General features: G+C 73.5%; 212 protein-coding genes and 1 pseudogene (2 of these 213 cut by a window edge). 122 read left to right on the top strand and 91 right to left on the bottom strand.

The annotated features are described in order from the left end of the window. The 6 genes from zwf to tkt form a co-directional block, all read right to left on the bottom strand. Window positions 1-1,200, bottom strand: partial view of a glucose-6-phosphate dehydrogenase gene (zwf, locus tag C229_RS0118400; RefSeq protein ID WP_026313914.1) — the 5' portion only. Its footprint begins 333 nt before the window's first position; 1,200 of the gene's 1,533 nt are visible here — the first part of the coding sequence; its start codon is at window positions 1,198-1,200; the stop codon falls past the left edge of the window. A gap of 100 nt (window positions 1,201-1,300) precedes the next feature. Next, window positions 1,301-2,854, bottom strand: coding sequence for a hypothetical protein (locus C229_RS0118395; RefSeq protein ID WP_155884902.1), 1,554 nt, complete (start codon window positions 2,852-2,854; stop codon window positions 1,301-1,303). Window positions 2,855-2,868: 14 nt separating this feature from the next. Further along, window positions 2,869-4,518 (bottom strand): phosphoheptose isomerase, encoded by a 1,650-nt coding sequence (locus C229_RS0118390; protein WP_026313913.1) that lies wholly within the window; start codon window positions 4,516-4,518, stop codon window positions 2,869-2,871. A gap of 89 nt (window positions 4,519-4,607) precedes the next feature. Beyond that, window positions 4,608-6,269 carry a hypothetical protein gene (locus C229_RS0118385; RefSeq protein ID WP_018656564.1) on the bottom strand — a complete coding sequence of 554 codons (1,662 nt, stop codon included), beginning with the start codon at window positions 6,267-6,269 and terminating at the stop codon, window positions 4,608-4,610. After that, window positions 6,266-7,393 (bottom strand): transaldolase, encoded by a 1,128-nt coding sequence (gene tal / locus C229_RS0118380; protein WP_018656563.1) that lies wholly within the window; start codon window positions 7,391-7,393, stop codon window positions 6,266-6,268. Before tal ends, C229_RS0118385 begins: the two co-directional genes overlap by 4 nt. A 49-nt stretch (window positions 7,394-7,442) precedes the next feature. Continuing rightward, window positions 7,443-9,563 (bottom strand): transketolase, encoded by a 2,121-nt coding sequence (gene tkt / locus C229_RS0118375; protein WP_018656562.1) that lies wholly within the window; start codon window positions 9,561-9,563, stop codon window positions 7,443-7,445. A gap of 473 nt (window positions 9,564-10,036) precedes the next feature. Here tkt and C229_RS0118370 point away from each other — a divergent pair, with 473 nt between their 5' ends. From C229_RS0118370 to C229_RS0118360, 3 genes are read left to right on the top strand one after another with little or no spacing between them, the layout of a single operon-like run. Further along, window positions 10,037-11,011, top strand: coding sequence for a heme o synthase (locus C229_RS0118370; RefSeq protein WP_018656561.1), 975 nt, complete (start codon window positions 10,037-10,039; stop codon window positions 11,009-11,011). A gap of 55 nt (window positions 11,012-11,066) precedes the next feature. Beyond that, a complete protein-coding gene (locus C229_RS0118365) occupies window positions 11,067-12,269 on the top strand; it encodes a PrsW family intramembrane metalloprotease (RefSeq protein WP_018656560.1) in 1,203 nt (400 codons plus the stop codon). 47 nt (window positions 12,270-12,316) lie between these two features. After that, the gene (locus tag C229_RS0118360; protein WP_155884901.1) at window positions 12,317-13,324 is read left to right on the top strand and encodes a COX15/CtaA family protein; all 1,008 of its coding nucleotides are present in this window, start codon (window positions 12,317-12,319) and stop codon (window positions 13,322-13,324) included. Between the two features lie 12 nt (window positions 13,325-13,336). On the opposite strand, the gene polX is transcribed toward C229_RS0118360, so the two are convergent. Genes polX through C229_RS0118335 form a run of 5 tightly spaced genes read right to left on the bottom strand, consistent with a single transcriptional unit; the run spans window position 13,337 to window position 18,634 of the window. Then, the gene (gene polX, locus C229_RS0118355; RefSeq protein ID WP_018656558.1) at window positions 13,337-15,061 is read right to left on the bottom strand and encodes a DNA polymerase/3'-5' exonuclease PolX; all 1,725 of its coding nucleotides are present in this window, start codon (window positions 15,059-15,061) and stop codon (window positions 13,337-13,339) included. A 49-nt stretch (window positions 15,062-15,110) separates the two neighbouring features. Then, the gene (gene prcB / locus C229_RS0118350) at window positions 15,111-15,947 is read right to left on the bottom strand and encodes a proteasome subunit beta (RefSeq protein ID WP_018656557.1); all 837 of its coding nucleotides are present in this window, start codon (window positions 15,945-15,947) and stop codon (window positions 15,111-15,113) included. Window positions 15,948-15,950: 3 nt separating this feature from the next. Further along, window positions 15,951-16,940 (bottom strand): EamA family transporter, encoded by a 990-nt coding sequence (locus C229_RS0118345; protein ID WP_018656556.1) that lies wholly within the window; start codon window positions 16,938-16,940, stop codon window positions 15,951-15,953. A gap of 3 nt (window positions 16,941-16,943) precedes the next feature. Continuing rightward, complete coding sequence (locus tag C229_RS0118340) at window positions 16,944-17,711, bottom strand: ABC transporter permease (RefSeq protein WP_018656555.1); 768 nt, start codon at window positions 17,709-17,711, stop codon at window positions 16,944-16,946. Beyond that, window positions 17,708-18,634, bottom strand: coding sequence for an ABC transporter ATP-binding protein (locus C229_RS0118335; RefSeq protein ID WP_018656554.1), 927 nt, complete (start codon window positions 18,632-18,634; stop codon window positions 17,708-17,710). Before C229_RS0118335 ends, C229_RS0118340 begins: the two co-directional genes overlap by 4 nt. Before the next feature lie 141 nt (window positions 18,635-18,775). Here C229_RS0118335 and C229_RS0118330 point away from each other — a divergent pair, with 141 nt between their 5' ends. The 15 genes from C229_RS0118330 to C229_RS0118260 all read left to right on the top strand — a co-directional run bounded on the left by C229_RS0118330 (window position 18,776) and on the right by C229_RS0118260 (window position 33,757). Continuing rightward, a complete protein-coding gene (locus C229_RS0118330; protein WP_026313911.1) occupies window positions 18,776-19,687 on the top strand; it encodes a F0F1 ATP synthase subunit gamma in 912 nt (303 codons plus the stop codon). 226 nt (window positions 19,688-19,913) lie between these two features. Beyond that, on the top strand, window positions 19,914-21,350 hold the full coding sequence (locus C229_RS0118325) for an amino acid permease (RefSeq protein ID WP_018656552.1): 1,437 nt from the start codon (window positions 19,914-19,916) through the stop codon (window positions 21,348-21,350). A 49-nt stretch (window positions 21,351-21,399) separates the two neighbouring features. Continuing rightward, entirely contained in the window at window positions 21,400-22,641 is a 1,242-nt protein-coding gene (locus C229_RS0118320) for an arginine deiminase (RefSeq protein WP_018656551.1), read from the top strand. Window positions 22,642-22,681: 40 nt separating this feature from the next. Beyond that, entirely contained in the window at window positions 22,682-23,683 is a 1,002-nt protein-coding gene (argF, locus tag C229_RS0118315) for an ornithine carbamoyltransferase (protein ID WP_018656550.1), read from the top strand. Between the two features lie 15 nt (window positions 23,684-23,698). After that, window positions 23,699-24,634, top strand: coding sequence for a carbamate kinase (gene arcC / locus C229_RS0118310; RefSeq protein ID WP_018656549.1), 936 nt, complete (start codon window positions 23,699-23,701; stop codon window positions 24,632-24,634). Window positions 24,635-24,668: 34 nt separating this feature from the next. Continuing rightward, window positions 24,669-26,123: an amino acid permease gene (locus C229_RS0118305; RefSeq protein ID WP_018656548.1), complete on the top strand. Its 1,455-nt coding sequence runs from the start codon at window positions 24,669-24,671 to the stop codon at window positions 26,121-26,123. Beyond that, the gene (locus C229_RS0118300; protein WP_018656547.1) at window positions 26,120-27,049 is read left to right on the top strand and encodes a universal stress protein; all 930 of its coding nucleotides are present in this window, start codon (window positions 26,120-26,122) and stop codon (window positions 27,047-27,049) included. The genes C229_RS0118305 and C229_RS0118300 overlap by 4 nt, the downstream gene beginning before the upstream one ends. Window positions 27,050-27,180: 131 nt before the next feature. Further along, entirely contained in the window at window positions 27,181-27,957 is a 777-nt protein-coding gene (locus C229_RS32345) for a helix-turn-helix transcriptional regulator (protein WP_018656546.1), read from the top strand. Next, window positions 27,954-29,366 (top strand): Fe-S cluster assembly protein SufB, encoded by a 1,413-nt coding sequence (gene sufB / locus C229_RS0118290; protein ID WP_018656545.1) that lies wholly within the window; start codon window positions 27,954-27,956, stop codon window positions 29,364-29,366. The genes C229_RS32345 and sufB overlap by 4 nt, the downstream gene beginning before the upstream one ends. Continuing rightward, window positions 29,366-30,490 carry a Fe-S cluster assembly protein SufD gene (gene sufD / locus C229_RS0118285; RefSeq protein WP_018656544.1) on the top strand — a complete coding sequence of 375 codons (1,125 nt, stop codon included), beginning with the start codon at window positions 29,366-29,368 and terminating at the stop codon, window positions 30,488-30,490. Before sufB ends, sufD begins: the two co-directional genes overlap by 1 nt. Continuing rightward, on the top strand, window positions 30,487-30,804 hold the full coding sequence (locus C229_RS0118280) for a Rieske (2Fe-2S) protein (protein ID WP_018656543.1): 318 nt from the start codon (window positions 30,487-30,489) through the stop codon (window positions 30,802-30,804). The genes sufD and C229_RS0118280 overlap by 4 nt, the downstream gene beginning before the upstream one ends. 52 nt (window positions 30,805-30,856) lie before the next feature. After that, entirely contained in the window at window positions 30,857-31,624 is a 768-nt protein-coding gene (sufC, locus tag C229_RS0118275; protein WP_018656542.1) for a Fe-S cluster assembly ATPase SufC, read from the top strand. Further along, complete coding sequence (locus C229_RS0118270; RefSeq protein WP_018656541.1) at window positions 31,621-32,895, top strand: cysteine desulfurase; 1,275 nt, start codon at window positions 31,621-31,623, stop codon at window positions 32,893-32,895. Before sufC ends, C229_RS0118270 begins: the two co-directional genes overlap by 4 nt. A 44-nt stretch (window positions 32,896-32,939) precedes the next feature. Then, window positions 32,940-33,395 carry a Fe-S cluster assembly sulfur transfer protein SufU gene (gene sufU / locus C229_RS0118265; RefSeq protein ID WP_018656540.1) on the top strand — a complete coding sequence of 152 codons (456 nt, stop codon included), beginning with the start codon at window positions 32,940-32,942 and terminating at the stop codon, window positions 33,393-33,395. Next, window positions 33,392-33,757 carry a metal-sulfur cluster assembly factor gene (locus tag C229_RS0118260; protein ID WP_018656539.1) on the top strand — a complete coding sequence of 122 codons (366 nt, stop codon included), beginning with the start codon at window positions 33,392-33,394 and terminating at the stop codon, window positions 33,755-33,757. Before sufU ends, C229_RS0118260 begins: the two co-directional genes overlap by 4 nt. Window positions 33,758-33,812: 55 nt before the next feature. On the opposite strand, the gene C229_RS31035 is transcribed toward C229_RS0118260, so the two are convergent. Both C229_RS31035 and C229_RS31030 read right to left on the bottom strand, forming a co-directional pair. Then, on the bottom strand, window positions 33,813-34,394 hold the full coding sequence (locus C229_RS31035) for a Uma2 family endonuclease (protein WP_018656538.1): 582 nt from the start codon (window positions 34,392-34,394) through the stop codon (window positions 33,813-33,815). Window positions 34,395-34,486: 92 nt separating this feature from the next. Beyond that, window positions 34,487-35,080: a hypothetical protein gene (locus C229_RS31030; RefSeq protein WP_018656537.1), complete on the bottom strand. Its 594-nt coding sequence runs from the start codon at window positions 35,078-35,080 to the stop codon at window positions 34,487-34,489. A 156-nt stretch (window positions 35,081-35,236) separates the two neighbouring features. On the opposite strand from C229_RS31030, the gene C229_RS0118245 reads away from it, so the two are divergent. Further along, complete coding sequence (locus C229_RS0118245) at window positions 35,237-36,400, top strand: sensor histidine kinase (protein ID WP_018656536.1); 1,164 nt, start codon at window positions 35,237-35,239, stop codon at window positions 36,398-36,400. Continuing rightward, window positions 36,397-37,029 carry a response regulator gene (locus C229_RS0118240; RefSeq protein ID WP_018656535.1) on the top strand — a complete coding sequence of 211 codons (633 nt, stop codon included), beginning with the start codon at window positions 36,397-36,399 and terminating at the stop codon, window positions 37,027-37,029. Before C229_RS0118245 ends, C229_RS0118240 begins: the two co-directional genes overlap by 4 nt. Before the next feature lie 4 nt (window positions 37,030-37,033). Here C229_RS0118240 and C229_RS0118235 read toward each other — a convergent pair whose 3' ends face one another. Both C229_RS0118235 and C229_RS0118230 read right to left on the bottom strand, forming a co-directional pair. Continuing rightward, window positions 37,034-38,125, bottom strand: coding sequence for an EAL domain-containing protein (locus C229_RS0118235; RefSeq protein ID WP_018656534.1), 1,092 nt, complete (start codon window positions 38,123-38,125; stop codon window positions 37,034-37,036). 75 nt (window positions 38,126-38,200) lie between these two features. Further along, on the bottom strand, window positions 38,201-38,596 hold the full coding sequence (locus tag C229_RS0118230; protein ID WP_018656533.1) for a hypothetical protein: 396 nt from the start codon (window positions 38,594-38,596) through the stop codon (window positions 38,201-38,203). A gap of 68 nt (window positions 38,597-38,664) precedes the next feature. Between C229_RS0118230 and C229_RS0118225 the strand changes: the two genes are divergently transcribed. The 3 genes from C229_RS0118225 to C229_RS0118215 are packed head-to-tail and all read left to right on the top strand — an operon-like array spanning window position 38,665 to window position 40,756. Beyond that, the gene (locus C229_RS0118225; protein WP_026313908.1) at window positions 38,665-39,303 is read left to right on the top strand and encodes an AIM24 family protein; all 639 of its coding nucleotides are present in this window, start codon (window positions 38,665-38,667) and stop codon (window positions 39,301-39,303) included. 48 nt (window positions 39,304-39,351) lie between these two features. Beyond that, entirely contained in the window at window positions 39,352-40,002 is a 651-nt protein-coding gene (locus tag C229_RS0118220; protein ID WP_018656531.1) for an AIM24 family protein, read from the top strand. A 1-nt stretch (window position 40,003) separates the two neighbouring features. After that, a complete protein-coding gene (locus C229_RS0118215) occupies window positions 40,004-40,756 on the top strand; it encodes an AIM24 family protein (RefSeq protein ID WP_018656530.1) in 753 nt (250 codons plus the stop codon). Window positions 40,757-40,762: 6 nt separating this feature from the next. Here the strand turns inward: C229_RS0118215 and C229_RS0118210 are convergent, their stop codons facing one another. Then, window positions 40,763-41,536 (bottom strand): VOC family protein, encoded by a 774-nt coding sequence (locus C229_RS0118210; protein WP_018656529.1) that lies wholly within the window; start codon window positions 41,534-41,536, stop codon window positions 40,763-40,765. A 298-nt stretch (window positions 41,537-41,834) separates the two neighbouring features. Between C229_RS0118210 and C229_RS0118205 the strand changes: the two genes are divergently transcribed. From C229_RS0118205 to C229_RS0118190, 4 genes are all read left to right on the top strand, one after another. Beyond that, window positions 41,835-43,433 (top strand): ABC-F family ATP-binding cassette domain-containing protein, encoded by a 1,599-nt coding sequence (locus C229_RS0118205; RefSeq protein ID WP_018656528.1) that lies wholly within the window; start codon window positions 41,835-41,837, stop codon window positions 43,431-43,433. Between the two features lie 116 nt (window positions 43,434-43,549). Then, on the top strand, window positions 43,550-43,762 hold the full coding sequence (locus C229_RS0118200) for a helix-turn-helix domain-containing protein (RefSeq protein WP_018656527.1): 213 nt from the start codon (window positions 43,550-43,552) through the stop codon (window positions 43,760-43,762). A gap of 179 nt (window positions 43,763-43,941) precedes the next feature. Then, window positions 43,942-44,727 carry an enoyl-CoA hydratase/isomerase family protein gene (locus tag C229_RS0118195; protein WP_018656526.1) on the top strand — a complete coding sequence of 262 codons (786 nt, stop codon included), beginning with the start codon at window positions 43,942-43,944 and terminating at the stop codon, window positions 44,725-44,727. A 185-nt stretch (window positions 44,728-44,912) separates the two neighbouring features. Next, window positions 44,913-46,835: an ABC transporter ATP-binding protein gene (locus tag C229_RS0118190; RefSeq protein WP_051109007.1), complete on the top strand. Its 1,923-nt coding sequence runs from the start codon at window positions 44,913-44,915 to the stop codon at window positions 46,833-46,835. Here C229_RS0118190 and C229_RS0118185 read toward each other — a convergent pair. Next, on the bottom strand, window positions 46,811-47,767 hold the full coding sequence (locus C229_RS0118185) for a sulfotransferase family protein (RefSeq protein WP_018656524.1): 957 nt from the start codon (window positions 47,765-47,767) through the stop codon (window positions 46,811-46,813). The genes C229_RS0118190 and C229_RS0118185 overlap by 25 nt on opposite strands. A gap of 216 nt (window positions 47,768-47,983) precedes the next feature. Here C229_RS0118185 and C229_RS0118175 point away from each other — a divergent pair, with 216 nt between their 5' ends. The 3 genes from C229_RS0118175 (at window position 47,984) to C229_RS0118165 (ending at window position 50,704) form a co-directional block, all read left to right on the top strand. Continuing rightward, on the top strand, window positions 47,984-48,748 hold the full coding sequence (locus tag C229_RS0118175; RefSeq protein WP_018656522.1) for an SIR2 family NAD-dependent protein deacylase: 765 nt from the start codon (window positions 47,984-47,986) through the stop codon (window positions 48,746-48,748). Between the two features lie 82 nt (window positions 48,749-48,830). Next, window positions 48,831-49,817: a S66 peptidase family protein gene (locus C229_RS0118170; protein WP_018656521.1), complete on the top strand. Its 987-nt coding sequence runs from the start codon at window positions 48,831-48,833 to the stop codon at window positions 49,815-49,817. Next, on the top strand, window positions 49,814-50,704 hold the full coding sequence (locus tag C229_RS0118165; protein ID WP_018656520.1) for a hypothetical protein: 891 nt from the start codon (window positions 49,814-49,816) through the stop codon (window positions 50,702-50,704). Before C229_RS0118170 ends, C229_RS0118165 begins: the two co-directional genes overlap by 4 nt. On the opposite strand, the gene yczE is transcribed toward C229_RS0118165, so the two are convergent. Beyond that, window positions 50,623-51,294 (bottom strand): membrane protein YczE, encoded by a 672-nt coding sequence (yczE, locus tag C229_RS0118160; RefSeq protein WP_018656519.1) that lies wholly within the window; start codon window positions 51,292-51,294, stop codon window positions 50,623-50,625. The genes C229_RS0118165 and yczE overlap by 82 nt on opposite strands. 80 nt (window positions 51,295-51,374) lie before the next feature. Here yczE and yczR point away from each other — a divergent pair, with 80 nt between their 5' ends. Beyond that, the gene (yczR, locus tag C229_RS0118155) at window positions 51,375-52,811 is read left to right on the top strand and encodes a MocR-like transcription factor YczR (protein ID WP_081639927.1); all 1,437 of its coding nucleotides are present in this window, start codon (window positions 51,375-51,377) and stop codon (window positions 52,809-52,811) included. 8 nt (window positions 52,812-52,819) lie between these two features. Here yczR and C229_RS0118150 read toward each other — a convergent pair whose 3' ends face one another. Then, window positions 52,820-53,254, bottom strand: a complete 435-nt coding sequence (locus C229_RS0118150) for a CBS domain-containing protein (protein ID WP_018656517.1) — start codon at window positions 53,252-53,254, stop codon at window positions 52,820-52,822. A 195-nt stretch (window positions 53,255-53,449) separates the two neighbouring features. Here C229_RS0118150 and C229_RS0118145 point away from each other — a divergent pair, with 195 nt between their 5' ends. The 5 genes from C229_RS0118145 to C229_RS0118125 all read left to right on the top strand — a co-directional run bounded on the left by C229_RS0118145 (window position 53,450) and on the right by C229_RS0118125 (window position 59,051). Then, on the top strand, window positions 53,450-54,757 hold the full coding sequence (locus C229_RS0118145) for an NAD(P)/FAD-dependent oxidoreductase (RefSeq protein WP_018656516.1): 1,308 nt from the start codon (window positions 53,450-53,452) through the stop codon (window positions 54,755-54,757). A gap of 75 nt (window positions 54,758-54,832) precedes the next feature. After that, a complete protein-coding gene (locus tag C229_RS0118140) occupies window positions 54,833-56,092 on the top strand; it encodes an ABC transporter substrate-binding protein (RefSeq protein WP_018656515.1) in 1,260 nt (419 codons plus the stop codon). Further along, window positions 56,089-57,021, top strand: coding sequence for a carbohydrate ABC transporter permease (locus C229_RS0118135; protein WP_018656514.1), 933 nt, complete (start codon window positions 56,089-56,091; stop codon window positions 57,019-57,021). Before C229_RS0118140 ends, C229_RS0118135 begins: the two co-directional genes overlap by 4 nt. Then, the gene (locus C229_RS0118130; RefSeq protein ID WP_018656513.1) at window positions 57,021-57,851 is read left to right on the top strand and encodes a carbohydrate ABC transporter permease; all 831 of its coding nucleotides are present in this window, start codon (window positions 57,021-57,023) and stop codon (window positions 57,849-57,851) included. The genes C229_RS0118135 and C229_RS0118130 overlap by 1 nt, the downstream gene beginning before the upstream one ends. A 9-nt stretch (window positions 57,852-57,860) precedes the next feature. Then, on the top strand, window positions 57,861-59,051 hold the full coding sequence (locus C229_RS0118125) for an ABC transporter ATP-binding protein (protein ID WP_018656512.1): 1,191 nt from the start codon (window positions 57,861-57,863) through the stop codon (window positions 59,049-59,051). 9 nt (window positions 59,052-59,060) lie between these two features. Here the strand turns inward: C229_RS0118125 and C229_RS0118120 are convergent, their stop codons facing one another. The 6 genes from C229_RS0118120 to C229_RS33715 all read right to left on the bottom strand — a co-directional run bounded on the left by C229_RS0118120 (window position 59,061) and on the right by C229_RS33715 (window position 64,581). Next, the gene (locus tag C229_RS0118120) at window positions 59,061-60,830 is read right to left on the bottom strand and encodes an SDR family oxidoreductase (RefSeq protein WP_018656511.1); all 1,770 of its coding nucleotides are present in this window, start codon (window positions 60,828-60,830) and stop codon (window positions 59,061-59,063) included. Further along, window positions 60,827-61,675, bottom strand: a complete 849-nt coding sequence (locus C229_RS0118115; protein WP_240487328.1) for a M24 family metallopeptidase — start codon at window positions 61,673-61,675, stop codon at window positions 60,827-60,829. Before C229_RS0118115 ends, C229_RS0118120 begins: the two co-directional genes overlap by 4 nt. A 112-nt stretch (window positions 61,676-61,787) precedes the next feature. Next, window positions 61,788-62,720, bottom strand: a complete 933-nt coding sequence (locus C229_RS0118110; RefSeq protein ID WP_018656509.1) for a metal-dependent hydrolase — start codon at window positions 62,718-62,720, stop codon at window positions 61,788-61,790. Window positions 62,721-62,883: 163 nt separating this feature from the next. Next, window positions 62,884-63,696, bottom strand: coding sequence for a formate dehydrogenase accessory sulfurtransferase FdhD (fdhD, locus tag C229_RS0118105; protein ID WP_018656508.1), 813 nt, complete (start codon window positions 63,694-63,696; stop codon window positions 62,884-62,886). Window positions 63,697-63,733: 37 nt separating this feature from the next. Next, window positions 63,734-64,360, bottom strand: a complete 627-nt coding sequence (locus tag C229_RS0118100) for a trimeric intracellular cation channel family protein (protein ID WP_018656507.1) — start codon at window positions 64,358-64,360, stop codon at window positions 63,734-63,736. Between the two features lie 44 nt (window positions 64,361-64,404). Continuing rightward, on the bottom strand, window positions 64,405-64,581 hold the full coding sequence (locus C229_RS33715) for a DUF3099 domain-containing protein (RefSeq protein WP_018656506.1): 177 nt from the start codon (window positions 64,579-64,581) through the stop codon (window positions 64,405-64,407). A 93-nt stretch (window positions 64,582-64,674) separates the two neighbouring features. Between C229_RS33715 and C229_RS0118090 the strand changes: the two genes are divergently transcribed. Further along, complete coding sequence (locus tag C229_RS0118090; RefSeq protein WP_018656505.1) at window positions 64,675-65,433, top strand: SDR family oxidoreductase; 759 nt, start codon at window positions 64,675-64,677, stop codon at window positions 65,431-65,433. Between the two features lie 7 nt (window positions 65,434-65,440). Here the strand turns inward: C229_RS0118090 and C229_RS0118085 are convergent, their stop codons facing one another. Beyond that, on the bottom strand, window positions 65,441-65,731 hold the full coding sequence (locus tag C229_RS0118085) for a DUF6343 family protein (RefSeq protein ID WP_018656504.1): 291 nt from the start codon (window positions 65,729-65,731) through the stop codon (window positions 65,441-65,443). A gap of 133 nt (window positions 65,732-65,864) precedes the next feature. Here C229_RS0118085 and fdh point away from each other — a divergent pair, with 133 nt between their 5' ends. The 4 genes from fdh to C229_RS0118065 all read left to right on the top strand — a co-directional run bounded on the left by fdh (window position 65,865) and on the right by C229_RS0118065 (window position 71,758). Continuing rightward, on the top strand, window positions 65,865-69,125 hold the full coding sequence (fdh, locus tag C229_RS0118080) for a formate dehydrogenase (protein WP_018656503.1): 3,261 nt from the start codon (window positions 65,865-65,867) through the stop codon (window positions 69,123-69,125). A 71-nt stretch (window positions 69,126-69,196) separates the two neighbouring features. Beyond that, the gene (locus C229_RS0118075; RefSeq protein WP_081639940.1) at window positions 69,197-70,027 is read left to right on the top strand and encodes a 4Fe-4S dicluster domain-containing protein; all 831 of its coding nucleotides are present in this window, start codon (window positions 69,197-69,199) and stop codon (window positions 70,025-70,027) included. Continuing rightward, window positions 70,024-71,046: an NrfD/PsrC family molybdoenzyme membrane anchor subunit gene (gene nrfD, locus C229_RS0118070; protein WP_018656501.1), complete on the top strand. Its 1,023-nt coding sequence runs from the start codon at window positions 70,024-70,026 to the stop codon at window positions 71,044-71,046. Before C229_RS0118075 ends, nrfD begins: the two co-directional genes overlap by 4 nt. An 88-nt stretch (window positions 71,047-71,134) precedes the next feature. Beyond that, on the top strand, window positions 71,135-71,758 hold the full coding sequence (locus C229_RS0118065) for a hypothetical protein (protein WP_018656500.1): 624 nt from the start codon (window positions 71,135-71,137) through the stop codon (window positions 71,756-71,758). A gap of 64 nt (window positions 71,759-71,822) precedes the next feature. Here the strand turns inward: C229_RS0118065 and C229_RS0118060 are convergent, their stop codons facing one another. Continuing rightward, on the bottom strand, window positions 71,823-73,652 hold the full coding sequence (locus tag C229_RS0118060; RefSeq protein ID WP_018656499.1) for an AMP-dependent synthetase/ligase: 1,830 nt from the start codon (window positions 73,650-73,652) through the stop codon (window positions 71,823-71,825). A gap of 143 nt (window positions 73,653-73,795) precedes the next feature. On the opposite strand from C229_RS0118060, the gene selD reads away from it, so the two are divergent. Then, entirely contained in the window at window positions 73,796-74,791 is a 996-nt protein-coding gene (gene selD / locus C229_RS0118055) for a selenide, water dikinase SelD (protein WP_018656498.1), read from the top strand. 119 nt (window positions 74,792-74,910) lie between these two features. Next, window positions 74,911-75,189, top strand: coding sequence for a GlsB/YeaQ/YmgE family stress response membrane protein (locus C229_RS0118050; protein ID WP_018656497.1), 279 nt, complete (start codon window positions 74,911-74,913; stop codon window positions 75,187-75,189). Window positions 75,190-75,449: 260 nt separating this feature from the next. Here the strand turns inward: C229_RS0118050 and C229_RS0118045 are convergent, their stop codons facing one another. Both C229_RS0118045 and C229_RS0118040 read right to left on the bottom strand, forming a co-directional pair. Continuing rightward, window positions 75,450-77,345, bottom strand: a complete 1,896-nt coding sequence (locus tag C229_RS0118045; protein ID WP_018656496.1) for a propionyl-CoA synthetase — start codon at window positions 77,343-77,345, stop codon at window positions 75,450-75,452. A 99-nt stretch (window positions 77,346-77,444) separates the two neighbouring features. Then, complete coding sequence (locus C229_RS0118040) at window positions 77,445-78,884, bottom strand: MFS transporter (RefSeq protein ID WP_018656495.1); 1,440 nt, start codon at window positions 78,882-78,884, stop codon at window positions 77,445-77,447. A 269-nt stretch (window positions 78,885-79,153) separates the two neighbouring features. On the opposite strand from C229_RS0118040, the gene C229_RS0118035 reads away from it, so the two are divergent. After that, complete coding sequence (locus tag C229_RS0118035) at window positions 79,154-80,878, top strand: SelB domain-containing protein (RefSeq protein ID WP_018656494.1); 1,725 nt, start codon at window positions 79,154-79,156, stop codon at window positions 80,876-80,878. Window positions 80,879-80,961: 83 nt separating this feature from the next. Next, window positions 80,962-82,152: an RtcB family protein gene (locus C229_RS0118030; protein WP_018656493.1), complete on the top strand. Its 1,191-nt coding sequence runs from the start codon at window positions 80,962-80,964 to the stop codon at window positions 82,150-82,152. A gap of 51 nt (window positions 82,153-82,203) precedes the next feature. Here the strand turns inward: C229_RS0118030 and C229_RS0118025 are convergent, their stop codons facing one another. From C229_RS0118025 to C229_RS0118015, 3 genes are read right to left on the bottom strand one after another with little or no spacing between them, the layout of a single operon-like run. Beyond that, window positions 82,204-82,431 (bottom strand): helix-turn-helix domain-containing protein, encoded by a 228-nt coding sequence (locus C229_RS0118025; protein ID WP_018656492.1) that lies wholly within the window; start codon window positions 82,429-82,431, stop codon window positions 82,204-82,206. Then, window positions 82,431-82,910 (bottom strand): DUF2975 domain-containing protein, encoded by a 480-nt coding sequence (locus tag C229_RS0118020; protein ID WP_026313905.1) that lies wholly within the window; start codon window positions 82,908-82,910, stop codon window positions 82,431-82,433. The genes C229_RS0118025 and C229_RS0118020 overlap by 1 nt, the downstream gene beginning before the upstream one ends. 52 nt (window positions 82,911-82,962) lie before the next feature. Next, window positions 82,963-83,766, bottom strand: coding sequence for an alpha/beta hydrolase (locus C229_RS0118015; protein ID WP_018656490.1), 804 nt, complete (start codon window positions 83,764-83,766; stop codon window positions 82,963-82,965). Between the two features lie 120 nt (window positions 83,767-83,886). On the opposite strand from C229_RS0118015, the gene moaA reads away from it, so the two are divergent. The 3 genes from moaA to C229_RS31025 are packed head-to-tail and all read left to right on the top strand — an operon-like array spanning window position 83,887 to window position 85,749. Further along, window positions 83,887-84,876, top strand: coding sequence for a GTP 3',8-cyclase MoaA (gene moaA / locus C229_RS0118010; RefSeq protein ID WP_018656489.1), 990 nt, complete (start codon window positions 83,887-83,889; stop codon window positions 84,874-84,876). A 2-nt stretch (window positions 84,877-84,878) separates the two neighbouring features. Further along, window positions 84,879-85,529, top strand: coding sequence for a molybdenum cofactor guanylyltransferase (gene mobA / locus C229_RS0118005; RefSeq protein WP_018656488.1), 651 nt, complete (start codon window positions 84,879-84,881; stop codon window positions 85,527-85,529). Next, window positions 85,477-85,749: a DUF6457 domain-containing protein gene (locus tag C229_RS31025; protein ID WP_018656487.1), complete on the top strand. Its 273-nt coding sequence runs from the start codon at window positions 85,477-85,479 to the stop codon at window positions 85,747-85,749. Before mobA ends, C229_RS31025 begins: the two co-directional genes overlap by 53 nt. Before the next feature lie 4 nt (window positions 85,750-85,753). Here the strand turns inward: C229_RS31025 and C229_RS0117995 are convergent, their stop codons facing one another. Next, complete coding sequence (locus C229_RS0117995; protein ID WP_018656486.1) at window positions 85,754-85,978, bottom strand: hypothetical protein; 225 nt, start codon at window positions 85,976-85,978, stop codon at window positions 85,754-85,756. A gap of 101 nt (window positions 85,979-86,079) precedes the next feature. Here C229_RS0117995 and C229_RS31020 point away from each other — a divergent pair, with 101 nt between their 5' ends. Continuing rightward, entirely contained in the window at window positions 86,080-87,507 is a 1,428-nt protein-coding gene (locus C229_RS31020) for a DHA2 family efflux MFS transporter permease subunit (protein ID WP_018656485.1), read from the top strand. On the opposite strand, the gene C229_RS0117985 is transcribed toward C229_RS31020, so the two are convergent. Together C229_RS0117985 and C229_RS0117980 are read right to left on the bottom strand one after the other, a co-directional pair. Continuing rightward, a complete protein-coding gene (locus C229_RS0117985; RefSeq protein ID WP_018656484.1) occupies window positions 87,488-88,270 on the bottom strand; it encodes a tryptophan 2,3-dioxygenase in 783 nt (260 codons plus the stop codon). The two genes, C229_RS31020 and C229_RS0117985, sit on opposite strands and share 20 nt — an antisense overlap. 43 nt (window positions 88,271-88,313) lie before the next feature. Continuing rightward, a complete protein-coding gene (locus tag C229_RS0117980; RefSeq protein WP_018656483.1) occupies window positions 88,314-88,817 on the bottom strand; it encodes a MarR family winged helix-turn-helix transcriptional regulator in 504 nt (167 codons plus the stop codon). Window positions 88,818-88,921: 104 nt separating this feature from the next. Here C229_RS0117980 and icmF point away from each other — a divergent pair, with 104 nt between their 5' ends. Together icmF and C229_RS0117970 are read left to right on the top strand one after the other, a co-directional pair. After that, complete coding sequence (gene icmF, locus C229_RS0117975) at window positions 88,922-92,143, top strand: fused isobutyryl-CoA mutase/GTPase IcmF (RefSeq protein WP_018656482.1); 3,222 nt, start codon at window positions 88,922-88,924, stop codon at window positions 92,141-92,143. Beyond that, a complete protein-coding gene (locus tag C229_RS0117970) occupies window positions 92,140-92,883 on the top strand; it encodes a helical backbone metal receptor (protein ID WP_018656481.1) in 744 nt (247 codons plus the stop codon). The genes icmF and C229_RS0117970 overlap by 4 nt, the downstream gene beginning before the upstream one ends. A 41-nt stretch (window positions 92,884-92,924) precedes the next feature. Here the strand turns inward: C229_RS0117970 and C229_RS0117965 are convergent, their stop codons facing one another. Continuing rightward, entirely contained in the window at window positions 92,925-94,076 is a 1,152-nt protein-coding gene (locus C229_RS0117965) for an acyl-CoA dehydrogenase family protein (RefSeq protein ID WP_018656480.1), read from the bottom strand. A gap of 370 nt (window positions 94,077-94,446) precedes the next feature. Further along, entirely contained in the window at window positions 94,447-94,776 is a 330-nt protein-coding gene (locus C229_RS0117960; protein WP_018656479.1) for a DUF3099 domain-containing protein, read from the bottom strand. A 78-nt stretch (window positions 94,777-94,854) separates the two neighbouring features. On the opposite strand from C229_RS0117960, the gene C229_RS0117955 reads away from it, so the two are divergent. Continuing rightward, window positions 94,855-95,067, top strand: coding sequence for a dodecin (locus C229_RS0117955; RefSeq protein WP_018656478.1), 213 nt, complete (start codon window positions 94,855-94,857; stop codon window positions 95,065-95,067). A gap of 52 nt (window positions 95,068-95,119) precedes the next feature. On the opposite strand, the gene C229_RS0117950 is transcribed toward C229_RS0117955, so the two are convergent. Further along, window positions 95,120-96,511, bottom strand: a complete 1,392-nt coding sequence (locus tag C229_RS0117950; RefSeq protein ID WP_018656477.1) for a metallopeptidase TldD-related protein — start codon at window positions 96,509-96,511, stop codon at window positions 95,120-95,122. Next, entirely contained in the window at window positions 96,508-98,007 is a 1,500-nt protein-coding gene (locus tag C229_RS0117945; RefSeq protein ID WP_018656476.1) for a TldD/PmbA family protein, read from the bottom strand. The genes C229_RS0117950 and C229_RS0117945 overlap by 4 nt, the downstream gene beginning before the upstream one ends. A gap of 161 nt (window positions 98,008-98,168) precedes the next feature. Here C229_RS0117945 and C229_RS0117940 point away from each other — a divergent pair, with 161 nt between their 5' ends. Both C229_RS0117940 and fabI read left to right on the top strand, forming a co-directional pair. Then, a complete protein-coding gene (locus C229_RS0117940; protein WP_026313904.1) occupies window positions 98,169-98,873 on the top strand; it encodes a beta-ketoacyl-ACP reductase in 705 nt (234 codons plus the stop codon). A 5-nt stretch (window positions 98,874-98,878) separates the two neighbouring features. Next, window positions 98,879-99,664, top strand: coding sequence for an enoyl-ACP reductase FabI (gene fabI, locus C229_RS0117935; RefSeq protein ID WP_018656474.1), 786 nt, complete (start codon window positions 98,879-98,881; stop codon window positions 99,662-99,664). Between the two features lie 267 nt (window positions 99,665-99,931). Here fabI and C229_RS34350 read toward each other — a convergent pair whose 3' ends face one another. From C229_RS34350 to C229_RS0117920, 3 genes are all read right to left on the bottom strand, one after another. Beyond that, complete coding sequence (locus C229_RS34350) at window positions 99,932-100,576, bottom strand: hypothetical protein (RefSeq protein ID WP_155884900.1); 645 nt, start codon at window positions 100,574-100,576, stop codon at window positions 99,932-99,934. A gap of 206 nt (window positions 100,577-100,782) precedes the next feature. Then, on the bottom strand, window positions 100,783-102,501 hold the full coding sequence (locus tag C229_RS0117925; protein WP_026313903.1) for a helix-hairpin-helix domain-containing protein: 1,719 nt from the start codon (window positions 102,499-102,501) through the stop codon (window positions 100,783-100,785). Between the two features lie 41 nt (window positions 102,502-102,542). Next, on the bottom strand, window positions 102,543-103,496 hold the full coding sequence (locus tag C229_RS0117920; protein WP_026313902.1) for an aldo/keto reductase: 954 nt from the start codon (window positions 103,494-103,496) through the stop codon (window positions 102,543-102,545). 179 nt (window positions 103,497-103,675) lie between these two features. Between C229_RS0117920 and C229_RS0117915 the strand changes: the two genes are divergently transcribed. From C229_RS0117915 to mshC, 11 genes are all read left to right on the top strand, one after another. Next, on the top strand, window positions 103,676-104,344 hold the full coding sequence (locus C229_RS0117915; protein ID WP_155884899.1) for a hypothetical protein: 669 nt from the start codon (window positions 103,676-103,678) through the stop codon (window positions 104,342-104,344). A 15-nt stretch (window positions 104,345-104,359) separates the two neighbouring features. Continuing rightward, entirely contained in the window at window positions 104,360-105,064 is a 705-nt protein-coding gene (locus C229_RS0117910) for an MSMEG_4193 family putative phosphomutase (RefSeq protein ID WP_018656469.1), read from the top strand. Window positions 105,065-105,074: 10 nt separating this feature from the next. Then, on the top strand, window positions 105,075-105,626 hold the full coding sequence (locus tag C229_RS0117905) for a DUF3090 domain-containing protein (protein WP_026313901.1): 552 nt from the start codon (window positions 105,075-105,077) through the stop codon (window positions 105,624-105,626). Between the two features lie 48 nt (window positions 105,627-105,674). Continuing rightward, window positions 105,675-106,478: an SCO1664 family protein gene (locus C229_RS0117900; RefSeq protein ID WP_018656467.1), complete on the top strand. Its 804-nt coding sequence runs from the start codon at window positions 105,675-105,677 to the stop codon at window positions 106,476-106,478. A 48-nt stretch (window positions 106,479-106,526) separates the two neighbouring features. Continuing rightward, complete coding sequence (locus tag C229_RS0117895) at window positions 106,527-107,291, top strand: NRDE family protein (RefSeq protein WP_018656466.1); 765 nt, start codon at window positions 106,527-106,529, stop codon at window positions 107,289-107,291. 167 nt (window positions 107,292-107,458) lie between these two features. Then, complete coding sequence (locus C229_RS0117890; RefSeq protein ID WP_018656465.1) at window positions 107,459-109,237, top strand: ABC transporter substrate-binding protein; 1,779 nt, start codon at window positions 107,459-107,461, stop codon at window positions 109,235-109,237. Window positions 109,238-109,265: 28 nt separating this feature from the next. Beyond that, window positions 109,266-110,375: an ABC transporter ATP-binding protein gene (locus C229_RS0117885; RefSeq protein ID WP_018656464.1), complete on the top strand. Its 1,110-nt coding sequence runs from the start codon at window positions 109,266-109,268 to the stop codon at window positions 110,373-110,375. Continuing rightward, window positions 110,372-111,484 carry an ABC transporter ATP-binding protein gene (locus C229_RS0117880; RefSeq protein WP_018656463.1) on the top strand — a complete coding sequence of 371 codons (1,113 nt, stop codon included), beginning with the start codon at window positions 110,372-110,374 and terminating at the stop codon, window positions 111,482-111,484. The genes C229_RS0117885 and C229_RS0117880 overlap by 4 nt, the downstream gene beginning before the upstream one ends. Then, window positions 111,481-112,446: an ABC transporter permease gene (locus C229_RS0117875; RefSeq protein WP_018656462.1), complete on the top strand. Its 966-nt coding sequence runs from the start codon at window positions 111,481-111,483 to the stop codon at window positions 112,444-112,446. Before C229_RS0117880 ends, C229_RS0117875 begins: the two co-directional genes overlap by 4 nt. Before the next feature lie 10 nt (window positions 112,447-112,456). Next, complete coding sequence (locus C229_RS0117870; protein ID WP_018656461.1) at window positions 112,457-113,401, top strand: ABC transporter permease; 945 nt, start codon at window positions 112,457-112,459, stop codon at window positions 113,399-113,401. A gap of 57 nt (window positions 113,402-113,458) precedes the next feature. Continuing rightward, window positions 113,459-114,700, top strand: coding sequence for a cysteine--1-D-myo-inosityl 2-amino-2-deoxy-alpha-D-glucopyranoside ligase (mshC, locus tag C229_RS0117865; RefSeq protein ID WP_240487327.1), 1,242 nt, complete (start codon window positions 113,459-113,461; stop codon window positions 114,698-114,700). Between the two features lie 167 nt (window positions 114,701-114,867). Here the strand turns inward: mshC and C229_RS0117860 are convergent, their stop codons facing one another. From C229_RS0117860 to C229_RS0117840, 4 genes are all read right to left on the bottom strand, one after another. Next, window positions 114,868-115,686 carry an oxygenase MpaB family protein gene (locus C229_RS0117860; RefSeq protein WP_018656459.1) on the bottom strand — a complete coding sequence of 273 codons (819 nt, stop codon included), beginning with the start codon at window positions 115,684-115,686 and terminating at the stop codon, window positions 114,868-114,870. 99 nt (window positions 115,687-115,785) lie between these two features. Next, a complete protein-coding gene (locus C229_RS0117855) occupies window positions 115,786-116,331 on the bottom strand; it encodes a TrmH family RNA methyltransferase (protein ID WP_018656458.1) in 546 nt (181 codons plus the stop codon). A 313-nt stretch (window positions 116,332-116,644) separates the two neighbouring features. Beyond that, complete coding sequence (locus C229_RS0117845; protein ID WP_018656456.1) at window positions 116,645-117,487, bottom strand: PAC2 family protein; 843 nt, start codon at window positions 117,485-117,487, stop codon at window positions 116,645-116,647. 178 nt (window positions 117,488-117,665) lie between these two features. Then, on the bottom strand, window positions 117,666-118,127 hold the full coding sequence (locus C229_RS0117840) for a universal stress protein (protein ID WP_018656455.1): 462 nt from the start codon (window positions 118,125-118,127) through the stop codon (window positions 117,666-117,668). Between the two features lie 190 nt (window positions 118,128-118,317). Between C229_RS0117840 and metH the strand changes: the two genes are divergently transcribed. The 8 genes from metH (at window position 118,318) to C229_RS0117800 (ending at window position 129,743) form a co-directional block, all read left to right on the top strand. Next, entirely contained in the window at window positions 118,318-121,794 is a 3,477-nt protein-coding gene (gene metH / locus C229_RS0117835) for a methionine synthase (RefSeq protein ID WP_033424480.1), read from the top strand. Window positions 121,795-121,840: 46 nt separating this feature from the next. Beyond that, window positions 121,841-122,503: an HAD family hydrolase gene (locus tag C229_RS0117830; protein WP_018656453.1), complete on the top strand. Its 663-nt coding sequence runs from the start codon at window positions 121,841-121,843 to the stop codon at window positions 122,501-122,503. A gap of 231 nt (window positions 122,504-122,734) precedes the next feature. Continuing rightward, window positions 122,735-123,166, top strand: coding sequence for a hypothetical protein (locus C229_RS0117825; RefSeq protein WP_018656452.1), 432 nt, complete (start codon window positions 122,735-122,737; stop codon window positions 123,164-123,166). A gap of 474 nt (window positions 123,167-123,640) precedes the next feature. Next, entirely contained in the window at window positions 123,641-124,645 is a 1,005-nt protein-coding gene (locus tag C229_RS0117820) for an ABC transporter permease (protein WP_018656451.1), read from the top strand. Between the two features lie 37 nt (window positions 124,646-124,682). Further along, on the top strand, window positions 124,683-126,437 hold the full coding sequence (locus tag C229_RS0117815; RefSeq protein ID WP_026313898.1) for an ABC transporter substrate-binding protein: 1,755 nt from the start codon (window positions 124,683-124,685) through the stop codon (window positions 126,435-126,437). A 95-nt stretch (window positions 126,438-126,532) separates the two neighbouring features. After that, window positions 126,533-127,531: an ABC transporter permease gene (locus C229_RS0117810; protein ID WP_026313897.1), complete on the top strand. Its 999-nt coding sequence runs from the start codon at window positions 126,533-126,535 to the stop codon at window positions 127,529-127,531. Continuing rightward, window positions 127,531-128,628 (top strand): ABC transporter ATP-binding protein, encoded by a 1,098-nt coding sequence (locus tag C229_RS0117805; RefSeq protein WP_018656448.1) that lies wholly within the window; start codon window positions 127,531-127,533, stop codon window positions 128,626-128,628. Before C229_RS0117810 ends, C229_RS0117805 begins: the two co-directional genes overlap by 1 nt. Before the next feature lie 20 nt (window positions 128,629-128,648). After that, window positions 128,649-129,743, top strand: a complete 1,095-nt coding sequence (locus C229_RS0117800; RefSeq protein ID WP_018656447.1) for an ABC transporter ATP-binding protein — start codon at window positions 128,649-128,651, stop codon at window positions 129,741-129,743. A gap of 180 nt (window positions 129,744-129,923) precedes the next feature. Here the strand turns inward: C229_RS0117800 and C229_RS0117795 are convergent, their stop codons facing one another. The 5 genes from C229_RS0117795 to C229_RS0117775 all read right to left on the bottom strand — a co-directional run bounded on the left by C229_RS0117795 (window position 129,924) and on the right by C229_RS0117775 (window position 136,597). Continuing rightward, window positions 129,924-132,431 carry an ABC transporter permease gene (locus C229_RS0117795; protein WP_240487326.1) on the bottom strand — a complete coding sequence of 836 codons (2,508 nt, stop codon included), beginning with the start codon at window positions 132,429-132,431 and terminating at the stop codon, window positions 129,924-129,926. Then, on the bottom strand, window positions 132,428-133,222 hold the full coding sequence (locus tag C229_RS0117790; protein ID WP_018656445.1) for an ABC transporter ATP-binding protein: 795 nt from the start codon (window positions 133,220-133,222) through the stop codon (window positions 132,428-132,430). The genes C229_RS0117795 and C229_RS0117790 overlap by 4 nt, the downstream gene beginning before the upstream one ends. Window positions 133,223-133,428: 206 nt before the next feature. Continuing rightward, on the bottom strand, window positions 133,429-134,109 hold the full coding sequence (locus C229_RS0117785; RefSeq protein WP_033424479.1) for a response regulator: 681 nt from the start codon (window positions 134,107-134,109) through the stop codon (window positions 133,429-133,431). A 109-nt stretch (window positions 134,110-134,218) separates the two neighbouring features. After that, a complete protein-coding gene (locus C229_RS0117780) occupies window positions 134,219-135,442 on the bottom strand; it encodes a sensor histidine kinase (protein WP_018656443.1) in 1,224 nt (407 codons plus the stop codon). Window positions 135,443-135,688: 246 nt separating this feature from the next. Then, window positions 135,689-136,597: a RecB family exonuclease gene (locus tag C229_RS0117775; protein ID WP_026313896.1), complete on the bottom strand. Its 909-nt coding sequence runs from the start codon at window positions 136,595-136,597 to the stop codon at window positions 135,689-135,691. Window positions 136,598-136,746: 149 nt separating this feature from the next. Here C229_RS0117775 and C229_RS0117770 point away from each other — a divergent pair, with 149 nt between their 5' ends. From C229_RS0117770 to C229_RS0117710, 12 genes are all read left to right on the top strand, one after another. Then, on the top strand, window positions 136,747-137,922 hold the full coding sequence (locus C229_RS0117770) for a site-2 protease family protein (RefSeq protein WP_018656441.1): 1,176 nt from the start codon (window positions 136,747-136,749) through the stop codon (window positions 137,920-137,922). 55 nt (window positions 137,923-137,977) lie between these two features. Further along, a complete protein-coding gene (locus C229_RS0117765; protein ID WP_018656440.1) occupies window positions 137,978-138,910 on the top strand; it encodes a tRNA (adenine-N1)-methyltransferase in 933 nt (310 codons plus the stop codon). 315 nt (window positions 138,911-139,225) lie between these two features. Then, window positions 139,226-140,989 carry a proteasome ATPase gene (gene arc, locus C229_RS0117760; protein WP_026313895.1) on the top strand — a complete coding sequence of 588 codons (1,764 nt, stop codon included), beginning with the start codon at window positions 139,226-139,228 and terminating at the stop codon, window positions 140,987-140,989. A gap of 276 nt (window positions 140,990-141,265) precedes the next feature. Then, a complete protein-coding gene (dop, locus tag C229_RS0117755; protein WP_081639925.1) occupies window positions 141,266-142,786 on the top strand; it encodes a depupylase/deamidase Dop in 1,521 nt (506 codons plus the stop codon). Between the two features lie 248 nt (window positions 142,787-143,034). Next, a complete protein-coding gene (locus C229_RS0117750) occupies window positions 143,035-143,244 on the top strand; it encodes a ubiquitin-like protein Pup (RefSeq protein ID WP_018656437.1) in 210 nt (69 codons plus the stop codon). 69 nt (window positions 143,245-143,313) lie between these two features. Continuing rightward, a complete protein-coding gene (locus tag C229_RS0117740; RefSeq protein ID WP_240487325.1) occupies window positions 143,314-144,432 on the top strand; it encodes an endonuclease VII domain-containing protein in 1,119 nt (372 codons plus the stop codon). Window positions 144,433-144,571: 139 nt separating this feature from the next. Beyond that, on the top strand, window positions 144,572-145,420 hold the full coding sequence (prcB, locus tag C229_RS0117735) for a proteasome subunit beta (protein WP_026313894.1): 849 nt from the start codon (window positions 144,572-144,574) through the stop codon (window positions 145,418-145,420). 21 nt (window positions 145,421-145,441) lie between these two features. Next, on the top strand, window positions 145,442-146,131 hold the full coding sequence (prcA, locus tag C229_RS0117730) for a proteasome subunit alpha (RefSeq protein ID WP_033424534.1): 690 nt from the start codon (window positions 145,442-145,444) through the stop codon (window positions 146,129-146,131). A 216-nt stretch (window positions 146,132-146,347) separates the two neighbouring features. Next, complete coding sequence (pafA, locus tag C229_RS0117725; protein ID WP_026313893.1) at window positions 146,348-147,706, top strand: Pup--protein ligase; 1,359 nt, start codon at window positions 146,348-146,350, stop codon at window positions 147,704-147,706. Window positions 147,707-147,795: 89 nt separating this feature from the next. Then, complete coding sequence (locus tag C229_RS0117720; protein ID WP_018656432.1) at window positions 147,796-148,785, top strand: FKBP-type peptidyl-prolyl cis-trans isomerase; 990 nt, start codon at window positions 147,796-147,798, stop codon at window positions 148,783-148,785. A 40-nt stretch (window positions 148,786-148,825) separates the two neighbouring features. Further along, the gene (locus C229_RS0117715) at window positions 148,826-149,464 is read left to right on the top strand and encodes a helix-turn-helix transcriptional regulator (protein WP_018656431.1); all 639 of its coding nucleotides are present in this window, start codon (window positions 148,826-148,828) and stop codon (window positions 149,462-149,464) included. A 32-nt stretch (window positions 149,465-149,496) separates the two neighbouring features. After that, a complete protein-coding gene (locus tag C229_RS0117710) occupies window positions 149,497-150,012 on the top strand; it encodes a DUF3291 domain-containing protein (RefSeq protein WP_018656430.1) in 516 nt (171 codons plus the stop codon). Here C229_RS0117710 and C229_RS0117705 read toward each other — a convergent pair. Beyond that, entirely contained in the window at window positions 149,961-151,040 is a 1,080-nt protein-coding gene (locus C229_RS0117705) for a DUF3866 family protein (RefSeq protein ID WP_081639924.1), read from the bottom strand. The genes C229_RS0117710 and C229_RS0117705 overlap by 52 nt on opposite strands. A 74-nt stretch (window positions 151,041-151,114) precedes the next feature. On the opposite strand from C229_RS0117705, the gene C229_RS0117700 reads away from it, so the two are divergent. The 5 genes from C229_RS0117700 (at window position 151,115) to C229_RS0117675 (ending at window position 157,526) form a co-directional block, all read left to right on the top strand. Then, window positions 151,115-152,122, top strand: coding sequence for a helix-turn-helix transcriptional regulator (locus C229_RS0117700; protein WP_018656428.1), 1,008 nt, complete (start codon window positions 151,115-151,117; stop codon window positions 152,120-152,122). Further along, the gene (locus C229_RS0117695) at window positions 152,119-153,093 is read left to right on the top strand and encodes a helix-turn-helix transcriptional regulator (protein ID WP_018656427.1); all 975 of its coding nucleotides are present in this window, start codon (window positions 152,119-152,121) and stop codon (window positions 153,091-153,093) included. The genes C229_RS0117700 and C229_RS0117695 overlap by 4 nt, the downstream gene beginning before the upstream one ends. 282 nt (window positions 153,094-153,375) lie before the next feature. Then, window positions 153,376-153,747: a Sec-independent protein translocase subunit TatA gene (tatA, locus tag C229_RS0117685; RefSeq protein ID WP_018656425.1), complete on the top strand. Its 372-nt coding sequence runs from the start codon at window positions 153,376-153,378 to the stop codon at window positions 153,745-153,747. 25 nt (window positions 153,748-153,772) lie between these two features. Further along, a complete protein-coding gene (gene tatC / locus C229_RS0117680; protein WP_018656424.1) occupies window positions 153,773-154,654 on the top strand; it encodes a twin-arginine translocase subunit TatC in 882 nt (293 codons plus the stop codon). A gap of 91 nt (window positions 154,655-154,745) precedes the next feature. After that, a complete protein-coding gene (locus C229_RS0117675) occupies window positions 154,746-157,526 on the top strand; it encodes a DEAD/DEAH box helicase (protein ID WP_018656423.1) in 2,781 nt (926 codons plus the stop codon). A 471-nt stretch (window positions 157,527-157,997) separates the two neighbouring features. On the opposite strand, the gene C229_RS0117670 is transcribed toward C229_RS0117675, so the two are convergent. Together C229_RS0117670 and C229_RS0117665 are read right to left on the bottom strand one after the other, a co-directional pair. After that, a complete protein-coding gene (locus C229_RS0117670) occupies window positions 157,998-158,327 on the bottom strand; it encodes a histone-like nucleoid-structuring protein Lsr2 (protein WP_018656422.1) in 330 nt (109 codons plus the stop codon). A 16-nt stretch (window positions 158,328-158,343) separates the two neighbouring features. After that, complete coding sequence (locus tag C229_RS0117665) at window positions 158,344-158,703, bottom strand: histone-like nucleoid-structuring protein Lsr2 (RefSeq protein WP_018656421.1); 360 nt, start codon at window positions 158,701-158,703, stop codon at window positions 158,344-158,346. A gap of 264 nt (window positions 158,704-158,967) precedes the next feature. Between C229_RS0117665 and C229_RS0117660 the strand changes: the two genes are divergently transcribed. Continuing rightward, window positions 158,968-159,282: a DUF2470 domain-containing protein gene (locus C229_RS0117660; RefSeq protein WP_018656419.1), complete on the top strand. Its 315-nt coding sequence runs from the start codon at window positions 158,968-158,970 to the stop codon at window positions 159,280-159,282. Window positions 159,283-159,491: 209 nt separating this feature from the next. Beyond that, on the top strand, window positions 159,492-160,175 hold the full coding sequence (locus C229_RS0117655) for a biliverdin-producing heme oxygenase (protein WP_018656416.1): 684 nt from the start codon (window positions 159,492-159,494) through the stop codon (window positions 160,173-160,175). Window positions 160,176-160,672: 497 nt separating this feature from the next. Here C229_RS0117655 and C229_RS0117650 read toward each other — a convergent pair whose 3' ends face one another. Next, on the bottom strand, window positions 160,673-161,404 hold the full coding sequence (locus C229_RS0117650; protein ID WP_018656415.1) for a DUF7873 family protein: 732 nt from the start codon (window positions 161,402-161,404) through the stop codon (window positions 160,673-160,675). Between the two features lie 152 nt (window positions 161,405-161,556). Between C229_RS0117650 and C229_RS0117645 the strand changes: the two genes are divergently transcribed. Beyond that, entirely contained in the window at window positions 161,557-161,739 is a 183-nt protein-coding gene (locus C229_RS0117645) for a hypothetical protein (RefSeq protein ID WP_018656413.1), read from the top strand. Between the two features lie 86 nt (window positions 161,740-161,825). Here C229_RS0117645 and C229_RS0117640 read toward each other — a convergent pair whose 3' ends face one another. After that, window positions 161,826-162,536, bottom strand: coding sequence for a Crp/Fnr family transcriptional regulator (locus C229_RS0117640; protein WP_018656412.1), 711 nt, complete (start codon window positions 162,534-162,536; stop codon window positions 161,826-161,828). A 91-nt stretch (window positions 162,537-162,627) separates the two neighbouring features. After that, window positions 162,628-163,551 carry a 5'-3' exonuclease gene (locus C229_RS0117635; protein ID WP_018656411.1) on the bottom strand — a complete coding sequence of 308 codons (924 nt, stop codon included), beginning with the start codon at window positions 163,549-163,551 and terminating at the stop codon, window positions 162,628-162,630. Between the two features lie 110 nt (window positions 163,552-163,661). On the opposite strand from C229_RS0117635, the gene C229_RS0117630 reads away from it, so the two are divergent. The 5 genes from C229_RS0117630 to C229_RS0117610 all read left to right on the top strand — a co-directional run bounded on the left by C229_RS0117630 (window position 163,662) and on the right by C229_RS0117610 (window position 170,004). Continuing rightward, window positions 163,662-164,777: a M24 family metallopeptidase gene (locus C229_RS0117630; RefSeq protein WP_033424477.1), complete on the top strand. Its 1,116-nt coding sequence runs from the start codon at window positions 163,662-163,664 to the stop codon at window positions 164,775-164,777. Between the two features lie 221 nt (window positions 164,778-164,998). Further along, the gene (locus tag C229_RS0117625; protein ID WP_018656409.1) at window positions 164,999-166,219 is read left to right on the top strand and encodes an ABC transporter ATP-binding protein; all 1,221 of its coding nucleotides are present in this window, start codon (window positions 164,999-165,001) and stop codon (window positions 166,217-166,219) included. Next, window positions 166,216-167,532: an ABC transporter substrate-binding protein gene (locus C229_RS0117620; RefSeq protein ID WP_018656408.1), complete on the top strand. Its 1,317-nt coding sequence runs from the start codon at window positions 166,216-166,218 to the stop codon at window positions 167,530-167,532. The genes C229_RS0117625 and C229_RS0117620 overlap by 4 nt, the downstream gene beginning before the upstream one ends. 115 nt (window positions 167,533-167,647) lie before the next feature. Further along, the gene (locus tag C229_RS0117615) at window positions 167,648-169,081 is read left to right on the top strand and encodes an ABC transporter permease subunit (RefSeq protein WP_018656407.1); all 1,434 of its coding nucleotides are present in this window, start codon (window positions 167,648-167,650) and stop codon (window positions 169,079-169,081) included. Then, window positions 169,078-170,004 (top strand): carbohydrate ABC transporter permease, encoded by a 927-nt coding sequence (locus C229_RS0117610; RefSeq protein ID WP_018656406.1) that lies wholly within the window; start codon window positions 169,078-169,080, stop codon window positions 170,002-170,004. The genes C229_RS0117615 and C229_RS0117610 overlap by 4 nt, the downstream gene beginning before the upstream one ends. Window positions 170,005-170,059: 55 nt before the next feature. Here C229_RS0117610 and C229_RS0117605 read toward each other — a convergent pair whose 3' ends face one another. Next, window positions 170,060-171,307, bottom strand: coding sequence for an ABC transporter ATP-binding protein (locus C229_RS0117605; protein WP_018656405.1), 1,248 nt, complete (start codon window positions 171,305-171,307; stop codon window positions 170,060-170,062). A 120-nt stretch (window positions 171,308-171,427) separates the two neighbouring features. Between C229_RS0117605 and C229_RS0117600 the strand changes: the two genes are divergently transcribed. The 3 genes from C229_RS0117600 to trhA all read left to right on the top strand — a co-directional run bounded on the left by C229_RS0117600 (window position 171,428) and on the right by trhA (window position 173,770). Beyond that, window positions 171,428-172,441, top strand: a complete 1,014-nt coding sequence (locus C229_RS0117600) for a LacI family DNA-binding transcriptional regulator (protein WP_155884897.1) — start codon at window positions 171,428-171,430, stop codon at window positions 172,439-172,441. Between the two features lie 79 nt (window positions 172,442-172,520). Continuing rightward, window positions 172,521-172,961 (top strand): Lrp/AsnC family transcriptional regulator, encoded by a 441-nt coding sequence (locus C229_RS0117595; protein ID WP_018656403.1) that lies wholly within the window; start codon window positions 172,521-172,523, stop codon window positions 172,959-172,961. 86 nt (window positions 172,962-173,047) lie between these two features. Further along, window positions 173,048-173,770, top strand: coding sequence for a PAQR family membrane homeostasis protein TrhA (trhA, locus tag C229_RS0117590; protein WP_018656402.1), 723 nt, complete (start codon window positions 173,048-173,050; stop codon window positions 173,768-173,770). Between the two features lie 24 nt (window positions 173,771-173,794). Here the strand turns inward: trhA and C229_RS0117585 are convergent, their stop codons facing one another. The 7 genes from C229_RS0117585 to C229_RS0117555 form a co-directional block, all read right to left on the bottom strand. Then, window positions 173,795-174,844 carry a pyridoxal-phosphate dependent enzyme gene (locus tag C229_RS0117585; protein ID WP_018656401.1) on the bottom strand — a complete coding sequence of 350 codons (1,050 nt, stop codon included), beginning with the start codon at window positions 174,842-174,844 and terminating at the stop codon, window positions 173,795-173,797. A gap of 11 nt (window positions 174,845-174,855) precedes the next feature. Further along, window positions 174,856-175,392 (bottom strand): DUF1707 and FHA domain-containing protein, encoded by a 537-nt coding sequence (locus tag C229_RS0117580; protein WP_018656400.1) that lies wholly within the window; start codon window positions 175,390-175,392, stop codon window positions 174,856-174,858. Window positions 175,393-175,503: 111 nt separating this feature from the next. After that, window positions 175,504-176,700: an acyl-CoA dehydrogenase family protein gene (locus tag C229_RS0117575; protein WP_018656399.1), complete on the bottom strand. Its 1,197-nt coding sequence runs from the start codon at window positions 176,698-176,700 to the stop codon at window positions 175,504-175,506. Window positions 176,701-176,761: 61 nt separating this feature from the next. Next, window positions 176,762-177,856, bottom strand: a complete 1,095-nt coding sequence (locus C229_RS0117570) for a DUF3616 domain-containing protein (protein ID WP_018656398.1) — start codon at window positions 177,854-177,856, stop codon at window positions 176,762-176,764. Window positions 177,857-177,948: 92 nt separating this feature from the next. Continuing rightward, the gene (locus C229_RS0117565; RefSeq protein ID WP_240487324.1) at window positions 177,949-178,641 is read right to left on the bottom strand and encodes an iron-containing redox enzyme family protein; all 693 of its coding nucleotides are present in this window, start codon (window positions 178,639-178,641) and stop codon (window positions 177,949-177,951) included. Window positions 178,642-178,817: 176 nt separating this feature from the next. Further along, window positions 178,818-180,011 carry a cytochrome P450 gene (locus C229_RS0117560; protein WP_018656396.1) on the bottom strand — a complete coding sequence of 398 codons (1,194 nt, stop codon included), beginning with the start codon at window positions 180,009-180,011 and terminating at the stop codon, window positions 178,818-178,820. A 23-nt stretch (window positions 180,012-180,034) separates the two neighbouring features. Continuing rightward, a complete protein-coding gene (locus C229_RS0117555; RefSeq protein WP_018656395.1) occupies window positions 180,035-181,408 on the bottom strand; it encodes a KamA family radical SAM protein in 1,374 nt (457 codons plus the stop codon). 112 nt (window positions 181,409-181,520) lie between these two features. On the opposite strand from C229_RS0117555, the gene kdd reads away from it, so the two are divergent. Both kdd and C229_RS0117545 read left to right on the top strand, forming a co-directional pair. Then, complete coding sequence (kdd, locus tag C229_RS0117550) at window positions 181,521-182,603, top strand: L-erythro-3,5-diaminohexanoate dehydrogenase (RefSeq protein WP_240487323.1); 1,083 nt, start codon at window positions 181,521-181,523, stop codon at window positions 182,601-182,603. Window positions 182,604-182,664: 61 nt separating this feature from the next. Then, a complete protein-coding gene (locus C229_RS0117545) occupies window positions 182,665-183,996 on the top strand; it encodes a DUF2252 domain-containing protein (RefSeq protein ID WP_018656393.1) in 1,332 nt (443 codons plus the stop codon). A gap of 11 nt (window positions 183,997-184,007) precedes the next feature. Here C229_RS0117545 and C229_RS0117540 read toward each other — a convergent pair whose 3' ends face one another. Together C229_RS0117540 and C229_RS34345 are read right to left on the bottom strand one after the other, a co-directional pair. Continuing rightward, window positions 184,008-185,198 carry a serine hydrolase domain-containing protein gene (locus C229_RS0117540; protein WP_018656392.1) on the bottom strand — a complete coding sequence of 397 codons (1,191 nt, stop codon included), beginning with the start codon at window positions 185,196-185,198 and terminating at the stop codon, window positions 184,008-184,010. A 158-nt stretch (window positions 185,199-185,356) separates the two neighbouring features. Then, window positions 185,357-185,656: a hypothetical protein gene (locus C229_RS34345; protein ID WP_155884896.1), complete on the bottom strand. Its 300-nt coding sequence runs from the start codon at window positions 185,654-185,656 to the stop codon at window positions 185,357-185,359. A gap of 3 nt (window positions 185,657-185,659) precedes the next feature. Here C229_RS34345 and C229_RS35450 point away from each other — a divergent pair. Then, a pseudogene (locus tag C229_RS35450) lies at window positions 185,660-185,761 on the top strand (o-succinylbenzoate synthase); the annotation flags it as partial. Window positions 185,762-187,724: 1,963 nt separating this feature from the next. Here C229_RS35450 and C229_RS0117520 read toward each other — a convergent pair. Further along, the gene (locus C229_RS0117520) at window positions 187,725-188,492 is read right to left on the bottom strand and encodes a bestrophin-like domain (protein WP_018656389.1); all 768 of its coding nucleotides are present in this window, start codon (window positions 188,490-188,492) and stop codon (window positions 187,725-187,727) included. Window positions 188,493-188,717: 225 nt separating this feature from the next. Here C229_RS0117520 and kamD point away from each other — a divergent pair, with 225 nt between their 5' ends. The 6 genes from kamD (at window position 188,718) to C229_RS31010 (ending at window position 195,154) form a co-directional block, all read left to right on the top strand. Beyond that, window positions 188,718-190,310 (top strand): lysine 5,6-aminomutase subunit alpha, encoded by a 1,593-nt coding sequence (gene kamD / locus C229_RS0117515; RefSeq protein ID WP_018656388.1) that lies wholly within the window; start codon window positions 188,718-188,720, stop codon window positions 190,308-190,310. Then, window positions 190,307-191,152, top strand: a complete 846-nt coding sequence (kamE, locus tag C229_RS31015; RefSeq protein ID WP_018656387.1) for a lysine 5,6-aminomutase subunit beta — start codon at window positions 190,307-190,309, stop codon at window positions 191,150-191,152. Before kamD ends, kamE begins: the two co-directional genes overlap by 4 nt. Then, window positions 191,149-191,544 carry a 3-aminobutyryl-CoA ammonia lyase gene (gene kal, locus C229_RS0117505; RefSeq protein ID WP_018656386.1) on the top strand — a complete coding sequence of 132 codons (396 nt, stop codon included), beginning with the start codon at window positions 191,149-191,151 and terminating at the stop codon, window positions 191,542-191,544. The genes kamE and kal overlap by 4 nt, the downstream gene beginning before the upstream one ends. 425 nt (window positions 191,545-191,969) lie before the next feature. Continuing rightward, window positions 191,970-193,703: an apolipoprotein N-acyltransferase gene (gene lnt, locus C229_RS0117500; RefSeq protein ID WP_240487322.1), complete on the top strand. Its 1,734-nt coding sequence runs from the start codon at window positions 191,970-191,972 to the stop codon at window positions 193,701-193,703. Beyond that, window positions 193,703-194,476 carry a polyprenol monophosphomannose synthase gene (locus C229_RS0117495; RefSeq protein ID WP_018656384.1) on the top strand — a complete coding sequence of 258 codons (774 nt, stop codon included), beginning with the start codon at window positions 193,703-193,705 and terminating at the stop codon, window positions 194,474-194,476. Before lnt ends, C229_RS0117495 begins: the two co-directional genes overlap by 1 nt. A 114-nt stretch (window positions 194,477-194,590) precedes the next feature. Next, on the top strand, window positions 194,591-195,154 hold the full coding sequence (locus tag C229_RS31010) for an FxsA family protein (protein WP_018656383.1): 564 nt from the start codon (window positions 194,591-194,593) through the stop codon (window positions 195,152-195,154). A gap of 562 nt (window positions 195,155-195,716) precedes the next feature. On the opposite strand, the gene C229_RS0117485 is transcribed toward C229_RS31010, so the two are convergent. The 3 genes from C229_RS0117485 to C229_RS0117475 form a co-directional block, all read right to left on the bottom strand. Beyond that, the gene (locus tag C229_RS0117485) at window positions 195,717-196,061 is read right to left on the bottom strand and encodes an RNA polymerase-binding protein RbpA (RefSeq protein ID WP_018656382.1); all 345 of its coding nucleotides are present in this window, start codon (window positions 196,059-196,061) and stop codon (window positions 195,717-195,719) included. A 111-nt stretch (window positions 196,062-196,172) separates the two neighbouring features. After that, on the bottom strand, window positions 196,173-196,778 hold the full coding sequence (locus C229_RS0117480) for an ATP-dependent Clp protease proteolytic subunit (RefSeq protein ID WP_018656381.1): 606 nt from the start codon (window positions 196,776-196,778) through the stop codon (window positions 196,173-196,175). Beyond that, on the bottom strand, window positions 196,778-197,443 hold the full coding sequence (locus C229_RS0117475; RefSeq protein ID WP_018656380.1) for a ClpP family protease: 666 nt from the start codon (window positions 197,441-197,443) through the stop codon (window positions 196,778-196,780). The genes C229_RS0117480 and C229_RS0117475 overlap by 1 nt, the downstream gene beginning before the upstream one ends. An 84-nt stretch (window positions 197,444-197,527) precedes the next feature. Between C229_RS0117475 and C229_RS0117470 the strand changes: the two genes are divergently transcribed. After that, complete coding sequence (locus tag C229_RS0117470) at window positions 197,528-197,818, top strand: type II toxin-antitoxin system Phd/YefM family antitoxin (RefSeq protein WP_018656379.1); 291 nt, start codon at window positions 197,528-197,530, stop codon at window positions 197,816-197,818. 29 nt (window positions 197,819-197,847) lie between these two features. Here C229_RS0117470 and C229_RS0117465 read toward each other — a convergent pair whose 3' ends face one another. Next, window positions 197,848-198,672 (bottom strand): glycerophosphodiester phosphodiesterase family protein, encoded by an 825-nt coding sequence (locus C229_RS0117465; RefSeq protein WP_018656378.1) that lies wholly within the window; start codon window positions 198,670-198,672, stop codon window positions 197,848-197,850. 112 nt (window positions 198,673-198,784) lie between these two features. On the opposite strand from C229_RS0117465, the gene C229_RS0117460 reads away from it, so the two are divergent. Then, a complete protein-coding gene (locus tag C229_RS0117460) occupies window positions 198,785-199,003 on the top strand; it encodes an EF-hand domain-containing protein (protein ID WP_018656377.1) in 219 nt (72 codons plus the stop codon). Window positions 199,004-199,016: 13 nt separating this feature from the next. Here the strand turns inward: C229_RS0117460 and C229_RS0117455 are convergent, their stop codons facing one another. From C229_RS0117455 to C229_RS0117435, 5 genes are all read right to left on the bottom strand, one after another. After that, entirely contained in the window at window positions 199,017-199,568 is a 552-nt protein-coding gene (locus tag C229_RS0117455; protein WP_018656376.1) for a TrmH family RNA methyltransferase, read from the bottom strand. After that, complete coding sequence (locus C229_RS0117450) at window positions 199,565-200,188, bottom strand: class I SAM-dependent methyltransferase (RefSeq protein WP_018656375.1); 624 nt, start codon at window positions 200,186-200,188, stop codon at window positions 199,565-199,567. Before C229_RS0117450 ends, C229_RS0117455 begins: the two co-directional genes overlap by 4 nt. Window positions 200,189-200,248: 60 nt before the next feature. Next, complete coding sequence (locus C229_RS0117445) at window positions 200,249-201,196, bottom strand: VWA domain-containing protein (protein WP_018656374.1); 948 nt, start codon at window positions 201,194-201,196, stop codon at window positions 200,249-200,251. Beyond that, window positions 201,193-202,122, bottom strand: a complete 930-nt coding sequence (locus tag C229_RS31005) for a DUF58 domain-containing protein (RefSeq protein ID WP_051109015.1) — start codon at window positions 202,120-202,122, stop codon at window positions 201,193-201,195. The genes C229_RS0117445 and C229_RS31005 overlap by 4 nt, the downstream gene beginning before the upstream one ends. A gap of 458 nt (window positions 202,123-202,580) precedes the next feature. Beyond that, complete coding sequence (locus tag C229_RS0117435; RefSeq protein WP_018656372.1) at window positions 202,581-203,594, bottom strand: AAA family ATPase; 1,014 nt, start codon at window positions 203,592-203,594, stop codon at window positions 202,581-202,583. Between the two features lie 173 nt (window positions 203,595-203,767). Here C229_RS0117435 and C229_RS0117430 point away from each other — a divergent pair, with 173 nt between their 5' ends. Continuing rightward, window positions 203,768-204,505, top strand: coding sequence for a hypothetical protein (locus C229_RS0117430; RefSeq protein ID WP_018656371.1), 738 nt, complete (start codon window positions 203,768-203,770; stop codon window positions 204,503-204,505). Window positions 204,506-204,595: 90 nt separating this feature from the next. On the opposite strand, the gene C229_RS0117425 is transcribed toward C229_RS0117430, so the two are convergent. Together C229_RS0117425 and C229_RS31000 are read right to left on the bottom strand one after the other, a co-directional pair. Then, complete coding sequence (locus tag C229_RS0117425; protein ID WP_018656370.1) at window positions 204,596-205,543, bottom strand: alpha/beta hydrolase; 948 nt, start codon at window positions 205,541-205,543, stop codon at window positions 204,596-204,598. Beyond that, complete coding sequence (locus C229_RS31000; RefSeq protein WP_051109005.1) at window positions 205,527-206,213, bottom strand: alpha/beta hydrolase; 687 nt, start codon at window positions 206,211-206,213, stop codon at window positions 205,527-205,529. The genes C229_RS0117425 and C229_RS31000 overlap by 17 nt, the downstream gene beginning before the upstream one ends. A gap of 1,482 nt (window positions 206,214-207,695) precedes the next feature. On the opposite strand from C229_RS31000, the gene C229_RS0117415 reads away from it, so the two are divergent. Continuing rightward, complete coding sequence (locus C229_RS0117415; RefSeq protein ID WP_018656368.1) at window positions 207,696-208,397, top strand: phosphatase PAP2 family protein; 702 nt, start codon at window positions 207,696-207,698, stop codon at window positions 208,395-208,397. Window positions 208,398-208,917: 520 nt separating this feature from the next. Here C229_RS0117415 and C229_RS0117410 read toward each other — a convergent pair. Continuing rightward, complete coding sequence (locus tag C229_RS0117410; protein ID WP_018656367.1) at window positions 208,918-209,568, bottom strand: response regulator; 651 nt, start codon at window positions 209,566-209,568, stop codon at window positions 208,918-208,920. Next, window positions 209,565-211,229, bottom strand: a complete 1,665-nt coding sequence (locus tag C229_RS30995) for a sensor histidine kinase (RefSeq protein WP_018656366.1) — start codon at window positions 211,227-211,229, stop codon at window positions 209,565-209,567. The genes C229_RS0117410 and C229_RS30995 overlap by 4 nt, the downstream gene beginning before the upstream one ends. Before the next feature lie 179 nt (window positions 211,230-211,408). On the opposite strand from C229_RS30995, the gene C229_RS0117400 reads away from it, so the two are divergent. The 3 genes from C229_RS0117400 (at window position 211,409) to C229_RS35445 (ending at window position 214,207) form a co-directional block, all read left to right on the top strand. Continuing rightward, window positions 211,409-212,074, top strand: a complete 666-nt coding sequence (locus C229_RS0117400; protein WP_026313890.1) for a response regulator transcription factor — start codon at window positions 211,409-211,411, stop codon at window positions 212,072-212,074. A gap of 38 nt (window positions 212,075-212,112) precedes the next feature. Further along, window positions 212,113-212,658 (top strand): RNA polymerase sigma factor, encoded by a 546-nt coding sequence (locus C229_RS0117395; RefSeq protein ID WP_018656364.1) that lies wholly within the window; start codon window positions 212,113-212,115, stop codon window positions 212,656-212,658. Between the two features lie 451 nt (window positions 212,659-213,109). Continuing rightward, on the top strand, window positions 213,110-214,207 hold the full coding sequence (locus C229_RS35445; protein WP_051109004.1) for a methylated-DNA--[protein]-cysteine S-methyltransferase: 1,098 nt from the start codon (window positions 213,110-213,112) through the stop codon (window positions 214,205-214,207). A gap of 592 nt (window positions 214,208-214,799) precedes the next feature. On the opposite strand, the gene C229_RS0117385 is transcribed toward C229_RS35445, so the two are convergent. Both C229_RS0117385 and C229_RS34340 read right to left on the bottom strand, forming a co-directional pair. Beyond that, window positions 214,800-215,144, bottom strand: a complete 345-nt coding sequence (locus C229_RS0117385) for a TraR/DksA family transcriptional regulator (RefSeq protein ID WP_033424476.1) — start codon at window positions 215,142-215,144, stop codon at window positions 214,800-214,802. Window positions 215,145-215,375: 231 nt separating this feature from the next. Continuing rightward, complete coding sequence (locus C229_RS34340; RefSeq protein WP_018656362.1) at window positions 215,376-215,540, bottom strand: hypothetical protein; 165 nt, start codon at window positions 215,538-215,540, stop codon at window positions 215,376-215,378. A 348-nt stretch (window positions 215,541-215,888) separates the two neighbouring features. Here C229_RS34340 and C229_RS0117375 point away from each other — a divergent pair, with 348 nt between their 5' ends. Further along, window positions 215,889-216,491, top strand: a complete 603-nt coding sequence (locus tag C229_RS0117375) for an isochorismatase family protein (RefSeq protein WP_018656361.1) — start codon at window positions 215,889-215,891, stop codon at window positions 216,489-216,491. A gap of 36 nt (window positions 216,492-216,527) precedes the next feature. Then, window positions 216,528-217,589: a GlxA family transcriptional regulator gene (locus C229_RS0117370; RefSeq protein ID WP_018656360.1), complete on the top strand. Its 1,062-nt coding sequence runs from the start codon at window positions 216,528-216,530 to the stop codon at window positions 217,587-217,589. 421 nt (window positions 217,590-218,010) lie between these two features. Here C229_RS0117370 and C229_RS0117365 read toward each other — a convergent pair whose 3' ends face one another. Continuing rightward, complete coding sequence (locus C229_RS0117365; protein WP_026313887.1) at window positions 218,011-218,634, bottom strand: IMPACT family protein; 624 nt, start codon at window positions 218,632-218,634, stop codon at window positions 218,011-218,013. 82 nt (window positions 218,635-218,716) lie between these two features. On the opposite strand from C229_RS0117365, the gene C229_RS0117360 reads away from it, so the two are divergent. Next, a complete protein-coding gene (locus tag C229_RS0117360; RefSeq protein ID WP_018656358.1) occupies window positions 218,717-219,364 on the top strand; it encodes a TetR/AcrR family transcriptional regulator in 648 nt (215 codons plus the stop codon). Here the strand turns inward: C229_RS0117360 and C229_RS35440 are convergent. The 5 genes from C229_RS35440 to C229_RS0117335 form a co-directional block, all read right to left on the bottom strand. Continuing rightward, on the bottom strand, window positions 219,318-220,208 hold the full coding sequence (locus C229_RS35440; RefSeq protein ID WP_240487320.1) for a DUF3152 domain-containing protein: 891 nt from the start codon (window positions 220,206-220,208) through the stop codon (window positions 219,318-219,320). The genes C229_RS0117360 and C229_RS35440 overlap by 47 nt on opposite strands. Window positions 220,209-220,325: 117 nt before the next feature. Continuing rightward, window positions 220,326-221,129 (bottom strand): HAD-IIA family hydrolase, encoded by an 804-nt coding sequence (locus tag C229_RS0117350; protein WP_018656356.1) that lies wholly within the window; start codon window positions 221,127-221,129, stop codon window positions 220,326-220,328. A 253-nt stretch (window positions 221,130-221,382) separates the two neighbouring features. Continuing rightward, the gene (locus tag C229_RS0117345; RefSeq protein WP_018656355.1) at window positions 221,383-221,958 is read right to left on the bottom strand and encodes a TerD family protein; all 576 of its coding nucleotides are present in this window, start codon (window positions 221,956-221,958) and stop codon (window positions 221,383-221,385) included. A gap of 203 nt (window positions 221,959-222,161) precedes the next feature. After that, window positions 222,162-223,955 (bottom strand): acyl-CoA dehydrogenase family protein, encoded by a 1,794-nt coding sequence (locus tag C229_RS30985; RefSeq protein WP_018656354.1) that lies wholly within the window; start codon window positions 223,953-223,955, stop codon window positions 222,162-222,164. Window positions 223,956-224,008: 53 nt separating this feature from the next. Beyond that, window positions 224,009-224,959, bottom strand: coding sequence for an ACP S-malonyltransferase (locus tag C229_RS0117335; RefSeq protein WP_018656353.1), 951 nt, complete (start codon window positions 224,957-224,959; stop codon window positions 224,009-224,011). A 182-nt stretch (window positions 224,960-225,141) separates the two neighbouring features. On the opposite strand from C229_RS0117335, the gene C229_RS0117330 reads away from it, so the two are divergent. Next, window positions 225,142-226,209, top strand: a complete 1,068-nt coding sequence (locus C229_RS0117330) for a 3-oxoacyl-ACP synthase III family protein (protein WP_240487319.1) — start codon at window positions 225,142-225,144, stop codon at window positions 226,207-226,209. Between the two features lie 47 nt (window positions 226,210-226,256). Here the strand turns inward: C229_RS0117330 and C229_RS0117325 are convergent, their stop codons facing one another. Further along, window positions 226,257-227,417, bottom strand: coding sequence for a PucR family transcriptional regulator (locus tag C229_RS0117325; RefSeq protein WP_240487318.1), 1,161 nt, complete (start codon window positions 227,415-227,417; stop codon window positions 226,257-226,259). 291 nt (window positions 227,418-227,708) lie between these two features. Then, the gene (locus tag C229_RS0117320) at window positions 227,709-228,761 is read right to left on the bottom strand and encodes an aminotransferase class V-fold PLP-dependent enzyme (RefSeq protein ID WP_240487317.1); all 1,053 of its coding nucleotides are present in this window, start codon (window positions 228,759-228,761) and stop codon (window positions 227,709-227,711) included. Window positions 228,762-228,877: 116 nt separating this feature from the next. Here C229_RS0117320 and C229_RS0117315 point away from each other — a divergent pair, with 116 nt between their 5' ends. Next, window positions 228,878-228,946 carry the 5' end (the start) of a hypothetical protein gene (locus C229_RS0117315; RefSeq protein WP_026313884.1) on the top strand. It continues 930 nt past the right edge of the window, so 69 of the gene's 999 nt are visible here — the first part of the coding sequence; the start codon lies at window positions 228,878-228,880; its stop codon lies beyond the right edge, outside the window.

Here is a 228,946-nt window from a genome sequence, read left to right as displayed (position 1 = left end):
AATCCGCATCACCAGGGCGTTCTGCCCCAGCTCCTCGGTGTCGGTGTGCGAGAACGGCAGGTGCGGCGCCTTCTGGAAGACGATCGCGACCTCGGTCACCCGGCGGCTCAGCCGCTTGCCGGTGCGCAGGTAGAACGGGACGCCCGCCCACCGCCGGTTCTGGATCTCCAGCTTCACCGCCGCGTACGTCTCGGTGCGCGAGTCGGCGGGGATGCCCTCCTCCTCCAGGTAGCCGCGGACGCTCACGCCGCCCTGCCACCCGGCCGCGTACTGGCCGCGCGCCGTGGACTGCGCCAGGTCGCCGGGGACCACGACCGACGCGAGGATCTTCGCCTTCTCGGCGCGGACGGCCTCGGCGCTGAACGAGGTGGGCTCCTCCATCGCGGTGAGCGCCAGCAGTTGCAGCAGGTGGTTCTGGATGACGTCGCGGGCGGCGCCGATGCCGTCGTAGTACCCGGCCCGGCCGCCGATGCCGATGTCCTCGGCCATGGTGATCTGCACGTGGTCGACGAAGCCGCGGTTCCAGATCGGCTCGAACATCGTGTTGGCGAACCGCAGCGCCAGGATGTTCTGCACCGTCTCCTTGCCGAGGTAGTGGTCGATCCGGAAGATCGACTCCTCGGGGAAGACGCGGTGCACGGTCGCGTTCAGCTCCCGCGCGGACTTCAGGTCGTGGCCGAACGGCTTCTCGATGACCACGCGGCGGAACCCGGGGTGCCCGCCCTCGCGGTCGGCCAGGCCGCTCTCGCGCAGCCGCTCGACCACCTGCGGGAAGAACTTGGGCGGGATCGACAGGTAGAACGCGTAGTTGCCGCCGGTGCCGCGGCTCTCGTCCAGCTCCTTGACGGCCATCGCCAGCGCCTCGAACGCGCCCGGGTCGCTGAACTCGCCGGGGACGAAGTGCATGCCCTCGGCCAGGTGCGTCCAGACGTCCTCGCGGAACGGCGTGCGGGCGTGCTCCTTGACCGACTCGTAGGCGATCTGCCGGAAGTCCTGGTGGTCCCACTCGCGGCGGGCGAAGCCCACCAGCGAGAATCCCGGCGGCAGCAGGCCCCGGTTGGCGAGGTCGTAGATCGCCGGCAGCAGCTTCTTGCGGGACAGGTCGCCGGTCACCCCGAACAACACCAGCACACTCGGCCCCGCCACACGGGGGAGCCGCTTGTCCCGGGGGTCCCGGAGCGGATTGGGTGTCGTCGTCACGTGGGCGCCCTCTCTTCTCGCACTGTCGACCCTCGATGCGGGCGTCGGTGCCCACTCTCGCAAGCCCGCCGTCGCGGCGTCCGCTCACCGTGCCGATTCGTCATGTTCCGCTCCGTGCGCACTCCAGCAGCCGGTGCAGCCCGGCCTCGCGGTCGCGCAGGTGCAGCCGCACCACCGGCCGGGCGCCGCCCGCGCCCAGCGGCGCCGCCTCGGCGCGCCGCACCGGGCCGAGGCCGATCCCCGGCAGGCCCGGCACCGCGACGTCGCGGCCCGCCTCCCCCGTCAGCACCACATGCACACCCTTCTCCGAAAGATCATGCCCGATCGCCGGGTAACGGCAACCCCAGGCGACCGTCACGGGCCGGGCGGCGCGGGCCGCCAGCACCCCGGCCAGGCGCCGTACCCGCGTTCCCTGCCCGTACACGGGATCGGCGTCCAGGAAGGCGGTGAGCGCCAGATGGCCGTCCCCGGCGCGGCGCGCGACCTCGTCCAGCAGCGGGCGCAGTGCCCCGGCCGCCGCGAACGCCGCGTCGTGGGTGCGGACCTCGACGGCGTCGCGGCCGTAGCCGTCGGTGAAGGCGGGCGGCGGCTCGGGGAACGGGCCGTGGACCGTTCCGATCGCCTGGGCCCCGGGCAGTTCGGCGACCGGTGGCTCGACGCCGAGCAGGTGCGCGGCGACGGCCGCCGCGTACTCCAGGACGGCCAGCCGCGCGGCGGGGGAGCCGCTGATCGTCGCGTCGTCCTGGTGCGGGCGCCCGCCGAAGCTCAGCAGGAACCGGTCCGGGCCGGGCCGCAGCGGCATCCCGCCGAACTGCACGACCGGCAGCAGCCGCCCGCGCGTCGCCCCCGCGAACAGCTCGGCGGTCCACTCGGCCAGGCCCGCCGGGGTGCCCGGCGACGCCGCCAGGACGACCACGCCCCGGCCCGCCCGCGCGGCACCGCCGAGGACCGCGCCGAGCGCCAGCCCGGGGTTGCCGTCCGGCGCCGCCAGCGCGGCCGAGACCGTCGCGGCCTCCTCCAGCGCCCACGTCAGGTCCGCGCCCGCGAGCGCGGCGGGCACCAGCGCGTACGGGGACAGCGCGCCGAACACCGCCGGGGCGGGCGCCGCCACCAGCCGGTGCCCCTCGCGTCCGGCGACGGCCGCCGCGGCCGAGCCCGGTTCGGCGACGACGGTCACCCGCGCGGCGATCTCCGCGGCGGGCACCCCCGCCGCGCGCAGCAGCCCGGTGAACGCCCGCCGCGCCGGTTCGCACCGCACGCCGCCGGTGACGACGGCGTGCGCCTCGCGCAGCCGCATCGGGTCGTCGGCCAGCCGCCGCAGCGGGCCGGGCTCGGCGCCGTCCACCACGATCGGGGACGCGCCGCCGAACCGCCGCGCCAGCAGCGCCGCGGCCCGCACGCTCGGCCCCTCGCCCAGCACCACGACGGCGCCGGGCGCGGGCGGCGTCGCCGGGACGTCGACCGGCGCGGCCGGACCGCACACCGCCCGCTCGCCGGACGCCGCGTCCCCGGCGGCGAACCGCTCGGCGATCCGGTCGATCCACAGCCGCCCGAGCATCCGCTCGGCGGCGGCCCGCACCTCGCCGCGCGCCGTCACCGTGACGTCCCCGGCGGTCACCGACGCGGCGTCGCTGACCGGCTCGCGGGACGCCATGACCTCCCGGGCCGTCACGACATCGCGACGGCCACGGCCCGCGCCGCCTCCGCCAGCTTCCCGGCGCCCTCGACCGGATCGCGCAGGTGCAGGTGGACGACCGGCAGCCCCCGGCGCCGCAGCGTGCGCGCCTCGGCCAGGCCCCGGGTGAGCTGGAGCGTCCCGAGGCCGTAGGAGCGGCCCGGCACCGGGTGGTCGCCGTAGGGGTCGCCGGGCGCCGGGTCGCCGGTGATGATCAGGAACGCGCCGGTGCCGGGACCGTCCTTGTGGACCGAGCCGGTCGCGTGCAGATAGCCGGGCCCCGGGCCGTAGGCGACCGGGCGGCGCGCCCCGCGCGCCAGCGCCGGGGCCAGGTAGCGGCCGGAGAACTCACCGGACAGGTAGCTGGCCACCGACAGGTACCCGGTGCCCGGGACGCGGTCGAGCAGCATCGCCAGCACCGAGCCGAGGTCGGAGCCGCCCAGCCACGGCAGGTCCGTGTGGACCTCCACGCCGCCGTCCACGACGACCGGACGGCCCGTCTCCGGCCGCCCGCCGGGCGTCTGGAGCATCGTCGCGGCGTCGTCCTCGGCCTCCTGCACGGCCGGGCCGGGCACCTCGAACGGGTTGACGCCGAGCAGCCACCCGGCGACGGCCGTGGCGTACTCCCACACCAGGAACTGCGCGCCGAGCGGACCCCACACCGAGGTGTCGTCGTCCTCGCCGGTGGCCGCGCCCTGCGGGTTGATCGTCAGGCCGTGCATGTCGGGGAAGGAGATCGGGCAGCCCGGCTTGTCGAAGGTCAGGATGCCCCGGCCGCGCTTGCCGGTGCCCACGGCCAGGAGCTGCGAGATCCACGCGGTGAGCGGCCCGGAGCCGCCGGGCTCGCGCAGCAGCAGCTTGTCGCGGGCGAGCCCCTCGGGGCCCTGCTGCGCGCAGCCGCCGAGGATCGCGCCGAGCAGCAGCCCGGGGTTGTCCTCGTCGCGGCCCAGCGACGGCAGGACGTCGGCGGCCTCGTCCAGCAGCGTCGCCACGTCCGCGCCCGCCAGCACCGACGGCACGATGCCGTAGGCCGACAGCGCCCCGAAGTGCCCCGGCAGGTACGGGTCGGTGAGGCCGATGCGGTAGCCGCACTGGCGCGCGAAGCCGTGCAGCGGGCTGCCGTGGTCGGTGACGACCAGGAACCGGCCCGCGATCTCCCGTTCGGACAGCCCGTGCTCGCGGAACGCGGCGGTGAAGATCCGCCGGTAGGCGTCGCCCTCCAGCGACACGCCGGACTTGCTGGCCAGCACGACCATCGTGCGGTCCAGCCGCTCCAGCGCGAACGCCAGCCCGGCCGTGTCGCCGCCGTCCAGCACGGTCAGCTCGCCGCCCGACCCGGGCGGCCGCGCCGCCACGATCGCCTGCGCGGCCAGCGCCTCGGCGCCGACCGCCAGCAGCACCACGTGGTCCAGGCCCGAGTAGCGCGCCTCCGCGACCAGGTTCTCGACCTGGGCGAGGAGCCCGCGCGACGCCGACGGCAGGTCGAGCCAGCCGAGCCGGCTGTGGTCCACGGCGCTGCGCCCCCACAGCCGGGGGTCCTTGCCCGCCAGCGCGGCGGGCACGCCGCAGCTCACCAGGTAGTCACGCGCCTGGAGCGCGGCGTGCAGCACGTCGCCGCGCGTCAATACGTCGAATCCCGGCACCGTACCTCCCGGAGCCCATCGTTCCAGGATTCAACCGACAACCGCGACCCAACCCACCATTCCGTGACGATATGGCCGCAAGCGCGTGGTCAATCCTTGAGGGCCTCGATGATCTGCGCCACGCCCTCGGCACGATCGCGCAGATGCAGCCGCACCGCCGGGCGCCGCCGCCCGCGCAGCGAACGCAGATCGCCGAACGCCTGCGCGAGCTGGAGCTGACCCAGCGTGTACGGGCGTCCCGGGACCGGCAGATCGGCCTGGACGTCGCCGGTGAGCTGGACGAAGACGCCGTTCTGCGGGCCGCCCCGGTGGTACTGGCCCGCCGCGTGCACGACGTCCGGCCCCCACCCGAACGTGACCGGCGCCGGATGCCGCCGGGACGCCTCGCTCCGCGCCGCCAGCAGCGAACGCGCCTGCGCGACCGCCGCGTCGCCGGACGGGTCCAGGTAGGCCGCCACGGCCAGGTAGCCGCCGGCCGGGACCGCGTCGAGCAGCAGGTCGAACACGGCCCGCAGATCGGCGGCGTCGGCCAGCAGGTCGTCGGCGCCGTGCACCTCGACCGCGCCGTCCACCAGGATCGGCGCGCGCGTGATCACGGTCGGCGCGGTGCCCTCCTCGACGCGCAGCAGCGCCGCCGTCGTCGCGCTGACCTCGGCCAGCTCCGGCGCGTCGAACGGGTTGACGCCGAGCACCCGCCCGGCGACCGCCGTCGCGTACTCCCACAGCAGGAACTGCGCGCCCAGCGGTCCCGCCACGCTCAGCCCCGCCTCGCGCGCCGGGCCCGGCTCGTCCGGGCGGCGGCCGAAGATCACCCGCCGCATGTCCGGCGCGAGCGCGAACCCCGGCGCCTCCACGCCCTCGACGACGACCGGCAGCAGCCCCCGGCCGTCCTTGCCGGTCGACTCGGCCAGCAACTGCGCCGTCCACGCGGGCAGCCCGCGCAGCCCCGACCCGTGGTCGGCCAGGACGAGCTTGTCGCGCCCGCGCAGCCCCGCCGCGCCCAGCGCCGCGCCGAGCGCCAGCGCCGGATTGCCGTGGAGCTGGTCCAGCGCGGGCAGCAGCGCGGCGGCGTCGTCCAGCACGGCGTCCACGTCGACGCCCGCCAGCGCCGCCGGGACCAGCGCGTACGGGCCGAGCGCGCCGAACCGCCCGCCGGTGTCGGGCTCGGCCGTCACCAGCCGGTAGCCCGCCTCCTGCGCCAGCGCCGCCGGAGCCGACCCCGGCTCGGCGACCGCCACGAAGCGGCGCGCGAGGTCGGCGCCCGAGACGCCCGCCTCCCAGAACGCCTGCTCGAAGACGCGGCGCAGCGCGTCGGTCACGGTGCGGCCGCCCGCGTCGCCGGGCAGCACGACGAGCGTGCGCTCCAGGTCGTCGCCGAGCACCGCCGCGACCCGCTGCGGGTCGGTGCCGGACAGGACGGTCAGCTCCGCGCCCGCGGCCGCCGCCAGCGCGGCGGCGGCCGGGACCGAACCCCCCGTCCCGGCCAGCACCACCCGCGTCAGGTCGGCGGTCTCCTCGGCCAGCACGCCCAACGACGCCGCCAGCTCCCGGGACGACCCGGGAGCGTCCAGCCAGCCGAGCCGCCGCGCCGCCAGCGACGCGGCGTCGGGCCCCCACAGCGTCGTGCTGCGGCGGCCCAGCGACCGCGGGACCCCGTCGGAGACGAGACGGGACAGCACGGTCTCCGTCTCGTCCACGACGACGCCGTGCGTGGTGACCGAGACACCCCCGGCGGTCACCACCGAGGTCATGCGGGGCCGGCCTTCTTCGGCGCCTTGTCCTTCAGTTCCTGCTCGACGGTCTTGAGGAGGTCCGTCCAGGACGTCTCGAACTTCTCGACGCCCTCCTCCTCCAGCACCTTCACCACGTCGTCGTAGTCGACGCCGACGTCCTTCAGCGCGGCCATGTGCGCCCGCGCCGCGTCGTAGCCGTTCGTCACCGTGTCGCCGCGCGGGTCGCCGTGCTCGGCCTCGGCCAGCAGCGTCGCCTCCGGCATCGTGTTCACGGTGCCGGGCGCGATGAGCTGGTCGACGTAGAGCGTGTCGGGCAGGTCGGGGTCCTTCACGCCGGTGGACGCCCACAGCGGACGCTGCGGACGCGCCCCCGCGTCCTTGAGCGCCTGCCAGCGGTCGCCGCCGAACTTCTCCTCGTACAGCGCGTACGCGAGCCGCGCGTTCGCCAGGCCCGCCTGCGCCTTCAGCTTCCCGGCCGCGTCCGAGCCGATCTTGTCGAGCCGCTTGTCGATCTCGGTGTCGACCCGGCTCACGAAGAACGACGCCACCGACGCGATCTCGGTCAGGTCGTGCCCGTTGTCGCGCGCTTGCTCCAGGCCCGCGAAGAACGCGTCGATGACCTTGCCGTAGCGCTCCAGCGAGAAGATCAGCGTCACGTTCACGCTGATGCCCTCCGCCAGCGCCGCCGTGATCGCGGGCAGCCCCGCCTCGGTCGCCGGGATCTTGATGTACAGGTTCGGCCGGTCGACCAGCCACCACAGCGCGCGCGCCTCGGCGGCCGTGCGCTCGGACTCGTGCGCCAGCCGCGGGTCGACCTCGATCGACACCCGGCCGTCGAGCCCCTGGGTTCGCTCGTGCACCGGCCGCAGGACGTCGCAGCCCCACCGGATGTCGTAGGTGGTGATGGCCCGCACGGCCTCCTCCACGTCGACGCCCCGCACGGCCAGGTCGCGGACCTGGTCGTCGTAGGCCGACCCCTGCCCCAGCGCCTTCTGGAAGATCGTCGGGTTGGAGGTGACCCCGACGACGTGCTTGTCGCGGACCAGCTCGGCCAGGTTGCCCGTCCGCAGCCGCTCGCGGCTGATGTCGTCGAGCCAGATGGACACGCCCTCGTCGGAGAGCCTCTTCAAGATCTCGCTCATCGTTTCCTCTCGTCGGATGCCCGCGGCCCGGCCGCGGACGGGCGCCCCTTCAGTTGCCGGTGGTCGTCCCGCGCCCGGCGACGTTGGCCTTCACCAGGCTGGAACGCGCGGCGGCCACGACCCGCTCCGACGTGATCCCGAACTGCTGGAACAGCGTCTTGTAGTCGGCCGAGGCACCGAAGTGCTCCAGGCTCACCGCTTCCCCGGCCTCGCCGATGTAAGCGCGCCAGCCGAGCGCGATCCCGGCCTCCACCGACACCCGCGCCTTCACGCCGGGCGGCAGCACCTGCTGGCGGTAGGCGTCGTCCTGGGCGTCGAACCACTCGACGCACGGCATCGACACCACGCGGGTGGGCGTGCCGTCGGCCTCCAGCGTCGCGCGGGCCTCCAGCGCCAGCTCCACCTCCGACCCGGTCGCGATGATGATCACCTCGGGCTGCCCGTTACTGGCGTCGGCGAGCGTGTACCCGCCCTTGGTGACGCCCTCGGCGGAGGCCAGCTCGGCGCCGCGCGCGTACACCGGCAGCTTCTGCCGGGTCAGCGCGATGCCCGCCGGGCGGTCGGTGTGCTCCAGGATCGTGCGCCAGGCCACGACCGTCTCGTTCGCGTCGGCCGGGCGGACGACGTCCAGCCCCGGGATGGCCCGCAGCGACCAGAGCTGCTCCACCGGCTGGTGGGTGGGGCCGTCCTCGCCGAGGCCGATCGAGTCGTGCGTCCACACGAACGTCACCGGCAGCTTCATCAGCGCGGCCAGGCGCACCGCCGGGCGCATGTAGTCGCTGAAGATGAGGAACGTGCCGCCGTAGGGGCGGGTGCCGCCGTGCAGCGCGATGCCGTTGCAGATCGCCGCCATCGCGTGCTCGCGCACGCCGAAGTGCAGCGTGCGGCCGTACGGCCCACCGGGGAACTCCTTGGTCTGGAACTCCTCGGGGACGAACGACGGCTCGCCCTTCATCGTCGTGTTGTTGCTCTCGGCCAGGTCGGCCGAGCCGCCCCACAGCTCGGGCAGCACCGGCGCCAGCGCGGCGAGGATCTGCCCGGACGCCGCGCGGGTCGCGATGTCCTTGCCGGCCTCGAACTCCGGCAGCGCCGACGTCCAGCCCGCCGGCAGCGCCCGGATCGCGACGCGGTCGTACTCGGTGGCGCGCTCGGGGTTCGCCGACCGCCACGCGTCGAACGTCTCCTGCCACGCGGCGTGCGCCTCGCGGCCGCGCGCCGACACCTCGTGGGAGTGCTCCAGCACGTCGGCGGGAACGTCGAACGTCTTGGCCGGGTCGAGCTTGAGAACCTTCTTGGTGGCGGCGACCTCGTCGGCGCCGAGCGCCGAACCGTGGATCTTGCCGGTGTTCTTCTTGTTCGGCGCGGGCCAGCCGATGATCGTGCGCAGCTTGACGAACGACGGGCGGCCCGTCTCGGCCTTGGCCGCCTCCAGCGCCGCCGCCAGCTCGCCGACGTTCTCGGAGTAGTCGCCGTCCTTGGTCCAGTCGACGGTGTGGACGTCCCACCCGTACGCCTCGTACCGGGCGCCGACGTCCTCGGAGAACGCGATGGCGGTGTCGTCCTCGATGGAGATGTGGTTGTCGTCCCACACCACGATCAGGTTGCCGAGGCGCTGGTGCGCGGCCAGCGCGCTGGCCTCGTGGCTGATGCCCTCCTGGATGTCACCGTCGGAGCAGAACGCCCAGATGGTGTGGTCGAAGGGGGACTCGCCCGGCGCGGCGTCCGGGTCGAACAGGCCGCGCTCGCGGCGCGCCGCCATCGCCATGCCGACGGCGTTGGCGATGCCCTGGCCGAGCGGCCCGGTCGTCGTCTCCACACCGGCGGTGTGGCCGTGCTCGGGGTGGCCGGGGGTGAGGCTGTCCCACTTGCGCAGCGACTTCAGGTCGTCCAGCGTCAGCGGGTAGCCCGACAGGTAGAGCTGGATGTACAGGGTGAGGCTGGAGTGCCCGCACGACAGGACGAACCGGTCGCGACCGGCCCAGCCCGGGTCGGTCGGGTCGTGCCGCAGGAACCGCTGGAAGAGCAGGTAGGCGGCCGGCGCCAGGCTCATGGCCGTGCCCGGGTGCCCCGAACCGGCCTCCTCGACCGCGTCCATGGCCAGGGCGCGGACCGTGTCCACCGCCCGCCGGTCCAGGTCGGACCATTCAAACGTGCTGTCGTCCTTGCTCACGGAACGCCAGGCTCCTTCCGGAAAACACTGTCTATGGAAAACACGGTGCGTCATCGACGGTCGGCCGCGAGCCTACCGAAACGGGCGTGTCCCGACCGGGCCGCGGAGGGCGGGCCGGACCAGGGTGATCAGGGTCATCACCCCGGTCGCCGGACGCGGCGCCCGCATAAGGTGACCCTTGCCCTCAGCCGCCCCGCGCTAACCCCCCGCCCGGGTGAACCCGAGGGGGACGTCCGGACCCCCCGGTGAGCCGTCCGCGAACACCCGATCCCGGGCTTGTCCGGCGCGTCCGGTGCCCCGGTGCTCGACCCCCGGAGGGGTCGGACTACAGTGATGACGCGGTTGACGACAGTGGCCGCGGTTGATCTCACCCAGCCGAGGTCGCAGCAGGCCGACGCGCGGCCCAGCAGCACGGGGGCGCCGCACGGACGGCACGCGACTTCATCACTGCCTAGTTGGACGTGGACCCGATTGTGACGCTGCTCAGCAACGCCCGCGCCGTCGAACTGGACGAGCAGGTGCCGCAGGCGCCCGCGCTCGCCGTCGTCCCGGCGGGCCGCCCGTCGATCGCCGCCAGCGTGCGCGCCTACGTCGCGCTCACCAAGCCGCGCGTGATCGAACTGCTGTTGATCACCACGCTGCCGGTGATGTTCCTGGCGGCCGGGGACATGCCGCCGCTCGGCACGGTCCTGCTCACGCTCGCCTTCGGGACGATGTCGGCCGGCGCCGCCAACGCGATCAACTGCTACATCGACCGCGACATCGACGCCAAGATGCGCCGTACCCGCCGCCGTCCGCTGGCCCGCGACCAGGTCACCCCGGCCCGCGCGCTGATCTTCGGCGTCACGCTCGCCGTCGCGTCCACCGCCGGGTTCGCGCTGACGGTGAACCCGCTGGCCGCCGCGCTGTCGGTCTTCGCGATCCTGTTCTACATCGTCGTGTACTCGCTGATCCTCAAGCGGCGCACCTCGCAGAACGTCGTGTGGGGCGGCATCGCCGGGTGCATGCCCGTCCTCATCGGCTGGGCCGCGATCACCGAGAGCCTCGCCGTCGCCCCGTTCGTGCTGTTCGGCGTCGTGTTCCTGTGGACGCCGCCGCACACCTGGACGCTCGCCATGCGCTACCGCGAGGACTACGCCGTCGCGGGCGTGCCGATGCTGCCGGTCGTGGCCACCGAGCGGCGCGTCGTCACCGAGAGCCTCGTCTACACCTACGCCACCGTCGCCTGCTCGCTGGTGCTGTGGCCGGTCGCGGGCATGGGGCCGGTGTACGGCGCCGTCGCCGTCCTGCTCGGCCTGGTGTTCCTCGCCGAGGGGCACCGGCTGCTGCGCGCCGTCCGCGCGGGCGTCACCGGCGTCCACCTGCGTCCGATGCGGTTCTTCCACCTGTCGAACGTCTACCTGGCGCTGCTGTTCACGGTCGTCGCGATCGACCCGCTGCTCTACTGATCGTTTCCCCGGCCCCGGTGCGGGCCCCCGGTGAGCGGTTGATTACCCTCGCGGTATGGCGCGCGTCGATCCCCAGGCGGTCCTGGACGGACGGAGGCCCGGGCGGCCCCCGGTCCTGCTCATCGTCGGGCTGGTCATCACCTCGGCGTGCGCGCTGGCCGCGCTCGGCGTCGACATCGTCTACGGCGGCGGGGGCTTCTGGGCCTCGCTGCTGCTGGCGCTGCTGCCGATCCCGCTGCTGATCGCGCTCGTCCTCGCCCTGGACCGGATGGAGCCCGAACCGCCCCGCATCCTGCTGTTCGCGTTCGCGTGGGGCGCGGGCGTCGCGGTGCTCGGCGCGCTCGTGCTCAACACGCTCGGGCTGCTCTACATCACCGAGCCGCTGTTCGGGCAGGAGCGCGGCCGGTACGTCAGCGCCGCCGTCGGGGCGCCCATCGTCGAGGAGACGCTCAAGGGCGCCGTGCTGTTCGGGATGCTGTGGTGGCGGCGCACCGAGATCGACGGGTACGTGGACGGCGTCATCTACGCCTCCATGGTCGGCCTCGGCTTCGCGATGATGGAGAACATCACCTACTACATGCGCGCCTACGAGGAGGGCGGCGCGGCGGCGCTCCAGGGCGTGTTCGTCCTGCGCGGGCTCATCCTGCCGTTCAGCCACCCGCTGTTCACCGCCATGACCGGGCTCGGCGTCGCCTACGCCGCCACGCACCGGCGCGGGCAGATCCTCGCACCGCTGGCGGGACTGCTGGCCGCGATGGTGCTGCACGGGCTGTGGAACGGCTCGACGATCTTCGGCGCGGCGGGGCTCGCGCTGGTGTACGCGCTGCTGTTCGTCGTCCTCATCGGCCTCGTCGTCATCATCTCGGTGGAGCGCCGCGCCACGATCCGCCGCATCGAGACCTACCTGCCCGCCTACGCCTCCACCGGGCTCGTCACCGCCGAGGACGTGCGGATGCTCCGGTCGGTGCCCGGACGGCGCGGCGCCCGCCGCTGGGCGCGGGTCGTCGGCGGGCCGCCCGCCGTCCGCGCCATGGCCGACTACCAGCACGCCGCGACCGAGCTGTCCCTGCTGCACAAGCGCGCCGAACGCGGCGTCGCCGACCCGCGCTGGTTCGCGGCCCGCCGCGACGCGCTGCTGCACCTCATGCGCCTGGCCCGCGAGGCGTTCCTGGTCACCCCGTCCCGCCGCCCCCCGGGCGACGGCCCGCCATGGGCCCCGGGCGGCCCGTCCGGCTTCCTGCCGCCCCCACGTCGCTGAGCAGGGGCCGGGTCACGGTCACCGGACCTCGGCAATAACATGTGTGCGTGTCCGAACGCACCGCTTCCGCTTCCGTGCCCGCCTCCGTGAACCCGCTGACGCGGGCGTGGCATGCCGTGTGGCGGCCGACGCCGCGCTCGCTGCGCGTGCTGGCCCTGCTCGGCGTCATCGGCAACGCGGGCATCGTCGCGACGGGCGGCGCCGTCCGCGTCACCAAGTCGGGGCTCGGCTGCCCGACGTGGCCGCGCTGCACGGGGGACAGCTTCGTCCCGACCGCGCACGCCGACCACGCGGCGATCAACATGGCGATCGAGTTCGGCAACCGCATGCTGACGTTCGCGGTGCTCGCCGTGGGCCTGGCCGTGTTCGTCGCCGCGCTGCGGCTGCGGCCCCGCCGCCGCGACGTGCTGCTGCTGGCGCTGGCCCAGCCGATGAGCGTGGTCGCCCAGGCGATCATCGGCGGCATCGTGGTGCTGACCAAGCTGCACCCGGCGTCGGTGTCGGTGCACTTCCTCATCTCCCCGACGCTGCTGATCTTCTGCGTGGCGCTGTGGGTCCGCGCGGGCGAGGGCGACGCGCCGCCGCGCCCGCTCGTCCCGCAGGGCCTGCGCAGGCTGTCCCTGGCGCTGGCGGCGGCGATCTGGCTGGTCCTGGCGGCGGGCACCGTCGTCACCGGCACCGGCCCGCACTCGGGCGACACCGACTCGCGCCGCTACGGCTTCTCCATCGAGGACGTCGCCCGCGTCCACGCCCTGCTGGCCTGGGCGACGGTGATCCTGTCGATCGCCGTCCTGCTGTGGGTGCGCCGCGCCGACGCCCCCCGCGCCACCCGGCGCTGGGCCCTGGCCCTGCTCGGCCTGCTCGTCGCCCAGGGCGCCATCGGCTACGTCCAGTACTTCCTGGGCGTCCCCGGAGCCCTGGTCGTCCTCCACATGGCCGTGTCGGTGATCCTGTGGATCGTCGGCCTGCGCCTGTACCTCTCGATGCGCGACCGAGGCCCCCTCGCCGCGACGGCCCCGCCGGCCCGCGACGAGCACCAGCCCGTCCCGGCCTGACGGCGGGCCGCGTCAGCCGGACTTGGCGGCGAGGAAGGCGCGGAGGCGGTCGAGGGGCCAGGTGTTGATGACGTCGTCGGGCGTCAGCCAGCCGCGCTGGGCCGTGCCCACGCCGTAGCGCAGGTTGGCGTGGTCGCGCAGGGAGTGCGCGTCGGTGTCGACGGAGAACTTGACGCCGAGCCGCAGGGCGCGGCGGATCAGGTCGGACGGCAGGTCGAGGCGGTCGGGGAAGCAGTCGATCTCCAGGGCGGTGCCGGTGCGGGCCGCGACGCGGAAGACCTCGTCCCAGTCGGCGTCGACGGGGGCGCGGCGGCCGATCAGCCGCGCCGTCGGGTGGCCGATGACGTGCACGTACGGGTTCTCGCAGGCGCGGACGAACCGCCGCGTCATCTCCGCGCGGTCCTGGGTGAAGTGCGAGTGGACCGAGGCGACGCACACGTCGAACCCGGACAGGAAGTCCTCGTCCCAGTCGACCGAGCCGTCCGGGCCGATGTTCAGTTCGGCGCCGTGCAGCAGCGTAAGCCCGTCCAGCTTCTCGTTCAGACGGCGGACCTCCTCGCGCTGCGCCAGCATCTTCTCGTCGGTCATGCGCTGCATGAACAGGTCGGGGGCGTGGTCGGTGATCGCGTAGTACTCCAGGCCGCGTTCGCGCGCCGCGCCGACCATCTCCTCCAGCGTGGCGATGCCGTCGGTGAGGTCGGTGTGGCTGTGCAGGTCGCCGCGGATGTCGGCGGCGGTGACGAGCCGGGGGAGCGCGTCGTCGCGGGCGGCCTCGATCTCGCCCGCGTCCTCCCGGAGCGTCGGCGGTATCCACGGCAGGCCGAGACGCGCGTACACCTCCTCCTCGGTGCGCGACACGATCTGCTCGCCGGACTCCGCGTCGAAGACGCCGTACTCCGACAGCTTCAGCCCGGCGCGCACCGCGATCTCCCGGGTGCGGACGTTGTGCGCCTGCGACCCGGTGAAGTACTGCAGGGCCGCGCCCCACGACTCGACCGGGACGACCCGCAGATCGACCTGGAGCCCGCGCGACGTGCGCACCGACGTCTTCTTGTCGCCGCCGCCGATGACCTCGGTGACGAACGGCAGCGCGGTGAACGCCTCCATGATCGGCTTCGGGTCGGCGGACGCGGCCAGGATGTCGACGTCGCCGATCGTCTCGCGCATCCGGCGCAGCGACCCCGCGTACGTGCACCGCTCGACCTGCGGCAGCCTCTCCAGCGCGGCGACGATCTCGTCGGCGAGCCCGGCCGCCGCGTCGAGCAGGACGCGGTCGCCCGCCGAGCGCAGCAGCTCGATGCCGTGCTCGATGTTCTGCTCGGTCTTCGGCCCGAACCCCTTGAGCCCGCGCAGCCGCCCCGCCGCGATGGCGTCGGCCAGCTCCTCGACCGAGGACACGCCCAGCTCGTCGTAGAGGACGAGCGCCTTCTTCGGCCCGAGGCCCGGAATCGACGTCAGCGCCCGCACCCCCGCCGGGATGCGCGCCCGCAGCTCCTCCACCTGCCGGATCTGCCCGGAGGTCAGGTAGTCCTGGACCTTCTTGGCGATGGCCTCGCCTACCGTCGGGATCTTCTTCAGCCCCGTGAGCGACAGGCCGGAGATGTCGTCGGGATGTCCGGCGATCGCCCGCGCCGCCTTCTCGTACGCCCTGATCTTGAACGCGTCGCCGCCCGTGATGGAGAGCAGGTCGGCCAGTTCCTGGATGAGGGCCGCAGCCTCGTCGTTCGCCCGTGCCATGGGCACGAGTCTAGAAGCCGGGTCGGACGTTTCCCCGGCCGCCGTCCGCTCAGGTCAGCGGCGCGACGGGCCCGTCCGGACGATCCAGCCGGGCCTCGACGACGAGGTCGACCAGCCGGGCGACCTCGTCCTGCGGCAGCGCCCGGTAGCCGTCGGCGGTGACGACCGCCAGCGACGGGTAGATGCGGCGGGTGCGGTCGGGGCCGCCGGTGGCCGCGTCGTCGTCGGCGGCGTCGTAGAGCGCCTGGACGCACACCAGCGCGGCGTCCTCCTCCGAGAGGCCGGGACGGTAGAGCTTCTTCAGCGATCCGCGCGCGTACGGGGAGCCCGAGCCGTCGGCGTGGTAGTCGCGCGTCTCCTGCGGGGAGCCGGTGATGTCGTAGCTGTAGATGCGGCCCTCACCCGACTCGGAGTCGAACCCGGCGAACAGCGGCACGACCGCCAGCCCCTGGAGCGCCTGCGCGAAGTTGGCCTGGACGACGGCGCCGAGCCGGCGGGCCTTGCCCGGCAGCGACAGCGGCACGGTCTCCATCTTCTCGTAGTGCTCCAGCTCGACCTGGAACAGCCGCACCATCTCCAGCGCGAGCCCGACCGTGCCGGCGAACGCGACGACCGAGTGCTCGTCGGCGCGCTGCACCTTGTCCAGCTCGCGGTAGGCGATGACGTTCCCGGCCGTGGCGCGCCGGTCACCGGCCATGATGACGCCGCCGGGGAACGTCAGCGCGAGCACGGTCGTGCCGTGCGGCAGCGCGGCCGCGCCCGCCTCGGCGACGCGGTTGACCGGCAGCAGCTCGGGCGCGTTCTGGCGGAGGAAGTCCACGAAGGAGGGCGTGCCCGCCTCGAAGAGTTCGGGGGAGAGTCCCTGCTCGTCGGACCAGCCGTTCACGTCTCACTCCTTCGCGGGTCGCGTGCCGTCCTCGATCCTTCCATGCCCGTCGCCCGCCGGGCCACTCGAACGGCGCGCGGCGCGCGGTCCGCCGAGGGTGGCGCCCGCGCAGGCGATCATGACGCAGACGATCGCCGCCCACTGCCGTCCGGCCAGCGCCTCGCCGAGGACGACGAGCCCGACGAGCGCGGCGGCGGCCGGTTCCAGGCTCATCAGGATGCCGAAGACGCGCGCGGGCATCCGGCGCAGCGCCTCCATCTCCAGCGTGTAGGGGATCACCGACGACAGCAGCCCGACGCCGAGGCCGAGCAGCAGCAGCCGGGGGTCCAGCAGCGCGGTGCCCCCGGCGGAGACGCCCAGCGGCAGCGCCACGAACGCCGCGAAGACGCTCGCCACCGCCAGTCCGGACAGGCCGGAGAAGTGCCGTCCGGTGGCGGCGGTGAGCAGGATGTAGGCGCCCCACGCCACGCCCGCCAGCAGCGCGAACCCGACGCCGACCGGGTCGAGGGCGCCGTCACCGCGCGTCAGCAGCAGCACGCCCGCCGCCGCCAGCAGCGCCCAGCCGACGTCCAGGACGCGCCGCGACGCCAGGATCGCCACCGCCAGCGGGCCGAGGAACTCGATCGTCACCGCGACCCCGAGCGGGATGCGGGAGAACGCCTGGTAGATCGACACGTTCATCACGCACAGCGACAGCCCGAGCCCGGCCGCGACCGCCAGACTGCGCGCCGAGTGGTCGGCGAACAGCGTCCGCAGCGCGCGGCGGGCGAGGAACCCCAGCACGAGCGCCGAGGTGAGCAGCCGCAGGAACACCACGGCCGACGGCGGCAGCACGGGGAACAGGTTCTTGGCCACCCCCGCGCCGAGCTGCACCGACAGGATGCCGAGCATCACCAGCGCGGGCGGCGGCACCGCGCCGAGCGACGGCGCGGACGGCACGGACGGCGGGCGTCCGGCACGGCGGGGGGTGCCCGGGACGTCGGCGAGCGCCATGCGTCACTCCCAGCGGAAGAAGCGGGCGGCCAGGGCGAGCCCGGCGACGGCCCACCCCAGCAGGATCAGCAGCGGGCCGCCGGGGAAGGCGGCGCCGTCGGCCAGCACGGACCGCAGCCCCTCGGCCAGCGCGGCGATCGGCAGGAACTCCAGCACCGCCGCCACCCCGGACGGGAACCGGTCGAGCGGGAAGATCACGCCGCCGACGGCCAGCAGCAGCACGTAGACGAGGTTGGCGGCGGCCAGCGTCGCCTCGGCGCGCAGCGTCCCGGCCATGAGCAGCCCGAACCCGCTGAACGCGGCGGTGCCGAGCAGCAGCAGCGCCAGCACCGACAGCGGATCGCCGTGCGGGCTCCAGCCGAGCAGCAGCGCCACCGCGAGGATCACCACGGCCTGGATCGCCTCGACGGCCAGGACCGTCAGCGTCTTGGCGGCGATGAGCCCGGCGCGGGGCAGCGGCGTGGCGCCGAGCCGCTTGAGGACGCCGTAGCGGCGCTCGAACCCGGTGCCGATGGCCTGGCCGGTGAACGCCGTGGACATCACCGCCAGCGCGAGCACGCCCGGCGTCAGGAAGTCGACGCGCTCGCCCGGCCCGAGGTCGAGCAGGGACGTGGCGCTGAACAGCGTCAGCAGCACGACGGGGATGATCAGCGTCAGCAGGAGCTGCTCGCCGTTGCGCAGCATCGCGCGCACCTCGTACCCGGTCTGGGCGAGGACCATCCGGGGCAGCGGCACCGCGCCGGGCGCGGGGGAGAGGTCGAGGGCGGTCATCCGCGCAGCTCCCGTCCGGTGAGTTCGAGGAAGACGTCCTCCAGGGTGCGGCGCTCGATGCGCAGGTCCTCGGTGAGGACGCCATGCGCGGCGCACCAGGCGGTGACGGTGGCGAGCAGCTCGGGCCGCAGGTCGCCCTCGACGAGGTAGTGCCCGGCGGGCGACTCCTTGGCGGCGCTGCCGGGCGGCAGCGCGCCCAGCAGTTCCTCCAGGTCGAGCGCGGCGCGGGCGCGGAAGCGGAGCTGCCGTTCGGCCCCGGTCAGCTCCGCCGGGGTGCCGTCGGCGACGACGCGGCCCCGGTCGATGATGACGACGTGGTCGGCGAGGCGTTCGGCCTCGTCCATGTGGTGCGTGGTCAGCACGACCGACACCCCGGCGTCGCGCAGCTCGCGGACGAGGTCCCAGGTGGCGTGCCGGGCCTGCGGGTCGAGGCCGGTGGTGGGCTCGTCCAGGAAGACCAGCTCGGGCCGCCCGACGACGGCGACGGCCAGCGACAGCCGCTGCTGCTGGCCGCCCGACAGCCGCCGGAACGGCGTGCGGGCGTGCTCGGCCAGGCCGAGGCGTTCCAGCAGCGCGGCGGAGTCGAGCGGGGCGCGGTGGAACGACGCGACCAGCCGCAGGAACTCGCCGCCGCGCGCCGTCCCCGGCACGCCGCCGGACTGCGGCATGACGCCGACGCGCGGCTTGAGCGCGCGGGCGTCGGCGACGGGGTCGCGGCCGAGGACGCGGACGGTGCCGGCGTCGGCGCGGCGGAACCCCTCGCAGATCTCGATCGTGGTGGTCTTGCCGGCGCCGTTGGGGCCGAGCAGCGCGGTGACCTCGCCGCGGCGGGCGCGCAGCGACAGGCCGTCGACGGCGGGCGTGCCGCCGTAGCGTTTGGCCAGGTCGTCCAGCGCGACCGCGAGATCGTCGGGGGGTGCCATGGCCCCGAGTCTAGGACCGGGCGCCGACAGCTCCGCGCGCGCACCGGGGGGAGCGGCCGGACGGTAAAAACTCGGGCACCGCATTCCCGCGCGCGGGCAGGACGCGGCCGGGCCGCCGTGCCGCATGGCAGCGTGACGCGCATGGCTGCTCAACTGCGCGTGCTGCGGTCCCGTATCCGCTCGGTGAAGTCCACGTCCAAGATCACCCGAGCGCAGGAGCTGATCGCTGCGGCGCGGATCTCCGGGGCCCAGCAGCGGCTCGCCGCGTCGCGTCCCTACTCCGGCCAGGTCACCCGCGCGGTGTCGGCGCTGCTGTCCCACCACGTCGGGCTGGAGCACGCGCTGCTCACCGAGCAGCCGCACGGGAGCCGCGCGGCGGTGCTCGTCCTGACGAGCGACCGGGGGTTCTGCGGGGCGTTCAACCAGCACGCGCTCAAACAGGGCGACGCGCTCGGCGAGCACCTGCGCGAGCGCGGCATCGAGCCGCAGTACTACCTCCAGGGCCGCAAGGCGGTGGAGTACTTCCGGTTCCGCGACCGGTCGGCGGCGGCCGAGTGGAGCGGCGAGAGCGGCCGGCCCGGCTACCCGCTGGCCGCCGACATCAGCCGCCGCCTGCTGGAGGCGTTCACACTGCCCGAGGAGCGGGGCGGCGTCGGGGAGGTGCACGTCGTCTACACCGAGTTCGTCTCGATGCTCACCCAGCGGCTCACGGTCCGGCGCATCCTGCCGCTGGAGGTCGCGGACGCGGACGCCGACGTGGAGGCCGCCGGGGCGGCGGCGCCCGCCTACGACTTCGAGCCGGACCCGGCCACGGTGCTCGACCAGTTGCTGCGCGCCTACGTCCAGGGCCGCATCTGGAACATGCTGCTGGAGTCGGCGGCGGCGGAGTGGGCCGCGCGCCGCCAGGCGATGATGTCGGCCACCGACAACGCCAACGACCTCGTCGAGCGGCTGTCCCGGGAGGCCAACGAGGCCCGGCAGGAGGAGATCACGATGGAGCTGAGCGAGATCGTCGCGGGCGCCAACGCGCTGACCTCCGGCGACCGGGACTAGCCGCCGCCTTTCTCTCCGCCCTTGGAAAGGGCGCCATAAAGTCCCGGTCAAGCTCTTTCCGTGCTCGGTCACGCGTGGGCATATCGCCTGGTGGCGCGCGTGATCGACCGGCATGCCCCGCAAGATCAATGCGCGGTTTCGCGGAGAAGGCCGATGGGAATTCCCCAGCGTGTCGTCTCTATTCCGGGAGCGGCCGGCAGAGGCGGGAACGAGCGCGGGGGGACGCATGGGAGAGCCGGGGAAACCCGCCTGGGAGGCGGGCGAAGCGACCCGTGCGGGCGCCGAGCACCCCGCCGCCGACTCGGGCGGCACGGCCGAGGGCGGCAAGCTGGGTCTTCCGCAGGCGACCGCGCTGGTCGTCGGCAACATCGTCGGCACCGGCATCTTCCTGCTGCCCGCCTCGCTCGCCGCCATCGGCACGCTGAGCTTCGTCGTCATGGCCGTCACCACGGTCGGCGCCATGGCGCTCGCGATCGTGTTCGGCCGCCTCGGCGCCCGCATCCCGGCGTCCGGCGGCCCCTACGCCTACGCACGCGACGCGTTCGGGGAGTTCGCCGGGTTCCTGGTGTCGTGGTCGTTCTGGCTCACCGCGTGGGGCGGCAACGCCGGTATCGCGGTCGCCTGGGTCGGCTACGTCAACTACTTCCTGAACTGGGACAACACCGTCGGCTCGATCGTCATCGGGCTCGTCGGCATCTGGATTCCCGCGCTCATCAACCTGTCCGGCGTGAAGAACATCGGCGCATTCCAGCTCGTCACGACGGTGCTGAAGTTCGTGCCGCTGATCTTCGTGGCCGTCGTCGGCCTGTTCTTCATCTCCACCGCGAACTTCGGGCCGTTCAACGCCAGCGGCGACTCCGCCTGGAGCGCGGTGTGGCTGGCCGCCGGGCTCATCCTGTTCATCTACTCCGGCATGGAGAGCGTGACGATCGTAGCCGAGCGCATCAAGGACCCGGCCCGCAACGTCGGCCGCGCCAGCGTCATGGGCGTCGCCGCCTGCGGCGTGCTCTACCTGCTCGCCACCGTCGCGATCTTCGGCAACGTGCCGCACGGGCAGCTCCAGGACTCCACCGCCCCCTTCGCTGACGCGATCAACAACATGTTCGGCGGCACGATCTGGGGCGGCGTCATGGCCGCCTGCGCGATCGTCTCCGGCATCGGGGCGCTCAACGGCTGGACGATGCTCGTCGCTGAGATGCCGATGGCCGCCGCGCGCGACGGCATGTTCCCGGCGGCGTTCGCGCGGCTGTCGCGGCGCGGCGCGCCCTACGTCGGCATCCTCGTCGGCGCCGCGCTCACCTCGGCGATGCTGCTGTTCGCCTACGCCTCGGAGAACGCGTTCAACACGATCCTGCTGTTCGCGTCCTTCACCACCGCGATCCCGTACTTCTTCTCCGCCGCCGCGCAACTGTTCTGGCTCGCCACCGGTGGCCGCCAGGTGAACCGGGCGCGGATGGTCAAGGACGTCGCGCTCGCCGTCGTCGCGCTGCTGTTCGCCTTCGCGATCGTCTACGGCTCCGGCGAGCAGGCGGTGATGCTCGGCGTCCTCACCCTGCTCATCGGCGTCCCGGTCTACATCTGGACCAAGTCCCGGCGCGGCGAGTACGGCCCGCGCGAGACCGGGCCCGCCGCCGTCCCGGCCGCGCCGCCGGACTCCGCCTGAACCCGTTCCGCACGCCGAAACCGTCACATTCCCGCCAGGAGGTCGGAGCATGTCCTTTCACGTCGATTCCGAGGTCGGCCGGCTGCGCCGGGTCCTCGTGCACAAGCCCGAGCTGTCGCTGAAGCGCCTCACCCCGTCCAACGCCGCCGACCTGCTGTTCGACGACGTGCTGTGGGTGCAGCGCGCCGGGGAGGAGCACGAGGAGTTCCAGGACGTGCTGCGCGCGCACGGCGTCGAGGTCAACCTCCTGCTCGACCTGCTGCGCCAGACGATCGAGACGCCCGAGGCCAAGAAGCACATCCTCGACTACGTCATCGACCCCAAGTTCTTCGGCCCGCTGGCCACCGACCCGATCCGCAACGCCTTCGACGCCATGGACCTGTCGGACCTGGGCTCGTTCCTCATCGGCGGCATCACCAAGCGCGAACTGCTGGAGCGCGTCAGCGCGCCGAAGTCGATCGCGTTCGAGGCGATCGGCATGGACGAGTTCATCCTGCCGCCGCTGCCCAACCACCTGTTCACCCGCGACACCTCCTGCTGGGTGTACGACGGCGTCTCGATCAACGCGATGCGCAAGAAGGCCCGCATGCGCGAGACCGTCAACATGGAGGCCATCTACCGCTGGCATCCGATGTTCTCCGACGGCTACGACCGGCCGTCCCCGGACGGCTTCCACGTGTGGAACGCGGGCACCTCGATGGCGCCCGCGACGATCGAGGGCGGCGACGTCCTGGTCATCGGCGAGGGCGCGGTGCTCATCGGCATGAGCGAGCGCACCCAGCCGCAGGCCGCCGAGATGCTCGCGCAGGCGCTGTTCGCCCAGGGGAGCTGCAAGCGGATCGTCGCGCTCCAGATGCCGCAGAAGCGCGCCTTCATGCACCTGGACACCGTCATGACGATGGTCGACCATGGCGTCTTCACCAAGTACGCGGGCATGGGGATGCTTCCGTCGTTCACCGTCGAGCCGGGCGACACCGACAAGGAGCTGAAGATCACCGAGCACGGCCCCGACGACATGCACCGCGCGATCGGGCGCGCGCTCGGCCTCGACGACATCAAGGTCCTCACGCCCACGCAGGACGTCTTCTCCGCCGAGCGCGAGCAGTGGGACGACGGGTCCAACGTCCTCTGCCTGGAGCCCGGCAAGGTCGTCGCCTACGAACGCAACACCACCACCAACAACTTCCTGCGCAAGAACGGCGTCGAGGTCGTCACGATCCGCGGCAGCGAACTCGGCCGGGGCCGCGGCGGCCCGCGCTGCATGAGCTGCCCGCTGGAGCGGGACGCCTGAGCGGCCCCCTCACCACCCACCAGGCGAAACGGAGCGACGCATGGCCTTCAACCTGCGGGGACGCAGCTACCTCAAGGAACTCGACTTCACGCCGAAGGAGTTCCGGTTCCTGCTCGACCTGTCGGCCGACCTCAAGGCCGCCAAGTACAGCGGCACCGAGCGGCGGCACCTGACCGGCAAGAACATCGCCCTGATCTTCGAGAAGACCTCGACGCGCACCCGCTGCGCGTTCGAGGTCGCCGCGCACGACCAGGGCGCCCACGTCACCTACCTCGACCCGAGCGGCTCGCAGATCGGCCACAAGGAGTCGATGAAGGACACCGCCCGCGTCCTCGGCCGCATGTTCGACGGCATCGAGTACCGGGGCTCCAAGCAGGCCAACGTCGAGGAGCTGGCCCGGTACTCGGGCGTCCCGGTGTGGAACGGCCTCACCGACGAGTGGCACCCGACGCAGATGCTCGCGGACGCGCTGACGATGCGCGAGCACAGCGACAAGCCGCTCGGCGAGATCACGTTCGCCTACCTCGGTGACGCCCGCAACAACATGGGCCACTCCTACATCGTGGCCGGGGCGCTGCTCGGCATGAACGTCCGCATCGTCGCGCCCCGGGAGCTGTGGCCCGACGAGGACGGCGTCGTCAAGCCCGCCCGCGAGATCGCCGCCAAGACCGGCGCCGACCTGCGGATCACCGACGACGTGCAGGAGGGCGTGCGCGGCGCCGACTTCGTCCTCACCGACGTGTGGGTGTCGATGGGCGAGCCGAAGGAGGTGTGGAACGAGCGCATCCGGCTGCTCAAGCCGTACCAGGTCAACGCCGACGTCATGCGCGCCACCGGCAACCCGGACGTGAAGTTCATGCACTGCCTGCCGGCCTTCCACGACCGGCACACCACCGTCGGTGAGGACATCTACGAGAAGACCGGCCTGGACGCCCTGGAGGTGACCGACGAGGTGTTCGAGTCCGACGCCTCGATCGTCTTCGACGAGGCCGAGAACCGCATGCACACGATCAAGGCCGTCATGGTCGCGACGCTGGCCTGAGGGGAGGGCACCGACATGCGCGTCGTCGTGGCGCTCGGGGGCAACGCCCTCCTGAAGCGCGGGGACAGGCCCGACGCCGACCTCCAGCGGGCCAACGTGAACCTGGCGGTCAAGTCGCTCGCGCCGCTCGCGGAGCGGCACGAACTGATCATCACGCACGGGAACGGCCCGCAGGTCGGCGTGCTGGCGCTGGAGAGCGTCAACGACTCCAACCTCACCCGGCCCTACCCGCTGGACACCATCGGCGCCGAGACCCAGGGCATGATCGGGTACTGGATGCTCCAGGCGCTTCAGAACGCGCTGCCGGGCCGCCAGGTGCTCGCGATGATCAACCAGACGCTGGTGTCGGCCGTCGATCCCGCCTTCGACGACCCGACCAAGTTCGTCGGGCAGGTCTACACCGAGGAAGAGGCGAAGAAGCTCGCAGAGGAGTACGGCTGGACGGTCAAGCCCGACGGCGAGTACTGGCGCCGCGTCGTGCCGTCGCCGCTGCCGCAGCGCGTCATCGAGACCCGGCTGATCCGCCAGCTCGTGCGCGGCGGCACCGTCGTGATCTGCGCGGGCGGCGGCGGCATCCCCGTCTTCCGCAATGACGTCGGCCAGCTCGAAGGCACCGAGGCGGTGATCGACAAGGACATGACCGCGTCGATCCTGGCCGAGACGCTGGAGGCCGACGCGTTCCTCATCCTCACCGACGTGCCCCGCGTGATGCGGAACTTCGGCACGCCGAAGCAGCAGGAGATCGAGCACACGACGCCGCACGAGCTGCGCGCCGAGGAGTTCCCGGCCGGGTCGATGGGCCCCAAGGTCGAGGCCGTCGCCGGTTTCGTGGAACGCACCGGCGACATGGCGGCCATCGGCCGTCTCGACCAGTGCACGCAGATCCTGGAGGGGACGGCGGGCACGATCGTGACGCCGAACGCGACCTGGCCGCTGGCCAGCACCCTCTGACCACGCATCGAGGCTCGACCGGACGGGGGACACCGTGGGCGCTGGAGCGAGGCCGGGCAGCCTGCTGCACAGCCTGATCAGGACGAAACCGGTCGACCAGGTCGTCCGGGAGGGCGGCGACGGCGAGGGCGGCGAGCTGAAACGCTCGATGGGCCTGCTCCAGCTCACGCTGTTCAGCGTCGGCGCGACGCTGGGCACCGGCATCTTCGTCGTGCTCGGCGAGGCGGTCCCGCTGGCCGGTCCGGCGATCGTGCTGGCGTTCGTGCTGGCCGCGTTCACCGCGATGTTCTCCGCGCTGTCGTACGCGGAGCTGGCCGGGACGATCCCGGTGTCGGGTTCGTCGTACTCCTACAGCTACGCCACGCTCGGCGAGCTGGTCGCGTGGGTGTGCGGCTGGTGCCTGCTGCTGGAGTACGCGGTGTCGGTCTCGGCCGTCGCGGTGGGCTGGGGCCAGTACCTGAACGACTTCTTCGACCAGGCGTTCGGCTTCACGCTCCCGACGGCGATCAGCAGCCCGCCCGGCGGGGGCGGCGTCATCAACATCCCGGCCGTCGTGATCGTGCTGATCGCGACGTTCTTCCTGCTGCGCGGCGCGTCGGAGTCCGCCACCGCCAACGTGATCATGGTGTTCCTGAAGATCGGCGTGCTGCTGTTCTTCTGCGTCGTCGCGTTCACCGCGTTCGACACCGGCAACCTGACGCCGTTCGCGCCGCTGGGCGCGGCGGGCATCAGCGCGGCGGGCTCCAAGGTGTTCTTCTCCTACATCGGGTTCGACGCCGCCTCGACCGCCGGTGAGGAGGCCAAGAACCCCAAGCGCGACCTCCCGCTGGCGATCATGCTGTCGCTGTTCATCGTCACGACCGTCTACGTGCTGGTCGCGCTGGCGGCCGTCGGCGCCATGCCGTTCCCCGAGTTCGGCGCGCACGAGGGCGAGGCGTCGCTGTCGACGGTGCTGGAGCGCGCGACCGGGGAGTCGTGGCCGTCGCTGATCCTGTCGCTGGGCGCCGTCATCGCCATCGCCAGCGTCGTGCTGACCGTGATGTACGGCCAGACGCGCATCCTGTTCGCGATGTCCCGCGACGGGCTCATCCCCAAGGTCTTCCAGAAGGTGTCGCGCCGCACCCAGGTGCCCGTGGCCAACACGCTGCTGGTGGCGCTGTTCATCTCGGTCCTCGGCGCGGTGATCCCGCTCGGCGAGCTGGCCGACGCCACCAGCATCGGGACGCTGTTCGCGTTCATGCTCGTCAACTTCGGCGTGCTCGTGCTGCGCCGCACCCGTCCCGACATGCCGCGCAGCTTCCGCACCCCGCTGTTCCCGCTCACGCCCATCCTCGGCGTGGTGTTCTGCATCTACCTCATGGCGAACCTGCGCGGCGTCACCTGGATCGTGTTCCTGCTGTGGAACGTGGCCGGGTTCGCCGCCTACTTCCTCTACGGACGCCGCCACTCGCGGCTGAACCGGCTGGAGAAGGGAGGCGACGTCCGATGAGCGCGCCACGGAGCAAGACCGGCCGGGTCCTGGTCGGCTACTCGCCCGACGACCGGGGCGAGGACGCCCTGACGCTGGCCGCGATGGCGGCCCGCAGCCTGGGCACCGGGCTGACGGTCGCGCACGTCCACCCGCCGGGCTGGCCCGCGCGCGGGCCAGGCTCGGTCGACGCCGAGTGGATGGAGTACCTGCGCGAGCAGTCGGCGGAACTGCTGGCCGAGGCGACCGGCAAGCTGACGGCGCTCGGCGTCGCCGCCCGCGACGTCGCGACCGAGGCGGTGGCCCACCGGGGCAGCGGACGCGGCCTCATCGAGGTCGCCCGCGCGACCGATGCCCGGCTCATCGTCGCCGGGTCGGCGCCGCGCGGACGGCGCGGCCGGATCGCCGTGGGCTCCACCGCCGACCAGCTCCTGCACGGCTCGCCCGTCCCGGTGGCGCTGGTGCCGCGCGGCTACGCCGAGGACGCGCCGCGCGCCGTCGAGCGGCTGACCGTGGCGTACTGGCGGCGGCGCGGCGCGGTCGCGGTGCCGATGCACGAGACCGAACGGATCGCGACCGCGCTCGGCGTCCCGGTCCGGCTGCTCACGCTGGTGCTGCGCCCGTCCGGGCTGCCCGCCCGGTTCCGGGGCGGCGCCGCCGACATCGTCGCGCGCGAGCTGGAGTACGCGGCCCGCGACCTGGAGAAGGCGGCGGGCGAACTGGACCCGGCGCTGGACGTCACCACCGAGATCGCCGAGGGCACCAAGATCACGGGCGCGCTGGGGCACGTGGAGATGCTGCCGGGCGATCTGCTCGTCTGCCAGTCGAGCCACGACGGGCCGTTGCGCAAGGTCTTCGTGGGGGAGAGCTCCGGCAAGATCGTCCGGAACGCGCCATGCCCGGTCGTGGTGCTGCCGCGCACCTCCGCACGTGACTCCGTACGGTAGAAAGGGCGTGGTCCGGACGCGTTCCGCGGGACAAAAGCCCAGGTTAGGTAAGGCTTACCTGCGTGAGGCACGCCATCGGCGTTCCGTTGGTGGGCGGGAAGTAATTACGGCACACTGGCGTTGTGAAAAACGTGAGCGAGGAGCTGAGGGACTCGACGGCCGCCGGTGCGCGGCCCGTCGGCGCGCCCTCCACGGCCGGGCAGCAGGGTGAGCGCGACACGCGCGCCCGCGTCGCCCGGCTCGTCCTCGAACACGGCCCCATCACGGCGTCCGCGCTGGGGGAGCGGATGGGCCTGACGCCCGCCGCGATCCGCCGCCACCTGGACGCCCTGCTCGCCGACGGCATGATCGAGATCCGCCGGGCCCGGCCGCAGACGCGGCGCGGGCGCGGGCGCCCGGCCAAGTGGTTCGCCATCACCGACGCCGGGCGCGACGCCTTCGTTCACGCCTACGACGACCTCGCGACCAGTGCCCTGCGCTTCCTCGCCGAGACGGCGGGGGAACAGGCGGTCGCGCGGTTCGCGCGGCGGCAGATCGCCGATCTCGAACGCCGCTACCACCCCGTCGTGCAGGCAGCACCGCCGCACCAGCGGGTTCGTAGACTGGCCGAGGCGCTGTCGGGCGACGGCTACGCCGCCGCCGCGGGCAAGGCGCCCCAGCCCGGCGGTGGAGAGCAGCTCTGCCAGCACCACTGTCCGGTCGCGCACGTCGCCGCGGAGTTCCCGCAGCTCTGCGAGGCCGAGACCGAGGCGTTCAGCCGGCTGCTCGGCACCACCGTCCAGCGCCTGGCCACCATCGCCCACGGCGACGGGATCTGCACGACCCACGTCAGCGCGCGGTCCCTGTGCGAAAGCGACCGGGACGCCGCCGACACCGCCACCGAGGAGTCCGGGAGGACCTCCCTATGACCACGGCTGCCCACCCCGAGCTGGAGGGTCTCGACCGGTACAAGTTCGGTTGGGCCGACTCCGACACCGCCGGTGCCTCCGCCCGACGCGGCCTGAACGAGCATGTCGTCCGTGACATCTCGGGCAAGAAGGGCGAGCCGGACTGGATGCTCGACCTGCGCCTCAAGGGCCTGCGGCTCTTCGACAAGAAGCCCATGCCGTCCTGGGGTTCGGACCTGTCGGACATCGACTTCGACAACATCAAGTACTTCGTCCGCTCCACCGAGAAGCAGGCGACCTCCTGGGAGGAACTCCCGGAGGACATCAAGAACACCTACGACAAGCTCGGCATCCCCGAGGCGGAGAAGCAGCGCCTCGTCGCCGGCGTCGCCGCGCAGTACGAGTCGGAGGTCGTGTACCACAAGATCCGCGAGGATCTTGAGGAGAAGGGCGTCATCTTCGTCGACACCGACACCGGCCTGCGCGACTACCCTGAGATCTTCCAGGAGTACTTCGGCACGGTCATCCCGGTCGGTGACAACAAGTTCGCCGCGCTGAACACCGCCGTCTGGTCGGGCGGTTCGTTCATCTACGTCCCGCCGGGCGTGCACGTCGAGATCCCGCTCCAGGCCTACTTCCGGATCAACACCGAGAACATGGGCCAGTTCGAGCGGACGCTGATCATCGCCGACGAGGGCTCCTACGTCCACTACGTCGAGGGCTGTACCGCCCCGATCTACAAGTCGGACTCGCTGCACTCGGCCGTCGTCGAGATCGTCGTGAAGAAGGACGCCCGCGTCCGCTACACCACGATCCAGAACTGGTCGAACAACGTCTACAACCTGGTGACCAAGCGCGCCGTCGCCTACGAGGGCGCCACCATGGAGTGGGTCGACGGCAACATCGGCTCCAAGGTCACGATGAAGTACCCGGCCGTCTACCTGCTCGGCGAGCACGCCAAGGGCGAGACGCTGTCGATCGCGTTCGCCGGCGAGGGCCAGCACCAGGACGCCGGCGCCAAGATGGTGCACGCCGCGCCGCACACCTCCAGCAGCGTCGTGTCCAAGTCCGTCGCGCGCGGCGGCGGCCGCACGTCCTACCGGGGTCTCGTCCAGATCCAGGAGGGCGCCGCGCACAGCAAGTCCACGGTCAAGTGCGACGCGCTGCTCGTCGACCAGATCAGCCGCTCCGACACCTACCCCTACGTCGACGTCCGCGAGGACGACGTGGAGATGGGCCACGAGGCCACGGTGTCCAAGGTCTCCGAAGACCAGCTCTTCTACCTGATGAGCCGCGGCATGGACGAGGACGAGGCCATGGCCATGATCGTGCGCGGGTTCGTCGAGCCCATCGCGCGCGAGCTGCCCATGGAGTACGCCCTCGAACTGAACCGGCTCATCGAGCTCCAGATGGAAGGAGCGGTCGGCTGATGGGTCTCGACCAGCGACCCCTCTCGACCCTGCACGAGAAGGTCTCCTACGACGTCGCCGACTTCGACGTCCCCACCGGCCGCGAGGAGGAGTGGCGGTTCACCCCGCTGCGCCGGCTGCGCGGCCTGCACAACGGCACCGCCGAGGCGCACGGCAAGGTCATCGTCGAAGCCGAGGCCGCGCCCGGCGTGCGCGTCGAGACCGTCGGCCGCGACGACGCCCGGCTCGGCAAGGCGTACGTGCCCGCCGACCGGGTCAGCGCCCAGGCGTGGGCGTCGTTCACCGAGGCCACGGTCGTGACCGTGCCCAAGGAGACCGAGGCGGCCGAGCCGACCGTGCTGCGGCTGCGTGGGGAGGACTCCGCCACCGCCGCCTACGGGCACACCACCGTCGTCCTGGAGCCGTTCGCCCGCGCCACCGTCGTCCTCGCGCACCGGGGCTCGGCCACCTACGCCGACAACGTCGAGTTCGTCGTCGGCGACGGCGCCTTCCTGTCGGTGATCAGCCTCCAGGACTGGGCCGACGACAGCGTCCACGTCTCGCACCAGCACGCCCGGCTCGGCCGCGACGCGCGGTTCGTCTCGCACAACGTGACGCTCGGCGGCGACCTCGTCCGCGTGTCCCCGTCGGTCGCCTACGACGCGCCCGGCGGCGACGCCGAACTGTACGGCGTGTACTTCGCCGACGGCGGCCAGCACCTGGAGCACCGTCTCCTCGTCGACCACAGCACGCCGCACTGCCGCAGCCGCGTCGACTACCGGGGCGCCCTCCAGGACGAGGACGCCCACGCGGTCTGGATCGGCGACGTGATCATCCGCGTCGAGGCCGAGGGCACCGACACCTACGAGCTGAACCGCAACCTCGTCCTCACCGACGGCACGCGGGTCGACTCGGTCCCCAACCTGGAGATCCTCACCGGTGAGGTCGTCGGCGCGGGGCACGCCTCGACCTCCGGCCGGCTGGACGACGAGCACCTGTTCTACCTCCAGGCGCGCGGCATCTCGCGGGACGAGGCGCGGCGCATGGTGGTCCGGGGGTTCCTGGGGCAGCTCGTCGACTCGATCGAGGTGCCCGAGGTACGCGTCAAGGTGCAGGAAGCGATCGAGGCGGAGCTGGACCGATGACCTTCGTCAAAGTGTGCCCCGTGGCGGAGATCCCGGCCGACGGCGTGCTCGGCGCCGAGATCGGGGACACGCAGATCGCGCTCGTCCGGCAGGGCGACGACGTCTTCGCGGTGAACGACATCTGCTCGCACGCCGAGGTCAACCTCTCCGAGGGCGAGATCTACAACGGCACGATCGAGTGCTGGCTGCACGGGTCCTGCTTCGACCTGCGCACGGGCAAGCCCACCAACCCGCCGGCGACGCAGCCCGTCGCCACCTACCGGGTGAAGGTCGAGGACGGCGACGTCTACGTCGCGCTCGGCCCGGCCGAATGATTCCGAACCGGCCGCACACCGGACCACCTTCAACCAGAGAGCTTCGATAGTCATGACCACGCTTGAGATCCGCGACCTCCACGTCTCCGTCGGCGACGGCGCCGACGGGACGAAGGAGATCCTGCGCGGGGTCGACCTGACCGTCCGGGCCGGCGAGACCCACGCGATCATGGGCCCGAACGGCTCCGGCAAGTCCACCCTCGCCTACGCGATCGCCGGGCACCCGAAGTACACCGTGACCTCGGGCTCCGTCACGCTCGACGGCGAGGACGTGCTGGAGATGAGCGTCGACGAGCGCGCCCGCGCCGGCCTGTTCCTCGCCATGCAGTACCCGGTCGAGGTCCCCGGCGTCTCGGTGTCGAACTTCCTGCGCACGGCCGTCACCGCGGTGCGCGGCGAGGCGCCCAAGCTGCGCGACTTCGCCAAGGAGATGAAGGGCGCCATGGACGCCCTCGCCATCGACCCGGCGTTCGCCCAGCGCAGCCTGAACGAGGGCTTCTCCGGCGGCGAGAAGAAGCGGCACGAGATCCTCCAGCTCGAAATGCTCAAGCCGAAGATCGCCGTGCTGGACGAGACCGACTCCGGCCTCGACGTGGACGCCCTCAAGGTCGTCTCCGAGGGCGTCAACCGGTTCGGCTCCACCGGCGACACCGGCGTCCTGCTCATCACGCACTACACGCGCATCCTGCGGTACGTGAAGCCCGACTTCGTGCACGTCTTCGCCGGCGGCCGCGTCGTCGCGCAGGGCGGGCCCGAGCTGGCCGACGAGCTGGAGAACGAGGGCTACGAGAAGTACGTGAAGGCGGGCGCTTCCTCATGACGTCACGGCCCGGGTTGCTGCCCGAGGAGATCAAGAAGGACTTCCCGCTGTTGCAGCGCACCGTGCGCGGCGGGCGTCCGCTGATCTACCTGGACTCGGGCGCCACCTCGCAGAAGCCGCTCGCGGTGCTCGACGCCGAGCGGGAGTTCTACGAGCGGCACAACGCCGCCGTGCACCGCGGCGCGCACCTGCTCGCCGAGGAGGCCACCGACGCGTTCGAGGGCGCCCGCACCACGATCGCGACGTTCATCGGCGCGGTCCCCGGCGAGACGGTGTTCACCCGCAACGCCACCGAGGCGATCAACCTCGTCGCGTACGCGCTGAGCAACGCCGCCACGGCGGGGCCGGAGTCCGAGCGGTTCGTCGTCGGCCCCGGCGACGAGATCGTCGTCACCGAGATGGAGCACCACGCCAACCTCGTGCCGTGGCAGCAGGTCTGCCGCCGGACGGGGGCGACGCTCCGCTGGTTCGGGCTCACCGACGACGGCCGCCTCGACCTGGAGCAGCTCGACGACCTGGTCAACGAGCGCACCAAGCTGGTCGCGCTCACCCACCAGTCGAACGTGCTCGGCACGGTCCCGCCCGTCGAGCTGATCGCGGCGCGGGCCCGGGAGGTCGGCGCGCTCGTCCTGCTGGACGCGGCGCAGTCCGTCCCGCACATGCCGGTCGACGTGACCGCGCTCGGCGCCGACTTCCTCGTCTTCTCCGGGCACAAGATGCTCGGCCCGACGGGCATCGGCGTGCTGTGGGGCCGCCGCGAGCTGCTGGAGACGATGCCGCCGTTCATCACCGGCGGGTCGATGATCGAGGTCGTCCGGATGGAGGGCTCGACCTTCATGCCGCCGCCGCAGCGGTTCGAGGCCGGGTCGCCGAACGTCGCGCAGGCCGTGGGGCTCGGCGCCGCGTGCGACTACCTGTCGGAGATCGGGATGGACCGCGTGCACGCGCACGAGGAGGTCCTGACCGGGTACGCGCTGGAGCGGCTGGCCGAGATCCCGGGCGTCCGGCTGATCGGCCCGGCCACCACCGAGTCGCGCGGCGGCGCGGTGTCGTTCGTCGTGGACGACATCCACCCGCACGACGTCGGGCAGGTGCTGGACGAGCTGGGCGTCGAGGTCCGGGTCGGGCACCACTGCGCGGCGCCGATCTGCCGCCGGTTCGGCATTCCCGCGACGACGCGGGCCACGTTCTACGTCCACAACACCCTGGCCGACATCGACGCGCTGGCCGACGGCGTCCGGGGCGCGCAGAAGTTCTTCGGAACAGCCTGAGCGCCGCGCCGGATGTGGTGAGGAGCGGTCCGTGAGAGGAAGACATGCAGCTTGAGGCGATGTACCAGGAGGTCATTCTCGACCACTACCGCAACCCGCAGAACAAGGGGTTGCGGGAGCCGTTCGAGGGTGAGGCGCACCACGTCAACCCGACGTGCGGCGACGAGATCACGCTGCGTGTGCACCTGAGCGGTGAGGGCCGCGACGCGACCCTCACCGACGTCTCCTACGACGCCATGGGCTGCTCGATCAGCCAGGCCAGCGCCTCGGTCCTGACCGATCTGGTGATCGGCAAGTCCGTCAAGGACGCGATGGAGATCGGTGACGCCTTCCTGGAGCTGATGCAGTCCCAGGGCAAGGCCGAGCCCGACGAGGACGTCCTGGAGGACGCCGTCGCCTTCGTGGGGGTCTCCAAGTACCCCGCCCGCATCAAGTGCGCCCTGCTGGGCTGGATGGCCTGGAAGGACGCGACCGCACGCGCTCTCGGAGAGGCATCATGACCGACACCGGCACCGATTCCGGCATCGACGAGGGGATCGACGTCCCCGTGGCCGACGCGAGCCCCGAGGAGGAGATCCTGGAGGCCCTCAAGGACGTCGTCGACCCCGAGCTGGGCATCAACGTCGTCGACCTCGGCCTCGTCTACGGCGTCAACCTCGCCGACGACACTGCCACCCTCGACATGACCCTCACCAGCGCCGCCTGCCCGCTCACCGACGTCATCGAGGACCAGGCGCACAGCGCCCTCACCGACCTCGTCAAGGACGTCAAGATCAACTGGGTCTGGCTGCCCCCGTGGGGCCCCGACAAGATCACCGACGAGGGCCGCGACCAACTCCGAGCCCTCGGCTTCAACCTCTGAACCATCGTCACGCGCGTGGCCGCCGCCCGGATGGGCGGCGGCCACACGCGTGTTCTCAGGCGTAGCGCAGGAACTCCGAAGTGTCGATCTCTCCGCCGTCCATGCAGTCCAGTCCCCTGATCGGCTCGCCGAAGGTCGTGGTGGTGACCTCGGCGTAGGTCCCTTCCGGCTTCACCGGCCCGCTGTACAGGACACAGACGCCTTGACGGGGGTCGATGAGGAGATACTGCGGCGCCCCGGACATGGAGTAGCGAACGCGCTTGCCCTCGTAGTCCTCACGGAAGTTCCGCTGCGAGACGACTTCCACGAGCAGTTCGGTCTCGTGCGCCCACGGCTTCGCACCCGGCCGCAGCGGCTCGGAAACGACCACCAGATCCGGAATCGGTTCACGTGGCTCGGACGTGAGCTGAAGGTCAACACCGGTGATCTTGCAACGGCGATCCCGGGGGACCTGATCCCGGATCTGCACGATGATGTCGTCGTGCTCCCATCTCGTGCCCGCGAGCATGACGATCTCGTCACCAAGCGACTCAAGCTTGGAGAACGTGAAACCTTTGCTCTCGGCGAATGCCGCGAGCTGCTGGAGTGCCTTCTCACGCGTTTCCACGGTGGACAGTTCCGATCCGCTGTCGCCCATATGCATACGGTAGTGGCCCGGCCGAGGGGCAGCCGCTCGAACGGTCAGACCGGTCCCATAGTACGTGGACGCCCCGGTGTGCCCTTGGTTCGTCATTCTCGTGAGGCAAAAGAGTCGGACCGATGAGCTCCGGAGCCGGAGCCGATCGGGTTCGCCGGGGGTTTGCTGGGCCAGAGGGTGTGGGTGATGGGCCAGAGGGACCAGACGGCGAGGACGAGGCCCAGGCGTCCGGTCCAGCCGGTTAGGGCTTCGGTGCGGGACGGATCGTCGATCATGACGGTCATGGTGAGGAGGACGCCGCAGGCCAGGGCCGTGGCTATGGCGGCCTTCGCGAATTCGCGCCATTCGTGGCGGGTGCGGGCGCGGCCGTACTTGGGTGGTTTGATCGGTGCCGGGGCGTCGGCGAAGCGGTGGGCGAAGCGGGCGTCGGCCCATTTCACCCAGGAGTGGCCGAAGGCGACCGAGTAGCCGAGGTAGGCGGCGGCGAGGCCGTGGGTGAAGTTCGCGGTGCCGCCGCCGCGCAGGTCCAGGACGGTGGCCGTCAGCAGGACGACGTCGACCAGCGGGACGCAGAGCAGCAGGGCGCCGCCGAGACGGGGGCGGCGCAGTGGGTAGCGCACGGCGAGGCCCGCGAGCAGGATCAGCCAGAACCCGATCTCGCAGGCGACGATGACCGCGACCAGCATGGTGCCCTCCTTGTTCGATCGTTCCCCTCCAGGTTCCTGCGCCGGAGCGGGGGCCGCGTCCTGCGCGAGGGGGCGATCGCGGGTCGTCCGAAGGATGTAGGCGGGACCGTCCCGCGGTGGAGGCGGGCGGGTCCGCCGAGGTGCTGAGATGGTTCCGTGCACCTCACCACGCGGCGGGACGCGCTGTACGCGGTCGCCGGTTTCGGCGGCGGGCTGCTCGTGCTGCTCGCCCAGGGCTACATCCGGTGGGACACCGGGTGGGATCCGGCGCTGCGCTGGCGGCTCATCCCGCTCGGCGTGCTCAGCGCCGCCCTGCTGCTGCGCCGGACGCGGCCCATGCTCGGCCTCGCCGTCGCCACGGCTGCCAACGCCGCCGACCTGCTGCTCGGGCCCAGCTTCGGCAGCGCCGTCATCTACACCGACGCGCTCTACTCGGCCACCGTCTACGGGCCGCGCCGCGCGCACCGGTGGCTGCTCGGCGCCGTCGTCGGCGCGTCGCTGGCCTGCGCCGTCGTCCTGGCGGTCCTGTCGGGGCAGTTCGCGCCGGCGGTGTTCCTCGGCGCGGTCGCCGGGACGACGTGGGTCTCGCCCGTCCTCACCGGGCTCATCATCGTGCAGCACGGCGACCGCGCCGCCGCCGAGCGGCAGCGCGCCGAGCAGGTCGCCCGGCTCGCCGAGCTGGACCGCCGGTCGGCCGTCACCGCCGAGCGCACCCGCATGGCCCGCGAACTCCACGACGTCATCGCCAACCACCTCAGCGCCGTCGCGCTGCACTCCTCGGCGGTGCTGACCGTCCCCGACCTGGACCGCGAGGGCGTCCGGCGCTCACTGGAGGTCATCCGGGAGAACAGCGTGCAGGGGCTCACCGAGATGCGCCGCATGATCGGGTTGCTGCGCGCCGCCGAGGACGCCGCCGACCCGCCCCGCGCGCCGCGCCTGAGCGAGCTGGACGCCCTCGTCGAACGCTGTGCCCGGCCGGGCCTGACCGCCCGGCTGGAGATCGCGGGCGAGCCGCCGGAGCTGCCCGCCGCGGTCGAGCTGGCCGCCTACCGGATCGTCCAGGAATCGCTGACGAACGCGCTCAAACACGGCGGTGCGGGGCAGGTCCGGGTGCGGGTGGAGTACGGTCCGGACCAGGTCGGGATCGACGTCATCAGCCCGCTCGGCGACGGCACCGGCCTGCCGGGGTCGGGCAACGGCCTGGTCGGGATGCGGGAACGGGCGCTGCTGCTGGACGGCGTGTTCGAGGCGGGCCCGGCGGACGGCCGCTGGCGGGTGCGCGCGGAGCTGCCGGTGGCGGCGAAGGAGGGCGGGTCGTGATCAGGGTGCTGGTGGCCGACGATCAGGCGGCCGTGCGGGCGGGCCTGGTGCTCATCCTCGGGTCCGCCGCCGACATCACCGTCGTGGGGGAGGCCGCCGACGGCGAGGAGGCGGTGGCGCTCGCCCGGCGGCTCGCCCCGGACGTCGTCCTGATGGACATCCGGATGCCCCGGCTGGACGGCATCTCCGCGACCCGCGAGCTGGTGGGCACCACCGACGTCCTCGTGCTCACCACGTTCGACCTGGACGAGTACGTCTTCGGCGCGCTGCGCGCCGGGGCCGCCGGTTTCCTGCTCAAGGACGTCGAGGCCGCCGCGCTCGTCGCGGCCGTCCGCACGGTCGCGTCCGGTGAGGGCATCATCGCCCCGAAGGTGACCCGCCGCCTGATCACGGCGTTCGCGGGCGGCGGCGCGGCCCCGGCGAAACCGCCGGCGCTGGACGAGCTGACGCCGCGCGAACGCGAGGTGTTCGCCTGCCTCGGCGAGGGCCTGTCCAACGCCCAGATCGCCGTCCGTCTCGACATGGCCGAGACCACCACCAAGACCCACGTCAGCCGCATCCTGGCCAAACTGGACCTGCGCAGCCGCGTGCAGGCCGCGATCCTGGCGCGAGAGACGAACGGGCGCTGAGCGCTCAGGTGAGCGCGCGCAGCAGGTCGGCCACCCGGACGATGCCCAGGCACCGGCCGACCTCGTCCACCACGATGAGGTCGTCGCGGACGCGCGCGCCGCGTCCGGCGGCCCGCAGTGCGGCCATCGCCGGGACGGTCCGCGGCACCGGCCCGGGCGGGTCTGCGAGCCGGGCGGCGGGCCGCGCGGCGTGCAGGGCGTGCCCGTAGGGGCCGGAGATCTCCAGCAGGAACCGGGTGCGGTCCACGGCGGCGCTGGGCCGCTGCCGCTCGTCGAGCAGGACGACGCTGGTCACCGACGCCTCGGCGTTGAGCAGGTCGAGGACCTGCGCGGCCGTCGCGGTGTCGGGGAGCGTCACGGCGGGCACGGTGAACTCCGCGACGCGCGGCCCGACGTCGACGGGCGCGGGAGCGTCGTCGGCCAGCGGCACGGTCACCGGCTCCCCGGGCCGCCACCCCGGCGGCGCCAGCGCCGGGCCCCGCGCCAGCCGCACCCCGAGCGCCCGCAGCCGCGCGACCCGCGCGGCGCTGTCCAGCCCCGGCGCCTGCACCTGCGTGCCGAGCCGCCGCGCCAGCGCCACCAGGGACGCCACCACGGCCGCGTGCGGGGCCTCGGCCGCCGCGCGCCGGGCCAGCTCCGGGTCGAGGCCGAGCGGGGACGGCACCCCGTCCGCGAGCAGGTCCAGCGGCAGGTGGACGGCGCCGAGCCCGCCGAACCCGACGAGGTAGCCCGCCTGCCGCAGCCGCCGCAGCGCCGCCGCCAGCACGGGCCGCTGCGCGGGCGCGAACCCGCCGGACGCGCACAGCGTCACCTCGCGCGGGCGCCGCCCGGCGGCGCAGAGCCCGGCGTGCAGGTCGTCCAGGACGGTGCCGCCCGCCGCGAGCGTCCCGGCGGCGACGGACACCTGGAGCGGCAGCCGGGCGACCGGCGCGGTGGCCCGCGCGGCGGCGGCGACCCGTTCGACGTCCCGCGCGACCGGATCGCCGCCCGGCGCGGCGGACGCGTGCGCGGCCACGGCGACGACCGCGCCCGTGCCGAGGTCGACGACCGGCTCGAACACGGCCTGGGTCGGCGCGGGGACCTGCTGCAACGTCACGAACGCATCATGACGGGCCGAAACGTCCGAAACCACGCACGTCCGGGAATGTTCACCGTCCGTTCGGCGGTCGTCCTAGAAGCCGCGTCCGGTCACGAGGGCGGAGAACGCGTAGGTGACGCCCGCCACCAGGGCCAGCCAGGCGAACACGGTGACGTCCTCGCCGCGCAGCGCCTGGACGACGAGGGCGCCGACGATGCCGGCGGTCAGCACGTCCCCGGTCATCGCCGCCGACCGCAGGTGGACGCGGGCCCGGTGCCCGCCGCCGAACGTCTCGCTGATCGGCAGCGCGGGCTCGTTGCGCCGGTAGGCCAGGTGGGCGGCGTATCCGGCCAGGGCACCGAGCGCGACCAGCCCGGTGCCGCCGCGGCCGTCCGCCGCCAGCACGGCCAGCGTGCCGAACCCGGCGGCCAGGACGAGGCAGGGGACGATCCAGCGGCCGAAGCCGTGCCGTCGCGGCGCGATCCACATGCCCGACATCCTCTCCGATCGGAGGAGACGGCGGCACCCGACCGGCGGTTCCGGTAGGTTCTCGGCCCGTGGCGGGATTTCGGTTGCAGGGATCGAAGGTTCTGGCTGTTGACCTCGCGGGGGACACCATCAGGACCCGGAACGGGGCGATGGTCGCCTACGACGGCGAGATGACCTTCAAACGGCAGGGCATCACCGGCGGTGAGGGCCTGCGCGGCGCGCTGCGCCGCCGCGTCGCGGGCGAGGGCATCACGCTCATGGAGGTTACCGGCCACGGCACCGTCTACCTCGCCGACGAGGCCACCGAGATCACGCTGATCCCGCTGCGCGGCGACACGCTGTTCGTCGAGTCCGACAGCGTCATGGCGCTGGACGCCGGGTTGCAGACGGGCGTGCAGTTCGTCGGCCTGCGCGGCATGGGCACCGGCCAGGGCCTGGCCACCACCAAGATCGAGGGGCACGGCACGGCGGCGATCCTGTCGCACGGCCCGGCCATCGGCCTCCAGGTCACCCCCGAGATCCCGCTCAGCGTCGACCCGCACGCCTACGTCGCCCACCACGGGCAGCTCCGCCAGGACGTCGTCACCGACGTCAACTGGCGCACCGTCCTCGGCCAGGGGTCGGGGGAGTCCGTCCAGTTCCGCTACCACGGGCACGGCGTCGTGTACGTCCAGCCCGCCGAACGCTCCGGCGCCCTGGAGATCTGACTAGGCTCGACCCGACCGTGGCCGGTCACCGTTGAAGAGAGATCTGACATGCCGGGTTACACCGCGATCAACGCGAAGATGCTCCAGGTGGACATCGCGCCGGGACGCGAGGCGTACAGCCGTCGCGGCGCGATGCTCGCCTACACCGGCCACGTCGACTTCGCCCCGACGGCGACGGCCGGGCAGGGCATCGGCGGCGCGCTCGGCCGCGCCGTCGCCGGGGAGCGCGAGGCGATGATGCACGTCACCGGGCACGGCACGGTGCTGTTCGGCCGGGGCGGCCTGGAGACGCACGTCGTCGAGCTGCGCGGCGACACGCTGTTCGTCGAGGCCGACCGGCTGCTCGTGCACGACGCCTCGCTCCAGACCGGCACGATGTTCATGGGCGAGCAGGGCGGGCTGCGCGGCGTGGTCCGCGGCGCCGTCACCGGCCAGGGACTCTTCACGACGACGCTCACCGGGCACGGATCGGTGGCCGTCCTGGCGCACGGCGGCGTGCTGGAGCTGCCGATCCGGCCCGACCGCCCCGTCCACGTCGATCCCCAGGCGTACGTCGCGCACCGGGGCGACGTGGAGAACCGGCTGGCCACCGCCGCCGGGCTGCGCGACCTGGTCGGGCGCGGGTCCGGTGAGGCGTTCCAGCTCCGGCTGAGCGGCACCGGCTCGGTCTTCGTCCAGGCCAGCGAGGAGAAGATCTGACGTGAGCACCCCCACGTTCAGCGCGGCGACGCTGCCCGCCAACGACAACGTCAGCTCCTACGCCTTCGGGGTGGAGCTGAACGGCGGCCGGTGGTTCGCGCAGAAGGGGAAGATGATCGCCTACTACGGGCAGATCTCCTTCGAGGCGCTGTCGGCCGGGCCGCTGGACTCGCTCGTCGCGTCGCACTTCCACTCGCCGCTGTACGCGCACGACTGGATCGTCGCGTCCGGCTCCGGGAAGCTGCTGCTCGCCGACCGGGGCTTCGACGTCAACTCCTTCGACCTGGACGACGGCAACCTGACGATCCGCGCCGGGAACCTGCTGGCGTTCGAGCCCGGCCTGGAGCTGAAGCAGTCGATCATCCCCGGGTTCCTGACGCTGCTCGGCACGGGCCGGTTCGTGGCCGCCTCCAACGGCCCGGTGCACTTCGTGGAGCCGCCGATCCGCGTCGACCCGCAGGCGCTGCTGGGCTGGGCCGACTGCCCGTCGCCGTGCCACCACTACGACCACTCCTACATGCGCGGCGCGCTCGGCACCGCCCGGATGCTCACCGGCCTCGGCGGGCAGTCCGGCGAGGAGCACCAGTTCGACTTCACCGGCCGGGGCACCGTGCTCATGCAGTCGTCGGAGACGGTCGCGGCCGACGGCGGGCTGCTGCGGCAGATCGAGGGTCAGCTCGGCCTGCTCGGCACGTCCGGCCTGCAACGCCTGCACCAGACGATCGGCGCGCGGTTGCAGGCCGAACGCGACTGAGCCCGCTCAGGACGACGGCTCCTCCGCGGGCGTCATGACGCCGAACGCGGCGCCCCACGGGTCGCGGCACGCGGCGGTCCGGCCCCACGGGATGTCCTCCGGCGCGTCGGCGGTGCCGCCGGACGAGCGGACGCGCTCCAGCGCGGCGTCGGTGTCCTCGACGGCGAACCAGCTCAGCCACGCGGGCGCGGCGCCGTCGTCGCCGACGATGCCGCCGACGGGACGCCCGTCCGGGCGGGTCAGCACGGTGAAGTCCATGCCCGGCGTCTCGGGCACCGGTTCGGACGTCAGGCCGAACACGTCCCGGTAGAACGCGCGGGCGGTGTCGGCGCCGGGCGTCGTCAGGTCGTTCCACAGCAGCGCGCCGGGCGCGTTGACGAGCTGTGCGCCGGTGTGCTCCCGGCCCTGCCAGATCCCGAACCGCGCGCCGCCCGGGTCGTCGAGCACGGCCATGCGGCCGAGGTCCATGACGTCGCCCGGACCGATGACGACGTGGCCCCCGGCCTTGCGGACCCGGTCGGTGGTGGCGTCGGCGTCCTCGGTGGCGAAGTACACGTTCCACCAGAACGCGGTCGCGCCGTCCTCCTGGTTCGGCATCATCGCCGCGACCCGGAGATCGTCCTTGTAGCAGGTGGTGTAGTGCCCGGTCTCGGCGCCGTGGTCCTCGAAGCGCCAGCCGAACAGCGTCCCGTAGAACGCCTTGGCGCCCTCGATGTCGGGAACGCCGATGTCGAGCCAGGTCGGCGTACCGGGTGCTGCGTTCTCGGTCGAGCGGGTCATCGTCGACCCCTTCCCTCGCTCATGGTCAAGGAAGACTGACCAGTTCTGGTACCGTTGTTACGGAGCTGGAAACGTGCAGACCGCCGAACGTTCCGTTCGGTCGGGTTCACCGGCGAACTGTGGTCGGCCACCATTGAGGTCACGTTGAGGCAGCCCGCCCGGCGCGTCGGAAGATCACCGGCGGATCTCGCCGGTCACCGTTGCAGTAAGCGCTCCCGCGTTAACAGGCCCCGCCCGGCGCGGTTTGTGTTGCCGTCTGTCCAGCCGAGCCGTTCGTCAGGGGAGCCCTGAAGCAACTGTGATCATCGCTAACGACATCGAACTGCGCGCCGGGTCGCGGCTGCTGATCGAAGGCGCCTCGTTCCGCGTCAACCCCGGCGACCGCGTCGGCCTGGTGGGCCGCAACGGCGCGGGGAAGACCACCCTCACCAAGGTACTCGCAGGTGAGGCGATGCCCGCGGCCGGCTCGGCGACGCACGCGGGCACGCTCGGCTACCTCCCGCAGGACCCGCGCGGCGTGGACCTGTCGGAGCTGGCCCGCGACCGCATCCTGTCGGCGCGCGGCCTGGACGAGGTCATCCGGGGCCTGCGCGCGGCCGAGGAGGCGATGGCGACGGCGACCGGCGCCGCCCGCGACAAGGCCGTCCGCAAGTACGGACGGCTGGAGGACCGGCTGCACGTGCTCGGCGGCTACGGCGCCGAGGCCGAGGCCGCGTCGATCGCGTCCAGCCTGGGCCTGCCCGACCGGGTGCTCACCCAGCCGCTCGGCACGCTGTCGGGCGGGCAGCGGCGCCGCGTCGAGCTGGCCCGCATCCTGTTCTCCGACGCCGACATCCTGCTGCTGGACGAGCCCACCAACCACCTGGACGCCGACTCGATCGCCTGGCTGCGCGACTTCCTGAAGAACCACCAGGGCGGCCTGGTGATCATCAGTCACGACGTGGACCTGCTGGACGTGGTGGTGAACCGCGTCTTCCACCTGGACGCCAACCGCGCCACGATCGACCTGTACAACGTCGGCTGGAAGAAGTACTTGGAGGCGCGCGAGACCGACGAGCGGCGGCGCAAGCGCGAGTCGGCCAACGCCCAGCGGCAGGCGGCCACGCTGCTGTCGCAGGCCGACAAGATGCGCGCCAAGGCCACCAAGGCCAAGGCGGCCCAGCAGATGGACCGGCGCGCCCGGCAGCTCCTGGCGGGCGTGGAGGGGGAGCGGCAGTCCGACAAGGTCGCCCGCATCCGCTTCCCGGACCCGGCGCCGAGCGGCAGGACGCCGCTGATGGCGGAGGGCCTGTCGAAGTCCTACGGCTCGCTGGAGATCTTCACCGACGTCGACCTGGCGATCGACAAGGGCAGCCGGGTGGTCATCCTCGGGCTGAACGGCGCCGGGAAGACGACGCTGCTGCGCATCCTGGCGGGCGTCGACAAGGCCGACACCGGCAGCGTCGTGCCCGGCCACGGGCTGCGCCTCGGCTACTACGCCCAGGAGCACGAGACGCTGGACGTGAACCGCTCGGTGCTGGAGAACATGCAGTCGGCCTCACCCGATCTGGCGCCGGTCGAGGTCCGCAAGATCCTCGGCTCGTTCCTGTTCTCCGGCGACGACGTGGACAAGCCCGCCGGCGTGCTGTCGGGCGGGGAGAAGACGCGGCTGGCGCTGGCGATGCTGGTCGTCTCGTCGGCGAACGTGCTGCTCCTGGACGAGCCGACCAACAACCTGGACCCGGCGAGCCGCGCGGAGATCCTGGCGGCGCTGCGCACGTTCAAGGGCGCGATCGTGCTCGTGACGCACGACGAGGGCGCGGTGGACGCTTTGGCCCCGGAACGCGTGATTTTGCTCCCCGATGGGGTGGAAGACATCTGGAGTGACGAGTTTGCTGATCTGGTGACGCTCGCGTGACCTGCCTGTCACCTTCGTTGGATCTTTTCTCGTCGAGTGGGTAGCCGAACGGGCGTGGATGACTGATCATGGCGGAGGATAACGCAGCGGTCACCACATCACTACGGGAGGTACTCGTGGCCGAGACCCTCAAGAAGGGCACCCGCGTGACCGGTGCCGAGCGCGACAAGCTGGCGACGGAACTGAAGAAGAGGTACGACTCCGGCGAGAGCATCCGCGCACTGGCAGCCGCCACCGGCCGCTCGTACGGCTTCATCCACCGGATTCTCACCGAGTCCGGCGTCAACCTGCGGGGTCGCGGCGGCGCGACGCGCGGGAAGAAGTCCTAACCACCCCACCCCGGGGAGAGCCGACCGTCCCGCCGCCACCGCGACCGAGTAGTGTTCGGGCGCGGTGGCGGACGGGCCGTGCGCCCCGGCCTCCCGCCGCATGTCGTCCGCGTCGCCGGTCGTTCCGGCGGCGCGTCGCCCTGTCGGTCAGGCGCACGGTGCAGCAAGGGAGTACGAACATGGGGGACGCCGCGGCCACGGGCCTGCCGGACGCCGAGGCGCTGGCGCAGGCCGGGCTGGCGCTGGACATCGACGGCGCGGTCGCGACCGTCACGCTGGACCGCCCCGAGCGCCGCAACGCGATGACGTTCGCCACCTGGCGGACGCTCGCCCGCATCGGCGGCAACCTCCCGGCGGGCGTGCGGGTCGTGGTGCTGCGCGGCGCGGGCCCGTCGTTCTCGGCGGGCATCGACCTGTCGATGTTCGCCGACCCGGGCGCGTTCCCGGCCGGCGACGACCTGGACGGCTTCATCGCCGGGCTCCAGGAGGGCTACACCTGGCTGCGCCGCCCCGAGATCGTCTCGATCGCGGCGGTGCACGGCCACACGATCGGCGCCGGGTTCCAGCTCGCGCTGGCCTGCGACATCCGCGTCGCCGCCGACGACGTCAAGTTCTGCATGAAGGAACCGGCGCTCGGGCTCGTCCCCGACCTGACCGGCACGAAGCCGCTGGTGGAGGCCGTGGGCCTGAACCGGGCGCTGGAGCTGTGCCTGACGGCCCGCACCGTCCTGGCCGACGAGGCGGCCCGGCTCGGCCTGGTCGAGATCTCCACGACCCGCGACGGGCTGGACGCGGCCGTCGCCGGGCTCGTCGAGCGGCTTCTGGCGGTGAACGCCGAGGCGGCCGTGGCGACCAAGCGGCTGCTGCTGGAGGCGCCGGGCAACAGCCTGGCCGAGCAGTGCGCGGCCGAGCGCCGCGAGCAGGCCGGGCGGCTGAAGGCGATGGCCGCGGCGTTCCAGGGCTGAGCCGCGCGGAACGGCCCGGACCCGCCCAGTCCGGGCCGTTCCGCACGTCCGGGACCGGCGCGTTCAGCCCTCAGCGGAGCGGGGAAGCGGGCCGTGTGGCGGGGCGTTGTGCTGTCCGGCACACGTGGTTACGTGAAGACGCGCGCCCCGCACGGGGCGCGCCCACCCCTCAGTCAGGAGGCCCCATGGGAATGCCGGGCAACGGCTGGCAGGTCATGGCCTCGTTCCGGCGCGACAGCTCGGTCACCCAGGAGAAGCTGAAGCCGGGGACGGTCCGCCGCATCGCCGGGTACGCGCGCCCGTACACCCGCGAACTCGTCATCTTCCTCGCGCTCAACGCGCTCGCCGCGGTCATCGTCGTCGCGAACCCGCTGCTGCTCAAGTCGATCATCGACCGGGGCATCGTTCCGGGGAACACCGGCCTGGTCGCCGCGCTCGCGTTCGGCGTCGCCGGGCTCGCGCTGGTGGAGGCCGTGCTGGGCCTGGCCCAGCGCTGGTACTCCGCGCGCGTCGGCGAAGGACTCATCTACGACCTGCGCACCCAGGTGTTCGGGCACGTGCAGCGGCAGCCCGTCGCGTTCTTCATGCGCGCGCAGACCGGGTCGCTGGTGAGCCGCCTCAACACCGACGTGATCGGCGCGCAGCGCGCCATCACCACCACCCTGTCCTCGATCGTCTCCAACGTCCTCAGCCTGATCTTCGTGCTGGTGACGATGCTGATCCTGTCCTGGCAGGTCACGCTGATCGCGTTGCTGCTGCTGCCGGTGTTCGTGCTGCCCGCCAAGTGGGTCGGCAAGCGCCTCCAGCAGGTCAGCCGCGAGCAGATGAAGCTGGACGCCGAGATGAGCTCGCTGATGACCGAGCGGTTCAACGTCGCCGGAGCGATGCTCGCCAAGCTGTACGGCCGTCCCGCCGAGGAGGAGGAGCGGTTCGGGGCGCGGGCCGCGCGCGTCCGCGACATCGGCATCGTCGCGTCGATGTACGGGCGGGTGTTCTTCACCGCGCTCACGCTCGTGGCGGCGCTGGCGACCGCGATGGTCTACGGCGTCGGCGGCGCCCTCACCGTCGGCGGCACGCTCCAGCTCGGCACGCTCGTCGCGCTGGCCACGCTGCTGACCCGCATGTACGGGCCGCTGACCGCGCTGTCCAACGTCCATGTGGACGTGATGACGGCACTGGTCAGCTTCGACCGGGTCTTCGAGGTGCTCGACCTCAAGCCGCTCATCGACGACGACCCGTCCGCCCGTCCGCTGCGCGCGCCCGAGACCGGCGCGCCCGCCGTGCGGTTCGAGCACGTCCGGTTCCGCTACCCGGCCGCCGACGAGGTGTCGCTGGCGTCGCTGGAGTCGATCGCCCGCGCCGACACCGCCGCCGGGCGCGAGGTGCTGCACGACATCGACTTCACCGCCGAGCCCGGCCGGATGGTCGCGCTCGTCGGGCCGTCCGGGGCGGGCAAGTCCACGATCACCCACCTGGTGTCGCGGATGTACGACGTCAGCGGCGGCACGGTCCGCATCGGCGGCGAGGACGTCCGCGACATCACGCTGTCGTCGCTGCGCGAGACGGTCGGCGTCGTCAGCCAGGACGCGCACCTGTTCCACGACTCGATCCGGGAGAACATGCTGTACGCCCGGCCGGGCGCCTCCGACGAGGAGATCCTGGCCGTGCTGCGCGCCGCGCGGATCGGTGAGCTGGTGGAGGCGATGCCCGAAGGGCTCGACACCGTCGTCGGTGACCGCGGCTACCGGCTGTCGGGCGGGGAGAAGCAGCGGCTGGCCATCGCGCGGCTGCTGCTGAAGGCGCCGTCGGTCGTCGTGCTGGACGAGGCCACCGCCCACCTGGACTCCGAGTCCGAGGCGGCGGTGCAGCGGGCGCTGAGCACGGCGCTGGCCGGGCGGACGTCGCTGGTCATCGCGCACCGGCTGTCCACCGTCCGCGAGGCCGACGAGATCCTGGTGATCGACGGCGGCCGCGTCGCCGAACGCGGCCGCCACGAGGAACTGCTGCTGCGCGGCGGCCTGTACGCCGAGCTGTACCGCACCCAGTTCGCGCCGCAGGCCGAGCGTCCGGCGCGGGACGCGGGTCAGCCCGCCCCGGCGAGCGGGTAGCCGAGCCGCGCCAGCTCCACCCCGGCGACCTTCTCCACCTGGGTGATCTGGCGCGGGCTCAGCCGCTCGCGCCAGACGCCCGTCTCGGGCGGCTCAGCCTCGCGGTCGCCGGGCCGGACGAGCCCGGAGACGGTGGCCGCCGGGATCTCGGTGCCGAGATATCCGGCGACGGCTCCGGCGACGCGGGCCGGGTGGGCCACCAGGTCCTCGTAGCGGACGGTGAGAAGCTGCTCCTCGGGCGTCTGCGCCCGCAACCGGGCGCTGAGCCGCACCGCGCCCCGCCACCGCAGCGCGCACTTGACGGCGGGCGCCGCCTCGGTCCAGCGGGCGCGTTCCTCGACGTCCTCGACGCCGAGGAACGGGTTCGGGAAGACGGTCTCCAGGTTGGCCAGGCCGGGCCGGAACCAGGCCAGGCAGCGCTCGTCGGTGAGCATGTCGGACACGACGTCGCGGCCGTCGCGGATCACCTGGACGAGCTGGGCGTCGGGGAAGGCGTCCAGCAGGACGTCGGCGCTGTAGAGCAGGTCGGGGGAGGCGTCGCCGAACCGGGTGACGCTGCCCTTCTCGACGCACGGCCCGGCGCGGTCGGCCTCGGCCGGGGTGGCCCCGGCGCGCAGCCGCAGCCCGGCCAGCTCGCGGCAGTCGGGCGGGCACTCGGCGCAGGTGCGCGCGGAGATCTGCCAGGACTCGGCGTAGGCGTCGCGCAGCACGCGGGCGGCGCCGACGACGCGTTCGGTGGCGATCGCGGGACGCCGCGCGAACGCGTAGGTGACGCGCAGCACGCTCGGCCGCCCGGCGGTCAGATGGAAGCCGGGGGAGCGTTTCAGGGCGCGGGCGATCAGATCCGCGCCCGAGTGCGGGGCGCCCAGCACGAAGACCGGGCGCTGAACCTTCGTCCCGTGGATCACCAGGATGTGCGGCGTCGACCTCATGTGATGTCCCAGTCTTCCACGTGCTTGCTTGTGCCGCGCCTTCGGCACGGCCGGAGTCAGGGCCCTTTCGGTGCCGCCTCGGAGGGCATGATCATCCTCCCTTCGGTCCGGAGGATCATGCCCTCCGAGGCGGCACGGCCCTGACCCGGAGTGGTTCACGTCGGGTACGGCGCTGGCTTGGCGAAGCCAGCGGGGTGCGGGGCTTAGCCTTGGGGGATGGACCTTCCCGCGGAGCTGGCCGCCGCGCTGCCGGGCGCGGCCGCGGTCACCGTGCTGACCGGGGCCGGGATCAGCACCGACAGCGGCATCCCCGACTTCCGGGGGCCGCAGGGCGTCTGGACGCGCGATCCGGGCGCGGCCGACCGCGCCACCATCGGCGCCTACCTGGCCGATCCGCAGGTCCGCCGCGACGCCTGGCTGGCCCGCCGCGACCACCCCGCCTGGCACGCCGCGCCCAACGCCGCGCACGCGGCGCTCGTCGCGCTGGAACGTGCCGGGCGGCTGCGCGGCCTGGTCACCCAGAACATCGACGGCCTGCACCAGGCGGCCGGGTCCGCCGCCGTCATCGAGATCCATGGCACGATGCGCGAGGCCGAGTGCCTGGCGTGCGGGCTGCGCACCCCCATGCCCGAGGTGCTGGCTCGCGTCGACGCCGGTGAGGACGACCCGCCGTGCGCCGAGTGCGGCGCCGTCCAGAAGGCCGCCACGATCTCGTTCGGGCAGTCGCTGGTGCGCGAGGTGCTGGACGCCGCGCTGCGCGCCGCCCGCGAGTGCGACCTGTTCGTCGCCGCCGGGACGTCGCTGACCGTGCACCCGGCGGCGGGCCTGTGCGAGGAGGCCGTCCGCGCCGGGGCCCGGTTCGTCGTCGTCAACGCCGAGCCGACCCCCTACGACGCCCTCGCCGACGCCGTCGTCCGCGAACCGCTCGGCACTGCCCTGCCGGAGCTGGCCGGGCTGGTCCTCGGCACGGCGGCCCGGTGATCGGTTCGGTGCCCGGTCCGCCCTTCCCAGCGCGGTCCGGTGATGACAAGCTCTATGGGTCGCACCGCGAGGAGGGATCGGCGTGAACAGCGGGGGCGCCCGGCCGGGGGCAGGCAGGGGCGGAGCCGTCCTGCCCGCGCGCCCGCCGCGGCTCGCGCCCGGCGACCGGGTGGCGGTGGTGGCGCCGAGCGGCGCCGTGGACGCCGACCGGCTCGACGCCGGGCTCGCCGCGCTGCGCGCCCTCGGCCTCGACCCGCGTCCCGGCAAGCACGTGCTGTCCCGCGCGGGCCTCTGCGGGACCGTTCCGCCGGGCGACGGACGGCACGTCCTGGCGGGCACCGACGCCGACCGCGCCGCCGATCTGGCCGAAGCGTGGACCGATCCGAACGTGCGCGCGGTGCTGTGCGCGCGGGGCGGCTACGGCGCCGCCCGCGTCCTCGCCCACCTGGACTGGACGGCGCTGGCCGCCGCCGCGCCCAAGATCCTGCACGGCTCCAGCGACGTCACCGCCCTGCACGTCGCGTTCGGGCGGCGGCTCGGCGTCACCACCTCGTTCGGCCCGATGATCGCCGGGGCGCTGGCCGCCGGGCCGGGGGAGACCGCCGACGCCTTCCGCGCCGCGCTGTTCGGCACCGGCCCGGTGACGCTGCGCGGCACCGGCGCCGTGCGCGGCGGCGTCGCCGAAGGCCCGCTCGCCGGAGGCACCCTCGCGCTGCTCGCCTCCCTGCTCGGCACGCCGGACGCCCCGGCGCCGGCCGCCGGGCACATCGTCTTCCTGGAGGACGTGACCGAACCGCCCTACCGCCTGGACCGGATGCTCGTCCAGCTCATCGGCTCGGGGTACCTTGAGGGCGCCGCCGGGCTCGTCCTCGGCTCCTGGACCGACTGCGGCGACCCCGCCGAGATCGCCGCCGTCACCGCCGCCCGGCTCGGCCCGCTCGGCGTGCCCGTCCTGGCGGGCGTCCCCGCCGGGCACGGACCCCGGCAGCACACGCTGGAGCTGGGCGCGCCCGCCCGGCTCGACGCCACCGCCCTCACCCTCGACGTCCTCCCGGGAGGTGCCCCATGACCGGACGGCACGCGCGCCCCGACTCCACGGGCGACGGCACCCTGGACTCGCTGCTCGTCCTCGTCGCCGAAAGCCTCGGCTACACGTGCCGGCGCGGCCCCGGCGACGTCATGATGCTGGAGGGGGCGAACCGGCTGCACGTCGACCTGCGGCTGCTGTGGCAGCTCGCCCGGCTCGTGCCGCGCGGCGACTGGCCCGCGCTCGTCTCCGACTACGTCACCACGGTCGTCACCGCGATCGAGGAACCCCTCGACCTGTCCGACTTCGACCTCGCCCAGCATCTGCTGCGCACCCGCCTGTATCCGGCCGAGGCCGACAACGGCGGCCTGGCCGCGCGGCCGTTCGCGCCCGGCCTCATCGAGGTCGTCGTGGTCGACACGCCGACCACGGTCCGCACCCTCACCACCGAGGAGATGCACGGCTGGCCCGTCTCGGGCGACGCGCTGTTCATGCTCGGCCGCTCCAACGTCCGCGCCGACGGGCCCCTGGAGTACGAGGAGCAGGATCTGGACGGCGTCCGCGTCTCGGTCATGCACGGCTGGACGTTCTACACCGGCACGCACCTGGCGTGGCTGGAGGAGTACCTGCCGGTCGGCCCGCACGGCGCGCTGGTCACGGTGCCGAACCGGGGCATGATCGTCGCCTATCCGCTGCGGCCGGGCCCGGCGGGCATCCGCGCCCGCTACCGGGAGACGGCGGCGGCGACCGCCGGGCTCCAGTCGCACGCCCGGCGGGCGTGGGAGGACGGCCCGGGGTCGCTCAGCCCGCACGTCTACTGGTGGCGCGGCGGCGAACTGACGCTCCTTCAGACCCGGTACGAGGACGACGCGCTCGTGCTCCCCGACGACCTGGTCTCGGTGCTGACCTCCACGGCCGCCGAGCGCTGATCCGGCCCCACGCCGGGGACGCGCAGCCGCGGCACGAACACGTGCGCGAGCGGCCCGATGAGCAGCGCGTACAGCACGGTCCCGACGCCGACGGTGCCGCCGAGCAGCCAGCCGACCGCCAGCACGGTGACCTCGATGCCGGTGCGCATGACGCGGATGGAGTGCCCCCGCGCCGCCAGGCCGGTCATCAGCCCGTCGCGGGGGCCGGGCCCGAACCCGGCGCCGATGTAGCAGCCGGTCGCGAACCCGCCGACGACGATGGCCGCCAGCAGGTAGACCCAGCGCAGCGGCATCGCCTCGGGCGTGGGCAGCGCGAGGATCGTCAGGTCGGCGAAGACGCCGACGAGGACGACGTTGCTGATCGTGCCGAGCCCGGGGCGCTGCCGCAGCGGAATCCACAGCAGCATGACCAGCGCGCCGACGATGATGATCCACGCGCCGATCGACAGCCCGAACACCCGGGACAGTCCCTCGTGGAAGACGTCCCATGGATCGTTCCCGAGCGTGGACTCGATCTGGAGGCCGATCCCCGCGCCGTAGAGGGCCAGTCCGCCGTAGAGCTGCACCAGGCGCCGCACCAACAGGGCCATTGCTCCTACCTTCCGTCAAGTGGCCTTAGTTTCCCGGCTGTGAACTGGTCAATAAAGGTCCAATACGGGAAAGTGGACCCATGGCCGATCGTCGCGTGAACGCGCACCAACTGGCCCGGCTGCTCGCCGGGGCACCGGCGGGACGCCCCGCCTACACGGCGCTGGCCGCCGGGGTCCGCACCCTCGTGCAGGACGGGCGGCTCACCGTCGCGACCCGGCTGCCCGCCGAACGCGAACTGGCCACCGCGCTCGGCGTCAGCCGCACCACCGTCACCGCCGCCTACGACGCGCTGCGCGCCGAGGGCTTCGTCGCCAGCCGCCGGGGCGCCGGAAGCTGGACGGCGCTGCCGCCCGCCCGCGTCCGCCCGCCGCGCGGCGCCGCGCCGCTCCCGGCCACCGCCGGGGACGTCATCGACCTCGGCTGCGCCGCCCCCGGCGCGCCCGCCTGCTTCGACGCCGCCGTGGCCGCCGCCGTCGCCGAACTGCCCCGGTACACCCACGGCCCCGGCTACGACCCGGCGGGGCTGCCCGTGCTGCGCGCGGCCATCGCCGCCCGCTACACCGCGCGCGGCGTCGCCACCCGGCCGGAGCAGATCCTCGTGACCTCCGGCGCGCAGCAGGCGCTGGCGCTGCTCGTGGACGTCCTCGTCGAGCCCGGTACCCCCGTCCTCACCGAGCGTCCCGCCTACCAGCACGCCTTCGGGGCGCTGCGCCGCCGGGGCGCCCGCATCGTGCCGGTCGGCGTGGCCGCCGGATGGGACGTGGAGCTGATCGCCGCGAGCCTGCGGCAGTCCGCCGTCCGCGCCGCCTACCTCATCCCCGACTTCCAGAACCCCACCGGCCACCTGATGAGCGCGCGCGACCGGGCCGCGCTCGTCGCGGCGGCGAACCGCACCGACACGCTGCTGATCAGCGACGAGTCGTTCGCGGAGATCGCCCTCGACCCGGACGCGCCGCTGCCCGCGCCGCTGGCCGCGCACGGCCCGTCCGGCCGGGTGATCAGCGTCGGGTCGGCGTCCAAGCTGCTGTGGGGTGGGCTGCGGATCGGCTGGATACGCGCGGGCGTGTCGCTGGTGGAGCGCCTGGCCCGCGCCCGCGTGACCGTCGACATCGCCAGTCCCGTCCTGGACCAGCTCATCACCGCCGAACTGCTCGCGCGCGTCACCGAGATCCGCGCCGAGCGCGCCGCGCTGCTGCGGCCCCGCCGCGACGCGCTCGTCGCGGCCCTGCACGACCGGCTGCCCGGCTGGGAGTTCACGTCGCCCGCCGGGGGCATGTCGCTGTGGGCGCGGCTGGGCTCCCCGGTCGCCGCCGCGCTCGCGGAGGCGGCCGAGCGGCGCGGCGTCTGGATCATGCCCGGCCCCGACTACGGCGTCGACGGCGTCCTGGAGGACTGCGTGCGGCTGCCGTACGTGCTGCCGCCGGACACGCTGCGCGCGGCGGTGGACCGGCTGGCCGACGCCGCCGCCGAGGTGGCGTCGGCACCGGCCGTCCGGCCGCGTCCCGTGCGCGTCTAGGCGCCGCGCTACGGCGACTGCTGGATGTAGCCGACGAGGTGCTCGCGCTCGCTCTCCAGCACGTCGATCGCGCTCTTGACGACGTCACCGATGCTGACGATCCCGGCGAGCCGCCCGTCCTGCACGACGGGCAGGTGCCGGAACCGGTGCTCGGTCATGATGCCGCGCACGTCGTCCACGACGGCGTCCGGGCCGCACGTCTCGACGCGGGCGGTCATGATCTCGCTGACGGGGGCGGCGAGCAGGTCGGCGCCGCGCTCGTGCAGCCGCCGGACGACGTCGCGCTCGGACACGATGCCGTCGACGGACGCGCCGTCGGCCGAGACGACGGCGGCGCCGATGTTCCGTTCGGAGAGGAGTTCGAGGAGGTCGCGGACGGTGGTGCCGGGGGCGACGGTGGCCACCGCGTCGCCCTTGTTCCGCAGGATGTCGCGGATGCGCATGGGTCACACTCCTGGTCCGGTGGAGGACGTACCGACACGGTCGCACGAAACCGGTGCGCGGCAAAAGGCCCAGGTGACGAGGTTCGGGGCCGAGGACGCCCGCCGGGAGTAGACAGCGGGATCACCGGGCACGTTCCGATCAAGGGTCACGTACGGTGCGTGATCGAAGACCCCGTGTCGCATCGGAGGGATGTCGTGCCCGCACCCCGCATCGTGATCATCGGCGCCGGATTCGCCGGCTACAACGTCGCCCGCCGGCTGGAACGGTCCCTCAAGCCGCACGCCGCGCAGATCCGGATCGTCGCGCCGTTCGGCTACACGCTCTATCAGCCGCTGCTGCCGCAGGTCGCGGCGGGCGTGCTCGACCCGCGCTCGATCGCCGGGCCGCTGCACCGGCTGCTGCGCCAGACGCAGCTCATCCCCGGCTCGGCCGTCGGCGTCGACCTGGACGCCCGCACCGTCGAGGTCGCGCTGATCGACGGCCGCACCGTCCCGGTCGACTACGACCGGCTCATCCTGTGCCCCGGCAGCGTCACCCGCACGTTCGACATCCCCGGCCTGCACGAGCACGGGCACGGCATGAAGAACCTCGCCGAGGCCGTCTACCTGCGCGACCACGTCATCGCCCAGCTCGAACTGGCCAGCGCCTCGCACGACCCGGCCGAGCGCGCCGCCCGCTGCGGGTTCCTCGTCGTCGGCGGCGGCTACTCCGGCGTCGAGACCGCCGCCAACCTGCAACTGCTCACCGTCAAGGCGATGCGGCGCTTCCCCCGGCTCGACCCGGCGCTGGTGAGCTGGACGCTGGTCGACGTCGCCGACCGGCTGCTGCCCGAGCTGGGGGAGCGGCTCGGCGTCGACACCCTGCACCGCCTCGGCCGCCGCGGCATCGACATCCGGCTCGGCGTCAGCCTGGAGCGTCTCACCGCCGACACCGCCCACCTCACCGACGGCCGCGTGCTGCCGTGCCGCACCGCCGTGTGGACGGCCGGTGTCACGCCCGCGCCCGTCATCGCGACGATGAAGGCCGCGACCGAGCGGGGCCGGCTCGTCGTCGGCGCCGACCTGCGGATCAGCGACCGGCCCGAGGTGTTCGCGCTCGGTGACGCGGCGGCCGTCCCCGACCTGGTGACCGGCGGCGACGCGGTCTGCCCGCCGACGGCGCAGCACGCGACGCGGCAGGCGCACACCGCCGCCGACAACGTCATCTCCTCGCTGCTGGGCCGCCCCACCCGCGAGTACCGGCACCGCGACCTCGGCCTCGTCGTCGACCTCGGCGGCGGGCAGGCCGTCGCGCGGCCCGTCGGCGTGCCGCTGTCGGGCCCGCCCGCGCAGGCCGTGACGCGCGGCTACCACCTGCTGACGCTGCCGGGCCTGCGCGCCAAGACGCGCACCCTCGGCGACTGGGCGCTGCACGCGCTCGCCGGGGACGACCTCATCCGGCTCGGCTTCCTGGACACCCGCACCGGCCGCCTCGCCGACCTGGAGCACACGGCCGGAAGGTAAGCATTCGGTCACATGAAGTGATCTTGGTCGGGGGGCCGGGTAGGTCCCGCCTCGGACACGAGGAGGGACAACCACATGCGCCTGCGCCGGGCCGTGCGACCGCCCGCCGCCCTGACGGCGGCCCTCGCGCTGACCGCCGGGCTGCTGGCCGGCTGCGGCGGCGACGACGGCGGCCCGCGCGTCGTGAACCTCTACAACGCGCCGCAGGAGAACATCGACGCGATCGTCCGGCGGTGCAACGCCCAGGCCGGAGGCCGGTACCGCATCGCGCTGAACACCCTGCCGCGCGGCGCCGACGACCAGCGCGAACAGCTCGTCCGGCGGCTCGCCGCGGGCGACACCGGGCTCGACGTCCTCGGCCTGGACGTCACCTGGACGGCCGAGCTGGCCGAGGCCGGCTGGATTCGCGAGTGGATCGGCGCCGACGCCGCCCGCGCCCGGCAGGGCACGCTGCCCGGCCCGCTGGAGACCGCCACCTGGCAGGACAAGCTGTACGCGGCGCCGTACAACACCAACGTGCAGCTCCTCTGGTACCGGTCGGACCTCATCCCGAATCCGCCCACCACGTGGAGCGGGCTGATGCGCGAGTCCGCGCGGCTGAAGCGCGCGGGCAAGCCGCACTACGGCCAGGTGCCCGGCGCGCAGTACGAGGGCATCGTCGTCTGGTTCAACAGCCTCGTCGCCTCGGCGGGCGGCTCGATCCTCAGCGAGAACGGCGAGCGCGTCACGCTCGGCCCGCCCGCGCAGACGGCGCTGCGGACGATGCGGGCGTTCGCCCGGTCCGCCGCCGCCGACCCGTCGCTGTCCAACACCAAGGAGGACGAGGCCCGGCTGGCGGTCGAGTCCGGCCGCGGCGCCTACGAGATCAACTGGCCGTTCGTGTACGCGTCGATGGCCGCGAACCGTCCGGAGCTGCTGCGAAACTTCCGCTGGGCGCCGTATCCGGGCATCGACGGCGCGGGCCGCGCCCCGCTCGGCGGCGGCAACTTCGCCGTCAGCGCCTACTCCAAGCTTCCGCGTCAGTCGTTCGAGGCCGCGCTGTGCCTGCGCGACCCCGAGAGCCAGCGCATCGCCGCCACCCGCGACGGCCTCCCGCCGACGATCGAGTCCGTCTACCGGGCCGAGGGCATGACGCAGGCGTACCCGATGCGCGACACCATCCTGGCGGCGCTGCGCACGGCCGCGCCCCGCCCGAAGACCCCCACCTACCAGAACGTCTCGACGGTCATGGCGGTGGCGCTGTCGCCGCCCGCCGCGATCGACCCGCAGGGCACGCTGCGCACGATGCGCGAGCAGATCGACGACGCCCTCCAGAGCAAGGGGGTGATCCCGTGACGACGGCGACGCGTGCCGAGCCGCCCGCCGACCCGGGCCGCCGGGCGCAGAGCGAGGGCAAGCGGTCCGAGCGCAACCTCGGCTGGTGGCTGTGCGCCCCGGCGGCGCTCGTCATGCTGCTGGTGACGGGCTGGCCCATCGTGTACTCGGTGCTGCTTTCCCTCCAGCGGTACGACCTGCGCTTCCCCGACCGGCGGGGCTGGGTCTGGCTGGAGAACTACGTCACGGTCCTGACCAGCCCGTTCTGGTGGCAGGCGTTCGGCGTCACGATGGTGATCACCGTGATCAGCGTCGTCCTCGAACTGGTCCTCGGCATGGCGATCGCGCTGGTGATGTACCGGACGCTGCTCGGCCGCGGCCTGATGCGCACCGCCGTCCTCGTCCCGTACGGCATCGTGACCGTCGCCGCCGCGTTCGGCTGGCGGTACGCCTGGACGCCCGGCACCGGCTGGCTGGCCGGGCTGCTGCCCGCCGGGGACGCGCCGCTGACCCAGCAGTGGCCCGCGATCTTCATCATCATCCTGGCCGAGGTCTGGAAGACGACGCCGTTCATGGCGCTGCTGCTCATGGCCGGGCTCGCGCTCGTCCCCGAGGACGCCCTGAAGGCCGCCGCGATGGACGGCGCCGGGCCCTGGCAGCGCTTCCGGATGATCACACTGCCGCTGATGAAGCCCGCGATCCTGGCCGCGCTGCTGTTCCGCACGCTGGACGCGTTCCGCATCTTCGACAACATCTACATCCTCACCAACGGGGCGCAGGGCACCTCGTCGGTCTCGGTGATCGCCTACCACAACCTCATCGGCGGGCTGAACCTCGGCATCGGCTCCACCATGTCGGTACTGATCTTCGTCACGGTCGCGGTCATCGCGTTCGTGTTCGTCAAGGGGCTCGGGACGTCCACGCCCGGCCAGAGCGGGGGACGGCGCTGATGGAGGCCGATCGGCGCGTGGTGGCCCGATGGGGCGCGATCAACCTGCTCGTGCTGCTGTACGCGCTCGTGCCGGTGCTGTGGATCGCGTCGCTGTCCTTCAAGGACCCGGCGACGATCACCGACGGGCACTTCGTCCCGCGCTCGTGGACGCTCGACAACTACAAGGGCATCTTCAAGAACGACGACTTCGTGCGCGGGCTGGTCAACTCGATCGGCATCGGGCTGATCTCCACGGTGATCGCCATCCTCGTCGGCACGATGGCCGCCTACGCGGTGGCCCGGCTCGACTTCCCCGGCAAATCGCTGGTGCTCGGGTTCTCGCTGCTCATCGCGATGTTCCCGCAGATCTCGCTGGTGACGCCGCTGTTCCAGATCTGGCGCGGCATCGGCCTGTTCAACACCTGGCCGGGGCTGATCCTGCCGTACATCACGTTCGCGCTGCCCCTGACGATCTACACGCTGTCCACGTTCTTCCGGGAGATCCCGTGGGATCTGGAGAAGGCCGCCAAGATGGACGGCGCCACGCCCTTCCAGGCGTTCCGCCTGGTCATCGCGCCGCTGGCGGCGCCGGGCGTCGTCACCACCGCGATCCTGGCGTTCATCGTGTGCTGGAACGACTTCCTGTTCGCGATCTCGCTGACGTCGTCCAGCGCGGCCCGCACGGCCCCGGCGACGATCTCGTTCTTCACCGGCAGCTCGCAGTTCGAGGACCCGACCGGGTCGATCGCGGCGGCGGCCATGGTGATCACGGTGCCCATCGTGGTGTTCGTGCTGTTCTTCCAGCGCCGGATCGTGTCCGGCCTGACGTCGGGTGCGGTGAAGGGATGAGGCGCGACCATGGCTGAGATCGTTCTGGACGGGGTGACCAAGCGGTTCCCCGACGGCACCGTCGCCGTCCACTCCTTCGACCTCACGATCGCCGACGGTGAGTTCATCATCCTGGTGGGCCCGTCGGGCTGCGGGAAGTCCACCACCCTCAACATGATCGCGGGCCTGGAGGACATCTCCGACGGCGAGCTGCGCATCGACGGCGAGCGGATGAACGAACGCGCCCCGCGCGACCGCGACATCGCGATGGTGTTCCAGTCCTACGCGCTCTACCCGCACATGACCGTGCGGGAGAACATCGGCTTCCCGCTGCGGCTGGCCAAGCTCGGCAAGGCCGAGGCCGACCGCAGGATCGAGGAGGCCGCGCGCATCCTCGACCTGGACGAACTGCTCGACAGGCGGCCCGCGAACCTGTCCGGCGGGCAGCGGCAGCGCGTGGCGATGGGACGCGCGATCGTCCGCGACCCCAAGGCGTTCCTCATGGACGAGCCGCTGTCCAATCTGGACGCCAAGCTCCGGGTGCAGATGCGCACGGTCATCTCCCGCCTCCAGGACCGCCTGGGCACCACCACCGTCTACGTCACCCACGACCAGACCGAGGCGATGACCCTCGGCGACCGCATCGTGCTGATGCGCAAGGGCGTCGTCCAGCAGGTCGGCAGCCCCGAGGAGCTGTACCGGCATCCGCGCAACCTGTTCGTGGCGGGCTTCATCGGCTCGCCGTCGATGAACTTCCTGCCCGCCCGGGTCGAGGGCGCGCGCCTGCACACCGTCCTCGGCGACGTCCCGCTCGGCGACCGGATGCGGCGGGCGCTCGCCGACCACGGCGACCCCGCCGAACTGATCATGGGCATCCGGCCCGAGGCGTTCGAGGACGCGCACCTCGTCCGGGAGACCGCCGCGACCGGCCGCGACCTGACGTTCACCGGGACTGCGGGCATCGTCGAGTCGCTCGGCGCCGAGAAGTACGTCTACCTCGACCTGGAGGAGGCGGGCACGATCGAGTCCGAGCACCTGGCCGAAGCGCTCCAGGCCGACACCGGCGACCGCAGCCGCGTGCAGCTCGTCGCCCGGGTGGACGCCCGCTCGGAGATCCGGGAGAAGCAGCGGATCGAGCTGGAGTTCAGCCCGGACGACATCGACCTGTTCGAGCCCGGCAGCGGCCTCAACCTGACCGTGCGGGCCCCGGCGCACGCCTGAGCGGCGCCGTCACCCGATGTCGAACCGGGCGAGCGCCCGCATGAGCCCCGGCGACACCTTCGACAGCACGTAGCCCAGCCGCGCCTCCGGTGTGACCGGCACGACCGGCCGGTTCCGCCGGACGGCGGTGACGATCTGCTCCGCGACGCCCTCGGGCCCGTAGCCGCGCAGCGCGTAGGCGCGCGAGGCGCGGTCCCGGTTCTGCTCCTGCTTCTCGGGGGTGCGGCCGACGAACCGGGACGTGCGGGTGATCGCGGTGTTGACGATGCCGGGGCAGATCGCGCTGACGCCGATGCCCTGCCCGGCCAGCTCGGCGCGCAGGCACTCCGACAGCATGAGGACGGCCGCCTTGCTCGCCGCGTAGGCGGGCAGCGTCCGCGACGGCGTGAACGCCGCCGCCGACGAGATGTTGACGATGTGCCCGCCCTGCCCGTGCTCGGCCATCTGAGCCGCGAACAGCCGGCAGCCGTGGATCACGCCGCCGAGGTTGACGTCCAGCACCCGCTTCCAGTCCTCGGGGGAGTGGTCGAGGAACGACCCGGCCATGCCGATCCCGGCGTTGTTGACGACGACCTCGGGCACGCCGTGCTCGTGCAGCACGGTCTTGGCGAAGTCCTCCATCGCGGCGGCGTCCCCGACGTCGACGCGGTAGGCGCGGGCGGGACCGCCGAGCGCCCCGGCGAGTTCGGCGGTCCGCTCGGCGGCGGCGAGGTCGAGGTCGGCGGCGACGACCTCGGCGCCGCGCTCGGCGAACGCGAGCGCGGTGGCGCGGCCGATGCCGCTGCCCGCGCCGGTGACGACGACCAGCGAGCCCTGGAACGGCCGCCGGTCCGGCGTGACGCGGGCGCGCCGCACCGCGCGGGCCTCGGCGGCGGTGAGCGCGCCGCCGGTGACGCGGCCGACGTGCTCGCCGATCCACCGCGCGACGGTGCCGGGATGGGTGCGCGGCACCCAGTGCCCGGCGGCGATCGGGCGCAGCGACAGGTCGGGCGCCAGCCCGGCGAGCCCGCCGACCAGGTGCGGGGAGACGAACAGGTCGCGGGTCGGGACGATCACCTGGACCGGGACGGCGACGTGCCGGTCGCGCGGGGAGCGCAGCCGGGCCGGCATGTTCGCCCGGTAGAGGCCGACCCCGGCGGCGCCGTCGCGCGGCAGCGTCCGCGCCGGGTGCCCGTCCCGGGGCCGCACGCCCTCACCGGCCTCCAGCGCGCGGGCGAACGGGCGGGCGAGCCCGGCCCGCCACAGCAGTTCGGGCAGCAGCGGCGTCTGGAAGAACGCGATGTACCAGGAGCGGACGCCCTGCGCGACCGCGCGCCGCAGGTTGCCCGGCGTCGGGCGGGTGAGATTGCGCCGCGTCCACCGGGCGGCGTGGTCCAGGGACGGGCCGGAGATCGAGGTGAACGACGCGAACCGCTCGGCCATCGTCGCGACGGCCTCCCAGCCCTGGATCGACCCCCAGTCGTGCCCGACCAGGTGGACCCGGCCGTCCGGCGCGGTCGCGTCGGCGACGGCGGCCAGGTCGGCCATCAGGTAGTCGAAGGCGTACCGGCGGCGGCCGGACGGACGCGAGGAAGCGCCCGCGCCGCGCACGTCGTAGCGGACGACGTGGAAGCGCCCGGCCAGCTCGGCGGCGACCTCGTCCCACACCGCGTGGGTGTCGGGGTAGCCGTGCACGAGCAGCACCGTCGGGCGGGCCGGGTCGCCCTGCTCGTAGACGGCGAGGTCGACGCCGTCGCCGCGCACGGTGCGGGAGCGGACGGACGGGGCAGCGGGGGTCATGCCTGGGCTTCCTTCCGGTCCGCCCAGCGGCGGACGTGCGGCAGATCGTCGTCGAGCCAGAACGCGTCGTCCTCGGTCACGACCAGGAGTTCCTCGAACTTGACGCCGACGCCCCGGAACCCGAGGTGCGGTTCGACGGCCCACAGGCCGGGCGTCGGGGGATGGTCGGAGTGGCGGGTGCCGTTCCACAGCGGGGAGCGGCCCGCGACGCGCTCGGTGACCAGCTCGCGGCCGATGGTCTGGAGGAAGCGGACGCCGAACGGGAAGCCGACGCGCTTGGGCAGCCGGCTGCTGATCACGCCGACCTGGTGGCCGATGACGCGGCCGGGGTACTTGGCGTGGCGGCTGCTGTAGCCGTGCCGGGCGATGAGCGCGTCCACCTCGGCGTAGACGTCGGCGAACGTGCGGCGCTCGCGGACCAGGTCGAGGATCAGCGTGCGGTACTCGGCGAGGTCGGTGTCCACGCGGGTCCACGCGCGGTTCTCGCCGAGGACGCCGCCGTAGCCGATGTCGGCGCTGTGGCCGTCCTTCACCGGCGCCATGTCGAGGATGTAGGGCATGCCCTCCTCCAGCGTCGCGCCGCTGGGCAGGAACTGCGTCGGGACGCGGAAGCCGGTGAAGGCCGACCGGTCGCCGAACCAGGCGAAGGGCGTGTGCAGCCAGTCGTCGACGCCGCGCGCGAGCAGCCACTTGCGCATCCGGCGGCACGCCTCGCGCTCGGTCACGCCCGGTTCGAGCGTGGCGGCGACGGCCTCGGCGCACGCGTAGCTCAGGCGCTGGATCTCCCGGAATCGCTCAAGCTCCGCGGCACGGTCGACGCGGGCGAGCGCCACTTTATTGGACACAATGTTAATTAAGCGCGGGGGTTGAACCCCGGTCAAGGTGTCCGCGAGGTGACGCTCGCCACACCCTCGCCGTCGGCGGTGAACCTGTGATATTGGAACGGTCGAGGACCGTCTAGTACGGGTCGTACCCGGCGGCCTGCGCGGCGGGCGAACCCATCAGGTACTCCAGCGCGCGCGGCGTGCTGCACACCTGCGACGGGTGGTGCGACGGGCGCAGGTAGACCGGGGCCTCGCCCAGAAGCAGCTTGAAGATGCCCGGGATGTGCCCCTGCCGGACCGAGCGCCGGTACTGGCGCAGCACCTTGAGCGGGCGGACCCGGCCGTACGTCGGGTCCTGCTTGAGCAGGTACAGCGACCCGCCGATCAGCGCCCAGTACAGGAAGAACAGCGACACCACCCAGGCGAACGCGCGTGTGGGGTAGCGGCCGCCGACCGCCTTGTAGACGTCGAAGACGACCGAGCGGTGCTCGACCTCCTCGGCGCCGTGCCAGCGCAGCAGGTCCAGCATGGTCGGGTCGACGCCGGCCTTGTCCAGCCGGTCGTTGTCCATGATCCACTGGCCGAGCACGGCCGTGTAGTGCTCGATCGAGGCGACCGCCGCCAGCTCGAACCGCAGCCGCCGCCGCCACGACCGCGGGTTCTTCTTCTTCAGCTCGGCCATCTGCGCGGGCCGGTCGGCGTTGCCCTTGCCCGCCGGGACGGTGATCTTGGTGACGTCGATCCCGTTGGCCTCCAGGATCTGGTCCAACACGCCCTGGTGCGACCGCGCGTGCACCATCTCCTGCCCGATGAAGCCGCGGATCTCCTCCAGCAGGCGCTCGTCCTTGATGTACGGGCGCGCGTCCTTGACGCACTGGATGAACCACTTCTCGCCCTCGGGCAGGACGATGTGGAACGAGTTGATGATGTGCGTCCCGACGGGGTCGCCCGGAATCCAGTGCAGCGGCGTCTTCGTCCAGTCGAACGAGACCCGGCGCGTCTTGATCGGGGGATGCCGCTCGTCGATGTCGAACACCGTCTCGTCCGACTCCGGGGGCCTCGTCATTTCGCGCTCCTCACATCCGCACCGATTGCCGCACTGCGACGAAGGGTACAGACCTTCCTTACCGCTCCGTATCTCCAAGTGATGAACTCACGCGGGCCGGTCGGCCCGCTTGTCCCCCAGGGCACGGCCGGGCGGGCGAATGTCGTGCGGGAGTGACAAAGGCTCAGGTCGGGACGCGTTCGGGAGCCGTGTAGACGTTCATCGTGTCGCCGCGCAGGAAGCCGATGAGGGTGAGGCCCGCGTCGTCGGCGAGGTCGACGGCCAGCGACGAGGGCGCCGAGACCGCCGCCAGGATCGGGATGCCCGCCTGCGCGGCCTTCTGCGTCAGCTCGAAGGACGCGCGGCCGCTCACCATGAGCACGGTGCCGCGCAGCGGGAGGCGGCCCTCGCGCAGCGCCCAGCCGACGACCTTGTCGACCGCGTTGTGGCGGCCGACGTCCTCGCGGACGGCCAGCGCCTCCCCGGCGGCGGTGAACAGCCCGGCCGCGTGCAGGCCGCCGGTGCGGTCGAAGACGCGCTGGGCGTCGCGGAGCCGCCCGGGCAGCGCGGCCAGGACGCCGGTGTCCACCGTGACGGTGTCGGCGGCCACGTCGTACCGGCGCTCGGCGGCCAGCGCCTCGATGCTGGACTTGCCGCACACCCCGCACGCGCTCGTCGTGGTGAACGCCCGGGTCAGCGCGGCGTCCGGCGGGGCGACGCCGGGCGCCAGGACGACGTCCAGCGTGTTCTGCTCGACGGTGTCGGCGCAGTAGCGCAGCGCCGCGACGTCGCCGGGCGCGGCGACGACGCCCTCGGCGACCAGGAAGCCGGTCACCAGGTCGAAGTCGTCGCCGGGCGTCCGCATGGTGATCGTCAGCGGGCGTCCCGCGACGCGGATCTCCAGCGGCTCCTCCACGGCGAGCGTGTCGGGCCGCCGTCCGCGCGTCCCGCTCGTGCTGACCCGCAGCACCGGCCTGCGCACCGTGATCCGCCCCATGCGAAGGACGCTACCCGCTGCGGGCGCGCTCTCCCCTCTAGTCGTGCACACCGCGCGGGCGCGGAGCCCGCCAGCCGCGCCGCAGGGCGAGGACGCGCAGGCCGAAGGCCAGGACGGCGGCGGACGTCGTGACGACGCCGCCGCGCGGGCCCAGCACCCACGACACCGCGACGACGGACGAGCCGAGCGCGGCGGGCAGCGCGTAGAGCTGACGGTCGTACAGCACCGAGGGGATCTGGCCGCTGAGCATGTCGCGCAGGATGCCGCCGCCGCACGCGGTGACGACGCCGAGCAGCGCGGCGTGCAGCGGCGACAGCCCGTACACCAGGGCCTTCAGCGTGCCGGTGGCGCAGAACAGGCCGAGCCCGGCCGCGTCGAAGAACAGCACCGCCGGATACAGCCGCGTCACCTGTGGATGCCAGAAGAACACCAGCGCGGACGCCACGAGCGGCGTCAGCGCGTACCCGAGGCTGGTGAACGCCGCCGGTGGGACGGCGCCGATCACCAGGTCGCGCAGGATGCCGCCGCCGAGCGCGGTGATCTCGGCGAGCACGACCATGCCGACGACGTCGAGCCGCTGCCGGACGGCCGCGAGCGCGCCGGACACGGCGAACACGAAGATGCCCGCCAGGTCCAGCGCCGCCGCGAACGCCCCCGGTTCCACACTGCCGATCCTGCCCGGCCGGGGACGGCGGCACGCGGCCGGGGTCAGCGCTCGCGGCCGCCGTTGGCGATGATCACGGCGATCGGCGGGATGACCGCCGCGACGACCGACATCAGGACGGCGGCGAGCGGCGAGAACCGCACCACGACGGCCCACGCGCCGACGAACAGCGCCAGGCAGCAGCCCATCATGATCAGGTAGGTCCGCGTGCGGCGCCGCATCCCTCCACCGTACGCCCCGCCCGCCGGACGCCCGCACGCCCCCGGTACGGTCGGACGATCCGTCCGGACGGCCGTCACAGGAGGACCCCCGCCATGGATCTGTTCAGCCTCACCGGCAAGACCGCGCTGGTCACCGGCGGTACCCGGGGCATCGGCCTGATGATCGCCCGGGGGCTGCTCCAGGCCGGGGCCGCGAAGGTCTACGTCAGCTCCCGCAAGGCCGAGGCGTGCGAGCAGGCGGCCAAGGAGCTGTCCGCGTTCGGTGAGGCCGTGCCGGTGCCCGCCGACATCAGCACGGAGGCCGAGTGCCTGCGGCTGGCCGAGGCCGTCGGCGACGGGCCGCTGCACATCCTGGTGAACAACGCGGGCGCCACCTGGGGCGCGCCGCTGGAGGAGTTCCCCGCGTCGGCGTGGGACAAGGTCGTCGACCTCAACCTCAAGGCGCCGTTCTACCTCACCCGCGCGCTGCTGCCCGCGCTGCGCGCGGCGGCGACGCCGGACGACCCCGCCCGCGTGATCAACATCGGGTCGATCGACGGCATCATGACGCCCGGCGAGCGCTACTCCTACACCACCAGCAAGGCGGCCGTGCACCAGCTCACCCGCGTCCTGGCCAAGGAGCTGGGGCCGCAGCACATCACCGTGAACGCGGTGGCGCCCGGCCCGTTCGAGTCGAAGATGATGGCGGCGACGCTGGAGGCGTTCGGTGACACGATCGCGGCGGCGGTGCCGCTGCGCCGCATCGGCCGTCCCGACGACATGGCGGGCGCGGCGGTGTTCCTGGCCAGCCGCGCGGGCTCGTTCGTCAACGGCGCGGTCATCCCGGTGGACGGCGGCCTGACCACGCTCTAGCGGACGGTCACTCGAACAGCGTGTGGTGCTCGCCGCGCTCGCGGCGGCGCTTCACGCGGCGTCCCACGACGACCAGGTCGACGAGGGCGACCGCCGCGAGCACGAACAGCACGACGCCGAGCCAGGGATAGCCGACCGCCCAGGACAGGACGCCCAGGCCCACGCAGATCACCAGCCCGAACCCGGCCAGCAGCAGCCGCAGGTTGAGCGCGCTGCGCCCCCACGGCGCCCCGGCGAGGGCCTTGCCGTGCTCGACGCCGCCCGCGCGGCGGTCGCCCGGCTCCCGTTCGCGTCCCATGCCCGGCTCCTTCCCCTCTGCGCCCACCCTGCCCGGCGGCGCCCCGCATGACACCTGACCTGCGCCTCCTCCGGATGATCGACGCGCCCGCCGACGGGGTAGGGGCCGGTCAACCGAGCCGGGAGGACGATCCGTGGGCATCCGTGAACGCATCGAGAGCTGGCCCGTCTACCGTCAGGTGACCGGGTCGGACCGGCTCGGCCGGGGCGCCGCCGCCGAGTCGGCGCGCACCGCCGGGCTGCGCCCGCGCACGGCCACGGCCGACCGCGTGGTGAAGTCGATCTGCCCGTACTGCGCGGTGGGCTGCGGGCAGCAGATCTTCGTCAAGGACGAGAAGGTCGTGCAGATCGAGGGCGACCCGGCCTCCCCGGTCAGCCGGGGACGGCTGTGCCCCAAGGGCTCGGCCACACTCCAGCTCACCACCGGCGCGGCCCGCCGCCACAAGGTGCTGTACCGGCGCCCGCACGGCACCGAGTGGGAGACGCTCGACCTGGAGACGGCCATGAACATGGTCGCGGACCGCGTCGTGACGACCCGCCGCGACACCTTCGAGTGGACCGCCGGAGACACCCGCGTCCGCCGCACCCTCGGCCTGGCCAGCCTGGGCGGCGCCACGCTGGACAACGAGGAGAACTACCTCATCAAGAAGCTGTTCACCGCGCTCGGCGTCGTCCAGGTCGAGAACCAGGCGCGGGTCTGCCACAGTTCCACCGTCGCGGGCCTCGGCACCTCGTTCGGGCGCGGCGGCGCCACCACGTTCCTCCAGGACCTCCAGCACGCCGACTGCATCGTCGTGCAGGGCTCCAACTTCGCCGAGGCGCACCCGGTCGGGTTCCAGTGGGTGATGGAGGCCAAGGCGCGCGGCGCCACGATCATCCACGTCGACCCGCGCTACACCCGCACCAGCGCCGTCGCCGACCTGCACGTCCCGATCCGGGCGGGCAGCGACATCGCCTTCCTCGGCGCGATCATCAACCACGTCCTCAGCACCGGCGCCTACTTCCGCGAGTACGTCCTGGCCTACACCAACGCCTCCACGATCCTGAACGAGGACTTCCGCGACACCGAGGACCTGGACGGCGTCTTCTCCGGCCTGGACGCCCACGGCCGCGAATACGACATCGATAGCTGGCACTACGACGGCCTGGACGTCGCCGCCGCGTCCGGCCAGCGCGACGTCGGCTACGAGCGGCGCGTCGGCCGCGCGGGCACCGGCAGGACCGCCGGGCCGTCCGAGAGCCGGGGCGCGGGCGGCGCCCGGCTCGGGGCGGGGCACCCGCGCCGCGACGAGACGCTGCGCGACCCGCGCTGCGTGTTCCAGGTGCTCAAGCGGCACTACGCCCGCTACACGCCCGAGGTCGTGCAGGAGATCTGCGGCGTGCCGCCCGAGCAGCTCGCCAAGGTCTGCGACGCGCTGGTCCGCAACTCGGGCCGCGACCGCACCAGCGCGTTCGCCTACGCGGTCGGCTGGACGCAGCACACGGTCGGCTCTCAGTACATCCGCGCGGCCAGCATCCTGCAACTGCTGCTCGGCAACATCGGCCGCCCCGGCGGCGGCATCCAGGCGCTGCGCGGGCACGCCAGCATCCAGGGTTCGTCCGACATCCCGACCCTGTACGACCTGCTGCCCGGCTACCTCCCGATGCCGCACGCCCACCTCCACGAGGACCTGGACGGCTGGGTCAGCGCCGACGCCCCGACCAAGGGCTACTGGGGCAACATGCGCTCCTACGCCGTCAGCCTGCTCAAGGCGTGGTGGGGCGACGCCGCCACCGAGGACACCGACTTCGCGTTCGACTACCTGCCGCGCCTGACGGGCGCGCACAGCACCTACGAGACGGTGCTGGCGCAGCGCGAGGGCGTCTGCAAGGGCTACTTCCTGATGGGCGAGAACCCGGCGGTCGGATCGGCGAACGCCCGGATGCAGCGGCTCGGCATGGCCGAGCTGGAATGGCTCGTCGTCCGCGACTTCTCGCTCATCGAGAGCGCGACGTGGTGGAAGGACGGGCCCGAGATCGAGTCGGGCGAGATGCGCACCGAGGACGTCGGCACCGAGGTGTTCTTCTTCCCCGCCGCCGCGCACACCGAGAAGTCCGGCAGCTTCACCAACACCAACCGGATGCTCCAGTGGCACCACGCGGCGGTCCACCCGGCCGGGGACGCCCGCAGCGACCTGTGGTTCACCTACCACCTGGGCCGGCTGGTCCGCGAGCGGCTGGCCGGGTCGGCCGACGACCGCGACCGGCCCGTCCTCGACCTCACCTGGGACTACCCGACCGAGGGGCCGCACGACGAGCCGTCCGCCGAGGCCGTCCTCGCCGAGATCAACGGGCACGGCCCAGACGGCGCGCCGCTGTCGTCCTACGAGCAGATCCGCGGCGACGGCTCCACGACGTGCGGCTGCTGGATCTACTGCGGCGTGTACGCCGACGGCGTCAACCAGGCCGCCCGCCGCAAGCACACCGACGACCAGGACTGGATCGCCGCCGAGTGGGCGTGGTCGTGGCCCGCTAACCGCCGCATCCTGTACAACCGGGCGTCGGCCGATCCGCAGGGCCGCCCGTGGAGCGAGCGCAAGGCGCTCGTCTGGTGGGACGCCGACGCCGGGCGCTGGACCGGCCACGACGATCCCGACTTCGTCCACGACAAGGCCCCGGACTACGTGCCGCCCGACGGCGCGACCGGCCCGGCCGCGCTGCGCGGCGACGAGCCGTTCATCCTCCAGGCCGACGGGCGCGGCTGGCTGTTCGCCCCGGCCGGGCTGGTGGACGGCCCGCTGCCCGCCCACTACGAGCCGCAGGACTCCCCGTTCGGCAACCCGCTCTACCCGCGCCACCCCCGCAACCCGGTCCGCTCGATGCCGACCGCCGAGGACAACCGGCCGCACCCGAGCGGCGACGAGCCGGGCGCCGACGTGTTCCCGTACGTGGTGACGACGTACCGGCTCACCGAGCACTTCACGGCGGGCGGCATGTCGCGCTGGTCGCCGTACCTGGCCGAGCTCCAGCCGGAGTTCTTCTGCGAGGTGTCGCCGGAGCTGGCCGAGCGGGCGCGGCTGGAGCACGGCGGCTGGGCCACGATCGTCACCGCCCGCAACGCGATCGAGGCGCGGGTGCTCGTCACCGACCGGATCGCGCCGCTGCGGGTCGGCGGGCGCGTCGTCCACCAGATCGGCCTGCCCTACCACTGGGGCCCGAACGGATACGCCACCGGCGACGCGGCCAACGAGCTGTCGGCCATCGCGCTCGACCCGAACGTGCACATCCAGGAGGTCAAGGCGCTGACCGCCGACATCCGGCCCGGCCGCCGCCCGCGCGGCCCGGACCGCCCGGCCTTCGTGCGCTCCTACCGCGAGCGGGCGGGCATCGACGCGACCACGGGCATGGAGGTGTGACGATGGGCCGGATCACCGGTGAGCTGCACGACGTCGCGGGGGACGCCGGGCACCGCGACCACCCGCCCCGGATGGGGTTCTTCACCGACACCTCGGTGTGCATCGGCTGCAAGGCGTGCGAGGTGGCGTGCAAGGAATGGAACATGGTCCCCGAGGACGGCCTGACCTTCACCGGCATGTCCTACGACAACACCCAGGGCCTCGGCGCCGACACCTGGCGGCACGTGGCGTTCATCGAGCAGCGCAGGCCGATCGGCGAGCAGGACCCGGGCCTGGAGTACGACGGCGTGGACGTCCTCGGCCTGGCGGGCGAGCGCGCCGACCTGCGCTGGCTCATGGCCTCGGACGTCTGCAAGCACTGCACGCACGCGGCCTGCCTGGACGTGTGCCCGACCGGCTCGCTGTTCCGCACCGAGTTCGGCACGGTCGTCGTCCAGGAGGACATCTGCAACGGCTGCGGCTACTGCGTGCCCGCCTGCCCGTACGGCGTCATCGACCAGCGCGAGGAGGACGGCCGCGTCTGGAAGTGCACGCTGTGCTACGACCGCATCTCCGACGGCCAGGAACCGGCCTGCGCGAAGGCGTGCCCGACCGACTCGATCCAGTACGGCCCGCTCGACGAACTGCGCGAGCGCGCCGCCGAGCGCGTCGAGCAGCTCCATGACGCGGGCGTCGCCGACGCGCGCCTCTACGGCCATGATCCGGACGACGGCGTCGGCGGCGACGGCGCGTTCTTCCTGCTGCTGGACGAACCGGAGACCTACGGGCTCCCGCCGGACCCGTTCGTCACCACCCGCGACCTGCCGTCGATGTGGCGGCACGGCGCGGTCGCCGCGCTGACCCTCGTCGGCGGCATCGCCGCCGCGTTCGCGGTGGGCGACCGGATCGGAGGGCGTCGATGAGCGAGGCACAGGTCACCCGGGCGGGCGAGCGGAACCAGCGGCCCGGCCGCGAGGCGAGCCCGGGGGAGCAGGGCGGCCGCCGCCGGGGCGGGACGCGGGAGCGCTCGATGGTGCCGCGCGCCGAGTTCGGCTCGTACTACGGGCGTCCCATCATCAAGGAGCCGACCTGGAGCGCCCGCGACATCGCGGGCTACCTGTTCCTGGGCGGCCTGGCGGGCGCGTCGTCGGTCATGGCGGCCGGGGCGCAGCTCACCGGGCGCCCGGCGCTGGCCCGCGCGGGCAAGGTCGGCGGGCTGACGGCGATCGGGCTGTCCACCGGCCTGCTCATCCACGACCTCGGCCGTCCCGAGCGGTTCTACAACATGCTCCGGGTGTTCAAGCCGACGTCGCCGATGAGCATGGGGTCGTGGATTCTGGCGATGTACGGCCCGGCGGCCGGGCTCGCCGCCGTCACCGACGTGACGGGGTGGTTCCCGCGCACCGGCCGCGCCGCGACGGGCTGGGCGGCGCTCACCGGACCGGCCGTCGCGTCCTACACGGCCGTGCTCATCTCCGACACCGCCGTCCCGGCCTGGCACGGCGCCTACCGCGAGCTGCCGTTCCTGTTCGCCGGTTCGGCCACGGCGGCGGCGGGCGGCCTCGGCCTGCTGGCCGCCCCGACCGGGCAGACCGGCCCGGCGCGCGCGGCGGCCGTGCTCGGCGCGGCCACCGAGCTGACCGTCAACGCCAAGATGCGGCGGGCGCTGGGACGCACCGCCGAGGTGTACCGGTCGGGACGTCCGGCCCGGCTGTCCCGGGTCGCCCAGGTCCTCACCGTGGGCGGCGCCGTGACGGCGGCGCTGGCCGGACGGCGGCACCGCGCGGTCGCGGCGGCGTCGGGGCTCGCGCTGCTCGCGGGCTCGGCGTGCACGCGGTTCGCGGTGTTCGAGGCGGGCCGGGCGAGCGCCGCCGATCCCGTCTACACCGTGGCCGCGCAGCGCGGCGCGGGGGGCGGGCGTCCCGGATCGGACGTCCCGTGATGATCGGGACGCCGGTCACGGGCGTCGCCCGGGCCGGGACTGCGAAGGTTGTCCCCGTCGCTGAACGAGACGGGGAAAGGGCACGAGGATGCGTGCGTGGCAGGGGGCCGTACTGGCCGGCGCGGTCGGCGCGGGGGCGCTGACCGGCTGCACGGTCAGGCTGGGGGACACCGGCGGCACGCCGGACGGGGCGCTGCCCTCGATCTCGTCGCCGCCGGTGACGGTCTCGGCGTCGCGCCGCCCTGCGGCGGGCGCCACCGACCCGGCGAGCGGGCTGCCGCGGCAGGCCGGGCCCTACATTCGCAACGATGAGGCCGAGCGCCGCGACGCCGAGCACATCCTGCGGATGCAGAACCAGCCGCCGTCCGACGGGCCCAAGTACGGGCTCGGCCCGCTGATGGCGGGGATCTACTCCTTCCCCGGGGACAACTCCCGGACGGGCGAGATGATGGTCGCCCGTGCCGAGGGCGCGTTCCCCGACACCGGCGCCGCGATGACCGACTTCACGCGGAACCTCCGCGCCGACGGCGTCGAGCTGGCGCCGGTCGACCTGCCCGGCTCGGCCGGCTGCGGAACCCGCGTCATGCAGGGCGGCCGGCTGTCGGTCTGCTACCTGGTGGACGCGCGGACGCTGCTGGCGGTCTTCTCCACCGGCGACGTGAGCGACACCGAGAACGCCCTGAAGCAGCTCTATCCCGATCTGCGCCACTAGGCGCTCCATGAACTCCGGTGGCCGCTGCGCGGGGTGGCGGCCACCGGTGCGTCCTCTCCGGATCTCAGGCGTAGAGGGCGTCGATCACGTCGGTGTACTTGTCGTGGACGACGCGCCGCTTGAGCTTGAGCGTCGGCGTCAGCTCCTCGCTCTCGGCCGTCCACTCGGCGGGCAGCACCCGCCAGCTCTTGACCTGCTGGACGCGGGCGAGCCGCGCGTTGGCGTCGGCGACGGCGCGCTCCACCTCGGCCAGCACGAGCGGGTGGTCGGCGAGCGCCGCCAGGTCGGCGCCCGCCAGGCCGTGCGCCGCCGCCCAGACGGGCGCGACCTCGCCGTCCAGCGTGATCAGCGCGACGACGTAGGGGCGCCGGTCGCCGTAGGCGAGGGCCTGGCCGACGAGCGGGTGCTCCTTCAGCATGTTCTCGATCATCGAGGGGGCGATGTTCTCGCCGCCCGCGGTGATGATGATCTCCTTCTTGCGGTCGACGACGCGCAGGAAGCCGTCGTCGTCGAGCGTGCCGATATCGCCGGTGTGCAGCCAGCCGTCCTCGTCGATGAGCGCGGCGGTGTCCTGCGGCCGGTTGAGGTAGCCGGGGGTGCAGGTCGCGCCGCGCACGAGGATCTCGCCGTCGCCGGCCAGCTTCAGGCCGACGCCGTCGAACGGGCGCCCGACCGAGCCGAGCTTGAAGGAGTCCGACAGGTTCGCGGTGATCGCGCCGGTCGTCTCGGTCATCCCGTACGCGTCGAAGATCTTCAGCCCGAGCCCGGCGAAGAACCGCGCGACCTCCTCGGGCAGCGGCGCGGCGGCGCTGGACGCCTGCACGCACCGGTCCAGGCCGAGCAGCGCCCGGATCGGGGCGAGGACGGCGGCGTCGGCCCGCGCGAACGCCTCCTCGATCTCCGGGGTGAGCGTGTTGCCGTGCTCCTGGGCGATCACGTACGCGCGCCCGGCGTCCAGCGCCGCCGCGACGCCGGCCTTCTTCGTCTCGTCCTGCTCGGCGGCCAGCGCCGCCTGCACGCCCGCCATGATCTTCTCCCAGACGCGCGGGACGCCGAAGAACCCGTGCGGCCGGACCTCGCCCAGCACCGCGCCGAGCCGCGTCGGGTCGGGGCAGAAGTGGATGTGCGCGGCGCGGCGGACCGGCAGGTAGTAGCTGAGCACGCGGTCGGCGATGTGCGCGAACGGCAGGTAGGAGATGCCGACGTTGTGGTCGGGGAAGATCGAGACGTTCTCGATGAACGCCGCCTCGTGGTCGGCCATCGCGTGCGTGATCCGCACGCCCTTGGGGTTGCCGGTCGTCCCGGAGGTGTAGAGCAGCGTCAGCGTGTGCTCGGGGGTGAGGGCGGCGAGACGGTCGTCCAGCGCGGCCGGGTCGTCGGCCAGGCGCCGTTCGCCGAGCGCGGTCAGGCCGGCGAACGACAGGAAGCGCTCGTCGCCGTCCGGCACGGCGGCGGGGTCGACCACCACGACGCGGCGCAGCGCGGGCAGCCGGTCCAGGACGGGCAGCCAGCGCGCGAGCTGCTCGGCGCCGTCCAGCACCGCGACGGTGGCCGAGCAGTCGGCGGCGACGAACGCGATCTGGTCGGGGGCGAGCGTCGCGTAGACGGTCGCGGGCACGCCGCCCGCGTGCACGGCGCCGAGGTCGGCCAGCACGTGCTCGGTGCGGTTGGGCATCATCAGCGCCACGACGTCGCCCGGCTCCAGGCCCAGCGCGGCGAACCCGGCGGCGGTGACGAGCGCGTCGCGGCGCAGTTCGGCCCAGGTGCGGGTGGTCAAGCCGTCGGGGCCGCGGTCGGAGTAGGCGGGCCGGTCGCCGTGCGCGGCGGCGGTCGCCGCCAGCCGCGCCACGAGCGTTCTCGTCCCGGTGTCGCCGCCGTCCTGCCGCGCGCCCATGGGATTCCCCTCTCACCTGCTGATGTCAGTGGCCACTTATCGCACCATGGCGGGCACCCCGGCGACAAGGGGTGCCGCCGGGTGATCGCGTCCGTACCTTCCGCTCCTTGATCATTTGCTGAGAAATGTGAGATACCTTCCCAGTGATCGCCCTCCCCGCAGCGCTCCGCCTCACCCAGTACGCCCATGGCGGGGGAGGCGGCGGGAAACTGCCGCCCGCGGCGCTGGAACACCTCGTCGCCGGGCTCACCGGCCCCGCCGCCGCGGGCCTGCTCACCGGAGCGGGCGACGGCGACGACGCCGCCGTCCTGCGCATCGACCGGGGCCAGGCCGTCGTCTCGGCGGCCGGGTTCCACACCCCCGTCCTGGACGACCCCTACGACTGGGGCCGCGTCGCCGCCGCGCACGCCCTGTCCAACGTCTACGCCGTCGGCGGCACCCCCGTCCTGGCGCTCAACCTGCTCGCCTGGCCGTGCGACGGGCTCGCCCCCGACCTGGCCCGCGAGGTGCTGCGCGGCGGCCGCGACACCGCCGCCGCCGCCGGATGCGTCATCGCGGGCGGGCACAGCGTCGACGACCCCGTCCCCAAGTACGGCCTGGCCGTCACCGGCTCCGCCCAGCCCGACGCGCTGCTGCGCCTGTCGGCGGGCGCGCCCGGCGTCCCGCTCTCGCTCAGCAAGCCGCTCGGCCTCGGCACCCTCAACGCCCGGCACCGCGCCACCGGCGAGACGTTCCCCGGCGCGGTCGAGACGATGGCGGCGCTCAACGCCGGAGCCGCCCGGCTCGCCCTCGCGGGCGGCGCCGTCTGCGCCACCGACGTCGGCGGCTTCGGGCTCCTCGGGCACCTGTACAAACTGGCCCGCGCCAGCGGCGTGACCGCCGTCGTGGACGCCGCCGCCGTCCCCTTCCTGGACGGTGCCCGCGAGAGCGTGCGGGACGGCTTCGTCCCCGGCGGCACCCGCCGCAACCTCGCCTGGGTCACCCCGCGCACCGACTTCGGCGGGATCAACGAGGAGGAGCGGCTGCTGCTCGCCGACGCCCAGACCTCCGGCGGCCTCCTGGTCGCCGGGGAGATCCCCGGCGCCCCCGTCATCGGTGAGCTGATCCCTGCCGGGCCGCACCCCCTCATCGTGCGGTGAACCGTCGATAGCGGTAAATGTCCGTCGTCGCAGGTCGTGTCGTTGATCGTGACGGTGGGTATGGCCTTCGATACCGGATCGCGCGACGCGGTACGGAACTCATGACCGAAGGAGCGGACATGACCATCGGGGGGATCTTCACCGCCATCATCTTCGGCGCGATCATCGGCGCGGTCGCGCGGCTGATCGTTCCCGGGCGGCAGAGCATGGCCATCTGGCTGACGGTCGTGGTCGGTATCGTCGCGGCGTTCATCGGCACCGCCGTCGCCCACCTGTTCGGCCTGGCCACGGACGGTTTCAACTTCTGGGAGGTGCTCTTCCAGATCGCCTTCGCGGTGATCGGCGTCTACCTGGTCTCCGCCTTCCGGCCGAAGGGCGGAGCGGCCTCCGGCCGCTGAGTTTGCTTTGCCGCGACTGCGTCGCGGCGGGGGTCAGGGCCCTTTTAGCACCGACGCGGAGGCCATGATCATCCTCTCTTCGTTCCGGATGATCATGGCCTCCGCGTCGGCGCGGCCCTGACCCGTGCGGGCCCGGGTTCATGCCGCCCCGAGGCTCCCGAACCCGGGAGCCCGGGAAGGCCCGGAGTCACGAGGCCCGGAGTCAGGAGTTCAGAGCCGGGAGTTCGGGGCCGGGAGTTCGGGGCCGGGCGTTCGGGTTTTCAGGTTGGCTGCTCGTGGCGTAGGAGTGGGCGTAGTGCTTCCAGCACCGTTGGGTCCTCGATGGTCGGGGGGATCGCGACGTCGGTGCCGTCGGCGATGCCGCGGAGGGTGGCGCGCAGGATCTTGCCCGAGCGGGTCTTGGGGAGCGCCGGGACCACCGACACCTCGCGCAGCGCCGCCACCGGCCCGATCTGCGCCCGCACCCGTGCGACCAGCTCCGCCGCGACCTCGTCCGCGCCCGCCTCGACGCCCGCCTTCAGCACGACCAGGCCGCGCGGCACCTGGCCCTTGAGCGGATCGGCCACCCCGATCACCGCGCACTCGGCCACGGCCGGGTGCGCCGCGATGACCTCCTCCATCGCCCCGGTGGACAGCCGGTGCCCCGCGACGTTGATGACGTCGTCGGTGCGGCCCATCACCCACAGGTAGCCGTCCTCGTCCAGGTGGCCGCCGTCGCCGGTCAGGTAGTGGCCCGGATGCTCGGTCAGATACGACTCGACGAACCGCTCGTCGTCCTGCCACAGCGTCGGCAGCGTCCCCGGCGGCAGCGGCAGCCGCAGCACGATGTCGCCGTCGGTGCCCGCCGGGACGGGCGAGCCGTCCGGGCCCAGCACCCGCACGTCGAACCCCGGCACCGGCACCGACGGCGAGCCCGCCTTGACCGGCAGCGGCTCCAGGCCGCGCGGGTTCGCCGCCACCGGCCAGCCCGTCTCGGTCTGCCACCAGTGGTCGATCACCGGACGGTCCAGCACCCGCGCCGCCCACGCGTAGGTGTCGGGGTCCAGCCGCTCGCCCGCCAGGAACAGCGTCTCCAGCGCGGACAGGTCGTGCGCGGCGAGCAGCGCGCCGTCCGGGTCCTCCCGGCGGATCGCCCGGATCGCCGTCGGCGCCGTGAACAGCGCCTTGACGCGGTGCTGCGCGGCCACGCGCCAGAACGCGCCCGCGTCCGGTGTGCCGACCGGCTTGCCCTCGTACAGGACGGTCGTGCAGCCCGTCAGCAGCGGCGCGTACACGATGTAGGAGTGGCCGACGACCCAGCCCACGTCGGACGCGGCCCAGAACACCTCGCCCGGCCCCACCCCGTACACGTTCTGCATCGTCCAGCGCAGCGCCACCGCGTGCCCGCCGTTGTCGCGCACGACGCCCTTGGGGCGGCCCGTCGTCCCCGAGGTGTACAGGATGTACAGGGGGTCGGTGGCGGCGACCGGGACGCACCCGGCCGGAGCGGCGGCGGCGACGGCCTCGTCCCAGTCCACGTCGCGCGGCGGCGTCAGGTCGGCGTGCAACTGCGGGCGCTGCCGGATCACGCAGCGCGGCACCTTGTGCCGGGCCAGCTCCAGCGCCTCGTCCAGCAGCGGCTTGTAGGGCACCAGCCGCGACCCCTCGATCCCGCACGACGCCGACACGACCGCCTTCGGCCGGGCGTCGTCGATGCGCACGGCCAGCTCACGGGCGGCGAACCCGCCGAACACCACCGAGTGCACGGCGCCGATCCGCGCGCACGCCAGCATCGCGATGACCGCCTCCGGAATCATCGGCAGGTAGATCACGACGCGGTCGCCGCGCTCGACCCCCTGCGCCAGCAGCGTTCCGGCGAACCGCGCGGTCGCGTCGCGCAGCTCCCGGTAGGTGTACGTGGCGACGGTGCCGGTGACCGGGCTGTCGTAGATCAGCGCGGCCTGCCCGCCGCGGCCGTCCTCGACGTGCCGGTCCAGCGCGTTGTCGCAGGTGTTCAGCTCACCGCCGGTGAACCAGCGGTAGAACGGGGGCGCGCCGTCGTCCAGGACGCGGTCGGGCGGGACGAGCCAGCGCACGTCCCGGGCCGCCAGGCCCCAGAAGCGGGTCGGGTCGGCGATGCTGCGCTCGAACGCGGCCTCGTAGGGGCCTTGGCCCATGTCGTCCTCCCGTGGCGGATCGTGCGGCTCGGGGCGTGGGCCGCCCCCCCTATAGGGCACGGATCGGACGGCACCCGTCAAGGGCTTGCGCCGTACCGGTCAGGGCACCGGGAGGGCGCGGTGGCGCAGCCCGGCGGCGGCCGCGACGAGCGCGGCGAGCGCCGCCCCGGCCGCGATCACCCAGAAGCACAGCTCGTAGGCGGCCCGCGACGGCAGCGCCGTGCCGTCCAGCGTCGACGCCGTCAGGATCGCGGCGGTCACCGCCCCGGCGACGCTGCCGCCCGTCGTGCGCACCAGCGAGTTGATCCCGCTGGCGATGCCGCTCTGCCCCATCGGGACGTGCTGCACGGCCAGCGTGCCGAGCGCGGCGTAGGCGATGCCGAACCCGGCGCCCTGGATCGCGCTGAACGCCAGGACGTCCAGCGGCCGGTCGTTGGCGACGGCCAGCCACACGTAGCTCGCCGCCGCCGTCGCCGCTCCGGCCGCCAGCGTGTACGCGGCGCCGAACCGCGCGGTGGCGCGGCCGGTGACCAGCGAGCAGCCGAGCATCGTCACCGTGCTCGGCAGCATGTAGAGGCCGACGTCCAGCACCGACCCGCTCATCCCGTATCCGGCCTGCGCGCGGGGCGCCTGGACGAACCCGGCGATGAGCGTGAACGCGGCGAACATCGAGAAACCGAGCAGCGCCGAGGCGGTGTTCGCGCCGAGCGACCGGGGCCCGACGAGCAGGCCGAGCCGCACCAGCGGGCGCGCGGTGCGCCGCTGCGCCACCGTCCACACCGCGCACAGCGCCGCCGCGGCGGCGAACAGGCCGAGCACGCCCGCCGACGTCCACCCCCACCGGTTGCCCTGGCTGATGCCGAGCAGCAGGCAGACCAGCCAGACGGCCAGCAGCGCCGCGCCGAGCAGGTCGGGCCGCCCGCCGGGTCGCTCGCCGGTGTCGGGCGTGGCGACCGCGACGAGGACCAGCACCGCGACGGCGAGCCCGGCGGCGATCCAGAAGACCGGGCGGTGGCTGGGCGTCCGGTCGGCGATGACGCCGGTGACGATCATCCCGATCGTGCCGCCGACGCCCATCGTCGCGCTGACCACGCCGATCGCCGTCGTCACCCGGGCGGGCGGGAACGCGTCGCGGATCATCCCGATCGCCAGCGGCACCAGCGCCGCCGACGTGCCCTGCAACGCGCGGCCCGCGACGAGCACCGGCAGCGACGACGACAGCGCGCACACGACCGACCCGGCCAGCAGCAGGCCGAGCGCGGCCAGCACCATCCGCTTCTTGCCGTACAGGTCGCCGAACCGCGTCAGCAGCGGTGTCGCGACGGCGCCCGCCAGCAGTGAGGCGGTGAACACCCACGTGACCGCCGCCACCGACACCCCGAAACCCGTCATCAGGCGGGGGATGAGCGGGATCACCAGCGTCTGCTGCACCGACACCGCCAGCCCAGCCGCCGCCAGCGCGACCAGGACGACGCGGGGACGCGCGGTGCGGGCGGGGACGGACGCGGGGGCCGCGACGGTCGTCGTGGCACAGGTCATGGGCGGGCAACCTCCGAAGGGGGATGGGACGCCGGGAAGGACGGCGCTCCGCGCAGCCTACTCCTTAGCCTGTAAAAGTATCTCGGCCTTTCCGGCGGGCGCCCACCGGCGGGAACACCGCGCCGGAGAATCTCAGTCCGTGGGCGGCGCCTCCTTCCGCGACCGCCTCCGGCGTCCGTAGGGTGGTCGCGGGCGGAGGACCGGCGCCGCGGTCGCGCCGCCCCGCCCCTCGCCGTCCCGACGCAGTCCGCCGCCCCGGAGGGCCACGCATGCAGGTCGCCGTCACCGCCGGCCACGGCGGGCACGGGAAGACCGCGGTCGTCCGCGCGCTCACCGGCTACGCGCCGCGCCCGGTCCCCGGCCGGGCCCGGCCCGGTCTCGGCGTGGCGTCCACGGGCCTCGCGGGCGGGTCCTGGCTGACGTTCGTGGACGTCCCCGGCGCGCCCGCCGCGCTGCCCGCCGCGCTCGCCGCCGCCGGGACGGCCCCGGCCGCGCTCGTCGTCGTCGCGGCCGACGGCGGCTGGCTCGCCCAGACCGAGGACCACTGCACCGCGCTGGACGCGTTCGGCGTCCGCGAGGCCGTCGTCGCCGTTACCCGCGCCGATCTCGCCGACCCCAAGCACGCGCTGCGCCAGGCCCGCGAACGGCTCGCCCGGCACGCGTTCGCCGCCGCCGAGATCGTCGCGGTCAGCGCCGACACCGGCGCCGGGCTGGACGAGCTGGGCGCCGCGCTGGACCGGCTCGTCCGACGGCTGCCCGTCCCCGATCCGGCGGCGCCCGCGCGGCTGTGGATCGACGGGGTGCGCGAGGGCGGCGGGGCCGTCACCGGCACGCTCACCGCCGGGACGGTCGGCGTCGGCGACGTCTTCCTGCTGCTGCCCGGCGGGCACCGCGTCCGCGTGACCGACGTCACCGGCGAGGCCGCCGAGGAGGGCCGCGCCCGCAGCCCCGCCCGCGTCACCGTCGGGCTGGACGGCGCGGGGCACGTCCCGGTCGCGCCCGGGTCCGTGCTGGCCGCGCCGGGCGCGTTCACGCTCTCGGGCGTGATCGACGTGCGCACCCGGTCCGGCGAGCCGTCCGGGCGGCTCGGGCGGCGGCTCACCCTGCACCTGGGCGCCGCCGCCGTGCCCGTCCGGCTGCACCCGATCGGCCCCGACACCGCCCGGCTCACGCTCAACGCGCGGCTGCCGCTGCACGCCGGGGACGCCGCCGTGCTGCGCGACCCGGCGCGCGGGACGCTGGCGGGCGTCCACGTCCTCGACCCGCGCCCGCCCGCGCTGGTGCGGCGCGGCGCGGCGGCGGCCCGCGCCCGCGAGCTGGCCACCTGGCCGGACCGGCCCGACGGGACCGTCCTGCTGCGCCGCCACGGCGTGCTGCGCCCCGCCGCGCTGACGGCGCTCGGCTGCGACGTCCCGGCGGGCGCGCTCGCCCTGAGCGACGGCTGGGTCGCCGATCCGGGCCGGTGGGCCGAGCTGCGCGCGCGGCTCACCGTCGCCGCCGCGCAGCACGCCGTCGACCACCCGCGCGCGCCGGGCGTCCCGCTGGAGGAGGCGCGGCTGCGCCTCGGCCTGCCCACGCGGGACCTGGTGGCGGCCCTGGCCGAGCCGCCGCTGCGCGTCGCCGACGGCCGCGTCCACGGCCCGCCCGGCGCGCTGCCGCCGAGCGTCCTGGCGGCGCTGCGGCGGCTGACCGCCGACCTGTCCGCCGCGCCGTTCGCCGCCCCGGACGCCGCCCGCCTGGCCGAGCTGGGGCTGACCGAGGGGGCGCTGGCCGCCGCCGAGCACGCGGGCGCCGTGCTGCGGCTGCCGGGCGACGTCGTCCTGCTGCCGGGCGCCGCCACCGAGGCGCTGCGGGTGCTGTCGGCGCTGCCGCAGCCGTTCACGCTCGCGCGGGCCGGGGACGCGCTCGGCGCCCCGCGCCGGGTCGTCACCGCGCTGCTGGAACACCTGGACGGGCTCGGCCTGGCCCGCCACACCGGCGCGAAAACCGGTTGAACGCGGCGCGCCCGTTCCGTCCTAATGGTCCCCGGGAACGATCACGTTCTCCGACGACGACCCGAAACAACGGAGGGAAGGCCGTGCCTTTTCAGACGCTCAAGGGCGGCCGGGTTCCGATCCGCATGTGGACCGACCCCGCGACCGTCGAGGACGTCGCGCTGGAGCAGCTCCGCAACGTCTCCGACCTCCCGTGGATCGAGGGCCTGGCCGTGATGCCCGACGTCCACTACGGCAAGGGCGCCACCGTCGGCTCGGTGATCGCGATGCGCGACGCCGTGTCGCCCGCCGCCGTCGGCGTGGACATCGGCTGCGGCATGACCGCCGCGAAGTCCTCGCTCACCGTGGAGGACCTGCCCGACGACCTGGCGGGCCTGCGGCACAAGCTGGAGCGCGCGATCCCGGTCGGCCGCGGCTCGCACAAGGAGGCCGTGGACCCCTCCGCGCTGCCGGGGCTGAAGCTGCGCGGCTGGTACGAGTTCTGGTCGGCGTTCGGCGAGCTGCACCGGGGCGTCCAGAACAAGCTGGGCCGGGCCCGCGACCAGATGGGCACGCTCGGCGGCGGCAACCACTTCCTGGAGCTGTGCGCCGACGACGCGGGCGCGATCTGGCTCGTCCTGCACTCGGGTTCGCGCAACATCGGCAACGAGCTGGCGTCGCGGCACATCGAGGCGGCCCGCAAGCTGCCGCACAACCAGGACCTGCCCGACCCCGACCTCGCGGTGTTCCTCGCGGGCACCGACGAGATGGAGGACTACCGCGACGACCTGTGGTGGGCGCAGGACTACGCCCGCCGCAACCGCGCCGTCATGACGGCGCTCGCGCAGGACGTCGTCACGAAGTTCTTCAAGGGGCGCGTCACCTGGCAGGACGCCATCTCCTGCCACCACAACTACGTGGCGGAGGAGACCTACGGCGGCGTCGAGCTGATCGTCACCCGCAAGGGCGCGATCCGCGCGGGCCGCGGCGATCTCGGCATCATCCCGGGGTCGATGGCGACGGGCACCTACATCGTGCGGGGCCTCGGCAACGAGGCCGCGTTCAACTCCGCGTCGCACGGCGCGGGCCGCACGATGAGCCGCAACAAGGCCCGCAAGTCGTTCACCGTGGACGATCTCGTCGCCCAGACCCGGGGCGTCGAGTGCCGCAAGGACGCGGGCGTCATCGACGAGATCCCCGGCGCCTACAAGGACCTGGAGTCGGTGATCGCCCAGCAGTCCGACCTGGTCGAGGTGGTCGCGCACCTGCGCCAGCTCGTGTGCGTGAAGGGGTGAGGGGAGCCCGGCCGCGAACGCGGCCGGGCTCCTCCGCGCTCTCGCGGGCGCTCAGGCCGGTTCGCCGGGCCCGTCGTCCGGCACCCATTCGAGCAGGTCGCCGGGCTGGCACTCCAGGACCCGGCACATCGCCTCCAGCGTGCTGAACCGCACCGCCTTGGCACGCCCGTTCTTCAGCACCGCCACGTTCGCGGGCGTCAGCCCGACGCGTTCGGCGAAGTCGCCGACGCTCATCTTGCGCTTGGCCAGCTCGACGTCGATGCGCACCACGATCGGCATCAGATGACCGCTTCCATGTCGGTCCGCAGCGTGGTCGCCCTGCGCAGCAGCGCCCGCATGACGATCATGAGCAGCCCGCCGACCGTGACGCCGGTCGTCAGCAGGAACAGCACCATCGGGAGTCCCGGATCGTCGGCGTTGACGCCGACGTAGACGAAGACCGCCACCAGGACGGACCAGCCGGCCGCGAACGCCCACACGATGACGTCCACCCAGACCAGTGACGCCTCGGTGAAGATCCGGTCGTCGCGGACGAGGGTGAGCAGCCGCCAGGTCGCCACGATCACCACCTGCACGCACACCACCCAGAACACGGTCACGGCCGTCGCGGGCCACCGCAGGTACGCGTCGTGGGGGTTCTCCTTCGCCATGTGCGCGAACTGCCCCGGCAACGACATCGTCTCGAACACCACCAGCACCCCGAAGAGCACCACGAGGAACACCCGGAGAAGGGCCACCGCCCAGCGTTCTGTCACCATGCATCGAGTGTCACGCGCTATCTATCGAAAGTCAATCGGTAACTATTGATGATCAAGGGATGCGGCTCGCGATCCACGTCGTCACGTCGGACAGCACCCCGGCGCGGTTCGTCTCGTTGAAGACCTCGTGCCGGGCGCCCGGATAGACGATCTCGGTGAGGTCGGTGCCGCGCAGGGCGTCGATGCCGGTGCGGGTGCCGGCGAGCGGGACGAGACGGTCGTCCGCGCCGTGCACCCAGAGCGTCGGGAGGGCGCCCAGGCCGCCCGCGTCGCGGGCCGCGCGCAGCGCGGCGTCCAGCGCCTCCAGGGTGGGCCGCTTGAACGGGCCGTGCCAGACGAGCGGGTCGGCGGCGTACGCCGCCCCGACCGCCGGGTCGCGCGACAGCGTGGCGGTGTCGATCGGGTCGTCGGGGATCGTCGCGGCGGCCAGCAGGTCCTCCAGCGCGCCCCACCTGCCGAGGACGGGCCCCGACAGCACCAGCGCGGCCAGGCCGCCGCGCGTCTGGGCGTAGCGGGCCGCGACGAGGCCGCCCATCGAGTGCCCGACGAGCACCACCGGCAGGTCCGGGTGGTCGTCGCGGGCCGACGCCACCAGCGTGTGCAGGTCGGCGACGACGTCGGCGACGTCCTCGATCAGCACCGGCTCGCCCGCCGAGCGGCCGTGCCCCAGGTGGTCGGGGCCGCAGACGGTCGCGCCCGCCGCCACCAGCGCGTCCGCGACGTGGTGGTACCGGCCGAGATGCTCGCCGTAACCGTGGGCGAGCACCGCCACGTAGCGCGGATCGGGACGCGTCCAGGCCCGCGCCGTGACGGCCCCGTGCGTGCCCGCGAACTCCCACTCCCGGACGGCGGCCATGGCTCCTCCTGCTGTCGCGATCTTGATCCGGACGCGCTCACCGTCTCCCGCGATGCGGCCGATCGTCAATCACCGGCTTAGGCTGGCGTGCGACGCGTCTCCCGAGGAGAGGACCATCCGGTGCTGGTCGACGATCACGGCCGGACCGCCACGGACCTGCGGGTCTCCCTGACGGACCGGTGCAACCTGCGGTGCTCCTACTGCATGCCGCCCGAAGGGCTCGACTGGCTCGCCAAGCCCGAGCTGCTGACCGACGAGGAGATCGTCCGGCTCGTCCGCGTCGGGGTGGAACGGCTCGGCATCACCGAGGTGCGCTTCACCGGCGGCGAACCGCTGCTGCGGCGCGGCCTGCCCGGCATCGTCGCGGCGGCGGCCGCGCTCGAACCCCGCCCGGAGATCTCGGTGACGAGCAACGGCATCGGCCTGCGACGGCTCGCCGCGCCGCTCGCCGAAGCCGGGCTCGACCGCGTCAACATCTCCCTCGACACCCTCGACCCTGGAACGTTCAAGACGCTCACCCACCGCGACCGCCACGCCGACGTCCTCGCCGGCCTGGCCGCCGCGCACGACGCCGGGCTGCGGCCGGTCAAGGTCAACGCGGTGCTGATGCGCGGCGTCAACGAGCACGAGGCCGTCCCGCTGCTGCGTTTCTGCCTCGACCACGGCTACCGGCTGCGGTTCATCGAGCAGATGCCGCTGGACGCCCAGCACGGCTGGACCCGCACCGGCATGATCACCGCCGAGGAGATCCTGGGCCGCCTCGCCGAGGCGTTCACGCTGACGCCCGCGCCCGGTGCCGAGCGCGGCAGCGCCCCCGCCGAGACGTTCGTCTTGGACGGCGGCCCCGCGCGCGTCGGCGTCATCGGCTCGGTCACCCGCCCGTTCTGCGGCGCGTGCGACCGCGTCCGGCTCACCGCCGACGGCCAGATCCGCAACTGCCTGTTCGCCACCGAGGAGTCCGACCTGCGCGCCGCGCTGCGCGGCGGCGCCACCGACGACGACCTGGCCGCGCGCTGGCGCGCCGCCGTCCGCACCAAGCGCGCGGGCCACGGCATCGACGACCCGGGCTTCCTCCAGCCCGTCCGCCCGATGTCTGCGATCGGCGGCTAGGGGTGTTCGACGCCGTCGTGCTGGCGGGCGGCCGGGCCCGGCGGCTCGGCGCCGACAAGCCCGCCGCGACCGTGGCGGGCCGCCCGCTGCTGGCGTGGGTGGCGGACGCGGTGCCGGACGCCGCGCGGCTCGTCGTCGTCGGCCCGCACCGCCCCGGCCTGGCGCCCGGCGCGGTCACCGTCCGGGAGGACCCGCCGGGCGCGGGCCCGATTCCAGCCCTGCGCGCGGGCCTCGCGCACGTCACGGCCCCGCACGTCACGCTGCTCGCCGCCGACCTGCCGTTCCTGCGCCCCGCGCACCTGGCCGCGCTGCGCGCGGCGGCGGGCGACGGGGGAGCGGTCCTGCTCGACGCGGCCGGGCGCGAGCAGTGGCTCGTCGGCCACTGGCCCGCCGCGCGCCTGCGCGCCGCGCTCGACGGCTACGACGGCGCGTCCGTGCGCGGCCTGCTCGGCCCGCTCGCCCCGGTCGGCGTGACGCTGCCCGGCGGCGGCGCCCCGCCCTGGTTCGACTGTGACACGCCCGCCGAACTGGCGGCCGCCGACCGGATCTCCGCCGCGTGCCAGAGTGGCGGGACGGCACCGACGAGAGGGGACGTCCCGCATGCTGGAGGAATGGATTCAGGCGGCCTGCCTGGAACTCGGCATCGCCCGTGACGAGCTGGACCGCGGCCTCGTCCTCGACCTGGCGCGCGACGTGGCGCACAACGTCGCCCGTCCCGGTGCCCCGCTGACGACGTTCCTGCTCGGCCTGGCCGTCGGCCGGGGCACCCCGGTCCGCGACGCCGCCGCCCGGCTCACCGCCCTGGCCGAGGGCTGGGAGGGCGACCGCAGGACCGAGCGCGAGGCGCAGCACCGCGCCGCAGGCGACGCCTGACCGGCTAGGCGTCCCGGTCGGCGACGGGCACGATGTCGCGCAGGAACGACCGCTGGTCGAGGAAGGCGCCGAGCGTGGCGCGGTGCTCGTCGCAGGCGAGCCAGATCTTGCGCCGCTCCGGCGTGTGGACCTTGGGGTTGTTCCAGCGCAGCGCCCACACGGCGTCGGCGCCGCAGCCCTTGGCGGAGCAGCGCAGGTCGGTCGGGAGCGCGGCGTCGGTCTCGGTCACCGCACCAGGGTCGCACAGCGCCGCGTCCGCCCCGGTAAAGGGGTGGGCAAGCCGGTGACCGGCGCCGTTTGACGGCGCCGCGCCGGGAGAGGAACCGCCTCATGTCCACCCGGGCGGAGCACGCGACCCCACCGCAGGACCGGGCCCGCCGGTGGCGGGCCCTCGCCGTGTGCCTGGTCGCCGCGTTCATGACCCTCCTGGACGTCAGCATCGTCAACGTGGCGCTGCCGTCGATCCGCTCCGGCCTCGGCGCCTCGGAGTCCGAGCTCCAGTGGATCCTGTCGGGCTACGCGCTGGCGTTCGGCCTCGTCCTGGTCCCGGCCGGGCGGCTCGGCGACGCCCGCAGCCGCCGCGCGGTGTTCCTGTTCGGCCTGGCCCTGTTCACGCTGTCCAGCGCCGCAGCCGGGCTCGCGCCGGGCGTCGGCTGGCTGATCGCGGCGCGGCTCGTGCAGGGCGTCGCGGGCGGCATCCTCAACCCGCAGGTCGCGGGCCTCATCCAGCAGCTCTTCGAGGGCAAGGAACGCGGCAAGGCGTTCGGCGCGCTCGGCTCGGTCATCGGCGTCGCCACCGCCGTCGGGCCGCTGCTCGGCGGCGCGCTCATCGCGCTGGCGGGCAGCGACGACGGCTGGCGCTGGGTCTTCTACGTCAACATCCCGGTCGGGCTGGTCGCGCTGCCACTGGCCTGGCGGCTGCTGCCCGCCCCCGTCTACGGCGACCGGCAGGGCCTGGACCCGCTCGGCGTGGTGCTGCTCGGCGCGGGCGTGCTGACCGTCATGCTGCCGTTCGTGCAGGCCCAGCAGTGGGAGGGCGCCGCCAAGTGGCTGCTGGTGCCGGCCGGCGCCGCGCTGCTGGCGGCGTTCGTCGCCTGGGAGCGGCGCGCGGCGTCCCCCATCGTCGACCTCGGCCTGTTCCGGCTGCGCTCCTACGCGCTCGGCGCCACGATCGCCCTGCTGTACTTCGCCGGGTTCACGGCGGTCTTCTTCATCTTTACCCTCTACCTCCAGAACGGCCTGGGTTACAGCCCGCTCGGCGCCGGTCTGGCGATCACGCCGTTCGCGGTCGGGTCGGGCACCGCCGCGCAGATCGGGGGACGCCTGGTCGACCGCTTCGGCCGCCCGCTGGTCGCCTTCGGCCTCGGCATGGTGCTGGGCGGGCTCGTCCTGGCGTGGATCGCCGTCGAGCTGCACCCCGGCGCCGGGGTGGCCTGGTGGACGGCGCTGCCGCTGCTCGTCACCGGGTTCGGCAGCGGCCTGGTCATCTCGCCCAACCAGACGATCACCCTGTCGGAGGTCCCGTACACCGAGGGCGGCAGTGCGGCGGGAGTGCTCCAGACGGGCCAGCGGGTCGGCACCGCGATCGGCGTCGCGGCGGTCGGCGCGGTGTTCTTCGCCAGCGTGCCGGGCGGCTGGGCGGCGGCGTTCCGGCACGGTCTCATCGTGACGCTCGGCTTCGTCGTGCTGGCGCTCGCCGCCGCCGTCACCGACCTGCTCCTGGGCCGCAGGGACCGGGCTACAGCGGAGCGTCCCTGATCCGCGACCGGACCTCCCACAGGTCCGGGAAGGCGGGCGCCGCCAGCGTCGACCGCAGGTAGTCCGCGCCCGCCGAGCCGCCGGTGCCGATCCGGGCGCCGAGCGTCCGCTCGACCATCTTCAGGTGCCGGTACCGCCACTCCTGCACGCCCTCGTCCAGGTCGACCAGCGCCTCGCACACCTCGACGGCCGGGCCGCCCTCGCCCTCGTAGACGGCCAGCAGCACGGCCTGCACGGCGCCGTCCGGCGTCCACGGCCGCGCGGTGTCGCGTTCCAGCGCGGCGGCGGGCACCGGGTGGCCCTGCCGGGCCAGGTAGCGCAGCAGCGAGTCGAACACCGACCGGCGGGTCGCGGCGGCCCGCAGCCGGGCGTCGTCGCGCAGCGCGGCGGGGGACAGGGCGCGGCGGCCGAGGACGGCCTCGATCTCGCGGAACTGCGCCGACTGGAACCCGCTGGAGGTGCCGAGCGCCGACCGGAACGCCGCGAACTGCCGGGGCGTCATCGTCTCCAGGATGTCGAGCTGGCCGACGACGGTCTTGAGGATCGTCGCGACGCGCCGCGCGGTGTGCAGCGTCCCGGCGCTGTCGCCGTCCTCCAGCCGCCGCTGGAGCCGCGCCGTCTCGTGCAGGATCTGCTTGAACCACAGCTCGTACACCTGGTGGACGACGATGAACAGCGGCTCGTCGTGGGCGTCGGTGAGGGGCTCCTGGCAGGACAGCAGCGTGTCGAGGCGGAGATACCCGCCGTAGGTGATATCGGTCACCCGACCACATTAGGCCCGTCGCACGCGTCCGCGTGGAATCCGGTCAGGGGGCGACCTCTCCGGCCGAGACGCGGACGGCGCGCAGCGCGCCGGTGATCGCCTCCGCCTGCTCGGCGGTGAGGTCGGGGACACCGAACCCGGCGTCGTGCAGCGCGGCGGTGGCCGTCTCGGCCAGCTCGCGCCCGGCGGGGGTGATCTCGGCGAGGACGACGCGCCGGTCGGCGGGGGAGGGGCCGCGGGTGACCAGGCCGCGCGCCTCCAGCCGGGAGATGACGTTGGTGACGGACGCGGCGTGCACCATGAGCCGCTGGCCCATCTTGCCCATCGGCAGCGCGCCGGTCCGGGCGAAGGCGAGCAGCCGCAGCGCCTCGTAGGCGGCGAAGGTGAGGCCGCAGGGCTTCAGCGCGGACTCGATGCGGCTGAGCAGGATCTGCTGGGCGCGCATCACCGAGGTGACGGCGGCCATGTGGTCGGCGTGCTCGGGCCACCGGGCGCTCCACTGGCGGTGCGCCTCGGCGATGGGGTCGAGCGGCTCGCTGGTGGGCACGGCACCACCGTATGCCACCGGAGGCCGCTTGACCGGCCGCCGCACCCCGATTACTTTGAAGTTCAAATATTGGAAGTCAAAGCGCCGAGGCCGGGGAGGCCGCCATGCCGGACCAGGACAAGCACGTACCGGTCCACCCGGTGCGGTTCGTGACGGCCGCCGCCCTGTTCGACGGCCACGACGCCGCGATCAACATCATGCGGCGCATCCTCCAGTCCCAGGGCGCCGAGGTCGTCCACCTCGGCCACGACCGCTCGGTCCGCGAGGTCGTCGACGCCGTCCTGGAGGAGGACGCCCAGGGCGTCGCGATCAGCTCGTACCAGGGCGGCCACGTCGAGTACTTCGAGTACCTGGCGACCGCGCTGGCCGAGGCCGGGGCGGGCGAGGTGCGGGTGTTCGGCGGGGGCGGCGGCGTCATCGTCGCCGACGAGATCGCCCGGCTGTCCGCCGCCGGGGTGCGGATCTTCTCCCCGGAGGACGGCCGCCGCCTCGGCCTCCCCGGCATGATCAACGAGCTGGTGCGGTCCTGCGACGTGGACCTGGCCGCCGCGCCGCCCGCGCTGGACGCCGTCCTGTCCGGCGACCGCCGCGCCCTCGCCCGCGCGATCACCTGCCTCCAGGCCGGGCGGCTGCCGGACGCCGACCGCGACGCGCTCCGCGCCGCCGCCGCGCGCCGCCGCGTCCCCGTCCTCGGCATCACCGGCACCGGCGGGTCCGGCAAGTCCTCGCTCACCGACGAGCTGGTCCGGCGGCTGCGCGTGGACCAGCAGGACAAGCTGCGCGTCGCCGTCCTGGCCGTCGACCCGACCCGGCGGCGCGGCGGCGGCGCCCTGCTCGGCGACCGCATCCGCATGAACGCCCTGGACGGCGACCACGTCTACTTCCGCTCGCTGGCCACCCGGGGCGCCCGCGAGCTGCCGGACGGCATCGAGGACACGGTCGCCGCCTGCGCCGCCGCCGGATACGACCTGGTCGTCCTGGAGACGCCCGGCATCGGGCAGGGCGACGCCGGGATCGCGCCGCTCGCGGACGTGTCGCTGTACGTGATGACGCCCGAGTTCGGCGCCGCCTCCCAGCTCGAGAAGATCGACATGCTGGACTTCGCGGACGTCGTCGCGATCAACAAGTTCGAGCGGCGCGGCGCCGCCGACGCGCTGCGCGACGTCGCCCGCCAGCTCGTCCGCAACCGCGAGGCGTTCGGCGCCGCGCCGGACGACATGCCCGTCTTCGGCACCAGCGCCGCCACCTTCGACGACGACGGCGTCACCGCCCTGTACGCGCACCTCGCGGGCCGCCTCGCCGAGCACGGTCTGCCGCTGGAACCGGGCACGCTGCCCGTTCCGGCGACCCGCGTCTCCACCGGCCTCACGCAGGCGATCCCGGCCGCCCGCGTCCGCTACCTGGCCGAGATCGCCGAGACCGTCCGCGGCTACCACGCCGAGACCGCGCGGCAGGCCGCCGCCGTCCGCCGCGTCCAGCGGCTGGAGGAGGTCCGCGCCGAGCTGAGCGACACGGCCGAGGTGGACGCGCTGCTGGACGGCGCCCGCCGCGCCGTCGCGCCCGCCGACGCCGGGCTGGTCGCCGGCTGGCCCGCCGTCGTCGCGGCGTACGCGGGCGACGAGCAGGTCGTCCGGGTCCGCGACCGCGAGCTGCGCACCACCCTCGCCCGCGAGTCGCTGTCGGGCAGCCGCATCCCGCGCGTCGCGCTGCCCCGCTACACCGACCACGGTGAGCTGCTGCGGTTCCTGCGCGCCGAGAACCTGCCCGGCCGCTTCCCGTTCACCGCCGGGGTCTTCGCGTTCCGCCGCGACAACGAGGACCCGGCCCGCATGTTCGCGGGCGAGGGCGACCCGTTCCGCACCAACCGCCGCTTCAAGCTGCTGTCGGACGGCCAGCCCGCCACCCGCCTGTCCACCGCGTTCGACTCGGTCACCCTCTACGGCCGCGACCCGGGCGAGAGCCCCGACGTCTACGGCAAGGTCGGCACGTCCGGCGTCTCGGTCGCCACCCTGGACGACATGAAGGCGCTGTACGCCGGGTTCGACCTGTCCGCGCCCACCACGTCGGTCTCCATGACGATCAACGGCCCGGCCCCCACGATCCTGGCGTTCTTCCTCAACACCGCGATCGACCAGGCCCGCGAGGCGTTCCGCGCCGAGCACGGCCGCGAACCGGACGCCGCGCAGGACGCCGAGCTGCGCACCCGCGTGCTCACCACCGTGCGCGGCACCGTCCAGGCCGACATCCTCAAGGAGGACCAGGGCCAGAACACCTGCATCTTCTCCACCGAGTTCTCGCTGCGGATGATGGGCGACATCCAGCAGTGGTTCATCGAGCAGGGCGTCCGCAACTTCTACTCGGTGTCGATCTCCGGCTACCACATCGCCGAGGCCGGGGCGAACCCCATCAGCCAGCTCGCGTTCACCCTGGCCAACGGCTTCACCTACGTGGAGTCCTACCTGGCGCGCGGCATGGACGTGGACGACTTCGCCCCGAACCTGTCGTTCTTCTTCTCCAACGGCATGGACCCCGAGTACAGCGTCCTCGGCCGCGTCGCCCGCCGGATCTGGGCCGTCGCGATGCGCGACCGGTACGGCGCCGGCGAGCGCGGGCAGAAGCTCAAGTACCACGTGCAGACCTCGGGCCGCTCCCTGCACGCGCAGGAGATGAACTTCAACGACATCCGCACCACGCTCCAGGCGCTCATCGCGATCTACGACAACTGCAACAGCCTGCACACCAACGCCTACGACGAGGCCGTCACCACCCCGAGCGCCGAGTCGGTGCGCCGCGCGCTGGCGATCCAGCTCATCATCAACCGCGAATGGGGCCTGGCGATGAACGAGAACCCGCTCCAGGGCTCGTTCGTCATCGACGAGCTGACCGACCTGGTCGAGGCGGCCGTGCTCGCCGAGTTCGACCGGCTCAGCGAGCGCGGCGGCGTCCTCGGCGCGATGGAGACCGGCTACCAGCGGGGCCGCATCCAGGACGAGTCGATGCTGTACGAGCGCCGCAAGCACGACGGCACCCTCCCGATCATCGGCGTCAACACCTTCCGCGCCCCCGAGGGCGAGGAGCAGGACGCGGCGGGGCTGGAACTGGCCCGCGCCACCGAGACCGAGAAGCGGTCGCAGCTCGACCGCGTCCGCGCCTTCCAGGACGCGCACCGCGCCGAGGCCGTCGCGGCGCTGGACCGGCTCAAGCGGGCGGCCCGCGACGGCGAGAACGTGTTCGCCGTCCTGATGGACGCCGCCCGCGTGTGCAGCCTGGAGCAGGTCACCGACGCGTTCTTCGAGGTCGGCGGCCAGTACCGGCGGAACGTGTGACGCCGCCGCCGGTGCGGCGGGTGGTGTCGCTCGTCCCGTCGCTCACCGAGTCGCTGGCGGCGACGGCGCCCGGGCTGCTGGTCGGCGCGACCGACTGGTGCACCCACCCCGCCGGACTGGACGTCGCCCGCGTCCGGGGCACCAAGAACCCCGACGTGGACGCGATCACCGGGCTTCGCCCCGATCTCGTCCTGGCCAACGCCGAGGAGAACCGCCCCGCCGACCTGGACGCGCTGCGCGCCCGGGGCCTGCGCGTCTGGCTCACCGACATCCGCACCGTGGACGAGGCGTTCGTCCAGCTCCGCGCGATGCTCACCGACGGCTGCGGCCTGCCGGTCCCGGCGTGGCTGGCCGCCGCCGAACGCGCCTGGGCGGACGTGCCGCCGGGCGAGCCGCGCCGCGCGATCGTCCCGATCTGGCGCCGCCCGTGGATGGTCGCCGGGCACGGCACCTTCACCGGCGACGTGCTGGCCCGCCTCGGCGTCACCAACGTGTACGCGGCCCACGCCGAGCGCTATCCGAAGATCCCGCTGGACGAGCTGAACGCCTCCGGCGCCGACCTGGCCGTCCTGCCCGACGAGCCCTACCTGTTCACCGCCGACGACGGCCCCGAGGCGTTCCCCGACCTGCCCTGCGCCCTGGTCAGCGGCCGGTACCTCACCTGGTACGGCCCCAGCCTGGCCGCCGCCCCGGCCGCGCTGCGCGCCGCCCTGGACGCCCCGCTCCCGCCCCGGGGCTGACCGCCGCCCGCCCGGACCCGGGCGGGCGGGGGTGCCGGTGATCAGACGCCGATGTCCTTGGCGATGATCGTCTTGAGCACCTCGCTGGTGCCGCCGTAGATGCGGGCGACGCGGGCGTCGGTGTACAGGCGGGCGATCGGGTACTCCAGGATGTAGCCGTAGCCGCCGTGGAGCTGGAGGCACTTGTCGACCACGCGGGCCTGCGCCTCGGTGCAGAACAGCTTGGTGACGGCGGCGTCGGCGGGCGTCAGCTCACCGGCGTCCAGCGCCTCGATCGCGCGGTCGACCAGCGAGCGGGCGGCCTCGACGTCGGTGGCGCACTCGGCCAGCACGAACTTGGTGTTCTGGAACGCGGCGACGGGCCGCCCGAACACGGTGCGGTCCTTGACGTACCGGCGCGCGAACTCCACCGCCGCGGCGGCCGACGCGTACGATGTCACGGCGATGCCGAGCCGCTCCTCGGCCAGGTTGTGCGTCAGGTACTCGAACCCGCGCCCCTCCTCGCCGAGCAGGTCCTCGACCGGGACGCGCACGTCGCTGAACGACAGCTCGGCGGTGTCGGAGCTGCGCAGCCCGATCTTCTCCAGCTTGCGGCCGACCGCGTAGCCCTCGCTCGTGGTGTCCACCACGAAGATCGACAGCCCGGCCCGGCGGTTCTCGGGGTCGGCGGGGGAGGTGCGGGCGACGACGAGCATCCGGTCGGCGAGCACGCCGCCGGTGATGAACGTCTTGGCGCCGTTGAGGACGTAGTGGTCGCCGTCGCGCCTGGCGGTCGTCTGCATGCCCGCCAGGTCCGAGCCGGTGCCCGGCTCGGTCATCGCGATGGCCGTCATCATCTCGCCGGAGACGAACGGCGGCAGCCAGCGCCGCTTCTGCTCCTCGTCGCCGTACTTGAGCAGGTACGGCAGGACGAGGTTGACGTGCACGCCGTAGCCGCCGAAGCTGACGGCCGCGCGGGCGCACTCCTCCGAGACGACGGCCTGGTACTTGAAGCTCGTCTCGCCCGCGCCGCCGTACTCCTCGGGCACCTGGATGCCGAAGACGCCCAGTTCGCCGAGCTTGCGGTAGAAGTCGCGCGGCGGGTGCCCGTCGTGCTCCCACTGGTCGTACACCGGCGCGACCTCGGCCTCGATGAAGTCCCGGATGGTCTCCCGGAACGCCTCGTGGTCCTCGTTGTACAGCGTGCGGCGCATGGCCCGCCCTCCCTCGGTCATCCTCAGTTCTGGAACGAGATTCTAATTTGTCGGACGTGCGCGGGCGCACACCGGGGTCCGGGGAGAGGGGGACGGCGCCGCCGCGACGCGCATGGGGGGTAACGACAACGTGGCGCCGGGGTGAGCCCGCGAAGGGGCGGCGCGAGGCCGCCGGGACGGCCCGGCGCGCCGCGAAGATCATCCAGGAAAGTTAAAAGCGGCGCCGGGTGGATACGGGGGCAATCCACCCGGCGCCGCATCATCGGTGTTCCGACGGGGGCCCGGAACACCGGCAGTGGCGCCCCGACGGGGGACCAGAGCGCCAGTACAAATCGTACACCGAAACCCCCCGTCCTTAGTCAAGAGAATGTCACGACCCGATTTCTGGTCGCTGTCCGGAAACGGCCTTGTCGTGCTGGCTTTGCGGCGTGCCGAAGCTGCCGCGCGCCACCGGCTCGCGTCCGGCGTTGGCGACCACGACCGCGACGTAGGGCAGGAAGACCGCTCCGAGGACGAGCCCCAGCACGACCGCGAACGGCGCGCCCGCGACGGCCGTGAGGATCGCGGCGAGGAAGCAGCCCGTGCGGATGCCCATGGACATCAGGTAGCGGCGCTGGCGGGACGCGATGTCCAGCGAGAGCGGCCGGGGCGCGTCGGTGACGGTGTGGACGTCGGCGACGCGGCGTGGATTGACCTTCACGTTTCCACGGTAAGCCCCTTTACGTCCGCCTACCACACCGGGCCCGCCGGGGCCGCGTCCGAGGAGGAGCCACAGCACATGGGCGACAACGTCTACCGCGTCACCGAGATCGTCGGCACGTCCACCGAGTCGGTGGAGGCCGCCATCCGCAACGGCGTCCAGCGCGCCGGGCAGACCCTGCGCAACCTCGACTGGTTCGAGGTCACCGAGGTCCGCGGCCACATCGAGGAAGGCGCGGTCGCGCACTTCCAGGTCGGCCTCAAGGTCGGCTTCCGCCTGGAGGACGGCTGACGCGCCCGGCCCGTCCCGCGAGGGACGGGCCGGACCCGCCGTCCCCCGGGCGCTAGGACGCCTGCGACACCGTCGACATGTTGAAGTCGGGGACGCGCAGCGCGGGCATCGCCGCGCGGGTGAAGTAGTCCGACCACTCGCGCGGCAGCGTCGGCACCGTCGCCCCGGCCTCGGAGACGCGGCCGAGCAGGTCCACCGGCGACTCGTTGAACCGGAAGTTGTTCACCGCGCCGACGACCGCGCCGTCCTCCACGAGGTAGACGCCGTCGCGGGTGAGGCCGGTGAGCAGCAGCGTCTGCGGGTCGACCTCGCGGATGTACCACAGGCACGTCAGCAGCAGGCCGCGCTCGGTGCGGGCGACCATGTCGTCCAGGGACGCGCCGCCGTCCGGCCCCCGCATGATCAGGTTGTCGATCCCCGGGGTGACCGGCAGCCCGGTCCGGTCGGCCGAGTGCCGCGTCTGCGTGAGCGCGTTCAGCGTCCCGCCGGAGATCCACTCGGTCGGCTCCAGCGGCAGCCCGTTGTCGAACACCGACGCGTCCCGCCCCGAGGCGTGCGCGACGACGAACGGCGCCGCCTCCAGCCCCGCCGCGCGCGGGTCGCTGGCCAGCGTCAGCGGCAGCCCCGCGATCCGCTCGCCGACGCGGGTGCCGCCGCCGGGCTTGGAGAACACCGTGCGGCCGTCGGCGGCGTCGCGGGCCCCCGCCGACCAGTACAGGTAGATCATCAGGTCCGCGACGGCGCTCGGCGGCAGCAGCGTCTCGTACCGCCCGGCGGGCAGGTCGACGCGCCGCTCGCCCCAGGACAGCCGGTCGGCCAGGCTCCCGGTGAGCGCGGTGACGTCCACGTCGGTGAAGTCGCGGGTGCCCGCGCCCGCCCACGCCGAGCCGCCCGCGCCCTTGGCGTTCAGCTCCAGCAGCCCGGTCGGCTGGTCGTGCCGCAGCCGCAGCCCCGCCGACGACCCGACGTACGTCGAGGTCACCGTGTGGTTCGCGAACCCGTACAGCCGCCGGTCGCCGGCCTCGGCGCGCGCGAACGCCTCGCCCAGCGCGGGCGCCAGCTCCGCGTACACGCCGATGCCGGTCTCGCCCGGCGGCTCGTCCCACGCGCCGCCGCCCGCGCCGTCGCCGGTGAGCAGCGGCGCCGCGTCCTCAGCGGCGTCGGACGCGCCCGCCACGGCCTCGGCGGCGCGCACCACGTCCTCGATCCCGGCCGCGTCCACCGCCGCCCGCGACACCACGCCCGACGCGACGCCCGCGCCGGTCTTGCGGAACGCGATCACGGTGAGCCGCGAGCCGCGCGTGACGCCGTTGGTCGTCAGCGTGTTGCCCGCGAAACGCAGGTTCGCGGTGGTGGTCTCGTCGGCGATGACGACGCAGTCGTCGGCGCGCGACAGCGCCAGCGCCCGCTCCACGGCCTCCTGCGGCCGGAGAATGCCGCTCACTGGCCCCCCTCCTTCAGCGTGTTGAGGATGTTGACGCCGCGGAACAGCGCCGCCGGGCAGCCGTGGCTGACCGGCGCGACCTGCCCCGGCTGGCCCTTGCCGCAGTTGAACGCGCCGCCCAGCACGTACGTCTGCGGGCCGCCGACGGCCTCCATCGCGTTCCAGAAGTCGGTCGTCGTCGCCTGGTAGGCGACGTCGCGGAGCTGCCCGGCCAGCCGGCCGTTCTCGATCCGGAAGAACCGCTGGCCGGTGAACTGGAAGTTGTACCGCTGCATGTCGATCGACCAGCTCTTGTCACCGACGATGTAGATCCCGCGCTCCACGCCCGCGATCAGCTCGTCGGTGGACGGGCCGTCCGGCGCGGGCGCCAGCGACACGTTCGCCATCCGCTGGATCGGCATGCTGGACGAGGCGTCAGCGAACGCGCACCCGTTGGACCGGGCCGCGCCGGTGAGCCGCGCGATGCGGCGGTCGGTCTGGTAGCCGGTGAACAGGCCGCCGGTGATGATCGGGAAGCTCTGCCCCTCGACGCCCTCGTCGTCGTAGCCGACCGTGGCCAGGCCGTGCTCGGCGGTGCGGTCGCCGGTGACGTTCATGACCGGTGAGCCGTAGCGCAGCGCGTTCAGCTTGTCGGGCGTGGCGAACGACGTGCCCGCGTAGGCGGCCTCGTAGCCGAGCGCGCGGTCCAGCTCGGTGGCGTGCCCGATCGACTCGTGGATCGTCAGCCACAGGTTCGACGGGTCGACGACGACGTCGTAGGCGCCCGGCTCGACCGACGGCGCGGCGAGCTTCTCGGCCAGCAGCTCGGGCATGCGCGCCAGCTCGCCGTTCCAGTCCCAGTGGCCGCCGGTCAGCCACTCGTAGCCGCGCCCGACGGGCGGCGCGAGCGTCCGCATCGTGTCGAACACGCCGTCGCCGACCGCGACGGCCTGCACGACCGGGTGCACGCGGACGCGCTGCTGCGTGGTGACGGTGCCGTTCAGGTCGGCGTAGAACTTGTTCTCCCTGACCTGGAGCAGCGAGGCGTCCACGTGGTCGACGCGCGCGTCGTCCAGCAGCCGCCGCGACCAGTCGGTCAGCAGCGCGATCTTCTCGGCGGCCGGGACGGCGAACGGGTCGGTCTCGTAGGCCGACACCCAGGTCCGCTCGCCGTGCGACGGCTCGGGCGCCAGCTCGATCGGCTCCCGGTTCACGGCGGCGGCCAGCTCGGCGACCTCGACGGCCTGCTGCGCGACCTTGGCCGCGCCGCCGGTGGTCAGGTCGATCCCGGCGGCGAAGCCCCAGGTGCCGTTCTTGACGACGCGGACCGACAGGCCGAGGTCGTCGGCGTCCAGCGCCGTCTCCGGCGCGGCATCGTAGAGACGGAGGGTCTGGCTGCGGATGCGCTCCAGCCGGAAGTCGGCGTGCTCGGCCCCGAGTTCACGGGCCCGTGTCAGCGCGGCGTCCGCCAGCGCCCGCAGCGGAAGTGCGGTGAAGTCCGGATCAATGTCATGCACTCTCGGCAACCTACCCGGTGCGCCCGCGCCGTCCGGGCGGTTGCGGACGGGCGCGCGGACAAAGGCGGGAGCGGCGTTCTTGTCGGGTCGGGACATCACCCGGGGGAGGGGCGGACCGCTACGCTCCCCTACGTTGTGATGTGGCTAACGAGAGGTACGACATGAGTCGCTCTGTCCTCGTGACCGGGGGCAACCGGGGCATCGGGCTGGCCATCGCGCGGGAGCTGGCCGCCGCCGGCGACGCGGTCGCCGTCACCTACCGGTCCGGTGAGCCCCCCGAGGGCCTGTTCGCTGTCCGCTGCGACGTGACCAGCACCGAGGACGTCGACGCGGCGTTCGCGAAGGTCGAGGCGGAGCAGGGGCCGGTGCAGGTCGTCGTCGCGAACGCGGGCATCACCAAGGACACGCTGCTCGCGATCATGAGCGAGGAGTCGTTCACCTCCGTGCTGGACACCAACCTGACGGGCGCGTTCCGCGTCGCCAAGCGGTCGGTGAAGGGCATGATGCGGGCGCGGTCCGGGCGGATCGTGCTCGTGTCGTCGGTCGTCGGGCTGCTCGGCTCGGCCGGGCAGGCGAACTACGCGGCGTCCAAGGCCGGAATGGTCGGGTTCGCGCGGTCGCTGGCCCGCGAGCTGGGGTCGCGCGGCATCACGGTCAACGTCGTGGCGCCCGGCTTCGTCGACACCGACATGACGCAGGCGCTCACCGAGGACCAGCAGAAGACGATCAAGTCGGTGATCCCGCTCGGCCGGATCGCGCGGCCCGAGGAGGTCGCCAAGGCCGTCCGGTTCGTCGCCAGTGAAGACGCCGCCTACATCACCGGTGCGGTCATCCCGGTGGACGGCGGCCTGGGAATGGGGCACTGAGCGCCGTGGGCATCCTCGAAGGCAAGCGCGTCCTCGTCACCGGCGTCCTCACCGACGCCTCCATCGGCTTCCACGTCGCCCGCATCGCGCAGGAGCAGGGCGCCGAGGTCGTCCTCACCGCCTACCCGCGCCCGACGCTGACGGCCCGCATCGCCAAGCGGCTGCCGACGGGCCCGGACGCGCCGCCGCCGGTGCTGGAGCTCGACGTCATGAACCCCGAGCACCTCGACTCGCTGGCCGGACGGCTGCGCGAGGCCGGGTTCGACCGGCTCGACGGCGTCGTCCACGCGATCGGGTTCGCGCCGCAGAACGCGCTGGGCGGCAACTTCCTGGAGACGCCGTGGGAGGACGTCGCCACCGCCGTGCACGCCTCCACGTACTCGCTGAAGGCGCTGACGATGGCGTGCCTGCCGCTGATGACCGAGGGCGGCGCCGTCGTCGGGCTCGACTTCGACGCGACCAAGGCGTGGCCCGTGTACGACTGGATGGGCGTGGCCAAGGCGGGTCTGGAGTCGTGCTCGCGGTACCTGGCCAAGTACCTGGGGCCGAAGAACATCCGGGTCAACCTGGTCGCGGCGGGGCCGCTGGCGACGATGGCGGCCAAGAGCATCCCGGGGTTCGAGGGGATGACGGACATGTGGCCGCAGGTGGCGCCGCTCGGGTGGGACATCAAGGACAGTGAGCCTACGGCTCGGGCCGTCGCCGCTTTGCTGTCGGACTGGTTCCCGGCCACCACCGGGGAGATCGTGCATGTGGACGGGGGGCTGCACGCTATGGGGGGGCCGTCTTAGGGCTTTCGCGCTCTTGGCGCGGTTGCGGGTTGTGGTTGGTGGGCTCGGTTGTCCGGTAGTTCGGCCGGACTTGTTGGTGCGAGGGGCGTGTTTGCTGCCGCGACTGCGTCGCGGGGGGTCAGGGCCTCTTTGGCACCGCCGCAGAGGGCTTGATCATCCTCCCTTCGGTCCGGATGATCAAGCCCTCTGCGGCGGTGCGGCCCTGACCCCGGGGCCGGTTGTTCGCGTGTATACGGTTCTGCCGGGCCTCGCGTGGTTGCTCTTCGTCTAGCGGGTGGTGCGTCTGCGGGTGGCTCGGCCGATGACCATGAGCTGTAGGGCTCCTACGGCGCCCGCTGCGGCTGCTGCCGTTGCTACCCAGAGCATTTCGCCGTTGGCGGGTTCTGCTGCCGCTACTTGGGAGATCAGGCGGGTCTGCGGGACCGTCGCCGTGGCGTCGGGGAGGGTGTTCGGGTCGGTGGCGACCTGGGGGGCCGGGAGGATGCCGGTGCCGGGCGTCGGGGTGTAGGGCTGCGCCACGGTGCGGCTCATCGTGGTGACGCCGCCGGACGGCGGGGGCTGCGGAGCCGGGATCGTGCCCGTGGGGACCTGCGCGGACGGCGCCTTCGGCTTGGCGACCGGCCTGCTCTTCGGCGCCTTGGCGGGGGCCTTCTTCGGCGGCTTCGCGGGCTTGGCGACCGGCTTCTTCACCGGGGGCTTCGGGGTGGGGCTCGGCTTCGGCTTCAGCCCCTCCTCGAAGTTCTTCCACTGGCACTTCCAGTTGTCGATCGTGCTGGCGGGATCGGTGCCCTTCTTGCACTCGGCCGGGGCCGCGGCCTGCGCGGAGGGGGCGCCGAGGAACACCAGCGCCACGACCCCGGCGGGGACCGCCGTCGCCGTGCCGAGCCGCCGGAAGCGTCGCTGCTGGGGCATCTCACTCCTTCGGGCGGGGGAACCCTGTCGTTGACATGCAGTCCAATGACTGTACGCCGACCGAGCCCGGTTCGGCACGGTCCGACCCGACCGATCGTGCCGCAAACCCCGCCGCCGGTAAATGCCGCAAGCGTGTATCGGACGAATAAACCCCGGAATCTTCGTACTCGGCGACGATGTGCGGGCCGGAGACGCCCGCGCGGCGGCTACTGCACGACCAGTCCGGCCAGCCGCGTCCGCCGCGCGGCGCCGGGCGTCTCGCGGACCGCGCGGGCCAGCGCGGGCCCGGCGGCCTGCACGACCGACAGGTGCCGGTGCGCCAGCCCGAACGCCGTGGCCACCATGGGCCGCGACAGCGGGACCTCCGGCCCGAGCACGGCGACGATCGCATCGCGTGGTGCGCCCCGCACGAGCGCGACGGGCGCGGCCCACCCATGCCGCAGCCGGTTCGCCAGCGCGGGCGGCACCGTCGCCGTCCCGCCCGCGAACTCCACGACGAGCCCGTCCGGGCCGCCGCCGGTCACCAGCCCCGGCTCCCCGGCGGCGGCGAACGGCAGCGGCACCGCCGTCACCACGCGGTCGCCCTCGTCGAAGCCGCCGAACCGGCCCGGCCCCGGATTGAGCCGCTCCTTCAACGCCCGGTTCAACGCCTCGGCGCCCGCCTCGCCGCCCCCGGCCGGAGCGACCACCTGCACGTCCCCGGCCGGTACGCCGAGCGCGCGCGGGATCGAGTCGGCGACGAGCTGCACCGCCCGGTGCACGGCCTCCCCGGCCGACGCCGCCGGAACGATCACGACCTCGCGCTCCGGCGCCTCCACGGCCACCAGCTCCCCGCCGCGCACCGCCGCCACCAGCGTCTCCAGCGGCCCCGCCGCCGTCCCCGCCTCCAACTCCACGACCGGGACGGTCTGCGACGCCTCCAGGTCGTCCAGCACCCGGCCCGGCCCGGCGGGCGGCGCCGCGCCCGGTGCCGCGCCGAGCACCAGGTGGCAGCCGTCCGGGCACGCCTCCACCAGGACGGCCGCCAGCTCGACGTCCAGCCCGGCCGCGTCCGTCACGATCAGCAGGTCCAGCTCGAACGGCCGCTGCTCGCCCCGCCCGAACACCACCGCGCCCGGCGCGGCGCCCGGCGCGTCCGCGGGCTCCAGCAGCGCGTGCAGCGCCACCGCCTCCCCGGGGACGAGCGCGGCGGCGTGCGCGGTCGGCGCCGCCACCGCGACCCGCAGCTCGGCGGACGCGGCGGCGCCCGCCACGGCCGCAGCCGTCGCGGCCACGTCGGCGGGAGCGCCCCGCCAGACCGACACGCCGGTGCCGAGCGCGGCCGTCAGCGCCAGCGACCGGTCCTCGGCCAGCCCCTCGCGCAGCGCCCGCACCGTCTCCTTGTCCAGCAGCGGCCCGGCCGTCGCGGTGAGCCGCTGGAACCCCTCGGCCGCCGCCTCCTCGGCCGTCGCCCAGCGGGTCAGGCCCAGCGTCTCCTCCGGCTCGGGCAGGTCGGCGTCCTCGTCGAACGCCTCCTCGTCGAACTCGGGCTCCTCGGTGAGGGCCAGCACCTCGCCCTCGTTCAGCGCGTCCTCCACGGCCCGGCGCGGATCGGCGACGCGGGCGCGCTCCAGCTCGGTCACCACGTCCGCGACGGGCGTCACCGTGTGCCCGCGCCGCGCCGCGTCGGCCAGCAGGTGCTCGACCAGCGCGGCGCCCCGGCGCGGGTCGTCGGGGCGGGCGGCGTCGCCGAGGACGGCGCGGGCGAAGTGGTCGGCCTGCGCCGGCGTGACGCGCGGCAGCCGCAGCAGCCGCCACGGATCGCCGCGCAGCGTCCCGGCCGCGCCGGGCCCGAACCGGGCTTGTGCCGCCCCGGTCAGCGCGGCGGGCACGCCCGCCCCGGTCAGCAGCGCGGTCAGCTCGTCGGCGGCGGGAGTCTCGGTCACGTCGGTCACGGTCGTCCAGGGTCTCGGAGGCGGAACTCGGGTCAGGGATGGGCGGCGGTCACGTCGGAGACGTCGTCGAGCGCGGAGCGGATCTCGTGCGGCAGCGTCAGCTCCTCGCTGGCGAGGGCCTGCGCGAGCTGCGCGGCGGTGCGGGCCCCCACGATCGGCGCGGCCACGCCGGGACGGTCGCGCACCCAGCTCAGCGCCACCGCCGCCGGGGACGCGCCCAGCCCCTCGGCCGCCGTCACCACCGACTCCACGATGCGGGCGCACTCCTCGTCCAGGTACGGCCGGACGAACTCGCCGAACCGGTCGCTGGCGGCGCGCGACCCGGCGGGGATGCCGGTGCGGTACTTGCCGGTCAGCACGCCGCGCCCCAGCGGCGACCACGGCAGCAGCGCCGCGCCCGCGTCCACCGTGGCGGGGACCAGCTCGCGTTCGACATCGCGGCTCAGCAGCGAGTACTCCTCCTGCACGGCCACGATCGGCGCCCGCCCCGGCCACGCCTTCTGCCACGTCGCGGCCTTGGCGATCTGCCAGCCCGTGTGCCCCGCCATCCCCACGTACCGGGTGCGGCCGGACATCACGGCCTCGTCCAGCGCCGACAGCGTCTCCTCCACGGGCGTCGACGGGTCGGGCACGTGCAGGTGCCACACGTCCACGTGCTCGACGCCCAGCCGGTCCAGCGAGGCGTCCAGCGCGCCGATGAGGTGGCGGCGCGACCCGTCGTAGCGCCCGTCGGGCCGGATCGCGGACTTGGTGGCGATCACCAGCTCGTCGCGGTCGGCCTCCTCGCGCAGCAGGTGCCCGATGATCCGTTCGGCGTCGCCGTCGCCGTACACGTCGGCGGTGTCGAGCAGCGTGCCGCCCGCCTCCCGGAACGCGCGCAACTGCGCCGCGGCCTCGCCCGGCCCGGTGTCCTGCCCCCACGTCATCGTGCCGAGCCCCAGACGGGACACCCGCAGGCCGCTCCGCCCGACGTGACGCTCTTCCATAGACCAGCAATCTAGCTGTGTTTGCTTTGCCGCGCCTCCGCGCGGCGGGGGGTCAGGGCCCTTTTGGCACCGCCGCCCTGACCCGGCGGGTTCGCGTGTATACGTTGCCCCCGGGTGTTCCGGGGTTGTGTGTTGTGCCCATGTTCACGTGGGTGCCGGGGGGAATAGAGTGCCGGGCCATGGCGCCACCTCCCCAGTTCTCGATGTACTCCCCGAAACCGCCCGAGGAGGGCGGTGGGGACGTCGATCCGGTCTTCGGGCTCGGGCGGGCCCACGACCCGGGGTTCTGGGCGTCCACGCGCTCGGGAACGTTCCTGGGGCAGTGGCGCGTGATGGCGCTGGTGCTGGGCGTCGCGCCGGTGCTGATCCTGGCCGTGACGCCGCTCATCGTGCAGAACGAGGGCGGCCGGTTCGACGGCCCGGCCTGGCCGCTGTGCCTGCCGCTGGTGGCCGCCGCGCTCGTCGCCGCGTTCGTCGCGCCGCGCGTCCCGCGCCCGCTGCCGACCGGGATGCCGCCCGCCGAGACGGTCCGCGCCGCCCTGTTCACCACCCGCCAGGCCATCCTGGTGCGGTTCGCGCTCACCGAGGGCGTCATCCTGTGCGGGCTCCCGCTGGCGATGATCGCCCGCGACGAGCTGGTGTTCGCCGTCGGGTTCGTCCTCGGCTACCCGCTGCTCGTCTGGCAGATCCTCCCGACGGCCGGCGCGATCGAACGCCTGCGCACCCGCCTGGAGTCCGGCGGCGCCGAGTCCCACCTGTGGGCCGCCCTGCTCGCGCCCGTGCCCCGCATCGTCGCCGCCCGCGACCCCGAGGACGACGCGGACGGCCCGGAGGACCCCGCCTCCTGATCTAGAGTGCCCGGTGTGACGACGCTGCTGCTGGTCCGGCATGGACTGACCGAGTTGACCGGCCCGGTGCTCGCCGGGTGGACGCCGCGCCTCGGCCTGGACGAACGCGGCCGCGCCCAGGTCCGCGCCACCGGGGAGCGGCTCGCGCCGCTGCCGCTGGCGGCCGTCGTGTCCAGCCCGCTGGACCGCTGCCTGGAGACGGCCGCCGCGCTCCTCGACGCCCCCGGCGCCGCCGCCCGCCCCGCCGATCTCGCCGTGGACGACCGGTTCGGCGAGGTCCGCTACGGCGACTGGACCGGCCGCCCGCTCAAGGAACTCGCCGAGGAACCCCTCTGGAAGGTCGTGCAGACCCACCCGAGCGCGGCGGTGTTCCCCGGCGGCGAGGGACTGGCCGCCGCCCAGCACCGCGCCGTCACCGCCGTCCGCGACTGGAACGCCCGCGTCGCCGCCGAGCACGGCGACCGCGCCGTGTACGCGGTCGTCAGCCACGGCGACATCATCAAGGCGATCGTCGCCGACGCGCTCGGCCTGCACCTGGACCAGTTCCAGCGCATCCAGGCCGACCCCGCCTCGGTGACGGTCGTCCAGTACACGCAGGTGCGGCCGTTCCTGGTCCGCCTCAACGACACCGGCGGCGACGTGGCCGCCCTGGTGCCGGTTCCGTCCGACACGTCCGCCGCCGGAGCGCCTGGTGACGCCCCGGTCGGCGGCGGCGCGTAGGGTCGGGGTCATGCCGGTCATCTCCTTTGAACTGCCCGACAGGTTCGTCGCCGGAGTCGTCGGGCAGCCCGGCGAGCGCGCCTTCTTCCTCCAGGCCCGCGACGGCCGCCGCGTCACCAGCGTCGCGCTGGAGAAGTTCCAGGTGTCGCTGCTGGCCGAGCGGCTGGAGGAGCTGCTGGACGAGGTGCTGCGGCGGGCCGAGGGCGACGCGGTGATCCCGGCGGTCGCCCCCGCCGAGCTGCGCGACGACGAACCGCTCGACCAGCCCGTCGAGGAGGAGTTCCGCGTCGGCACGATGGCGCTCGCCTGGGACCCCGAGGACGCCCGCGTCGTCATCGAGGCGCAGGAGGCCACCGAGGAGGAGGAGCCCGCCGCCGAGGTCGGCGACGACGATCCGGCCATCGCGGTGCTCCGCGTCAGCATCACCCCCGCCCAGGCCCGCGCGTTCGCCGAACGCGCGCTGCGGCTCGTCGCGGCGGGCCGGCCGCCGTGCCCGCTGTGCGGGCGCCCGCTGGACTCCGCCGGGCACGTGTGCCCGCGCCAGAACGGGTATCTGGGCTGACATGTCCGTGTGCTGGATCATGCGGCCCGCAGCCGGGAGAATGGACGCATGACGCCGTCCCCTGACCGCAGTCCCGCCGGAAACTCCGTCGGGGACGGCGCGCGCACCGCCGCGCTGCCCCCGCCCGACCCGTCCGACGCGCGCGAGGTCGCGGCCGTCGAGCGGCTGCTGACCCGCGGGCGGCTCACCGTCGAGGGCCGCCTGGTCCAGGCGTCCAACGCCACCCTGTACTGCGCCGTCGAGCACCAGGGCGTGCGGGCCGCGTGCGTGTACAAGCCGGTCGCGGGGGAGCGCCCGCTGTGGGACTTCCCCGACGGCACCCTGGCCGAGCGCGAGGTCGCCGCCTACGCGGTGTCGCAGGCCCTCGGCTGGAACGTCGTGCCGCCCACCGTCCACCGCGACGGCCCCTACGGCGTCGGCATGGTGCAGCTCTGGGTCGAGCCCGATCCCGACATCGACCTGGTGACGCTGTCGCGCTCGCAGGACGCCGCGATCCGCCGGATGGCGGTGTTCGACGCCGTCGTCAACAACGCCGACCGCAAGATCGGCCACCTGCTGCCGCCCGGCGGCGGCCACGTCTACGGCTGCGACCACGGCGTCTGCTTCTCCGCCGAGTACAAGCTGCGCACGGTCCTGTGGCAGTGGCGCGGCGAGGCCCTCACCGACGAGGCGGTCGACGGCCTGCGCAGGCTCGTCGCCGCCCTCGACGGCGACCTCGGCGCCCGGCTGTCCGAACTGCTCACCGGCGAGGAGGTCACGGCGACCCGGCACCGCGTCGAGCTGATGCTCAAGCACCGCGTCCACCCGTTCCCCTCCGAGGACTGGCCCGCCGTCCCCTGGCCGCCGCTGTAGGGGCACCCCGCCCGCGCGGCGCCCGGCGGCGGGTGCTGTGATGGGGCGATGTGCACGGCGATCGTCGACGTCGACCCGTCCTCCCCGGTGCCGGTGCTGCTCGTCGGCGTCCGGGACGAGTTCGTCGGACGCCCCTGGGAGCCGCCGGACCGGCACTGGCCGGACCGGCCCGCGCTGGTCGGCGGCCGTGACCTGCGCGCGGGCGGCACCTGGTTCGCCGTCGACCCCGGCGCGGCGCGCGCCGCGTGCGTGCTCAACGGCCGGGGCACGCTGCCGCCGGAGAACCGGCGGATCTCCCGGGGCGGGCTGCCGCTGCTGGCCGCGTCGGGGACCGGCCCCGAGGCGCTGGAGCTGCCCCGCTACGAACCGTTCCACCTGCTGCGCGCCGAACCCGACGCGGTGACGCTGTGGACGTGGGACGGCACCGCCCTGCGCACCCGCGCGCTGACCGCCGGCCTGCACATGATCGTCAACAGCGGGCTGGAGGGGGAGGAGCACGGCGAGGGCGGCGCGGAGGAGGCGTTCATGTCGGCGCGGCTGGCGTACTACGGGCCCCGCTTCCGGGCCGCGCCGCGTCCGGTCCCCAAGCCGGGCCCGCCGGTCGGGGAGGCGTGGGAGGACTGGCTGCCGCTGCTGCACGGCGACGGCCTGCCGCGCACCGACACCCGCACGCTGCTGCCGATGATCGACCTGGGCGACGGCCGGGTCTGGGGCACCGGCTCGGTCAGCCTGGCCGCGCTCGGCCCCGGCGGCGTCCGCTACGACTTCTCCGGCACACCGGGCGATCCCGACGCCTGGACGCTCATCCTGTAACGCGTTCCCCGGCGAACCGCCACGGAACGGACGCGAGCGCGCCCGGTGCCTGACTCTGGGTGCTAACTTGACTACCCGATGCGATCTTCGTGGTGCGACCCGGGGCAGCCATCCCCCGATGGCGGGGCCGGGCGGGGCACCGGTGCCACGCGGACGGGGGAGTGCGCATGACGGTCAAGCGACGGGCGGCGGCGGTCACCGGAACCGGGGTCCTGATCCTCGGGCTCGCGGCCTGCGGGGGCGGCAGCGGCGGTGGCGGCGGGGGCGGCGGGGGCGACGGCGAGGGCGGCACGCTACGCGTCGTCGGGTCCGCCGACGTCGACCACCTCGACACCTCCAGCGGCTACACCACGGTCAGCAGCCTGCTCACCCGCCAGTTCGCGCGGGCGCTGTTCAGCTTCCGCGGCGCCGACGGCTTCGACGAGGCCATCCAGGTCCGTCCCGACGTCGCCGCCGAGATGCCCAGCACCGGCAACGGCGGCATCAGCGCCGACGGCCGCACCTACACGATCCGGCTGCGCGACGGCGTCCGCTGGAACACCCAGCCGCCCCGCGAGGTCACCGCGGGCGACTTCGTCCGCGGCATCAAGCGGATCTGCAACCCGGCCAAGCCGTCGGGCGGCATGGCGTACTACACCGAGACCATCGAGGGCATGAAGAAGTTCTGCGACGGCTTCGGCGACGTCGCAGGCGACGACGCGCGGGCCATCGCCGCCTACCAGAACGACAACCAGGTCTCCGGCCTCCAGGCCCGCGACGACAAGACCCTCGTCGTCCGCCTCACCGCCCCCGCCAGCGACTTCACCAACATCCTCGCGATGCAGTTCGCGGCGGCGGCCCCCGCCGAGTACGACGCCTACATCCCCGACAGCCCCCAGTTCCGCGGCCACACGGTCTCCAACGGGCCGTACCAGATCACCTCCTACACCCCCAACCAGGAGTACGTCCTCGACCGCAACCCCGCCTGGTCCGCCGAGAGCGACGACCTGCGCGGCCAGAAGCCGCAGCGCATCCGCATCACGATGGGGCAGGACAGCCCCGACGTCGTGCAGCAGCAGATGGAGCAGGGCTCGGCCGACCTCGCCTGGGACCAGACCGTCCCCACGGCCCGCATCCCAAGCCTGAAGTCCAACGACGACTTCGAGATCAAGGAGGGGTCGACCAACAACCCCTACCTCGTCTTCAACACGCTCAGCCCGAACAACGACGGCGCGCTCGGCAAGGCCCCGGTCCGCCGCGCGATCCAGTACGCGATCGACAAGACGGCGCTGGTGCAGATCTACGGCGGCCCCGACGTCAGCGACGTCCTCAACCAGGTCATCCCGCCCCGCAGCGTCGGCCACCAGCCGTTCAACCTGTACCCGACGCCGAACAACTCCGGCGACGCGAACCGCTGCCGGCAGATGCTCCGCGACGCCGGGTACCCGAACGGCATCAAACTGCGCTTCCCCTACCGCGTGTCCAGCAACCACCCGCGCATCGCCCAGTCCGTCCAGGCCAACCTCCAGGCGTGCGGCATCACCGCCGACCTCACGCCCGACACCAACGGCACGTTCTACAACACCACGCTGGTCACGCCGTCCGACGCGCGCGGCGGCAAGTGGGACATCGCCGCCCCCGGCTGGATTCCCGACTGGTACGGCAACAACGGCCGCACCAACATCGTGCCGCTGTTCGACGGCCGCCACTACGGCCCGAACTCCACCAACTACGGCGGCTACAACAACGACGAGGTCAACCGCCTCATCGACCAGGCCCTGAAGGCCAGCGACGCCAACGCCGCCGCCGGGGCGTGGGCGCAGGCCGACCGCAAGATCATGGAGGACGCGGCCGTCGTCCCGTTCATGAACCAGCGGTACCCGATCTTCCACTCCGGCCGGGTCGGCAACGCCCGTTACCTGCCCATGTACCAGGGCTACGACTTCGGCCAGATCGAGCTGAGCTGAGCCACCCGCCCTGACAGACAGGACACCGATGACGCTGCTGACGGTGACGGACCTGCGGGTCTCCTTCCCCACGCCCGACGGGGTCGTGCAGGCGGTGCGCGGGGTGTCGTTCCAGGTGGAGCGGGGCCGCACCCTCGGCATCGTCGGCGAGTCCGGGTCCGGCAAGAGCGTCAGCACGCAGACGCTCATGCGGCTCACGCCGGGCGCGCGGGTGTCGGGCACCGCCGAGTTCGAGGGACAGGACCTCCTCACCGTCTCCGACAAGCGGATGCGGGAGATCCGCGGCGCCGAGATCGCCATGATCTTCCAGGACCCGCTGTCGAGCCTGCACCCGCTCTACAAGGTCGGGTTCCAGATCGAGGAGATGATCCGCGCCCACGAACCCGGCCTGTCCAAGGGGCAGGTGCGCAAGCGCGCAGTGGAGATGCTCGGGCTGGTCGGCATCCCGCAGCCCGAGCAGCGCGCCGACGAGTACCCGCACCAGTTCTCCGGCGGCATGCGGCAGCGCGCGATGATCGCGATGGCGCTGGCGCTCAACCCCAAGCTGATCATCGCCGACGAGCCGACGACCGCGCTGGACGCCACCGTCCAGATGCAGATCCTCGACCTGATGCGGCGGCTGCAACGCGAGTTCGACACCGCCCTCATCATGATCACGCACGACCTGGGGGTCATCGCCGACATGGCCGACGACGTGCTCGTCATGTACGGGGGACGCCCGGTCGAGGTCGCCGGCCGCCGCGACCTGTACTACCGGCCCCACCACCCCTACACCAAGGGGCTGCTGGAGTCGGTGCCGTCGATCACCGGCGGCGACCGGCTCAAGGCGATCGGCGGGCAGCCGCCCAGCCTCATCAACCTGCCGACCGGCTGCGTCTTCCACCCCCGCTGCCCCTACGTCATGGACCTCTGCCCCGGCGAGGACCCGCCGCTGGAGGCCGCGGGCGGCGAACCGCTCACGCCCGGCACCCCGCACCGCTCGGCGTGCTGGCTGCCCCGCGAGATCACCGGCCTCGACCCCGCCACCGAGGAGCTGCGCGTCCGCGCCGCCGAGATCGGCCGGTCGGGCCGCCCGCCCGGCAGCGGCTCGCACACGGCGGGCTCGCGGCTCAGCGACGCCACGGGGGACGGCTCATGAAGGTCCCGCCCGACGCCGGGCCGCAGCACGCCCCGGCGCCGCCCGGCGACGCGCTCGTCGCCGTCGAGGGCGTCGTCAAGCACTTCCCGATCCGGCAGGGCGTCGTGTTCAAGAAGGAGGTCGCCCGCGTCCACGCCGTCGACGGCGTGGACCTGGCCGTCGGCGCGGGCGAGACGCTCGGCATCGTGGGGGAGTCCGGCTCGGGCAAGTCCACCCTGGCGCGCTGCATCACGGGCCTGCATCCGGTGACGTCCGGCCGCATCCTGTTCGAGGGCACCGACATCACCCGGCTGTCCAAGGCCGGGCTCAAGGCGTTCCGCCGCGACGTCCAGATGATCTTCCAGGACCCGTACGGGTCGCTGAACCCGCGCCGCCGCGTCGGCTCCATCATCGGTGACCCGTTCGCCGTGCACGGCCTGGCCTCCGGCGCCGAACGCAAACGCCGCGTCCAGGAGCTGATGGAGCTGGTCGGGCTGAACCCCGAGCACTACAACCGGTTCCCGGCCGAGTTCTCCGGCGGGCAGCGGCAGCGCATCGGCGTCGCCCGCGCGCTGGCGCTGCGGCCCCGCCTCATCGTCTGCGACGAGCCCGTCTCCGCGCTGGACGTGTCCATCCAGGCGCAGGTCATCAACCTCCTCAAGGACCTCCAGGCCGAGTTCGGCCTCACCTACGTCTTCATCGCGCACGACCTGTCCGTCGTCCGCTACGTCAGCGACCGCGTCGCCGTCATGTACCTGGGCCGCATCGTGGAGTCCGCCCGCGCCGCCGACCTGTACACCCGGCCCCGCCACCCGTACGCGACCGCGCTGCTGTCGGCGGCGTCCATCGCCGACCCCGACGCGGCCGAGTCCGCCGAGCGGATCGTGCTCACCGGCGACGTCCCGTCCCCGGTGAACCCGCCGAGCGGCTGCCGCTTCCATCCGCGCTGCCCCAAGGCCGCCGACCGCTGCGTCGACGAGGACCCGCCCTACGTGCCGCGCCTGGGCGACCCCCGCGACCACCGCACCGCCTGCCACTTCCCCGTCGAGGAGGGGGAGCGGCTGGCGCACCGCGAGCCCGCCATCGCGCAGGTCTCCACCGAACCGGAACTGCCGGAGGTCGACACGTGAGCTTCTCCGACCTGGAGGCCGAGGCCGTCCACGCCGACGCCGGCCCGGCCCTGACGGTCCGGGGCCGCTCGCCGTTCCAGCTCGCGTGGAACCGCTTCCGCCGCGACCGGCTGGCGCTGGCGTCGCTGGTGATCCTCGCGCTGATGGTCGTGTTCGCCGCGCTGGCGCCGCTGTGGGAGTCGCTGACCGGCCACGCCTACGACGCCACGTTCCCGCGCACCGCCCTCGACCCGTCCGGGCAGCCGGTCGGGCCGTCGGCGGAGTTCTGGCTCGGCGCCGACCAGCTCGGCCGCGACGTGTTCGTCCGCGCCTCCTACGGCGCCCGCATCTCCCTGATCGTGGGCGTCGCGGCGGCCGTCGTCGCCTCACTGGCGGGCGTCGTCGTGGGCACGCTGTCGGGGTTCGTCGGCGGCTGGCTCGACACGCTGCTGGCCCGCCTCATGGACCTCACGCTCGCCCTCCCGTACCTCCTCGTCGCGATCATGCTGGCGACGACGTTCCAGATCTCCTCGGTCCCGGCGAGCCTGCTCATGACGATCCTCGTCATCGCGTTCTTCTCCTTCGCCGCGTTCGGCCGCATCATCCGCGGCCAGGTGCTGGCGATGAAGGAGAAGGAGTTCGTCGAGGCGGCCCGCTCGCTCGGCGCCGGCAGCGGCCGGATCATGGTCGTGGACGTGCTGCCGAACCTCGTCGCGCAGGTCACCGTGCTGACGTCGCTGCTCATCCCCACCTCGATCGTGTTCGAGGCGACGCTGTCGTTCCTCGGCGTCGGCGTCCGGCTGCCGATGCCGAGCTGGGGCAGCATGCTCGCGGAGGGCAGCGACGTCTTCCAGACCGCGTGGTGGCTGCTGGCGGTGCCCGCCGTGCTGCTCCTGCTCACCACCCTGTCGTTCAACCTGCTCGGGGACGGCATCCGCGACGCGCTCGACCCGCGCGCCGACCGCGTCGTCCGGACCAAGTGAGGGGCGGGCCATGCTGCGTTTCGTCATCCGCCGGCTGCTGTACGCGGCGCTGGTGCTGCTGCTCGTCGCCACGCTGGTCTTCGTGTTCCTGCACGTGTCGCCCGTCGCGGTCGAACGCGTCATCGGCGGGCCCCGCGCGTCCACCGAGACCCTCGCGCAGATCCGCGCCAACCTCGGTTTGGACCGGCCCGCCATCGTCCAGTACGGGGAGTGGCTGGCCCGGCTGGCGCGCGGCGACCTCGGTGAGTCCTACGTCAACGGCACCCCGGTCGCCACGCTGATCGCCGGGCGGCTGCCGACGACACTGTGGCTGGTCTTCGGCGCGGGCGTGCTGTGGTTCCTCGGCGGCGTCGCCACCGGCGTGTTCAGCGCGACGCGCGCCCGCGGCCTCGGTGACCGCGTCATCACCGTCGTCGTGCTCGTCGGCCTGTCCACGCCCGCGTTCGTGATGGCGCTCGTCCTGCTCTACCTGTTCTCCACCAAGCCCGCCGAGTACGGCGTCCACCTGTTCGAGGCGGGCCCGCCGCTCCAGGAGCACTTCCTCCAGCGCATGATCCTGCCGTGGATCGCGCTGGCGTTCCTGCTCATGGCCACCTACACGCGGCTGACGCGCGGCGCCATGCTCGACGTCCTCAGCGAGGACTACATCCGCACCGCGCGCGCCAAAGGGCTCGGTGAACGCCGCGTCGTCTACCGGCACGGCCTGCGCTCGGCGCTGACGCCGGTCGTCACCCAGTTCGGCATCGACCTCGGCGCCCTCATCGGCTCCACCATCGTCACCGAGAAGGTCTTCGGCCTCCAGGGCGTCGGGCAGCTCGTCTACCAGTCCATCGCGCTCGGCGACACCCCCGTGATCATCGGCGTGACGCTCATGGTGACGTTCTTCGTCGTCCTGGCGAACCTGCTGGTCGACGTCGGCTACTCCTTCCTCGACCCCCGCGTCCGCCTGGCCTGACGGGCCGATCCGGGCGGCACCTCGGCGTACCGGTGCGTACCGGGCGGCTATAAGCTCGTGACCATGCGATCGTGGTCGGCTCCGTACGTGCCCAGTCTTCCCGCCGCCGGGCTCCCGGCGGCCTCCGGGGCGCTCCGCCTGTACGACACGGCGGCGGGAGCCGTCCGGGAGACCCGGCCCGGCGCCACCGCGCGCATGTACGTCTGCGGCATCACCCCCTACGACGCCACGCACATCGGGCACGCGAACACCTACCTGGCGTTCGACCTGGTGAACCGGGTGTGGCGCGACCTCGGGCACGACGTCCACTACGTGCAGAACGCCACCGACATCGACGACCCCCTGCTGGAACGTGCCGATCGCGACGGCGAGGACTGGCGCGCCCTGGCCGACCGCGAGATCGAGCTGTTCCGCGAGGACATGACGGCGCTGCGCGTCCTGCCGCCCGCGCACTACATCGGCGCCGTCGAGGCGATCCCGCTCGTCGTCGAGATGGTGGAGAAGCTGCGCGCCAAGGACGCCACCTACACCGTCGACGGCGACGTCTACTTCCCCGTCGCCGCCGACGCGACGTTCGGTGAGGTCAGCCGCCTGACCCGCGAGCAGATGGCGCCGCTGTTCGCCGAACGCGGCGGCGACCCCGGCCGCACCGGCAAGCGCGACCCGCTGGACGCGCTGCTGTGGCTGGCGCGGCGCCCGGACGAGCCCGGCTGGGAGTCGCCGTTCGGCGTCGGCCGCCCCGGCTGGCACGTCGAGTGCGCCGCGATCTCCGTGCAGTACCTCGGGATGGCGTTCGACGTCGAGGGCGGCGGCTCGGACCTGGCGTTCCCGCACCACGAGATGAGCGCCGCGCACGCCCAGGTCGCGACCGGCGAGCACCCGCACGCCCGCGCCTACGTGCACGCGGGCATGGTCGGCCTGGACGGCGAGAAGATGTCCAAGTCGCGGGGCAACCTGGTCTTCGTGTCGAAGCTGCGGTCGTCGGGCGCCGACCCGATGGCGGTCCGGCTGGCGCTGCTGGCCCACCACTACCGCGCCGACTGGGAGTGGACGGACGCCGAGCTGGACGCCGCGCGAACCCGGCTGGAGCGCTGGCGCGCGGCGGCGGCCCGTCCGGCGGGCGCGCCCGTCGCGGCGACGCTCGCGGCGGTCCGCGACCGCCTCACCGACGACCTGGACGCCCCCGGCGCGCTCGCCGCACTGGACGCCTGGGCCGCCGGTCCGGCCGGGGACGACCCGTCCGCGCCGCTGGCCTTCGCCCAGATCACCGACGCACTCCTCGGCGTCGCGCTCCGTTAATTGAAGTCCCGGCCCACGGCCCTCGCCTGGCGGCTCGGGCCTAACCGGGACTTGCGAGCGCGGCATCGCTTCGCGATCTGGCCGGTGAAGCTCGCCTTCGGCTTTGCTTCACCGGCCAGTTAACGCACTCGCGCGCGGGTTCAGGCACTTCGCACACGCCCGGCCGCTCAGGCGGCGCCGCGCGCCGCCGCCGAGCGCCTGGCCCGGCGGGCCAGCCGCGTCCGGGACCGCCACAGCATGAGCGGCACCCCGGCGCGCCTGACCGGGCCGGGCACGAGGCGGTACCCGAACGCGCCGGTGCGCAGCAGTACCCACAGCACCCGTTCGCGGCGCGGTCCCCACGGCAGCCCGTACTGCTCCCGCAGGCGCGGTGGCAGCAGCCCGGTCGTGACGTACCGGTTGAACCAGAGCGCGGGGCCGAGCCACCGCAGCTTGCGCGCGTGCAGGACGGCGCGGGCGACCTCGCGGCCGGTGCCGGTGACCTCCAGCGACCCGATCATGCCGTCCATGTAGGCGCGGAACGCGGGCAGGTCGGCGGGCTGCGCGCCCGGCGGGCAGCCGAGGACGTCGGCGACGTAGCGGGCCTGCTCGACGTAGGCGGGCGCGAGGTCGCCGCCGGGCCGCCGCAGGATCTCCTCGTGGACGTACAGCGCGGCGTCGGTGAGCGTGGCGTTCACCCACACCTGGAGGTCGGGGTCGTTGCCGGAGTACCCGGGCCCGGTGATGCGCTCGTGCATCCGGCGGATGCCCCGCCCGAGCCGCTCGGCCTCCTCGGGCGTCCCGAACGCGACGATGGTGAGGAAGTCCAGCGTGCCGAACAGCCGGTCGAGGGGACGTTCGCGCATGTCGCTGTGGTCGGCGACGCCCTGCGCGACCTTGGGATGCGCGACCTGGAGCAGCAGCGCCCGCCCGGCGGCCAGCATCACGGCGGGCTCGGCCGCGAGGCGCCGCAACACCGTCCGGTCGGGCGCGCTCTCCACACTCATGCCCGCGATCCTCGCGCACCCCACCGACCCCGACAAGACCCACCGGACACCCGCAGACCGGTCCCGGCGCGTCGTCGTCCGGCGCCGCGACCACGCCACTCAGAGCAGGCCCGCGAGCCGGTACAGGACCAGGGAGCCCGCGACGGCGACGTTCAGGCTCGTGCCCGTGCCGATCATCGGGATCTCCACGGCCAGGTCGAGGAGGTCCACGGCCTCGGCGGGGATGCCGTGCCGCTCGTGGCCGAGGACGGCGACGGTGCGGGAGCGGGCGGCGGGCAGGTCCGCGAGCCGCACCGCCTCGTCGGCCAGTTCCACGCCGACGATCCGGCTCCCGGCCGCCCGCTCGCGCTCCAGCCACGCGGCCGGGTCACGGTCGCCGATCCAGTGGACGCACGACGGGCGCCGCAGCGTGTTCCCGCGCTCCAGCGCCTCGGGTACCCACGGCAGCCGCGGCACCGCCAGGCACGCGCCGACGGCGTCGCAGGTGCGCAGCAGCGTCCCGAGGTTGGCGCCGTGCATCGGCCACAGCGGCGCGGCCACCAGATGCCCCCAGCAGCGATGCGCGCGGCGCCGGCGGGCACGGCGCAGTTCACGGCGCGGGGAGACGCGGATGGCGGGCGCGGCCTGCGCGCGGCCCCCGCTCACCGGCGCGGGGCGGCTCCGCCCGGAAGAAGGGGACCGATATGGACCGGAAGCTGCATGATCGGGCGCACTTGGCGGCGTACGCGGGCCATCGCAGGGGAACGGGACGAACGCCCGTCCGCAGGTGAAACGTCAGATTCAACCACTATACGGGGGGTAGGGGGCCCGGCATGAGCCTGGAACTGCTGGTCGTCATGATGCCCGGTGTGCTGCTCGCGCTGCTCGTCCTCGCGTCGGTGCGCAACTCGGCCGAGGCCGAGCGCGACCGGCGCCGCTGAGACGGAGCCGGTCGCGTCGCAGGACGGGGCGGGGGATCTCAGCCCGGATCGCGGCGCCGCAGGTACCGCTCGAAGTCGCGGGCGATGGCGTCACCGGTGGCCTCGGGGAGGTCGGCGGCGTCCTTCTGCTCCTCCAGCGTGCGGACGTAGTCGGCGACCTCGGTGTCCTCCTCGGCCAGCTCGTTGACGCCGTGCTCCCAGGCGCGCGCCTCCTCGGGCAGCTCGCCCAGCGGCACGGTCACGTCCAGGACGTCCTCGACACGGCGCAGCAGCGCCAGCGTGGCCTTGGGGGAGGGCGGCTGGGCCACGTAGTGCGGCACCGCCGCCCACAGCGACACCGTCTCCAGGTCGGCCTTGGCGCACGCGTCCTGAAGGACGCCGAGGATGCCCGTCGGCCCCTCGTAGCGGGTCGGTTCGAGGTTCAGCGTCGTCACCAGGCCGACGTCGGACGCGGCCCCGGTGACCGGGACGGGACGGGTGTGCGGCGCGTCGGCCAGCAGCGCCCCGCACAGGATGACGCGGCGGGCGCCCAGCTCCAGGACCAGCCCGACGATCTCGCGGCAGAACGACCGCCACCGCATGTTCGGCTCGATGCCGTGCACCAGGACGACGTCGCGGCCGGTGGGGAGCCGCGCCCACGAGATGCGCGTGGTGGGCCACACGATGCCGCGCGTCTCGCCGTCGGTCATCTCCACCAGGGGACGCGTCACCTGGAAGTCGTAGTACTCGTCGGGGTCGAGTTCGGCGACCGGGACGGCGTCCCAGTTCTCCGCGAGATGCCGCACGACCCCGCTCGCGGCCTCCCCGGCGTCGTTCCATCCCTCAAAAGCGGCCACGACGACCGGATCGACCAGTTCGGGCACACTTTCCAGTTCGACCACTCGCTGCCTCCTTCCGACGTCGGGTACAGCGTCACCGGGCGGCGCGGGATTCCCGGGGACCGCGCAAGATCGGTGGACCTCACCCTACGTCTTCTCCGGCGGCCTACCCCGCCGTCCGGCTCTCCAGTCCTGCGCGGGCGGCCGGCGGCGGGGCGATGCGATTACGAAACCGTCACGGTCACTTTCGGCCGTCGGTGGTGTGCACGATGAGGATGTCGCACGGCGAGCGGTGCGACAGGTTCGCCGGCACCGACCCGAGGATGCGGCCCGCCAGGCTGTTGAGGCCGCGGTTGCCGACCACGACCATGTCGACGTCGCGGTCCTTGGCGACGGAGGAGATCACGTCGACGGCGTCGCCCTCGACCGCGACCTCCTCGATGTCCTTGGCGCCCGCCGCGACGGCACGGTCGCGGGCGGAGCGCAGCGCGTCCTCGGCGGGCGTGGAGCCCTGCACCTTGTAGGCCAGGTCGCCGAGGCGGTCGGCGGCGCTGAGCCGTTCGCGGGTCGGCATCGGGCTGTAGGCGGACGCGAGCAGCAGCGTGGCGCCGGTCGCCGCCGCGATCTGCGCGGCGCGGTCGACCGCGCGCAACGAGGAGTCCGAGCCGTCCGTGCCGACGAGGATGATGCGGTAGACGCTCATGCCGCTCCTTACCGGTAAGTAGGTTGAGATGAGGCACGTTATCGGTCGGTCGCGTGATCCGCCACGGCACGACCGCGGGACACGCGATTGTTCTCGCTGAGTGCTCTGTTCGGCGCCGCGACCGGCGGTTCTTCTCACTGAGTGGACGGGATCTCAGGAACGGTGCGCCCGGCGGATAAGGTGGTGCCTCATGAGCACTCCCTCTTCCCGGACTCTGCGTCAGGCCCTGAAAGAACGCGTCGTCGTGGCCGACGGGGGCATGGGAACGATGCTCCAGGACGCCGGCCCCACCCTCGACGACTTCCAGGGCCACGAGGGCTGCAACGAGATCCTGAACGTCACCCGGCCCGACATCGTCCGCTCGGTCCACGAGGCGTACTTCGACGCCGGCGTGGACTGCGTCGAGACCAACACCTTCGGCGCGAACCTCGGCAACCTCGGCGAGTACGACATCACCGAGCGCATCTACGAGCTGGCCGAGGCCGGTGCCCGCATCGCCCGCGAGGTCGCCGACGCCTACTCCACCCCGGACCGCCCCCGCTGGGTCATCGGCTCGGTCGGCCCCGGCACCAAGCTGCCCACCCTCGGCCACGTCCCGTTCGCGGTCCTGCGCGACGCCTACGAGCTGAACGTCAAGGGCCTCATCGACGGCGGCTCCGACGCCGTCCTCGTCGAGACCTGCCAGGACCTGCTCCAGGCCAAGGCCGCGCTGATCGGCGCCCGCCGCGCCATCGACGCCGCCGGCGCCGACATCGTCCTCATCGCCCAGGTCACCATCGAGCAGAACGGCGCGATGCTGATGGGCTCGGAGATCGGCGCCGCGCTCACCGCGCTGGAGCCGATGGACATCGACCTCATCGGCCTGAACTGCGCCACCGGCCCCGCCGAGATGAGCGAGCACCTGCGGTACCTGGCCAAGCACGCCCGCATCGGGCTGTCGTGCATGCCGAACGCGGGCCTGCCCGAGCTGACCTCCGACGGCGCCCACTACCCGCTGACGCCCGCCGAGCTGGCCGACGCGCACGACACCTTCACCCGCGAGTTCGGCCTCGGGCTCGTCGGCGGCTGCTGCGGCACCACCCCCGAGCACCTGCGCCAGGTCGTCGAGCGCGTCCGGGGCCGCGAGGTCGCCGGGCGCGAGCCGCGCCCCGAGGCGGGCGCCGCGTCGCTCTACCAGCACGTCCCGTTCCGCCAGGACACCTCCTACCTGGCCATCGGCGAGCGCACCAACGCCAACGGCTCCAAGGCGTTCCGCGAGGCGATGCTGGAGCGCCGCTGGGACGACTGCGTCAAGATCGCCCGCGACCAGGCCCGCGACGGCGCCCACATGCTCGACCTGTGCGTCGACTACGTCGGCCGCGACGGCGTCGACGACATGAAGGAGCTGGGCTTCCGGTTCGCGACGGCCGCCACGCTGCCGATCGTGCTCGACTCCACCGAGGTCGACGTCATCGTCGCCGGGCTGGAGATGCTCGGCGGGCGCGCCGTCATCAACTCGGTCAACTTCGAGGACGGCGACGGCCCCGACTCGCGGATGGCGCGGCTCATGCCGTCGATCCGCGAGCACGGCGCCGCCGTCGTCGCCCTCACCATCGACGAGGAGGGCCAGGCCCGCACCGCCGAGAAGAAGGTGGAGATCGCGGTCCGGCTCATCGAGTACCTCACCGGCACGTGGGGCATGCGCGTCGGCGACATCATCATCGACACGCTGACGTTCACGATCGGCACCGGGCAGGAGGAGTCGCGCCGCGACGCGCTGGAGACCATCGAGTCGATCCGCGAGCTGAAGCGCCGCTACCCCGAGGTGCAGACCACGCTCGGCCTGTCGAACGTGTCGTTCGGCCTCAACCCGGCCGCCCGCGTCGTGCTGAACTCGGTGTTCCTGCACGAGTGCGTCCAGGCCGGTCTCGACTCGGCCATCGTGCACGCCTCCAAGATCCTGCCGATGGCGCGCATCCCCGACGAGCAGCGCCAGGTCGCGCTCGACATGATCTACGACAAGCGGTCCGAGGGCTACGACCCGCTGCACAAGTTCATGGAGCTGTTCGAGGGCGTCGACACCGCCGCCCTCAAGGCCGACCGCGCCGCCGAGCTGATGGCGCTGCCGCTGTTCGACCGGCTCAAGCGCCGCATCGTCGACGGCGAGCTGGACGGCCTCAACGCCGACCTGGACACGGCGCTGGAGGAGAAGCCCGCGCTGGCGATCGTCAACGAGGTTCTGCTGGACGGCATGAAGACCGTCGGCGAGCTGTTCGGCTCCGGCCAGATGCAGCTCCCGTTCGTGCTCCAGAGCGCCGAGGTCATGAAGACCGCCGTCGCCTACCTCGAACCCCACATGGAGAAGGCCGAGGACGGCGGCAAGGGCCGCATCGTGCTGGCCACCGTGAAGGGCGACGTCCACGACATCGGCAAGAACCTCGTCGACATCATCCTGTCCAACAACGGCTACGAGGTCGTCAACATCGGCATCAAGCAGCCGATGTCGGCGATCCTGGAGGCGGCGCAGAACGAGCGCGCCGACGTCATCGGCATGTCCGGGCTGCTGGTCAAGTCCACGGTGATCATGAAGGAGAACCTTCAGGAGCTGAACACCCGCGGCCTGTCGGACCGCTGGCCGGTGCTGCTCGGCGGCGCCGCACTCACCCGCGCCTACGTCGAGCAGGACCTCGCCGAGATCTACGACGGCGAGGTCCGCTACGCCCGCGACGCGTTCGAGGGCCTGCGGCTCATGGACGCGTTCATGGCCGTCAAGCGCGGCGTCGAGGGCGCCACGCTGCCGCCGCTGCGCGAGCGCCGGGTCAAGAAGGGCGCGACCCTCCAGGTCACCGAGCCGGAGGACATGCCCGCCCGCAGCGACGTCGCCGCCGACAACAAGCTGCCGAACCCGCCGTTCTTCGGCGACCGCATCGTCAAGGGCATCCCGCTGGCCGACTACACGGCCTTCCTCGACGAGCGCGCCACCTTCATGGGTCAGTGGGGCCTCAAGCCGTCCCGCGGCGCCGACGGCCCCTCCTACGAGGAACTCGTCGAGACCGAGGGCCGTCCCCGCCTGCGCGGCTGGCTGGACCGCGTGCAGACCGACGGGCTGATCGAGGCCGCCGTCGTCTACGGCTACTACCCGGCCGTCTCCGAGGGCAACGACCTGGTCATCCTCAACGAGGACGGCTCGGACCGGGAGCGGTTCACGTTCCCGCGCCAGCGCCGCGACCGGCACCTGTGCCTGGCCGACTTCTTCCGGTCCCGCGAGTCGGGCGAGACCGACGTCGTCGCGTTCCAGCTCGTCACGGTCGGATCGAAGATCGCCGAGGCGACGGGCGAGCTGTTCGCCAAGAACGCCTACCGCGACTACCTGGAGCTGCACGGCCTGTCGGTGCAGCTCACCGAGGCGCTGATGGAGTACTGGCACGCCCGCGTCCGCTCGGAGATCGGCTTCGGCGCCGAGGACTCCGACGACGTCGAGGACTTCTTCAAGCTCGACTACCGCGGCGCCCGCTACTCCTTCGGCTACCCGGCCTGCCCCGACCTGGAGGACCGCTCGACCCTGGTGCGGCTGCTGCGCCCCGAGCGGATCGGGGTGTCGCTGTCGGAGGAGCTCCAGCTCGTCCCCGAGCAGTCGGCGGACGCGATGATCGTGCACCACCCCGAGGCCAAGTACTTCAACACCTGATCTATCCTCGGGCCTTTCGGATTCCGCCCGAGAGGCTGGGGGAGCGTTGCCCGACACCCGCGTCCCGCAGGCCGTCCTGTTCGACATGGACGGCCTGCTCGTCGATTCCGAGCGGCTGTGGCTGGAGGTCGAGGAGGAGGTCGTCGCGCGCCTCGGCGGCACCTGGAGCGCGGAGCACCAGGAGGCGCTGGTCGGCGGGTCGATCGGCAAGGCCGTCGACTACATGCTGGTGCTGACGGGCGCCGACGTGCCGCCCGCGCGCGTCGCGGGCTGGCTGCTGGACGGGATGGCCGACCGGCTGGGCGCGTCCGTCCCGCTGATGCCGGGCGCGAAGGAGCTGCTGGCGGAGGTGCGCGACGCGGGCGTCCCGGCGGCGCTGGTGTCGTCCAGTTACCGGCGGCTGCTGGAGCCGGCGCTGGACGCGATCGGCCGGGAGCACTTCGCGGTGACGGTCGCGGGCGACGAGGTGGCCCGTACCAAGCCCGACCCGGAGCCGTACCTGACGGCGACGGCGCGGCTGGGCGCCGATCCGGGGCGCTGCGTGGTCCTGGAGGACTCGCCGAACGGCCTGGCGGCGGCGGAGGCGGCGGGCTGCGTCACGGTGGCGGTGCCGTGCCTCCTGCCGGTGGGCCCGGCTCCGGGCCGGACGGTCGTGGGGTCGCTGCGCGAGGTGGACCTGGCGATGCTGCGGGGACTCGTGCGGCGCTGACCGGACAGGGCGATTTCGTGACGGTGCCGCCGTTCCTTCGATGCCTGAACGTTGCGTGATCTTGATGGGGCGGGCGGGGGTGCCGACCCTGAGACGGCGCCGGGCCGTCTACCACGGGAGGAGGAGTCCGGCTCCGGCCGAACCGTCCCCGCGAACGAGTACATCGAGCGCATACCGTGTGACCATGGGATGAGTGCATCGATTGCACGTGCGACGAGGTGAGGGGCCGGTATGAGCGACGCACTGCTGTTGGCGATCAGTCTCGGGGTGACGGCCCTCGGCCTGGTCCTGAGCTGGGCCGTGGCCCGCCGCCGGGGGGCGGCGTCGGGTCTGCGCGGCGCCGCGTGGGCGCTGGTGCCGACGGCCGCGACCCTGACCGGGGTGACCGAGTTCCTCGTGGATCTGGCGTTCAGCCCGGTGAAGTGGGCCGGGGTCGGGGTGGCGGGGCTGGCGGTCCTGCTGTACCTGACGTCGGGCGCGATGCTCAGCCGCAAGGTGACGGCGGCCGAGGAGGGCGGCGGCGCGCCGCCGAAGGAGACGCGGGGCCGTGCCCGGGGCGGCGACCGCGCGGTCGAGCGCCCGGCGGGACGGTCCGGGTCCGGCGGGGGCGACCCCGAGATGGCGGAGATCGAGGCGATCCTGCGCAACCGCGGCATCAACTGACGGGTCCTCCGGGTCCCGGCGGCCGGTTCGCCGGGGCCCGGAGGCCCGCTCGCGACGATCGACGGCCGGGTGCCGTCCATGGCGACCATGGACGGCACCCGGCCGTCGATCTTCCTACGGACGTCGCGGTTCGCGGGACGTCCGGTCTCGGATCGGACTCGGAAAGGTAAAGCTTGCTGTCCACGGCCGCTGCGTGGTTCGAGCATGAGTGTGTCGAAAGTAATGTTCGGGCGAATTGCCTGACACGTCGGCCAGGTCGCGTGTGCCCGAGGTGACGGCGAGATCACAAGTCAGAAACGGGTACTGGCGCCAAGCCGTTCGTGGATGGACAGTCGTGCCCGAAGTACTAGTTTTCCCTCCAGCAAACGCGGCGTGAACGGTCCCGGGCACAGCGGATGATCTCCGCGGCCACCGGCCGGGCGCCGGCGGCGGCACGAGGCCGAACCACCGGCCGGACGGTAGGAGGTATGGAGCGTGACCGCACCCATCGAGGTGACCGGTTCTGAGGCCGAGGCACAGCCCGACGCCGTCCTCAAGGGCGTCGACCGCAAGGCCATCCAGGGCCGCTCGCTCGGCCAGATCGCCTGGATGCGGCTCAAGCGCGACAAGATCGCGATCAGCAGCGCGGTGTTCCTCGTCGTGCTCATCATCGTGTCGCTCCCCGGCGTCACCGGGCTCATCACCGGCCTCGTCGGCGGCTCGCCGAACAAGTTCAACATGCCGCTCGTCGACGCCACCCTCGGCGGCCCCATCGGCAAGCTCGGCGGCATGAGCCTCGACCACCCGTTCGGCGTCGAGCCCATCAACGGCCGCGACCTGTTCAGCCGCATCCTGTACGGCGCCCGCGTCTCGCTGCTGATCGGCGTGCTCGCCACGCTGGTCTCCGTCGTCATCGGGACCGTGCTCGGCATCGTCGCCGGATTCTTCGGCGGCTGGGTCGACACCCTCATCGCCCGGACGATGGACGTCTTCCTCGCGTTCCCGCTGGTGCTGTTCGCGATCTCGCTGGTCGGCGTCATCCCGAGCGGGTTCGCCGGGCTGGAGGGCAACGGCCTGCGGATCGCGATCCTCGTCTTCATCATCGGGTTCTTCAACTGGCCCTACATCGGCCGGATCGTGCGCGGCCAGACGATGTCGCTGCGCGAACGCGAGTTCGTGGACGCGTCCCGCAGCATGGGCGCCAAGCCCGGCTACATCCTGTTCCGGGAGATCCTGCCCAACCTGTACGCGCCGATCCTGGTGTACGCCACGCTGCTGATCCCGACCAACATCCTCTTCGAGGCCGCGCTGTCGTTCCTCGGCGTCGGCATCAATCCCCCCGACCCCTCGTGGGGCGGGATGCTCTCGCAGGCCACCGAGCTTTACTCGGTCGCGCCGCACTTCGTGATCGTTCCGGGTCTCGCCATCTTCGTCACCGTCCTCGCGTTCAACCTGTTCGGTGACGGCCTGCGCGACGCCCTGGACCCGCGAACCCGTTGACCCCCGGCGAACGTCCGGTTTTAGCGAAAGGGATCTGATGAAATCTCCCAAGGTGGTGACCAGTGCGGCTGCTGCCGCCGTCGCGCTGAGCCTGGGACTGTCCGCCTGTGGCGGCAGCGACGACTCCGGCGACGGAGGCGGCAGCGCCAAGTTCGACGCCGGCTCGACCGCGGTCGTCAACGCTTCGGACAAGAAGGGCGGCGTTCTCAAGTACGCCCAGCCGGACGACTTCGACTCGCTCGACCCGGCGAACATGTACTACGCGTACGCGCTGAACTTCTCCCGGGTCTACTCGCGCGGTCTCATGACCTACGCCTCCAAGCCGGGCACCGCCGGCGCGGAGATCGTGCCGGACCTGGCCGAGGCCAAGGGCGTCGTGGGCGAGGGCGGCAAGACCGTCACCTACACGCTCAAGCAGGGCGTGAAGTACGAGGACGGCTCGCAGATCAAGGCCGCGGACGTCAAGTACGCCGTCGCCCGCACCTTCGACCGCGGCGTGCTGCGCAACGGCCCGTCCTACTTCACCCAGCTCCTGGACGCGGACGGCTACAAGGGCCCGTTCAAGGACAAGAACCTCGACAACTTCAAGGGCGTCGACACCCCGGACGAGCGCACGGTCGTCTTCAAGCTGAAGAAGCCCTTCAGCGAGTTCGACCAGGTCGTGGGCTTCGCCGGCCAGACCAACCCGCTCCCGCAGGCCAAGGACAAGGGTGAGCGCTACGGCCTGCACCCGTTCTCCAGCGGCCCGTACAAGTTCGAGGGCGACTACCAGCCCAAGAAGGGCGGCGTCCTCGTCCGCAACGAGCACTGGGACCAGGCCACCGACCCCAACCGCAAGCAGCTCCCGGACCGGATCGAGATCCAGTCCGCGCTGAAGGCGGAGGAGATCGACAACCGGCTGATCTCCGGCTCGGTCCACGTGGACCTGCCGGGCTCCGGCGTGCAGGCCGCGGCCCGCCAGCAGATCCTGACCCAGCCGAAGCTCAAGGACAGCGCCGACAACCCGCTGGCCGGCTTCCACTGGTACCTGCCGATCAACACCGAGGTCATCCCGAACGTCGAGTGCCGCAAGGCGATCGTCTGGGCGACCGACCGCTCGGCGCTGTTCCGCGCCTACGGCGGCGAGGTCGGCGGCGAGCCCGCGACCTCCATCCAGCCGCCGACCGTCGCCGGCCGCGAGAAGGGCACGGACTTCTACACGAAGGCCGACGCCAACTACACCGGTGACCCGGCCAAGGCCAAGGAGGCCCTGGCGGCCTGCGGCCAGCCGAACGGCTTCTCGACCAAGATGGTCTTCCGCAGCGACCGGCCGAAGGAGAAGCTGGCCGCCGAGGCGATGAAGCAGGCGCTGGAGCGCGTTGGCATCAAGATCGAGCTGGCGGGCTACCCGTCGGGCACCTACACCAACGAGCAGTTCGGCTCGCCGGCGTGGACGAAGAAGGAGAAGGTCGGCCTCGGCACCTACGGCTGGGCGCCCGACTGGAGCACCGGCTACGGCTACCTCCAGCCGATCACCGACCAGGACGCGATCGTCGACACCGGCAACTCCAACACCTCCGTCCTCAAGGACGCCGAGGTGAACAAGAAGTGGGACGAGGTCGTCTCGATCCAGGACCCGGCGGCCCGGGCCAAGATCTACAACGAGATCGACCAGCGGGTGCGCGAGCAGGCGGCGATCATCCCGAACGTCTACGCCAAGTCCCTGCTGTTCCGCCCGTCGACGCTGGCGAACGTCTACCTGCACGCGGGCTTCGGTATGTACAACTACGCCACCCTGGGCGTGACCGGCTGATTCCGGTCCCGCACGACCTGAGAGAAGGCAGGTGAAGGCGTAGGGTCGCCGCCGGGGCCGGAACCCGGCCCCGGCGGCGACCTCTGCCGGACACTGTGATCGCATTCATTGTTCGCCGTCTGGTGGGCGCGGTCGGGCTGCTGCTCATCATCAGCGCGGTGACGTTCGGGATCTTCTTCCTCGTGCCCAAGGCGGCCGGGGTCACCAGCGACGACCTCGCTGCCCGCTTCGCGGGGAAGACGCCCGACGCCGCGACGCTGGAGGCCATCAAGGACCGGTTCGCGCTCGACGAGCCGGTGCCCGTCCAGTACGGCAAGTACATCAAGTCGATCGTCGCGGGCGACACCTACGACACCGGTGTCGAGACGATCGACTGCCCGGCGCCGTGCCTCGGCTACTCCTTCCGCACCAACCAGCCGGTCTTCGACGAGATCGTCGACCGGGCCCCGGTCACGTTCATGATCGCGATCGGCGCGGCGGTGCTGTGGCTGCTCGCCGGCATCACGATCGGCGTCGTCTCGGCGCTGCGCCGCGGCTCGGTCATCGACCGTGTCTCGATGGGCATCGCGCTGGCCGGTGTGTCGCTGCCGGTCTTCTTCACCGGCCTTCTCTCCCTGGCGTTCGTCGTGCACCGATGGCAGTTGCTGCCGGAGGTGAACTACCGCGGTTTCAGTGACAACCCGTTCAGCCTGCTGCTTCCGTGGATCTGCCTGGCGTTCCTGTACGCGGCGCTGTACGCGCGCCTCACCCGTGCCGGGATGCTGGAGACGATGAACGAGGACTACATCCGGACCGCGCGGGCCAAGGGCCTGCCGGAGCGGACCGTCGTCGTCAAGCACGGGCTGCGCGCCACCCTGACGCCGATCATGACGGTGTTCGGCCTGGACTTCGGGCTGCTGCTCGGTGGCGCGATCATCACCGAGCGGACGTTCTCGCTGCCCGGCATCGGGCAGCTCGCGCTGGACGGCATCTACCAGAGCGACCTTCCGGTGGTGCTCGGCGCGACGATGGTCGTCGCCCTGTTCGTCGTCCTGGCGAACCTGATCGTGGACATTCTGTACGGCGTGGTCGACCCGAGGGTGAGGCACAGCTGATGGGGGACAAGCGCGTGGCGCGGGGCCGGCGCCCCGAGCTCGTGGACGACGCGCCCGGCGGCGCCGCGAGCGCTCCGCCGTCGTCGTTCGTCGAGGTCCGCGATCTGCGCATCCACTTCCCGACCGACGACGGGATCGTCAAGTCGGTCGACGGGCTGTCGTTCGCCCTGGAACGCGGCCGCACGCTCGGCATCGTGGGGGAGTCGGGCTCGGGCAAGAGCGTCACGAGCCTCGGCATCCTCGGCCTGCACAACCGCCGCAACGCCCGCGTCTCGGGGGAGATCTGGGTGGGCGGCACCGACATCGTCGGCGCCGATCCCGAGACGGTCCGCAAGCTGCGCGGCCGCACCATGTCGATGATCTTCCAGGACCCGCTGTCGTCGATGCACCCCTTCTACACGGTGGGGAAGCAGATCGTCGAGGCGTACCGCGTCCACAACGACGTGTCCAAGCAGGTGGCGCGCAAACACGCGATCGACATGCTCGGCCGGGTCGGCATCCCCAACCCCGCCAAGCGCGTCGACGACTACCCGCACCAGTTCTCCGGCGGCATGCGGCAGCGCGCGATGATCGCGATGGCGCTGTCGTGCGACCCCGAGCTGCTGATCGCCGACGAGCCGACGACGGCGCTGGACGTGACCGTCCAGGCGCAGATCCTCGACCTGCTGCGCGACCTCCAGCAGGAGTTCAACTCCGCCATCATCATGATCACCCACGATCTCGGGGTGGTCGCGGAGCTGTCCGACGACATCCTCGTCATGTACGGCGGGCGCGCGGTCGAGTACGCGAGCGTGGACGACGCGTTCCACCGTCCGCTGCACCCCTACACGTGGGGCCTGCTCGGCTCGATGCCGCGGCTGGACCGCGAGCGCACCGCGCGGCTCAACCCGATCAAGGGGTCGCCGCCGAGCCTCATCAACGTGCCGCAGGGTTGCGCGTTCAACCCGCGCTGCGCGTTCCGTGACCTGAATGACGGCCGGAGCGAGACCGAGCGTCCCGAGCTGGTCGAACTGGAGCCCGGCCACCAGGCCGCGTGCCATCTCCCCCTGGACAAGCGGCGCGAGCTCTGGGAATCCGAGATCCGGCCGAAGCTGTGACGACCACGGGCAGGAAGACAGTGAACACATCCAAGACGCCGGAGCCGGCGGCTCCGGCCGGGCAGAACGCGGCTCCGCGCCCGGCGGGGGAGGCGCTGCTGGAGGTCGACGGCCTCGGCAAGCACTTCCCGGTGACGGCGGGGCTGCTGCGCCGTCAGGTGGCGGCCGTGAAGGCCGTGGACGGCGTGTCGTTCTCCGTCCGTAAGGGCGAGACGCTCGGCCTGGTGGGGGAGTCGGGCTGCGGCAAGTCCACCACCGGGCGGATGATCATGCGGTTGCTCGACCCGAGCTTCGGCAGGGTCACCTTCGAGGGCACCGACATCACCAAGCTGTCCCAGGCGAAGCTGCGGCCGCACCGCCGCGACCTCCAGATGATCTTCCAGGATCCGTACTCGTCGCTGAACCCGCGCAAGACGGTCGGCGCGCTCGTCGGAGCCCCGTTCAAGCTCCAGAGCATCCAGACCGAGCACGGCGTCAAGAAGGCCGTGCAGGAACTGCTGGAGCTGGTCGGCCTCAACCCCGAGCACTACAACCGGTATCCGCACGAGTTCTCCGGCGGGCAGCGGCAGCGCATCGGCATCGCCCGCACGCTCGCGCTGCGGCCCAAGCTGATCATCGCGGACGAGCCGGTGTCGGCGCTGGACGTGTCGGTGCAGGCGCAGGTGGTCAACCTGCTGGAGGACCTCCAGGACGAGCTCGACCTCACCTACGTGGTGATCGCGCACGACCTGTCGGTCGTCCGGCACATCTCCGACCGCGTCGCCGTCATGTACCTCGGCAAGATCGTCGAGATCGCGGACCGCAACGACCTGTACGAGCGCCCCATGCACCCGTACACCAACGCGCTGCTGTCGGCGGTGCCGATCCCCGACCCGGCCGAGCGCGCGGGCCGGGAGCGGATTCGGTTGCAGGGCGACGTCCCGAGCCCGATGGACCCGCCGCCCGCGTGCCGCTTCCACACGCGTTGCTGGAAGGCGCAGGACATCTGCAAGCAGGTCGAGCCGCCGCTGGTGGAGCTGAGCCCCGGCCACCAGGCCGCCTGCCACTTCCCGGAGAACGCCGCGGCACCCGCCACCGGCCTCGTCGCCGACGCCACCGCCAAGCCCGACGACTGACGGCACCACCCGCGAACGGCCCGCACGGACTCCCCGTGCGGGCCGTTCCCGTCTCCACTCCCGCTTCCGGTCGGGTGGTCGCCCGGGACGGCGAACGGCCCGCACGCGGGTGCGTGCGGGCCGTCCGGCCGGTGCCGGGGAGGTGGCGCCCGGCGGAGGGTGGCCTCCAGGGGGATGGGCTTACTCGGTGGCGATGGCCTTGAGGACGTCCATCCGGCCGGCGCGCCAGGCGGGCCACAGCGCCGCCAGGACGCCGATGATCGCGGCGATGACCAGGTAGACGATGAGCGTGCCGAACGGGATCGACAGCACCGCCAGGCCCTGGTCGGACAGCGCCTGTTGCAGCGCGGTGCCGAACAGCACGCCGATGCTCATGCCGAGCAGCGCGCCGAACACCGCGATGACGATCGACTCGGCGCGGATCATCCGCCGCAACTGGCGGCGGCCCATGCCGATCGCCCGCAGCAGCCCGATCTCGCGGGTCCGTTCGATGACCGACAGGGCGAGGGTGTTCACCACACCGACCGCCGCGATGATCACCGACATGATCAGCAGCATGGTGAGGCCGGTGACGAACATGTCGATCTGCTCGCGGGCCTGGTCCTTCATGGCGGCCTGGTCCTGCACCTCCAGGGTCGGGTTGTCGGCCACGGCGGCCTCGATCCCGGCCTTGGCGGTGGTGGAGCCGCCCGCGTCGACCATGAGCAGCATCGCCCGCGGGCGGGCGGTGTGCGCCAGGTGGACGTCCTCGGCGACGAACCGCGGCCCGATCATGTCGTTCTTGGCGTAGACGCCCGTCACGCGCAGGTTCTCGGTGCGGCCGTCGGCGAACTTCATGGGGACCGTGCCGCCGACCCCGACACCGCGCGCCTTGGCGGTGTCCTGGTCGAGCAGGATGCCGTTGGTGCCGGGGTCGGCGTCGCCCGAGCGCATCTCCAGCTTGGCGGCCTTGCCGAGCGCCGCCGCGTCGCCCGCCACGTAGGCGGCCTGCTTGCCGTCGATGACGCCGTTGCCCGCGTAGTAGGGGGCGGCGCTCGTCACCCCCGGCACCTTGGAGATCTTCTCGGCGGCGTCGAGGGGCACCCCGCCGGTCATCGCCGTGGACGTGACCATGAAGTCGGCGCCGAACTGCTCGTCGATCTGCTGGTCGACCGACGCGCGCATCGACGCGCCGATGACGTTCACCGTCGTGATCAGCGCCAGGCCGATCATGAGGGCGGACGCGGTCGCGGCGGTGCGGCGCGGGTTGCGCAGCGCGTTCTGCCGGGCCAGCCGGCCCGGGGTGCGCAGCAGCCGCGCCGCCGGCCACCCCAGCACCCGCACCACCGGGATGCTGATGACGGGGGCGAGCATCGTGACGCCGAGGAACACCAGCAGCGCGCCCAGGCCCACGGTCGTTCCGGCGGCGGTGCCGCCGAGGTCGCCGACGAGCCCCAGCGTGATCGACGCGGCGCCCAGCAGCGCCAGCAGCGTGCCCAGCGCCAGCCGGATGCGCATCGAGCGCTGCGGCAGCGCCACGTCGTCGCGCATCGCGGCGACCGGCGGCGTCTTCGCGGCGCGCCGCGCCGGGAAGTACGCCGAGGCGACCGTCACCAGGATGCCGACCGCGTACGACACCAGCACCGTCTGCACGGTGAACACCAGGCCGCCGGTACCGGTGCCGACGGTGCTCTGAAGCACCGCGGCCAGCCCGGCGCCGAGCGCGAACCCGAACGTGGACCCGACGATCCCGACCGCGACGGCCTCGCCGAGCACCGCGCGGGTGACCTGCGGGCGCGCGGCGCCGATGGCGCGCAGCAGCGCCAGCTCGCGGGACCGCTGGGCGACCAGCATCGAGAACGTGTTGTAGATGATGAACGCCCCGACGAAGATCGAGATCAGCGCGAACACCAGCAGGAAGATGCGGAAGAAGTCCATGATGGAGGCGACGTCGCTCTTGGCGTCCTCGCGGACCTGCTCGCCGGTGACGGCCTCCAGGCCGTTCGGGAGCTGCGCGGCGACCCGGTCGCGGAGCGTCTTCTCGTCGACGCCCTGCGACCCCATCTGGATGTCGGAGAAGAAGCCGGGCTTGAGCAGCAGCCGCTGCGCCGTCGCGGTGTCGAACACCGCGATGGTCGAGCCCATCATCTCGCCGACGTCCAGGACGCCGGTGACCGTCATCTGCCGGGGCGCCCCCGACGACACGATGATCTTCGCGGTGTCGCCGACGCCGTATCCGGCCTTCTTCGCCGTCTCCCGGTCGAGCGCGACCTCGCGTTCACCGGACGGGGCGCGGCCCTGCACGAGCGTGTAGTCGCCGAGGTCGCCGATCCAGTTCATGCCCATCTGCGGCGGGCCCTGCCCGCCGATGGCCTTGCCGTCGCGGCCGACGACGGCGGTGTACCCGAGGACGTTGCCGACCGGGTCCTTCACGCCGTCGATCTTCTTGAGCTGCTCGACGAGCGCCGCCGGGACCGGCTCGCCGCTCATGCCGTCGTCGCCGGGCTGGGTCGTGACGGGCTTGGCCCGCACGTCCACCGCGACGCCCTTGGCGATGCCGCCGAACAGGTCGTCGAACTGCTTCGTCATCGTGTCGGTGAAGATCAGGGTGCCGGCGACGAACGCCACGCCCAGGATCACCGAGATGCCCGTCAGCAGCAGACGGATCTTGTGCGCCGCCAGGTTGCGGAGCGTGACACGCGTCATCATCGGGCGCCGACCCCCGGCTGGTCGAAGCCCTTCATGCGCTCCAGCACCCGCTCGGCCGTCGGCTGCGCCATCGTGTCGACGATCTGCCCGTCGGACAGGAACAGCACCTGGTCGGAGTAGGCGGCGGCCGACGGGTCGTGGGTGACCATGACGATCGTCTGGCCCATCTCCCGCACCGACGCCCGCAGGAACTCCAGCACCTCGGCGCCCGATCGGGAGTCGAGGTTGCCGGTCGGCTCGTCCGCGAAGATGATCTCCGGGCGGGACGCGAGCGCCCGCGCGCACGCCACCCGCTGCTGCTGCCCGCCCGACAGCTCCGCCGGACGGTGCTTGAGGCGCGGCCGCAGCCCGACGGTGTCGATGACGCGGTCGAGCCACTCGGCGTCGGGCTTGCGGCCCGCGATGCCCATCGGCAGCGTGATGTTCTCCAGCGCCGTCAGCGTCGGCACCAGGTTGAACGCCTGGAACACGAACCCGATCTTGTCGCGGCGCAGCCGCGTCAGATGCTTGTCCTTCATGCCGGTCAGGACGGTGTCGCCGATGCTGACCTCACCGGAGGTGACCGAGTCCAGCCCGGCCATGCAGTGCATCAGCGTCGACTTGCCCGACCCCGACGGGCCCATGATGGCGGTGAACCGGCCGCGCGGGATGCCGACCGTCACCCCGTCCAGGGCGATGACCTCCGCGTCCCCGCGGCCGTACGCCTTGACGACCCGGTGGGCCGAGGCGGCGAAGTCACCCGCCCCGGGCGCGGCGTGCGCGTCAGTGGTCGATGGGGCGGTGTTCGTCACGAAAGGCTCCCTCAGATCCGCGGATACGACCGGGCCGGCCCGTGCGGGCCGTCCCTCACCACAGAACAGTAGAAGCCGCTCGCGGCCCGCGGATGAGTCTCCGGAAGGGACTTCACGGTCCGCCGAAGGCAGGAGACCCCCCGGCCCTCTGGTCCTTCAGGAGTAGGACGACCCCGCCCTGAGTCGGGGTCGCACCCCGAGGCCGGTCACGTCTGGCCCGGACGGCTCAGCCCCGTCTCGTACGCGTACACCACCGCCTGCACCCGGTCGCGCAGGCCCAGCTTCGACAGCACGTTGCCCACGTGCGTCTTCACCGTCGTCTCGCTCACGACCAGCTCCGCCGCGATCTCCGCGTTCGACCGGCCCCGCGCCACGTGCGTCAGCACCTCGCGCTCCCGCTCGGTCAGCGTGTTCAGCCCCGGCGGCGGCGCCGCGTCCCGCACCGCCGGCAGCCGCGACGCGAACTTGTCCAGCAGCCGCCGCGTCACGCTCGGCGCCACGATCGCGTCGCCGTCGGCCACGATCCGGATCGCCGCCACCAGGTCCTCCGGCGGCGAGTCCTTCAGCAGGAACCCCGACGCGCCCGCCCGCACCGCCTCGATCACGTACTCGTCCAGGTCGAACGTCGTCAGGATCAGCACCCGCGGATCATGCGACGCCGCGCCGTCCCGGATGATCCGCCGCGTCGCCTCGATCCCGTCGACGCCCGGCATCCGGATGTCCATCAGGACCACGTCCGGCAGCAGCGACCGCGTCAGCTCCACCGCCACCGCGCCGTCCCCGGCCTCCCCGACGACCGCGATGTCCGCCTCGGCCTCCAGGATCAGCCGGAACCCCGTCCGCAGCAACGGCTGGTCGTCCACCAGCAGCACCCGTACCGCGCTCAACCGCTCGCTCCGCTCACCCTCGCCACCCGGCGGCCCTGCGCCACCGCGCCCAACCTACGCCCGCACCCCGCCCGGCGACGACCCGCGCCGCCCGGCCGGGGCACCGGCCTCACGCCTCCAGCGGGAACCGGGCCCGCACCCCGAACCCGCCCCCCACCCGGGGCCCGATCTTCAACTCCCCGCCGTACAACGCGACCCGCTCGTACATCCCGACCAGGCCGTGCCCCGGACGCTCCTCCGCCCCCGCCATGATCGTCGCGGTGCCGCGGCCGTCGTCCTCGACCTCCACCGTCAGATCCGACGCCCCGTACCGCACCCGCACCCACGCCCGCGCCTGCGGCCCCGCGTGCTTCAACGTGTTCGTCAGCGCCTCCTGGATCAGCCGGAACGCCGCCACGTCCACCCCCGGCGACGGCGACCGCGCCTCACCCTCGATCCACAACTGCACCGACAGGCCCGTCTCCCGCAGATGGTCCAGCAGCGACGCCAGATCACCCAGCCCCGGCTGCGGCGCCAGCTCCCCGCCGCCGCCCGCGTCGGCGTCCCGGTCGGTGCGCAGCACCCCGACGATCCGCCGCATCTCGCTCAGCGCCGTCCGCCCGACCTCCTCGATCGTCGACATCGCCTCCCGCGCCCCCGCCGGATTACGGTCGATGATCCGCCTTGCCGCGCCCGCCTGCACCGTCATCACGCTCACGTGGTGCGCCACCACGTCGTGCAGCTCCCGCGCGATCCGCGACCGCTCCTCGATCCGCGCCGCCCGCGCGTCCGTGCCCCGCACCCGCTCCAGCCGCGCCGCGCGGTCCTCCAGTTCGGCGAAGTACAACCGGCGCATCCGCAGGTTCCGCCCCAGCACCCACACACCCACCAGCAGCAGGTTGTTCGTCATGTACCCCATGAAATCGACGGTGGTCGGCAGGACCAGCAACGTCAGGTTGAACACCGCCAGCCCCAGCACGCCCCCCAGCGCGCTGCGCGCCAGCGGCCGGTGCGCCGCCACCCCGTACACCGCCAGGAACACCGCCACCATGTCCACCAGCGACGGCGCGTACCCCCGCAACGTCAACGGCAGGCTCAACGCCAGCACCGCCACCAGCACCGCCATCGGACACCGGCGCCGCAACGTCAGCGACGCCGCCATCAGCGCCGTCGCCGCGACCTGCCACCCGTCCGGCTCGCGCCACATGCCCGCCATGTCCTCCGGCAGCGGCTGCAACAGCATCTGCGGCAGCCCCACCGCCAGCAACACCAGCGCGAGCACGCCGTCGGCCGCCTGCGGACGGGCCTTCAACCAGGCGACACAGGCGCCGAGAGCGCGGATGCGGGGTGACACGCTTCTCACCCTAGGAGGTCACCCCGGGTGATCCCCCCTCCTGAACGCTGAACCGCGATCCTCCCCAAGGAGGACTGTGCTCATGGTCGCGGCGGAGCCGCGACGGTTCGGGGCCTCTGTGGCGTGCGGCTTCCCTCGTCGCTTGGTCGCAGGGCGACCTTCGCTCCTCAGTCCAGCCGCACGCGGCCCCGAACGTTCACGGGGTTCGGGATCACGTCCGATTTTATCGGGTCGGCGGCTCTTGTTTCAGACATCGTGTTGCTCGCGTGCTGCCGACTCGACGTCTGCGGGGGACACGCGGGGGACCGGGACCAGGGGCAGCGGCGGGGGCGTGCCGCCCCACTCCGGGCAGCGGGACTGGTGGTCGCACCAGCCGCACAGGCGGCTGCGGCGCGGACGCCACTCGCCCGTGTCCATCGCGCGGCGGATCGCCGCCCACAGCGCCTCCACCTTCCGCTCCGTCGCCCGCAGATCCGCCTCGTCCGGCTGGTAGCGCAGCACCTCGCCGTTGCCCAGGTACATCAGTTGCAGCAGCGCCGGGACCTCACCCCGCAACCGCCACACCACCAGCGCGTAGAACTTCATCTGGAACAGCGCCCGCGCCTCGAAGTCCGCACGCGGCGCCGTGCCCGTCTTGTAGTCGACGATCCGCACCTGACCCGCCGGCGCCACGTCCACCCGGTCGATGAACCCCCGCAACCGCAACCCCGACGGCAGCACCGTCTCCACGAACACCTCACGCTCGGCCGGCTCCAGCCGCGTCGGGTCCTCCAACGTGAAATACCGCTCCACCTGCTCCTTCGCCTGCTCCAGCCACGCCCCGCGCCGCGCGCCGTCCGCGTCGCCGCCGTCGCCGTCGAACAGGTCCGCCAGCTCCGGCCCCTCGGCCAGCAGCCGCTCCCACTCCGGCCCCAGCAGCTCCACCGCCGCCGCGACCGTCCGCCGCTCCGCCGGAAGGTCGTACAGCCGCTCCAGCACCGCGTGCACCAGCGTGCCGCGCACCTGCGCCGGCGACGACTTCTCCGGAATCCGGTCGATCACCCGGAACCGGTACAGCAACGGGCACGTCATGAAATCCCCGGCCCGCGACGGCGACAGCGACCCCGCCGCCCCCACCGGCGCCGCACCCGTCCCCGCATCCGTCTCCGTCGTCATGACCCAGCAGCGTAGGCGAGACCCCCGACGAATCCCGCCACCCCCGCACCCCCCGCGCATGTCCCACCCGCACCCGCCCCCGGCCCGCCGCAGGCCACGCGCCCGGCCCGCCGGGCCGCCACCCCCGCCGGGGCCGTAGCATCGACACCGTGACCAACAGCGCGCCCTCGGCCCCCGGAACCCCCGCCGGCAACGGCCCCGACGGCCCCGGACAGCCCCCGCGCAGCCCCGGCATCCCCTTCGGACGCCCCTTCGGCGTCCCCGTCTACGTCTCACCGAGCTGGTTCGTCGTCGCCGCCGTCATCACCCTGCTCTTCGAGTCCCAGGTCCGCGACGTCATCGCCCAGCCCGGCAGCTACGCCGTCGCGTTCACCTACGCCGTCCTGCTCTACGGCTCGGTGTTCGTCCACGAACTCAGCCACGCCGTCACCGCCCGCGCCCTCGGCCTCCCCGTCCGCTCGGTCACCCTCCACATCCTCGGCGGCGAAACCGCCATCGAACGCGAATCACCCACCCCCCGCCACGAATTCCTCATCGCCTTCGCCGGACCCCTCACCAACCTCGTCCTCGCCGGCCTCGGCATCCTCGCCCACCTCCTGCTGCCCCTCCCGCCCGTCGCCCTGCTCCTCGTCGACGCCCTCACCTTCGCCAACCTCCTCGTCGGCCTCTTCAACCTCCTGCCCGGCCTGCCCCTCGACGGCGGACGCGTCGTCCGCGCCGCCGTCTGGAAGATCACCGGACGGCCTCGCGACGGCGGCGTCGCCGCCGCCTGGATCGGCCGCGGCGTCGCCCTCCTCTGCCTCCTCGGCGGCGCCGTCCTCGCCACCACCGGCACCGGCGACGGCATCGGCTGGCTCACCCTCATCTGGTCCGCCCTCATCGCCTCCTTCATCTGGGTCGGCGCCACCCAGGCCCTCCGCGCCGAACACGTCCGCGACCGCATCCCCCGCCTCAACGCCCGCGCCCTCGCCCGCCGCGCCGCCCTCGTCACCGCCGACGTCCCCCTCGCCGAAGCCGTCCGCCGCGCCCAGGCCGACCACGCCGGCGCCATCGTCGTCACCGACCACGACGGCAACCCCCGCGGCATCGTCAGCGAACAGGCCGTCACCGCCACCCCCGAGCACCGCCGCCCCTGGATACCCACCGGCGACCTCGCCCGCACCCTCGACGCCGACCGCACCCTGCCCGCCGACCTCGCCGGCGACACCCTCATCGACGCCCTCCGCCGCGCCCCCGCCGCCGAATACCTCCTCACCGAACCCGACGGCACCGTCTACGGCGTCCTCGTCCTCACCGACGTCGACCGCGCCTTCGCCGGACGCTGACCCCCGCCGCGCTCACCAGCGGAACCGGTCCACCGCGCCGCTAACCTTGACCCCCATGAGCGAACCCGCCACCCCCGCACAGCCCACCCCCGCCACGACCGCGACCGGCCGCATCCCGCACGGCCCGTTCCGCCCCGGCGACCAGGTTCAGCTCACCGACCCCAAGGGCCGCATCAACACCATCACCCTCCAGCCCGGCAAGGTCTACCACTCCCACAAGGGCTCCATCCCGCACGAGGACATCATCGGCAGCCCCGAAGGCTCCGTCTTCCGCTCCACCGGCGCCGTCGAATACCTCGCCTTCCGGCCCCTGCTCACCGACTTCGCCGTCCGCATGCCGCGCGGCGCCGCCGTCGTCTACCCCAAGGACGCCGCCCAGATCGTCGCTCAGGCCGACATCTTCCCCGGCGCCCGCGTCGTCGAGGCCGGCGCCGGCTCCGGCGCACTCACCTGCTTCCTCCTCCGCGCCGTCGGCGAACACGGCCACGTGTCCTCCTACGAACGCCGCGCCGACTTCGCCGACATCGCCCGCGCCAACGTCGAGAAGTTCTTCGGCGGACCCCACCCCTCCTGGAACCTCACCGTCGGCTCCGTCGAAGACGCCCTCGCCGAAACCGACGTCGACCGCGTCGTCCTCGACATGCTCGCCCCCTGGGAGGTCGCCGACGCCGCCGCCAAGGCCCTCATCCCCGGCGGCATGATCTGCGTCTACATCGCCACCACCACCCAGATGTCCCGCGTCGTCGAAGAACTGCGCGGCCACGGCGCCTTCGCCGAGCCCTACGCCTTCGAGACGCTGCTGCGCTCCTGGCACGTCGAGGGACTCGCCGTCCGCCCCGACCACCGCATGATCGGCCACACCGGCTTCCTCGTCACCGCCCGCCGCCTCGCCGACGGCGTCACCCCGCCCGCCCGGCGCCGCCGTCCCGCCAAGGGCGCCCCCCTCGACACCGCCCCCGCCACCGGCGACACGCCGGAAGAGGCGTAGATCACATTCGCGTCACGCCACGCCCGGGACCACCGCCCCGGGCATCCGCGTAACGCGAAATTCACGCGGCCGCCCGCCCGCACCCCACCCCGCCGAACACACCAGCTCAGCACGCCGACACGCCCCGCGCACAACGCCCCTGCCTGCACGAACCCGCCCCCGCGCCCCCGCGCCGAGCCCGCCCCGGACGGCCCCGGCGCCGCCCGCCCGCCCCGGCCCGCCACAGGAGAACCGCACGGGCAGGTTACGGACGCCTCCGAGATAGGTAGGGTCCTCACTAGGTCGTCGGCTCTCTTCGTGAGGAGGTGACGGGGCGTGGCCGCTCGTGATGATGCTGGGGCGCGCAGCGCGCAGAACGACAAGGAGGTCAAGGACCTCCGGACACAGATGTCCTTCCTGGAGGAGGAGATCTCCGTACTGCGACGCAGACTCGCGGAATCCCCGCGCCAAGTACGGGTACTGGAAGAACGTCTCCATGAGGCACAGGCCAACCTGGCCGCCGTGACGGGTCAGAACGAACGTCTCGTATCGACCCTCAAAGAAGCACGCGAGCAGATCGTCGCCCTCAAGGAAGAGGTCGACCGGCTCGCCCAACCCCCCTCCGGCTACGGCGTCTTCCTCGACGCCCGCGACGACGGCACCGTCGACATCTTCACCGGGGGACGCAAACTCCGCGTCAACGTCAGCCCCGGAGTCGACGTCGACGACCTGAAGCGCGGCCAGGAGGTCATGCTCAACGAGGCCCTCAACGTCGTCGAAGCCCTCAGCTTCGAAGAGCAGGGCGAAGTCGTCATGCTCAAGGAACTGCTCGACGACGGCGAACGCGCCCTCGTCATCGCGCACGCCGACGAGGAACGCATCATCAAACTCGCCGAACCCCTGCGCGGCCTCCCGCTGCGCGCCGGCGACTCCCTGATGCTCGAACCCCGCTCCGGCTACGCCTACGAGAAGATCCACAAGGCCGAGGTCGAAGAACTCGTCCTCGAAGAGGTGCCCGACATCTCCTACGAGGAGATCGGCGGGCTCGGCTCCCAGATCGAAATGATCCGCGACGCCGTCGAACTGCCCTACCTGCACGCCGACCTCTTCCGCGAGCACCAGCTCCGGCCGCCCAAGGGCGTCCTGCTCTACGGGCCCCCCGGCTGCGGAAAGACGCTCATCGCCAAGGCCGTCGCCAACTCCCTCGCCAAGAAGGTCGCCGAACAGACCGGCGAGGAGGGCAAGAGCTTCTTCCTCAACATCAAGGGCCCCGAACTCCTCAACAAGTACGTCGGCGAGACCGAGCGCCACATCCGGCTCGTCTTCCAGCGCGCCCGGGAGAAGGCGTCCGCCGGCACGCCCGTCATCGTGTTCTTCGACGAGATGGACTCCATCTTCCGCACCCGCGGTTCCGGCGTCTCCTCCGACGTGGAGAACACCATCGTCCCGCAGCTCCTCAGCGAGATCGACGGCGTCGAGGGGCTGGAGAACGTCATCGTCATCGGCGCCTCCAACCGCGAGGACATGATCGACCCGGCGATCCTGCGGCCCGGACGGCTCGACGTCAAGATCAAGATCGAGCGGCCCGACGCCGAAGCCGCCAAGGACATCTTCTCCAAGTACATCCTGCCGGGCCTGCCCCTGCACCCCGACGACGTCGGCGAACACGGCGACAACACCGGCGCCACCGTCGACGCCATGATCCAGCGCGTCGTCGAGCGGATGTACACCGAGACCGAGGAGAACCGCTTCCTCGAAGTCACCTACGCCAACGGCGACAAGGAAGTCCTCTACTTCAAGGACTTCAACTCCGGCGCGATGATCCAGAACATCGTCGACCGGGCCAAGAAAATGGCCATCAAGCAGTTCCTCGACACCGGCACCAAGGGCATGCGCGTCCAGCACCTGCTCGCCGCCTGCGTCGACGAGTTCAGCGAGAACGAAGACCTGCCCAACACCACCAACCCCGACGACTGGGCCCGCATCTCCGGCAAGAAGGGCGAACGGATCGTCTACATCCGCACGCTCGTCTCCGGCACCAAGGGCTCCGAATCCGGCCGCTCCATCGACACCGTCGCCAACACCGGCCAGTACCTGTGATGTGACGCACCGGGGGCCGGGCCGCGAAGTGCGGCCCGGCCCCCGGCCCGTCCCGACACGCCGACAACGGTCACCGCGATAAAACCGGACGTGTCACCCGATCCCCGTGACCGTTCGGGGCCGCGTGCGGCTGGACCGAGGAGCGAAGGTCGCCCTGCGACCAAGCGACGAGGGAAGCCGCACGCTAAAGGGCCCCGAACCCGTCGCGGCGAAGCCGCGACCATAAGCACTGCCCGCGCGTGGCTCCACCCCCGCCGCCCCGATAGGCTCGACGATATGAGTGTTCGGCGCGTCATGGGGATCGAGACCGAGTACGGCATCTCCGTACCCGGCCAGCCAGGGGCCAACGCGATGGTGACCTCCTCCCAGGTCGTCAACGCCTACCTCGCGGCCTCCGCCGCACGGGCCAGACGAGCCCGCTGGGACTTCGAGGAGGAGAACCCCCTCCGCGACGCCCGCGGCTTCGACCTCGCCCGCGAGGTCGCCGACCCCACCCAGCTCACCGACGAAGACCTCGGCCTCGCCAACGTCATCCTCACCAACGGCGCACGCCTCTACGTCGACCACGCCCACCCCGAATACTCCGCCCCCGAATGCACCAACCCCCTCGACGCCGTCCTCTGGGACAAGGCCGGCGAACGCGTCATGGCCGACGCCGCCGCCCGCGCCGCCCAGATCCCCGGCACCCACCCCATCCAGCTCTACAAGAACAACACCGACAACAAGGGCGCCTCCTACGGCTGCCATGAGAACTACCTCATGAAGCGCCAGACGCCCTTCGCCGACATCGTCCGGCACCTCACCCCCTTCTTCGTCTCCCGCCAGGTCGTCACCGGCGCCGGCCGCGTCGGCATCGGCGCCGACGGCCGCGGCGACGGCTTCCAGATCAGCCAGCGCGCCGACTTCTTCGAAGTCGAGGTCGGCCTGGAGACCACCCTCAAGCGCCCCATCATCAACACCCGCGACGAACCCCACGCCGACCCCGACAAATACCGGCGCCTCCACGTCATCATCGGCGACGCCAACATGAGCGAGATCTCCACCTACCTCAAGCTCGGCACCACCGCCCTCGTCCTGGCGATGATCGAGGACTCCTTCCTCACCACCGACCTCACCGTCGACATGCCCGTCGCCACCCTCCGCGCCATCTCCCACGACCCGAGCTGCCGCCACCTGCTCACCCTCCGCGACGGCCGCAAGATGACCGCCGTCCAACTCCAGCTCGAATACCTCGAACAGTCCCGCAAATACGTCGAGGACCGGTACGGCGCCGACACCGACGACATGACCAAGGACGTCCTCAACCGCTGGGAATCCGTCCTGCACCGCCTCGGCGACGACCCCCGCCAGCTCTCCCGCGAACTCGACTGGGTCGCCAAACTCGACCTGCTCGAGGGCTACCGCGACCGCGACGGCCTCGACTGGTCCCACCCGCGCCTCCAGCTCGTCGACCTCCAGTACACCGACGTCCGCGACGACAAGGGCCTCTACAACCGCCTCGTCGCCCGCGACCGCATCGACCGCCTCGTCACCGAGCCGCGCGTCCAGGCCGCCATCGAGAACCCCCCCGAGGACACCCGCGCCTACTTCCGCGGCCGCTGCCTGCGCCAGTACGCCGACAACGTCGCCGCCGCCTCCTGGGATTCGGTCATCTTCGACGTCCCCGGCCGCGAGTCCCTCCAGCGCGTCCCCACCCTGGAGCCGCTGCGCGGCACCAAGGACCACGTGGGCGCCCTGCTGGACCAGTGCCGCACCGCCTCCGACCTCGTCGCGACCCTCACCGGGCGCCAGGAGTAACGGCCCCGCGCGGGAGCGTAGATCGCTCAGGGCCCGTCCGGCAGCGCGCCGGACGGGCCTTCGCCGTCGTTGAAACGCTCCCGGCCGCCGCTCTTTCGTGACCGTTTCGACCGTTTCGGCGCTCCGGGTGCGGGCGATAACCGTGCCAGGCCCTCCGACCGGCCCGCGGGTGACACTGATCGCGCCACCCGCTGACCGGCGGTCTACGGCGCTAGGCTGGGGGCTCCGGCAAGATCCAGGAGGTACGGATGGCCACGAAGGACAACGGCGGTCAGAAGCAGACCACCCGCCGCACGGACGAGGTCGAGGAGACCGAGGCCACCACGTCCGAAGACGTCCAGGAGCGCAACGAGAAGCTCTCCGACGACGTCGACTCAATTCTGGACGAAATCGACGAAGTACTCGAAGAGAACGCAGAGGACTTCGTACGCAGCTACGTCCAAAAGGGAGGAGAGTGACTAAAACGGACATAAAATCAGGGCGGAGAATCAGCGGCACGCAAAGGCAAAAATCCATAGCATGAAGCCGTGGAAGCCAAAAGATGCCGAGACTGCGACCAGATCAAGCCCCACTCTGCCTTCTGGAAGAGCAAGGCATCCCCAGACGGCCGCGCTCTCTATTGCAAGGACTGCTTCGGCAAACGCAACGCCGCCTCCTATCGTGGCAAGCAGGCGAGTCAGGGCAAACAGACAAGACCGTTCAAACCCCGACAGTCGCTCCCGGAAGGCATGAAATACTGCCCACGCTGCGAGAAGGCGCAACCCACAGCCAACTTCGGGCGTAATAAGGCCGAAAAGTCCGGCCTCACCGCATACTGCAAGCCATGCCACACCAAGGCGACAGCGGAGAACCGGAGAAAGAACCACGGCTCGGAACGCAACTACCTGCTCAAGCTCAGGTACGGCCTGACCGAGTCCGAGGTCGACCAGGTGGTCCGGAGGCAGGGCGGCGTCTGCGTAGTGTGCCTGGACGCCGCCCCGGTCCATGTCGACCACGATCACGTGACGCGGCGCTTCCGCGGCGTGCTGTGCTTCCCGTGCAACGGTGGGCTCGGGCAGTTCGACGACGACATCTGGCGGATCACCGAAGCCGCCGACTATCTCGAGAACCGGACCTGGTTCGCGGACCTGCTGCGTCTCGAACTCGGAACGGCGAACCTCGATCTCCCAACGCTCCGAAGGCTCGTCTCGTCATTCCCGCAGCGGGCGGATTCCGTGGTCGCCGGCCCCGAGGATCTACGACACCGCCGGGTCCTCGGCGGACGGCATGTTCTGGCCTTGCACGGGCTCCAGAAGGGCCTGTGCGCGATCTGCTGCGACCGTCCCGGCGACAATGTCGACCACTGCCACAGCACGGGCGCCCTGCGCGGTCTGCTCTGTGGCGGTTGCAACACGGGCATGGGGCAGCTCCGTGACGATCCGGCCGTCTTGCGCCGCGCCGCCGCCTATCTGTCGCAGACGTTGGTGTCCGAGGTCGCGACGGAGGCGGGCGGCACTCGTCTGTCGTTCACGGTCCCGGACGTCGATCCGGCGGCGGTGTCCGACTGGGCCGGGGTCCGCAGGGCGGACGCCGAGGCGCGTCTGGGTGTCCGTGAGGCCGAGGGTCCGCGCGAAGGGTGGATCAAGGTCCCGGCCGGCGCCGTGTGAGCGGGGGTGCGGTTCGCCGTGGGCTGATCCGGGTTCGGGTGGCATGCGGTGGGGCGTCGTTGAACAGTAGGGTCGGGAGGGTCAGCGCCGTCCGGGTCCTTCGGGCCGGGCCGGTGCCGTGGTGGAGGGAAGGAGTCGCGTGGCGTCGCACGATCCGCATTCCGGACGGTTGGCCGGGCTGTTCGCCAGTCCGGACACGTCTTCGTTCTCGGAGTTCCTGGGCGGGTATTCGCCGGAGCTGCTGCCGGGCGGCCGGTCGTTGCCGCGCGCGGTGACGGCGGGGGACGAGATTCCGCATGGCACGACGATCGTGGCGGTGACGTTCGCGGGCGGCGTGGTGATGGCGGGTGACCGGCGGGCGACGTCGGGGAACGTGATCGCGCAGCGGGACATCGAGAAGGTGTTCCGGGCGGACGAGTTCTCGGCGATCGCGATCGCGGGGACGGCCGGGCTGGGGATCGAGATGGTCCGGTTGTTCCAGGTGGAGCTGGAGCATTACGAGAAGCGTGAGGGCCGGACGCTGTCGGTGGAGGGCAAGGCGAACCGGCTGGCGACGATGGTGCGCGGGAACCTGGGTCTGGCGATGCAGGGGCTGGCGGTGGTGCCGTTGTTCGCGGGGTATGACGAGGCGCGGGACGTGGGCCGGATCTTCTCGTACGACCCGGCGGGCGGCCGGTACGAGGAGCGGGAGTTCCATGCGATCGGTTCGGGTTCGGTGTTCGCGCGGGGTTCGCTGAAGAAGCTGTACCGGCCGGAGTTGTCGGCGGAGGACGCGGCGCTGGTGTGCGTGCAGGCGTTGTACGACGCGGCGGACGATGATTCGGCGACGGGTGGCCCTGATCTGACGCGGGGAATCTTCCCGGTGGTGGCGGCGGTGACGTCGGAGGGGTATCGCCGGTTCGGTGAGGACGATGTGGGCGCGTTGGCGCGTTCGGTCGTCGAGGCACGTCATGAGTCGCCGGGCGGGCCGTCCGCCCCGCTGCGATAGAAGGGAACCAGACCGGTGTCGATGCCGTTCTATGTGTCGCCTGAACAGCAGATGAAGGACAAGGCGGACTACGCGCGGAAGGGGATCGCGCGGGGCCGCAGTGTGGTGGTGCTCCAGTATGCGGACGGCATTCTGTTCGTGGCGGACAATCCGTCGCGGGCGCTGCACAAGATCAGCGAGATCTATGACCGGATCGCGTTCGCGGCGGTGGGGAAGTACAACGAGTTCGAGAATCTGCGGCTGGGCGGTGTGCGGTACGCGGATGTGAACGGGTACCAGTACGACCGGCGTGATGTGACGGCGCGGGGGCTGGCGAACGTGTACGCGCAGTCGCTGGGGACGATCTTCACGGAGACCAACAAGCCGTACGAGGTCGAGCTGGTGGTGGCGGAGGTCGGTGAGGACGCGGACACCGATCAGATCTACCGGTTGACGTTCGACGGTTCGGTGGCCGACGAGCATGGTTATGTGGCGATGGGCGGTCAGGCGGAGGCGGTGGCGCAGTCGTTGAAGGACGCGTACCGCGAGGGTGCGGCGTTGCCGGACGCGTTGCGGACGGCGGTGCGGGCGCTGGAGGCGCAGGACGCGGATCGGCGGCTGGTGGCGGCGTCGCTGGAGGTGGCGGTGCTGGATCGTCATCGGGAGCATCGGCTGTTCCGGCGGTTGCCGGCGGCGCGGATCGAGGAGTTGCTGGCGCAGAGCGCGTCGTGAGGGGGCCCGCTGCGGCCGGGGTGGCCGTGGCGGGCTTTTTCGTGCCCATCACGTGATCTACAACGTAAAGGCGTCGGTCATTTTCCCCCGTTTCCCAAGGTTTAGTGCACAGGGGACGGGGGAGCCGCGACGCACCGCGCGGGCGGGAACGCGAGGTGGGGAATTAGGGGGCTCGGGAGACTGCCAAGACGGGCCCCGGCCGCATAGGGTCGGGGTGTGGACAGGCGCATCTTCGGGCTTGAGAACGAGTACGGCGTGACGTGCACCTTCCGCGGGCAGCGGCGGTTGTCACCGGATGAGGTGGCCCGCTATCTGTTCCGCCGGGTGGTGTCGTGGGGTCGTTCCAGCAACGTGTTCCTGCGGAACGGGGCGCGGCTGTACCTGGACGTGGGCAGCCACCCCGAGTACGCGACGCCGGAGTGCGACAGCGTCGTGGATCTGGTGACGCACGACAAGGCGGGGGAGCGGATCCTGGAGGGTCTGCTCGTGGACGCGGAGCGCCGGCTGCGCGAGGAGGGCATCGCCGGCGACATCTACCTGTTCAAGAACAACACCGACTCGGCAGGCAATTCGTATGGCTGCCACGAGAACTATCTGGTGGGGCGGCACGGCGAGTTCGGACGCCTGGCGGACGTGCTCATCCCGTACCTGGTGACGCGGCAGATCATCTGCGGCGCCGGCAAGGTGCTCCAGACGCCGCGCGGCGCGGTGTACTGCGTGTCGCAGCGGGCGGAGCACATCTGGGAGGGCGTGTCGTCGGCGACGACGCGGTCGCGGCCGATCATCAACACGCGGGACGAGCCGCACGCGGACGCCGAGCGGTTCCGGCGGCTGCACGTGATCGTGGGCGACTCGAACATGAGCGAGACCACGATGCTGCTGAAGGTCGGGGCGACCGATCTGGTGCTGCGGATGATCGAGGCCGGGGTGGTGCTGCGGGATCTGACGCTGGAGAACCCGATCCGCGCGATCCGCGAGGTCAGCCATGACATGACGGGCCGCCGGAAGGTGCGGCTGGCCAACGGCCGCGAGGCGAGTTCGCTGGAGATCCAGAAGGAGTACTTCTCCAAGGCGAAGGACTTCGTGGACCGGCGGGGCGGCGATCCGACGTCCAAGCGGGTGCTGGACCTGTGGGAGCGGACGCTGCGCGCGGTGGAGACCGGTGATCTGGATCTGGTGGCGCGGGAGATCGACTGGGTGACGAAGTACCAGCTCATCGAGCGGTACCGGCGCAAGTACGATCTGCCGTTGTCGTCGCCGCGGGTGGCGCAGCTCGATCTGGCGTATCACGACGTGCACCGGGGGCGGGGGTTGTACTACCTGCTGGAGAAGAAGGGTTCGGTGGAGCGCGTCTCGCGTGATCTGGACATCTTCGAGGCCAAGTCGGTGCCGCCGCAGACGACGCGGGCGCGGCTGCGCGGGGAGTTCATCCGCAAGGCGCAGGAGAAGCGCCGTGACTTCACGGTGGACTGGGTGCATCTGAAGCTGAACGACCAGGCGCAGCGGACGGTGCTGTGCAAGGACCCGTTCCGTTCGGTGGACGAGCGCGTCGACAAGCTGATCGCGGGGATGTGAGGCGGTACCTACCGAGGGGTCACCTGTCCCTCACCTGCGGGGTAGGGTGAGCGCGCACACATCGCGCTCACCACCCCCGAAGGACCAGTATGCGCCGCTTCGCCCCCGTGTCGCGTCCGTTCTCTGCGCGGGTCCGGCCGCGCGCCGGTGTCCGTCCGGGTTCGGCGGGCGCGCTGGCGCTGGTGCTGGCGGCGGGTCTGGTGGCGGGCGGGTGTTCGAGCGGCGGCGACGTGCAGGTCGAGGTGAAGGGCGACCGGGGCGCGGCGCCGAAGGTGACGTTCCCCAAGGACACCGAGCCCGAGGACGGGTTCGCGGTGAAGACCCTGGAGAAGGGCGAGGGCCGCAAGGTCGCCAAGGGCGATCTGGTCGTGGCGAACTACGTCGGGTACCGGTGGAACGGTTCGGGGCACCGGCTGCTGGCGAGTTCGTTCGACGCGCGGGTGCCCGAGCGGTTCCAGCTCGGGAAGGTCGTGCCGGGGCTGGACCGGGCGCTGGAGGGTGTGGCGGCGGGGTCGCGGGTGGTGGCGCGGGTTCCGCCGAAGGACGGGTACGGGGCGAAGGGGTTCCCCGAGCTTCAGGTGAACGGCGGCGACACGCTGGTGTACGTGCTGGACGTGCTGGGTTCGTACGCCCGCGCGTCGGGTGTGAAGGGGCCGGTGCGGGCGGCGGGGGACGCGCGGTTGCCGGTGGTGGGGGAGCCGGTGGCGGGGCGGCCGGTGCCGGTGACGATGCCGAGGTCGGCGCCGCCGAAGGGCCTGACGGTGCGTCCGCTGGTGCAGGGGTCGGGTGCTCCGTTGAAGAAGGGGCAGCTCGCGGTCCTTCAGTACCAGTTGATGAACTGGCGGGACGGGAAGGTGCTGGGGTCGTCGTGGGCGGACGGTGAGCTGCACACGGCGGTGATCGGCGGCGAGGAGCTGGTGCAGGGCCTGGACCGGGGTTTGCAGGGGCAGAAGGTCGGTTCGCGGGTGCTGGTGGTGGTGCCGCCGGCGCTGGGGAAGGCGCCGTGGCGGGAGCAGCGGTTCAAGTTGCGCAAGACCGACACGCTGGTGTTCGTGGTGGACGTGCTGGGCGCGCACTGACGTGTTCCGGGCGCGGCCGGGTCGTTCTTAGAATGCCCAGGTGGAGGACATCGAGGCGATCGGCCTGTTGCAGGACCCGGTGCGGCGGCGGCTGTACACGTTCGTGGTGGGGCAGGGCCGCGAGGTGGGGCGGAACGAGGCGGCGGAGGCCGCCGGGGTGACGCGGACGCTGGCGGCGTTCCATCTGGACCGGCTGGCGGAGGCGGGGCTGCTGGAGACGGCGTCGCGGCGGTTGTCGGGGCGGTCGGGGCCGGGCGCGGGGCGTCCGGCGAAGGTGTACCGGCGGGCGGCGGGGGAGCGGGGCGTGTCGCTGCCGCCGCGCGATTACCGGACGGCGGCGTCGGTGCTGGCGGAGGCGGTCGAGGGGGCGGGGCTGGACGGGCCGCTCCAGGACGCGGCGCGGGCGCGGGGCCGGGAGCTGGCGGCGGGGCCGTGCGCGGATCTGGGCGCGGCGGCGGAGCTGCTGGCGGCGCGCGGCTATGAGCCGTTCCCGGACGGGGAGGTGCTGCGGCTGCGCAACTGCCCGTTCCATGTGCTGGCCGAGGAGTTCCCTCCGCTGGTGTGCGGGATGAATCTGGCATTGCTGGAGGGGTTGCTGGAGGGCGGGGAGGTGGCGGTGCGGATGGACGCGCGGCCGGGGCTGTGCTGCGTCGCCCTCTCTAAAAACAATAAAGATTGACTTAGAAGGCCGGGCCGTGATGGGGTGGCCCCATGCCCGAACACCACCTGGCCCAGTTCAACGTCGCCCCCCTCCGGCACCCCCTCGACGATCCCCGCATGGCCGAGTTCGTCGCGCTCGTCGGCCCCGTCAATGCGCTCGCCGACGCCGCCCCCGGCTTCGTGTGGCGGCTCGTCGAGGACGGCGCCGCGGACGCCACCGCTCTGCGTCCCGCCGGGGACGACGTCATCGTCAACTTCTCGGTGTGGGAGAGCCGCGACGCGCTGTGGGAGTTCGTCTACCGCAGCGGGCACCTGGACGCCATGCGCCGCCGCCGCGAGTGGTTCGCCCCTCCGGCGGCGGCGCACCTGGTGCTGTGGTGGATTCCCGCCGGGCACGTCCCGACGGTCGCCGAGGGCATGGAGCGGCTGACGCTGCTGCGCGAGCACGGCCCGACGCCGCGCGCGTTCACGTTCCAGACGATGGCCACTCCGGAGGAGGCCGCCCGGGCCGGTGGTCAGAGCAGCGCGGCGGCGTGCCGTCCGGCCGCGGCGGCCGTGAGGAAGTAGGCCAGGTCCTGGTCCAGGCGGCGGCCCATCGTGGACAGCCGCACCCCCCAGTCGCGCTCGGCGGCGGCCAGCACCTCGCGCAGGCCCTCGACGCCGACCGGGACGAGCGTGTGGCGGTCGCCGAGCACGGCGGCCTCGGCCGCCACCCGGGCGCCGAACGGGCCGCCCAGCTCGGGCACCGGCACGTCGGCGCGCGCCAGCGCCACCCGCCCGTAGGCGGTGACGCTGTGGTGGGAGACGCCGATGTGCCGCTCGCGCAGGTCGCCCTCGCTGACGCGCAGCGAGGCGACGGGGCGGCCCGCCAGGACGGCGGCGGCGTTGACGGCCTCACCGGCGGTCACGCCGGAGAACCCCCAGCGGGTGCCGGTGCCCAGGTTCCCGGGCCCCTGCGCGACGACGATGACCTCGGCGTCCAGCACGAGCCGCGCCGCGAGCAGCCCGGTGTGCACGGTGACGGCCTCCAGGTCGCCGCCGAACGCCTGCCCGGTCGTCACGGTCGCCGCCAGCGCCCCCGCCTCGCGGAGCCGCGCGATCGACATCGAGAACCAGGCGGGCAGCGCGCCGCCGTCCGGCATGACGTAGACGACGCGGGTGCCGGGCCGCGCGGCCAGCAGCCCGGCCAGGATCGGCGGCAGCGCCGAGTGCAGGTCGGCGACGATCACCGGGGCGCCGTCCAGGGAGTCGGCGTCGCGCAGCACCGCGTGGTGCGGGGAGTCCTGCTCGTCCACGCCGAGGACGGTCGCCTGGAGCGGCGTGTAGCGGGCCTTGACCAGGTGGCCGGGTCCGGGCGGGTCGGGCGGCAGCCGGTCGGGGACCGCCACCACCATCGCGTAGCCGCCGGTCCCCAGACCCATCGCCAAGGCCGTAGTGTTGAGCAGGACGGTGTCGCCCGGCTCGGGCCGCCCCACCAGGGCGGGATAGGCGAGGGCGCGGTGCGCGCCGTCGCCCCCGATCACGACGTCCAGTTCCACCGCCCCCGGCCATTCCCGCCGGACGCGTTCTACCGTGCCTTCTCGCCATCGGATCACAGCGGAAAACGGTAGCGTCCTTCCCGGGAGACCGTGCCGCGTCGGCGCGAAACACACGGAAGAGGGTGGCGAGGGTGTCACGGCGCAAGACCGAGCGCCTGCTCAACCTGGTGGTGTGCCTGCTCGCCACCCGCCGGTTCCTCACGGCCGAGCAGATCCGCCGCGCCGTCCCGGGCTACCCGGACGGCGCCGAGGCGTTCAAGCGGATGTTCGAGCGCGACAAGGAGGAACTGCGCGAGCTGGGCGTCCCCCTGGAGGTCGGCAGCGACGTGTCCGGCGGCGGCGGTGAGGAGATCGGCTACCGCATCCCCCCGCAGGACTACGAGCTTCCCGAGCTGCACCTGACGCCCGACGAGGCGGCGGTGCTGAACCTGGCGGCGCGGGTGTGGCAGCGCGCCAGCATGGCCGACGCGGTGTCGGGCGCCCTGCTGAAGCTGCGCGCCGCCGGCGTCGAGACCGGTTCGGTGCCCGACGCGGCGCCCGCACTCGGCATCGAGCCGCGCGTCGACACCGGCGACCCGGCATTCCCGCCGCTGTGGGAGGCCGTCCGCGACGGCCGCCCGGTGACGTTCACCTACCAGGGCGTGGGCCGCACGGCGGCGGCGCGCCGCCACCTGGAGCCGTGGGGCGTGGTGTCGCGGCGGGGCCGCTGGTACGTCGTCGGCCACGACCGCGACCGGGGCGAGAGCCGCGTGTTCCGCCTCAGCCGCATCATCGGCGACGTCGCCCCGGACGGGCCGCCCGGCAGCGTCACCGTGCCGGACGGCGTGGACGTGCGGGCGCTGGCGTTCGCCACCCCCGACGCGCAGGCCGAGCCCCGCCCGGCGACCGTCCGGCTGCGCGCCGGCGCCGCGCACGGCCCGCGCCGCTGGGCGAGCGAGGTCCGCCCCCTGCCCGGCGGCGAGTGGGACGAGGCCACCCTGACCTTCCGCGACGCCGACTGGTTCGCGCCCTACCTGGCGCGGTTCGCCGCCGACGTCGTCGTGCTCGACCCGCCCGACCTGCGCGAGGCCGTCATCCAGCACCTCAAGCGCGCCCTGCACGCGGGCGCGGCCACCGGCGAGAAGGCGAACGAGGCATGAGCACGCCCGCGACCACCTCCACCGGACGGCTCGGGCGGCTGCTCGCGCTCGTCCCCTACGTCGTCAACCGCGACTCGGTGATGCTGGACGAGGCCGCCGCCGCGTTCGGCGTCACCCAGAAGCAGCTCATCGACGACCTCAACCTGCTGTGGTGCGTGGAACTGCGCGCCCCCGACCCCTACTGCCCGATCGACCTGTCCTACGAGGGCGGGGAGATCACCGTCACCGAGGCCGAGTCGATCGCCCGGCCGCTGCGGCTCAAGGTCGACGAGGCCGCCGCGCTGCTGGTGGCGCTGCGGATGCTGGCGGGGGTCACCGGCCCGCACGACCGCGACGCGCTCAGCCGCGTCATCGCCAAGCTGGAGTCGGCCGCCGGTGCGGCCGCGACCGTCGCCGGGCAGGTGTCGGTCGAGGTCGGCGGCGGCGGCGCCGCCCGCGACCACCTGGCCGTGCTCCGCGAGGCGATCACCGCTCGGCGCCGCGTCCACCTCACCTACTACGTGCCCGCGCGCGACGAGAACACCGAACGCGACGTCGACCCGATGCGGGTGCTCGTCGTGGAGGGCTCCACCTACCTGGAGGGGTGGTGCCGCCGCGCCGAGGCCGTCCGGCTGTTCCGCCTGGACCGCGTCACCGGGCTGACCGTGCTGGACGTGCCCGCCGACATCCCCGACGGCGCCGAGCCCATCGACGTCGACGCGGGCCTGTTCCGCCCGTCCCCGCAGGACGTGCGGGTCACGCTGGAACTGGCGCCCGCCGGGCGGTGGGTCGCCGACCACTACCCGTGCGAGAGCGTGACCGAACTGGGGGAGGGGCGGCTGCGGATCGTGCTGCGCACCCCCGACACCCGCTGGGTGCGGGGCCTGGCGCTGCGGCTGGGCGACCAGGGCCGCGTCGTGGCGCCCGCGGCGCTCGCCGGGGAGATCCGCGCCGACGCCGCCGCGGCCCTGGCCCACTACGAGACGGTGTGAGCCCCGTGACGGAAGGACGGCGACGATGACGGCCCTCGGATGGTCGGGCCTGGCCGTGGCGCTGGGCTCGGCGGGCCTGGCCGTGCTCGCGTACTGCGCGTTCAAGGTGTGGCTCGCGGTGCGGCGGCTGGGCCGTGAACTCGACCGGACGCGCCGGCGGCTCGCCCCCAAACAAGGGGCACTACGGGATGAACTTCGCACACTTCACGACACTCGCTCCCCACAGGACGTGGATGAGGGCGTACGATCGTCGTAAGTCGCACCTGCTGAAGAGGACGTCACATGCCTAACCTCGGTGGCTCCGAGATCCTGATCCTGCTCCTGATCGTCGTGCTGATCTTCGGGTCGGCGAAGCTTCCGCAGCTCGCGCGCTCGCTCGGCAAGTCCGCCCGCATCCTCAAGGCGGAGACCAAGGGCCTGCGCGACGATGACGACGACGAGAGCGCCGCCAAGGCCGCCGCCGCGCCCGCCCCGGCCCCCGCCGAGACCGAGCGGGAGCGCACCGCCCGGCTCCGCGCCGAGCAGCTCCGCGCCGAGGCCGACCGCGTCGAGCGCGAGGCCGGCGCCAACACCGACCGCCGTCCCGGCGCGCTGCCGTCCGGCGAGCCGATCCAGGGCGTGCCCGTGAGCGACTACGGCCGCAACCAGCACTGACCGCCCCGGCCCCACCATCCCGAGAATGGCCATGCTGAAGAAGACGACGCGGCGGGCGGCCGACCCCGAGGGCCGCATGCCGCTGCTCGATCACCTGCGCGAGCTGCGGAACCGGCTGATGAAGGCGATCGGCGCGTTCATCATCGGCACCATCATCGGCTGGATCTTCTTCGACCCCGCGTGGGACTTCCTCAAGCAGCCGTTCTGCGACCTGCCGCAGACCCACACGATCGGCAACGAGTGCACGCTCGTCGTCAACGGCATCTTCTCCTCGTTCTTCCTCCAGTTGAAGATCGCCGCGATCCTCGGGCTGGTGCTGTCCTCGCCGGTGTGGCTGTACCAGCTCTGGGCGTTCGTGGCGCCCGGCCTGTACCAGCGTGAACGCCGCTGGACGTACGTCTTCCTCGCCGCCGCCGTGCCGCTGTTCTTCGTCGGCACCGCCCTGGCCTACGTCACCGTCGACAAGGGCCTGTCGCTGTTCCTCGGGTTCGTCGCCGAGGACGTCACCCCGCTGATCTCCGTCGAGCACTACCTCGGCTACGTGCTGGCGATGCTGCTGGTGTTCGGGCTGACGTTCGAGCTGCCGCTGTTCGTCGTCGTGCTCAACATGGCGGGCGTCCTCAGCTACCAGCGGCTCCGCAAGAGCCAGCGGCTCGCCCTGTTCGGCATCTTCGTGTTCGCCGCCGTCGGCACCCCCAGCGGCGACCCGTTCACCATGCTGGCCCTGGCGCTGCCCACCGTCGTGCTGTTCGAGGCCGCCGTGCTGCTGGCCTTCTTCAACGACCGCCGCCGCGGGCTGCGCCCGTCCGACGACGCCCTCGCCGACGACGAGCTGTCCCCGATCGACCTGGACGCCATCGACGCCGAACTCGACGGCGGCGGGCGCCGCGACCGGCGCCGCGACTGACCGGCCGCGTTTCCGCCCGCTCCGCGCGGCGGCGGGAGACGCGCCGCGCTTCACGTGCATATCGGGCCGTACGAAACCGTAGGCTCGAACCATGAGCACCCCCGACACGCAGTCGGCCGGACAGAGCCCGGCGGAACAGAGCCCGGCCGAACGCTACGCGGCCTACCGCGAGCGCACCGCCGGAAGCGGCCCCGCGCTGCTGGACTTCCAGACGCTGTACGACTTCCGGCTCGACGCGTTCCAGATCGAGGCGTGCCGCGCCCTGGAGGGCGGCAGCGGCGTCCTGGTCGCCGCGCCCACCGGCTCCGGCAAGACCGTCGTCGGGGAGTTCGCCTGCCACCTGGCCCTCACCGGCGGCGGCAAGTGCTTCTACACCACGCCGATCAAGGCGCTGTCCAACCAGAAGTACGCCGACCTCGTCGCCCGCTACGGGCCCGGCAAGGTCGGGCTGCTCACCGGCGACAACAGCGTCAACGGCGAGGCGCCCATCGTCGTCATGACCACCGAGGTCCTGCGCAACATGCTGTACGCGGGCTCCTCGACGCTGTCGGGGCTCGCGTTCGTCGTCATGGACGAGGTCCACTACCTCGCCGACCGGTTCCGCGGCGCCGTCTGGGAGGAGGTCATCATCCACGTCCCGGAGTCCGTCCGGATCGTGGCGCTGTCGGCCACCGTGTCCAACGCCGAGGAGTTCGGCGAATGGCTCCAGGAGGTGCGCGGCGACACCGCCGTCGTCGTCGACGAGCACCGTCCCGTCCCGCTGTTCCAGCACATGCTCGTCGGCCCCCGCCTCTACGACCTGTTCGTCGAGACCGGCAAGGGCAAGAGCCGCGAGGCGCGCGTCAACCCGCAGCTCCAGCGGATCGCCGTCGAGGAGGTCCGCCGCGCCAAGGTCAACCAGGGGCGCCGCACCGGGCACCGCCGCGCGCCGCGCCCCCAGCGGTTCCGGCCGCCGCTGCGCGCCGACGTCATCACCCGGCTGGAGCGCGCCGGGCTGCTGCCCGCCATCACGTTCATCTTCTCCCGCGCCGGCTGCGACGCCGCCGTCCTCCAGTGCCTGCACGCCGGGCTGCGGCTCACCTCCCGCGAGGAGACCGAGGAGATCCGCGCGCACGTCGAACTGCGCACCGCCGACCTCGCCCCCGACGACCTGCGCGTCCTCGGCTACCACGACTTCCTCGCCGCCCTGGAACGCGGCGTCGCCGCCCACCACGCCGGGATGCTCCCCACCTTCAAGGAGATCGTCGAGGAGCTGTTCACCCGCGGGCTCATCAAGGCCGTGTTCGCCACCGAGACGCTCGCGCTCGGCATCAACATGCCCGCCCGCACCGTCGTCATCGAGAAGCTCGACAAGTGGAACGGCGAGGCGCACGTCGCCCTCACCCCCGGCGAGTTCACCCAGCTCACCGGGCGCGCCGGACGCCGCGGCATCGATGTCGAGGGCCACGCCGTCGTCGTGTGGAACCCGTCGGTCGACCCCGCGTCGGTCGCCGGGCTCGCCGGCACCCGCACCTACCCGCTGAACTCCAGCTTCCGGCCCTCCTACAACATGGCCGTCAACCTGGTCGGCGCCGTCGGCGTCGAACGCGCCCGCACCCTCCTGGAGGAGTCGTTCGCGCAGTTCCAGGCCGACCGGGCCGTCGTCGGCCTGGCCCGGCAGGTCCGCAAGAACGAGGACGCCCTCGCCGGATACGCCAAGGCCGCCGACTGCCACCTGGGCGACTTCATGGAGTACGCGGCGCTGCGCCGCCGCCTGTCCGACCGCGAGGCCGAACTGTCGCGCGAACGGTCCGCCGGGCGCCGCGCCGAGGCCGCCAAGTCACTGGAGCACCTGCGGCCCGGCGACGTCATCCTGGTGCCGTCCGGGCGCCGCTCCGGCCTGGCCGTCGTCCTGGACCCCGGCATCGGGCGCCGCTCCGACGGGCCCGCGCCGCTCGTCCTGACCATCAACCGGTCGGTGCAGCGGCTGTCCATCCTGGACTTCCCCCGCCCCGTCGAGCCCGTCGAACGCGTCCGCATCCCCAAGGGATTCAGCCCCCGCAACCCGCAGGCCCGCCGCGACCTGGCCGCCACGCTGCGCGCCAAGGTCCCCGATGAGGGCCGCGAACGCCGCCGCACCCGCGACACCCCCGCCGCCGACGACGCCGAGATCACGCGGCTGCGCGCCGAACTGCGCGCCCACCCCGTGCACGGCTGCGCCGAGCGCGAGGACCACGCCCGCTGGGCCGAGCGGTTCTTCCGCCTGGAACGCGAGACCGGCCAGCTCCGCCGCCGCGTCGAAGGCCGCTCCCAGGTCATCGCCCGCACCTTCGACCGCGTCTGCGCCGTCCTGGAACAGCTCGGCTACCTGTCCGGCGACACCGTCACCGACGAGGGCCGCAGGCTGGGCCGCATCTACAACGAACTCGACCTGCTCACCGCCGAGAGCCTGCGCGAGGGGCTGTGGAACCGCCTCGACCCCGCCGAGCTGGCCGCGTGCGTGTCGGCGCTGGTGTACGAGTCGCGGCAGCCCGACGACGCCGCACCGCCCCGCACGCCCACCGGCGGCGTCCAGGAGGCCCTGGCGGCCATGGTGCGGCTCTGGGGGACGCTGGAGGGCGTCGAACGCGACAACCAGGTCGCGTTCCTGCGCGAACCCGACCTGGGGTTCGCGTGGACGGCCTACCGGTGGGCCAAGGGCGACGACCTCGATGAGGTCCTGCTCGACGCCGGGCTCACCGCGGGCGACTTCGTGCGCGCCGTCAAGCAGCTCCTGGACCTGCTCGGCCAGGTCGCCGACGCCGCCCCGCCCGACAGCCACGTCCGCCGCACCGCCCGCAAGGCCATGGACCAGCTCCGCCGCGGCGTCGTCGCCTATACGTCGGTCACCTGACGGCCCTCTTCGCGGCGTTTCCCGCCCGGCACCGGATCATCCGGTGCCGGGCGTTCCCTTTCCCGGCCGCACTCCAGAGCCGCCCAGTTCGGGCGGTATGTCGATTCTGGGGGGATGTGTTCTTGGACCGGGTGATGCCCCGCGAGCATGACCGCCGCCGTCCCCGAAACCCGCATTCCGTGCCGCCCCGGGCGGCGCGGCCCGGGAAACGGGTGAAGTGCGGGCGCGGGGACGGCGGAATGGCGGGAGGTCCACGCGACTCGGCGGCCCTACCCCACGCCGGTGTGACAAGAAGGCGGCCCGTTGCGTACGGCGCGGCGACAAGAACCACAAAAGGGCCGGGTGATAGTGTCACCCGGCCCTTCGCAGAACAGCCCGCCCGTTCGGGCGGATACGTCGGCGGATACGGCGTCCCCGCCGCCGATACGGTCGTCTATGCGGTCGCCGGCGCCGCCGTGGGAGATCGTCGCGTCAGTGCGCGGCCTCGTAACGCTCGATCACCGCGGCGGGAATGCGGCCCCGGTCGTTGACCTTGATGTTCTGTGACTTCGCCCACTCGCGAATGTCCGCGGAACGCTCACGGGTGTTCTGCGTGCGCGGCGCGCGGGCGCCCTTGACGGGAACCTTGCGGGAGCGGCGGGCGGCCGACACGAACGGCTCCAGACCGGTCCTGAGCTGCGTGGCGTTGTCCTTGCTCAGGTCGATCTCGTAGGACACGCCGTCGAGCGAGAACGTGACCGTTTCGTGTGCTTCTCCGCCGTCGATGTCGTCGACGAGGAGGACCTCGACCTTCTGTGCCATGCGGGGACTCCCTTTGTCATGCACCCGGAGCGGCGTCCGGATGTGTCTCGATGAACGCAGCATAGACCTCATCAGAGATTTTGCCACGCTCGGAGACTTCCACACCGGCCGCCTTCGCCCATTCGCGGACCTCGCCGTTGGTGTATCCCTTGACCTTGGCCGCCGCGCCGCCCTTGCGGCCCTTACCCGCGGGCTTCACCGGGACCGCCTTGGCGATGTAGAGCTCCAGCGTTTCCAGCGTCGCGGACAGCCGCTTGTAGTTCTCGTCGCTCAGGTCGATCGTGAACGTCCGCTCCAGTACGCCGAAGTCGCGCTTGGCGACGTCGGTGCCTTCGGAGCCGTCGATGTCGTCTACCCGAATGACCTTCTCGGCCATGTGCGCTGTGACTTCCTTCCTCGCCGATGCGGCGGCGCGGAGCGCGGCGGTTTGCGGAGCCGCCGGGCACGCGCCCGCCGGGGATCTCCGAAATGGTGAGGTTCGCTACCCGCCGCGGCCGTCAATGCCGCCATTCGCCGGACCACCCCGGCCCGTCCATTGTCCCGCGTGCGGGACACTCCCCGGGACGTCCCGGCGTTCTCACTAGGGTGGGACCGCCGGGCAGCCGTCCGGCCCGCCACCTGCCAGAGAGGCCGCCGCACCATGCCCCAGCCGGGTACCCCCTTCACCGACGACGTCGTCGAGGCGATCAAGCGCCACATGAACGAGGACCACCCCGCCGACTGCCTGGAGATCGTCCAGGGGCTCGGCGGGCACCGGGACGCGACGGCCGCCGGGATGGTCGACATGGACGAGGACGGCATCGTGTTCAGCGCCGAGATCGCCGGCGCCGAGGTGCCCGTGCGCGTCGCCTGGGCCGAGCCCGTCACCGAGCGGCCCCAGGTGCGCCGCGAGGTCGTGCGCATGTCGCAGCAGGCCCGGCGCTCCCTCGGCCTCGCCCCGCACGCCGAGCACTGACCCGGCGCCGCTCGTGCCCGGCGCGGGCGTGGACCGTGCCAGTCGTGCGCTGAACTGGGGTGCTGTTGCGTTCCGACGTGGCGTCGGTAAAGTAGCCTACGTCACGTCGGAAAAACCCGCGCCGAGCTCTTCCCTCGAAGAGTTAGGCAAGGCTAACCTCAGTCCAGCGCCCGGAACCGCCGGGCGCCGACGACGGAGAAGGTGCGTGCATGGGCATGGCCGGAGACACGGCGGCCGCGGCCGGCGACACGGGCTTCGCGGCCGAGCTGCGGGCCGCCACCCGCGGCGACCACGGCGAGAACGAGACGTCGTCGTACATGAGCGCGCTGGTCGAGGGCCGCCTCAGCGGCGAGCAGTACGCGCGGCTCATCGTGCAGCTCTACCCCGTCTACGACGCGCTCGAGCGTGCCGCCGACGTCATGGCCGCCGACCCGGTCGCCGGGCCGTTCGTGCAGCCGGGCCTGGCCCGCCGCGCGGCGCTGGAGGCCGACCTGGCCTACTTCTACGGCGCCGGCTGGCGCGACGCGCTGGTGCTGCTGCCCGCCGCCGAGCGCTACCGCGACCGGCTGGAGGAGGTCGCGTTCGACTGGGCGGGCGGATTCGTCGCCCACCACTACACCCGCTACCTCGGCGACCTGTCCGGCGGCCAGTACATCGCCCGCCAGGTGCAGCGCGGCCTCGGCCTCGGCAAGGACGACCCCGGCGTGCTGTTCTACCGCTTCGAGGGCAAGCCCAAGGCCATCAAGGACGGCTACCGCGCCCTGCTGGACGCCGCCCCCTGGAACGCCGCCGAACGCGCCCGCGTCATCGCCGAGGTCAAGACCGCCTACCGCCTCAACGCCCAGATCACCGACGACCTGAGCCGCGAACTCCACATCGAACCCGCCGCATAGCGACCGAACCGTGGGCGGCGGCCTCGGCCACCGCGCGGGCACATGCGCTGACCGGTGAGGCGAGCGGCCGTAGGCCGGAAAGCAATGAGTGGGGCCCGGGAGTTTTCCCATCTCCCGGGCCCCGAAGAGGTCCGCCGTGTTGCACCGGTTCCGGTCGCTCGCGGGCGGATCAGGTTGCTCTCCCCGTGTGCTGCCTTTGACACCACGGGGCCGCGAGAGGCCCCGACCGGATTCGAACCGGCACTTCGGGGAACGCCGTCCGCCCGCCGCCGGAACTCCGCGGCGGGAGGTGCTGAGTCTGGAGCGAGAGTCTGAGTTTCACCGCGGCTGCCTCTGCCCGTTGGGCTATCCCGGCCACGTGGTTGCCGGGAGGGGGACTCGAACCCCCACTGTCACCGCGCGCTGCTTCAGTCTGACGGTCTCAGTTTCAGCGTCCGCGCCCCGGTGAGGGGCGCACCCCCGCGCTCCAGCGGGGGAGTCTGGTGGGCCCGGCCGTCTCAGCCGAGCAGGTAGCCGAAGATCACCTCGCCGATCTCGCGGTCGGTGACCTCGAAGCCGTTGGCCTCCTCGCGGGCGAACTTCACCGCGCGGCTCAGCGCGTCCAGCCGCTCCAGCAGCTCGTTGACGCGGCGGGCCGGCAGCGCGCCGGAGAACTTCACCGTCGTCCAGTGGCCGACGGCGACGTCCTCGTAGAAGACCTCGACCTGCGCCGGATGCTTGTCGGTCGCCTCCGCCTTGACGTGGTTGAACGGCACCTTCTTGGTCTTCACCGTCCGCACCGGGTCGGTGCGCCACACGTCGGTGGCGGCGTCGAACGTCCAGGACTCGGCGGCGTCCAGCACCGGCAGCCGCGCCACGAGCGCCTGGAGCTCGGCGATCTGCTTCTCCAGGAACAGCAGGTGGGTGACCGGGACACCGGTGAGCAGCGTGCGGCCCTCGACGACGACGTCGGCGCGGGCCTCGCAGTTGGCGTGGTCCTTGGTCGCGGTGACGTCGAATAGCCGGGTCACCGCCGCCGCCGTGTCGCGCAGCGCCTGCTCCGCCGTGATCTGCACCTTCGTCGACTCGGGCGGGTACTCGTCGCCGTCCTCGTCCTTGGGCTGGTAGGACCGCGAGATGCCCGAGAGCAGTGCCGCGGTGCCGGTCGTCCGGCGCGCCTCGGCCAGCGCGTGCTGGGCCTTGCCCCGCACGCCCTTCTCGACGGCGATGATCTGGTTCAGTTTCGACATCGTGGTTCACCCCGTTTCCGACACCGGAACCGTAGGGCAGCGGCGCCGGGCGGCGCAGCTCATTTTCGCGGGTGTTTGGAATGGTTCCTGGCGGAGATCTCTGCGGTGCGCCTCGGGGGTCGCGGCGCACCGAACGTCACCAGGAGGAATCCGTGCTCGCCATCGTCGCGGCCGTCATCTTCGGTCTCGCCCTGCTGTTCGATCTCGCCGACATCCAGTCGGACCCGTTCGACTACGCCACGCTGGTCACGCTCGGACTGCTGTTCGTCGCCCTGCACCTCGCCGGGATCGGCGCGGGCTCGAACTGGCGGGGCCGTGGCCGCGGCCGGCGCTGATCCGCTGCCCTAAAACGGATCTACAGCGTAAAGGCCGGGGCCGGTGCGGACGACGCACCGGCCCCGGCCTCACGTTGCATCCGGGTTCAGACGCCGTGCCGCGCGAACTCCCGCAGGCCCGGCAGGTCGGTGATGACCGTCTGCCGCCAGCCCGTCCGCGCCAGGCCGCGTTCGCGCAGCTCGCCGAAGGCCCGCGCCACCGTCTCGCGCGAGGAGTCCATGCAGCTCCCCAGCTCCTCCTGCGACAGCGGCGGCGCGATCTCCAGGCCGCCGTCGGCGGCCGGGGCGACGTGCGGAAGCGACTGCTCGGCCAGCTCCACGAGCAACTGCGCCAGCCGCTGCGCGCCGCGCGCCGACACGTGCGCCTGAGCGCGGCGCCCCGCGTCGTCCAGGCGCCCCACGAAGGTGCCGCTCACCAGCTTCCACACGGCGGGGTTGGCCTCCAGGAACGCGGTGAACCGGACGGCCTGCACGATCAGGCCGCGCAACGGGCTGAGCGCCGTCACCGTCGCCGACCGCTGCCGGTCGCCCAGCACCGCGCTCTCGCACACCAGGTCGCCCGGTCCCCGGACGGCCAGCACGACCGCGTGGCCCTCCGGCCCGGTGACCGACGCCTTGGCCCAGCCGCTCTCGATCACCACGACGTGGTCGGACGCGTCGCCCTGGTGGCACAGCGTCCCGCGCGCCGGGTAGCGGCGGGTCAGCCCGGCGTCGCGCAGCGCCGTCCGCTGGGACGGCTCCAGCGCCGACCAGAAGGGCAGCGGGCGGTGGTCCGCCGGAGAGGGCCTCTCGATCACAGGGGATGTCCGTCCTCGCGCTGATGCACCGTAACCGATGATGCGCGAACGCCCCGTCAGATGTCTGTGTCAGGTGACGCAGACGCGCCCGTCAAGCGGGGGAGAGCGCGTTCAGCAGCCGGTTCACGGGACTCTCCAGCGCCCAGCGGTCGGCCAGCTCCACCAGCGCGGCGGGGTCCTTCGGCTTGGCCGGGAGGCGGTCGTCCAGGCCGGTCAGCTCGGGGGAGTCGATGTCGGTGACGACGCGGACGACGGTCTCGGCGGCGTCGAGGTAGTCACCGGCGGCCTCGACGCGGCGGCGGGCACCGGCGGGGAAACCGTCGGTGGCACCGGCGGCCAGGGCCTCGCGCAGCGCCGCGACCGACCCGAAGCGGGTGACGAGCGCGGCGGCGGTCTTGTCGCCGACGCCCGGGACGCCCGGCAGGCCGTCGCTGGGGTCGCCGCGCAGCGTCGCGTAGTCGGCGTAGGCGCGGCCCGGGATGCCGTACTTGTCGGCGACCTCCGCCTCGCCCAGCACCTGGAGGTTGCGGATGCCGCGCGCGGTGTAGAGGACGGCGACCGGGCCGGAGTCGTCGACGAGCTGGAACAGGTCGCGGTCGCCGGTGACGATGTCGACGGGCCCGTCCGCCGCGCCCCGCACGGCCAGGGTGCCGATGACGTCGTCGGCCTCGTAGCCGGGAACGCCGACGCGGGCCAGCCCGACGGCGTCGAGCACGGCGTCGATGACGGGGAGCTGCGCGGAGAGCGCGTCGGGCGTCTGGTCGCCTCCGTCGTCGGCGACGCGGTGCGCCTTGTAGGACGGCAGCGCCGCGACGCGGAACTCCGGCCGCCAGTCGGCGTCCATGCAGCACACCAGCCGGTCGGGGGAGCGGTCCTGGACGAGCCGGGCGATCATGTCGATGAGGCCGCGGACGGCGTTGACCGGCGTGCCGTCGGGCGCGGTGACCGACTCGGGCACCCCGAAGAAGGCGCGGAAGTACAACGACGGCGTGTCCAGCAGCATCAGCCCGCTCATGGCGCCCATCGTCGCACGGCGGCGTCCGCCGGTGGGCGAGCGTCGCCGCGCGGCTGCGATCCTGGTGGGACGCTCGGGACGGCAGACGGCCGGGCCACAGAGGTGAGGGGATGGATGTGACGACGGAGTTGTATCCGCGGGAGCGGGTCGGGCTGATCCGGGACGCGGTGGCGGCGGCGGATCTGGACGCGGTGCTGCTGACCCCGGGCCCCGACCTGCGGTACGCGACGGGCTACGACGCGCACCAGCTCGAACGGCTGACGTGCCTGGCCGTCCCGGCGGCGGGGGAGCCGTTCCTGGTGGTGCCGAGGCTGGAGCTGCCCGCCGCGCAGGCGTCGCCCGCCGGGGCGCTGGACCTGGAGCTGGTCGCCTGGGACGAGACCGACGACCCGTACGCGCTGGTCGCCGCGCGCCTGCCCGCGCGTCCGGCGCGGGTCGGGGTGGCCGACCGCATGTGGGCGGTGATGGCGCTGCGGTTCCGCGCGGCGCTGCCCGGCGCCGAGCAGGTCGCGGCCGGCGCGGTGCTGCGCACGCTGCGGATGCGCAAGAGCCCGGCCGAGCTGGACGCGCTGCGCGAGGCGGGCGCGGCGATCGACCGGGTGCACCGCCGCGTCCCCGGCCTGCTGAAGGCGGGCCGTACCGAGCGGGAGGTGGGCCGCGACGTCCACGACGCGATCCTGGAGGAGGGGCACGCGGCGGTGGACTTCGTCATCGTCGGATCGGGCCCCAACGGCGCGAACCCGCACGCCGAGCTGTCCGACCGGGTGATCGCCGAGGGCGAGCCGGTCGTCGTGGACATCGGCGGGACGATGCCGAGCGGCTACTGCTCGGACTCGACCCGCAACTACTGCGTGGGCGAGCCCCCGGCGGAGTACCGGGCGTACTTCGACGTGCTGCGCGAGGCGCAGCGGGTCTCGTGCGAGGCGGTGCGTCCGGGCGTGACGCCCGAGGCGGTGGACGCGGCGGGCCGCGACGTCATCGCGGCGGCCGGGTACGGGGAGTACTTCGTCCACCGCACCGGGCACGGGATCGGCCTGGAGTCGCACGAGGAGCCCTACATCGTGGCGGGCAACACCGAGCCGCTGGAGGAGGGCATGGCGTTCTCGGTGGAGCCGGGCATCTACCCCGGGGCGCACGGGGCGCGCATCGAGGACATCGTGCTGTGCACGGCCGACGGGGTGGAGAGCGTCAACCGGACCCCGCACGACCTGGTGATCATCGGCTGATCCGGCGGACGGCCGCCCGCGCGGGGCGGGGTTCCCCGCGGGGAACCCCGCCCCGCGCCGCGTATCGGCGCAGATAACGATAAGTGCACCATCCCGGCGGAGCGTCAGGAAGTGCCTTGTGGCACAGTCCATCCGCCCTGTATTGCTTATGCACTGTTCCGCCGGGGTTACGCGCGCGTTTCGCAGTGTTGCGACGATGCGCCGGACGCGAAGGAGACGCCGTGGCAGAGGTCGTCCTGACGGGAGTCGGGAAGGTGTATCCCGACGGCACGCGTGCCGTGGGTGATCTGGACCTGACGATCGCCGACGGCGAGTTCCTCGTGCTGGTCGGCCCGTCGGGCTGCGGCAAGACGACCGCGCTGCGGATGGTCGCCGGCCTGGAGGACATCTCCGAGGGGAAGGTCGCGATCGGGGAACGCGTCGTCAACCGCGTCCCGGCGCGCGACCGCGACGTGGCGATGGTGTTCCAGAGCTACGCGCTCTACCCGCACCTGTCGGTGCGCGACAACATCGGCTTCGGGCTGTCGCTGCGCAAGGTCGACAAGAAGACGATCCGCGCGAAGGTCGAGCAGGCCGCCGACATCCTCGGCCTCACCGACCACCTGGACCGCAAGCCCCGCAACCTGTCGGGCGGGCAGCGGCAGCGGGTGGCGATGGGCCGCGCGATCGTCCGCGAGCCGCAGGCGTTCCTGATGGACGAGCCGCTGTCGAACCTGGACGCCAAGCTGCGCGTGCAGACCCGCGCGCAGATCGCCCGCATCCAGCGCGACCTCGGCGTCACCACGATCTACGTCACCCACGACCAGACCGAGGCGATGACCCTCGGCGACCGGGTCGCGGTGATGAAGCGCGGCGAGCTCCAGCAGGTGGCTCCGCCGCAGGAACTCTACGACCGGCCCGCGAACCTGTTCGTGGCCGGTTTCATCGGTTCCCCCGCCATGAACCTGATCCAGGGCACGCTGACCGGCGACGCGGCGAACCCGCGGCTGGAGATCGGCGGGCAGACGCTGGCCCTGCCGGCCGAGGTGTTCACGGCGCGACCCGCGCTGGCGGGCCGCCTCGGCCGCGACGTCGTCGTCGGGATTCGTCCCGAGGACATGGAGGACGCGCGGATCGCCGGGGAGACCGAGGGCGCGACGCTCACCTCCACCGTCGAGCTGGTGGAGGCCATGGGCTCGGACGTGCTCGTGCACTTCACCGTCGAGGCGGCCGAGGTCATCACCGAGGACACCCGCGAACTGGCCCGCGACGCGGGCGCCGACGTGAACGGCGGCGCCGCCCCCACCACCGACGTGATCGGTCGGTTCAGCCCGCGGACCAGCGCCGCGGTCGGCGACCGGGTGACGATCACCGTCGACACCGGTCGCCTGCACTTCTTCGACATCGAGACCGGCGCGTCGATCTGGGGCGACGCCGGTTCCCCCAAGGAGGACGACGAATGAGGATCAGCAGGCGCCTGGCCGCCACCGCCGTCGCGGCGGGCATGCTCGTCTCGGCCGCCGCGTGCGGCGGTGACGACGGCGACGGGGACGGCGGCGCGGGCGGCGACGGCGCGCTCAAGGGCGTCACCGTCGAGGTCGCCGCCAAGTGGACCGGGCCGGAGGAGACGAACTTCCGCAAGGTGCTGGCGGCGTTCGAGAAGAAGACCGGCGCCAAGGTGAACTACGCCTCCACCGGCGAGAACACCGACGCCTACCTCGGCCCGCGGCTCAGCGCCGGCAACCCGCCGGACGTGGCGATCCTGCCGCAGCCCGGCCTGCTCCAGCAGTACGCGGCGCAGAACAAGCTGAAGCCGCTGGACGCCGCCGCCGTCAAGGAGGTGGACGCCAACTTCGCGCCGTACTGGAAGGAGCTGGCCTCCGCCGACGGCAAGACCTACGGCGTGCTGGCCAAGGCCGCCTACAAGTCGATCTTCTGGTACCGCACGGCGGCGCTGGAGGACGCGGGCGTGCAGCCCCCGGCGTCGTGGGCGGACCTGGTCAAGGCCGCCGGGACGCTCCAGGACTCGGGCACCACGCCGTTCGCGCTGGCCGCCGGGCCGCAGGACTCCTGGACGCTCACTGACTGGTTCGAGAACGTCTACCTGTCGCAGGCCGGGCCGGAGAACTACGACAAGCTCGCCAAGCACGAGCTGAAGTGGACCGACCCGACCGTCGCCAAGGCGCTGACGACCCTCGCCGAGATCTGGGGCAAGGGCGGCTTCCTCAACGGCGGCGTCTCGGGAGCGACCAAGACCAAGTTCGACGCCTCGGTGACCGACGTGTTCGGCCAGGAGAAGGCCGCGATGGTCTACGGCGGCGACTTCGCCGCCGCGAACATCGCCACCACCAAGGCCAAGGTCGGCACCGACGCCAAGGTGTTCGCCTGGCCGCTGACCGGTGACACCAAGCCGGCGCTGCTCGGCGGTGACATCGCCGTCGCGCTCAAGGACGGCAAGGGCGCCCAGGAGCTGATGAAGTTCCTGGCCTCGCCCGAGGCCGGCACGGTGTGGGCGGGCCTGGGCGGCTACCTGTCGCCGAACAAGAACGTCAAGCCCGACGCCTACTCCGACCCGGTGGCCAAGGAGCTGGCGGCGCAGATCCAGCAGGCGGGCGACGCCGCCCGCTACGACATGTCCGACCTGGCGCCGTCGGCCTTCGGCGGCACGCCCGGCAAGGGCATGTGGGAGGCGCTGCGCGCGTTCGTGTCCAACCCGACCGACGTCAAGGGCACCCAGGCGCGGCTGGAGAAGGACGCGGCCGCCGCCTACAAGTAAGGACGGCGAGACCGGGTGCCGGGCCGCGACGGAGCGGCCCGGCACCCGGGGCAGGGCGAGCACAGGCTGAGCACGGCCGCCCCTCCGGACGGCCCGAGGTGAGGGAACCGCGCGCATGAGCGCTCCGCAGGACGAGGCGCCGCAGGACGAGGCGCCGCAGGCCACGACCGGCGGTCCCGCCGCCGCCGTCGCGACGGGCACGGCGGACGGCGGCGGCCACGGTGGCGGCGAGAACGACGTCAAGGACGACGGCGGCAAGGGCGGCGGCCTGGCGCCGCCGGTGTGGCTCGCGGTGGTGTTCCTGCTGCCCGCGCTGCTGCTGCTCGGCTTCCTGGTCGTCTACCCGATCGTCTACTCGGTGATCCGCAGCTTCTTCGACGCCGACGGCGCCTTCACCGGCGCCGACAACTACGTCGGGATCTTCCAGGGCGAGGCGCGGCTGACGGCCGTGCGCAACACGCTGGTGTGGATCGTGGTGGCGCCGACCGTCGTCACCATCCTCGGGCTGGTGTTCGCCGTGCTCACCGAGCGCATCCGGTGGGCGACGGTCTTCAAGCTCGTGGTGTTCATGCCGATGGCGATCTCGCTGCTGGCCTCGGGCGTCATCTTCCGCCTGGTGTACGAGCAGGACCCCGACAAGGGCGTCGCCAACGCCGCGATGGTCGCGCTGCACGACACCTTCGCCGGTGGCGGCGCCAGCTATCCGGGTGCCGCGCCCCGGCAGGGGCAGGGCGTCCCGGTGCGGTCCGAGGGCGGCGCGGTCGTCGGGGCGGCGCCCGTCGAGCCGGGGCGGACGGCGCTGCTGCCGCTGCTGCGGGTCCGTCCCGAGCAACTGCCGGAGAAGCCGACGCCGGCGGCGCAGCCGCCCGCGGCGGGCCCGCGCGCCATCACCGGGACGGTCTGGTTCGACTTCACCCGGGGCGGCGGCGGGGCCCCGAACGCGGTGGACGCCACCGAGAGCGGCCTGCCGGGCGTCAAGGTCGAGGCGGTCCGCGACGGCGAGGTCGCCGGGTCGGCCACGACCGGCGACGACGGCACGTTCCGCATCACCGGCCTGTCGGCCGGGCAGTACACGCTGCGCATCCCCGCCGACACGTTCACCGCCGCCTACGGCGGGGCCGAGTGGCTGGGCGGCACCCTCATCACCCCGGCGATCATCGGGTCGTACCTGTGGGTGTGGGCCGGGTTCGCGATGGTGCTCATCGCGGCGGGCCTGGCCGCGATCCCGCGCGACGCGCTGGAGGCGGCGCGGGTGGACGGCGCGACCGAGTGGCAGGTGTTCCGCCGCGTCACGATCCCGCTGCTGGCGCCGGTGCTGACCGTGGTGCTGCTGACGCTCGTCATCAACGTCATGAAGGTGTTCGACCTGGTGTTCGTCATCGGCGGCGGCGATCCCAAGGCCAGCGTGCTGGCCCTGGAGATGTGGACCGAGTCGTTCGGCGGCGGCCAGAACCAGGGCGCGGGCAGCGCGATCGCCGTGCTGCTGTTCGTGCTGGTGCTGCCCGCCATGTACATCAACATCCGGCGCCTGCGGCAGGAGCGGAAATGAGCACCGAGAAGACCGCACCGGAGGCCACCGGGAACGGCGGCGGGTACGGCGCGCCGCGCCGCAGTGTCGCCTCCCGGATCGTCAACCGGCTCGGCGGCGGCGTCGCGCAGTTCCTGCTGGTGCTCATCGCGCTGTTCTGGCTGGTGCCGACGTTCGGGCTGCTGATCGCCTCGCTGCGCTCCAACGCCGACAACGCCTCCAGCGGCTGGTGGACGGTGTTCACCGAGCCCGCGCAGCTCACGTTCTCGTCCTACGGGTCGATCCTCGACAAGCCCGACTTCATCGACTCGTTCTGGAACACGATCGCGATCACGGTGCCGTCGACGGTCCTGGTCGTCGTCATCGCCTCGCTGGCCGCCTACGCGTTCGCGTGCCTGGAGTTCCCCGGCCGCGACTGGCTGTTCCTGCTGGTCGTCGCGCTGCTGGTCGTGCCGGTGCAGGTGGCGCTGCTGCCGGTCGCCGACCTGTACGGGCGCATCGACGTCGGCGGGTTCCAGATGTTCGGGTCGGTGACCGGCGTGGTGCTGTTCCACGTCGGGTTCGGGCTCCCGTTCGCGATCTTCCTGCTGCGCAACTTCTTCATCGCGATCCCGCGCGACCTGCTGGAGGCCGCGCGGATGGACGGCGGCTCGGAGTGGACGATCTTCCGGCGGGTCATCTTCCCGCTCGGCGGCCCGGCCATCGCCTCCCTGGGCATCTTCCAGTTCCTGTGGGTGTGGAACGACCTGCTGGTCGCGCTGGTGTTCGCCGACACCGAGGCCCAGCCGATGACCAAGTGGCTCCAGTCGCAGATGCGCCAGTTCACCGGCAACATCGACATCCTGGCGCCGGGCGCGTTCATCTCACTGATCATCCCGCTGATCGTGTTCTTCGCCTTCCAGCGGTACTTCGTGCAGGGCGTCCTGGCCGGCTCGGTCAAGTAGCCCTGAACGGAGAAGGCCCCCGGAACGCGTGGTTCCGGGGGCCTTCCGCGTGGTGTCAGACGGTCTCCTTCGCCAGGGACACGTCGCCGTCCTGCGCCGCGCCGCCGTGCCCGATCGCGAGGCCCGTCGCGGGGTCGAAGAAGTGCAGGCGGCGGGTGTCGACGGCGACCTCCAGGTCGGCGCCGGGACGCACCGCCGAGCGGGCGTTGACGCGGGCCGTCCACAGCGCCCGGTCGTCGATCAGCGGGATCGCGGCATCGTCGCCCTCGGTGGCGTCCTCGGCCAGGTCGGCGGTGTCCTTGTGCTCGACCGGCGGCGCGTCGATGGTGAAGATGACGTTGATCTCGCTGCCCAGCTCCTCGGTGACGCTGGCGGTGACGGCCAGCGGCGCCCAGTCGGGCTTGGCGTGCGCGGCGTCCTCGAAGTCCGAGGGCCGCACGCCGAGGATGACCTCGCGGCCGGCGTAGCCGTCCAGGCCGGGGCGCTCGGCGACGCGCTCGGCCGGGACGGGCAGCGCGAACCCGGCGAACGCGGCGACCAAGCCGCCGTCCTCGCCCTGCTCCAGGCGGGCCGTCACGAAGTTCATGGCGGGCGAGCCGATGAACCCGGCGACGAACAGGTTGACGGGGTCGTCGAACAGCCGCTGGGGGGTGTCGACCTGCTGGAGGCGGCCCTCGCGCAGCACGCAGACGCGGGTGCCGAGCGTCATCGCCTCGATCTGGTCGTGGGTGACGTAGACGGTGGTGACGCCGAGCCGCTCGTGGAGCTGGCTGAGGGAGGCGCGCATGGACACGCGGAGCTTGGCGTCCAGGTTGGACAGCGGCTCGTCCATGAGGAACGCCTGCGGCTCGCGGACGATCGCGCGCCCCATCGCGACGCGCTGGCGCTGACCGCCCGACAGCGCGGCGGGCTTGCGGTCCAGGAACTGCTCCAGGCCGAGCATCTTGGCGGCCTGGAGCACCTTCTTGCGGCGCTCCTCCTTGGAGGCGCCGCGCAGCTTCAGGCCGAACTCCAGGTTCTTCTCCACCGTCATGTGCGGGTAGAGGGCGTAGTTCTGGAAGACCATGGCGATGTCGCGGTCCTTGGGGGCCAGGTCGTTGACGACGCGGTCGCCGATCGACACCGTGCCGCCGCTGATCTCCTCCAGCCCGGCGATCATCCGCAGGGCGGTGGACTTGCCGCAGCCCGAGGGGCCGACGAGCACCATGAACTCGCCGTCGCGGATCTCCAGGTCGAGATCGTCGACCGCCTTCACCCCGCCCGCGTAGACCTTGTCGACGCCGTCGAGCACGATCGCGGCCATCCGTCCTCCTTCTGGAAACGTTTCCACGCATCCGGTTCCACCAGGCTTTATGTCGTCTCGCTGGATTGAAATTCATGGAAACGTTTTCAGTAAAGCGCCGGTTATGGGAAGATGCCCGGCATGAGCGTCACCATCAAGGACGTGGCGGCCGGGGCCGGGGTCGGCATCGCCACCGTCTCGCGGGTGTTCAACGGCAGCGGGCCCGTCGGCGCCGCCACCCGCGAACGCGTCCTGGCCGCCGCCCGCGAGCTGGGCTACCGGCCGAGCGCCGGGGCCCGCAGCCTGCGCGGGCGCGGCGGGGGTGGCGTCGGGCTCGTCCTGCCCGACCTGACCGACCCGTTCGCCGCCGAGCTGGCCGAGGGCGTGCTGGCCGCCGCCCGCGACCTGGGCGAGCACGTCGTGATCGACCTGTCCGGCGGCGACGCCGCACGTGAGGCCGCGATCGTCGGCCGGTTCCTGGAACGACGGCTGGAGGGCGTCGTCGCCGTGCCGTGCGGCGAGTCCGCCCCGTGGGCCGAGGCCGCCCGCGCCGCCGGGCTGGTGTTCGCCGAGCGCGTGGCGCGCGGCGTGCCCGGCGTGCCGGGCGTCCTGGCCGACGACGCCACCGGTGTCCGGCACCTCACCGAGTACCTGGCGGGGCTCGGGCACCGCCGCATCGCCTACCTGGGCGCCGCCGCGCCCGGCGGCGAGCCCGACGTGCGCGAGCGGGCGTTCCGCGCGGCGCTCACCCGGCTGGGCCTGGCCGTGCCGGAGTCGCTGCTGGTGCCGGCCCGGCCCAACCGCGACAGCGCCTACGCCGCGGCGGCGGGCCTGCTCCAGAGCCGCGACGACGTCACCGCCGTGCTGGCGGCCGGGCACCTGCTCGGGGAGGCGGCCGTCCTGGTCGCCCGCGAACTGGACCTGCGCGTCCCGGCCGACGTGTCGATCGCGATGGTGGACGACGTTCCGTGGGCCGAGCTGTGCGACCCGCCGCTGACGGCCGTGGCGCGGCCCGCCCGCGCGATGGGCCGCCGCGCCTGCGAGCTGGTGCTGCGCGACCCGGCGCGGCGCGGCCACGCGCCCGAGCCGCTGCCGGCCGAGCTGGTCGTGCGGGGGAGCTGCGGCCCGCCGCGCGGCGCCCGCGCGGGCCGTTGATCCGGGGGTTTTCCGACCGGATCGGGGGAGATCGTCCAGAGCGGCCCGGGAAGGCCCGCGGGCGCGCTAGATTCTCCGCGTGGAGGAGATCGATCGGCAGATCCTCGGCCTGCTGGCCGACGACGGGCGGATGAGTTTCACCGATCTGGCGCGCGAGACGGGCCTGTCGGTGTCGGCGGTGCACCAGCGCGTCCGGCGGTTGCAGAAGCGGGGCCTGGTCACCGGGTTCACGGCGCAGATCGACCACGAGCTGATCGGGCTGCCGCTGACGGCGTTCGTCTCGATCAAGCCGATCGACCCGGCCGCCCCCGACGACGCGCCCGACCGGCTGGCGGGCCTGGCGGAGATCGAGGCGTGCCACTCGGTCGCGGGGGACGAGAGCTACATCCTCAAGGTGCGGGTGGCCAGCCCCAACGCCCTGGAGGACCTGCTCCAGCGCATCCGGGCGGCCGCGAACGTGGCGACGCGCACGACGGTGGTGCTGAGCACGCCGTGGGAGGGCCGCCGCCCGCTGCTGTGACCCGGCCGGACCTTACACCGTCAAGGCGCGCGGTTGGGTGGCCGATATCACCGGTTCCCGCTGATCAGAGGGGATACGCTGATGCCGTGTCAGCCCCCGAGAGCAAGACCGCGAACAGCACCGCGAGCGACGGCCGCGCGCCGGACGCCGTCGAGCAGATCGCGGACGTGGTCAAACCCCGGCTGCGCGGCTGGCTGCACGCGGGGACGTTCCCCGTCACGCTCGTCGCGGGGTTCGTCATGGTCGCGCTCGGGCCGACGCTGCCCGCGCGGCTGTGCGCGGCGATCTACGCGCTGACGTCGGCGCAGTTGTTCGGCGTCTCGGCGTTCTACCACCGGGGCCGGTGGACGCCGAAGGTCACCGAGGTGCTGCGCCGCTTCGACCACGCCAACATCTACCTCATCATCGCGGGCACGTACACGCCGTTCGCGGTGCTGATCCTGGACGGGGTCACGCGCGTGGTGGTGCTGGCCGTGGTGTGGGGCGGCGCGCTGGCGGGCGTGCTGTTCCGGGTGCTGTGGGCGGGCGCGCCCCGCGCCCTGTACACGGGGCTGTACATCGCGCTGGGCTGGGTCGCGGTGCTGTTCGTCCCGCAGTTCATCGAGGGCACCGGCGTGGCCGTGGCGACGCTGGTGGCGCTCGGCGGCGTCCTGTACAGCGCGGGCGGCGTCGTCTACGCCCGCCGCCGCCCCGACCCCTCCCCCCGCTACTTCGGCTTCCACGAGGTCTTCCACGCCCTCACGATCGCCGCCTACGTCCTCCAGTACATCGCGGTCTCCTTCGTCGTGTACCGGGCCGGCCCGATCTAGTCCGGACGGGTCCGCGGGTGCGCGTCAGGGCGGAGTGAAGGGGCCGCCGGCGGCGAACCGGTCGAGGGCGGCGGCGTAGGGGGCGGGGTCGAGGCCCTTGGCGGCGGCCCAGGCGTCGTCGTGGACGGTGCGCAGGTGCCGGTCGGCGGCGTCGCCGAGGACGGCGACGATCGTGGTCCCGGTGGCGGCGGGACGGGCGGCCAGGTGCAGCGCGGCCCACAGGCAGGTGCCGGTCGATCCGCCGACGGGCAGGCCGGTGGCGGCGCGCGCGGCGCGGGCGGCGGCGACGCTCGCCGCGTCCGGCACCGGGACGACCAGGTCGTAGAGGCCGGGCAGGAAGCCGGGTTCGACGCGGGGGCGGCCTATGCCCTCGATGCGCGAGGGCATGCCGGTGGCGTAGCCGAGATCACCGGTGACCCATGCGGGGAAGCAGGCGGAGTTCTCTGGGTCGGCGACGGCCAGGCGGGTGCCGGTGCCGTAGGTGCGGGCGTGCCGGCCGAACGCGGCGGCGGTGGCGCCCGTCCCGGCTCCGGCGACGATCCAGGCGGGCGGTGCGGGGAGCTGAGCGGCGAGCTCGATGGCGGGATCGTCGCCGCGGTGGTCCAGCGCGTGCGCGGCGTGCGCGTACTGGTCGAGGAAGCAGCCGCCGGTGGCGGCGGCCAGCTCGCGCGCGGTGGCGTAGATGGCCAGGGGTGGGGTGACGAACCGGACTTCGGCGCCGAGCGCCTCCAGCGGCGCGGCGCGGCGGGGGTCGGGGGCGCCGGGCAGGACGGCGGTGTAGGGCAGGCCGAGGAGGCGGGCGAACGTGGCCTGGGCGAGGGCGGCGCCGCCGCCGGTGGCCTCGACGACGGGGGTGCCCTCGGTGATGCGGCCCGAGGCGATGGCGTGGCGGAACAGGGCGCGGGCGGCGCGGTGCTTGAGGGAGCCGGTGGGCAGGGCCGACTCGTCCTTGAGCAGGACCGCGACGTCGTGGGCGAGGGGGAACGCGCGCAGCGGGGTGGGTTCGAGGGCGGCGCGTTCGGCGTCCAGGCGGCGCAGCGCGGCGGCGGGCCAAGCGGTGGGGTCGTCGTCCATGCGGGGCGGGGTCAGGGGGCGGTGGCGACGAAGGACGTTTCGCCGAAGCCGACCTGGTCGCCGGGGTGCAGGCGGGCCAGGCCGAGGATGCGGCGGCCGTTGACGCGGGTGCCGTTCATCGAGCCCAGGTCGGTGATGGTCCAGCCGTCGGGGGTGCGGCGGATCTCGGCGTGCACGCGGGAGACGGTGACGTCGGTGAGCAGGAAGTGGCAGCCGGGCGCGCGGCCGACGACGATGCGGCCCAGGCCCTCGGGCGGCAGCGTGAACCGGGGCAGGCGCGGGGCGCGCCAGGCGGCCTCGACGCGGGCGGTGGCCCGCGAGACGCTGGAGACGAGCCCGGTGAGCCGCGCGACGACCCGTCCGGTGGGCGGCAGGTCCTCGACGATGTCGGCGAGTTCGGCCTCGTTGCGGGCGCGCAGCACCAGGTCGACGCGCCGCTCGAAGGTGTCGGTGGAGATCCGCCCTTCGGCGACCCGTTCGCTGAGCACGCGCAGCGCGCGGTCGCGATCGCCGTCGGAGGCGCGCACCACCGGGGGCCGACCGTCCATGGCTGTGAGTATCCATTTCCCGTCGCGGGCTGTCCAGCGATCACCGGTGCGGGCCGGATGCGGCCCGCACCGGTGAGACGCCGTCCGCGCCGGGAAGGTTCGGGCCGGGCGTCAGCGGCCCAGCAGGTCGCGGGCGATGTGGACGACCTGGATCTCGTCGGTTCCGGCGTAGATCTGGAAGGACTTGGCGTCGCGGGCGAGCTGCTCGACGCGGTACTCGCTCATGTAGCCGTTGCCGCCGAAGAGCTGGACGGCCTCCTGGGCGACCTCGCTGGCGGCCTGGGCGGCGTAGAGCTTCATGGCGGAGGCTTCGGCGAGGGTGGGGGTGCGTCCGGCGCGCTGCATCTCGATGTGGCGGAAGACGAGGTTCTGGACGTTGAGGCGGGCGACCTCCATCCGGGCCAGTTTGAGCTGGATGAGCTGGAAGTCGCCGATGGCCTGGCCCCACAGTTCGCGGGTCTTGGCGTAGTCGACCGACAGGCGCAGGCACTCCTCGATGACGCCGAGCGCCATGGCGGCGACGCCGGCGCGTTCGGTGACGAAGTTCTGCCGGGCCGACTCGCGTCCGCCGCCCGATCCGGCGGCCAGCAGCCGGTCGGCGCCGGCGCGGACGTCGGTGAGGAACAGCTCGCCGGTGGGGGAGGAGTGCAGGCCCATCTTGCGCAGCGGGCGGGTCTGCTCCAGGCCGGGCATGCCGCGGTCCAGGACGAAGGTGAGGATCTCTCGGTCGCGGGGCGCGGCGCCGTCGTCGAGCTTGCAGTAGAAGACGATGGTGTCGGCGTGGGGGCCGTTGGTGATGAACGTCTTGGAGCCGCTGAGGACGTAGTCGTCGCCGTCGCGGCGGGCGGTGGCCTGCATGCCGCCGAAGGCGTCGGAGCCGGAGTCGGGCTCGGTGATGGCCCATGCGCCGATCTTGTCCAGGGTGAGCAGGTCCAGGCCCCAGCGTTCCTTCTGCTCGCGGGTGCCGCGCTTCATGATCGTCCCGGCGGCGAGGCCGAGGCTGACGCCGAGCGCCGACACCAGGCCGGGGGCGACCTTGCACAGCTCGATGATCGGCAGCATGTTCATCGCGGCGTTGCCGCCGCCGGGGGTGTCGTCGCCGGACGCGGCGGCGGGCCGGTCGAGCCGCTTGGCGAAGGACGAGCGGGCCATCTCGTCCATGCCGAACGTCTTGTACAGGTCGCGCAGCAGGTCGTAGGGCGGCAGGTCGCCGGAGTCCAGCTCGTCCAGGTGCGGGCGCACCCTGGCCTCGATCCAGTCGCGCACCGCGTCGCGGATCATGAGGTCTTCGCCGGACCACTCGATCATGTCTCGCACCTTCCGCCGGAGGGGGTCGGAGACCATCCAAGCAGACGACGCAAGCGCGCGCTTACTGCGGGAGGGTGACGATGTCGGCCAGGACGGCCTCGTCGGCGGCGAGCCGCGCCGCGGCCGGGCTGTCGTAGACGACCAGCAGCTTCTCGCGTCCGCCGGTGAGCCCGGTGTCCAGGACGGCGACGCCCTCGGCGTGGTCCTCGCCGTCGCCGTGCGGCAGGTCCCCGACGGTCTCCAGGTCGTCGGCGTGCACGATGCCGGGCGCGTCGGCCTCGGGCGCGGGGGTGCCGCAGGCGCCGCGCCAGCGCAGCAGCCGCACCGGGCCCGACAGGCCCATGCTGGGCCCGGCCAGGACGAGCAGGTCGTCGCCGTGCGGGCACAGGTCGCGGATGCCCAGGCCGCGCAGGTCCAGGAAGTGCGTGCGGTAGCGGGCGCCGTCGGCGAAGCGCAGGGCGCGCAGCCGGTGCGGATCGTCGGGGTCGGTGCCGGGGCGGATCTCCACCAGGACGGCCCAGCCGCGCAGCACCGGGCCGCGCAGCCCGATGTAGAGGCGGTCGCCGCGGGTGGCGACGCCCTCGATGTCCAGGCCGTTGTCCTTGCTGGGGATGGCCAGGAACGGCGCGAGGTGCGGGTCGTCGGCGAGCAGGTCGGCGAGGGAGTCCTTGTGCAGGCCGAGGACGGCGGCGGCGCGGTCGCCGTCGCGGGCGACCGGTTCGGGCAGCCCGTCGGGGCCGGTGACCAGCGGCAGCCGGGCCAGCACGAACCGGTTGTCCTCGCGGACGACCGACGCCAGGCGCCGCCGCGACTTGGCGTCGTTGTGGTGCGGCTTGATCCGCTTGCGTTTGAGGCTGTGCGAGCCGATGGCCCACAGCCACGCGCCGTCGCGGCACAGTCCCTCGATGTCGGCCTCCTCCTCGCGCCCGGCGGGCAGCGGGATCAGGTCGGCGAGGAAGAACGTGCGCTCGTCGTCGTAGCCGGTGAGGCGGCCGTGCTCGTCGGTGCGCGCGGTGAGGCGTTCGACGGTGGCGGTCTCGTCGCCCGCGACCCACAGGCAGCGGCCGTCCTGGCGGACGGCCGACAGGTTGACGTGCGTCTGCGCGGCCCGGCTGGCGTGACCGAAGCGCAGAGGGATCTGCCGTTCCACGTACATGCCTCGATCGTTCCATGGCGGAACGACCGCAATCCGCCCGCCGGCACGGCCGATATCGGACACGGCGGTGCCGGGGCGGGCGGGAGGGGCGGTCAGACGGCGCGCATGGCGCGGTGGACGGCGCCCCAGTACGCGGCCGTCAGGTCCAGGACGCCGTCGAAGCCGCGCCGGACCTGGGCCAGGTCGACCTCGTCGCGGCAGACCCGGGCGGCGTCGGCGACCAGGCCGGGCAGGTCGGTCTTGGCGGCCTCGCAGATGTGCACGTAGAAGTACTCGCAGGCGCGGTGGAAGTCGTCCTCGTCGTAGAGGTGCTTGTAGTTGCGCATCCCCTCGTACATGCGGATCGTGGTGGAGTGCGCCAGCGCCTCCTGTGCCAGCAGCGCGCCGCGCACGACGCGGGCGTCGGCGTCGGTGAACAGGGCGCGGCGGGCGTCGCCGAACGCGCGGGTCTCCGGACGGCCGCCCGCGCGCAGCTCGGCGGCGGTGTAGGGCTCGTCGCGCAGCCGGCCGAGCAGCCCGGTCAGCATCGTCTCCAGCAGCAGCAGGTGGGCCTTGGCGGGGTCGCCGTTGCCGTACTCGGTGTACAGGTGCTTGACCCGTTCGACGCGGGCGGCCAGGTCGTCGGTGTGCAGCACCGACAGCGCGATCATGACGGTGGTGTCGATGGTGCGCGCGTAGAACTCGCGGGCGAACACCTCGACCTGCGCGTAGGGGAGCGGTCCCGACAGCCAGTGCCGGTAGAAGTCGTTCTCCAGCGCGGGATGGCGGCGGACCGCCCCGGTCATCTCCCGGAGCGTTTCCGTGACGGCGGCGTGCTGGACGGGCAATGGAGCTCCCTCGACGGCGAAGACAACCTTCGGTGACGTTCTGCTATCGGTAACTATGTTGCGCCACCGGACCCCGCGTCGTCATGATCATGACCGAAGGTGGTCAGAAACCGGGCGCGTCTCCTCGGGTGCGCTCAGTGCCGCGCGGGCGCGTCGTCCCAGCGCACGGGCAGGGTGTCCGGGCGGCGGAACACCAGGCCGCGGGCGGGCGGGACCGGGCCGTCGGCGCGCAGCCCCGGCAGCCGCTCCAGCAGCGCGGTGAGCGCCGCCGTGGTCTCCAGCCGGGCCAGCGTGGCGCCGAAACAGATGTGCGGGCCGTGCGCGAACGCCAGATGGGCGCCCGCGTTCGGGCGTCCGACGTCGAAACGGTCGGGGTCGGGGAACACCTCGGGGTCGCGGTTGGCGGCGGTGAGCGAGACGCGCACCAGGTCGCCCGCGCGGACCGGCGCGCCGCCCAGTTCGACGTCGGCGGTGGCGTACCGGTCGACGACGGCCGCCGCCGGTTCGTGCCGCAGCGACTCCTCGATCGCGCCCGGCAGCAGGCCCGGGTCGGCGCGGACGCGGTCCAGTTCGGCGGGGTGCGCCAGCAGCGCCGCCACCGCGTTGACGATCATGCTCTCGGTGGTGTCGATGCCGCCGAACATCAGCACGGCCGCGTCGGAGACCAGCTCGGCGGTCGCCAGGCCCGCCGGATGCGCCGCCGCCTCACCGAGCACCCCGGCGCCGGACGGCAGCGACGCCTCGACGGCCGCGCGCAGGCGGGCGCGGGCGTGCGCGGCGTCCGCGGGCAGGGGACGCCCGGCGGTGAGGTCGGACACCGCGTCCACGAACGCGGCGTACCAGGAGCGGACGGTGGCGGCGTCGACCCCGTCCAGGCCGAGGGCCTCGGCGACGACCGCGACGGCCAGCGGCCCGGCCAGCGCGCCGCGCAGCTCGGCGCGGCCCGCCGGGGCCAGCGCGGCGACGCGGGCGGCGGCCTGCCCGGTGACGAACGCGGCGAACCGCTCGCGGGTGCGGGCGGGCCGGAACGGGCGGGCGAACGGGTCGCGGTGCCGGGTGTGGGCGGGCCCGTCCAGCGACAGCATGCTGGGGCCGACGACCCGCGCGGTGCTGAACCGGGGGTCGTCGACGGTGAACGTCGTGGCGTCGCGCATCACCCGGACGGCCAGGTCGTGCCGGGTGACGAGCCAGCCGTCCAGCGCGGGCAGCCACGACACCGGCTCGGCGGCGCGCAGCCGCGCCAGCGGCGCGTGCGGGTCGCCCGCCAGTTCGCCGGCGGTGATCCGCGCGCCGACCGGGAACGCCTCGGACCGGATGTTGAACGACATTCCGGTCAGCGTACAACCGGGGATCAGGTCGTCTTCTGCCGCGCCCACCAGGCGCGGCCCTCCTCGGGCAGCGTGTGCACCGGGTCGTAGTAGGGGTGGCGGCGCTCCAGCGCGGCCGGGTCACCGGACTCGATCGCGGTCCGGTAGTTCTTGGTCCACTCGCTGATCCCGCGCGTCCGGTCGTAGGTGGCGACCTGGTGCACCCAACGCTTGCCGACGTAGGGGACGTCGCACACGATGCGCGGGGTTGCGAAGCCCGGCAGGTAGCCCATGATCGCGTGCTGGAGGTCCTGCGCCTCGTGCAGCGCGGGCCGCCAGTGCTCGCTGAACGGGATCATGTCGCACAGGTACAGGTAGTACGGCATGATCTGCGCCTCGTCCAGCAGCGCGAACGACAGGTCCAGCAGCGCCTCGGGGGTGGCGTTGACGCCGCGCATCAGCACGCCCTGGTTGCGCACGTCGCGCACCCCGGCGTCCAGCAGCGCCCGCGCCGCGCGCGCCACCAGCGGCGTCACCGACCGGGCCGCGTTGACGTGGGTGTGCACGGCGAGCTGGACGCCGCGCCGCGCGGCGGTGCCGGCCAGCCGCTCCATCCCGGCCAGCACCTCGGGTTGCAGCCAGTGCTGCGGCAGGCCCATCAGCGCCTTGCTGGCCAGCCGCACGTCGCGGATCGAGTCGATCTCCAGCAGCGCGCCGACGAACGCCTCCAGCCGGGGCCAGGGCAGGTTCGCCACGTCGCCGCCCGACACCACCACGTCCCGCACGCCCGGCGTGGCGCGCAGGTAGTCGAGCATCGCGGTGTGCCGGTCGGCGGGACGCAGCGCGAAGCGGTGCTTGTCCACGGCCGGGGTGGAGGTGCCGACCAGGTCCATGCGGGTGCAGTGCCCGCAGTACTGCGGGCAGGTGGACAGCAGCTCGGCGAGCACCTTGGTGGGGTAGCGGTGCGTCAGGCCCTCCACCACCCACATCTCGGCCTCGTGCAGCGAGTCGCGGGCCGCGCGCGGGTGCGACGGCCACTCGGCCAGGCGGTCCGAGGCGACCGGCAGCATGTAGCGGCGGACGGGGTCGGCCAGGAACGCCTCGGTGCCCGCCGCGTCCATGGTGTTGAGCATCTGCGGGGTGAGGAGCATCGACATCGTCGCGCGGGTGGCCTGGTCGCGTTCCAGGTCGGCGTAGAACTCCTCGCCGACCAGGTCGCCCAGGACGGCGCGCAACTGCCGGGCGTTCTTGACGCAGTGGGCGCGCTGCCACTGCGCCGACTCCCACTCGGCGGCGGTGACGTCGCGCCAGCCGGGCAGCCGCCGCCAGTCGGGTTCGGTGAGCGGGGCGCGGCGGTAGGCGTAGGGCTGGGCGGCCGGGGCCGGCGGACCGGTGTCCGGGTGCAGGGCGGTGGTCATCGTCGACCCCTCCTCCGACGATCGAAGGCCGGAACGTCTTGTCTGATGCCGACGTTACGGGAAGACTTTGCGTTGAACCAGAGTCACTCGGGAGAATTTTCGGAGGCTGGCCGTGGGTGAGCGTGAACGTGCGGTGGGGCTCCACCGCGTCCTGGACCCGCCCGGCGTGCTGCCGCAGGCCGCGCACCGGCTCGACCCCGACCCCGCCATCGGCCCCGACGAGGTCCTGGTCGCCGTCGAGCGCCTCAACCTGGACGCCGCGTCCTACCGGCAGCTCCGCGACGCGCACGGCACCGGCGCCGCGCTGCGCCGCGCGGTGCTGGAGATCGTCGAGACGCGCGGCAAGATGCACAATCCCGTCACCGGGTCGGGCGGCATGCTCGTCGGCACCGTCACCGCCGCCGGTCCCGACTCGCCGCTGGGCCTGCGCCCCGGCGACCCCGTCGCCACGCTCGTCTCGCTCACGCTGACGCCGCTGGCCATCACCGACGGGCTGGCCCGCTGGGACGGCGCGTCCGAGCAGATCCCCACGGCCGGGCACGCGATCCTGTTCGCCCGCTCCCTGGCCGCCGTCCTGCCCGCCGACGTCCCCGTCCCGCTGGCGCTGTCGGTCCTGGACGTGTGCGGAGCCCCGGCCCTCACCGCCCGCGTCGTCCACGCCCACCCACGCACCGCACCCGCCGCACCGGGGCGGGTGGGCGAGGTCGTACCGTCCGTGGGCGGCGCGGCGGGGCCGGTGGTGGCCGTTCTCGGTGCGGCGGGCAAGTCCGGGTCGCTGTCGCTGGCGGCGGCGCGCCGCGCGGGCGCCGGCGCGGTCTGGGGCCTGGTCCGCGACGACGCCGAGCGGACGCGCCTGGAGGCGGCGGGACTGGCCGACCGCGTCGTGGTCGCCGACGCCCGCGACCCCCTCGCCGTCGCCGCGGCGCTGGGTGCTCCCGCCGACGTCACCGTCGTCTGCGTGGACGTCCCCGGCTGCGAGCACGGCGCCGTCCTGGCGACGGCGCCCGGCGGCACCGTCGTGTTCTTCTCCATGGCGACGTCGTTCACCGCCGCCGCGCTCGGCGCCGAGGGACTGGCCGCCGACGTCACCCTCCTCATCGGCAACGGCTACACGCCCGGCCACGCCGAACTCGCCTTCCGCCTGCTGCGCGAGGAACCGGGCATTCGTGCGATGTTCCCCGCCGGGCACCCCTGACTTCGGCACAATGATCGCGGACCCCGCCGCCGGGGCGGGCCGAGCCGGAGGAGTTCCGCCGATGGGGAGCATCACCGCCGAACTGCGCGCCGCCGACCCCGCCGCACGCCGCGCCCAGATCGTCCAGGTGCTGGTCGAGGCGTTCGCCGACCTGATGGAAGGCGCCCCCGCCGAGTTCCGCCGCCGCTTCCGCCGCATGGCCTCCGACCCGTTCGCGTTCTACCGGGGCAGCGCCTGCCTGTTCTACGCCGACATGGCCCGCGACGAGGACCCCTGGGCCGACGAACGCACCGGCCGCGTCTGGATTCAGGGCGACCTGCACGCCCAGAACTTCGGCACCTACATGAACGACGACGGCGTGTTCGTCTTCGACGTCAACGACTTCGACGAGGCGTACCTCGGCCACTTCACCTGGGACGTCAAGCGGCTGGTGGCCAGCCTGGCGCTGCTGGCGTGGAGCAAGGCCATCTCCGACGCCGACATCCGGCGCCTCATCGAGACCTACGTGCGCGCCTACGTCGACCAGGTCCGCCACTTCGCCGAGCACGGCGACCAGGACCCCTTCGCGCTCACCCTCGACACCGCCGACGGGTACGTCCGCGACGTGCTCATCGCCGCGCTGGCCTCCACCCGCATCGAGCTGCTCGGGAACCTCACCGAGGTGCGGGGCACCGAGCGGCGGTTCCGCGCCGGGCCCGGCGTCCGCCGCCTGGACGACGCCGAACGCGAACGCGTCGAGTCCGCCTACCTGCAATACCTGGTGACGATCCCCGAGGACAAGCGGTTTGGCCGCCTCACCTACGCCGTCAAGGACATCGTGGGCGCGTCCGGTTTCGGCATCGGGTCGGCGGGGCTGTCGGCCTACACGATCCTGGTCGAGGGGCACAGCCAGGCGCTGGAGAACGACGTCATCCTGTCGATGAAGCAGGGCAACGTCGCCGCGCCCAGCCGCGTCGTCGACGACGCCCGCATCCGCGGCTACTTCGAGCACCACGGCCACCGCACCGCCGTCTCGCGCCGCGCCCTCCAGGCCAACACCGACCCCTGGCTCGGCCACACCGCCATCGACGGCGTCGGCTACGTCGTGCAGGAACTCTCCCCCTACGAGGCCGACCTGGACTGGACGGCGCTGACCGAGCCGGAGGAGATGCTCGCCGTCCTGGACGACCTCGGCCGCGCCACCGCCAAGATCCACTGCGTGTCCGACACCGACTCCGACCACACCCTGGTCGGGTTCCAGGTCGAGGACGCCATCAGCGCCGTCCTCGGCGACGACGCCACCGCGTTCGTCGAGGCGATGGTCGCGTTCGGCACCGAGTACGCCGCCGTCGTCCGCGACGACCACCGGCTGTTCGTCGACGCCTTCCGCAACCACGAGATCCCCGGCCTGTGAGCCGGTAGGGCTCAGGCGCGGGCGATGGCGCGGAAGACCTCGACGGTGTCGCGTTCGTCCTGGGCGGTGCCGTGGTCGCTGAGCTTGACGATGACGGTGCGGGTGGCGGGGTCGACGTAGGTGTACTGGCCGTGGATGCCGAGCGCCGAGTAGTCCCGGCCGCCGCCGGGGTGCCACCACTGGGCGGAGTAGCCCCAGCCGCCGAGCCGGTGCCGGGACGGGGTGGCGATGCGGGTGATCCACGGGGCGGGCACGACCTGGTGCCCGGCGGCGCGGCCGCCGTCCAGGACGAGCCGTCCGACGCGCGCGAAGTCGCGGGCGGTGGCGTTGACGCAGCAGTACGCCTTCTCGGTGCCGCCGGGCCGGTCCAGGTTCCAGGTGGCGGGGCGCTCGGCGCCGATCGGCCGCCAGATCCGCTCGGTGAGCAGGTCCGACAGCGTCCGTCCCGTCACCCTGGCCAGGACGAGCCCGAGGATCTGGGTGTCGACGCTGCGGTACTCGGCGCGGCCGCCCGGCGTGTGGGTGACCGTGCGGTGGTCGCGGACGAAGCCGGGCAGGTCGCGGGTGAGGTACATGCGGGCGGTGCCGGTGAAGGGCCAGTAGGCGTTGTAGTTCTCGGACACGTCGACGCCCGAGGCCATGTCGAGCAGGTCCCGGACGGTGATCGCGTCGTAGGCGCCGCCGGTGCGCAGCTCGGGGAGCAGGTCGGTGAGGCGGTCGTCCTCGGCCAGTTCGCCGCGTCCGATCGCCTGGCCGGCCAGCAGCGAGATCATCGACTTGGCCATGGACCACGACGACAGCCGGGTGCGCTCGGTGACGCCGTCGCGGTACCACTCGTGGGTGAGGCGGCCGTCGCGCACGACGAGGAACGCGTTGGTGCGCGTCGCGGCCAGGAACCGGGCGACGTCCACCCGCGCGCCCTTCCACGGCACGGTCGCGGGGAGGGGCCGTGGAGCGGCGGTCAGCGGCGCGGCCCGGTCGGGCGCGGCGACGGTGCGAGCGGGGAACAGGTCGCCCCACCGGGACGGCTCGGTGGTCTGCACGCGGTAGAGCGTGTGCGGCGGCGGGACGTCCATGACGGCGGTGGCGGCGTAGGACCCGCCGACCAGCACGGCCGCCGCAAGCGGGACGGCGAGCAGGAGGCGCCGCCTGCGCGCCGGGAGGCCGAACCGCCGCTTCGGGCGGTCGCGCTGGGACTTCATTCTGGGTACTCCGGGGTGAGAGGGGGAGGGTTCACCGGTCCGGCCGGGTGCGCCGGTCCGTGGGGCGGCGTCCACACGCCGTTGCCGATGATCCCGTGGTGCGCTCCGGCGGGCCGGTCGGGGTCTCGGTTCTGGGCGCGGCGTCACGGCTGGGAAGGTCAGCCGGTGCCGGTGGAGTGGACGGCGGCGGCGACGGTGGGACACCGCCCCGGCGGCAAGCCAACCGCACCCGCAAGCGCCCAATAACATCGCCGCCGACGGCACCACTGTCGGTGACTCCCGCAATCGCGCGCGGCGATCTCGGCGCGGCGGATCGACTCGTCGGCCGCGACCGGCACGTCCACCCGCATCCGCACCGCCGCCAGCTCCTCCAGCGTCGCGGTGCCGGAGGTGGACGAGGCGGCGCTGGCCCGGTTCGCGGCCGATCCGTCGGCGTGGCGTGAGCGCGCGGACGCCACGGCCGTGTGAAGGCGGCGGGCGCCACCGACATCGCGGTGCTGAAGGTGCAGCCGCTGGGCGGGGTGCGGGCGGCGCTGCGGGTGGAGGATGCGACGGTCCTGCCGCGAGGGACGGCCCCGAACGCCGAGATGGACCGGCTCGGCGCGCCGCAACCGCGCGCGGCGGGGAACCCGGCGCGGACTGCTCGGCGCATCTGCTGCGGCACGGCGCGTTCATGCGGCATGGGAAACCCGGATCGCGCCGGTTTGGCGCATCTGCTGCGGCGCAGCGGATTCGTGCGGCGTGTGCACTGGCAGGTCGGCTTGGTGCAACTGCTGGCGCACGGCGGGCTCGTGCGGTGTAGGGACCGGCGTGAGCCGGTTCGGCGCGGCGTGCTCGTGCGGCGCTGGGAACCCGGCGTGCGCTGGTTCGGCGCGTCTGCTGGCGGGCCTCTGCTGGCGTGCGGCGGCTTGGTGCGGGGTGGGTCGGTTCGGCGCGTCTGCTGGTGCACTGCGGGCTCGTGCGGTGAGGGAACCCGGGGGCCGACTTGGCGCGTCTGCTGCCGCGCGGCGGGCGCGTGTGGCGTGGGGTGTGTGGATCGGGGTCGGTGGCGGGTTCGGGTCGGTGTGGTCGGTGAATAGTGGGCGCGGGGGTTGTGGGCCTTGGGGCTTTGGGCGAAGGGGCCGGGTTTCGCGTGGTTGTGACGTGTGTGGGTGGTGGGGGTGGCGCTGGGCGGGTCGGGGGAGGGGAGGTACCCGTCCCGCCCAGCGCCGGGCGGGTGGCCGTGGGGAGCCGCCCGCCTTCTCGACCGGGCACGGTGCCTCGGTCGGGCTGAGCGGACGGGCGAGGGGGTTGCTCGTCGCGCTCAGCGTTCTGGGGCCGCCGGGTCGGCGGCGTGTCCGGTGGTGCCGGTGGTGCCGGGGGTGACCGGCCGGAGCGGGGCGGGGTGGTCCCGGCCCGTGGTCCGGCGGGCGTACTGGTGTCAGGCGGCTCCGGAGGTGGGGTGAGGGACGACGGTCGCGCCCGGCCCCTGGGCGGGGCCGGGTTGCACAGTGGTCTGCTGCGGCACGAGGTTCCTCCGGCGGACGGGTGTGGTCGGGGGCTGGGCGGGACGGACGAGGGGGAGGTGCCCGTCCCGCCCAGCGTTCAGCGGGCGAACGCGATCGCGGTGCCCGCCCCGATGACCGCGGCCAGGACCACGATCACGAGGGGCGAGCGCAGCGGATCGCGTCGCGGGACCGGGGCGGCCGCCTTGGCCGTCCGGCGGTGGGGAGCCGGTGTGGCCCGGGGAGCGGGACGCGTCGGGCGCGCTCGCGGCGGCGCCTGCCGTGGTGGCTGCACGGCGGGCGGCTCGGCCGCGGGCGGTGCCGCAGGTCGCGGTCGCTGCACCGGACGCGGCGGCGCCGGATCAGCGACCGGCGGCGGCGCGGGCGGCTCGGGCTCCGGTCCCGGCGCTGGCGGTGCCGGTGGAGGCGGCGCGGGCGGTTCCGGTGGCGGAGGCGGCGGCTCCGGAGGCGGCGGGGGAGGCGGGGGCTTGGGCGGGGGCGGCGGCACGGGTTTGGGCGGTGGCCGGTGGCACCGCGGCCGCCCGACGGTGACCTGGACGTTCCCGCCGACCCCGACGTGCACGCCGCCGTGCACCCCGTCCACACAGATCACGATGCCCGGCGCGGGCGGCGAGGGCGCCGCCGACGCCGCCGGCATGACGGGCATGAACGTCACGCCGCCGAGCACGCCGCCCACGACGAGCGCGCGCGGCACGACGCCCCGCCCGCGCAAACCGACGAACCACCACCCGCGTCCCGCGCCCGCAGCCTCATCGCCGCCTCCCATGTCCGCGGCCTCAGTGCCGTGTTCTGCGTCGGCGGCTTCAGCCCGACCTCTCGCGTCGGCGGTCTCGGCGCCGTGGCGTGGCTCGCGGGTGGGCGGCGCCTCGGGGATTCGGTCGTGGCCGCGTCGCTGCCCGAAGCGGCGCGCACGTGCTGGACGCGTCCGTCGTCGCTCCGGCGCGGGGGCCGGACGTGCGGTGTGGTCGTGTGGTGACGGACGGGGGGCGTCGTGGTGGGGTGGGTGGGGGGTGGGCATGGGTCAGCCGCCCGCGGTGATGCGGCCGAGGTCGGTGAGGGCGGCGGCGAAGGCGTCGGGCGGGACGGCGAGGGCGCCGTCGAAGACGTGGGAGATGTCGACGGCGAGCCAGATGCCGACGCCGAGCATGGCGGCCATGATGCCCAGCGGGACGAGCGTCCAGCGCTGGGGCCGCGCGCCGGACAGGAACGGCAGGAACAGCACGACCAGCCCGGTGACGACGGTGATGAACAGCAGCCCGGCGGGCGGGGAGATCGCGGCGTCCATGGAGCGCTGCTGGCGGGCGGAGGAGATGGCGCTGAGCTGGTCCAGGACGGCGTTGCGGGCGTCCTTCTCCTCGTCCTCCTCGGCGCGCACGGCGATGACGCCGCGGCGGATCGCGTCGAGGGCGGACGCGGCGGCCGGGTCCATGCGGCCTTCGCGCATCCGGGGCCATTCCCGGTCGCGCACGAGGCGGGCGTAGCCGGTCAGCTCGTTCTGGACGCGGGCGCCGTCGGGGGCGGGCAGCCGCGCCGCGGCCCAGGCGGCCTCGACGACGGCCTGCCCTTCGGTGTGGGTGTTGAGGCGGGCGGCGTCGGCGGACGTCCAGGGGACGACGATCGCGATGGCGAACGCGACCAGGAACAGCGCCGAGAGCATGGCGCCGGTGTGGGAGTTGGTGGGTCCGTCGGTCTCGGCGTCCTCGCTGCCGAGCCGGAATCGCCGTGCGACGCGGCTCGCGATGAACACCACCGCGACGGCGCACGCCGAGGCGAGCAGATAGACGGGCATGACCCTTCTTTCCGGTGACTGGGCGCCGGGGGGACCGGAACGCTACTGGACACTGAACGTCACTATAGATAACCGAGAGTCGCAGTGTGCAGCTTTTTCGGTTCTCGCCGAATCAAGCAGGTTCTTGCGTGATTCGGGTCTCATGCCGGAGGATCTTCTGTACTGGACGCGTCACCGGGGACGATCGCCGGTACCGTCGCGCAACGTCGAGAGGGGACCCCGACCGTGCCGGACGGAAAACTCGCCCTGGACCCCGACCTGGTCCGCCGCGCCCGCGCCCTGGCCGCCCGCGCCGCCGAACCCGTCATCGCGATGGCCCGCACCCACACCACCGTGTCGGTCGAACGCGCCCTGCTGCGCCTGGCCGGGCTGACCGGCGCCGACGCCGACGGCCGCCCCTGGGTCAACCACCTCACCGACGCCGTCGCCGACCAGGTCGGCCTGGAGCACGGCGTCGCCCTGCCCGTCTGGGACGCGCTGCGCGACCACCGCGACCTGCCCGCGCTGGCCCGCGCCACCGCCGCCGGCCGCGTCCGCTTCCGCCTCCCCGCCGGCCCCGACGCCGACACCGCCGGGACCGCCGCCACCCGCGCCGCGTCCGCCGGGCTGGCCGGCATCGACGCCCGCCGCGCCGAACGCACCCGCCTGCTGCGCACGCTGGGCGACCCGCCCGGCCCGCTGCTCTACCTCATCGTCGCCACCGGCGACATCCACGAGGACGTCCCGCAGGCCCAGGCCGCCGCCCGCGCGGGCGCCGACGTCATCGCCGTCATCCGCTCCACCGGCCAGTCGCTCCTGGACTACGTCCCCGAGGGCGCCACCCGCGAGGGCTACGCCGGCACCTACGCCACCCGCGAGAACTTCCGCCTGATGCGCGCCGCGCTGGACCAGGTCGCCGCCGAGACGGGCCGCTACGTGCGCCTGACGAACTACGCCTCGGGCCTGTGCATGCCCGAGATCGCCGTGCTGGCCGGGCAGGAGCGCCTGGACATGATGCTCAACGACTGCATGTACGGGATCATCTTCCGCGACATCAACCCGCGCCGCACCTTCATCGACCAGCGGTTCTCCCGCCAGATCCACGCCCGCGCCGGGATCGTCATCAACACCGGCGAGGACAACTACCTCACCACCGCCGACGCCGTGGACGCCGCCCACACCGTCACCGTCAGCCAGCTCCTCAACGAGCGGTTCGGCCACGAGGCCGGGCTGCGCGACGACCAGCTCGGCCTCGGCCACGCCTTCGAGATCGACCCCAAGATCCCCGGCTCGTTCCGGCTGGAGCTGGCGCACGCCCAGCTCGCCCGCGAGCTGTTCCCGGCGGCGCCGCTGAAGTACATGCCGCCGACCCGGCACATGACCGGCAACATCTTCGCCGGATACCTGCTGGACGCGTTCTTCAACCTGGCCGGCGTCCTGACCGGCCAGTCGATCCTGCTCGTCGGCATGATGACCGAGGGCATCCACACCCCGTGGCTGTCGGACCGCGACCTGGCGCTGGAGAACGTCCGCTACGTCCGCGACGCCTGCGGCGACCTGGCCGAGGACTTCGTCCCGCGCCCCGGCGGGTTCGTGGCCCGCCGCGCCGAGCGCGTGCTGGCCGAGTCGGTGGAACTGCTGGAACGCGTCGCCGACGACGGCCTGCTCACCGCCATCGCGCAGGGCACCTTCGGCGTCACCCGCCGCCCGCCCGACGGCGGACGCGGCGGCGAGGGCGTCATCGCCCGCGCCGACGGCTACCGCAACCCCGCCGCCGAACTCCTGGACGCCCAGGACCCGCACGCCGCCCACGCCGGACACCAGGAGGTCCCCGCATGACCGAGACGCCCACGGGCCCCGTCGTGACCGGCGCGGCGCCCGCCCAGCCCGCCGACACCCGCCAGGTGCTGCGCCCCTACGGCGACACCACCGGCGACGGCCTGATCCAGATGTCGTTCACGCTGCCGGTCCCGGCCGGTCCCCGCGCCGACGCCGCCGCGCTCCAGCTCGCCGCCCGCATGGGGCTGGAACCGGCCGGCGTCGTGCACGCCAAGGCGATGGGCCCCGACTTCACGTTCTTCATCGTCTACGGACGCACCCGCCACCTCATCGACTACGCCGCCATCCCCGCCCCGCCCGGCCGCGCCTACCCGCTGCTGTCGGCCGGGCAGGTGAACCGCGCCGTCCGCGCCGCGCTGGGCCGCCGCCTGGTCGTCGTCGGCGCCTGCATCGGCACCGACGCCCACACCGTCGGCATCGACGCGATCCTCAACGTCAAGGGACACGCGGGGGAGAAGGGCCTGGAGTACTACCGGGAGCTGCGCGTGGTGAACCTGGGCGCCCAGGTCGAGGTCGACGACCTGCTCGCCCGCGCCCGCGCCGAGAACGCCGACGCCGTGCTGATCTCCCAGGTCGTCACCCAGCGCAACGCGCACCTGCACAACGTCAAGCGGCTCTCCGCCGCGTTCCACACCGCCTACCCGACGGCCGTCGCCGCCGGGATGGGCCGCCCGCTGCTGGTCGCGGGCGGCCCCCGCTTCGACGGGGTCACCGCCGCCGACCTGGGCGTGGACGCCATCTTCGGCAAGGGCACCGGCCCCGCCGAGGTCGCCTCCTACCTGGTGCACGCCCTGCTGCCCGACGCCGACCCCGGCGCCGCCGACACCGAGGAGACGCCGTGACCGGCGCCCACGAGGGACTGAGCGTCACCCACCGCCGCTACGTCCCCTACGCCCACGCCCACTACGCCGGGGACCTGGTCGACGGCGCCTACGTGCTCGGCCTGTTCGGCGACGTGGCCACCGAGGTCTGCATCCGCGCCGACGGCGACGAGGGCCTGTTCGCCGGCTACGCCGACGTGCGGTTCCTGGCCCCGGTCCGGGCGGGCGACGTGCTGGAGGCCACCGCCGTCGTCACCCGCGTCGGGCGCCGCAGCCGCACCCTGGCGCTGGAGGCTCGCGTGGTGTGCCGGGGACGGTCGGACCTGCGCGAGTCGGCCGCCGAGACGCTGCCCGAGCCGATCACGGTGGTGACCGCGACCGGAACGGTCGTCGTGCCCGCCGCCGCGGACTGATTTCGGCGCCCCCGCCGCGCCTGCGGTGACCTGCGGCGACGGGGGGTCGACGCAGGGCACGGGGAGGTTGACAAGGCGGGGGAACCGGATAGTTTTGCTCGGGTCCAGCGCGGACTCACCGATCGGCCGCCCGCGACGCTGTCCGCCCCGTGCCACCGGGCCCGCGCTCCGGCGCGCCCGCCGAACCAGGTGCGGGGCCCCGGGCCGCTCGCCCGGGTGGAGCCGCCCGATCGCGCGGGGGTTGGACCCGGGAGGGGCCCGGACATCCAGTAGAAAACGGAGACCGTTCTCACCGCCTGTGGGGCGGCTTCGGCCCGAGGGGTGTCCCGGGCCCTCTTCCGCGCCCCCGCTCCGCCGCCCCGTCCGGGATGTCCGTGTGACCCGGTAGCGTTCCTGCCAGCACGATTCCCGGGTAAGGAGCAGACGTGGCACACGACACCCGTGTGGGCCGATCATCGGGCGCGGACGAGCCCGACGCTCCCGACCCCGCCTCCGGCGCACGCGTGGACACGAGCGCACGTACCGGTACGGACTCACGCGCCGAGACGAGCACGCGCACCGGCGTGGACTCGCCCGACGGCGCGGCCGCCGCGCCGCGCCGGGTGCGGTGGCGCGGTGTGCGCCGGGCGGGGCGCGTCCGTCCCCTGGTCGCTGTGGCCGCCGGGCTGCTGCTGTGGACGGCTTTCCCCCCGCTCGACCTGATCGTCCTGGCGCCCGCCGGGGTCGCGGCGCTGACGCTGGCGCTGCGCGGCATGCCCGCCCGTGCGGGCGCCTGGCTGGGGTTCCTGGCCGGGGCCGCGTTCTTCCTGCCCGTCCTGACCGGCATCGTCAAGATCGGCCCGGACGCGTGGGTGCTGCTCTCGCTCGTCCAGGCCCTGTACTTCGTCCCGATGGCCGCCGCGATGGCGGCGGTGTCGCGGCTGCGCGGCTGGCCGGTGTGGATCGCCGCGCTGTGGGTCGCGCAGGAGCTGGCGCGCGGCAGCGTCCCGTTCGGCGGCTTCCCCTGGGCCCGCCTGGCCTTCAGCCAGACCGCCACCCTCCTCACCCCCTACGCCGCGCTCGGCGGCGCCCCCCTGGTGACCTTCGTGACGGCCCTGACGGGCACCCTGCTGGCCGCCGCGGCCGTCTGCGCCGTCCGCGCCCGCCGGGAGGGCACGCGGCGGCGCGGCGTGACCGGCGCCGCCGCCGCGCTGGGCGTGATCGCGGTCCTGGGCGCCGGGGCGCAGCTCGTGCCCACGCCCACCGCCGGGCGCGCGGTGACCGTCGCCGTCGTGCAGGGCAACGTGCCGCGCCTCGGCCTGGACTTCCTCGGGCAGCGCAAGGCCGTCCTCGACAACCACGTCCGGCAGACGCACGCGCTGGCCGCGCAGGTGCGCGCGGGGCGGGTGGCCCGCCCCGAACTGGTCGTGTGGCCCGAGAACGCCAGCGACCTGGACCCCTACGCCGAACCCGACGCCTACACCGCCATCGACGCCGCCGTGAAGGACGTCGGCGTCCCGGTCCTGGTCGGCGCGCTGGTCGACAGCGCCGACGGCACCCAGGTGGAGAACCGCGGCATCGTGTGGGACCCCGTCACCGGCCCCGGCGACTACTACGTCAAGCGCCATCCCGTCCCGTTCGGCGAGTACCTGCCGTTCCGGCCGCTGCTCACCGAGCTCATCACCCGCTTCGAGCGCATCCCGCGCGACTTCGCGCGCGGCACCCGCTCGGGGGTGATGCGGCTGGGCCCGGTGACGATCGGCGACGTCATCTGCTTCGAGGTCGCCTATGACCGCGAGGTCCGCGACGTGGCGGGCGGCGAACTGCTCGTCGTCCAGACCAACAACGCCACCTACGGCCGCACCAGCCTGCCGCCGCAGCAGATCGCGATGTCGCGGCTACGCGCCGTCGAGCACGGCCGTACGATCTTGGTGGCGGCGACGAGCGGCATCAGCGCCGTCGTTGCCCCCGACGGCCGGGTGCTGTCACGATCGGCGGAGTTCACACCCGATCTACAGGTCGCGGCGGTTCCGGCCCGTACCGATCGCACCGTCGCCGGACGCGTGGGCGCGGCGCCCGAATGGGCGCTGACCCTGCTGGGCGTCGGTGCGGTCGTCGGCGCGGCGGGCCTGCGCCGCCGCAGGGTGCACACGATGGGGAACGAGGGGAACGGACACTGATGGACAGCACAGCCGCGGGTGACGCGGTCGTCGACCCGGCCGGGCTCGGCCGGATCGTCGTGATCATTCCGACCTATGACGAGGCGGAGAACATCGAGTCCATCGTCGGCCGGGTACGCGCCTCCGTGCCGGCGGCCTCGGTGCTGGTCGTGGACGACTCCAGCCCCGACGGCACCGGCGACATCGCCGACCGGATCGCCGCCGCCGACGACCACGTCCACGTCCTGCACCGCACCGCCAAGAACGGGCTGGGCGCCGCCTACATCGCCGGGTTCGGCTGGGCGGCCGAGCGCGGCTACGACGTCATGGTCGAGATGGACGCCGACGGCTCGCACCGGCCCGAGGAACTGCCGCGCCTGCTGGCCGCCCTGGCCGACGCCGACCTGGTCATCGGCGCCCGCTGGGTGCGCGGCGGCAAGGTGGAGAACTGGCCGCGCTCGCGCGAGGTCCTGTCGCGCGGCGCCAACACCTACGCCAAGCTGATGCTGGGCGTGCCGCTGTCGGACGCCACCGGCGGGTTCCGCGCGTTCCGCGCCGCCACCCTGGCCAAGATCGACCTGGAGGGCGTGGAGTCGCGCGGTTACTGCTTCCAGATCGACCTGGCGCTGCGCGCGGTGCGGCAGGGGCTGCGGGTCGTGGAGGTGCCGATCACGTTCGCCGACCGCGAGTACGGCGAGAGCAAGATGAGCCGCGACGTCATCGCCGAGGCCGCGCTGCGGGTCACGCAGTGGGGTGTGGCGGCGCGCGTGGCGCGGCTGCGCGGGCGGCGCTGACGTCCCCCGGCGGGGTCGGGCGGGTCGAGGCGGACGGGGAACGTTGTGCGGCGGGCGGGAAACGTTCGGCGGCCGTGCGGCGTTGTACCGGGGGAGAGGCTCGCTTTTTCCGACGTGAAGACCGGAGTCATGCTGTCGCGACTGCTGATCGTGTCGATCCTGCTGCTGCCGCTGGTGGAGATCCTGCTGCTCGTCCAGGCGGTGTCGCTGCTGGGCGGCTGGCCGACGCTGGCGCTGCTGGCGGGGTTCGCCGTGCTGGGCGGCCTGATCGTCCGCCGGGAGGGCCGCCGCGCCTGGCGCGCCCTTCAGGAGACCGCCCGCACCGGCGCCCTGCCGAGCCGCGACGTCGGTGACTCCGCGCTGGTGATGGCCGGCGGCATGCTGCTGATGCTGCCGGGGTTCGTCACCGACGTACTGGGCCTGGCCCTGGTCCTGCCGGTGACCCGCCCGCCGCTGCGCCGCGCCGCCGGACGCTGGGCGGCCCGCCGCGCCGCATCCCGCCCCCGCGTGGCCGTCTTCCCACCCGGCTTCACCCCACCCCCGGGCCGCACCCCCCAGGGCCCGGACGGCCCGATCGTCCAGGGAGAGGTCGTCCACGACGACGCCCCCCGCGCCGACACCCCGGACGCGGAACCGTCGGGGGACCACAGGCCCGGCCTGAACCGTCCGCACGCCTGACCCACGCCACGCCCGTCGCCACGCGGTGCGACACCACCACAAGCCCGCGCGGCATCACCGCACCCGGTACGTGCAGCCGCAGCACGGTCGGGCGCCCGACTTCACCTTACTTTGTCAAGGTGGCGGGTGAGTGATGCAAACCGTGTTAGCCAGTGAAGATCCTGCCGCTGGTCCGGACCGTGTCGCTGCTGGGCAGCGGTGGGGAGGCAACGCGTGCCCTGGCGCTCGTCGGTCCGGGTCGCACAGGATCAGCGCGAGACGACGCTCTCCGGTCGCGGCGACGCGCGTTCGGGCGAGTTCGGCGCACGGGAGACGAGCCGTGACGGCCGGGTCAGGAACGCCGCGACCAGCACTCACCGCGCACACCGTCATCCCGAGCCACAGCCCAGTGCCGGTCAGGTTGTCGACGGTGTGGTCGGTGTCGCGGTCGCGCGGCGTCGCGGGGTGCCCGGGGCGGCCCGGAGGTCGTGTGCGTCGCGTGTGGGGCCGCCGGTGGGGGAGAACGGGTCAGGGCCCGCGCCGGTGGTGGTCGGTGCGGGCCCTGGCGGGTGCTTTGTGTGGGTCAGGCGCTCTTGCGGCGTCCGGCTCGCAGGATCGCCAGGCGTTCGGCGAGGACCTCTTCGAGGTCTTCGACGGTTCGGCGTTCCATGAGCATGTCCCAGTGGGTGCGTGCCGGCTTGCCCTTCTTGGTCTGCGGCAGTTCCCCGTCGACCCGGAGAGCGGTGACCCCGCAGCTCCGGCATTCCCATGTCATCGGTACCTCGGCCTCGGCAGCGAGCGTCACGGTGAACCGATGCCCCTTGCCGCAGGTGTAGTCCACCTCCTGGCGCGGGGCCAGGTCGGTGTTGCGATCGTTCTCGTAGCTGGTCGCTCCGAGACGGGTGCCGCGAAGTGCGCGCTCGGCCATCGTGACGTGCCTCCCAGACGGCTTGCCTTGTACGTCCATGCCAACGCTGAGTCCGGTCTCAAGATTCCCGCCCGGGGGAGGGTCCAACCCTGCCGTTTGTGGCCGCGTGCGTCAGGTCCGGGTGGTGAGGACGTGGTCGATGAGGCCGTAGTCGCGGGCCTGCTCGGCGGTGAAGTAGCGGTGCCGGTGCAGGTCGCGGCGGACCTGTTCGGTGTCGCGTCCGGTGGCGGCGGCCAGGATGTCCTCGGTCTGGGCGCGCTGGCGCAGGATCTCGGCCGCCTGGATCTCCAGGTCGCTGGACGCGCCGCGCACGACGTCGGTGGCGGGTTCGTGCAGCAGGACGCGGGCGTTGGCGAGGGCGGCGCGGGTGCCGGGCCGTCCGGCGGCGAGCAGGACGGCGGCGGCCGATCCGGCCTGGCCGAGGCAGGTGGTCTCCACGGGCGGGCGGATGTAGGTCATGGTGTCGTGGACGGCGAGCATCGCGGTGAGCGAGCCGCCGGGGCTGTTGAGGTAGAGGTGGATGGGCCGGTCGGGGTCGATGCCCTCCAGGGCCAGGAGCTGGACGGTGACGTCGGCGGCGGCGGTGTCGTCCAGGGGCGCGCCGAGGAACACGATGCGTTCCTCGAACAGCTTGTTGTAGGGGTCCATCTCCTTGACGCCGTAGCTCGTGCGTTCGACGAAGGACGGCAGGACGTGCCGCGCGCGGGGCCGGTCCATCAGGCGCCGACCCGGTCGGTGCTGTCGATGACGTGGTCGACCAGGCCGTAGTCGCGGGCCTGCTCGGCGGTGAACCAGCGGTCGCGGTCGGAGTCGGCCTCGATGCGGTCGACGGGCTGCCCGGTGTGGAAGGCGGTGCGTTCGGCCAGGACGCGCTTGAGGTATAGGGACTGCTCGGCCTGGATCTTGATGTCGGAGGCGGTGCCGCCGATGCCGCCGGACGGCTGGTGCATCATCACGCGGGTGTGCCGCAGCGCGTACCGCTTGCCGGGGGCGCCGGCGCACAGCAGGGACTGGCCCATGGAGGCGGCCATGCCGAGCCCGACGGTGGAGACGTCGTTGGGGACGAAGTGCATCATGTCGTAGATCGCCATCCCGGCGTCCACGACGCCGCCGGGGGAGTTGATGTACAGGGTGATGTCGCGGGCGGAGTCCTGGGCGGCCAGCAGCAGGAGCTGGGCGTTGACGCGGTTGGCGAGCTCGTCGTCGATCTCCTGGCCGATGAGGACGATGCGCTGGGCGAGCAGCCGCTGGTAGAGACTCGCGTCGGCGAGCCCGGCGGTGGTGACGGTCGCGGACGAGCGTCCGGTGAACGTCTCGGGCCGGTGCGTGCCGGGTGCCGTGCCGCCCGGGAGCTGGCCCGGGATCGTGATGGGCAGGTGCATGGTGCCTCCTCGTTTCCTCGAACTGTACAGAACGTACAGTTCGCGATCCGGGGGGCGCCACGGAGTTCGCTATACGATGAATCCGTGGAGATCCCGGTTACCGAGGCACGCGCCCAGTTCGCCGATCTGGTCAACCGGGTCGCCTACACCGGCGACCCGATCCTGCTGACGCGGCGCGGACGCCCCATGGCCGCGCTGGTGTCGGCCGACGACCTGGAGCTTCTGCGCGCCCTGCGCGAACAGCGCATCGACCTCACCCAGTCCGGCGGGCCCGCCGCGTCGCCCGCCGACGACCGCGCCCCGCGCCCCCTGCGCATCGCCGCCGAACTCCGCCCCCCGCCGGGCCCCCGCCGCCCCCCGGGCTTCGGCCCCTGACCCCGCGTCGCGTGACGCCCTGTTCGGGGTCAGTCGTGCTGGGGGAGGGGGCGGGTGTGGTGCCATAGGCCGCGTGAGGACAGGACGTGGCGCAGGGAGACCAGTTCGTCGGTCATGATGCCGTCGACGCCGAGGTCGAGCAGGTGGTGCATGGTGGCGGGGTCGTTGATGGTCCAGGCGTGGACCTTCAGGCCCAGGGCGTGGCACTGGGCGACGAACGACTCGGTGATGACGCGCAGCGGCCCGAACGACGGGGGGACCTGGGCACAGGTGACGCCGGCGTCGGCCAGGGCGGCGAGGCGGGCCAGGCGCGGGCCGGGACGTCCGTAGGACAGGGCGCGCAGGGTGGCGATGTCGCGGGGCCCCAGGGCCATGCAGACGGGCTGCCGGGTGAACAGGGGGAGGCGGGCGCGCATCTGGGCCAGGCGGCGCGTGGAGAACGACGTGACGCACACGCGGTCGAAGGCGCGGGTGCGGTGCAGGACCTCGGCGAGGGGCCCGATGACGTGGGCGTCCTTGAGGTCGATGTTGACGCGGGCGTCGGGGAAGGAGCCGAGGACGTCCTCCAGCGCCGGGATGGGCTCGGTTCCGGCGATGCGGGCCTTGGCGACCTCGGCGTAGGGGAGGCGGGCCAGGACGCCGGTGCGGTCGGTGACGCGGTCCAGGGTGCGGTCGTGGAAGGCCAGGACGACGCCGTCGGCGGTGGCGTGGGCGTCGGTCTCCAGGTAGCGGTAGCCGAGGTCGGTGGCGCGCTGGAAGGCGGCCATGGAGTTCTCGGGGCGGGCTCCGGCGCCGCCGCGGTGGGCGAAGGGGATGGGGCCGGGGTGGTCGAGGAAGGGATGCGAGCGCGGCACGTCCCCGATTATCCCCCGCGGCCCGCCCACCGTTGATCTTACTTCGTAAAGGTGGCGGGTCGGGGTGCTACCGTCCCTGCACTGACACCGACCGCGACGATGAGGAGCCCCGATGGCCGACCCCGAGCAGTACCGTGCCACGTTCGAGCTGGTGGACGCCGACGGCGACGGCCAGATCTCCCCGGCGGAGCTGAAGAACCTGATGAGCGCCCTGGGTCAGGAGATCTCCGACACCCGCGCCGTCGAGGTCGTCGTGCAGGCCGACGCCGACCGCGACGGCAAGATCAGCCTGCCCGAGTTCGCGGCCCTGATGGAGTCCTACCGCGCCTGACCCCGTTCGGTGGTCAGGCGGGCGCGGTCCACTCGCGGCGCCGGGTCTCGGCCAGGGCGACGGCGGTGGCGACGGCGACGTTGAGGGAGCCGACGCGCCCGATCTGGGGGATGTAGGCGACGGCGTCGGCGGCGGCCAGCAGGGCGGGGGAGACGCCGTGGTCCTCGCCGCCGACGGCCAGGCACACGTCGCCGTCCAGCGGCGCGTCGTGCAGCGGCACGGCGTCGGTGGTCAGTTCCACGGCGATGAGCCGCAGCCCCTCGGCGCGGACGCGGGCGGCGGCCTGCGCGGCCGTGCCCGCGTGCTCCCAGGGGACGAGGCGTTCGGTGCCCAGGGCGGTCTTGGCGACGTTGCGGTGGTCCAAGGGGGTGGCGTTCCCGGCGAGCCAGATGTGGGAGACGCCGAAGACCGCGGCGCTGCGGACGATGGAGCCGAGGTTGAACGGCTGGGTGACCGACTCGACGAGCAGGTCGACGCGGTGCCCGGTGCGGCGGCGCCAGTCGCGGTTGAGGCGCTTGACGTCGGTGGGGCGGAGCTGGCGGCGGCCGGCGGGCGGGGTGCTCATCGGGTGGTTCCCTCGTCGGGGGTGTCGGGGCGGGTGACGGCCAGGACGCGGTAGGCCGAGCGGGACGCGACGCGTTCGGTGGGGTAGCCCTGCTGGTCGAGCCAGCGGTGCAGGGAGTCCGACCCCAGGTGCTTCTGCACGACCAGGTGGGCGAGGGCGCCGGGGGACAGGCGGGGCAGCCAGGTGAGCAGCAGGGCGTGCAGGGCGGGTTTGCCGATGCGGATCGGCGGGTTGGACCAGAGCGCGGCGTAGCGGCGGGACGGGTCGATCTCGTCCGCCCGACTGAACCTTACGTTGTCAAGGCCGCCGGTTTTGGCGTTCTCTCGCGCGGCTTGCAGCGCGCGCTCGTTCACGTCCACACCCCACACGCTCGCCTGCGGCGAGCGGCTCGCCATGGTCAGGGCGATGGGGCCGTAGCCGCAGCCCAGGTCGAGGAGGTCGCCGTGGGCGGGGGGAGGGGGGACGGTCTCCAGCAGGATGCGGGTGCCGGCGTCGATCCGGTCGGGTGAGAACATGCCGCGGTCGGTGGCCAGGCGCAGATGCAGGTCCGGCAGGACGAGGTCGACGGTCGCCGGGCGGCTCGCCGTCCCGGGACGCGGCGCGAAGTAGTGATCCCCCACGTCGGCAGACCGTATCAGCGCCGGGCCCGCACGCGGGCACGCACGGGCCGCCGCGTGGGGTCAGGGCAGGCGGGAGAAGAACGCCAGCGACGTCCCGGCGGCGGCCAGCGCGAACAGCAGCGCGATGCCGGTGAACCGGGCGCTGATGTCGCGGTGCTCGGTGGTGAAGCCCAGCGAGGTGCCGATGTTGGCGTACACCTGGCCGAGCTGGCCGGCGTCGGCGGCCTCGTAGGCGCGGCCGTCGGTGCCCTCGGCCAGGGCGCGCAGGGTCTCCTTGTTGACCGACACGCTGGTGGTCTCGCCCTCGATGTCCACGGTCCCGAACGGGGTGCCGAACGCGATGGTGGAGACGGGCACCTGGGCGCCGCGGGCGGCGTCGACGGCTTCGGCGACCGACCGTCCGGTGGTGTTGTCGCCGTCGGACAACAGCACGATGTGGGCGGGCGGCGGGTCGGTGCTGGCCTGCGCGTCGAACGTCGTGATCGCCTGGAGGGAGGTGAAGACGGCCTCGCCGATCGCGGTGCGCTTGGCCAGGGTGAGGCCGTCCAGGGACGCGATGGCGTTCTGCCGGTCGGCGGTGGGCGCGGCGATGAGGTTGGCGTTCCCGGCGAACGCGACGACACCGACGTTGAAGCGGGCGGGCAGGTCCCCGATGAAGTCCTTGGCGGCGTTCTTGGCGGCGTCCAGGCGGCTGGGCGCGACGTCGCGGGCCATCATCGACAGGGACACGTCCACCGCCACCATGATCGTCGCCCGGTCGCGGGGGATCTTCACGGGCGCGGCGGGCCGCGCGAACCCCACCATCATCAGCAGGATCATGAGCAGGAACAGCGCGGCGGCCACGTGGCGGCGCCAGCCGGGGTGGCGCGGCGCGACCTGGCTGAGCAGGCTCAGGTTGGTGAACCGGACGGCGTAGGCGCGGCGGCGGAACTGCAACGCGACGTAGGCGCCAGCGAGCAGGGGGAGCAGTGCCAGCAGCCAGAGGCGTTCGGGTGACAGGAAGGTCATGCGCGTACCCCCGGTGCGGCGATGGAGCGGCCCGCGGCGCGGCGTTGGCGTAGGGCGAAGCGGGCGATGTCGGCGACCCAGTCGCGGTCGGTGCGCAGGGTGAGGTGGTGGGCGCCGGCGCGGCGCAGCGCGGCGCGGATGTGGGCGCGTTGCTGGGCGGCGGCGGTGGCGTAGCGTTCGCGGACGCGGCGGGACAGGACGATCTCGTGGACGCGTCCGGTTTCGGGGTCGGTCATGTCGATGACGCCGATGTCGGGCAGGTCGAGTTCGCGCGGGTCGATGATCTCGACGGCGAGGACCTGGTGGCGTGCGGCCAGGCGGCGCAGGGGCCGTTCCCAGGTGGGGGCGGCGGGGTCGTCGTGGGGGCCGGGCAGGAAGTCGGAGATGACGACGCGCAGGCCGCGGCGTTTCTGGCCGCGGTCCAGGGCGGTGAGGGCGGCTGCCAGGCCGGCGGCGGCGTGTCCGGGGCCGCGTCCGGGGGGCGGGTCGGTGGGGGCGGTGAGGACGTCGTGCAGGAGGGTGTGCAGGGCGGGGCGTCCGGTGCGGGCGGGGCGGCGGCGGAGCCCGGCGGGGTGCTGGAGGTAGGCGCCGACGCGGTCGCCGAGGCGGACGGTGAGGAAGCCGACGGCGGCGAGCGCGGCGGCGGCCAGGTCGCGTTTGGTGCGGTCGGCGGTGCCGAAGTCCATGCTGGGGGTGAGGTCGACCAGCGCCCAGGTCTCCAGTTCGTGGTCGGCGATGAGGTCGCGGACGTGGGGGTTGGTGGTGCGGGCGGTGACGGCCCAGTCCATGTGGCGGACGTCGTCTTCGCCGGGCTGGTAGAGGCGCGCTTCGGCGAGTTCGGTGCCGGGGCCGGGCAGCAGGCCCAGGTGTTCGCCGTTGAGGAGGCCGTCCAGGCGGCGGGTGACGGCCAGGTGCAGGCGCCGCAGGCTCGCGGGGGGTGTGAGGACGTCGTCGCGGGCGGGGGTGGGGGCGCGGTCGCGGGGTGGTTCGGGTGCGGTGAAGCGGGGCGTGCCGGGGTGCTTTCCGCTCGCGGGTGCGGGTGCGGGTGCGGGTGCGGGGCCGGTGGGCGGGGTGCCGGGCCGGTGGGCGGGTGCGGCGTCCGGTGGGGGCGTCGGGGTGGGTGTGGGCTGGGCGGACGGCATCCACCACGGGGTGGCGTCGGCGCCGCGTTCGGCGTCGTCTTCGCCGGTGCCCGAACCCGGTGTCGTACCGGCCTTCGGGTGCTGCGCCGGATCGCCGCCCGAGGGTCCTTCGCCTGATCCCTTGCCCGGACCACCGCTCGCACCGCCGTCCGGCCCGGCTGCCGGGGCGTCGGCGGGCGGCGTCCCGGTGCGGGCCGCGTCGGCGTCGGGTCCGGTGGGGGAGCCGGGCGCGGGGCGGTCGGTCATGCCGGGACGACCCCCGCCCCGTGGTTCCACACCACGCGCGGCGGCGGCACGGCCGCCAGGATCTGCGCGACGACGTCGCCGGTGTCGACGCCGTCGGCGAGCGCGTCGAACGTCAGGACCAGGCGGTGCGCCATGACGTCGCGGGCGACGGCGCGGACGTCGTCGGGGAGGACGTAGTCGCGGCCCGCCAGCAGCGCCAGGGCCCGCGCGGCGGCCGCCAGGCCGAGGGTGGCGCGGGGGCTGGCGCCGATCTCGATGACCTGCGCCAGGTCGCCGATGCGGTACTGGGCGGGTTCGCGGGTCGCCATGACCAGCCGCACGATGTAGTCGGCGACCAGTTCGTGGACCGACACCTCGGCGGCGGCGCGCTGGAGCGTGGTGAGCCGTTCGGCGTCGAGGACCTGCCCGGCCTCGGGCGGGTCGACCGACATGCGCCGCAGGATGTGCAGCTCGTCGTGCGCCCCGGGATACCGCACGTCGATCTTCATGAGGAACCGGTCGCGTTGCGCCTCGGGCAGCGGGTACACGCCCTCGGACTCGATCGGGTTCTGCGTCGCGAGCACGATGAACGGGCGCGGCAGCGGATACGTCGTGCCGCCCAGCGACACCTGCCGCTCGGCCATGACCTCCAGCAGCGCCGACTGCACCTTGGCCGGCGCCCGGTTGATCTCGTCGGCGAGGACGAAGTTCACGAACACCGGCCCCAGCTCGACGTCGAACTGCTCGGTGGACGGGTGGTAGATGCGGGTGCCGACGATGTCGGACGGCACCAGGTCGGGCGTGAACTGCAACCGGGCGAACGACCCCCCGACGACCCGCGCCAGCGTCCCCACCGCGAGCGTCTTGGCGACGCCCGGCACACCCTCGATGAGGCAGTGGCCGCGCGCCAGCAACGCCACGACGAGCCGTTCGATCATGTGGTCCTGCCCGACGATGACCTTCTTGACCTCCGCGACGGTGCTCTGCAGCAGCGCGGCGGCCTGGTCGACGTCGTGGGCGGCGACGGTCATCGTCGGAGTCCTTCCCGTGCGCGGGCCCGCAGGGCGCGGGCCGCGCGGTCGTGGCGGTTCGGCGGTGTGCGGCCGGGCATTTCCCCTCATGCGCGACCCTACGCGATCAACTCCTACCCGCAGACGGGCACGGCCAGCCCCCCGCCCACCCGCCGGTTGTTAGTGTGGCGGCCATGTCGAGGCCGCTGCCACCGGGGGATCCGGACCAGCTCGGACCGTACCGCCTGACCGCGCGGCTCACCGAGTCGTCGGCCGGGATCGTGTTCCTCGGCGTCGACGACGGCGGGCGGCGGGTGTCGGTGGCCGTCCTGAACCGGGGCGCGGCGGGCGACCCGGCCGCGCGGGACCGGTTCCGCGCGGCGATCGTCGCGGGCCTGCCCGGCGGGGGCGGTGCCGCGGGCGCGCCCGTCGTCGCCGCGCAGCCCGAGGGCCCCGCGCCGTGGGTGGCGACGGCCTACGACCCCGACCGGTGGAACGGCGACGACGGCGCTGAACGCTTCCTGCGTCCCGTCCCGCTCCAGGACGCGCCCGCCGGAGGTGCGCGGCGCGGTCCGGGGTTCACGCCGCACTGGGCCGGGTCGGCGCAGCCCGCCCTGGCGCCCCGGCCGCTTCCGTACGTGCCGCCCGAGCCGGTGCGGCGTCCCGAACGCGGCCTGGTGTCGGCGATCGTGCTGCTCATCGGCGTGCTGCTGGTGCTGGCGGCGCTGCTGGCGGTGCTGTTCGCGTGCCAGCCGCAGGTCACGCCGCCGCCCCCGCCGCCTCCCGAGCCGACCCTGTCCACCCCGCCCACGGCGCCGCCGACGCCTCAGCCGTCACCGACGCCCACGCAGACGTCACCGACTCCCACGCCGTCGCCGTCGCCGTCCAGCAGCCCCACCGACGGGGACGGAGGCGACGGCGGCCCGCTCTGACCTGCGCGGCACGGGGCGGCCTGGTCGCTCGCGGCGGACCTGACGGCGTGAACTGCGCTCACATCGGGGTCAGCGGCGCATGGGCGGCCGTTACGGGTGCGGAGTCGGGTCGGTGAACGCCGCGCGGATCTCGGCGCCCAGTGACGCCAGTTCGGCGGCCGGGGGAGCGGCGAACGCGCTCCAGCCCAGGTAGCCGTGGTCCAGGCCGTCGCCGGGCAGGAACCGCACCGGTACGCCCGCCGCGCGCAGCCGCGCGGCGTACGCGGCGCCCTGCGCGGCGAGGCGGTCGTGTTCGGCGACGGCCATGATCGTGGGTGGCAGCGTCTCCGGGTCGGGGACCAGCAGCGGGGACACCTCGGGGCGGCGCGCGTCCGCGTCGCCCAGGTAGACGGCGAGCGCACGCCCGATGTCGCCGCCCGAACTTGGCAGCCCGTCGGGGTCGGGCGGTGACGGCGGCACCTCCCGCAGGTCCACCGCCGGATACACCAGCACCTGCACGGCGGGGGGCGTCCCGGCCCGCGCGTGCCGCCACGCGGCCACCGCGGCGATCTGCCCGCCCGCGCTGTCGCCCGCCACGCCGATCCGCGCGCTCTCACGCACCGGCAGGCCCCCGTCGGCCGCCAGCGCCCGCACCGACGCCAGCGCCGCCACGGCGTCGTCGGTCGCCGCCGGGAACGGGAACCGCGGCGGACGCCGGTAACCCACCGACACCACCGCGACGCCCGACGCCGCCGCCAGCGCCCGCACCACCGGGTCGTAGGCGTCCACGTCGCCCAGCACCCAGCCGCCGCCGTGGAAGTACACCAGCAGCCCCGGCACCTCACCCGGCACCGGCACGTACAGCCGCGCGGGCAGCGGGCCCGCCGCGCCGTCGACCGTCAGGTCCCGCACCCGGTGCAGCGGCATGCGCGGCGACCTTGCCAGGTCGGCGGCGTGCTCGGCGCGCAGCCCGTTCAGCGTGCCCGGCCGCCGGTCACCGCCGCCCGCGCGCCGGGCCCGCAGGAACTCCCGGTAGCCCGGCTCACGGGGCCCCGGCACCCGGCACCTCCCGCTCCGGCCCGTCACCCGGCGCCCCGGCGGCGGCCCGCGCCAGCGTGTCCAGGACGAACGCCGTCGTCCGCCGATGCCACCACCCGGCCCGCCGCACCATCGCGTGCCCCTCACCCGGGACGCTCTCGAACGTCACCAGCGCGCCCGCCGCCCGTGCCCGCTCCGCGTACGCCCGCGACGCCGCCGGGGGAGTCGTCCGGTCGGCGTCGCCGTGCGCGATCAGCACCCGGCGTCCCGCCAGGTGGTCGACGGGCTCGCCGCGCGGCACCCACGGGGCCAGCGCCGCCACCCCGGCGACGCGGGGGTCGCCCGCGACCCGCAGTGCCGTCCGCGCGCCCATCGAGTGCCCGACCAGCACGATCGGGACGGCGGGGTGCCGCTCGTCCGCGACGCGCAGCGCCCACAGCGCGTCGGGGACCGGCGACGCGTCGTCGCCGTTCCATCCCCGGTACCGGTAGCCCAGCGTCCACACCGCCAGCTCCCGTGGGCGTCCGGCCGCCGCGAGCGACCACGCGAACGGCACCATCCGCAACGCCGCCGGCTGCCGCGCCGTCGCCCGCTCCCGGCCGTGCTCCCGTCCTCCGTGCAGCACCACCACGAGCCCCCGCGGCCGCGCCGCCCCCCGAACACCCAGCCGAGGCACCACCCCAACACCCATGCCCGCACCCTCTCACAACACCCCGAACCCCCCACTCAACCCGAAAACGCCTAACCGCGATCCGGGTCGTCAGCGCGGCGGAGTCCCGGGCGGGCGCCACCGTCGCCTTCCTCAGACGTTCGGCCCGGACGCAGATCTCGAAGGCCGCGTCCACCGGAGCCGACCCCGCGTTCGACCGGTTCAAGCTGGGGGAGCGGCACCAAATACCGCACCCTCGACCCGGCCGGGCCGACTGGCGGCCGCCGCCCGATCCGACGGCCCGCCGCGAACAGCCGCAGCCCAACGTCGGTACCGATCTCGGCCACCGTGCGCACGAACGACGACGGCCAACAGCCGGTCGGCGCCGCGTCGCCCAGGAGATCGGCGTCTCCACGATGACCCTCTACCGGTACGAGGAGACTGACCGGCGAAAGAACCACAGCCGACCGCGCGGGGGAGATGTCCTCCATCCTCGAAGCTCTACCAGGGGCGCCCAGGCTTGCCCGGGAGTATCGGCGTCTCCACGATCCAGCGACCGGACCGCGCACGGGCTCCGGCCGTTTCGCCGCCTGCGGTTCTGCCGACACCAGTTCCTGCGCCGCGCCCTCGGCGGCAGCCCACTCGTTCCGACCACGCGAGACGGGAACGCTCGACCACCTGCTACGGCACCGTTGAGTACGGAGCCCACGGCGTCGTCGAAGCCACACGACACCTCAGCAGGATCGCGACCAATAAGCCTTGCGCCACCAAAGCGGGCATTCGAGTGCAACGGAGCGGCGCTTCGGCGGCCTGGTACCAGGAGGGGGCTGCGAGCGGAGCGTCCACCCGGGCGCGGGCTTACCTCTCCGTGCCGCTTCACCGGGTAGGGGGAGGTGTCCGCCCGGCCGATGATCAACCGGGCGCGCGTGAACGTAGGCCCCTCGTGACCGACCCGAATCTTCTACTTAACATAATGTGCATTATCGAGCATGGACAAGATCACCGTAAACGGGCATCACGGGAGCATCCGCCCGGGCGCGGGAAGCGTGTCGCGCCACTCGTCGGAGCAGGCGGCCGACGTGCCGCGCCATGGCGGCGTCCAGCTCGGCGCACAGCTTTCGGCGGTCAGTGCCGGTCGGCGGGCGGTGGTCGGGGCGTCTGGGGCGGTCGGGGTGTCTCCGGTGGCAGGCCGCGAGGACGCGGTGGCGTCCCGCTCTGGGCGACGGCGTCGTCACCGGTGCCTTCCCGGGGCGTTCGGGCTGGACGCGGATGTCTCGTCTCGGGAGGCGGAGCCGCTGTGTTCGGGGGGCGACGGATGGTGCCTGGACTGTCGTGGGTCGGCGCCGGGGTGCCTTCGGGGCGGTTGGGGTGGGAGTGGGAGGAATCCGGCGGCGCACCGGTGGATGGGCGGGATCGGGCGTTCCCGGCATGACATTCTCTACGGATTCGTGAGCGTAGGGTGAACGTCGATGGTCCGGCGGGTGGCGTGGTGGTCACGGGTGGGCCGTCGTAGTGAGGGAGAGCATGCAAGCGCCTGAGTTCAGCGCCGAGTGGTACCGGGCCGTGACGGAGTTCGCGCACGGCTTGCCGTCGTTCGTGCACACGCTGGCCGAGATCGGTACCGACGCGGGGCTGCTGCTGTTCGCGGCGTTGTTCGTGGCGGGCTGGTGGCGGGCGCGGCGCGACGAGGAGCGGGCGATGGCGCTGGCGCTGCTGGCGCCGTGCGCGGTCATCGGGGCGTATCTGGTCAGTGAGGTGTCCAAGTCGTTCCTGCGGGAGGAGCGGCCGTGCCGGGCGGTGGCGGGGGCGATGAACATCGCGGCGTGCCCGGCGCCGGGCGACTGGTCGTTCCCGAGCAACCACGCGACGATCGCGGCGGCGTCGGCGGCGGCGATCGTGGTGGCGTGGCGGGCGATGGCGCCGCTGGTGCTGCCGGCGGCGGCGCTCATGGCGTTCTCGCGGGTGTTCGTGGGCGTGCACTATCCGCATGACGTGGCGGCGGGGTTCGTGGTGGGCGTCGTGGTCGCGTCGGTGCTGGCGTTGGTGCTGGTCAAGCTGGTGGCGCCGCTGGTGCTGCGGGTGCGGGAGCTGCCGGTGGGGGCGTGGCTGCTGGGCGCGGCGCAGGCGGTCCCCGGTACGAGCGACGCGGTGCCGGGCGCCGACCCCAACGCCACGCGCCCCGACATCCTTCCGGTCGTCGGCCGCCACCGCCGCCCCGGCTCCTGACCGAGCCGCGCGCACGTATCCGGCGGGGCGAGCGCGCGCCGACGCCGGGTGATGTCCGTGAACGCGCCGACGGCGGAATGCTGGCACGCCCTAAACTTCCGCCGCCGCGCCGGGGCGACGCCCCCACCCCTGTCTTCCGGCAGGACCGGACCGCCCGCGACCCCCACGGTAGGGCTGGGTGCGCTGGCGTGGCGCGGCGTGGAGGCCGGGCCGCCGATGGCGCGCGGTGGGCGGCCCGGCGTTCTGGGGAGGATCGCGCGAGTGGGGCGCGGGCGGCCGGAAGCGGTTCGCGCGGGCGCGGTCGGCCCGGCGCGGTCGTGGGCCGCCTGACGTTCTGGGGGCGCGGTCGGATGCGGTCGTGAGCCGCGCGGTCGGATGCGGTCGGCACCGCGCGGTGGTGGGTGGTGCGGTCGTGGGCAGTGCGAGCGTGGGCGGCGTGGGCGTGCGGGCCGTCCTGCCGCCTAGCATCGGGCGCGTCGGTCTCCGAGGAGCTACCTGGTCATCTCGGGAGCCGGGCGGGTCAGGGGCGGGTGACCAGGCCGGCGTCGTGGGCGAGGACGGCGGCCTGGACGCGGTTGCGGACGTCCAGGCGGGTCAGGATGGTGCTCACGTAGGACTTGACGGTGCCTTCGACGAGGTGGAGGCGGCGGGCGATCTCGGCGTTGGACAGTCCGGCGCCCAGCAGGGCCAGGACGTCGCGTTCGCGGGGGGTCAGGGCGGCGATGCGGTCGCGGGCCCCGGCGCCCGAGCGCAGGGTTCCCAGCGTGGTCAGGACGCGGTGGGCGACGCGCGGGGACAGGTAGGCGGCGCCGTCGGCGACGGCGTGGACGCCGGTGAGGAGTTCGCGCGGGTCGCCGGACTTGAGGAGGAATCCGTCGGCGCCGCCGGTGAGGGCGCGGGTGATGTTGTCGTCCTCGCCGAACGTGGTGAGGATCAGCACGCGGGTGCGGGGCACGGTGCGGCGCAGTTCGGCGGCGGCGGTCAGGCCGTCCATGACGGGCATGCGGATGTCCAGGAGCGCGACGTCGATGCGGTGGGCGTGGGCGAGGCGGACCGCTTCGGCGCCGTCGGCGGCCTCGGCGGTGATCTCGATGCCGGGGTCGCCGGCCAGGATGGCGCGGACGCCGGCGCGGATCATCGTCTCGTCGTCGGCGAGCAGGACCCGGATCACGGGGTGTCCTTTCCGGAGGGGACGGCGCGGGGCGGGCCGTGCGGGGGCAGGGCGTGCTTGGCGGTGAGGCGGTCGCCGGTGAAGCACAGCCGGTGCACGTCGCCGAGGCCGAACGGGTTGGCGTCCGAGCGGTAGTGGGCGCAGCGGGTGCCGGGCGGGCGCGGCGCGGGGCGGCGGCCCACGTCGGAGGCGGGCAGTTGCAGGGGCGGCAGGACGGAGGCCAGTTCGGCGCGGGTCGCGCCCAGGGGCAGCGCGGCGAACGCGGCGGACGGCAGGACCGAGTTCACGCTGACGACGACGTAGTAGCCGCCGGTGATCGCGCCCAGGCCCGCCAGCAGCAGCGCGGGCACGGCGACGGCCGTGCGCAGCCGGCGGCGGACCCGGTCGCGTTCGGCGGCCAGCCGCCGCGCCGACTCACTGCCCGCGGCGAGCGGCGGCGGGACGGGGGCGGGACGGTCACCGGCGGGCAGGGCGGCGTGGACGGTGAAGCCGCCGTCGGCGGTGGACGCGGCGCGCAGCGTGCCGCCCGCGACGCGGACCCGTTCGGTCAGGCCCGTCAGGCCCAGGCCCGTCCCCGCCGCGACCGGGGCGCCGCCCGGGGGGCGGGTGTTGGCGACGGTGACGGTCAGCCGCCCGGGACGCGGCGCGGCCAGCCGGACGGTCACGGCCGCGCCCGGGGCGTGCTTGGCCGCGTTCGTCAACGCCTCCCGCACGACCCGGCACACCGCCAGCTCCACCATCGGCGACACCCGCGGCGGCGCGTCCCCGTCACGTGGGACGGGGTCGTCCACGGGGTCCAGGGCGTCGTCCAGGCGGACGCGCAGGCCGGACGCGGCGGCGCGGGCGACCAGCTCGGCGACGCCCGCGCGCAGCCCACCTCGCCCCGCGCGCCGGACCCCCGCACCCGAAGCCGCCGTGACCGAAGCGGCGTCGGGCGTGTCAGGGGTGTCGTCGTGGAGGACGCCGAGGATTTCGGCGAGGCGGTCGGTGGCCAGGGCGGCGCCCGCGCGCAGGTCGGCGGCGGCGGCGCGGTGGCGGGCGGGCAGGTCGGGGGCGAGTTGCAGGGCTCCGGCGCGCAGGGCGAGCAGGGCCAGGTCGTGGCCGAGGGAGTCGTGCAACTCGCGGGCGATGCGGGCGCGTTCGCGGAGCCGTTCGCGGTCGGCGGCGGTGCGCTGGTGCCGTTCCAGGTGCTCGGCGCGTTCCCATCCGGCGTGCAGGAGCTGGCGGCGCTGCCGCCAGTACCGGCCCGCCAGCCACGGCGCCACACCCCACAGCACCAGGTGGAACGTCAGCGGGAACCAGACGGTGACGCCCGTCCCGGCCAGCAGGTGCCAGGCCGCTCCCCCGGCCAGCAGCACCGCGAACACGGCCGCGACGGGGCGCGGGCCCGCGTCGCGGCGTCCGGCCAGCAGCGCCAGGACCGGGACGGCGAACACGAAGTTGCCCGACACCGCCGTCGACGCGACCGCGACGCCCAGCGGCACCGCCGGGGCCCGCCGCGCCACCGTCATCGACGCGCCCAGCAGCACGGCCCCGGCCAGCGGCGCCGCCCACGCCGTCCCGTGCCGGGGCAGCCCGAGCAGCACCGGGACGGTCAGCAGCACCCCCAGGGCGGTGTCGGCGACGCCGGGACGCCGCCACCACGCGGACGCGAGAGTCATGCCCCCACCGTAGGAGGGGTCGCGGGCGGTCCGGCACTGCCGGAAGACAGGGGTGGGCGCGTCGCCCCGGCGCGGCGGCGTAGGTTGAGGGCGTGCCAGCATTCCCCCGCGAACCACCCGGGAACGCCCGGCCCGCCGTGCGCCGGACTCCGCCCGGAGGGACGCCCGTGACCCGCCCCGTGATCCGCGTCGCGCTCGCCGACGACCAGACGCTCGTGCGCGCCGGGTTCCGTTCCATCCTCCAAGGCGAGGACGACATCGCGATCGTCGCCGAGGCCGCCGACGGCGACCAGGCCGTCCGGCACGCCGCCGGGCTGCTGCCCGACGTCGTCCTGATGGACGTCCGCATGCCCGTCGTGGACGGCCTGGAGGCCACTCGCCGCATCACCGCCGACCCGCGCCTGGCCGCCGTCAAGGTCGTCATCCTCACCACCTTCGACCTGGACGAGCACATCTACGGTGCGCTGAAGGCCGGTGCGTCCGGGTTCCTGGTCAAGGACACCGAACCCGCCGAGCTCATCCACGGCGTGCGGGTCGTGGCGCGCGGTGACGCGCTGCTGGCGCCCAGCGTCACCCGCCGTCTCATCGCCGAGTTCGCCGCGCACGCCGCCGCGCCGCCGCCCGCGACCCTCCTGGACGCCCTCACCGGACGCGAACGCGAGGTGCTGCACCTGGTCGCCGCCGGGCTGTCCAACGAGGAGATCGCCGCGCGGCTCGTGCTGTCGCCCGCGACCGCCAAGACGCACGTCAGCCGGATCTTGGCCAAGGTCGGTGCCCGTGACCGGGCGCAGCTCGTCGTCCTGGCCTACGAGAGCGGCCTCGTCCGTCCCGGCTGGCTCACCTGACCCGCAACCCCCGTGGCGCCCCCGGTGTTGGTACCGACGTGACCCCACCCGACCCCGCCCCCTGCGTCGACGCGGTGTTCGCCGGCCTGTACGACGGGCACCGCGACGCCGTCTACAGCACCGCGCTGCGGCTCACCGGACGGCCCGCCGACGCCGAGGACCTGGCCGCCGAGACGTTCCTGCGCGCCTACCGGGCGCTGGGCCGCTACGATCGGGCACGCCGCGCCGAGCTGCGCGCCCGGCCCTGGCTGCTGACCATCCTGACCAACCAGTGGCGCAACGACCTGCGCGGCGCGTCCCGCCGACCCGCCACCACCCCGCTGGACGACACCGTGCCGCAGCCGCCCGACCCGCGCGCCGACGTCCCCGCCGCCGTGGAGAACCACGAGACCGGACGCGAACTCGCCGCGCTCCTGGCCGCGCTGCCGCCCGCGCAGCGTGCCGCCGTGGTGCTCCGCCACGTCGCCGACCTGCCCATCGGCGACATCGCCGCCGTCCTGGACGTCCCTGAGGGCACCGTCAAGTCTCATATCTCCCGTGGCCTGGCCCGGCTGCGGCGCCTCCACGCCCCCGGTCCCGCATGACGTCCGGCCCGCGTCGCGTCCCGCCCCCGGGAGACCTCGCGCACACCGCCCGACCGGCCGGCCCCACCGGCCAGTCACGGGGTGAGCCCTCCACGGGCCACCCGATCCACCGTCCGTCGGCGCACGCACCCGCGAACCGCCCAACGCGCGGTCCACACGGCGCGCGCACCGCGAACCAACCCGATTCACCATCTACGCGGTGCACGCTTCACGGGCCGCATGACTCGTCGTCCACGCGTCGCGCGCACCGCGAAGCGCCCGACTCGGCGTCCACGCGGTGAACGCCCCACGGGCGGCACGACTCACCGTCCGTGCGGTGCGCGCACCGCGCGGCGCACGGCGCCCGACTCGCCGTCCACGTGATGCGCGCACCGCGAAGTGCCTGACCGACCGTCCCAGCCGACGCCCGAGCCCCGACGCCGGGCCGTGCCGCCCGACCAGGAGGCCGCCGATGCCCACCCCGCCCCACGACCCGCTCACCACCGCGCTGCGCGCCCTGGCCACCACCGCGCCCGCCGGGCTCCTGCGCGACGTCGCCGCCGTCCACATCGACCTGCCCGACCCCGCCGGGATCCTGCCGCCGCTGCGCGTCGCCGTCACCGGCACCGGCCCGGCGTTCCTGCGCGCCGGACTGGACGCCGCCGCGTTCACCGCCGCCTGGCACGCCCGCTTCGACCGCCCCCTGCTCCCCGCCACCCCCGGCGCCCTGCGCGACCTCGGCCACGACCCCACGGCCGACCACCTACGCGACCACCTGCGCCGCATCCTCACCCACGCCCTCACCCCCGCACCGGCCGAAACGCGCACCCAACGGGACACGCCCGAAGGCCCGCTCGGACCGGACGCCGCCAAACCGAGCCGCACCGGACTGCGCGCACCGGACGCACGCGCTCACGGCACCCCCGCCTCGAGCCGCCCGGGACTGCACGGCCCCGGGTCGCGCAGCGCGGGGACGCGCGGGCCGGGGTCGCGTGACCTCGAACCGAGCGGGAGGCCCGGCGGAACCGGCGCCGTGGACCCGGGCGCCGACGGCGCAAGCGCCAGCGGCGCGGGTGGGAGCGGCGCAGGCGCCTCCGGCGGGCCGGGGGCCAGCGTGGTGGACCTGGGTGTGCTGGACCTCAGCGTGCTCACGCCGTTCGAGGCGGCCGTGCTGCGCACCACCGCGTCCATCCCGCCCGGCCAGACCCGCCCCTACACCTGGGTCGCCGCGCACGCCGGACGCCCCGGCGCCGTCCGCGCCGCCGGGACCGCGCTCGCCCGCAACCCCCTCCCGCTGCTCATCCCCTGCCACCGCGTCACCCCCGCCGACGGCAGCCCCGGCCGCTACATCTTCGGCCCCGACGCCAAAGCCCGCCTCCTGGCCGCCGAACACCTCGACCTGCACCGCGCCGCCGACCTCACCCGCCGCCGCGTCCGGTTCCTCGCCGACCCCGCCACCGGCCACGTCTGCCACCCCACCTGCCCCCACGCGGGCACCCGCGAATACCGCACCCTGGCCGCCGCCCTCATCGACGGCCACCGCCCCTGCCCCCACTGCCGCCCCACCTGACCCGCAACGCCCACCACCCACCAGACCCAGACCCCGAGAGCGACGAACCCCACCGCGCCGCCGACCTCACCCGCCACCCCACCAGGGACGTGACGCGGGCGATCTCGACCGCGCACAGCCCACGCGACCACCGACCATCCCCCGGCCAGACGGAATCGCGGGCGGTGGACGGAACCGAAGGCCCGCGAACGCGACGAATCAGGCGGCACGCCGCCGCACAGGAACCGACGCCGCACCGCGCCACACCGACCGACATCGGAGCCCGTGCGAGCGGCGTGCACCCGCCTCCGCAACGTCCTGCTCGGCGGCGCCCCCGCCGCCCCCGACCTGCTCACCGAAGCACGCGCGCGGCGCCCGCGTCGTCACCACCTACGGCATGAGCCCACGCCGACGACCAGGACACCCCGGCCGACACATGTCCCACCTCACCCGCCACATCGCTGCGCTACTGCAACACCGCGCAGGCCCATTACGCGGCGGCGGTACCGTCCACGCCGCACGCCCGCGGGACGACGCCACGCCGCAGCCGCCCGACCCGCGCTGACGCCCCCGTCACCGGCCGAACGACACGGGACAGGAACGCCGGAGGAGGTCAGCGGGTGGAGCCGCGCGCCGCGCACCCCACGCACACGCGCGTCTCCGGGCGCGCCATCAGACGTTCCTCGCCGATCGGGCCGCCGCAGCCCTCGCACGTTCCCAGGTCGTGCGGTGCGCGGGCCAGCGCGGCGTCCAGCTCCGCCAGACGGGCCCGCGCCCCGGCCAGCAGGGACTCCACGTGCGCGCGCTCGAACCCGAGCGTCACCCCCTCGGGATCGTGCTCGTCGTCCACCGCCACCCCCGACGCGGACGCCACGATGCCCTCCCGGTCCCGCGCCAGCGCCTCGATCCGCGCCACCGTAGCCGCCCGCCGCTCCACCAAAACCTCACGCAACCCCATACCGGCACCAACCACCCACGTCCCACCCCCGATTCCCAACCCGCACGGCACCCAGCCGAAACGACCGCTCGAACCCGTCCCGGTGCCGCCCGGCACCGGGACGGCGGAAGCGGCGCCGCTCCCGCAAAATCGGGCCGGACGAACCCTCTCCGGCGCGCGCCTCCACGTCCTTTCCGCCCCGGCCACCTCCACAGCCCCGCCCGCACCCGACAAGCTTCAGGGCCGCCGCGCTCACCCCGGATCGGTCGCCGCCGACCGCGCTCCCACCGGGACCGGGGCGCCGATCCCGCTGACCAGCACGCCTGCGGCGGTGACACCGATCCCCACACGTTCCCGGCCAGCCGCCACGGGCGCGGTCAGGCCCAGCAGCAGGTCCGCCGCCAGCGGGTCGGACACGATCTCGGATGGCCTGCGCCAGGTCACCGATGCGGCAGGCGGGTTCACGGACGATCTGCGTCCGGCCCGGGCGAAGGGCGCCGCACGCCGGACGACCGGCCCCGGCCGACGAAGGCCAGGACCGGCGCCGAAGCGCGCCACCCGGTCCGGGAGGCAGCCCGGTTCCGAGCGGCGGGCTGCACGGAGAGGTCGGGTTGCAGGAGACCTGCGCGCGGCGAGCCGTCCATGGCGCGGGGTGTGCGCCGACAGCGACCCGTTGTCGTTGGCCGGGCCGGGTGACCGGATCGTTCCGGGGTGCGGCGTGATCGTGGCTGCCGGGACGGCGCGCGGGGCGCCACGATGACGGGTATGAAACGCGCACTGCTCGTCATCGACGTCCAAGAATCGTTCCGCGCCCGCGAGACGTGGCGGGCCGTGGACCGCCCCGACATCGCCGAGCGCACCGCGCGGCTGGTGGCGGCCGCGCGGGACGCCGGCGACCTGGTCGTGTGGGTCCTGCACACCGAGCCCGGCAGCGGCACCGTGTTCGACCCCGAGCAGGGCCACGTCCGCCTCATGGACGGCCTGGACCCCGCCCCCGGCGAACCCGTCCTCACCAAGACGTCCCGCAACGCGTTCACCACCACGCCGCTCCAGCAGACGCTCACCGCGCGCGGCGTCGGGCAGGTCGTCATCTGCGGCATCCAGACCGAGCAGTGCTGCGAGACCACCGCCCGTCTGGCCGCCGACCTCGGCTACGACGTCCTGTTCGTCACCGACGCCACCGCCACCTTCCCCATCCCCCGCCCTGGCGCCCCCGCCGGACGCGACCTGGACGCCGTCCTGGCCGACCCCGCCACCCTGTCCGCCGCCGACATCACCGCCCGCACCGCCTACGCCCTGTCCGGCCGCTTCGCCACCCTCACCACCCTGGACGAAGTGGCCCCGCGCACCGCCGCCGCCATCGGCTAACCTGACCGGATCGTGACCCTCCCCAACCCCCGCCCGGTGCGCCGCGTCGTGTTCCCGCTCGTGCCCGGCCTGCACCTGCTCGACCTGGCCGGGCCCGCCCAGGTGTTCTCCACCGCCGCCGACCAAGGCCACCCCTACCGCCTGCACCACCCCGGCCCCCACGCCACCGGCCCCAACGCCACCGGGACACGCGACACCGATCACGCGCGGAACCCCGGCCGCGCCACCGGCGACCCGCGCGGGGGCCGGGCCGCCGCACACGACCCGCACGGCAACGACCCGCATGGCAACGGTCCGGACGGCCGCCCGCACACGACCGTGCCCACCGCGCAGGGCCTCACCCTGCACGCCGACGCCACCTGGCCCGACCTCACCCCCGACGACCTGATCATCGTTCCCGGCTGGCGGCACCGCCGCCCCGGCCGCCCGCCCCACCCCGGCGTCGACGCCGCCACCGCCGCCCGGCTCGCCGCCCACCACGCCGCGGGCGGCACCGTCGCCAGCGTCTGCGCCGGAGCGTTCGCCCTCGGCCAGGCCGGCCTGCTGGACGGACGCCGCTGCACCACCCACCACGCCCTGCACACGCAGCTCGCCGCCCGCCACCCCACCGCCACCGTCGTCCCCGACGTCCTGTACGTCACCGACGACCGCGTCGTCACCTCCGCCGGCATCGCCAGCGGCATCGACCTGGCCCTGCACCTGCTCGCCGTCCGCCACGGACCCGCCGCCGCAGCCCGCGCGGCCCGCGACATGGTCGTGCACACCCGCCGCAACGGCGACCAGCCCCAGGACAGCGCCATGCTGCGCCACCGCGCCCACCTGTCCGACGCCGTCCACCGCGCCCAGGACCTCATCGACGCCCACTACACCCGGCCCCTGCCGCTCGCCGACCTGGCCGCCGCCGCCGGCGTCAGCCCCCGCACCCTCACCCGCCGCTTCACCGCCGCCACCGGCCTCACCCCGCTGCGCTACCAGCAGAACCTGCGCCTGGAACACGCCCGCCACCTCATCGGCCAGGGCGCCACCCACGACACCGCCGCCCGCGCCGCCGGCTTCACCGACGCCCGCATGCTCCGCCGCCTCCGCACCCGCCCCTGACCACCCCACACCACCACCCGGCCCACGCCGCGATCCCCCCGCCGCCGTCGCCCGGACGCGGCCCTGGCCCGCGAGCACCGCGCCCGCGTCGGCCACCTCATCAGCGGCCGGTCCCGCACCGGCAAAGCCCGGCCCGCCAACCGCGCGCGGCAACCTGCGCCCGCTCCCCCGCGCGACGTCACCCCGCTACGGCGACACACGCCCCCGCGTCCCTCGGGCCACGCAGCGCACGAGGGTTCATCGCACCGCCGCGACGAAGCGCCCCGGCCCGCCACAGCCCGGCCACCGCGCGACGTCACTCCACTGCGGCAACACACGCCCCCGCGTCCCTCGGACCACGCAGCGCACGAGGGTTCATCACGTCCGCACATCGCCGCGACGAAGCCCCCTGCACGTCAACCCGGCACGGTGGACCGGCACGTCAACGTAAAGGTTCCTCGGCGTGGGTCACCTCGCCGTGGGCCACGAGCGCGCGGCCCGACGTCGCCGACGCCGTCCACCGCTCGAAGGCGTCCGCGTCGGGCACCGGGACGCGGACGTCCACCTCGACCGACGCGCCGTAGCGGACGGCCACCGGGGTCAGGCTCCGCGCCCGCAGATCGCCCAGGTACCGGGCCGCCGGGCCGTGGTCCAGCGCGACGGTCAGCGACACGACCCGCACCAGCTCCACCACGCCCGCCGCCGACACCGCGTCGGCCACCGCCTGCCCGTAGGCGCGCGCCAGGCCGCCCGCGCCCAGCTTCACCCCGCCGAAGTACCGGGTCACCACCGCCGCCGTGCCGGTCAGGCCGCGCCGCACCAGCACCTCCAGCATCGGAGCCCCGGCCGTGCCCGCCGGTTCCCCGTCGTCGCTGCTGCGGGTGAACTCCCCGAGCGCGCCGACGACGTACGCCGAGCAGTTGTGCGTGGCGTCGCGGTGCGCCCGGCGATGCCCGGCCACGAACGCCGCCGCGGCGGCCTGGTCGTCCACCCGCGCCAGCGTGCACACGAACCGGGAACGCCGCACCTCCAGCTCCCATGACCCGCCCCGGGCGATCCTGCGCATAGGCCACCGAGTCTAGGCGCGGGCCGTGCGCGACCCGCCCCGCCGGGTGCCCGGCGTGCCCCCGCATGTCAGACTTGCGCGCGTGAACGCCCACGGCGCCAGCGCACCGCTCACCCGCGACCAGATCATCGAGGCCGCCCTCGACCTGGTCACCCGCGAAGGAGGCAACGCCCTGTCGATGCGGCGGGTGGCCACCGCCGTCGGCGCCGCCCCCATGAGCATCTACCGGCACGTGCGCGGACGCGAGGAACTGCTCACCCTGCTCATGGACCGCGTCATCGGCGCGCTGCCCCGCCCCGACCTGCCCGTGTCACCCCGCGACCGGCTCCTCACCCTGCTCACCTGGCAGCACGAGCGGCTGGCCGAACGCCCCTGGATCGTCGAGGTCCTCATCCGCGGCGAACTGGCCGCGCCGTCCCTCATGTGGCTCATGGAGGACGTCTACACCGCCTGGACCGACTGCGGCCTCACCCTCGACCAGGCCACCCGCGCCCACCGCATCGTGTGGGTGTTCACCTTCGGCGACCTGGTGCAGCGCATCCACCCCGGCAGCCCCGGCGCCTCACAGGTCCTGGGCACCGCCCCCGGACCCGCCCCCCACATGGAACAGCTCGGCGACCGCTGGAACCCCCACGGCGGCCAGCCCCACTTCCCCGGCGACCTGATCGTCCTGGTCGACGCGCTCATCTCCCGGCCCGGCGATCACCACCCGGAAACGGCCACGGATTGATCCGGCACCCCAGCAGCGACTTGGACTGCTGCACCATCACCGGCGCCCGCCGCCCCGGCGCCGGGCACCCCGCGTGCCCGTGCCCCAGCGCGTGCCCGACCTCGTGCCCCACGACGTACTCCCGGTAGGACGCCAGGTCACGGCCGTAGGTGACGGCGCCCAGCCCCCACCGCCGCGCGTTGATCACCGACCGGTTCCCCGCCTTGCACGACAGCTCGCCCCCGGTGATCAGCGGCGCGCACAGCCGGTCGGTCAGCGACGGCGAGGCCAGCGCCACCCGGAACCGCACCGGCCCGCCGCTCACCCGCGCGAACCGCATCCGGCCGCCCGCGCCCCACCCGCGCGGATCGTTGAGGATGCGGTGCACCTCGGCCGCGAACCCCGCGCCCGCGAACGGCAGGCCCCGCTCCACCTCCACGCTGTAGCGGACCAGCGTCCCCGACCGGCCCACCGCAGGACGCGCCGACCCCGGCACCGCCGCCAGCCGCCCCGACGCCGCCACCGGCACCCGCACCCGGCGCGGCTGCGCCCGCCCGTTCACCACCAGCGCGCGCGGCACCGCCGACGCCGACGCCGAAGCGGCGGGCGGACGCGGCGACGCCGACGCGTCCGGCGCCGCGGGCGCCCCCGCGCCCGTGCGCGCGTGACCCTCGTCCCCTCCGGCGGCCAGCACCACCGACCCCGCACCGGCCGCCGCCACCAGCGCGCCCGCGACCAGCCCCGCGATCCCGCCCCGCCGCCGCGCTGTCCGTGTCGTCCGCGCAGCCCGTGCCCTGCGGCGTCCGCCGCGCCCGGGCGCCGGTGCCCCGGCAGGCTCGCGCCGCTCCCCCTGTAGTTCGTGCACGCTCGTCCGGTCCCCCGCCCCCGACCACCATGATCGGCAAGCATCGTAGAACGCGGCACCGCCCCCACCCGCCCCCGGGGGTCGCCCACGCCCCGCCCGCCCCGCCGGGCGGCGGCCTCAGGAGACCAGGTCGATCGCGTCCGCGATCGACGGCAGCACCAGCGACGGACGGTAGGGGAAGCGGTCCACCTCCTCGCGGGCCGTCACCCCGCTCAGCACCAGCAGCGTGCGAAGCCCCGCCTCGATGCCCGCCACCACGTCGGTGTCCATCCGGTCACCGATCATCACCGTGGACTCGCTGTGCCCGCCGACCTCGTTCAGCGCCGTGCGCATCATCAGCGGATTGGGCTTGCCGACGAAGTAGGGCGCCACCCCCGTCGCCCGCGTGATCATCGCCGCGACCGCGCCCGTCGCCGGCATCGACCCCTCCGCCGACGGCCCGATCGGATCGGGATTGGTCGCCACGAACCGGGCGCCGCGCTCGATCAGCCGCACCGCGCGGGTGATCTGCGAGAAGCTGTAGGTGCGGGTCTCGCCCAGCACCACGTAGTCGGGCTCCAGATCGGTCAGCACGTACCCGGCCTCGTGCAGCGCCGTCGTCAGCCCCGCCTCACCGATCACGTACGCGGTGCCCTCGGGCCGCTGGTCGGACAGGAACGCGGCCGCCGCCAGCGCCGACGTGAAGATCGACTCGGCGGGGACGTCCAGGCCGAGCGCCATCAGCCGCGCCGACAGGTCCCGCCGCGTGTAGATCGAGTTGTTGGTCAGCACCAGGAACGGCTTGCCCGACGCCGTCAGCCGCCGCAGGAACTCCCCCGCCCCCGGGATCGCCTGGCCCTCGTGCACCAGGACGCCGTCCATGTCGGTCAGCCACGACCGGATCGGGCCGCGCTCGGTCAGCGTGCTTGTGTCGGCACTCATACCGGCATTGTCGCAGGCCACGGTCCCACCCCGGCGGCCCGGGGCACAGCCGCCACAGCCCGCCGACCCGCCCGCCGAACCACACCCCGGCACGCTGCGCGACGTCCTGAGAAGCCTCCCGCGCGCACGGCGACGCCCCCTTCCTCGTCCACGAGGACGAACGCCTGTCGAACGGCGGCTCACCGGCGCGGGACGGCGGGTGCCCCGGGTGGACCGGGACACCCGCGCGCCGGTACCGCGCCGGGGGCGCGGTTCAGACGTTGACGCCGAAGTCGGACGCGATGCCCGACAGGCCCGAGGCATAGCCCTGCCCGACCGCGCGGAACTTCCACTCCGCGCCGTTGCGGTACAGCTCGCCGAACACCATCGCGGTCTCGGTCGAGGCGTCCTCGGTGAGGTCGTAGCGCGCCAGCTCGTTGTCGTCGGCCTGGTTGACCACGCGGATGAACGCGTTGCGGACCTGACCGAAGCTCTGCTGGCGGCCGTCGGCGTCGTAGATCGACACCGGGAAGACGATCTTGTCGACCTCGGCGGGAACGCCCGCCAGGTTCACCTTGATCTGCTCGTCGTCGCCCTCGCCCTCACCGGTCAGGTTGTCGCCGGTGTGCTCCACCGAACCGTCGGGGCTCTTGAGGTTGTTGAAGAACACGAAGTGCTGGTCCGACACGACCTTGCCCTGCGCCGACACCAGCAGCGCGCTGGCGTCCAGGTCGAAGTCGGTGCCGGTCGTGGTCCGCACGTCCCAGCCCAGGCCCACCACCACCGCGGTCAGTCCGGGAGCCTCCTTGGTCAACGAGACGTTGCCGCCCTTGCTCAGACTGACGCCCACTTGTCTACCTCCGCTTTGATCGGCCGTGCGCGGATGCGGTCATCCGCGCGCTCACAACGCCAAACGGTAGCCAGCGCCCCCGGGTTCCCCGCCACGCCGCCCCGTCCCGGCGTGGCGCGCGCCACCGCGCGCCGGGCTCCGCCCCCGGCTCCCCAGGCGGCCGCACCGTCCACGCCGATTCACCCTCGGCGAGAGCGCGGCGCTCACTCCCCGGTGACGAACGCGGCGGGCGCGCCGAGCCCCGACGGCGGCTCCAGCGCCGCCGCCAGCGGCTCCACCGCCACCTCGCCCGCCAGGTCCCGCCGCGCCGCCCACACCCGGTCCAGCAGCCCCGGCCCGGCCACGCCCTCGTTCAGCAGCACGCCCGCCCGCCGCGCCATCCAGTCCAGCGCCGCCATCCGCCACAGCGGCGCCGCCTGCGCCGGGCCGTCCGCCGCCGCGGCCGCGACGATCTCCAGGACCGTCCGGTCGGCCAGCGCCGTCGCCGCCGCCCGCGCCGGGGCCAGCTCGGCGTTCCACGCCGCGAACGCCGACGCGCCGCCCGCCTGCGCCCCCTCGACCCGCGCCGCCAGCTTGGCCGCCAGCCGCGCCTCCACCGCCCCCGCCAGCGCCGGCCACACCTGCGGATCGGCCAGATCCTCCAGCGACGGCGGAACGTCCGGCGGCGGGACGTAGCGGTCCCGCGCCGCCATCGCCCGCGCGGTGTCGAACAGGATCAGGTCGTTGTCGCCGCCCGCGCTCATGTAGGCGTGCGTCAGCCCCCGGTAGGCGTTGAGACGGTCGGTCGCGGCGAACCCCGGCGCGCCGCTGTGCAGCCGGCACCGCGTCACCGTCTCCTGCGCCGCCGCCGTCACCGCCGCCTTCAGCAGCGCCAGGTCCCGGTCCACCGCCGACCACGGCGCCCACGCCCCGCCCGCCGCCGCGACCGCCGCCGGGCCCGGCGCCTCGGCCGACGTCCGGCGCGCCTTGACGTGCGCGGCCACCGCCGTCAGCGTGTACGCCGACGCCAGCGACCCCAGCACCGCCTCCCCCTGGTTGCGGTACCCCGCCAGCGGCGCCGACGGCGCCAGCCGCCCCAGCGTCACCCGCCCCGAGGTGTGCGCCGCCAGCAGCGACGCCGACGCCCGCGTCACCGCCGCCGACGCCGCCACCACCGCCCGCCACACCGCCGGGCCGATCGCCATCGACCGCGTCAGCCGCGCCGCCGGATCACCGACCGGATCGTGGAAGGCGCCCTCGTCGTCGAACGACGCCCCGTCGCGCAGCCACGCCTCATAGGGGACGCGCACCCCCTCCAGCCGCACCGCCGCGTAGTCCACCGGCAGCCCGCCGGTCTCGGGCGCCGCCACGATCCGCACCCCGTCGGGCACCGACCCGTCCGCCGCGCGCACCGGCACCACGAACACGAACACGCCCCGCTCCCGGCCCCCCTCCACCAGCGTCGCGTACACCGCGGCGGTCTTGGCCACGCCCGGATGCGCGGTGTTGGTGGGGAACTTGGCGGCCCGCGCGTCCGGCGTCGACAGCACGAACGCGCGCGCGGCGGCGTCGAACACCGCGGTGGTGCGCGGCGCCAGATGGCTGTTGCTGCGCCCGGCCTCGGTCATCAGCAGCGTCCCGACGTCCTCGAACGCCTCCAGCCGCGCCCGCGCCGCGCCCTGCTGCCCGCCGCCGAACCGCAGGATCGGGCCCAGCGCCAGCGTGTAGTGCAGCAGCATCACGTGGAACAGCGCCGGGTCGGCGACGGCGGCGCGTTCCAGCAGCCCGCACAGCAGCGCCGGATCGTCCAGCAGCTCGGCCGCCGGCGGCGCCGCCCGGCCCGCCGCGCGCAGCCGCTCGTAGGTCAGCGCCTGCCGGTCGCGGGCGTTCAGCCCGGCCGGGACCTGCCCGAACGCGTCCGGGACGGCCTCGGCCAGCCGCGCCCGGTCCTTGGCCGGCAGATCGCCGCGCACGAACCGCAGCAGCTCGGGAGAGGGGGAGGTCGGGGGGTGGGTCATCGCGCCGCTCCTGTCCAGTGAGGGGGAATCGGGCCGAACGCGGGTCAGGGGTGTCAGGGATGTTCGGAGACGGTGGCGAACGCGCGGGCGCCCGGCACCGACAGGTGGACGCTGTGGCACAGCGCCTCGCCCGGCCCGGCCTGCACGAACACCCCGACGCCGGTGCCGTGCACCGCGCGCAGGAGCTCCGGCAGCCGCAGCGGGCGCACGATGCAGTCGGCCAGCGCCCGGTGCGGGTCGTCGCCGCAGTGATAGGCGCGGCCCCGCACCGGCGAGTACACCGGCAGCGACGCCGGGGACACCCGGAACCCGCGGATGCGGTCGTACCACTGGTCGTCGGCGCCCGCCAGCGACGGATGGTGCGCCAGATAGGGGACGTCCAGGACGGCGCTGCGCACCCCGCGCTCGCGGCCCGCCGCCCGCAGCCGCCCCAGCTCCTCCAGCGGCCCCGACACCACCGTGACCGCCGGGGCGTTGGTGCACGCCACGACCGTCGCGGCCAGGCCCGCCGCCGCCAGCAGCGCCGCGGTGTCGGCCTCGGGCGCCGCGACCACCGCCATGCCGCCGCCCGCGCCGCGCGCCGACAGCACCTCCACCAGGCTCACGGCCATGCGGGCGCCGTCGGCGACCGTGAACATGCCCGCCGCGACCATCGCGGCGATCTCCCCGAAGCTCTGCCCCACCACGCACGCCGGGACGACGCCGCGCGCCCGCAGCACCCGGTCGGCCACCAGCGAGCACGCGTACGCGCACACCTGCGCCACCCCCGGCCGCAGCGCCGCCCGCGCGTACGACGGCGGATCGTCCAGCAGCAGCGCCGCCAGGACGGGCCAGCCCGGCGGCAGCCCCTCCTGCGCCCCGTCCAGGACGGCCCGCGCAACCGCGCGGTCACCGGCGCCGTCGACCAGGACGTTCAGGGCGGGCGTCCCGCCCGACCCGGTGCCCGGGAACAGGAAGGCGGTCGTGTCGTCGGGCTTGAGCTCCTGCGTCCAGGCCAGGGTCATCGTCCGGGCTCCTTACCTCAAGGACAGACTCGCTTCGGTTGGTGGATTAACGACGATCGACCCCGCACCATGGCATAAAAGTTACAAAGCCAAAGTATCGCTGGAGCGCGGCGGTCTGACAACCGGTCAGTTCCGCCCCGCCCGACCCGCCCGGCCCCCCGCCGGGTTGAGGGGAGCGCCCCGTGTCACCTCCGCGGCCACGTCCACGACCCATCACCCCACCCCCCGGACCCGACCCCGGCCACACGCCGCCGGTCCGCCAGCGCGTCGCCGTGCTGGGCACCGGCGCGCACCTGCCCGCCCGCCGCGTCACCAGCGCCGAACTCACCCGCGAACTGGACCTGGCGCCCGGCTGGATCGAGGAACGCACCGGCATCGACGCCCGGCACGTCGCCGCGCCCGGCCAGGCCGCCTCCGACCTGGCCGCCCACGCCGCACGCGACGCCCTGGACGCCGCCGGGATCACCCCCGCCGACGTCGGCCTCATCGTCGTGGGCACCTCCACCCCCGACGAACTGGGCCCCTCCACCGCCTGCCGCGTCCAGGCCCTCATCGGCGCCCCCCGCGCCGCCGCGTTCGACGTCGCCGCCGCGTGCACCGGCTTCGTCTACGGCCTGCACACCGCCGCCGGATGGCTCGCCGTCCAGCACGGCGCCTCCCCCTACGCCCTGGTCATCGGCGTCGAGGTGTACTCGCGGTTCCTCAACCCCGCCGACCGCGCCACCGCCGTCCTGTTCGGCGACGGCGCCGCCGCCGCCGTCCTGGGCCCCACCGGCCCGCCCCACGGCATCGTGGCCATGGGCCTGGGCGCCGACGGCACCCGCGCCGGCGACGTCCTCATCCCCGCCGGCGGCAGCCGCGCCCCCGCCAGCCCCGCCACCCTCACCGGGCAGGGCCACACCATCCACATGGACGGCCGCGCCGTCCGCGAGTTCATCACCGGAACGTTCCCCACCCTGGTGACCGCCGCCCTGGACCAGGCCGGCGTCAAACCCGGCGACCTGGCCAAGGTCGTCCCGCACCAGCCCAACCCCCGGCTCGTCGCCTCCCTCGCCCCGGCCGCCGGGCTGGACCCCGGCCAGCTCGTCATCACCGGCCGCGACGTCGGCAACATCGGCGCCGCCAGCCTCCCCTACGCCCTGCACCACGCCGTCACCCACCGGGCCCTGCCCGACCGGTCCCTGGTCCTGCTCGCCGGATTCGGCGCCGGGCTCACCTGGGGCCACGTCCTGTTCTGCTGGCGCGCCTGACCCGCCGCCGGGCGCCCCCTGCGCGGCGGCGCCCGGCGGCCCGGCGATCACTCGGTGAGGTCGCCCTCGGCCGCGATCCACACGTGCAGCAGCAGCATCAGCTCCAGCCGGATCGACGGGTCCTCCACGTCGAAGTCCAGCAGCTCGTGCAACTGCCCCAGGCGATACCGGACGGTCTGCGGATGCACGTGCAGCGCCGCCGCCGCGCCGGTGGCGTTGAACCCGTTCTTCAGGCACTCCAGCAGCGTCACCGCCAGCCGCAGCCCGTGCCGCGAACGCGTCCGCGTCAGCGGCTCCAGCCGCCGCGCCGCCACGATCTCGGTGAGCCGCCCGCCCTCCTCCAGCAGCAGCTCGCGCACATGGTCCTCGGCGCGGGCCAGCATCCCCTCCCGGCCCTCCGGCTCGGGGATCACCCCGGCGTTCACCAGCTCCAGCGTCCGCCGCGCCCACTGCAACGACACCCGCGCCTCGCCCACCGGAACCGCCGGGCCCACCGCGCCCACCCAGCCCGACAGCGTCGCCGCCAGCCGCTCGGCCTGCCCCGGCCCGTCCGGATCGGGCATGATCAGGCACGGACGGCCCCCGTCCATCCCCGACAGCATCTCGGGCATCAGCCCCGCCGGGCCGTCCCCGCCGCCGCCCGGACGCGGCCGCAGCACGATCACCGCCATCCGCTGCGGCAACGGCCAGCCCGCCAGCTCCGCCTGCTCGGCCACCACCTCGCCCGGCACCTCGGTGTCGGCCAGCAGCAGGCTCAGCAGCCGGTGCCGCCGCTGCTCCCGCTCACCCGCCGCCTTCTCCTTGGCCCGCCGGTACCCGTCGGCCGCCGCCGCGGCCAGCTCGTCCAGATACGCGAAGTTCGCCTCGGCCATCACCGACAGCAACGCCAGCGGACGATCCATCTTCTGGTACTCGGTCGCCAGATACCGCCACGCCACCCGCGACGCGATCCGCATCGCGTTCTGCAGGTGCTCCAGGTTGCGGCCCTCCACCGCCTCCCCGTAGCCGACGTCGAAGTACACCTGGTAGACGTCCTTCCAGGAACTGTCCGCGTCGGCGATCAGCCGCACCAGATGCTCCATCGCGAACGACACCGCCGCCTCGACGACCTGCCGGTACACCGGATCGTCGGGACGCGCGTACTCGGGCACCTCCCCCAGCACCGCCCCGACCATCAGCTCCTGCACCGTGGGCAGGTGCGCGCGCATCCACACCGCCTCCTCGGGCGCCACCTGACGCCACGGCTGCGACGCCGCCCCGCGCCCCGCATGCCCCCCGCAACCCCGCGCCGAAGCGCCGTCCTGCACCGTCATCACCGCGCGCACCTCCCGCCGGGCGGACCTCGGCCCGGAGCATCGACGGTAGGTAGCCGCCCCCCGCCGCGACACTCAATCGGTGAACTCGCGCGACACCCCCACTTGTCACCGCCATGACAAACCGGCGGGTCACTTAGGGCGTTCCGGCGCGTCCACCGCACGGACGGACGGTGAACCCGCGCACTAGCCGCGCACGCCCAGGTCCGCCAGGACGGTCAGCGCGTCGTCCACGTCCCGCTCCGTCGTCGACACGTGGAACGCGCACCGCAGCCGCCCCGCCCGCAGCGCCGCCACCACCCCCCGCTCCCGCAGCGCCGCCCCCGTGCCCTCGGGCACCTCCAGCGACACGATCGCCGACGCCCCCGCCGCCAGCCCCAGACCCGCCCGGAACCGGTTCGCCAGCCCCACCCCGTGCCCGTGCAGCGCCTCCACGCCCACGCGTTCCAGCAGCTCCAGCGCCGGAGCGTGCCCCACCCACGCCGGCCACACCGGGGACAGGTCCAGCCGCCGCGCGTCCCCCGCCGGCCGGTACGGCTCCCCGTACAGGTCCCGCCACGGGCTCTGGGTGCCGTACCAGCTCGCCCCCACCGGCGGCAGCGCCGCCAGCGCCTCGGCCGAACCCGTCAGGAACGCCGTCCCGCGCGGGCCCAGCAGCCACTTGTAGCCCCCGCACACCAGCCAGTCGGCGCCCGCGGCGTCCAGCGGCAGCCAGCCCAGCGCCTGCGTCGCGTCCAGCAGCAGCCGGGCGCCGTGCGTCCGGCACGCCGACGCCAGCGCCTCCAGCGGAGCCACCGCACCATCGGCCGACTGCACCGCCGACACCGCCACCACGTCCCCCGGCTCGACCGCCTCGGCGATCCGCGCCAGCGGCACCGTGCGCACCCGCAGATCGGGACGGGCCGAGAACGGGAACAGCAGCGACCCGAACTCGCCCTCGGCGCTCAGCACACTCGTCCCCGGCGGCAGCGACGCCGCCACCAGCCCCACGAAGTACGACACGTGCGAGGCCACCGCCACTCGCTCCACCGGCACCCCCGCCAGGCGCCCGAACGACGCCCGCGCCGACGCGACCGCCGCGTCCACCCCCACCGGCTCCAGCAGCCCCTCCGCACGGTCGCGTTCGGCGGCCAGCACGGCGGCGTGCGCGGCACGCGGCGGCAGCCCGAACGTCGCGGTGTTGAGGTAGACGACCCGGGCGGAGAACTCGCGCTGCGCGGCCTCGATCGAAAGACTCATGATCCCGATCATGCCGCGCGCCGGGACGAACCGTGCATCCCGGCATCGACTTTCGGCTACCCGCCCTGACCCATCGGCCGCTGCCGCACCCCGCGCCCGCCGACCAGGCTGAACCCATGATCCGGGGCATCAGGACGGGAGCGTCCCAGGGACGCTGGACACTCGAACACGACGGGCAACGGCTG

The organism is Actinomadura flavalba DSM 45200, assembly GCF_000374305.1.
Taxonomy (GTDB): Bacteria; Actinomycetota; Actinomycetes; order Streptosporangiales; family Streptosporangiaceae; genus Spirillospora; species Spirillospora flavalba.
The sequence above is the reverse complement of the archived record's forward strand: the minus strand, read 5'-3'. Positions and strand labels throughout refer to the sequence as shown.

Bases quoted from the DNA above. Each gene is read 5' to 3' on its own strand.
- C229_RS0117905 (WP_026313901.1), top strand. From the start codon at position 105,075: ATGCCGGTCATCTCCTTTGAACTGCCCGACAGGTTCGTCGCCGGAGTC.
- C229_RS0117670 (WP_018656422.1), bottom strand. From the start codon at position 158,327: ATGGCACAGAAGGTCGAGGTCCTCCTCGTCGACGACATCGACGGCGGA.
- C229_RS0118270 (WP_018656541.1), top strand. From the start codon at position 31,621: ATGACGTCACGGCCCGGGTTGCTGCCCGAGGAGATCAAGAAGGACTTC.
- C229_RS0117655 (WP_018656416.1), top strand. From the start codon at position 159,492: ATGGGCATGGCCGGAGACACGGCGGCCGCGGCCGGCGACACGGGCTTC.
- metH (WP_033424480.1), top strand. From the start codon at position 118,318: ATGAGCACTCCCTCTTCCCGGACTCTGCGTCAGGCCCTGAAAGAACGC.
- C229_RS0117610 (WP_018656406.1), top strand. From the start codon at position 169,078: ATGAGCACCGAGAAGACCGCACCGGAGGCCACCGGGAACGGCGGCGGG.
- C229_RS0117890 (WP_018656465.1), top strand. From the start codon at position 107,459: ATGACGGTCAAGCGACGGGCGGCGGCGGTCACCGGAACCGGGGTCCTG.
- C229_RS0118050 (WP_018656497.1), top strand. From the start codon at position 74,911: ATGACCATCGGGGGGATCTTCACCGCCATCATCTTCGGCGCGATCATC.
- C229_RS31025 (WP_018656487.1), top strand. From the start codon at position 85,477: ATGCTGGAGGAATGGATTCAGGCGGCCTGCCTGGAACTCGGCATCGCC.
- C229_RS0118280 (WP_018656543.1), top strand. From the start codon at position 30,487: ATGACCTTCGTCAAAGTGTGCCCCGTGGCGGAGATCCCGGCCGACGGC.
- C229_RS31020 (WP_018656485.1), top strand. From the start codon at position 86,080: ATGTCCACCCGGGCGGAGCACGCGACCCCACCGCAGGACCGGGCCCGC.
- fdhD (WP_018656508.1), bottom strand. From the start codon at position 63,696: ATGGGGCGGATCACGGTGCGCAGGCCGGTGCTGCGGGTCAGCACGAGC.
- sufU (WP_018656540.1), top strand. From the start codon at position 32,940: ATGCAGCTTGAGGCGATGTACCAGGAGGTCATTCTCGACCACTACCGC.
- C229_RS0117350 (WP_018656356.1), bottom strand. From the start codon at position 221,129: ATGAGTGCCGACACAAGCACGCTGACCGAGCGCGGCCCGATCCGGTCG.
- C229_RS0117485 (WP_018656382.1), bottom strand. From the start codon at position 196,061: ATGGCCGAGCGCGCACTTCGCGGCACCCGTCTCGGAGCGACCAGCTAC.
- C229_RS0118075 (WP_081639940.1), top strand. From the start codon at position 69,197: ATGGGGTTCTTCACCGACACCTCGGTGTGCATCGGCTGCAAGGCGTGC.
- C229_RS0117565 (WP_240487324.1), bottom strand. From the start codon at position 178,641: ATGACCGGGGCGGTCCGCCGCCATCCCGCGCTGGAGAACGACTTCTAC.
- C229_RS0117475 (WP_018656380.1), bottom strand. From the start codon at position 197,443: ATGCACCTGCCCATCACGATCCCGGGCCAGCTCCCGGGCGGCACGGCA.
- C229_RS0117605 (WP_018656405.1), bottom strand. From the start codon at position 171,307: ATGGCCGCGATCGTGCTCGACGGCGTCGACAAGGTCTACGCGGGCGGG.
- sufB (WP_018656545.1), top strand. From the start codon at position 27,954: ATGACCACGGCTGCCCACCCCGAGCTGGAGGGTCTCGACCGGTACAAG.
- C229_RS33715 (WP_018656506.1), bottom strand. From the start codon at position 64,581: ATGCGGCGCCGCACGCGGACCTACCTGATCATGATGGGCTGCTGCCTG.
- C229_RS0117795 (WP_240487326.1), bottom strand. From the start codon at position 132,431: ATGATGACGCGTGTCACGCTCCGCAACCTGGCGGCGCACAAGATCCGT.
- C229_RS0118090 (WP_018656505.1), top strand. From the start codon at position 64,675: ATGGATCTGTTCAGCCTCACCGGCAAGACCGCGCTGGTCACCGGCGGT.
- C229_RS0118190 (WP_051109007.1), top strand. From the start codon at position 44,913: ATGGGAATGCCGGGCAACGGCTGGCAGGTCATGGCCTCGTTCCGGCGC.
- C229_RS0118185 (WP_018656524.1), bottom strand. From the start codon at position 47,767: ATGAGGTCGACGCCGCACATCCTGGTGATCCACGGGACGAAGGTTCAG.
- C229_RS0117635 (WP_018656411.1), bottom strand. From the start codon at position 163,551: ATGAGCGGGCTGATGCTGCTGGACACGCCGTCGTTGTACTTCCGCGCC.
- C229_RS0118130 (WP_018656513.1), top strand. From the start codon at position 57,021: ATGGAGGCCGATCGGCGCGTGGTGGCCCGATGGGGCGCGATCAACCTG.
- C229_RS0117560 (WP_018656396.1), bottom strand. From the start codon at position 180,011: ATGTCGTTCAACATCCGGTCCGAGGCGTTCCCGGTCGGCGCGCGGATC.
- C229_RS0118325 (WP_018656552.1), top strand. From the start codon at position 19,914: ATGGGAGAGCCGGGGAAACCCGCCTGGGAGGCGGGCGAAGCGACCCGT.
- C229_RS35445 (WP_051109004.1), top strand. From the start codon at position 213,110: ATGCCCACCCCGCCCCACGACCCGCTCACCACCGCGCTGCGCGCCCTG.
- C229_RS0117460 (WP_018656377.1), top strand. From the start codon at position 198,785: ATGGCCGACCCCGAGCAGTACCGTGCCACGTTCGAGCTGGTGGACGCC.
- C229_RS0117940 (WP_026313904.1), top strand. From the start codon at position 98,169: ATGAGTCGCTCTGTCCTCGTGACCGGGGGCAACCGGGGCATCGGGCTG.
- C229_RS0117840 (WP_018656455.1), bottom strand. From the start codon at position 118,127: ATGAGCGTCTACCGCATCATCCTCGTCGGCACGGACGGCTCGGACTCC.
- C229_RS0117615 (WP_018656407.1), top strand. From the start codon at position 167,648: ATGAGCGCTCCGCAGGACGAGGCGCCGCAGGACGAGGCGCCGCAGGCC.
- C229_RS0118140 (WP_018656515.1), top strand. From the start codon at position 54,833: ATGCGCCTGCGCCGGGCCGTGCGACCGCCCGCCGCCCTGACGGCGGCC.
- C229_RS0118395 (WP_155884902.1), bottom strand. From the start codon at position 2,854: ATGGCGTCCCGCGAGCCGGTCAGCGACGCCGCGTCGGTGACCGCCGGG.
- C229_RS0117630 (WP_033424477.1), top strand. From the start codon at position 163,662: ATGGATGTGACGACGGAGTTGTATCCGCGGGAGCGGGTCGGGCTGATC.
- C229_RS0117555 (WP_018656395.1), bottom strand. From the start codon at position 181,408: ATGACCACCGCCCTGCACCCGGACACCGGTCCGCCGGCCCCGGCCGCC.
- C229_RS0117765 (WP_018656440.1), top strand. From the start codon at position 137,978: ATGAGCGAACCCGCCACCCCCGCACAGCCCACCCCCGCCACGACCGCG.
- C229_RS0117955 (WP_018656478.1), top strand. From the start codon at position 94,855: ATGGGCGACAACGTCTACCGCGTCACCGAGATCGTCGGCACGTCCACC.
- C229_RS0117620 (WP_018656408.1), top strand. From the start codon at position 166,216: ATGAGGATCAGCAGGCGCCTGGCCGCCACCGCCGTCGCGGCGGGCATG.
- C229_RS0117495 (WP_018656384.1), top strand. From the start codon at position 193,703: ATGGACAGCACAGCCGCGGGTGACGCGGTCGTCGACCCGGCCGGGCTC.
- arcC (WP_018656549.1), top strand. From the start codon at position 23,699: ATGCGCGTCGTCGTGGCGCTCGGGGGCAACGCCCTCCTGAAGCGCGGG.
- C229_RS0117880 (WP_018656463.1), top strand. From the start codon at position 110,372: ATGAAGGTCCCGCCCGACGCCGGGCCGCAGCACGCCCCGGCGCCGCCC.
- C229_RS0118335 (WP_018656554.1), bottom strand. From the start codon at position 18,634: ATGGCACCCCCCGACGATCTCGCGGTCGCGCTGGACGACCTGGCCAAA.
- C229_RS0118195 (WP_018656526.1), top strand. From the start codon at position 43,942: ATGGGGGACGCCGCGGCCACGGGCCTGCCGGACGCCGAGGCGCTGGCG.
- C229_RS31030 (WP_018656537.1), bottom strand. From the start codon at position 35,080: ATGCTGGTCGCGGTCATCGTCGCCTGCGAGATCGGGTTCTGGCTGATC.
- C229_RS0117335 (WP_018656353.1), bottom strand. From the start codon at position 224,959: ATGACCCTGGCCTGGACGCAGGAGCTCAAGCCCGACGACACGACCGCC.
- icmF (WP_018656482.1), top strand. From the start codon at position 88,922: ATGCCGGACCAGGACAAGCACGTACCGGTCCACCCGGTGCGGTTCGTG.
- C229_RS0117575 (WP_018656399.1), bottom strand. From the start codon at position 176,700: ATGATCGAGTGGTCCGGCGAAGACCTCATGATCCGCGACGCGGTGCGC.
- kamE (WP_018656387.1), top strand. From the start codon at position 190,307: ATGACCGAGACGCCCACGGGCCCCGTCGTGACCGGCGCGGCGCCCGCC.
- C229_RS0117695 (WP_018656427.1), top strand. From the start codon at position 152,119: ATGAGCACGCCCGCGACCACCTCCACCGGACGGCTCGGGCGGCTGCTC.
- tatA (WP_018656425.1), top strand. From the start codon at position 153,376: ATGCCTAACCTCGGTGGCTCCGAGATCCTGATCCTGCTCCTGATCGTC.
- C229_RS0118150 (WP_018656517.1), bottom strand. From the start codon at position 53,254: ATGCGCATCCGCGACATCCTGCGGAACAAGGGCGACGCGGTGGCCACC.
- C229_RS0118385 (WP_018656564.1), bottom strand. From the start codon at position 6,269: ATGACCTCGGTGGTGACCGCCGGGGGTGTCTCGGTCACCACGCACGGC.
- C229_RS0118015 (WP_018656490.1), bottom strand. From the start codon at position 83,766: ATGGCCGCCGTCCGGGAGTGGGAGTTCGCGGGCACGCACGGGGCCGTC.
- C229_RS0117540 (WP_018656392.1), bottom strand. From the start codon at position 185,198: ATGAAGTCCCAGCGCGACCGCCCGAAGCGGCGGTTCGGCCTCCCGGCG.
- C229_RS0117750 (WP_018656437.1), top strand. From the start codon at position 143,035: ATGGCCACGAAGGACAACGGCGGTCAGAAGCAGACCACCCGCCGCACG.
- sufC (WP_018656542.1), top strand. From the start codon at position 30,857: ATGACCACGCTTGAGATCCGCGACCTCCACGTCTCCGTCGGCGACGGC.
- C229_RS0118345 (WP_018656556.1), bottom strand. From the start codon at position 16,940: ATGGCGCTCGCCGACGTCCCGGGCACCCCCCGCCGTGCCGGACGCCCG.
- C229_RS0117325 (WP_240487318.1), bottom strand. From the start codon at position 227,417: ATGCGCGCGCACCTGCCCACGGTGCAGGAGCTGATGGTCGGGGCGGTG.
- C229_RS0118330 (WP_026313911.1), top strand. From the start codon at position 18,776: ATGGCTGCTCAACTGCGCGTGCTGCGGTCCCGTATCCGCTCGGTGAAG.
- C229_RS0117430 (WP_018656371.1), top strand. From the start codon at position 203,768: ATGTCGAGGCCGCTGCCACCGGGGGATCCGGACCAGCTCGGACCGTAC.
- C229_RS0117870 (WP_018656461.1), top strand. From the start codon at position 112,457: ATGCTGCGTTTCGTCATCCGCCGGCTGCTGTACGCGGCGCTGGTGCTG.
- C229_RS0118035 (WP_018656494.1), top strand. From the start codon at position 79,154: ATGCAGGTCGCCGTCACCGCCGGCCACGGCGGGCACGGGAAGACCGCG.
- C229_RS30995 (WP_018656366.1), bottom strand. From the start codon at position 211,229: ATGACTCTCGCGTCCGCGTGGTGGCGGCGTCCCGGCGTCGCCGACACC.
- C229_RS0118120 (WP_018656511.1), bottom strand. From the start codon at position 60,830: ATGACCCCCGCTGCCCCGTCCGTCCGCTCCCGCACCGTGCGCGGCGAC.
- C229_RS30985 (WP_018656354.1), bottom strand. From the start codon at position 223,955: ATGACCCACCCCCCGACCTCCCCCTCTCCCGAGCTGCTGCGGTTCGTG.
- tal (WP_018656563.1), bottom strand. From the start codon at position 7,393: ATGAGCGAGATCTTGAAGAGGCTCTCCGACGAGGGCGTGTCCATCTGG.
- C229_RS0118045 (WP_018656496.1), bottom strand. From the start codon at position 77,345: ATGGGCCAAGGCCCCTACGAGGCCGCGTTCGAGCGCAGCATCGCCGAC.
- C229_RS0117580 (WP_018656400.1), bottom strand. From the start codon at position 175,392: ATGGACGGTCGGCCCCCGGTGGTGCGCGCCTCCGACGGCGATCGCGAC.
- C229_RS0118040 (WP_018656495.1), bottom strand. From the start codon at position 78,884: ATGACCTGTGCCACGACGACCGTCGCGGCCCCCGCGTCCGTCCCCGCC.
- C229_RS0118300 (WP_018656547.1), top strand. From the start codon at position 26,120: ATGAGCGCGCCACGGAGCAAGACCGGCCGGGTCCTGGTCGGCTACTCG.
- C229_RS0118020 (WP_026313905.1), bottom strand. From the start codon at position 82,910: ATGGTGACAGAACGCTGGGCGGTGGCCCTTCTCCGGGTGTTCCTCGTG.
- C229_RS0117365 (WP_026313887.1), bottom strand. From the start codon at position 218,634: ATGCGCAGGATCGCCCGGGGCGGGTCATGGGAGCTGGAGGTGCGGCGT.
- C229_RS0117545 (WP_018656393.1), top strand. From the start codon at position 182,665: ATGGGGAGCATCACCGCCGAACTGCGCGCCGCCGACCCCGCCGCACGC.
- argF (WP_018656550.1), top strand. From the start codon at position 22,682: ATGGCCTTCAACCTGCGGGGACGCAGCTACCTCAAGGAACTCGACTTC.
- C229_RS0118340 (WP_018656555.1), bottom strand. From the start codon at position 17,711: ATGACCGCCCTCGACCTCTCCCCCGCGCCCGGCGCGGTGCCGCTGCCC.
- C229_RS0118260 (WP_018656539.1), top strand. From the start codon at position 33,392: ATGACCGACACCGGCACCGATTCCGGCATCGACGAGGGGATCGACGTC.
- C229_RS0117775 (WP_026313896.1), bottom strand. From the start codon at position 136,597: ATGACGACGGAGACGGATGCGGGGACGGGTGCGGCGCCGGTGGGGGCG.
- C229_RS0117660 (WP_018656419.1), top strand. From the start codon at position 158,968: ATGCCCCAGCCGGGTACCCCCTTCACCGACGACGTCGTCGAGGCGATC.
- C229_RS34350 (WP_155884900.1), bottom strand. From the start codon at position 100,576: ATGCCCCAGCAGCGACGCTTCCGGCGGCTCGGCACGGCGACGGCGGTC.
- polX (WP_018656558.1), bottom strand. From the start codon at position 15,061: ATGGCACGGGCGAACGACGAGGCTGCGGCCCTCATCCAGGAACTGGCC.
- C229_RS0118230 (WP_018656533.1), bottom strand. From the start codon at position 38,596: ATGTGGATCGCGCCGCGACGGCACGGCTTCGGCCGCTGGATCGTCCCC.
- C229_RS0117375 (WP_018656361.1), top strand. From the start codon at position 215,889: ATGAAACGCGCACTGCTCGTCATCGACGTCCAAGAATCGTTCCGCGCC.
- C229_RS0117650 (WP_018656415.1), bottom strand. From the start codon at position 161,404: ATGTCGAAACTGAACCAGATCATCGCCGTCGAGAAGGGCGTGCGGGGC.
- C229_RS0117600 (WP_155884897.1), top strand. From the start codon at position 171,428: ATGAGCGTCACCATCAAGGACGTGGCGGCCGGGGCCGGGGTCGGCATC.
- C229_RS0118060 (WP_018656499.1), bottom strand. From the start codon at position 73,652: ATGGGCGCGCGGCAGGACGGCGGCGACACCGGGACGAGAACGCTCGTG.
- C229_RS31000 (WP_051109005.1), bottom strand. From the start codon at position 206,213: ATGGGTGTTGGGGTGGTGCCTCGGCTGGGTGTTCGGGGGGCGGCGCGG.
- C229_RS0118125 (WP_018656512.1), top strand. From the start codon at position 57,861: ATGGCTGAGATCGTTCTGGACGGGGTGACCAAGCGGTTCCCCGACGGC.
- C229_RS0117720 (WP_018656432.1), top strand. From the start codon at position 147,796: ATGCGCCGCTTCGCCCCCGTGTCGCGTCCGTTCTCTGCGCGGGTCCGG.
- sufD (WP_018656544.1), top strand. From the start codon at position 29,366: ATGGGTCTCGACCAGCGACCCCTCTCGACCCTGCACGAGAAGGTCTCC.
- C229_RS0117435 (WP_018656372.1), bottom strand. From the start codon at position 203,594: ATGACCGTCGCCGCCCACGACGTCGACCAGGCCGCCGCGCTGCTGCAG.
- nrfD (WP_018656501.1), top strand. From the start codon at position 70,024: ATGAGCGAGGCACAGGTCACCCGGGCGGGCGAGCGGAACCAGCGGCCC.
- C229_RS0117585 (WP_018656401.1), bottom strand. From the start codon at position 174,844: ATGGACGACGACCCCACCGCTTGGCCCGCCGCCGCGCTGCGCCGCCTG.
- C229_RS0118085 (WP_018656504.1), bottom strand. From the start codon at position 65,731: ATGGGACGCGAACGGGAGCCGGGCGACCGCCGCGCGGGCGGCGTCGAG.
- C229_RS0117385 (WP_033424476.1), bottom strand. From the start codon at position 215,144: ATGGGGTTGCGTGAGGTTTTGGTGGAGCGGCGGGCGGCTACGGTGGCG.
- C229_RS0117965 (WP_018656480.1), bottom strand. From the start codon at position 94,076: ATGCGCCGCACGCTGTACAACGAGGACCACGAGGCGTTCCGGGAGACC.
- C229_RS31035 (WP_018656538.1), bottom strand. From the start codon at position 34,394: ATGGGCGACAGCGGATCGGAACTGTCCACCGTGGAAACGCGTGAGAAG.
- C229_RS0118110 (WP_018656509.1), bottom strand. From the start codon at position 62,720: ATGACGAGGCCCCCGGAGTCGGACGAGACGGTGTTCGACATCGACGAG.
- C229_RS0118165 (WP_018656520.1), top strand. From the start codon at position 49,814: ATGACCGGACGGCACGCGCGCCCCGACTCCACGGGCGACGGCACCCTG.
- C229_RS0117900 (WP_018656467.1), top strand. From the start codon at position 105,675: ATGACGCCGTCCCCTGACCGCAGTCCCGCCGGAAACTCCGTCGGGGAC.
- C229_RS0117415 (WP_018656368.1), top strand. From the start codon at position 207,696: ATGCAAGCGCCTGAGTTCAGCGCCGAGTGGTACCGGGCCGTGACGGAG.
- C229_RS0118220 (WP_018656531.1), top strand. From the start codon at position 39,352: ATGCCGGGTTACACCGCGATCAACGCGAAGATGCTCCAGGTGGACATC.
- C229_RS0117825 (WP_018656452.1), top strand. From the start codon at position 122,735: ATGAGCGACGCACTGCTGTTGGCGATCAGTCTCGGGGTGACGGCCCTC.
- C229_RS0117895 (WP_018656466.1), top strand. From the start codon at position 106,527: ATGTGCACGGCGATCGTCGACGTCGACCCGTCCTCCCCGGTGCCGGTG.
- C229_RS0117520 (WP_018656389.1), bottom strand. From the start codon at position 188,492: ATGCCCGTCTATCTGCTCGCCTCGGCGTGCGCCGTCGCGGTGGTGTTC.
- C229_RS0117920 (WP_026313902.1), bottom strand. From the start codon at position 103,496: ATGGAAGAGCGTCACGTCGGGCGGAGCGGCCTGCGGGTGTCCCGTCTG.
- C229_RS0117480 (WP_018656381.1), bottom strand. From the start codon at position 196,778: ATGGACCGGCCCCGCGCGCGGCACGTCCTGCCGTCCTTCGTCGAACGC.
- C229_RS0117815 (WP_026313898.1), top strand. From the start codon at position 124,683: ATGAAATCTCCCAAGGTGGTGACCAGTGCGGCTGCTGCCGCCGTCGCG.
- C229_RS0118210 (WP_018656529.1), bottom strand. From the start codon at position 41,536: ATGACCCGCTCGACCGAGAACGCAGCACCCGGTACGCCGACCTGGCTC.
- C229_RS0117320 (WP_240487317.1), bottom strand. From the start codon at position 228,761: ATGAGTCTTTCGATCGAGGCCGCGCAGCGCGAGTTCTCCGCCCGGGTC.
- dop (WP_081639925.1), top strand. From the start codon at position 141,266: ATGAGTGTTCGGCGCGTCATGGGGATCGAGACCGAGTACGGCATCTCC.
- C229_RS0117445 (WP_018656374.1), bottom strand. From the start codon at position 201,196: ATGACCTTCCTGTCACCCGAACGCCTCTGGCTGCTGGCACTGCTCCCC.
- yczE (WP_018656519.1), bottom strand. From the start codon at position 51,294: ATGGCCCTGTTGGTGCGGCGCCTGGTGCAGCTCTACGGCGGACTGGCC.
- C229_RS0118365 (WP_018656560.1), top strand. From the start codon at position 11,067: ATGGCGCGCGTCGATCCCCAGGCGGTCCTGGACGGACGGAGGCCCGGG.
- C229_RS0117805 (WP_018656448.1), top strand. From the start codon at position 127,531: ATGGGGGACAAGCGCGTGGCGCGGGGCCGGCGCCCCGAGCTCGTGGAC.
- C229_RS0118025 (WP_018656492.1), bottom strand. From the start codon at position 82,431: ATGCCGATCGTGGTGCGCATCGACGTCGAGCTGGCCAAGCGCAAGATG.
- C229_RS0117915 (WP_155884899.1), top strand. From the start codon at position 103,676: ATGGCGCCACCTCCCCAGTTCTCGATGTACTCCCCGAAACCGCCCGAG.
- C229_RS0117885 (WP_018656464.1), top strand. From the start codon at position 109,266: ATGACGCTGCTGACGGTGACGGACCTGCGGGTCTCCTTCCCCACGCCC.
- C229_RS0117675 (WP_018656423.1), top strand. From the start codon at position 154,746: ATGAGCACCCCCGACACGCAGTCGGCCGGACAGAGCCCGGCGGAACAG.
- prcA (WP_033424534.1), top strand. From the start codon at position 145,442: ATGCCGTTCTATGTGTCGCCTGAACAGCAGATGAAGGACAAGGCGGAC.
- C229_RS0117455 (WP_018656376.1), bottom strand. From the start codon at position 199,568: ATGAGCACCCCGCCCGCCGGCCGCCGCCAGCTCCGCCCCACCGACGTC.
- C229_RS0118065 (WP_018656500.1), top strand. From the start codon at position 71,135: ATGCGTGCGTGGCAGGGGGCCGTACTGGCCGGCGCGGTCGGCGCGGGG.
- C229_RS0117570 (WP_018656398.1), bottom strand. From the start codon at position 177,856: ATGTACGTGGAACGGCAGATCCCTCTGCGCTTCGGTCACGCCAGCCGG.
- C229_RS0117860 (WP_018656459.1), bottom strand. From the start codon at position 115,686: ATGAGTGTGGAGAGCGCGCCCGACCGGACGGTGTTGCGGCGCCTCGCG.
- C229_RS0118320 (WP_018656551.1), top strand. From the start codon at position 21,400: ATGTCCTTTCACGTCGATTCCGAGGTCGGCCGGCTGCGCCGGGTCCTC.
- C229_RS0117710 (WP_018656430.1), top strand. From the start codon at position 149,497: ATGCCCGAACACCACCTGGCCCAGTTCAACGTCGCCCCCCTCCGGCAC.
- C229_RS0117665 (WP_018656421.1), bottom strand. From the start codon at position 158,703: ATGGCCGAGAAGGTCATTCGGGTAGACGACATCGACGGCTCCGAAGGC.
- tatC (WP_018656424.1), top strand. From the start codon at position 153,773: ATGGCCATGCTGAAGAAGACGACGCGGCGGGCGGCCGACCCCGAGGGC.
- C229_RS0118175 (WP_018656522.1), top strand. From the start codon at position 47,984: ATGGACCTTCCCGCGGAGCTGGCCGCCGCGCTGCCGGGCGCGGCCGCG.
- yczR (WP_081639927.1), top strand. From the start codon at position 51,375: ATGGCCGATCGTCGCGTGAACGCGCACCAACTGGCCCGGCTGCTCGCC.